Source organism: Streptomyces sp. VNUA24, from assembly GCF_029167005.1.
Taxonomy (GTDB): Bacteria; Actinomycetota; Actinomycetes; order Streptomycetales; family Streptomycetaceae; genus Streptomyces; species Streptomyces scabiei.
Genome location: NZ_CP119143.1, coordinates 6,779,588 through 7,010,273, shown reverse-complemented (window position 1 = coordinate 7,010,273; position 230,686 = coordinate 6,779,588). Strand labels below are relative to the sequence as shown.

The 230,686-nt window shown below is 71.9% G+C and carries 180 protein-coding genes, 2 tRNA genes, 3 rRNA genes, 1 other RNA gene, 1 pseudogene and 1 riboswitch (1 of these 188 only partly in view); of the genes and pseudogenes, 68 read left to right on the top strand and 119 right to left on the bottom strand.

Annotated features, from left to right (window positions below; genetic code table 11):
- The 4 genes in view from PYR72_RS29995 to PYR72_RS29980 are tightly spaced (at most 33 nt apart) and all read right to left on the bottom strand, a layout consistent with a single transcriptional unit that may run on beyond the window.
- Positions 1–519, bottom strand: the 5' portion of a protein-coding gene (locus PYR72_RS29995) for a DUF1707 domain-containing protein (protein ID WP_275458167.1). Its footprint begins 333 nt before the window's first position; the window shows 519 of its 852 coding nt (coding positions 1–519); its start codon is at positions 517–519; the stop codon falls past the left edge of the window.
- Between the two features lie 33 nt (positions 520–552).
- Entirely contained in the window at positions 553–1,548 is a 996-nt protein-coding gene (locus PYR72_RS29990) for an ATP-binding cassette domain-containing protein (protein WP_275460561.1), read from the bottom strand.
- A gap of 22 nt (positions 1,549–1,570) precedes the next feature.
- Complete coding sequence (locus PYR72_RS29985) at positions 1,571–2,473, bottom strand: ABC transporter permease (protein WP_275458166.1); 903 nt, start codon at positions 2,471–2,473, stop codon at positions 1,571–1,573.
- Entirely contained in the window at positions 2,466–3,266 is an 801-nt protein-coding gene (locus PYR72_RS29980) for an ABC-2 family transporter protein (RefSeq protein WP_275458165.1), read from the bottom strand. Before PYR72_RS29980 ends, PYR72_RS29985 begins: the two co-directional genes overlap by 8 nt.
- Before the next feature lie 1,327 nt (positions 3,267–4,593).
- Between PYR72_RS29980 and PYR72_RS29975 the strand changes: the two genes are divergently transcribed.
- Positions 4,594–7,461 carry a transglycosylase domain-containing protein gene (locus PYR72_RS29975; RefSeq protein WP_275458164.1) on the top strand — a complete coding sequence of 956 codons (2,868 nt, stop codon included), beginning with the start codon at positions 4,594–4,596 and terminating at the stop codon, positions 7,459–7,461.
- Positions 7,462–7,471: 10 nt separating this feature from the next.
- Here PYR72_RS29975 and PYR72_RS29970 read toward each other — a convergent pair whose 3' ends face one another.
- The 3 genes from PYR72_RS29970 to PYR72_RS29960 form a co-directional block, all read right to left on the bottom strand.
- Complete coding sequence (locus PYR72_RS29970) at positions 7,472–7,792, bottom strand: multidrug efflux SMR transporter (protein ID WP_013003274.1); 321 nt, start codon at positions 7,790–7,792, stop codon at positions 7,472–7,474.
- Positions 7,793–7,824: 32 nt separating this feature from the next.
- Positions 7,825–7,892, bottom strand: a riboswitch (guanidine-III (ykkC-III) riboswitch).
- Between the two features lie 77 nt (positions 7,893–7,969).
- Entirely contained in the window at positions 7,970–8,314 is a 345-nt protein-coding gene (locus tag PYR72_RS29965; protein ID WP_005486682.1) for a co-chaperone GroES, read from the bottom strand.
- A 69-nt stretch (positions 8,315–8,383) separates the two neighbouring features.
- Positions 8,384–8,713 (bottom strand): DUF3618 domain-containing protein, encoded by a 330-nt coding sequence (locus tag PYR72_RS29960; protein WP_013003272.1) that lies wholly within the window; start codon positions 8,711–8,713, stop codon positions 8,384–8,386.
- Positions 8,714–8,818: 105 nt separating this feature from the next.
- Between PYR72_RS29960 and bcp the strand changes: the two genes are divergently transcribed.
- From bcp to PYR72_RS29945, 3 genes are all read left to right on the top strand, one after another.
- Entirely contained in the window at positions 8,819–9,286 is a 468-nt protein-coding gene (gene bcp / locus PYR72_RS29955) for a thioredoxin-dependent thiol peroxidase (protein ID WP_059081262.1), read from the top strand.
- A gap of 140 nt (positions 9,287–9,426) precedes the next feature.
- Positions 9,427–10,428: an HNH endonuclease gene (locus tag PYR72_RS29950; RefSeq protein ID WP_275458163.1), complete on the top strand. Its 1,002-nt coding sequence runs from the start codon at positions 9,427–9,429 to the stop codon at positions 10,426–10,428.
- Positions 10,429–10,482: 54 nt separating this feature from the next.
- Positions 10,483–10,566, top strand: a tRNA-Leu gene (locus tag PYR72_RS29945).
- A gap of 65 nt (positions 10,567–10,631) precedes the next feature.
- Here the strand turns inward: PYR72_RS29945 and rdgB are convergent.
- The 6 genes from rdgB to PYR72_RS29915 form a co-directional block, all read right to left on the bottom strand.
- A complete protein-coding gene (gene rdgB, locus PYR72_RS29940; protein ID WP_275458162.1) occupies positions 10,632–11,234 on the bottom strand; it encodes an RdgB/HAM1 family non-canonical purine NTP pyrophosphatase in 603 nt (200 codons plus the stop codon).
- 34 nt (positions 11,235–11,268) lie between these two features.
- Positions 11,269–11,667 carry a hypothetical protein gene (locus PYR72_RS29935; protein ID WP_275458161.1) on the bottom strand — a complete coding sequence of 133 codons (399 nt, stop codon included), beginning with the start codon at positions 11,665–11,667 and terminating at the stop codon, positions 11,269–11,271.
- Positions 11,668–11,822: 155 nt separating this feature from the next.
- Positions 11,823–12,560, bottom strand: coding sequence for a ribonuclease PH (rph, locus tag PYR72_RS29930; RefSeq protein ID WP_275458160.1), 738 nt, complete (start codon positions 12,558–12,560; stop codon positions 11,823–11,825).
- 83 nt (positions 12,561–12,643) lie between these two features.
- A complete protein-coding gene (locus PYR72_RS29925) occupies positions 12,644–12,877 on the bottom strand; it encodes a PTS glucose/sucrose transporter subunit IIB (protein WP_037729483.1) in 234 nt (77 codons plus the stop codon).
- A gap of 119 nt (positions 12,878–12,996) precedes the next feature.
- The gene (locus tag PYR72_RS29920; RefSeq protein WP_275458159.1) at positions 12,997–14,289 is read right to left on the bottom strand and encodes an MFS transporter; all 1,293 of its coding nucleotides are present in this window, start codon (positions 14,287–14,289) and stop codon (positions 12,997–12,999) included.
- Between the two features lie 28 nt (positions 14,290–14,317).
- On the bottom strand, positions 14,318–14,449 hold the full coding sequence (locus PYR72_RS29915) for a hypothetical protein (RefSeq protein ID WP_275458158.1): 132 nt from the start codon (positions 14,447–14,449) through the stop codon (positions 14,318–14,320).
- Between the two features lie 452 nt (positions 14,450–14,901).
- On the opposite strand from PYR72_RS29915, the gene PYR72_RS29910 reads away from it, so the two are divergent.
- The 3 genes from PYR72_RS29910 to PYR72_RS29900 all read left to right on the top strand — a co-directional run bounded on the left by PYR72_RS29910 (position 14,902) and on the right by PYR72_RS29900 (position 18,032).
- Positions 14,902–15,474: a DUF2087 domain-containing protein gene (locus tag PYR72_RS29910; RefSeq protein WP_275458157.1), complete on the top strand. Its 573-nt coding sequence runs from the start codon at positions 14,902–14,904 to the stop codon at positions 15,472–15,474.
- A gap of 426 nt (positions 15,475–15,900) precedes the next feature.
- Positions 15,901–16,599 carry a hypothetical protein gene (locus PYR72_RS29905; RefSeq protein WP_275458156.1) on the top strand — a complete coding sequence of 233 codons (699 nt, stop codon included), beginning with the start codon at positions 15,901–15,903 and terminating at the stop codon, positions 16,597–16,599.
- Positions 16,600–16,781: 182 nt separating this feature from the next.
- A complete protein-coding gene (locus PYR72_RS29900; RefSeq protein WP_275458155.1) occupies positions 16,782–18,032 on the top strand; it encodes a PTS transporter subunit EIIC in 1,251 nt (416 codons plus the stop codon).
- Between the two features lie 75 nt (positions 18,033–18,107).
- Here PYR72_RS29900 and PYR72_RS29895 read toward each other — a convergent pair whose 3' ends face one another.
- Positions 18,108–18,860, bottom strand: coding sequence for an MBL fold metallo-hydrolase (locus PYR72_RS29895; RefSeq protein ID WP_059081246.1), 753 nt, complete (start codon positions 18,858–18,860; stop codon positions 18,108–18,110).
- Positions 18,861–19,211: 351 nt separating this feature from the next.
- Between PYR72_RS29895 and PYR72_RS29890 the strand changes: the two genes are divergently transcribed.
- Positions 19,212–19,676, top strand: a complete 465-nt coding sequence (locus tag PYR72_RS29890) for a type II toxin-antitoxin system PemK/MazF family toxin (RefSeq protein WP_275458154.1) — start codon at positions 19,212–19,214, stop codon at positions 19,674–19,676.
- Between the two features lie 255 nt (positions 19,677–19,931).
- On the opposite strand, the gene PYR72_RS29885 is transcribed toward PYR72_RS29890, so the two are convergent.
- The 8 genes from PYR72_RS29885 to clpS form a co-directional block, all read right to left on the bottom strand.
- Positions 19,932–20,882, bottom strand: coding sequence for a cysteine synthase (locus tag PYR72_RS29885; RefSeq protein ID WP_013003251.1), 951 nt, complete (start codon positions 20,880–20,882; stop codon positions 19,932–19,934).
- Positions 20,883–20,888: 6 nt separating this feature from the next.
- The gene (locus tag PYR72_RS29880; protein ID WP_013003250.1) at positions 20,889–21,167 is read right to left on the bottom strand and encodes a MoaD/ThiS family protein; all 279 of its coding nucleotides are present in this window, start codon (positions 21,165–21,167) and stop codon (positions 20,889–20,891) included.
- Positions 21,168–21,279: 112 nt separating this feature from the next.
- Complete coding sequence (locus PYR72_RS42990; RefSeq protein ID WP_309474684.1) at positions 21,280–21,375, bottom strand: putative leader peptide; 96 nt, start codon at positions 21,373–21,375, stop codon at positions 21,280–21,282.
- 123 nt (positions 21,376–21,498) lie between these two features.
- Entirely contained in the window at positions 21,499–22,563 is a 1,065-nt protein-coding gene (locus PYR72_RS29875; RefSeq protein WP_275458153.1) for a LacI family DNA-binding transcriptional regulator, read from the bottom strand.
- Positions 22,564–22,649: 86 nt separating this feature from the next.
- Positions 22,650–23,072 (bottom strand): M67 family metallopeptidase, encoded by a 423-nt coding sequence (locus PYR72_RS29870; RefSeq protein ID WP_059081243.1) that lies wholly within the window; start codon positions 23,070–23,072, stop codon positions 22,650–22,652.
- A 99-nt stretch (positions 23,073–23,171) separates the two neighbouring features.
- A complete protein-coding gene (locus tag PYR72_RS29865; RefSeq protein ID WP_275458152.1) occupies positions 23,172–24,617 on the bottom strand; it encodes an amino acid permease in 1,446 nt (481 codons plus the stop codon).
- Between the two features lie 426 nt (positions 24,618–25,043).
- Entirely contained in the window at positions 25,044–25,646 is a 603-nt protein-coding gene (locus PYR72_RS29860; RefSeq protein ID WP_275458151.1) for a DUF2017 domain-containing protein, read from the bottom strand.
- An 11-nt stretch (positions 25,647–25,657) separates the two neighbouring features.
- On the bottom strand, positions 25,658–25,975 hold the full coding sequence (gene clpS / locus PYR72_RS29855) for an ATP-dependent Clp protease adapter ClpS (RefSeq protein ID WP_013003244.1): 318 nt from the start codon (positions 25,973–25,975) through the stop codon (positions 25,658–25,660).
- Positions 25,976–26,086: 111 nt separating this feature from the next.
- On the opposite strand from clpS, the gene PYR72_RS29850 reads away from it, so the two are divergent.
- Entirely contained in the window at positions 26,087–27,415 is a 1,329-nt protein-coding gene (locus PYR72_RS29850) for a nicotinate phosphoribosyltransferase (protein WP_275458150.1), read from the top strand.
- A 233-nt stretch (positions 27,416–27,648) separates the two neighbouring features.
- The gene (locus PYR72_RS29845; protein ID WP_275458149.1) at positions 27,649–28,236 is read left to right on the top strand and encodes an isochorismatase family protein; all 588 of its coding nucleotides are present in this window, start codon (positions 27,649–27,651) and stop codon (positions 28,234–28,236) included.
- A gap of 22 nt (positions 28,237–28,258) precedes the next feature.
- Here PYR72_RS29845 and PYR72_RS29840 read toward each other — a convergent pair whose 3' ends face one another.
- Positions 28,259–28,612, bottom strand: a complete 354-nt coding sequence (locus PYR72_RS29840; RefSeq protein ID WP_275458148.1) for a hypothetical protein — start codon at positions 28,610–28,612, stop codon at positions 28,259–28,261.
- Positions 28,613–28,735: 123 nt separating this feature from the next.
- A complete protein-coding gene (locus PYR72_RS29835) occupies positions 28,736–31,090 on the bottom strand; it encodes an immune inhibitor A domain-containing protein (protein ID WP_275458147.1) in 2,355 nt (784 codons plus the stop codon).
- Between the two features lie 466 nt (positions 31,091–31,556).
- Here PYR72_RS29835 and PYR72_RS29830 point away from each other — a divergent pair, with 466 nt between their 5' ends.
- Positions 31,557–31,847, top strand: a complete 291-nt coding sequence (locus tag PYR72_RS29830) for a hypothetical protein (protein ID WP_275458146.1) — start codon at positions 31,557–31,559, stop codon at positions 31,845–31,847.
- Between the two features lie 80 nt (positions 31,848–31,927).
- On the opposite strand, the gene PYR72_RS29825 is transcribed toward PYR72_RS29830, so the two are convergent.
- Together PYR72_RS29825 and PYR72_RS29820 are read right to left on the bottom strand one after the other, a co-directional pair.
- On the bottom strand, positions 31,928–32,635 hold the full coding sequence (locus tag PYR72_RS29825; RefSeq protein ID WP_275458145.1) for an RDD family protein: 708 nt from the start codon (positions 32,633–32,635) through the stop codon (positions 31,928–31,930).
- A 93-nt stretch (positions 32,636–32,728) separates the two neighbouring features.
- On the bottom strand, positions 32,729–34,270 hold the full coding sequence (locus PYR72_RS29820) for an RDD family protein (RefSeq protein ID WP_275458144.1): 1,542 nt from the start codon (positions 34,268–34,270) through the stop codon (positions 32,729–32,731).
- 283 nt (positions 34,271–34,553) lie between these two features.
- Between PYR72_RS29820 and PYR72_RS29815 the strand changes: the two genes are divergently transcribed.
- A complete protein-coding gene (locus tag PYR72_RS29815) occupies positions 34,554–34,967 on the top strand; it encodes an SsgA family sporulation/cell division regulator (protein WP_275458143.1) in 414 nt (137 codons plus the stop codon).
- Positions 34,968–35,016: 49 nt separating this feature from the next.
- Here PYR72_RS29815 and PYR72_RS29810 read toward each other — a convergent pair whose 3' ends face one another.
- Positions 35,017–36,423, bottom strand: coding sequence for an FAD-linked oxidase C-terminal domain-containing protein (locus PYR72_RS29810; protein ID WP_275458142.1), 1,407 nt, complete (start codon positions 36,421–36,423; stop codon positions 35,017–35,019).
- 92 nt (positions 36,424–36,515) lie between these two features.
- Here PYR72_RS29810 and PYR72_RS29805 point away from each other — a divergent pair, with 92 nt between their 5' ends.
- Positions 36,516–37,913: a hypothetical protein gene (locus PYR72_RS29805; RefSeq protein ID WP_275458141.1), complete on the top strand. Its 1,398-nt coding sequence runs from the start codon at positions 36,516–36,518 to the stop codon at positions 37,911–37,913.
- Positions 37,914–38,168: 255 nt separating this feature from the next.
- On the opposite strand, the gene hppD is transcribed toward PYR72_RS29805, so the two are convergent.
- A complete protein-coding gene (gene hppD, locus PYR72_RS29800; protein WP_059081231.1) occupies positions 38,169–39,323 on the bottom strand; it encodes a 4-hydroxyphenylpyruvate dioxygenase in 1,155 nt (384 codons plus the stop codon).
- Positions 39,324–39,445: 122 nt separating this feature from the next.
- On the opposite strand from hppD, the gene PYR72_RS29795 reads away from it, so the two are divergent.
- On the top strand, positions 39,446–39,967 hold the full coding sequence (locus PYR72_RS29795; protein ID WP_275458140.1) for an Lrp/AsnC family transcriptional regulator: 522 nt from the start codon (positions 39,446–39,448) through the stop codon (positions 39,965–39,967).
- 15 nt (positions 39,968–39,982) lie between these two features.
- Here PYR72_RS29795 and PYR72_RS29790 read toward each other — a convergent pair whose 3' ends face one another.
- Positions 39,983–40,750, bottom strand: a complete 768-nt coding sequence (locus PYR72_RS29790; RefSeq protein ID WP_275458139.1) for a S16 family serine protease — start codon at positions 40,748–40,750, stop codon at positions 39,983–39,985.
- Positions 40,751–40,883: 133 nt separating this feature from the next.
- Positions 40,884–41,360: a MarR family winged helix-turn-helix transcriptional regulator gene (locus PYR72_RS29785; RefSeq protein ID WP_275458138.1), complete on the bottom strand. Its 477-nt coding sequence runs from the start codon at positions 41,358–41,360 to the stop codon at positions 40,884–40,886.
- Between the two features lie 109 nt (positions 41,361–41,469).
- On the opposite strand from PYR72_RS29785, the gene PYR72_RS29780 reads away from it, so the two are divergent.
- On the top strand, positions 41,470–42,300 hold the full coding sequence (locus PYR72_RS29780) for an alpha/beta hydrolase (RefSeq protein WP_275458137.1): 831 nt from the start codon (positions 41,470–41,472) through the stop codon (positions 42,298–42,300).
- 69 nt (positions 42,301–42,369) lie between these two features.
- On the opposite strand, the gene PYR72_RS29775 is transcribed toward PYR72_RS29780, so the two are convergent.
- From PYR72_RS29775 to PYR72_RS29755, 5 genes are all read right to left on the bottom strand, one after another.
- Positions 42,370–43,011 carry a helix-turn-helix domain-containing protein gene (locus tag PYR72_RS29775; protein ID WP_275458136.1) on the bottom strand — a complete coding sequence of 214 codons (642 nt, stop codon included), beginning with the start codon at positions 43,009–43,011 and terminating at the stop codon, positions 42,370–42,372.
- A gap of 365 nt (positions 43,012–43,376) precedes the next feature.
- Positions 43,377–45,170, bottom strand: a complete 1,794-nt coding sequence (locus PYR72_RS29770; RefSeq protein WP_275458135.1) for a DEAD/DEAH box helicase — start codon at positions 45,168–45,170, stop codon at positions 43,377–43,379.
- A 167-nt stretch (positions 45,171–45,337) separates the two neighbouring features.
- Entirely contained in the window at positions 45,338–45,718 is a 381-nt protein-coding gene (locus tag PYR72_RS29765) for a type II toxin-antitoxin system death-on-curing family toxin (RefSeq protein ID WP_275458134.1), read from the bottom strand.
- Positions 45,715–45,915 carry a CopG family transcriptional regulator gene (locus PYR72_RS29760; RefSeq protein ID WP_275458133.1) on the bottom strand — a complete coding sequence of 67 codons (201 nt, stop codon included), beginning with the start codon at positions 45,913–45,915 and terminating at the stop codon, positions 45,715–45,717. Before PYR72_RS29760 ends, PYR72_RS29765 begins: the two co-directional genes overlap by 4 nt.
- A gap of 25 nt (positions 45,916–45,940) precedes the next feature.
- Positions 45,941–47,428 carry an MFS transporter gene (locus tag PYR72_RS29755; RefSeq protein ID WP_275458132.1) on the bottom strand — a complete coding sequence of 496 codons (1,488 nt, stop codon included), beginning with the start codon at positions 47,426–47,428 and terminating at the stop codon, positions 45,941–45,943.
- A gap of 211 nt (positions 47,429–47,639) precedes the next feature.
- Between PYR72_RS29755 and PYR72_RS29750 the strand changes: the two genes are divergently transcribed.
- Positions 47,640–47,714, top strand: a tRNA-Cys gene (locus tag PYR72_RS29750).
- 58 nt (positions 47,715–47,772) lie between these two features.
- On the opposite strand, the gene PYR72_RS29745 is transcribed toward PYR72_RS29750, so the two are convergent.
- From PYR72_RS29745 to PYR72_RS29700, 10 genes are all read right to left on the bottom strand, one after another.
- Positions 47,773–48,393, bottom strand: coding sequence for an SUKH-4 family immunity protein (locus tag PYR72_RS29745; RefSeq protein WP_275458131.1), 621 nt, complete (start codon positions 48,391–48,393; stop codon positions 47,773–47,775).
- A 168-nt stretch (positions 48,394–48,561) separates the two neighbouring features.
- Positions 48,562–50,877, bottom strand: coding sequence for a molybdopterin cofactor-binding domain-containing protein (locus PYR72_RS29740; protein ID WP_275458130.1), 2,316 nt, complete (start codon positions 50,875–50,877; stop codon positions 48,562–48,564).
- Positions 50,874–52,763: a 2Fe-2S iron-sulfur cluster-binding protein gene (locus tag PYR72_RS29735; RefSeq protein ID WP_343245544.1), complete on the bottom strand. Its 1,890-nt coding sequence runs from the start codon at positions 52,761–52,763 to the stop codon at positions 50,874–50,876. The genes PYR72_RS29740 and PYR72_RS29735 overlap by 4 nt, the downstream gene beginning before the upstream one ends.
- On the bottom strand, positions 52,760–53,653 hold the full coding sequence (locus PYR72_RS29730) for an FAD binding domain-containing protein (RefSeq protein WP_275458129.1): 894 nt from the start codon (positions 53,651–53,653) through the stop codon (positions 52,760–52,762). Before PYR72_RS29730 ends, PYR72_RS29735 begins: the two co-directional genes overlap by 4 nt.
- Before the next feature lie 288 nt (positions 53,654–53,941).
- Positions 53,942–55,612 (bottom strand): beta-N-acetylhexosaminidase, encoded by a 1,671-nt coding sequence (locus tag PYR72_RS29725; RefSeq protein WP_275458128.1) that lies wholly within the window; start codon positions 55,610–55,612, stop codon positions 53,942–53,944.
- Positions 55,613–55,631: 19 nt separating this feature from the next.
- Complete coding sequence (locus tag PYR72_RS29720; RefSeq protein WP_275458127.1) at positions 55,632–56,474, bottom strand: carbohydrate ABC transporter permease; 843 nt, start codon at positions 56,472–56,474, stop codon at positions 55,632–55,634.
- Positions 56,471–57,415, bottom strand: a complete 945-nt coding sequence (locus PYR72_RS29715; protein ID WP_275458126.1) for a sugar ABC transporter permease — start codon at positions 57,413–57,415, stop codon at positions 56,471–56,473. The genes PYR72_RS29720 and PYR72_RS29715 overlap by 4 nt, the downstream gene beginning before the upstream one ends.
- Complete coding sequence (locus PYR72_RS29710) at positions 57,393–58,694, bottom strand: extracellular solute-binding protein (RefSeq protein WP_275458125.1); 1,302 nt, start codon at positions 58,692–58,694, stop codon at positions 57,393–57,395. Before PYR72_RS29710 ends, PYR72_RS29715 begins: the two co-directional genes overlap by 23 nt.
- A 248-nt stretch (positions 58,695–58,942) precedes the next feature.
- Positions 58,943–59,224, bottom strand: a complete 282-nt coding sequence (locus PYR72_RS29705) for a DUF3039 domain-containing protein (protein WP_005486786.1) — start codon at positions 59,222–59,224, stop codon at positions 58,943–58,945.
- A 28-nt stretch (positions 59,225–59,252) separates the two neighbouring features.
- The gene (locus PYR72_RS29700) at positions 59,253–59,825 is read right to left on the bottom strand and encodes a YqgE/AlgH family protein (RefSeq protein ID WP_275458124.1); all 573 of its coding nucleotides are present in this window, start codon (positions 59,823–59,825) and stop codon (positions 59,253–59,255) included.
- A 310-nt stretch (positions 59,826–60,135) separates the two neighbouring features.
- Between PYR72_RS29700 and murA the strand changes: the two genes are divergently transcribed.
- On the top strand, positions 60,136–61,482 hold the full coding sequence (murA, locus tag PYR72_RS29695) for a UDP-N-acetylglucosamine 1-carboxyvinyltransferase (protein ID WP_059081202.1): 1,347 nt from the start codon (positions 60,136–60,138) through the stop codon (positions 61,480–61,482).
- A gap of 162 nt (positions 61,483–61,644) precedes the next feature.
- Here the strand turns inward: murA and PYR72_RS29690 are convergent, their stop codons facing one another.
- From PYR72_RS29690 to PYR72_RS29625, 14 genes are all read right to left on the bottom strand, one after another.
- Complete coding sequence (locus PYR72_RS29690) at positions 61,645–61,926, bottom strand: HU family DNA-binding protein (protein WP_005486790.1); 282 nt, start codon at positions 61,924–61,926, stop codon at positions 61,645–61,647.
- Positions 61,927–62,195: 269 nt separating this feature from the next.
- On the bottom strand, positions 62,196–63,608 hold the full coding sequence (locus PYR72_RS29685; protein WP_013003191.1) for an NAD-dependent malic enzyme: 1,413 nt from the start codon (positions 63,606–63,608) through the stop codon (positions 62,196–62,198).
- Between the two features lie 365 nt (positions 63,609–63,973).
- Positions 63,974–66,271: a UvrD-helicase domain-containing protein gene (locus PYR72_RS29680; RefSeq protein ID WP_275458123.1), complete on the bottom strand. Its 2,298-nt coding sequence runs from the start codon at positions 66,269–66,271 to the stop codon at positions 63,974–63,976.
- 104 nt (positions 66,272–66,375) lie between these two features.
- The gene (locus PYR72_RS29675) at positions 66,376–67,161 is read right to left on the bottom strand and encodes a zf-HC2 domain-containing protein (RefSeq protein WP_275458122.1); all 786 of its coding nucleotides are present in this window, start codon (positions 67,159–67,161) and stop codon (positions 66,376–66,378) included.
- Positions 67,162–67,190: 29 nt separating this feature from the next.
- Positions 67,191–67,766 carry a sigma-70 family RNA polymerase sigma factor gene (locus PYR72_RS29670; RefSeq protein WP_013003188.1) on the bottom strand — a complete coding sequence of 192 codons (576 nt, stop codon included), beginning with the start codon at positions 67,764–67,766 and terminating at the stop codon, positions 67,191–67,193.
- 288 nt (positions 67,767–68,054) lie between these two features.
- Complete coding sequence (locus tag PYR72_RS29665; protein ID WP_275458121.1) at positions 68,055–68,624, bottom strand: CGNR zinc finger domain-containing protein; 570 nt, start codon at positions 68,622–68,624, stop codon at positions 68,055–68,057.
- Between the two features lie 781 nt (positions 68,625–69,405).
- Positions 69,406–70,560, bottom strand: a complete 1,155-nt coding sequence (locus PYR72_RS29660) for a uroporphyrinogen-III synthase (protein ID WP_275458120.1) — start codon at positions 70,558–70,560, stop codon at positions 69,406–69,408.
- Positions 70,561–70,794: 234 nt separating this feature from the next.
- The gene (locus PYR72_RS29655; RefSeq protein ID WP_275458119.1) at positions 70,795–72,177 is read right to left on the bottom strand and encodes a nitrate/nitrite transporter; all 1,383 of its coding nucleotides are present in this window, start codon (positions 72,175–72,177) and stop codon (positions 70,795–70,797) included.
- A gap of 181 nt (positions 72,178–72,358) precedes the next feature.
- Entirely contained in the window at positions 72,359–73,732 is a 1,374-nt protein-coding gene (locus PYR72_RS29650; protein WP_275458118.1) for a serine hydrolase domain-containing protein, read from the bottom strand.
- A gap of 221 nt (positions 73,733–73,953) precedes the next feature.
- A complete protein-coding gene (locus PYR72_RS29645; RefSeq protein ID WP_275458117.1) occupies positions 73,954–74,451 on the bottom strand; it encodes a helix-turn-helix transcriptional regulator in 498 nt (165 codons plus the stop codon).
- A 157-nt stretch (positions 74,452–74,608) separates the two neighbouring features.
- Complete coding sequence (locus tag PYR72_RS29640) at positions 74,609–75,421, bottom strand: hypothetical protein (RefSeq protein ID WP_275458116.1); 813 nt, start codon at positions 75,419–75,421, stop codon at positions 74,609–74,611.
- A 164-nt stretch (positions 75,422–75,585) separates the two neighbouring features.
- Complete coding sequence (locus PYR72_RS29635) at positions 75,586–76,767, bottom strand: acyltransferase (protein WP_275458115.1); 1,182 nt, start codon at positions 76,765–76,767, stop codon at positions 75,586–75,588.
- On the bottom strand, positions 76,764–79,106 hold the full coding sequence (locus PYR72_RS29630) for a glycosyltransferase (protein WP_275458114.1): 2,343 nt from the start codon (positions 79,104–79,106) through the stop codon (positions 76,764–76,766). Before PYR72_RS29630 ends, PYR72_RS29635 begins: the two co-directional genes overlap by 4 nt.
- A complete protein-coding gene (locus PYR72_RS29625) occupies positions 79,106–79,984 on the bottom strand; it encodes a hypothetical protein (RefSeq protein ID WP_275458113.1) in 879 nt (292 codons plus the stop codon). Before PYR72_RS29625 ends, PYR72_RS29630 begins: the two co-directional genes overlap by 1 nt.
- 844 nt (positions 79,985–80,828) lie before the next feature.
- Between PYR72_RS29625 and yicI the strand changes: the two genes are divergently transcribed.
- Together yicI and PYR72_RS29615 are read left to right on the top strand one after the other, a co-directional pair.
- Positions 80,829–83,111, top strand: coding sequence for an alpha-xylosidase (yicI, locus tag PYR72_RS29620; RefSeq protein ID WP_275458112.1), 2,283 nt, complete (start codon positions 80,829–80,831; stop codon positions 83,109–83,111).
- Positions 83,108–84,121 (top strand): LacI family DNA-binding transcriptional regulator, encoded by a 1,014-nt coding sequence (locus tag PYR72_RS29615; RefSeq protein WP_275458111.1) that lies wholly within the window; start codon positions 83,108–83,110, stop codon positions 84,119–84,121. The genes yicI and PYR72_RS29615 overlap by 4 nt, the downstream gene beginning before the upstream one ends.
- A gap of 100 nt (positions 84,122–84,221) precedes the next feature.
- On the opposite strand, the gene ssrA is transcribed toward PYR72_RS29615, so the two are convergent.
- The 5 genes from ssrA to ftsE all read right to left on the bottom strand — a co-directional run bounded on the left by ssrA (position 84,222) and on the right by ftsE (position 88,322).
- Positions 84,222–84,623: a transfer-messenger RNA gene (gene ssrA, locus PYR72_RS29610) on the bottom strand.
- Positions 84,624–84,743: 120 nt separating this feature from the next.
- Entirely contained in the window at positions 84,744–85,286 is a 543-nt protein-coding gene (gene smpB / locus PYR72_RS29605) for an SsrA-binding protein SmpB (protein WP_275460560.1), read from the bottom strand.
- A 72-nt stretch (positions 85,287–85,358) separates the two neighbouring features.
- Positions 85,359–86,612, bottom strand: a complete 1,254-nt coding sequence (locus tag PYR72_RS29600; protein ID WP_275458110.1) for a S41 family peptidase — start codon at positions 86,610–86,612, stop codon at positions 85,359–85,361.
- A gap of 67 nt (positions 86,613–86,679) precedes the next feature.
- Positions 86,680–87,597: a permease-like cell division protein FtsX gene (gene ftsX / locus PYR72_RS29595; protein ID WP_013003174.1), complete on the bottom strand. Its 918-nt coding sequence runs from the start codon at positions 87,595–87,597 to the stop codon at positions 86,680–86,682.
- Between the two features lie 35 nt (positions 87,598–87,632).
- Positions 87,633–88,322, bottom strand: coding sequence for a cell division ATP-binding protein FtsE (gene ftsE, locus PYR72_RS29590; RefSeq protein ID WP_005486827.1), 690 nt, complete (start codon positions 88,320–88,322; stop codon positions 87,633–87,635).
- Positions 88,323–88,564: 242 nt separating this feature from the next.
- Between ftsE and PYR72_RS29585 the strand changes: the two genes are divergently transcribed.
- Positions 88,565–88,759, top strand: a complete 195-nt coding sequence (locus PYR72_RS29585) for a hypothetical protein (RefSeq protein WP_275458109.1) — start codon at positions 88,565–88,567, stop codon at positions 88,757–88,759.
- Positions 88,760–88,844: 85 nt separating this feature from the next.
- Here PYR72_RS29585 and PYR72_RS29580 read toward each other — a convergent pair whose 3' ends face one another.
- The 4 genes from PYR72_RS29580 to PYR72_RS29565 form a co-directional block, all read right to left on the bottom strand.
- Entirely contained in the window at positions 88,845–89,732 is an 888-nt protein-coding gene (locus tag PYR72_RS29580; RefSeq protein WP_275458108.1) for a hypothetical protein, read from the bottom strand.
- Between the two features lie 310 nt (positions 89,733–90,042).
- Complete coding sequence (prfB, locus tag PYR72_RS29575; RefSeq protein ID WP_275458107.1) at positions 90,043–91,149, bottom strand: peptide chain release factor 2; 1,107 nt, start codon at positions 91,147–91,149, stop codon at positions 90,043–90,045.
- A gap of 139 nt (positions 91,150–91,288) precedes the next feature.
- Positions 91,289–92,527, bottom strand: a complete 1,239-nt coding sequence (locus tag PYR72_RS29570; RefSeq protein ID WP_275458106.1) for a serine/threonine-protein kinase — start codon at positions 92,525–92,527, stop codon at positions 91,289–91,291.
- Between the two features lie 350 nt (positions 92,528–92,877).
- Positions 92,878–94,617 carry a serine/threonine-protein kinase gene (locus PYR72_RS29565; protein WP_275458105.1) on the bottom strand — a complete coding sequence of 580 codons (1,740 nt, stop codon included), beginning with the start codon at positions 94,615–94,617 and terminating at the stop codon, positions 92,878–92,880.
- A gap of 551 nt (positions 94,618–95,168) precedes the next feature.
- Here PYR72_RS29565 and PYR72_RS29560 point away from each other — a divergent pair.
- The 8 genes from PYR72_RS29560 to PYR72_RS29525 all read left to right on the top strand — a co-directional run bounded on the left by PYR72_RS29560 (position 95,169) and on the right by PYR72_RS29525 (position 111,808).
- Entirely contained in the window at positions 95,169–99,038 is a 3,870-nt protein-coding gene (locus tag PYR72_RS29560) for an FHA domain-containing protein (protein WP_275458104.1), read from the top strand.
- 698 nt (positions 99,039–99,736) lie between these two features.
- The gene (locus PYR72_RS29555) at positions 99,737–101,197 is read left to right on the top strand and encodes an ABC transporter substrate-binding protein (RefSeq protein WP_275458103.1); all 1,461 of its coding nucleotides are present in this window, start codon (positions 99,737–99,739) and stop codon (positions 101,195–101,197) included.
- A 10-nt stretch (positions 101,198–101,207) separates the two neighbouring features.
- Positions 101,208–102,572: a sugar ABC transporter permease gene (locus PYR72_RS29550; protein ID WP_275458102.1), complete on the top strand. Its 1,365-nt coding sequence runs from the start codon at positions 101,208–101,210 to the stop codon at positions 102,570–102,572.
- A gap of 104 nt (positions 102,573–102,676) precedes the next feature.
- Entirely contained in the window at positions 102,677–103,483 is an 807-nt protein-coding gene (locus tag PYR72_RS29545) for a carbohydrate ABC transporter permease (protein WP_275460559.1), read from the top strand.
- 235 nt (positions 103,484–103,718) lie between these two features.
- Positions 103,719–105,950, top strand: coding sequence for a bifunctional glycosyltransferase family 2 protein/CDP-glycerol:glycerophosphate glycerophosphotransferase (locus PYR72_RS29540; RefSeq protein ID WP_275458101.1), 2,232 nt, complete (start codon positions 103,719–103,721; stop codon positions 105,948–105,950).
- Between the two features lie 100 nt (positions 105,951–106,050).
- The gene (locus PYR72_RS29535) at positions 106,051–108,216 is read left to right on the top strand and encodes a CDP-glycerol glycerophosphotransferase family protein (protein ID WP_275458100.1); all 2,166 of its coding nucleotides are present in this window, start codon (positions 106,051–106,053) and stop codon (positions 108,214–108,216) included.
- 5 nt (positions 108,217–108,221) lie between these two features.
- Positions 108,222–110,471: a bifunctional glycosyltransferase/CDP-glycerol:glycerophosphate glycerophosphotransferase gene (locus tag PYR72_RS29530; protein WP_275458099.1), complete on the top strand. Its 2,250-nt coding sequence runs from the start codon at positions 108,222–108,224 to the stop codon at positions 110,469–110,471.
- On the top strand, positions 110,468–111,808 hold the full coding sequence (locus tag PYR72_RS29525) for a hypothetical protein (RefSeq protein WP_275458098.1): 1,341 nt from the start codon (positions 110,468–110,470) through the stop codon (positions 111,806–111,808). Before PYR72_RS29530 ends, PYR72_RS29525 begins: the two co-directional genes overlap by 4 nt.
- A gap of 78 nt (positions 111,809–111,886) precedes the next feature.
- Here the strand turns inward: PYR72_RS29525 and PYR72_RS29520 are convergent, their stop codons facing one another.
- Complete coding sequence (locus PYR72_RS29520) at positions 111,887–112,300, bottom strand: organic hydroperoxide resistance protein (RefSeq protein ID WP_005486852.1); 414 nt, start codon at positions 112,298–112,300, stop codon at positions 111,887–111,889.
- 129 nt (positions 112,301–112,429) lie between these two features.
- Between PYR72_RS29520 and PYR72_RS29515 the strand changes: the two genes are divergently transcribed.
- The 7 genes from PYR72_RS29515 (at position 112,430) to PYR72_RS29485 (ending at position 121,016) form a co-directional block, all read left to right on the top strand.
- Positions 112,430–112,948, top strand: coding sequence for a MarR family transcriptional regulator (locus PYR72_RS29515; RefSeq protein ID WP_037729450.1), 519 nt, complete (start codon positions 112,430–112,432; stop codon positions 112,946–112,948).
- A gap of 115 nt (positions 112,949–113,063) precedes the next feature.
- Positions 113,064–114,824: a glycosyltransferase family 2 protein gene (locus PYR72_RS29510; RefSeq protein WP_275458097.1), complete on the top strand. Its 1,761-nt coding sequence runs from the start codon at positions 113,064–113,066 to the stop codon at positions 114,822–114,824.
- 53 nt (positions 114,825–114,877) lie between these two features.
- Complete coding sequence (locus PYR72_RS29505; RefSeq protein ID WP_275458096.1) at positions 114,878–116,035, top strand: transposase; 1,158 nt, start codon at positions 114,878–114,880, stop codon at positions 116,033–116,035.
- A 189-nt stretch (positions 116,036–116,224) separates the two neighbouring features.
- The gene (gene galE, locus PYR72_RS29500) at positions 116,225–117,196 is read left to right on the top strand and encodes a UDP-glucose 4-epimerase GalE (RefSeq protein ID WP_275458095.1); all 972 of its coding nucleotides are present in this window, start codon (positions 116,225–116,227) and stop codon (positions 117,194–117,196) included.
- Positions 117,197–117,397: 201 nt separating this feature from the next.
- Positions 117,398–117,832, top strand: coding sequence for a DUF6507 family protein (locus PYR72_RS29495; RefSeq protein WP_275458094.1), 435 nt, complete (start codon positions 117,398–117,400; stop codon positions 117,830–117,832).
- Positions 117,829–120,366: a hypothetical protein gene (locus PYR72_RS29490; protein ID WP_275458093.1), complete on the top strand. Its 2,538-nt coding sequence runs from the start codon at positions 117,829–117,831 to the stop codon at positions 120,364–120,366. Before PYR72_RS29495 ends, PYR72_RS29490 begins: the two co-directional genes overlap by 4 nt.
- Before the next feature lie 20 nt (positions 120,367–120,386).
- Complete coding sequence (locus PYR72_RS29485; protein WP_275460558.1) at positions 120,387–121,016, top strand: hypothetical protein; 630 nt, start codon at positions 120,387–120,389, stop codon at positions 121,014–121,016.
- Positions 121,017–121,097: 81 nt separating this feature from the next.
- On the opposite strand, the gene PYR72_RS29480 is transcribed toward PYR72_RS29485, so the two are convergent.
- A complete protein-coding gene (locus PYR72_RS29480; RefSeq protein WP_275458092.1) occupies positions 121,098–121,598 on the bottom strand; it encodes a DUF6174 domain-containing protein in 501 nt (166 codons plus the stop codon).
- Positions 121,599–121,677: 79 nt separating this feature from the next.
- Positions 121,678–122,316, bottom strand: coding sequence for a TetR/AcrR family transcriptional regulator (locus PYR72_RS29475; protein WP_275458091.1), 639 nt, complete (start codon positions 122,314–122,316; stop codon positions 121,678–121,680).
- A 189-nt stretch (positions 122,317–122,505) separates the two neighbouring features.
- Here PYR72_RS29475 and PYR72_RS29470 point away from each other — a divergent pair, with 189 nt between their 5' ends.
- Both PYR72_RS29470 and PYR72_RS29465 read left to right on the top strand, forming a co-directional pair.
- On the top strand, positions 122,506–123,453 hold the full coding sequence (locus tag PYR72_RS29470; protein ID WP_275458090.1) for an ABC transporter permease: 948 nt from the start codon (positions 122,506–122,508) through the stop codon (positions 123,451–123,453).
- A complete protein-coding gene (locus tag PYR72_RS29465) occupies positions 123,446–124,291 on the top strand; it encodes an ABC transporter ATP-binding protein (RefSeq protein WP_275458089.1) in 846 nt (281 codons plus the stop codon). Before PYR72_RS29470 ends, PYR72_RS29465 begins: the two co-directional genes overlap by 8 nt.
- A 31-nt stretch (positions 124,292–124,322) precedes the next feature.
- On the opposite strand, the gene PYR72_RS29460 is transcribed toward PYR72_RS29465, so the two are convergent.
- Both PYR72_RS29460 and PYR72_RS29455 read right to left on the bottom strand, forming a co-directional pair.
- Positions 124,323–125,441 (bottom strand): glycosyltransferase, encoded by a 1,119-nt coding sequence (locus tag PYR72_RS29460; protein WP_275458088.1) that lies wholly within the window; start codon positions 125,439–125,441, stop codon positions 124,323–124,325.
- On the bottom strand, positions 125,438–128,335 hold the full coding sequence (locus PYR72_RS29455; RefSeq protein WP_275458087.1) for a bifunctional glycosyltransferase family 2 protein/CDP-glycerol:glycerophosphate glycerophosphotransferase: 2,898 nt from the start codon (positions 128,333–128,335) through the stop codon (positions 125,438–125,440). The genes PYR72_RS29460 and PYR72_RS29455 overlap by 4 nt, the downstream gene beginning before the upstream one ends.
- A 168-nt stretch (positions 128,336–128,503) precedes the next feature.
- Between PYR72_RS29455 and PYR72_RS29450 the strand changes: the two genes are divergently transcribed.
- Complete coding sequence (locus PYR72_RS29450) at positions 128,504–129,547, top strand: serine/threonine-protein kinase (RefSeq protein ID WP_275458086.1); 1,044 nt, start codon at positions 128,504–128,506, stop codon at positions 129,545–129,547.
- A 365-nt stretch (positions 129,548–129,912) separates the two neighbouring features.
- Entirely contained in the window at positions 129,913–131,748 is a 1,836-nt protein-coding gene (locus tag PYR72_RS29445; RefSeq protein ID WP_343245563.1) for a serine/threonine-protein kinase, read from the top strand.
- Positions 131,749–131,812: 64 nt separating this feature from the next.
- On the opposite strand, the gene PYR72_RS29440 is transcribed toward PYR72_RS29445, so the two are convergent.
- Entirely contained in the window at positions 131,813–136,786 is a 4,974-nt protein-coding gene (locus PYR72_RS29440; RefSeq protein ID WP_275458085.1) for an NAD-glutamate dehydrogenase, read from the bottom strand.
- Between the two features lie 535 nt (positions 136,787–137,321).
- On the opposite strand from PYR72_RS29440, the gene PYR72_RS29435 reads away from it, so the two are divergent.
- Entirely contained in the window at positions 137,322–137,888 is a 567-nt protein-coding gene (locus tag PYR72_RS29435; protein WP_275458084.1) for a DJ-1/PfpI family protein, read from the top strand.
- Between the two features lie 36 nt (positions 137,889–137,924).
- On the opposite strand, the gene PYR72_RS29430 is transcribed toward PYR72_RS29435, so the two are convergent.
- The gene (locus PYR72_RS29430; RefSeq protein WP_275458083.1) at positions 137,925–138,593 is read right to left on the bottom strand and encodes an HAD hydrolase-like protein; all 669 of its coding nucleotides are present in this window, start codon (positions 138,591–138,593) and stop codon (positions 137,925–137,927) included.
- A 288-nt stretch (positions 138,594–138,881) separates the two neighbouring features.
- The gene (locus PYR72_RS29425; protein WP_275458082.1) at positions 138,882–139,397 is read right to left on the bottom strand and encodes a hypothetical protein; all 516 of its coding nucleotides are present in this window, start codon (positions 139,395–139,397) and stop codon (positions 138,882–138,884) included.
- A 400-nt stretch (positions 139,398–139,797) separates the two neighbouring features.
- On the opposite strand from PYR72_RS29425, the gene PYR72_RS29420 reads away from it, so the two are divergent.
- A complete protein-coding gene (locus PYR72_RS29420; protein WP_275458081.1) occupies positions 139,798–140,343 on the top strand; it encodes an Rv3235 family protein in 546 nt (181 codons plus the stop codon).
- A gap of 100 nt (positions 140,344–140,443) precedes the next feature.
- On the opposite strand, the gene secA is transcribed toward PYR72_RS29420, so the two are convergent.
- Entirely contained in the window at positions 140,444–143,290 is a 2,847-nt protein-coding gene (gene secA, locus PYR72_RS29415) for a preprotein translocase subunit SecA (RefSeq protein WP_275458080.1), read from the bottom strand.
- Positions 143,291–143,606: 316 nt separating this feature from the next.
- On the opposite strand from secA, the gene PYR72_RS29410 reads away from it, so the two are divergent.
- Both PYR72_RS29410 and PYR72_RS29405 read left to right on the top strand, forming a co-directional pair.
- Positions 143,607–144,176, top strand: coding sequence for a GNAT family N-acetyltransferase (locus PYR72_RS29410; RefSeq protein WP_275458079.1), 570 nt, complete (start codon positions 143,607–143,609; stop codon positions 144,174–144,176).
- Positions 144,177–144,233: 57 nt separating this feature from the next.
- Positions 144,234–145,397, top strand: coding sequence for a crosslink repair DNA glycosylase YcaQ family protein (locus PYR72_RS29405; RefSeq protein WP_275458078.1), 1,164 nt, complete (start codon positions 144,234–144,236; stop codon positions 145,395–145,397).
- A 23-nt stretch (positions 145,398–145,420) separates the two neighbouring features.
- Here PYR72_RS29405 and PYR72_RS29400 read toward each other — a convergent pair whose 3' ends face one another.
- From PYR72_RS29400 to mtnA, 7 genes are all read right to left on the bottom strand, one after another.
- A complete protein-coding gene (locus PYR72_RS29400; RefSeq protein WP_275458077.1) occupies positions 145,421–146,170 on the bottom strand; it encodes a response regulator transcription factor in 750 nt (249 codons plus the stop codon).
- 204 nt (positions 146,171–146,374) lie between these two features.
- On the bottom strand, positions 146,375–147,100 hold the full coding sequence (gene raiA / locus PYR72_RS29395; RefSeq protein ID WP_013003137.1) for a ribosome-associated translation inhibitor RaiA: 726 nt from the start codon (positions 147,098–147,100) through the stop codon (positions 146,375–146,377).
- Positions 147,101–147,381: 281 nt separating this feature from the next.
- A complete protein-coding gene (locus tag PYR72_RS29390; protein WP_275458076.1) occupies positions 147,382–148,185 on the bottom strand; it encodes a ComF family protein in 804 nt (267 codons plus the stop codon).
- 194 nt (positions 148,186–148,379) lie between these two features.
- Positions 148,380–150,110, bottom strand: coding sequence for an LpqB family beta-propeller domain-containing protein (locus PYR72_RS29385; RefSeq protein WP_275460556.1), 1,731 nt, complete (start codon positions 150,108–150,110; stop codon positions 148,380–148,382).
- A 94-nt stretch (positions 150,111–150,204) separates the two neighbouring features.
- Positions 150,205–152,289, bottom strand: a complete 2,085-nt coding sequence (gene mtrB, locus PYR72_RS29380; RefSeq protein ID WP_275458075.1) for an MtrAB system histidine kinase MtrB — start codon at positions 152,287–152,289, stop codon at positions 150,205–150,207.
- 1 nt (position 152,290) lies between these two features.
- Positions 152,291–152,980: a two-component system response regulator MtrA gene (gene mtrA / locus PYR72_RS29375; RefSeq protein ID WP_189823911.1), complete on the bottom strand. Its 690-nt coding sequence runs from the start codon at positions 152,978–152,980 to the stop codon at positions 152,291–152,293.
- 8 nt (positions 152,981–152,988) lie between these two features.
- Positions 152,989–154,134, bottom strand: a complete 1,146-nt coding sequence (mtnA, locus tag PYR72_RS29370) for an S-methyl-5-thioribose-1-phosphate isomerase (RefSeq protein WP_275458074.1) — start codon at positions 154,132–154,134, stop codon at positions 152,989–152,991.
- 140 nt (positions 154,135–154,274) lie between these two features.
- Between mtnA and PYR72_RS29365 the strand changes: the two genes are divergently transcribed.
- Genes PYR72_RS29365 through PYR72_RS29345 form a run of 5 tightly spaced genes read left to right on the top strand, consistent with a single transcriptional unit; the run spans position 154,275 to position 159,822 of the window.
- Positions 154,275–155,615 carry a glycerophosphoryl diester phosphodiesterase membrane domain-containing protein gene (locus PYR72_RS29365; protein ID WP_275458073.1) on the top strand — a complete coding sequence of 447 codons (1,341 nt, stop codon included), beginning with the start codon at positions 154,275–154,277 and terminating at the stop codon, positions 155,613–155,615.
- Between the two features lie 4 nt (positions 155,616–155,619).
- Positions 155,620–156,336: a DUF4129 domain-containing protein gene (locus tag PYR72_RS29360; protein WP_275458072.1), complete on the top strand. Its 717-nt coding sequence runs from the start codon at positions 155,620–155,622 to the stop codon at positions 156,334–156,336.
- Entirely contained in the window at positions 156,333–157,523 is a 1,191-nt protein-coding gene (locus PYR72_RS29355; RefSeq protein WP_275458071.1) for a DUF4350 domain-containing protein, read from the top strand. Before PYR72_RS29360 ends, PYR72_RS29355 begins: the two co-directional genes overlap by 4 nt.
- Positions 157,523–158,512, top strand: a complete 990-nt coding sequence (locus PYR72_RS29350; RefSeq protein ID WP_275460555.1) for a MoxR family ATPase — start codon at positions 157,523–157,525, stop codon at positions 158,510–158,512. Before PYR72_RS29355 ends, PYR72_RS29350 begins: the two co-directional genes overlap by 1 nt.
- On the top strand, positions 158,512–159,822 hold the full coding sequence (locus PYR72_RS29345) for a DUF58 domain-containing protein (protein ID WP_275458070.1): 1,311 nt from the start codon (positions 158,512–158,514) through the stop codon (positions 159,820–159,822). Before PYR72_RS29350 ends, PYR72_RS29345 begins: the two co-directional genes overlap by 1 nt.
- Positions 159,823–159,925: 103 nt before the next feature.
- On the opposite strand, the gene rrf is transcribed toward PYR72_RS29345, so the two are convergent.
- The 4 genes from rrf to PYR72_RS29325 all read right to left on the bottom strand — a co-directional run bounded on the left by rrf (position 159,926) and on the right by PYR72_RS29325 (position 166,684).
- A 5S ribosomal RNA gene (gene rrf / locus PYR72_RS29340) occupies positions 159,926–160,042 on the bottom strand.
- A gap of 90 nt (positions 160,043–160,132) precedes the next feature.
- Positions 160,133–163,253: ribosomal RNA gene (locus tag PYR72_RS29335) — 23S ribosomal RNA — on the bottom strand.
- 317 nt (positions 163,254–163,570) lie between these two features.
- Positions 163,571–165,097 (bottom strand): 16S ribosomal RNA (locus tag PYR72_RS29330).
- The 16S, 23S and 5S rRNA genes sit together here, the layout of an rRNA operon.
- Before the next feature lie 579 nt (positions 165,098–165,676).
- The gene (locus PYR72_RS29325; RefSeq protein WP_275458069.1) at positions 165,677–166,684 is read right to left on the bottom strand and encodes a stage II sporulation protein M; all 1,008 of its coding nucleotides are present in this window, start codon (positions 166,682–166,684) and stop codon (positions 165,677–165,679) included.
- A gap of 159 nt (positions 166,685–166,843) precedes the next feature.
- Here PYR72_RS29325 and PYR72_RS29320 point away from each other — a divergent pair, with 159 nt between their 5' ends.
- Complete coding sequence (locus PYR72_RS29320) at positions 166,844–167,839, top strand: RDD family protein (RefSeq protein WP_275458068.1); 996 nt, start codon at positions 166,844–166,846, stop codon at positions 167,837–167,839.
- A gap of 51 nt (positions 167,840–167,890) precedes the next feature.
- Here PYR72_RS29320 and PYR72_RS29315 read toward each other — a convergent pair whose 3' ends face one another.
- The 8 genes from PYR72_RS29315 to PYR72_RS29280 all read right to left on the bottom strand — a co-directional run bounded on the left by PYR72_RS29315 (position 167,891) and on the right by PYR72_RS29280 (position 176,560).
- Positions 167,891–168,505 carry a hypothetical protein gene (locus tag PYR72_RS29315; RefSeq protein WP_275458067.1) on the bottom strand — a complete coding sequence of 205 codons (615 nt, stop codon included), beginning with the start codon at positions 168,503–168,505 and terminating at the stop codon, positions 167,891–167,893.
- Between the two features lie 157 nt (positions 168,506–168,662).
- On the bottom strand, positions 168,663–170,120 hold the full coding sequence (gene ahcY / locus PYR72_RS29310; RefSeq protein WP_275458066.1) for an adenosylhomocysteinase: 1,458 nt from the start codon (positions 170,118–170,120) through the stop codon (positions 168,663–168,665).
- 398 nt (positions 170,121–170,518) lie between these two features.
- Entirely contained in the window at positions 170,519–171,496 is a 978-nt protein-coding gene (locus tag PYR72_RS29305; RefSeq protein ID WP_275458065.1) for a cation diffusion facilitator family transporter, read from the bottom strand.
- 139 nt (positions 171,497–171,635) lie between these two features.
- Positions 171,636–172,787, bottom strand: coding sequence for a mannose-6-phosphate isomerase, class I (gene manA / locus PYR72_RS29300; protein ID WP_275458064.1), 1,152 nt, complete (start codon positions 172,785–172,787; stop codon positions 171,636–171,638).
- Between the two features lie 64 nt (positions 172,788–172,851).
- Positions 172,852–173,979, bottom strand: coding sequence for an SIS domain-containing protein (locus PYR72_RS29295; protein ID WP_275458063.1), 1,128 nt, complete (start codon positions 173,977–173,979; stop codon positions 172,852–172,854).
- A 108-nt stretch (positions 173,980–174,087) separates the two neighbouring features.
- Positions 174,088–174,258, bottom strand: a complete 171-nt coding sequence (locus PYR72_RS29290) for a Trm112 family protein (RefSeq protein ID WP_005485663.1) — start codon at positions 174,256–174,258, stop codon at positions 174,088–174,090.
- Between the two features lie 311 nt (positions 174,259–174,569).
- Positions 174,570–175,934, bottom strand: coding sequence for a phosphomannomutase/phosphoglucomutase (locus tag PYR72_RS29285; RefSeq protein WP_275458062.1), 1,365 nt, complete (start codon positions 175,932–175,934; stop codon positions 174,570–174,572).
- 203 nt (positions 175,935–176,137) lie between these two features.
- A complete protein-coding gene (locus PYR72_RS29280) occupies positions 176,138–176,560 on the bottom strand; it encodes a DUF3499 domain-containing protein (RefSeq protein ID WP_059079841.1) in 423 nt (140 codons plus the stop codon).
- A gap of 359 nt (positions 176,561–176,919) precedes the next feature.
- Here PYR72_RS29280 and PYR72_RS29275 point away from each other — a divergent pair, with 359 nt between their 5' ends.
- Positions 176,920–177,375, top strand: a complete 456-nt coding sequence (locus PYR72_RS29275) for a metallopeptidase family protein (RefSeq protein WP_013003117.1) — start codon at positions 176,920–176,922, stop codon at positions 177,373–177,375.
- A 172-nt stretch (positions 177,376–177,547) separates the two neighbouring features.
- On the opposite strand, the gene PYR72_RS29270 is transcribed toward PYR72_RS29275, so the two are convergent.
- The 3 genes from PYR72_RS29270 to PYR72_RS29260 all read right to left on the bottom strand — a co-directional run bounded on the left by PYR72_RS29270 (position 177,548) and on the right by PYR72_RS29260 (position 183,176).
- On the bottom strand, positions 177,548–179,080 hold the full coding sequence (locus tag PYR72_RS29270; RefSeq protein WP_275458061.1) for a DUF5719 family protein: 1,533 nt from the start codon (positions 179,078–179,080) through the stop codon (positions 177,548–177,550).
- A complete protein-coding gene (locus tag PYR72_RS29265; RefSeq protein ID WP_275458060.1) occupies positions 179,077–182,709 on the bottom strand; it encodes a glycosyltransferase family 2 protein in 3,633 nt (1,210 codons plus the stop codon). Before PYR72_RS29265 ends, PYR72_RS29270 begins: the two co-directional genes overlap by 4 nt.
- A gap of 203 nt (positions 182,710–182,912) precedes the next feature.
- Positions 182,913–183,176: a WhiB family transcriptional regulator gene (locus PYR72_RS29260; protein ID WP_003975777.1), complete on the bottom strand. Its 264-nt coding sequence runs from the start codon at positions 183,174–183,176 to the stop codon at positions 182,913–182,915.
- A 721-nt stretch (positions 183,177–183,897) separates the two neighbouring features.
- On the opposite strand from PYR72_RS29260, the gene PYR72_RS29255 reads away from it, so the two are divergent.
- From PYR72_RS29255 to PYR72_RS29240, 4 genes are all read left to right on the top strand, one after another.
- Positions 183,898–184,395, top strand: a complete 498-nt coding sequence (locus PYR72_RS29255) for a cysteine dioxygenase family protein (protein ID WP_275458059.1) — start codon at positions 183,898–183,900, stop codon at positions 184,393–184,395.
- Between the two features lie 74 nt (positions 184,396–184,469).
- Positions 184,470–185,483, top strand: a complete 1,014-nt coding sequence (gene cofD, locus PYR72_RS29250) for a 2-phospho-L-lactate transferase (protein ID WP_275458058.1) — start codon at positions 184,470–184,472, stop codon at positions 185,481–185,483.
- A gap of 65 nt (positions 185,484–185,548) precedes the next feature.
- Positions 185,549–186,853 (top strand): coenzyme F420-0:L-glutamate ligase, encoded by a 1,305-nt coding sequence (locus PYR72_RS29245; protein ID WP_275460554.1) that lies wholly within the window; start codon positions 185,549–185,551, stop codon positions 186,851–186,853.
- An 84-nt stretch (positions 186,854–186,937) separates the two neighbouring features.
- Positions 186,938–187,939 carry a DNA-3-methyladenine glycosylase 2 family protein gene (locus tag PYR72_RS29240; RefSeq protein ID WP_275458057.1) on the top strand — a complete coding sequence of 334 codons (1,002 nt, stop codon included), beginning with the start codon at positions 186,938–186,940 and terminating at the stop codon, positions 187,937–187,939.
- Positions 187,940–188,106: 167 nt separating this feature from the next.
- Here the strand turns inward: PYR72_RS29240 and PYR72_RS29235 are convergent, their stop codons facing one another.
- On the bottom strand, positions 188,107–189,189 hold the full coding sequence (locus PYR72_RS29235) for an NDP-sugar synthase (protein ID WP_275458056.1): 1,083 nt from the start codon (positions 189,187–189,189) through the stop codon (positions 188,107–188,109).
- Positions 189,190–189,377: 188 nt separating this feature from the next.
- Positions 189,378–190,826 (bottom strand): peptidoglycan recognition protein, encoded by a 1,449-nt coding sequence (locus PYR72_RS29230; RefSeq protein ID WP_275460553.1) that lies wholly within the window; start codon positions 190,824–190,826, stop codon positions 189,378–189,380.
- 120 nt (positions 190,827–190,946) lie between these two features.
- Here PYR72_RS29230 and PYR72_RS29225 point away from each other — a divergent pair, with 120 nt between their 5' ends.
- From PYR72_RS29225 to PYR72_RS29210, 4 genes are all read left to right on the top strand, one after another.
- Entirely contained in the window at positions 190,947–191,702 is a 756-nt protein-coding gene (locus tag PYR72_RS29225; protein ID WP_275458055.1) for a TIGR03089 family protein, read from the top strand.
- Positions 191,703–192,287: 585 nt separating this feature from the next.
- On the top strand, positions 192,288–193,481 hold the full coding sequence (locus PYR72_RS29220; protein ID WP_275458054.1) for an LCP family protein: 1,194 nt from the start codon (positions 192,288–192,290) through the stop codon (positions 193,479–193,481).
- Positions 193,482–193,724: 243 nt separating this feature from the next.
- Positions 193,725–195,479, top strand: coding sequence for an LCP family protein (locus tag PYR72_RS29215; RefSeq protein ID WP_275458053.1), 1,755 nt, complete (start codon positions 193,725–193,727; stop codon positions 195,477–195,479).
- 276 nt (positions 195,480–195,755) lie between these two features.
- A complete protein-coding gene (locus PYR72_RS29210) occupies positions 195,756–197,456 on the top strand; it encodes an LCP family protein (protein WP_275458052.1) in 1,701 nt (566 codons plus the stop codon).
- 94 nt (positions 197,457–197,550) lie between these two features.
- Here the strand turns inward: PYR72_RS29210 and PYR72_RS29205 are convergent, their stop codons facing one another.
- Entirely contained in the window at positions 197,551–198,579 is a 1,029-nt protein-coding gene (locus tag PYR72_RS29205) for a glycosyltransferase family 2 protein (RefSeq protein WP_275458051.1), read from the bottom strand.
- A gap of 212 nt (positions 198,580–198,791) precedes the next feature.
- Between PYR72_RS29205 and PYR72_RS29200 the strand changes: the two genes are divergently transcribed.
- Complete coding sequence (locus tag PYR72_RS29200) at positions 198,792–200,153, top strand: LCP family protein (RefSeq protein WP_275458050.1); 1,362 nt, start codon at positions 198,792–198,794, stop codon at positions 200,151–200,153.
- Positions 200,154–200,283: 130 nt separating this feature from the next.
- Positions 200,284–201,561 (top strand): LCP family protein, encoded by a 1,278-nt coding sequence (locus PYR72_RS29195; protein WP_275458049.1) that lies wholly within the window; start codon positions 200,284–200,286, stop codon positions 201,559–201,561.
- A gap of 66 nt (positions 201,562–201,627) precedes the next feature.
- Here the strand turns inward: PYR72_RS29195 and PYR72_RS29190 are convergent, their stop codons facing one another.
- Both PYR72_RS29190 and PYR72_RS29185 read right to left on the bottom strand, forming a co-directional pair.
- A complete protein-coding gene (locus tag PYR72_RS29190) occupies positions 201,628–201,993 on the bottom strand; it encodes a four-helix bundle copper-binding protein (RefSeq protein ID WP_013003101.1) in 366 nt (121 codons plus the stop codon).
- 176 nt (positions 201,994–202,169) lie between these two features.
- Positions 202,170–203,327 carry an acyl-CoA dehydrogenase gene (locus PYR72_RS29185; RefSeq protein WP_275458048.1) on the bottom strand — a complete coding sequence of 386 codons (1,158 nt, stop codon included), beginning with the start codon at positions 203,325–203,327 and terminating at the stop codon, positions 202,170–202,172.
- Positions 203,328–203,545: 218 nt separating this feature from the next.
- Between PYR72_RS29185 and PYR72_RS29180 the strand changes: the two genes are divergently transcribed.
- Positions 203,546–204,889: a UDP-glucose/GDP-mannose dehydrogenase family protein gene (locus PYR72_RS29180; protein WP_275458047.1), complete on the top strand. Its 1,344-nt coding sequence runs from the start codon at positions 203,546–203,548 to the stop codon at positions 204,887–204,889.
- A 162-nt stretch (positions 204,890–205,051) separates the two neighbouring features.
- Here PYR72_RS29180 and PYR72_RS29175 read toward each other — a convergent pair whose 3' ends face one another.
- Positions 205,052–205,558, bottom strand: coding sequence for a CGNR zinc finger domain-containing protein (locus PYR72_RS29175; protein ID WP_275458046.1), 507 nt, complete (start codon positions 205,556–205,558; stop codon positions 205,052–205,054).
- Between the two features lie 105 nt (positions 205,559–205,663).
- Here PYR72_RS29175 and PYR72_RS29170 point away from each other — a divergent pair, with 105 nt between their 5' ends.
- Positions 205,664–206,026 (top strand): VOC family protein, encoded by a 363-nt coding sequence (locus tag PYR72_RS29170; protein WP_275458045.1) that lies wholly within the window; start codon positions 205,664–205,666, stop codon positions 206,024–206,026.
- An 88-nt stretch (positions 206,027–206,114) separates the two neighbouring features.
- Here the strand turns inward: PYR72_RS29170 and PYR72_RS29165 are convergent, their stop codons facing one another.
- The 4 genes from PYR72_RS29165 to PYR72_RS29150 form a co-directional block, all read right to left on the bottom strand.
- Positions 206,115–207,359 (bottom strand): dipeptidase, encoded by a 1,245-nt coding sequence (locus tag PYR72_RS29165; protein WP_275458044.1) that lies wholly within the window; start codon positions 207,357–207,359, stop codon positions 206,115–206,117.
- A 166-nt stretch (positions 207,360–207,525) separates the two neighbouring features.
- Entirely contained in the window at positions 207,526–208,713 is a 1,188-nt protein-coding gene (locus PYR72_RS29160; protein WP_275460552.1) for a dipeptidase, read from the bottom strand.
- A gap of 38 nt (positions 208,714–208,751) precedes the next feature.
- On the bottom strand, positions 208,752–209,276 hold the full coding sequence (purE, locus tag PYR72_RS29155) for a 5-(carboxyamino)imidazole ribonucleotide mutase (RefSeq protein ID WP_275458043.1): 525 nt from the start codon (positions 209,274–209,276) through the stop codon (positions 208,752–208,754).
- The gene (locus PYR72_RS29150) at positions 209,273–210,412 is read right to left on the bottom strand and encodes a 5-(carboxyamino)imidazole ribonucleotide synthase (RefSeq protein ID WP_013003093.1); all 1,140 of its coding nucleotides are present in this window, start codon (positions 210,410–210,412) and stop codon (positions 209,273–209,275) included. Before PYR72_RS29150 ends, purE begins: the two co-directional genes overlap by 4 nt.
- Before the next feature lie 264 nt (positions 210,413–210,676).
- Between PYR72_RS29150 and PYR72_RS29145 the strand changes: the two genes are divergently transcribed.
- A complete protein-coding gene (locus PYR72_RS29145) occupies positions 210,677–211,219 on the top strand; it encodes a GtrA family protein (RefSeq protein ID WP_275458042.1) in 543 nt (180 codons plus the stop codon).
- Between the two features lie 54 nt (positions 211,220–211,273).
- Here PYR72_RS29145 and PYR72_RS29140 read toward each other — a convergent pair whose 3' ends face one another.
- Together PYR72_RS29140 and PYR72_RS29135 are read right to left on the bottom strand one after the other, a co-directional pair.
- Entirely contained in the window at positions 211,274–212,542 is a 1,269-nt protein-coding gene (locus PYR72_RS29140) for an ATP-binding protein (protein ID WP_275458041.1), read from the bottom strand.
- 383 nt (positions 212,543–212,925) lie between these two features.
- On the bottom strand, positions 212,926–213,603 hold the full coding sequence (locus PYR72_RS29135; RefSeq protein WP_037726315.1) for a response regulator transcription factor: 678 nt from the start codon (positions 213,601–213,603) through the stop codon (positions 212,926–212,928).
- A 659-nt stretch (positions 213,604–214,262) separates the two neighbouring features.
- Here PYR72_RS29135 and PYR72_RS29130 point away from each other — a divergent pair.
- On the top strand, positions 214,263–215,807 hold the full coding sequence (locus tag PYR72_RS29130; RefSeq protein ID WP_275458040.1) for an oligopeptide:H+ symporter: 1,545 nt from the start codon (positions 214,263–214,265) through the stop codon (positions 215,805–215,807).
- 110 nt (positions 215,808–215,917) lie between these two features.
- Here the strand turns inward: PYR72_RS29130 and PYR72_RS29125 are convergent, their stop codons facing one another.
- The 4 genes from PYR72_RS29125 to PYR72_RS29110 all read right to left on the bottom strand — a co-directional run bounded on the left by PYR72_RS29125 (position 215,918) and on the right by PYR72_RS29110 (position 219,785).
- Positions 215,918–217,063: a hypothetical protein gene (locus tag PYR72_RS29125; protein WP_275458039.1), complete on the bottom strand. Its 1,146-nt coding sequence runs from the start codon at positions 217,061–217,063 to the stop codon at positions 215,918–215,920.
- Between the two features lie 13 nt (positions 217,064–217,076).
- Positions 217,077–217,790 (bottom strand): peptidase, encoded by a 714-nt coding sequence (locus PYR72_RS29120; RefSeq protein WP_275458038.1) that lies wholly within the window; start codon positions 217,788–217,790, stop codon positions 217,077–217,079.
- A gap of 636 nt (positions 217,791–218,426) precedes the next feature.
- Positions 218,427–218,942, bottom strand: coding sequence for an ATP-binding protein (locus PYR72_RS29115; RefSeq protein ID WP_059079867.1), 516 nt, complete (start codon positions 218,940–218,942; stop codon positions 218,427–218,429).
- Between the two features lie 474 nt (positions 218,943–219,416).
- Positions 219,417–219,785, bottom strand: coding sequence for an STAS domain-containing protein (locus tag PYR72_RS29110; protein WP_013003084.1), 369 nt, complete (start codon positions 219,783–219,785; stop codon positions 219,417–219,419).
- A 234-nt stretch (positions 219,786–220,019) separates the two neighbouring features.
- Between PYR72_RS29110 and PYR72_RS29105 the strand changes: the two genes are divergently transcribed.
- From PYR72_RS29105 to PYR72_RS29095, 3 genes and pseudogenes are all read left to right on the top strand, one after another.
- A complete protein-coding gene (locus tag PYR72_RS29105) occupies positions 220,020–220,934 on the top strand; it encodes an RNA polymerase sigma factor SigF (RefSeq protein ID WP_275458037.1) in 915 nt (304 codons plus the stop codon).
- 188 nt (positions 220,935–221,122) lie between these two features.
- Positions 221,123–222,040: pseudogene (locus PYR72_RS29100) on the top strand (hypothetical protein); the annotation flags it as partial.
- A 570-nt stretch (positions 222,041–222,610) separates the two neighbouring features.
- On the top strand, positions 222,611–223,357 hold the full coding sequence (locus PYR72_RS29095; protein WP_275460551.1) for a ricin-type beta-trefoil lectin domain protein: 747 nt from the start codon (positions 222,611–222,613) through the stop codon (positions 223,355–223,357).
- A gap of 60 nt (positions 223,358–223,417) precedes the next feature.
- Here the strand turns inward: PYR72_RS29095 and hutI are convergent, their stop codons facing one another.
- The 4 genes from hutI to hutU form a co-directional block, all read right to left on the bottom strand.
- Entirely contained in the window at positions 223,418–224,713 is a 1,296-nt protein-coding gene (gene hutI, locus PYR72_RS29090) for an imidazolonepropionase (RefSeq protein WP_275458036.1), read from the bottom strand.
- Positions 224,710–226,050, bottom strand: coding sequence for a formimidoylglutamate deiminase (locus PYR72_RS29085; protein WP_275458035.1), 1,341 nt, complete (start codon positions 226,048–226,050; stop codon positions 224,710–224,712). The genes hutI and PYR72_RS29085 overlap by 4 nt, the downstream gene beginning before the upstream one ends.
- A complete protein-coding gene (locus PYR72_RS29080) occupies positions 226,047–227,252 on the bottom strand; it encodes an allantoate amidohydrolase (RefSeq protein WP_275460550.1) in 1,206 nt (401 codons plus the stop codon). Before PYR72_RS29080 ends, PYR72_RS29085 begins: the two co-directional genes overlap by 4 nt.
- A gap of 104 nt (positions 227,253–227,356) precedes the next feature.
- Positions 227,357–229,021, bottom strand: a complete 1,665-nt coding sequence (hutU, locus tag PYR72_RS29075; RefSeq protein WP_275458034.1) for a urocanate hydratase — start codon at positions 229,019–229,021, stop codon at positions 227,357–227,359.
- 156 nt (positions 229,022–229,177) lie between these two features.
- On the opposite strand from hutU, the gene PYR72_RS29070 reads away from it, so the two are divergent.
- Complete coding sequence (locus PYR72_RS29070) at positions 229,178–230,599, top strand: diaminopimelate decarboxylase (protein WP_275458033.1); 1,422 nt, start codon at positions 229,178–229,180, stop codon at positions 230,597–230,599.
- Positions 230,600–230,686 lie beyond the last annotated feature (87 nt).

Below are 230,686 nucleotides of genomic sequence, written 5' to 3'. Positions count from 1 at the left end.
GACGACGACCTCGACCCCGGGCGGCACGACCACGTTGATCCCGCCCATGATCGCGACACAGTTGATCGTGACCTCGCGGCTCGCGAAGTTCGCGTCCCGCAGGTCGAGTTCACCGCCGCCCCAGAACGCGAAGCAGTCGAACCGCTCGGGCACGGTCCACCGCCCCTTGCGCTCGAACCCGGACAGCACCGCCACGCCCCAGGTGGACGTCCCGTCGCCGCCGACGATCCGCTCGGGCCAACTCGCCTCCCCCGCGGGCCCCTTGACCAGCGACACGGACGGCGGCGACACCAGGGCCGGTGGCGCCACGGCCCCCGCGCCGGGCAGGTCACGGGTGATCGGCGCCAACTCGCCGTACGTCCGGGCCTTGTACGTCGCGTCCAGCCGCTCCTCGAACTCCTCCATGTCGAGGCGCCCTTCCGCGAGCGCGTCCCGCAACTGCTCGGAGACTCGTTCACGATCGGCGTCGGAGGCACGAAGGTCCGCGGCGGCCGGAACATCCGGCAGGTCGTCCGTCATACGGATCAGCGTACGAGGATCCCCCGCGCCGGGCTACGACACGGCCGGCCCCGGCTCCCCCACCCGCTCCGCCTGCTGCGCGTACATCTGGGCGATCACCGCCTCGATGTCCGGCTCCCGTACCGACAGGTCCACCAGGGGGTACTCCGCGGCGATCCGCGCCACCAGCGGGGCCGCCGACTCCGACGCCGGGAAGGCGAGCCACTGCCGGGGTCCCTCCACCCGGACGACCCGGGCGGGTCCGGCCTCGATCGGCGGCAGTTCGCGCTCCAGGTCGACCACGAGGGTCCGCTCGCTCTCGCCCACCTCGTGCAGCCCCGTCAGCGGCCCGTCGTACATCAGGCGCCCGTGGTCGATGACCATCACCCGGCGGCACAGCTGCTCGATGTCCTGGAGATCGTGCGTGGTCAGCAGCACGGTCGTGCCCCGCCCGGTGTTGAGTTCCCGCAGGAACTCCCGGACCTTGGCCTTACTGATGACGTCGAGACCGATGGTCGGCTCGTCCAGGTACAGCACCTCGGGGTCGTGGAGCAGGGCCGCCGCGATGTCCCCGCGCATGCGCTGGCCGAGCGAGAGCTGCCGTACGGGCACGTCCAGCAGGTCGCCCAGTTCGAGGAGTTCGACACAGCGGTCGAGGTTCTCGCGGTAACGGGCGTCCGGGATGCGGTACATGCGGTGCATCAGCCGGTAGGAGTCGACCAGGGGGAGGTCCCACCACAGGGTCGTCCGCTGCCCGAACACCACGCCGATACGCCGGGCCAGCCGCGTCCGCTCGCGGGACGGGTCGATGCCGGCGACCCGCACCCGGCCCCCGCTCGGGGTCAGGATGCCGGTGAGCATCTTGATCGTCGTCGACTTCCCCGCGCCGTTCGGGCCGATGTAGCCGACCATCTCGCCGCGCGCGACCGTGAAGGAGATCGAGTCGACCGCCCGCACCTCACGCCGCTCCCGCCGCAGGAAGCCGGTCTTCCTCCGGACGTCGAAGACCTTCTCCACCCGGTCCAGTGCGATGAACGCGCTGTCTGTCACCTCTGACGTCACGTCTGACTCCCTAGCTCCCCGTACTCCGATACGAACGCAGCCCCGCCCGCCACGCGACCCCCGCCAGCGCGCAGCAGGCCACCCCGACCAGCGGCGGCGCGAAGGCCGACCAGGACGGCAGGTCCAGGGGGTAGGGGCGGCCCAGGACGTACAGTCCGGGCACCCAGTTGACGAAGGCCAGCGGCAGGACGAAGGTCACGCCGCGCAGCAGGTCCTTGGCGAAGAGCGCCGGGGGGTACTGCAGCAAGGTCGCGCCGCCGTACGTGAAGGCGTTCTGCACCTCGGAGGCGTCCTGGGCGACGAACTGGAAGGCCGCGCCCCCGACGAACACCGCCCCGAAGATCAGCCCGCCGCTGGTCACCATCAGCGGGATCATCAGCACCTTGGCCGGGGTCCAGGCGATGTCGAGCGTGGTCAGGGCATAGCCGAGGACGAACAGGCCCTGGGTGACCCGGCCGAGGCGACGCAGCGCGAACTTGTCGGCGGCGACCTGCGCGAGCACCGGCGCGGGGCGGACGAGCAGGGTGTCGAGCGTGCCGTCCCGGACCCGGCGGCCGAGCCGGTCCATCGAACCGATCATCAGGTCGGCGAGGCCGAAGGCGACGGCGGAGGTGCCGTAGAACAGGGCGATCTCGGGCAGGGTGAACCCGCCCAACTCGTCGACCTGCGAGAACATCAGCAGGATCGCGAGGAAGTCGAAGGAGGTGGCCGCGAAGTTCCCGAACGTCGTCATCGCGAAGGACGCGCGGTAGGCCATCGTGGAGCGGATCCACATGGCGGCGATCATGCGGTAGACGCGCAGCCCGTCGCGGACGCGGCCGTACGTGCCGTACGCGGCGAACGGGTTCTCCCGCTCGGCGAACGGGTTCCCCGGCCCGGAGCCCGTGGCGGGGCGGTCGTCGACGTCAGCCACCCTGGACCACCACCTTCCGGGTCGCCGCCGACTGGATCAGCCGTCCGGCTGCCAGCAGTGCCGCCGCCCAGGCGAGCTGGAAGGCGTACGTCCGCCAGGGGTCGGCCTCGCCCAGCAGGACGTCCGCCGGGGCCTGGAGCAGGGCGGACCAGGGCAGGGCGCGGGCGAGGTCGCCGAGCGCGCCGGGGAAGACGTTCAGCGGGAGGAGCATCCCGGAGAAGAAGACTCCGGTGAGCCAGGTGATCTGCATCGCTCCGGCGCCGTCGAGGAGCCAGAACGCCGACAGCGCGACGATGTACCGGATCGCGAAGCTGACGAGGGCGCCGAGGGCGACCGCGAGCAGACAGGCGAGCCAGGGCAGCGGGCCGCCGGGCAGGGCCAGGTCGAAGAAGAGGGCGCCGCACACCATGGGGACGACACCGCGTCCGAGCAGCTGGAACAGGGCCCGGCCCAGGTCGGCGGCGAGCCACCACAGCTGGAGGTCGACGGGCCGGTAGAGGTCGACCGCGATGTCGCCGGTCCTGATCCGCTCGATCAGCTCCTCCTCGAAGCCGGCGCTGCCCAGTACCATCACCGCGAACATGGCCTGGCCGACCCAGACATAGGTGAGGGCCTGGGCCTGGTCGTAGCCGCCGAGGTGGGGCTTCTCGTGCCAGAGGGCCAGGTAGGTGTATGCGAGGATGAAGCCGAAGACGGTGTTGGTGAACACCCCCGCGGCGGTGGCCACCCGATATGTCGCGTACCGCCTGAAACCACCGGCGGCGACGGCGGCGTACAACCGCCCTGTGCCCACGAGGAAACCCCCATCCGCTGCGAAGAGTTAGGCGAAAGGCCGAGGCCTGGACCGATTCGGGCCGAAGCGAAGAAGCCTAGTCCGCGGCCGGTGGGGCCTGCCACGCGTTTTCGGGGGCGGACGGTGGTGCTCGTGTGGTGTGCGGGGCACGTGCCGGGATCCGGGAACGGATCGAACGGAACGAGAGTCTTAGTCAAGGGCGCAGAACCGGCCCGGAGCGGGCGCAAAGCGTACGAGTCCGTACGGAAATGAACGTACGACGCGAAAACAGGAGCACGGCAGCACGATGAGCGACGAGCCGCAGCCGAAGCGGAACGGCCCGGGCTGGACACCGAGAGACCCGGAGCGACGCACTCCGGGCACGACTCCGGGGTCCGGCGACACCGCCGCCAGGGCGAACGCCGACGGCCGACCCGGCCCGACCCCGGGCAACGGCCCGAACCCGACGCCGGACGGGCCACCCGCCACGGCGTCCCCCGGCACGCCTCCCGACCGAGAGCGGGACGGGCGGCCCGGCGGGACGACCGGGAGCCAGTCCGGCGGACGTGCCGGTGCGGGGGCCGGACAGCGGTCGGACACGTCCGGCGGGCGACCCGGTTCGGGGTCCGGCGGGCAGGCCGGCGCGGGATTCGGCGGGCGGTCCCAGCGGGAGACCGGCACGGGGTCCGGCCGGCCGCCCGGCGCGGCAAGCGGTGGAAAGTCCGAAGGACAGACCGGCTCGGCACCTGACGGACGGCCCGGCTCTGCGACCGACGGGAAGCCCGGCGGACAGACCGGCCCGGCATCCGGCGGGCGACCCGGTCCGGCATCCGGCGGGCGACCCGGTCCGGCATCCGGCGGGCAGACCGGTCCGGCATCCGGCGGGCGACCCGGCTCGGGGTCCGGCGGGCAGGCCGGCTCGGGATTCGGCGGACGGTCCCAGCGGGAGACCGGCACGCACTCTGGCGGGCAGGCCGGCTCGGGATTCGGCGGACGGTCCCAGCCGGAGACCGGCACGGGGTCCGGCCGGCCGCCCGGCGCGGCAAGCGGCGGAAAGTCCGACGGACAGACCGGCTCGGCACCTGACGGACGGCCCGGCTCTGCGACCGACGGGAAGCCCGGCGGACAGACCGGTCCGGCATCCGGCGGGCGACCCGGTTCGGGGTCCGGCGGGCAGACCGGCTCGGGATTCGGCGGGCGGTCGGGGTCGGTTGCCGGTGGAGCGGCCGGCCCGGCCGGGGAGCGGTCGGGCACGGCGTCCGGCGGGCAGTCGGGTGCGCCCGGTGGGCAGGCCGGTGCGGCGTACGGCGGGAAGAGCGGCTCGGCTGCCGGTCGCGACTCCGGTGCCGTGAGCGGCGGGAAGCCCGGCGGGCAGTCCGGTGCTGCATCCGGTCGGCAGGCCGGTGTACAGGCCGGCGCCGTGTCCGGCGCGCAGGCCAGTGCGGCGGCCGGTGGCAAGGCGGGTGGCGCGGCCGGCGGGAAGCCCGGTGCCGTGCCCGGCGCGGCGGCCGGTCGGGCCGGCGAGGGCAACCCGGCTGGGTCCGCCGGAGGACGAGACGGTGGGGCCGGCGGTGCTCAGGGACGTGACTCCGCGGGGCCCGCGGCCGGAGGCACCGGCAGCCCCTCCGGGGTGCCGGACGCCAGGGCCGCCCGAGCCGCTCGGGCGGCGAGGGCCGCCAAGGCAGCCGGCGCGAAGGCGGGCGGCACCGCCGCCGCCGGGGAGGACACCCCCACCACCACCCTGGCCATCACCCCGGGCCGCAAGCCCGCGGCCGGGGGCGACACCCCGACCCAGGCCCTCGGCGTCATCACCGCCCCGAAGGCCGCCGCCGCGGCACCCGCCGCGGCACCGGCCGCCGTGCCCGCGGTCTCGCCCGCCTCCTCGGACGAGGGCGGCAAGGCCAAGAAGCCCAAGCGGCGCAAGCGCACCGGCTGGCGACGGCTGTTCCCCACCTGGCGCATGGTGCTCGGCACCTTCGTCATCGGACTCATGCTGATCGTCGGCGCCCTGGTGCTGGGCTACAACATGGTCCACATCCCCAAGGCGAACGCGTTCGCGACCAAGCAGAGCAACGTCTACCTCTACGCGGACGGCTCCCAGATCGCCCGCGACGGGGAGGTCAACCGCGAGAACATCCCGCTGTCGAAGGTCTCCAAGGCCGCCCAGCGCGCCGTACTGGCCGCCGAGGACCGCGACTTCTACTCCGAGCCGGCCATCGACCTCAAGGCGATGGCCCGCGCGGCCTGGAACACCGCGACCGGCAAGGGCAAGCAGTCCGGCTCGACGATCACCCAGCAGTACGTGAAGAACTACTACCTGGCCCAGGACCAGACCGTCACCCGCAAGGCCAGGGAGTTCTTCATCTCGATCAAGCTGGACCGTGAGGTGACCAAGGACGAGATCCTGGAGGGCTACCTCAACACCAGCTTCTTCGGCCGCAACGCCTACGGCATCCAGGCCGCCGCCCAGGCGTACTACGGCGTCGACGCCGACGAGCTGACCGCCGAGCAGGGCGCCTACCTCGCCGCCCTGGTCAACGCGCCGAGCATGTACGACGTCGTCGCCCACCCCGAGAACAAGGGCGCGGCGGTCGCCCGCTGGAACTACGTCCTCGACGGCATGGTCAAGGAAGGCTGGCTCAAGCAGTCCGAGCGGACCGGCGCGAAGTTCCCGATGCCGAAGCAGGCCACCACCTCCTCGGCCTTCTCCGGACAGCGCGGCTACCTGGTCGAGGCCATCAAGTCGTACCTCATCGAGCACAAGATCATCGACGAGAAGGCGCTGGAGAACGGCGGTGGTTACCGCATCACCACCACCATCCAGCCCAAGATGCAGGACGCCTTCATCAAGGCCGTCGACGACCAGCTGATGGACAAGCTCGACAAGAAGAACCGCAAGGTCGACAACTACGTCCGCGCCGGCGGCGTCTCCATCGACCCGAAGACCGGCAAGGTCATCGCGATGTACGGCGGCATCGACTACACCAAGCAGTACGTGAACAACGCGACCCGCCGCGACTTCCAGGTCGGCTCCATCTTCAAGCCGATCGTCTTCACCGCCGCCGTGGAGAACGCCTCCAACAACCAGAACGGCCAGGCGATCACCCCGAACACGGTCTACGACGGCACCAACAAGCGCCCCGTCACCGGCTGGCCCGGCCCGCCGTACGCACCGGAGAACGAGGACTACCACAACTACGGCAACATCACCGTCCGCCAGGCCACCGAGGACTCCGTGAACTCGGTGTACGCGCAGATGGCCGTCGACATCGGCCCCGAGAAGGTCGAGAAGACGGCGATCGACCTCGGTGTCCCCAAGAACACCCCGGACATGAACCCGTACCCGTCCATCGCCCTGGGCACCGCCACCGCGAGCGTCCTCGACATGACGGAGGCGTACGCCACGCTCGCCAACCACGGCAAGCACGGCACGTACACGATGATCGAGAAGATCAGCAAGGACGGCCAGGCGGTCGACCTCCCCTCCACGGAGTCCACGCAGGCCGTCAGCCGCAAGGCCGCCGACACCACCACCTCCGTGCTGCGCAGCGTGGTCCAGAGCGGTACCGCCACCGCCGCGCAGGCGTCCGGGCACCCGGTCGCGGGCAAGACCGGTACCGCCGAGGAGGACAAGGCGGCCTGGTTCGCCGGCTACACCCCGGACCTCGCCACCGTCGTCTCCGTCATGGGGCAGGACCCCAAGACCGGCGCCCACAAGCCGCTGTACGGCGCGATGGGTCTGCAGCGCGTCAACGGTGGCGGGGCGCCCACGGAGATCTGGGCGCAGTTCACCAAGACCGCCCTCAAGGGCAAGAAGGTGAAGGACTTCGACCTCGACCTCCAGGTCGGCGCCGACGTCGTCTACACCCCGCCCAGCACCCCCGCCGACGAGCCGGGCGCCACCGGCGACGAGGAGACCGGCGGCGCCACGGGCGACGAGGAGACCGGCGGACCGACCGACGACGACACCGGCGACGGCACCTCCACCGGCGGCACGCCCTCGACGGACGGCGGCACCACGTCCACGGGCGGCACGGCCGCGGACGGAGGTACCACGTCCACCGGCGGCACCTCGACGGACGGCGGCGCCGCGTCGACGGGCGGCGCCACGGGTGACGGAGGCGCCGCCTCCACGGGAGGCGGCACCGCCGACGGCGGTACGACCGACGGCGGAGCGGACACGGGAGGCGACACCTCGGTGGGGCCGTTCGGTTGACCGGGGCTGCTCAGTGGCCGGAGGTGGCCTTCAACCCCACCACGGCCACGAGCAGCAGACACACGAAGAAGATCCGGGCGGCGGTGGCCGGCTCCCCCAGCCACACCATGCCGAACACCGCCGCCCCGGCCGCGCCGATCCCCACCCACACGCCGTACGCGGTACCGATGGGCAGCGTCCTGGCGGCGTGGGAGAGCAGCAGCATGCTGGCGACGATGCCGGCGCCGGTGAGGACGCTGGGCAGGGGCCGGGTGAAACCGTCGGTGTACTTCATCCCGACCGACCAGCCGACCTCCAGCAGTCCGGCGACGACCAGCAGAACCCAGGCCATGAGGCACCTCCGTGATCCATAGGGGAATCGGGGGTGCGTCGTCTTTGCGGGTCCCGGTACGGCGCGTCTCGTCGGGTATCTCAAAGGTAGCAAAACACAGGTGTGGGGGGCTGGTGACCATGGTCACCAGCCCCCCACACCTGTGAAGGCAATGATTCGAAGATCACCCAGGGGTGCTCAGAGATACAGGCCCGTGGAGTCCTCCGACCCCTCGAAGCGGTCCGCGGCCACGGCGTGCAGGTCGCGCTCGCGCATCAGGACGTAGGCGACGCCCCGGACCTCGACCTCGGCGCGGTCCTCGGGGTCGTACAGGACACGGTCGCCGGGCTCCACGGTCCGGACGTTCTGGCCGACCGCCACGACCTCGGCCCAGGCGAGGCGCCGGCCGACCGCCGCCGTCGCGGGGATCAGGATGCCGCCGCCGGAACGCCGCTCGCCCTCGGCGGTGTCCTGCCGTACGAGCACACGGTCGTGCAGCATCCGGATGGGCAGCTTGTCGTCGTGCTGGGTCTTCTCGCTCACGCCTCGAACCTACCTGCTCCGTCCCCGTCCTCGTCCCCGCCCGCGTCCCGGTTCGCGTCCCGGTTCGCGTCAGGCCCTGCGGCGCCGGGTCCCGAGCGCGAGGAGACCGACGACGCCGACGACCACGAGGGCGACGGGCACGATGCGCTCCACCCGGGGCGCCCCGTCCTGGTCGACGAACTGGCCCCTGACGTCGCTGACCGCACGGTTGACGGAGACGTACGCCTTGCCGAGGGTGTGGTCGATGTTCGAGACGACCTTGGCCTTGGCGTCGCCCACGATCGTCCGGGGGTGCACGCGGACGCCGATCTCGTCGAGCGTCTCGGCGAGGTTGTCGCGGCGGCGCTTGATGTCCGCCTCGATCTCGGCCGGGGTTCTGATGTCCGAGGTCTCCGCCACCGCGCGGCCTCCCGTTGTCGGTTGTCGGTGAAATCTCTTCGTCACGGACAGTCTGTCAGCTCCACCCGGCACCGCACCGTCAGGGCCCGCCATTACGCTGGACCGATGAGCGAGCGACTCCAGCCCGGCGACGTGGCCCCCGCCTTCACCCTCCCGGACGCCGACGGCAACGAGGTGTCCCTGTCCGACCACAAGGGCCGCAAGGTCATCGTCTACTTCTACCCGGCCGCCCTGACCCCCGGCTGCACCAAGCAGGCCTGCGACTTCACCGACAACCTGGAGCTCCTCGCGGACGCCGGGTACGACGTCATCGGCATCTCCCCCGACAAGCCCGAGAAGCTGGCCAAGTTCCGCGAGAAGGAGTCCCTGAAGGTCACCCTTCTCGGCGACGTGGACAAAACGGTCCTCGACGCCTACGCCGCCTTCGGCGAGAAGAAGAACTACGGCAAGACCTACATGGGCGTCATCCGCTCCACGATCATCGTCGACGAGGAGGGCAAGGTTTCCCACGCCCTCTACAACGTCCGCGCGACGGGCCACGTAGCGAAGATCATCAAGGACCTGGGCATCTGAGCCCACCTGCCCGCCCACCCGCGAACGGCTCGTACCGGACCCCCGGCACGAGCCGTTCCGCATTCCGGACGTGACTGTCCGATGAGCGGCTCGTTACTCCGTACGAGCCACGAACAGGTGGCCGGAAGTCGAGGGGTTTCATGGGGGACAGCGTTTACAGCGAGGAGCGGCTCGCACCAGCCGTCGCAGAAGCTCGCAACTGGACCGACCTGATGCGAAGGCTCGAACTCAGGGCAAGTGGAGGGCAACGGCGCGCGCTCCAGGAGAAAGTGGCACGCCACGGACTCGACACGAGCCACTTCGCCAAGCGAAGCCCGTGGCGCAAGTACCCGGACGCCGCCATTGCCGAAGCCGCAGCCTCATCCTCCTCGCTGCGCGAGCTGGCACTGAAGCTCGGCGCCACTCCGGCCACCGGCACGCTTTCCCATATCCGGCGCCGCATCGACGCAGCGGGAATCAACATCAGCCACTTCCCTGGTATCGACCGCACCGAGCTGGACCTGCCCTTCACCGCCGAGGAGTTGAGCGCCGCCGCAGCCACAGCGCACAGCGTGCGCGGGGTAGCGCGCGCACTGAACATTCCGGACGACAGCCGTTCGCGCGCCACACTGCTCCGCATGTTGCGCGAGCAGCACATTGACATCAAGCACTTCACCTACACCCGTGCCCCAATTGACGAGGCAGCACTTCGCACGCTGATCCCCCAGGCATCCAGCTACGCCGACGTCATGCGTGGCCTTGGTCTGGTTGTCGACGACACCAACCATCGACGCGTGCGACGCACTGCGGCGCGCCTGGGAATCGACACCAGCCACTTCAAGCGCCGTGCCTGGGGCAAGCCGGACAGGCCGGCCCCCACACCGACGGCCCACCGCGTGCTCGTCGTCCTGCCCGCACATGCGGGACGAACAAACAGGGCCCAACTACACCGAGCCCTGACCGAGGTCGGAGTGTCGTACGCGTGCGCAAGTTGCGGCAGCACCGGTGAATGGCTGGGACGCCGGATCACCCTGCAGATCGACCACGTCAATGGTGACTGGCACGACAACCGCCAGGAGAACTTGCGGTACCTGTGCCCGAACTGCCACGCGTTGACAGACACGTGGTGCCGGCAGAAGCAGCGAAGGCCACTCGCCGGATAGGCGTCGATCACCGTACACTTGCAGCCGCCCGTCATACTCGACGACGGGCAGCTGGCGGCCTTGGCGGAACTGGCAGACGCCTCGCGTTTAGGGCGCGATGGGAGTAATCCCGTGAGGGTTCGAATCCCTCAGGCCGCACTCACCTTCACTTCGAAGATCCGGCTTGTGACTATCGCAGGCTGGATTTTCCGACTCGCCGCACCTCAGCCCAACAGCTCCCGCAGCACCGGCACCAGCCCCCGGAACGCCTTCCCCCGGTGGCTGATCGCGTTCTTCTCCTCCGCGGTCAGTTCCGCGCAGGTGCGGGTGTCGCCGTCCGGCTGGAGGATCGGGTCGTAGCCGAAGCCGCCGGTGCCGGTCGGGGTGTGGCGGAGGGTCCCCCGCAGCTGTCCCTCGACCACCCGTTCCGTGCCGTCCGGCAGGGCCAGGGCGGCGGCGCAGTTGAAGTGGGCGCCCCGGTGTTCGTCGGCGATGTCGCCGAGCTGGGCGAGCAGGAGGTCGAGGTTGGCCTTGTCGTCGCCGTGGCGGCCGGCCCAGCGGGCGGAGAAGATGCCGGGGGCGCCGCCCAGGACGTCGACGCAGAGGCCGGAGTCGTCGGCGATGGCGGGGAAGCCGGTGGCGCGGGCCAGGGCGTGGGCCTTCAGCAGGGCGTTCTCGGCGAAGGTGACGCCGGTTTCCCGGACGTCGGGGATGTCGGGGTAGGTGTCCGCGCCGACGAGGTCGTGGGCGAGGCCCGCGTCGGCGAGGATGGCCTTCAGCTCGGTGAGCTTGCCGGCGTTGCGGGTGGCGAGGATCAGGCGGGTCATGCCCACCAGTATCGCCACCCGCTCCCGGGGGCCGTTACGAGGTGCAGACCTTCGTCAGCTCGCCCGCGGCGTCCGTGATGCCGCTGATGTCGGGGGTGGCGTCGCCGTTCTCCACGGCGGTGCGGGTGTCGGTGACGGCCTTCTGCAGCGAGTCGACGGCCTTGTTGACGTCGGTGTTGTCGGTCTTGTCGCCGATGTCGTCGAGGCTCTTGTCGATGGAGGCGAGGGACTCCTCCAGCTGCGTGGGGTCGTCCGCCGCGTTCTGTACGGCCTGCTGGAGGTCGTCCACGCTCCGGGCGATGGCGTCGGCGGTCTGGACGCAGTCCAGGGCCTTGTTCACGGCGTCGCAGCCGGTGGTGAGCCCGGCGGTCAGGGCGACGGCAGCTACGGCTCCGGCGATGGCGGTCGTGCGGCGTCGGCGGCTCGCGGCCATGGAACGGTCCTCCTCCTGGTGGCAGGGCTCACGGCCCCGGGTACGGCTGTCGCCGTGTGGCCGGGCGCACGGTGGTGTGCCGTGCGCCCGTATGGGCAAGGACGCGGCCGGGGCCGCCGTGGTTGCCGGCGGCGGCCGGCCTCTTGGGGTGCCCTTTACCTTTCGAGGACCGTATCAAGCGCCTTGCGCTGCAGGAGGGCCAGCTCCGTGCAGCCCGAAACGGCCAGGTCGAGCAGGGAGTTGAGTTCCTCGCGGGCGAACGGCTCGGCCTCGGCGGTGCCCTGGACCTCGACGAAGCGGCCGTCGCCGGTGCAGACGACGTTCATGTCGGTGTCGGCCTTGACGTCCTCCTCGTAGCGGAGGTCGAGGAGGGGGACGCCGCCGACGATGCCGACGGAGACGGCCGAGACGGTGCCGGTGAGCGGCTGGCGGTTGGCCTTGATCAGCTTCTTGCCCTGGGCCCAGGTCACGGCGTCGGCCAGGGCGACGTACGCGCCGGTGATGGCGGCGGTGCGGGTGCCGCCGTCGGCCTGGAGGACGTCGCAGTCCAGGACGATGGTGTTCTCGCCGAGCGCCTTGTAGTCGATGACGGCGCGCAGGGAGCGGCCGATGAGGCGGGAGATCTCGTGGGTGCGGCCGCCGATCCTGCCGCGTACGGACTCGCGGTCGCCGCGGGTGTTGGTGGCGCGGGGCAGCATGGAGTACTCGGCGGTGACCCAGCCCTCGCCGCTGCCCTTGCGCCAGCGGGGGACGCCTTCGGTGACGGAGGCGGTGCAGAAGACCTTCGTGTCGCCGAAGGAGACGAGGACGGAGCCCTCGGCGTGCTTGCTCCACCCGCGTTCGATGGTGACCGGGCGGAGCTGTTCGGGGGTGCGGCCGTCGATTCGAGACATGGCGCTGAGCCTATCGGCACATACGGAGGGGCCCCCTCCCCCGGCGGTCCGGGAGAAGGGGCCCTGCCGTGGCCGCGCGTGGCTCACATCATGTCCTCGATCTCCGCGGCGATGGGGTCGGCGTCCGTGCCGATGACGACCTGGATCGCGGTGCCCATCTTGACGACGCCGTGGGCGCCGGCGGCCTTGAGGGCGGCGTCGTCCACGAGGGAGGGGTCGCGGACCTCGGTGCGCAGGCGCGTGATGCAGCCCTCGACCTCTTCGATGTTGTCGAGGCCGCCGAGTCCGGCGACGATCTTCTCAGCCTTGCTGGCCATGGCCACTCTCCCTGTCTTCCCCGGCGGATCGGGGTGCGGAACCGTACGCGGACAGTCTGCGGGACCGTCCGCGACTGGTCTACACCACTGGGGATCGGGTCGCCAAACGCACCCGCGGCTCAGCCGTGTGTCGACTCGGCGGTCTCGGATCCCTGGCCGGGCACGGTGGATCCGGTGTCGGGGGTGCCCGGGGTGCCGGGGGCCGCGGGGGCGGCCCGGTCCGTGTCCAGGTTCCGCGGGGCGGGCAGGGTCAGGATCGCGAGGGTGACCAGGCACCACGCGGCGGCGAGGAGCACGCCGGTCCGCCGGAGGCCGATGCCGTCCACGGCGAGCCCCGCGGCGAGGGTGCCGAGCGGGACGGCGGTCATGGACACGGCGTTCTGGAGGCCGAGGACGCGCCCGCGCACCTCCTCCGGGATGCGTTCGGTGACGAGGACCAGGAAGAGGGCGGGCAGGGGGCCCGCGCCGGCCCCGGCCAGGACGGCGGCCGCCCACATGACGGGCACCGGGGGCAGGAGCGCGAGCCCGGCGACGCCGATCGTGGAGGTGAGCTGGGCGACGGCGAAGACGGTGCGGCGCGACCAGCGGGTGCCGAGGGCGGCGTAGAGGCCGGCGCCCGCGATGCCGCCGACAGCGAGGAGGGAGACGAGGACGCCGAAGCCGCCGGGTGAGTCCTCGCCCACGAGGTGGACGGGGAGCACCAGGTTCTGCAGGGGGGCGAGGACGGCGACGCTGCCGGCCGAGACCAGGGTGACGGTGGTGAGGACGCGGTCGGCGCACAGGACGTCGAGTCCGCGGCCGAGGTCGGCGCGCAGGCCGGTGTTCTCGCCCGGGGTGGGGCCGGCGCTCCGGGCGCCGATGGTCCGGGGCAGGGCGAGGGTGACGAGGGCGGCGAGGGCCGAGCAGCCGGCGGTGAGCCAGAGGACGGCCGCCGGGTCGACGAGCATGATCAGTCCGCCGGCGGCGGCCGGGGCGAGGATCACGACGCCGCCGGCGATGCTCTCGCGGAGTCCGGCGAGGCGTTCCATGCCGATGCCGGTGGCTTCGGCGATGTCCGGTGCGAGGGCCTCGCGGGCGGTCATGCCGGGGACGTCGAAGACGGCGCCGGCGACTCCGAGGACGACGAACCAGACGACGGTGAGGCCGAGCAGGCCGTCGACGACGGGGAGCGCGGCGACGCAGGCCGCGGAGGCGAGGTCGGCGCCGACGGAGAGGCGCCGGCGGCCGGCCCGGTCGATGAGTACGCCTCCGGCGACGGCCGACAGCAGCATCGGCAGCGCGCTCGCGGCGGCGACGAGTCCGACCGCGGCGGCGTCCCCGGTGCGCAGCAGCACCAGCCAGGGCAGGGCGAGGGAGGCCACGGTGTTGCCCAGCAGGGACAGGCCGTGGGAGATCAGGTAGAGCGGCAGCATCGGGGCATTCCGGTCGGGGGGCCTGGGGCTAGTCGATGCGGACGACGAGTTCGGCCGCGATGGGGTCACCGAGCAGGGGATGTACGGGCCGGGCGTCGAGCGCGCGGGCACAGGGCGGCGCCGGCGGTGTCTCCGCCGGGCCGGTCAGGGAAATCTTCACGCGACCTCTCGCCTCTCCGAGCACAGAATCAGGGTCGGCGGAAAACGCTTTTCCATGGCACATGGGCGAGCGCATGGTAAAGCCGACGAGAGCGTCTTATCCGCTCGACCGGACAGTCCGCTCCGGCATCTTTCCCGACTTGGAGCACATCATGGAGCAGGGAGCACCATACACCGTACAGTGCGATCGCCTGAGCCGTCCATCATGCCTCTCACCTGCACCTCCACCCATCTCCCGGGATGCCGGACGAATGTTTTCGGCCAACCTATTCCAGTGATTTGGTGAACCTTTGACTCGCGCAATTCCCACTCCTACGGTGATTCGAGTTGCCGTAATCGGCCGCGTACGGCGTTTCCCGATTGCGGTGACCGGGGGGCCGTGCGGTACCCGTAGAGGATCACCGTGCACAGCGCCCGTACAACGCCGCGCCACGACCCGGAAGGTGGCTCACCATGACCACGGCCTCCACCGAGGACCGGATTCCCTCCGCGGACCGGCCCCGCGCCCAGGACCTGCCGCCGTCCTGCCGCGATCTGATCGGCGTCCTCGCCCAGACCGACCGGCGTGACGCCTTCGCCGCCCTCGCGCTCGGCGCGACCTCCGCGGCCGAGGTGGCCGAGCGGGCGGGGCTGCGCCCGGCGGCGGCCGCGGCGGCCCTGAGCAAGCTCGTCGACGGGCGGATCGCCGCGTACGACGCCGACGCGCGCGCCTACCGGCTGATCGAGGACACCTTCCGGCTTGCCGTCCAGGCGGAGGTACGGATCTCCGGACGGGGCGGCGGTGACGGCGCGGGGGCCTACTTCCGCAAGGGGCGGCTGACGTCGATCCCCGGCAAGGCGGAGATCCGCACCCGGGTCCTCACCGTCGTGGCCGACTCCTTCGAGTCCGGGGTCACCTACACGGAGGCCAAGGTCAACGCGATCTGCGGGCAGTGGTTCGACGACTGGGTCACCCTGCGCAGGGCGCTCGTGGACGAGGAGCTGCTGCGGCGCGACGAGTCGGGCACCCGGTACGAGCGCGTATGACCGCATGACCCGGGTCGTCGCCGAAGACGTCACCGCCCGCCCGGCGGACCGCCCGGCCGACGTCGTCGCGTACGGCCGGCACACCGGGGCGGCCGTCGGCGCCTTCGATCGCCGCCGGGGTTTCGTGGCGCGTCCCGGGCAGGTGGTCGCCGAGCCGTCCACGGACGGAAGCGCGGTGGTGCTGAACGTGGGCCCGGGGCCGGCGGGCGCGACCACGGCCGCCGCGTTCCGTACCGCGGCGGCGGCCACGGTACGGGCCGCGGGCCGTCGCCCGCACACTGCGGGCGGAGCTCGCCCCGGCCGACGACGGCGGGGTCCCGGCGGCCGACCGCGCCCGGGCCGTGGCCGAGGGCGCGGCGCTGGGCCCGTACCGCTACGACGGCCACCTCCGCCCGGGCCGCGAGACCGCCGGCCGAAGTGGTCGTGGTGACCGGCGAGGGGCGGGCGGCCGCCGAGGGCCTGGGCGGGCCGTCGCCCGCACGCTGCGGGCGGAGCTCGCCCCGGCCGACGACGGCGGGGTCCCGGCGGCCGACCGCGCCCGGGCCGTGGCCGAGGGCGCGGCGCTGGGCCCGTACCGCCACGACGACCACCTCCGCCCGGGCCGCGAGACCGCCGGCCGAGGCGGTCGTGGTGACCGGCGAGGGGCGGGCGGCCGCCGAGGGCCTGGGCGGGCCGTCGCCCGCACGCTGCGGGCGGAGCTCGCCCCGGCCGACGACGGCGGGGTCCCGGCGGCCGACCGCGCCCGGGCCGTGGCCGAGGGCGCGGCGCTGGGCCCGTACCGCCACGACGACCACCTCCGCCCGGGCCGCGAGACCGCCGGCCGAGGCGGTCGTGGTGACCGGCGAGGGGCGGGCGGCCGCCGAGGGCCTGGCCGCCGCCGAGGCCGCGTGTCTCGCCCGCGACCTCGTCAACCGCCCGGCCGAGTCGTTCTGCCGGCTGCCGCTGCTCGCCCATGAGCGCCGCCATCCGCGGTCCGCCGTGGCGGAGCGGGTGAACTGTTCGCACCGGCACGGGGACACCGTGCAGGCCGCGCTCTTCCTCCAGGACTTCACCGAAGTCCCTTACGGCGGTGCCGGGTTCGCGGTGCGGACGTTGATCGAGCCGCTGCGCGCGCTCGGCGGGTAGGCCCCGCCCGCAGACCTGCCCACGCACCGCGACCCGCGCGAGCAGCCCGTGAGCGGCCCGGGACCGTTCGTGGGCGGCTCGGAATTCCGCCAGGAATCGAGGGTTCCTGATCCCGTCCCCCATCTGCTACAACAGGTCTACACCACTGAGTGGTGTAGACCACCACCCGATGGAGGAAGTCCATGAGCACTGCCACCGCGCCAACGGCGGCCCCCGCGAGGAAGTGGGGATCCGGTCTTTTCCAGGGCCTGCAGAAGGTCGGCCGCAGCCTGCAGCTGCCCATCGCCGTGTTGCCGGCGGCGGGCATCCTGCTCCGCCTCGGCCAGGCCGACGTACAGGAGAAGCTGAACCTGCCCGACAAGGTCACGGCGGTCTTCGCCACGGCCGGTGGCGCCATCTTCGACAACCTGCCGATGCTGTTCTGTATCGGTGTCGCGATCGGTTTCGCCAAGAAGTCGGACGGCTCGACCGCGCTGGCCGCCCTGGTCGGCTTCCTGGTCTACAGCAACGTCCTGAAGGCGTTCCCCGTCACCGAGGCCAAGGTGCAGGCCGGCGCCGACGCGGCCGCGACCTACAACAACCCGGGTGTCCTCGGCGGCATCCTCATGGGCCTGCTCTCCGCCGTGCTGTGGCAGCGCTACCACCGCAAGCAGCTGGTGGACTGGCTCGGCTTCTTCAACGGCCGCCGGCTCGTCCCGATCATCATGGCCTTCGTCGGTACCGCGATGGGCGTCTTCTTCGGTCTGGTCTGGGAGCCCATCGGTGGGGTCATCTCCGACGCCGGCGAGTGGATCACCGGGCTGGGCTCGGTGGGTGCCGGTCTGTTCGGTCTGATCAACCGCGCGCTGATCCCGATCGGCATGCACCAGTTCGTCAACACCGTCTCCTGGTTCCAGATCGGCGACTTCACCAACTCCGCCGGCGCCGTCGTGCACGGTGACCTGAACCGCTTCTTCGCGGGTGACCCGACCGCCGGTCAGTTCATGTCGGGCTTCTTCCCGATCATGATGTTCGGTCTGCCGGCCGCCGCGATCGCGATCGCGCACTCCGCTCGCCCCGAGCGCCGCAAGGCCGTGATGGGCATGATGATCTCGCTCGCGCTGACCTCCTTCGTGACCGGTGTGACCGAGCCGATCGAGTTCTCGTTCATGTTCATCGCCCCGCTGCTGTACGTGATCCACGCGGTGCTCACCGCCGTCTCGATGGCGGTCACCTGGGCGCTCGGTGTCCACGCGGGCTTCACGTTCTCCGCGGGCGCCATCGACTACGGCCTCAACTGGAACCTGGCCACCAAGCCCTGGCTGATCATCCCGATCGGTCTGGCGTTCGGCGCGATCTACTACGTCGTCTTCCGCTTCGCCATCACCAGGTTCAACCTGCCGACGCCGGGCCGTGAGCCCGAGGAGGAGGTGGAGGACCTCACGAAGGCGTGAGCCGCGGCAGCCGAACGGCGGCGGGCCCCCGGAGCGTGTCGCTCCCGGGGGCCCGCCGCCGTTCGCGTACCGGCCTCAGATCTCGTACGACACCCTGGGCACCGCCAGCTCGACCGGGCCGTCGTACACCGCGCGGGCGTCGACGAGGTTGACCTGCGGGTCGGTCCACGGCGGGACGTGCGTGAGCACGAGCCGCCGGGCGCCCGCGCGGGCGGCCGTCTCCCCGGCCTCGCGGCCGTTGAGATGGAGGTCCGGGATGTTCTCCTTGCCGTGCGTGAAGGCGGCCTCGCACAGGAACAGGTCGGCGTCGCGCGCCAGTTCGTCCAGGGTGTCGGTGACACCGGTGTCCCCGGAGTACGTCAGGACCCGGCCGCCGTGCTCGATCCGGATGCCGTACGCCTCGACGGGGTGGGCGACCCGCTCCGTGTGGACGGTGAAGGGGCCGATCTCGAACGTGCCCGGCTTGACCGTGTGGAAGTCGAAGACCTCGCTCATGGAGGAGGCGGACGGGGTGTCGGCGTAGGCCGTGGTCAGGCGCTGCTCGGTGCCCTCCGGGCCGTAGACCGGGATGGGGTCGCAGCGGCCGCCGTCGTGGCGGTAGTAGCGTGCGACGAAGTACGCGCACATGTCGATGCAGTGGTCGGCGTGCAGATGGCTGAGGAAGATCGCGTCGAGGTCGTAGAGACCGCAGTGGCGCTGCAGCTCGCCGAGGGCACCGTTGCCCATGTCGAGGAGCAGCCGGAAGCCGTCGGCCTCTACGAGGTAGCTCGAACAGGCCGATTCCGCGGACGGGAACGACCCCGAGCAGCCGACGACGGTGAGCTTCATAAGAGCGGAACCTCCGCGCTGGCGTGAAGTCGTGACAGTCGTGTCGTGTCAGTCGTGTCTTGCCGGTCGTGACGTGCAGACGGGTTGCGGATTGCAGATTGCAGTTGGCGGGGTTGCGAAGTTCGGGCGTGGGTGCAACGAGAGTGGTGCGGTCCGTCGAGCGTAAGGCGCAAAAGGGTGGGTCGCTCCTCCGCCAGGGGCCGTTGTGGGCGAACTCACCTGTGGTGTCACCGGTTCGGCTGGTCATAGGGCCGTTGGGGCGAGCGTGGGCCGGGGTGCGGCGGTGACCATGAGCGCGGGAGTGCGCGCGGGGGCGGATGGTGCGTCGTGCGCGCCGGTACCGTCGTCGCTATGGACACGTCATGGTGGCCGGCGCTCGCGGCCGTGGTGGTGCTGGCCCTGCTCGCCGCGGTGGTCGACGGGTGGGGACGTTCGCGGCGACCGCCGCGGCGCGGCGGGCGGACGCGGCCGCCGGGGCGCCCCGAGCGGGTGCGCGGGGCGGTACCGCGGCCCCGGCCCGCCGAGATCTGGTGGGCGAGCGTGCCCTTCGAGGACGGGCCCGGGGAGAAGGACCGGCCCTGTCTCGTGCTGGCGGTACGCGGGAACCGTGCCCGGGTCGCCAAGATCACCAGTCGCCACCGTGACGGACGGCCCGGCGTGATCCCGCTGCCCCCGGGCGCGGTCGGTGACGCGCGGGGCCGCGCGAGTTATCTGGAGACGGACGAGCTGCGGGACGTCCGCCTGCGCGACTTCCGCCGCCGGGTGGGCGAGGCGGACCCGGACGTGTGGGACCGGGTCCGCCACCTGTCGAAGTGAGACACCGGCGGTTCTTCGGGTGCGGGTGGGTGGGGCTTCTCGCGCAGTTCCCCGCGCCCCTGAAAACCCAGGCCCTGCGGGCCTGAAAAGCAACGGCCCTGCGGGCCTGAAGGCGGCCGGTGTCGGCGCTGAAAAGCACGGGGCGCAGCCCCTGCTTTTCAGGGGCGCGGGGAACTGCGCGACCAGCCCCCACTCACCCGCACCCGAAGAACGCACCCGGACCCGCACCCCACCCGACCCCGCACCGCCGCGCGCTCACGCCCAGAGCTGCCCCTGCAACGTCTCGATCGCCTCTTCCGTCGTCGCCGCCGTGTAGACGCCCGTCGACAGGTACTTCCAGCCGCCGTCGGCGACGACGAACACGATGTCGGCCGGCTCCCCGGACTTCACCGCCTTGTTCCCGACCCCGATCGCCGCGTGCAGCGCGGCCCCCGTGGAGACGCCCGCGAAGATCCCCTCCTGCTGCAGCAGCTCCCGCGTGCGGGTCACCGCGTCGGCCGAACCGACGGAGAACCGGGTGGTCAGCACGGACGCGTCGTACAGCTCCGGCACGAACCCCTCGTCGAGGTTGCGCAGCCCGTAGACGAGGTCGTCGTAGCGCGGCTCGGCGGCGACGATCCTGACGTCCGGCTTCTGTTCGCGCAGGAAGCGGCCCACGCCCATCAGGGTCCCGGTGGTGCCGAGGCCCGCGACGAAGTGGGTGATGGAGGGCAGGTCCGCGAGGATCTCCGGACCGGTCGTCGCGTAGTGGGCGCCCGCGTTGTCGGGGTTGCCGTACTGGTAGAGCATCACCCAGTCGGGGTGCTCGGCGGACAGCTCCTTGGCCACGCGGACGGCGGTGTTGGAGCCTCCCGCCGCCGGGGACGGGATGATCTCGGCGCCCCACATGGCGAGCAGCTCACGCCGCTCCTGGGAGGTGTTCTCGGGCATGACGCAGACCATGCGGTAGCCCTTGAGCTTCGCCGCCATGGCCAGGGAGATGCCCGTGTTGCCCGAGGTGGGCTCCAGGATCGTGCAGCCGGGCGTCAGACGTCCGTCCTTCTCCGCCTGCTCGATCATGTGCAGGGCGGGCCGGTCCTTGACCGAACCCGTGGGATTGCGGTCCTCCAGCTTCGCCCAGATGCGGACGTCGGCGGACGGCGACAGCCGCGGCAGGCACACCAGGGGGGTGTTGCCCACCGCGGCCAGCGGGGAGTCGTAGCGCATGGGTGATCAGGCCATGCCGCCGGCCACCGCCGGCAGGATCGTCACGTTGTCGCCGTCGGACAGCTTGGTGTTGATGCCCTCCAGGAAGCGGACGTCCTCGTCGTTGAGGTAGACGTTGACGAAGCGGCGCAGTTCACCGCCGTCCACGATCCGGGCGTGGATGCCCGTGTGACGGCTCTCGAGGTCGGTGAACAGCTCGGCGAGGGTGGCACCGGCCCCCTCCACCGCCTTCTGACCGTCGGTGTACTGGCGGAGGATGGTGGGGATGCGGACCTCGATGGCCATGGTGTGCGGCTCCTGTCGGAAGTGGTGGTCGGTGGCGCGCGGCAGCGCGAAGTGCGTGGTCACACAGGGAGGGACGCCGCGGCTCACGGCCGTACGGCGGCAGGAATCGGCGTCAACAGATGGCGCTGGCAAGCCTGCACAGGTCGACGTGCAGCCGCGCCACGAGCAGTGCGCCCGGCGTCTTCTCGCTCACGTCGTCAAGAACCATGGGCTCATCGTATCGATTCCCGGTCCGGGTCCCGGAATGTGATCCCACATGCCGGACGGATTCGGGCCGGAGAGTGAGACCGGGAGCGGAACGGAGGAGGGGGCGGGCCCGTCGGACGCCGGGTCAGGCCGACTGCCGGACGACCAGCCGTGTGGGGGTGACCACCGAGGACGGGAGGCTCCCCGTGCTCCGCGCCCCCGTGCCCGCCAGGTCCTCCGTGCTGAACAGCAGCCGGGCCATCAGCCGGCCCATGCCCTCGATGTCCTGGTGCACGGTGGTGAGCGGCGGGTCGGTGTGCTCGGCGATGGGCGTGAGGTCGTCGAAGCCGACGACGGCCACGTCCTCCGGCACCCGGCGTCCGCGCTCGCGCAGCACCTGGAGCGCGCCGGAGGCCATCAGGTCGGAGGCGACGAAGACGGCGTCCAGGGCGGGGCAGCGGTCCAGGAGCGCGGTCATGGCGGTGACCCCGCCGTGCCGTGTGTAGTCGGAGTGCTCGATCATCCGCGGCGGCGCGTCCGGCAGGAGGTCCCGGTAGCCGTCCAGGCGGTCGAAGGCGGACGCCTCCCGCTCCACCGGGCCGGTGATCGTCGCGACGCGTTCCCGGCCCAGCGCGAGCAGATGGCGGACGGCCTCGCGGGCACCGCCCCGGTTGTCGGCGTCGACGAAGACGCGGTCGTGGACGGGTTCGCCGTCGCGGAGCATCGGCCGGCCGCCGAAGACGGCGGGCAGGCCGAGCCGGTCGATCATGCCGGGCAGCGGGTCGTCGGCCCGCAGGGAGAACAGCAGGGCGCCGTCGACGTGGCCGCCGCCCAGGAAGTCGCCGACGCGCGGATACTCCTCGGGCTCCTCCAGGAAGAGCAGGACGGGCTGGGCCCCGTGGGCGACCAGTTCCTTGCGGATGCCCCGCAGGTGCAGGTCGAAGAAGGGGTCGATGAAGAGGCGGTTCTGCGGCTGGCTCGCGACGACGGCGATGGCGTTGTTGCGGCGGGTGACGAGCTGGCGGGCGGCGGAGTTCGGCACGTAGCCCAGTTCGGCGATGACCTCCCGGACCCGTTCGACGACCTCCGCCCGCACCTTGTCCTCGCCGTTGATCACCCGCGACACGGTGGACTTGGAGACCCCGGAGCCGCGTGCGACGTCGTCGAGCGTGGGGCGCCGGCCGGGCAGTCGTCGCGTCTGTCGAGTCAAGGCCGTCTCCGTGGCGGGCAGTTGGGCGCGTCCGTGCGTGCGCGTGCGTACGGAACACCGTAGCCGCGAATGTCCTGTGCCGTCGTTCAGTACGCCGCCACGATCCGCACCTCCTCCTCGGTCACCTCGCCCTCGACGATCCGGAACGAGCGGAACTGGAACTCGCCGAGACCGTCGGTGTCGGCGGTCGAGACGAGGACGTAGTGGGCGCCGGGCTCGTTGGCGTAGGAGATGTCGGTGCGGGACGGGTGGGCCTCGGTGGCGGTGTGGGAGTGGTAGATGACCACCGGCTCCTCGTCGCGGTCGTCCATCTCGCGGTAGAGCCGGAGCAGGTCGCCGGAGTCGAACTCGTAGAACGTGGGCGACATGGCCGCGTTCAGCATCGGGACGAACCGCTCGGGGCGGTCCGAGCCCGCCGGCCCGGCGACGACGCCGCACGCCTCGTCGGGGTGGTCCTTGCGCGCGTGGGCGACGATCCGGTCGACGAGGTCCTGGGTGATGGTCAGCATGGTCGCCAGGATAAGCAGAAGGGCTGTTCCGTACCGGGGGGTGGTACGGAACAGCCCACATGCCGGGACCGGGGCCTCGGGGACCCCGGCGTGTTCCGGTCAGCCGACCTTCTCGAACTCCGTGTCGCGGCGCTCGGTGATCCCGGGGTTGCGGCTCTTGAGCACGGCCCAGCCGATGCCCAGGGCGGCCGCCCAGCCCGCCATCACGTAGAGGCAGACGCGGGAGTCGGCGTCGTAGGCGATGAGGCCGGTGACGAAGAGCAGGAAGACGATGGCGACCCAGCTGCACTTCGCGCCGCCCGGGGCCGGGAAGGACGAGGCGGGCAGGCGGCCGGCGTCCACACCGCGGCGGTACAGGACGTGGCTGATCAGGATCATCAGCCAGGTCCAGATGCCGGCGGCGGTGGCGACCGAGACGACGTAGCCGAACGCCTTCTCCGGGACGATGTAGTTCAGGATCACGCCGATGCCCATGAAGAGCACGGAGACGGTGATGCCGAACGCCGGGGTCTTCGTCGACGACAGCCTGCTGAACGCCTTGGGGGCCTCCCCGTTGTCCGCGAGGGTGCGCAGCATGCGGCCGGTGGAGTACATGCCCGAGTTGCAGGAGGACAGGGCAGCCGTCAGCACCACGAAGTTGACGATGCCGGCGCCCGCCGGGATGCCGATCTTGGCGAAGGCGGCGACGAAGGGGCTCACGCCGGGCGCGAACTCGGTCCACTTCACCACGCACAGGATGACGGTGAGCGCACCGACGTAGAAGAGCGCGATCCGCCAGGGCAGGGTGTTGATGGCCTTGGGGAGGGTCTTCTCGGGGTTCTCCGACTCACCGGCCGTGACGCCGACGAGTTCGACGGCGAGGTAGGCGAACATCACGCCCTGGAGGGTCATCAGGGACGAGCCGACGCCCTTGGGGAAGAAGCCGTCGAAGGCCCACAGGTTGGAGACCGCGGCGGTGTCGCCGGCGCTGCTGAAGCCGAAGGTGAGGACGCCGAGGCCGATCACGATCATGCCGAGCAGGGCGGTGACCTTGACCATCGAGAACCAGAACTCGATCTCGCCGAAGAGCTTCACCGAGATCAGGTTGGCGCCGAAGAGGACCACGAGGAAGACCAGTGCGGTCACCCATCGGGGGATCTCGGGCCACCAGTAGTTGACGTAGATCGCGGCGGCCGTGAGTTCGGCCATGCCGGTGACGACCCACATCAGCCAGTACGTCCAGCCGGTGAAGTAGCCGAAGAACGGGCCGAGGAACTCGCGGGAGTACTCCGCGAAGGAACCGGAGACCGGGCGGTACAGGAGCAGCTCGCCGAGGGCTCGCATGATGAAGAAGATGATGACGCCGGCGAGGGCGTACATGAAGATCAGGCTGGGTCCGGCCTTGGCGATGTTCGCCCCGGCTCCCAGGAAGAGGCCGACGCCGATGGCGCCGCCGATCGCGATCATCTGGACCTGACGGCTGCCGAGCCCGCGCTCGTACCCCTCTTCGGGTGCGTCGTCGCGTACGGCTTCGTCGCCGTTGTTGTTGACCTGAGCGGAGGTCATGTGTTGTGCGCCTTTCTCCACGCTGGGCCGATCCGGGCCGTTCGTCGGCCCCGGATCGGGTTCCGATCCCCCCGGATGTGATGGAGCTGAGCGGGCTCTGCGTCGAGCCCGCTCGTGCCTGGCCGACGGTCGTCGGCCGGTGGCGCACCCGAGCGGACATGGGTGTCGTCCGTCGAGCGATCGTGCAGATCTATCACGGTCGCGGCCTTGATCCACCGCCTGTTCTGTGGCGCACGGCACAGGGAGAAGCGGACAAAGAGCACCCGCGAGGGCATCCCTCGCGGGCGTGGTGACGCGATCGTTATCCGGATTTGAGTGTCCTCTGAGCGAACACCGATCGTCCGTGGAGAAGACGTGGAACGCCCGTGCGGCGGGCGTGGAGAGGCCCCCGGAACCTCCCCCGGGGACCTCGCGCCGGCGGCGCCCTCAGGGCATCAGCGTCGCGACGAGCGAGTCCTGGAGGCCGCCCAGCCACAGGTACGCCATCACCATCGGCTTGCGCGGGTCCTCGTCGGGGAGGCGGTAGAGGAGGTCGGTGTCCTCCTCGTCGACGACGTCCAGCCGGGAGCCGATGGCGAGCCGCAGGTCGTTGAGGCAGCCGAGCCACTGCCGGGAGTCCTCCGCCGACAGCTTCAGCACGGCCCCGCCCTCCCCGGTCGCGGACAGCGCGTCCAGGGAGTGGATCACCGCGAGGGCCTTCTCGCGCTTGCCGGCCCGCAGGTCGTTCTCGGTGAAGCGGCGGAACTCCGAGGAGTACGCCCGCTGCTCCTCCGCCTCCCGGGCCGACGGGGTGCCCTCGGGGTCGCTGTAGGCGTCCGGGAAGAGCCGCTGCAGGACGGGGTCCTTGGGCGGCTCGCTCGGGCCCTCGGCGAAGAGTTCGGCCAGCGGGTCGTCGTCGGCGTCCTCGGCGGGGCCGGGGCCGATCAGCTCCAGGAGCTGGACCGCCAGCGAGCGGATGATGGAGATCTCGACCTCGTCGAGCGCGACGGCCGCGCCGCCGCCGGGGAGCGCTTCGAATTGTCCTGGCATCAGGTGCGTCGCTACTTCCGGTCCTGCTGGAGGGTGGCCCACAGACCGTAGCCGTGCATGGCCTGCACGTCGCGTTCCATCTCCTCGCGTGATCCGCTGGAGACGACCGCGCGGCCCTTGTGGTGGACGTCGAGCATCAGTTTGTTGGCCTTCTCCTTCGAGTACCCGAAGTAGGCCTGGAAGACGTACGTCACGTAGCTCATGAGGTTCACCGGGTCGTTGTGGACGATCGTGAGCCACGGGACGTCCGGTTCGGGTACGGCGAAGGTCTCCTCCGCCGACTCGGTCTTCTCGATCTCCATGGGAACGGCTGCCGTCACACCGCCCATGCTGCCACCACAGGGGGGTGCCCGCACAAATGCGGCCCTCCGACCAGGGCGCATGAGAAACGGCCACCCAGAAATCGTCAGATTGACGAAATGGGAGTACGATCTCTTGCCATGAACACAGCGGACCTCGGTTTGCCGGTCGACGTCCCCTCGACCGCGCTCTTCACGGACCAGTACGAACTCACGATGCTGCAGGCCGCCCTGAAGGCGGGTACGGCCGAGCGGCGCTCGGTGTTCGAGGTCTTCACCCGGCGGCTGCCCGAGGGGCGCAGGTACGGCGTGGTGGCCGGAACCGGACGGGTGCTGGACGCGGTCGAGAACTTCCGGTTCGACCCTGCCGTCCTCGGCTTCCTGCGCGAACGCTCGATCGTGAACGCGGAGACCCTCGACTGGCTCGCCGGCTACCGCTTCTCCGGGGACGTGTGGGGCTACCAGGAGGGCGAGGTGTACTTCCCGGGCTCGCCGGTCATGCGGGTCGAGGGCACCTTCGCCGAGTGCGTCCTGCTGGAGACGGTGATCCTCTCCGTCCTCAACCACGACTCGGCGATCGCGGCCGCCGCTTCCCGGATGTCCAGCGCCGCCGGGGAGCGCCCGCTGATCGAGATGGGCGCCCGGCGCACGCACGAGCTGGCCGCCGTGGCCGCCTCGCGCGCCGCGTACATCGGCGGCTTCACCTCCACCTCGGACCTGGCCGCCGGCTTCCGCTACGGCATCCCGACGGTCGGCACCAGCGCCCACGCCTTCACCCTGCTGCACGACCGCGAGCGGGACGCCTTCCGGGCCCAGGTGGACTCGCTCGGCCGGAACACCACGCTGCTCGTCGACACCTACGACGTCGCCGAGGCCGTCCGGACCGCCGTGGAGATCGCCGGGCCCGAGCTGGGCGCCGTGCGCATCGACTCCGGTGATCTGCTCCTGGTCGCCCACCGGGTGCGCCGGCAGCTGGACGAGCTGGGCGCGCGGGACACCCGGATCATCGTGACCTCGGACCTCGACGAGTACGCCATCGCCTCGCTGGCGGCGGCGCCCGTGGACGCGTACGGCGTCGGCACCCAGCTGGTGACCGGCTCCGGTCACCCCACCTGCTCGATGGTCTACAAGCTCGTCGCCCGGGCCGAGTCCGCGGACCCCACGGCCCCGCTGGTGCCGGTGGCGAAGAGGTCCAGCGGCGGGAAGACGTCCCTGGGGGGCCGCAAGTGGGCGGCCCGGCGGCTGGACGCGCACGGCGTGGCGGAGGCCGAGGTCATCGGCACCGGGCCGGTCCCCGACGAACTGCGGGAGCGCGAGCTGCTCGTCCGGCTGATCAAGGACGGCCGGGTGCTCTCCCGGGAGCCCCTGGACGCCGTACGCGCGCGGCACGTGGCCGCCCGGTCGAACCTGCCGCTGTCGGCCACGCAGCTGTCGCGCGGGGAAGCGGTCCTTCCGACGGAGTACATCTGAACCACGGGCGGGCGCACAGCGGGGGCGGGCCGGAGTGAATCTGTCCGGCGCGCTCTCCCCCGAGCCCCCGAGCGCCCGCTTGACCGGTGCGTGCTCCGGTCCGCGCACCGGGCGAGCGCCGGATGCCCCCTCCCGAACAGCCCCCGGAGTCTCTAGGCTCGGAGGTTCGTAGTCTCCAGCCCGGCCGATCCCATCCACCCCGAAGCACCGAAGAGTCTAAGGACACCGACACCATGCGCCGCGCCTTGATCGTCGTCGATGTACAGAACGACTTCTGCGAGGGGGGCAGTCTCGCGGTGGCCGGTGGTGCCGATGTGGCCGCCGCCGTCACCGAGCTGATCGGCCAGGCGGCCGGCCCGGGCTACCAGCACGTGGTGGCCACCCGTGACCACCACATCGCCCCCGGTGGCCACTTCTCCGACAACCCCGACTACGTCCACTCCTGGCCCGCCCACTGCGTCGCCGGGACGGAGGGGGTCGGGTTCCACCCGAACTTCGCCCCGGTGATCGCCTCCGGCGCGGTCGACGCCGTCTTCGACAAGGGGGCGTACTCCGCGGCGTACAGCGGCTTCGAGGGCGCCGACGAGAACGGCGTCACCCTCGCTCACTGGCTGCGCGCCCGCGACATCACCGAGGTCGACGTCGTCGGCATCGCCACGGACCACTGTGTCCGGGCCACCGCCCTGGACGCCGCCCGGGAGGGCTTCCGCACCCAGGTACTGCTGGACCTGACCGCCGGGGTGGCCGAGGAGACGACGGAGCGGGCCCTGGAGGAGCTGCGGGAGGCGGGCGTGGAGCTGTCGGGCAAGCCGGTGGTCTGAGCCCCGGGAGGGGCCACCGGGGTCACACCCGCACCGTCGGCCTCCTCAGCAGCGCCCGGATCGGGTGCCACAGCTCCGGGGTCGTGGAGGCCGGGCAGACCGGTGAGGTGCGCCATATGAGGCCGTCGGGGTGGTGCAGGACGGCCGTGATCTCGTCCGGGGTCGGGGGCGCCGCGTTGCCGCGGAGATAGATCGCCCGCAGGCCCAGGTTGCGGAGCCGGGTGAGGGCCCGGGCACGGTTCGCGGCCAGCACCAGGACCCGTACGGAGCCGTCGTCGGCCGGCGCCCGGACCACACCCGGATCCGTCACCCCCGGCAGGTTCAGGGCGACGACGACATTGCCGTCCGGCAGCTTGCAGAAACCTCCTGCGGCCATGCAGGTCACACCCCCGTGCGTGTCAGTGTCAATAAGAAGGCCACAGCACGCACCTAAACACGTTCGGCCGCGACCCGCCAAGGGGGTCACGGCCGAACATGCTCTGACCTGCGAAAACGCGATCTACTTCACCGCGGGGCCGACCTTGACCGACATCGTGGAGCCGTCCGCGGCCTCCTTGACGATCTCGATCTTGGTGTTGGTGTCAGTGATCTTGACACCGGCCAGCGGGGTGGCCGCGTCGTAGTAGGTGTTGGTCCGGTCGTTGAAGACGGACACACCCGCGGACGACGGGATGACCGTCGGGACGTCGGCCTTGTGCAGCGTCAGACCGTCCGTGCGGTGGATGCTGAACGGAGAGTCGTACGCCTGGATGCGGCTGCGCATCACCGTGCCGTCGGCCCACTTCAGGGCCGCCGGGTGCGCGTCGACCGGCAGGACCAGACCCGCGCCCGGGTGGACGCTGGTGTTGTTGTCCGCCTGCGAGGTGTCCCACTTCCAGATCAACAGACCGGTCTGGTACGGGAAGTGCTCCACCCAGTCCGGACGCGTGGTCGAGAAGCCGAAGTTGTACGGGCCGACCTTGAGGGTCTCGTCGTACGACACGTACTGACGGTTCTCGGCGATGTAGTACTGGGCGTAGTCGTCCGTGATCGACGCGCCCACGCGGGAGAAGCCCTTGGCGGTCCAGGCCGCGTCCGCGCTCTCCGCGTTGTCCGAGAAGAGGACGGAACCGTCGGCGGTCACCGCGATGGAGTCGGCCGCGAAGCCCTTCGGGGCCACGCCGCCGTCCGTCTGGTAGCGGAAGCGGAGGTCGAACTTCTTGCCCGCGTAGGCGTTCAGGGAGTACGACAGCTTCTTGTACGCGCCGGAGGAGCCGGTCAGCGCGGGCTTGCCGCTGGCGTCGCGCGGGATCGCCGCGCCGTCCACCGTGCCGTCGACGGCGGTCCAGTTGGCGCCGCCGTCGGTCGACACCTCGGTGTAGAGGTAGTCGAACTCGGCCTCGATGTCGTACCAGCCGTCGAGGGTGAGCGCCGCCGAGGACTTGCCCGTCAGGTCCACGGAACGGGTCAGCGTGTTGGAGAGGTCGTCACCGCTGCCGCTCCACCACTGGGTCGAGCCCTGCGCCGGGACGACGATCTCGGTGGAGACCTCCTTCTTCGGCAGCTCGACCACGAGGGCCTGCTTGTCCTTGGAGTTGTACTCCGCGACGCCCAGCTTGTGCCGCGACTTCGTCGCCGCCTTCGCCGTGTCGTAGTCCAGCCAGCCCAGCTGCAGCTTGTCCCAGGCGGTCATGTCGCCGGGCAGGTCGCCGATGGCGTCCTTGCCGGTGCCCAGCCAGGAGCCGGACGACATCAGCGTCCAGAAGCCGGTGGAGTTGTCGCCGCCCGCGGTGTCGTAGTGGTCCGGCAGACCGAGGTCGTGGCCGTACTCGTGGGCGTAGACGCCGAGTCCGCCGTTCTCGGGCTGGACGGTGTAGTCGCCGACCCAGATGCCGGTGTCACCGATCTTGGCGCCGCCGAGCTTGTTGCCGGCCGGGCCGGTCGCGCCCGCGTCGGTGCCGAACGCGTACCAGCGGTGGGCCCAGATGGCGTCCGTGCCCTGCGCGCCGCCGCCGGCGGACTCGTCCTCACCGGCGTGCACGACCTGGAAGTGGTCGATGTAGCCGTCGGGCTCGTTGAAGTCGCCGTCGCCGTCGAAGTCGTAGCGGTCCCACTGGTCGAACTCGGCGACGTCGGCCTTGATCTGCGCGTCGGTGCGCCCCGCCGCCTTCTGCTGGGCGACCCAGGACGTGAGACCGTCGCTGACCACGTTCCACACGCTGGAGCAGTTGGTCTGGCCGCACTTGTTGTTGCCGTAGCGGGCCTCGTTGTAGGGGACCTTGACCCAGTCGGAGACCTCGCCCTCGACCGAGTAGCGGCCCGAGGACTGCTTCTCGTAGTACTTCTTCACCGACTCGTCGTTCTTGCCGGTGCCGAAGTAGAGGTCCTGGAAGTACTTCTGGTCGTAGTCCGCCCGCCAGGCCGTGGAGTTGTCCTTGGCCCGGTCCGGCTCGGCGATCGTGTTGTGCAGCGGGCCGGGCGTGCCGCCGTAGCGGCTGTCGATCCGGTCGCCGAACTCGACGAGGATCGTGAAGATCTTGTCGGTCTTCTCGCGGCCGAGCTCGACGTACTTGCTCTTGCCCTTCTTGCTGTCCAGCTTCACGACCTGCGAGCCGTCACGGTCCTTGACCGTGGCCTCGCCGGCTATGACCTGCTTCAGGGCCTCCTCGCGCTGGGCCTCCTGAGTTTTGCTCAGGGGTCCGTCGAGGTCGTGCTCGCCGGCGTGCTCGTGGTCCGCCGGGTCGTGCCGGTCCACAGCCGCGGCCGGTGCGCCGTCGGCGGCCTGCGCCACCGTGAAGGCCGACAGGGTCGCCGCCGCCGTGGCGACCGCGACACCGATGGCCGCAGCTCTGGACGTCCAGGGTCTACTGGTCACTTGAGGTCCTCCCCCGCGTCCGTTTCGCGCGGAAAAGGATGGTCCTGTGTGGAGGAGTCCGCGCGCGGTATACGCGTGTAGTCAAGTGACGCCATTCGACCGGAGTTTCGAGTGAAAAGACAGATCTTGACTTGGACAGGTCAATTGCATTATCGGCGTCTACGGGAAGCGCTTGTTCGTTATACGTCTGTTACGTGTAACATCCAGACATCTCTCGAACAGGCGCGCATATGCGTCCACCTGCCGGACGCCATGAACCCGTGCGCCCCCTGTGCACCCGGCACCGTGTGTCAGGTCACGCTTACCTGTCGTTCCACTCGGGCACCCTGGCGAATAGAGTCGATTGGCGGAGCGCCGGAAGTCGGTGAAAGCCAAGTCGGCAGCCAGCTTCACCTTTGATTCGTATCCGCACCCTCCCCTTCATCGTGAGAGGCACGGGGAGACTCCACCCGAGGACACGATTGCCATGCCTCGTCCGACGACCGCACAGCTCGCCTACGGTTCCTGCACCGTGATCTTGTCCACCCTCGCCATGCTGCTGCTGTCCCAGACGAGTTCCGGCGTGGGCATCGCGGTGATCGCCGTATCCGCCCTGGCCCTGGGCCTGCTCGTCTCCCTGACCGTTCCGGCGCCCAAGCAGCCGGCGTCCGGCGCCCCGGTGCGCCGCGCCCGTGCGACCGCCGCACCCGCTCCGGTCGCCGTGGCCGCGCGGGCCGAAGCGGTCCGGGAGCCGGTGCACGAGCCGACGGGTTCCTGAACCGGCACACGGTGACAGCACGCTGAAACGTTGCGGCGGGCCCGTGCGTACACGGTCCCGTCGTCGCCGCGCCCGGGTGCTCACGGGATGCCGACCACTACGGTCTTGGCCGCCTTGTCGTGCAGGCCCTGCTTGTACGGCTTGTCGAAGAAGCTCCAGCCGCCCGCGATCGCCGTCCAGACGCAGGCGCAGCAGAAGGCGAAGGGGATCCACAGCACGGCCGCCCGGATCAGCGCGGTCTGCGTGGAGGGCGTGGAGCCGTCGTCGAGGTCGGCCACCCGCAGCTTCAGCAGCTTCTTGCCGAGGGTCTGGCCGTTCCTGACGGTGAGGACCGTGTCGTACGCGATGTAGAGGACGGCCGCGAGCGCCTCCTGGGCCAGGGACTTGCCGAACTCGAAGTCGTCCGAGTCGACCGTGTACTGGCTGATCCTGAACGCCCAGGCCAGCAGCCACACCACGAGCCCCACCAGGATCATGTCGATGATCCGCGCCAGGACCCGCTTCCCGCTGTCGGCGAGCGGCGGCATGCCCGCGAGCGGATCGTTGGGGAACGGCCCGCCTCCGTAGGGGTCCCCGCCGTAGGGACCGCCGCCGGGGGGCGGGGGCCGGTCCCCGTACGGGGGCGGCTGGTTTCCGTACGGGGGCTCCTGTCCGCTTCCGTACGGCGGCGGTTGCCGGGGCGGCGGGTCGTACGGGGAGCCGCCGCCCTGCTGCGGCGGCGGCTGCTTCCTGAACCGGTCGTCGTCCGGGGACTGACCGGAGCCGAAGGGCGGCGGTTCGGTGCTCATGGCCCGAGTCGACCCCGAACCCCCGGACTCCGCATCCGGCACGGGGCCGTACGGGGCACGCGGTACGCCGGGCCGCGCCCCGCCCGCTCCCCGCTACCCGCCCGCCACGAAGGTGTGCGCCGCCTTGTCGTGCCAGCACTGGCGCCATGGCTTGTCCCACACGCACCACAGGACCCCGATCACACCGATGCCGATCAGCCCGGAGACGGTGTGGACGAGCCAGCGGCGCAGGGAGCGCCCGAACGACGGGGGTTCATGGCCCTCGATGTCCCGGACGTCGAGGCCGAGCAGCCTCTTGCCGAGGGTGCGGCCCCACCGGGCGGTGGGCAGCACCTCGTACAGGGCGCTGACCAGGAACAGGACCCCGAGGATGATGCCCAGGTAGACGGAGGTCGTGCCGTCGACCAGCCAGACCGTGACCCGCTCGCCGGAGAGTCTGGCCGCGTCGATCTTCCCGTCGATGTGGTCGATCGCCTTGGTGCCGAACGGCACGGCGGCCACGGCCGTGACGCTGCCGACGACGACGCTGTCCACGAGCCGGGCGGCGAACCGTCTGCCGAGCCCCGCGGGCCTGGCCTCCGCCTGCCGCCGCGCCGCCGCCTGGAACGGGTCCTCCACCACCGGCTTCCACGGCGCGACCGGCTGCTCGGTCTCGCCCCCGGCCAGCCGGTGCACCTGCTGCGCCCAGGAGGGCTGCCCGCCGCCGAACCCGACGGCCATGGGGGTGTCGGGCGACTGCGGGGCGAGGGCGGCCTGCGGATCGGGTGCGGCCGGTGGCGTCGCCGGGGCCTGCTGCGGGAAGGCGCCGCCGAACGGGGACGGCGGCGGCTCCGCCCGCGGCGGGGCCGGAGCGACCGGGGCGGCGGCCGGGACCGCCGGCGCCTGCGGGGCGGTGCCCGACCGCGGGCCCTGCTGCGGAGGCTGCCGCGGGGGCTGCTGTGAGGGCAGCGACTGCTGCTGCGGGCCGGACACCGCGGGAGCGGCGGGCTGCGGGGCGAGCCCGAGGGCCTGCTGGGCGGCGACCTGAGCGGGGGTCAGGGGCACGCCCCCGCCGGGCCGCGGAGGGGTCGCGCTCTCGGCACCCTGCGGGGTGGGGCGCCGGAAGACCACCGTGCCCGGTGTGGCCCCGGCCTCCTCGTCGGCGTCCGCCGGCGGGATCGTGGCCGTGCCGTCCGTACTCGCCGTACGCCCGGGGTCGCCCCCGTCGGCGGGGCCGCCCGCGTCCGCGACGAGGGGGACCCGGGGATCGCGCGGGTCCGGGACGGACCCCGAACCCCAGGACACCCGGCGGTCCTTGTCGCCGCCGAAGCCGGTCTGGCGGGAGCGGTCGGCGCCCCACGCGGAGGCGGGCTCGGGGCGGGAGCCGTGCAGGGCGTTGTCGGATGCGGGGCGCCCCTGTTCGCCGTCGGACGCGGGGTCCTCGTCGAAGAAGTGCGGGCCCGTCTCCTCCACGGCGCCGGAGGAACCGGAGTCGGGCGGCGGGGCGATCGGCCTGCCGTCCGAGGGAGCCGGACGGCTCGTCCCCGGCACCCAGGCAGCGCCGTTCCAGTACCGGACGTATCCAGGAATGGACGGGTCCGGGTAATACCCTTCGCGGGGCCTGTCGTCGCCGGGGGCCGGGGTTGGGGCGCTCATGTCCGTCGTCCCGTATCTGCTCGTGGGTCGGGTGGAGGCATCCAGATCTACCAGACGCCGGCCCGGTCCATGACCGCTGCCTCCGGACCCGCCCCCTTCACGCACGGATCTGATACGGACCCGCGGGGACGCCGGCCGCCGGGGGCCGGTCGCCCGGACTCGTCGGACTCCTCGGACTCGTCGGAAAAAAGTTTCGCGAACCCGCGTAATGCCCGGGGGTCCTCGGCCCTCTCACTCGTACGGGCCCGCGCCGAGGGCCCGCCACGAGAGAGGAACGATCACCATGCGGCACACCGTCGTGGAGCGCGAGCTGGAACTCGGACTCGTCCTGTCACCCGAGCGCACCCTCCCCGTACCGGCCAAGCTCGGCTTCCGCAGCGACGACCCGTACGCCGTCCACATCACCTTCCACATCAACTCCGACCGCCCGGTGCACTGGACCTTCGCCCGGGAGCTGCTGGTGGAAGGGGTGTTCCGGCCGTGCGGTCAGGGGGACGTGCGGGTGTGGCCGACGAAGGTGTCGGGCCGCGGCGTCGTCCTGATGGCACTCAGCTCGCCGGACGGGGACGCGCTGCTCGAAGCGCCGGCCGCCGCGGTGTCGGCCTGGCTGGAGCGGACCCTGCGGGTGGTGCCGCCGGGTTCGGAGTTCGACATGCTGGGTTTCGACGACGGCCTGGCGGAACTCCTGGCCCGGTGAGGCGTGGGGGAAGGGGCGCCGGTCACCGGGGTGGCGCGGTGCGCGCGGGTCAGAACAGCTTGCCCGGGTTGAGGATGCCCAACGGGTCGAAGGCGGACTTCACCGCCCGCTGCATCTCCGTCCCCACCGGGCCCAGCTCCCGCGCCAGCCACTCCTTCTTGAGGATGCCCACCCCGTGTTCGCCGGTGATCGTGCCGCCGAGTTCCAGGCCGAGGGCCATGATCTCGTCGAACGACTCGCGGGCGCGCCGGGACTCGTCGGGGTCCGCCGCGTCGAAGCAGACGGTGGGATGCGTGTTGCCGTCGCCGGCGTGCGCGCAGACCCCGATGGTGAGGTCGTACTTCTCGGCGACGCGCTCCACGCCCTCGATCAGCTCGCCGAGCTTCGAGCGCGGGACGCACACGTCGTCGATCATCGTCGTGCCCTTCACCGCCTCCAGTGCGGTGAGGGACATCCGCCGTGCCTGGAGCAGCAGTTCGGACTCGGCGACGTCGTCCGCCGGGACGACCTGGGTGGCGCCCGCGGCCTCGCACAGTGCCCCGACGGCGGCGAGGTCGGCGGCCGGGTCCGGGGTGTCGAACGCGGCGAGCAGCAGCGCCTCGGTCGTCTCCGGCAGCCCCATGTTCCCGAGGTCGTTGACGGCCTTCACGGTCGTACGGTCCATGAGTTCGAGCAGTGAGGGGACGTGCCCGCCGGCCATGATCCGGCACACCGCGTCGCACGCGGCGGCGGCCGACGCGAACTCCGCCGCCAGCACCAGCTGCTGCGGCGGCTGCGGCTTCAGGGCGAGGATCGCCCGTACGACGATGCCGAGCGAGCCCTCGGAGCCGACGAAGAGCCGGGTGAGGTCGTAGCCGGCGACGCCCTTCGCGGTGCGCCGGCCGGTGGACATCAGCCGGCCGTCGGCGAGCACGACGTCCAGGCCGAGGACGTACTCGGCGGTCACCCCGTACTTCACGCAGCACAGGCCGCCGGAGGCCGTGCCGATGTTGCCGCCGATCGTGCACATCTCCCAGCTGGAGGGGTCCGGCGGGTAGGAGAGGCCGTGCTCGTTGACCGCGCGGGAGAGGGTCGCGTTGACGACACCGGGTTCGACGACGGCGATGCGGTCGACGGGGTTGATCTCCAGGATCCGGTCCATCTTGGTGAGGGACAGGGCGATACAGCCCTCGGAGGTGTTGGCTCCGCCGGAGAGACCGGTGCGGGCGCCCTGGGGGACGACCGGGACGCGCAGTTCGGTGGCGACGCGCATGACGTGCTGGACCTGTTCGACGGTCCGGGGCAGCACGACGACCGCCGGGGCACCCGCCTCGCAGAAGCTCGCCATGTCGTTGGCGTACGAGGCCGTGACATCGGGATCGACGAGGACCGCCTCGGTGGGCAGTCCGCTCAGCAGACGGTCGACGAGGTTGCCGGTCGTCTCGTCGGCCGGGGCTTCGATACGGCTCATGATCACAGGTTCGCACTCACGGCCATCGGTGTGAACCCGTCGACGCGAGCCTTCCGGGGTACGGGATGTGGTCGTCGTATTGACGCACAGTGAGCGGCATGTCTGTGGAGAACGAGGTGCGGGCGGCGCTGCGCCGGGCCGGCGGGCGGGCACGGGGGCCGGGGTCGGGGCGGGGAGTCGCGGCGGCCCTCGTCGGGTGCCTGGTGCTCGGGGGCGTGCTGATGGGGGTGGAGCCGGACGGGGACGACGGCGGGGACGCGCGGGCCGGCCGGGTGGCGGGGGCGGCCGGGCCCGGGGCGCGGCGGGCGGGGACGGCGATGGTGGCCGGGATGCCCGTCGCGCCGTCCGAGGTCGCGGTGGCCGTCCGGGAACACGAGGCCCGGGTGCGCGTCCGTCCGCGTGACGACGCCTCGTGGGCGGTGCTCGGCGTGGCGTACACCGAGCGGGCCCGGCGGACCGGCCGGGTCGCCGACTATCCGAAGGCCGACCGTGCCCTGCGCACCTCGCTGCGGCTGCGGCCCACCGGGAACACCGCCGCCCTCGAAGGGCTGGCCGCCCTCGCGAACGCCCGCCGCGACTTCCGGGCGGCGAAACGCTGGGGCGAGGAGGCCGTTCGGGTGGCGCCGGCGCGCTGGACCCCGTACGCGCTGCTCATCGACGCCTACGACGGGCTCGGCCGGTACAAGGCGGCCCGCGCGAGCCTGGACCGGATGCTCGCCGCGTACTCCGGGCCGGCGGCACGGGCGCGGGCCGCGCAGGTCTCCTGGGACCGGGGGGCGCGCGAGGACGCGGCGGCGGCGCTCTCGGACGCGGCGGCCTCGGAGACGACGGCCGCCGGGCCGTCGGCCGCGGGGGCCCTCTGGTGGGCGCGGGCCGGTGAGCTGGCGTGGGAGCGGGGGGAGGCGGAACAGTCGCTGCGGTACTGCGCGGCCGCGCGCGGCGAGCCGGACGCCGACGCGTGCCGGGGACGGGCGCTGGCCGCGCTGGGGCGGCCGGCGGAGGCTGTGCGCGCCTATCGGGTGGCGCTGTCGCGGCGGCCGTCGGCGGGGGTCGCGCTGCGGCTGGGCGAGCTGTACGAGTCGCTGGGGCGCGGGAGGCAGGCGCGCGAGCAGTACGGCGTGGTGCGTGCGCTGGTGGCGCGGTCCGCCGCGGCCGGGGTGAACGAGTCGCTGGTGCTGGGTGCGCTGGAGGCGGACCACGGGGACCCGGCGGTGGCGGTGCGGGTGCTGCGGGCCGAGTGGGGACGTCAGCCGGGGCTGCGGGTGGCCGACGCGCTGGGGTGGGCGTTGCACCGGGCCGGTGCGGACGAGGAGGCCCTGGGGTTCGCGCGACGGGCGACGGACCGGGCGAAGGGTGGGGAGGTGCGCAGTGCGCTCCGCGCGTATCACCGGGGGGTGATCGAGGGGGCGGTGGGGCTGGCGGCCCCGGCGCGGCGGCATCTCGCCGAGGCGCGGCGGTTGAACCCGTACGTGGGCGAGGGCGGGGGGTTCGCGTGAGGGGGTGGGGGGTGCGGGTCTCGTCGGCGGGTGCGGGTGCGTGGGGCTTCTCGCGCAGTTCCCCGCGCCCCTGAAAAGCCGGGGCTGCGCCCCACGCTTTTCAGGCCCGCAGGCCGCCGCTTTTCAGGCCCGCGGGGCCTGGGCTTTCAGGCCCGCCGGGGCCTGGTGCTTTTAGGGGCGCGGGGAACTGCGCGATCAGCCCCCACTCAGCGGCAGTCGCCCACGCACCCGGACCCCCGAATCACTGGGCGCACCTCACAGATTGCCCCGCTTCTCCTGCTCCCTCTCGATCGCCTCGAACAGCGCCTTGAAGTTGCCCTTCCCGAACCCCATCGACCCGTGCCGCTCGATGATCTCGAAGAAGACCGTCGGCCGGTCCTGGACCGGCTTGGTGAAGATCTGCAGCAGATACCCGTCCTCGTCCCGATCCGCGAGGATCTTGAGTTCGCGCAGGGTGTCGACCGGAACCCGGGTGTCGCCGACCCACTCCCCCAGCGTGTCGTAGTACGAGTCGGGCGTGTTCAGGAACTCGACCCCGGCCGCCCGCATCGTCCGTACGGTCCGCACGATGTCGTTGGTGTTGAGCGCGATGTGCTGCACGCCCGCACCGCCGTAGAACTCCAGATACTCGTCGATCTGGGACTTCTTCTTCGCGACGGCCGGCTCGTTGATCGGGAACTTGACCTTCAGCGTGCCGTCCGCGACGACCTTCGACATCAGCGCGCTGTACTCGGTGGCGATGTCGTCGCCCACGAACTCCTTCATGTTCGTGAAGCCCATGACCCGGTTGTAGAACTCCACCCACTCGTTCATCCGGCCGAGTTCGACGTTGCCGACGCAGTGGTCGATGGCCTGGAAGGTGCGGTGGGCGGGCGGCTCGACGAGGGGGGCGGCCGTCACGTAGCCGGGGAGGTACGGGCCGTCGTAGCCGGAGCGGTCCACGAGGGTGTGCCGGGTCGTGCCGTAGGTGGCGATCGCGGCCAGCACGACCGTGCCGTGCTCGTCCTTCACCTCGTACGGCTCGGCGACCGAACGCGCGCCGTGCTCGATGGCGTAGGCGTACGCGCGGCGGGCGTCCGGGACCTCGATGGCCAGGTCGACGACGCCGTCCCCGTGCTCGGCGACGTGCTCGGCGAGGAAGTGGCCCCAGGGGGTGGCGGGCTTCACGACCGAGGTGAGGACGAAACGGGCCGAGCCGTTCTCCAGGACGTAGCTCGCCGTCTCGCGGCTGCCCGTCTCGGGGCCGGAGTAGGCGACGAGCCGCATGCCGAAGGCGGTGGAGTAGTAGTGGGCGGCCTGCTTGGCGTTGCCCACGGCGAAGACGACCGCGTCCATTCCCTTGACCGGGAAGGGGTCTGCCTGCCGGGCGGTGTCGGGGACGCGCTGTGTGTGCGCGGAGGTGGCTGCCATGACCGCAGACTCCTCCCGTCCCCACAAGGTGCGCAACACATCGCGTTTCGGCTGGACAATATGTTCAGCGCGGAACCCACGTCCCTGCTTGTTCTGTACAGGGTGACCATCCGGGAGGGCCGATGGCGATCGATCATCTGGACGGACGGCTCATCGTCCTGCTCGCGCGCGAACCGCGGATCGGGGTGCTGGAGATGTCACGGCGGCTCGGGGTCGCGCGGGGCACGGTGCAGGCCCGGCTCGACCGGCTCCAGTCGAACGGGGTCATCCGCGGCTTCGGGCCCGAGGTCGACCCGGCCGCGCTCGGCTACCCGGTGACGGCGTTCGCGACCCTGCAGATCAGACAGGGGCAGGGGGCCGACGTCCGGGCCCACCTGGCGACCGTCCCGGAGGTGCTGGAGCTGCACACGACCACCGGCAACGGGGACATGCTGTGCCGGCTCGTGGCCCGTTCCAACGCCGATCTGCAGCGGGTGATCGACCGGGTCGTCGGCTTCGACGGCATCGTCCGCGCCGCCACGGCGATCGTCATGGAGAACGCCGTCCCGCTGCGGATCATCCCGCTGGTGGAGCAGGCGGCGCAGGCGGCGCACCGGACGGCCCCGGACCCGGCGGCTCCGGAGGGACCCGGGCGGCAGGGGTGAGCGCCGGCACCCCGGTCAGCAGCTCGGGACCTTGCCCTTGCCCGTCTCCAGCGCCACGAGCGAGTCGACCGCGCCCTTGAGCGTGGTCACCGGGATGAGCCGCAGCCCCTTGGGCAGTTCGCTCTGCGCGTCGGCGCACTCGGCCCGGGGGACGAGGAAGACGGTCGCGCCGTCGCGGCGGGCCGCCTGGGTCTTCAGCGCGACCCCGCCGACGGGACCGACCCGCCCGTCGGTGGCGATGGTCCCCGTGCCGGCGACGATCCGGCCGCCGGTGAGGTCGCCCCCGCTGCCGTCGCCGTCGAGCTTGTCGACGATGCCGAGGGAGAACAGCAGGCCCGCGCTGGGGCCGCCGACGTCGGCGAGCCGCAGGGTGACGTCGACGTCGTCGGAGTCCTCGCCGAGGTAGGCGAGCGCCGCCTCGGTGGCCGTGTCCTGGGACTCCTTCATCTCGGCCTCGTTGTGCTTCTGGATCTGCTCGGTGGTGTCGCCGCTGGGGTAGACCGCGTCGCGCGGCATGACGGCCTGGTCCGTGCGGAACCAGCCGTCGAGCACGTCACCGAGTCCGACCCGGGCGTCCGGGCCCGTCGCCTCGATCGTCGTCATCCGCAGCTGGCCGCTGGTCCTGCGGGCCTCCGCGCCGCTGATCGTGATCACCGGCTCCCCCTTGTTCTCGCCCAGCACGTTCGCCGTCAGCCCCGGCTGCGCCACGGTGAACGGCAACGGCGCGAACGCCACCGTGACGAGCAGGCCCACCACGGGCAGGGCGCATACGGCTACGGCCACGGGACGCGAAAGGAGGGAGAGACGTGAGAGCACGGGGTCAATCTACGTGAGGTGCGGTTCCGGCCAGGGGGCGGTGGCACCCGGGGGCCCGCGGAGGACGCCGGCGCCGGCCGGTCGTGGTCGCCGGCCGGCGTCAGTTGACGTCCACGTCCTCGAAGAGTCCGAGGAGATGCGTCAGCACCCGTACGCAGGCGTCGACGTCGGCGCCCGTCAGGTCGCCGCCCGCCTGCCGCAACAGCTCGCGCTCCCGGGCGACCAGCGCGTCGATGGCCGCCCGGCCGGTGTCGGTCAGCCGGATCAGGGAGGACCGCTGGTGCGCCGGGTTCGGGATGGCCTCGACGAGATCCCGGCCGGCCGCCTCGTTGACCATGCGCTGCACGAACTGCCTGCTCAGCGCCAGTGTCCGGCCCATCTGGGGGACGGTCATGGGGCGTCCGCCCATGCGCAGCAGCTCCAGCACGGCCCGTACGCCGACGGGGAACCCCTCCTTGCTCTCCTTCAGCTCCAGCGCGCGGGTGGTGCGCCGGTAGAGGGGGCCGAGGACGGCGAACACCTCGGACAGCCGCCCGGCGAGCAGGTCGGGCGGCAGCGGCTCCTCGTTCTCTGTCACGGGGCCATTCTCCGTTCTCGGTCACGGCGGGGTGCCCGCCCGGGCCCTTCACACAAGCAGAATGACAATCAGGTTGTCACTTCTCGTACAACATGACACCCTGGTTGTCATGAACGATGCCTCGCAGGTGCCCCTGCGCACATTCCCCTCCGCCGACGGCCCGCTCGCCTACCAGGACGTGGGCACGGGCGCCCCGCTCGTGCTGCTGCACGGCGGCTTCACGGATCACCGCATGTGGCGCGATCTGGTGCCCGCCCTGGCGGCCGACCATCGCGTCGTCGTACCGGACGCCCGGGGGCACGGCGCCTCCGCCAACGCGAGCGGGCCGTTCCGGTTCACCGACGACCTCGCCGCGCTGCTGCGCCACCTGGACACGGGCCCGGCCGTCCTGATCGGCCTGTCGATGGGCGGGGGCATCGCCGTCGACACGGCACTGGAGCACCCCGAACTCGTACGGGCCCTCGTCGTCAGCGGCGTCGGGACCAGCGAGCCAGAGTCCACCGACCCGTGGACCAGGGACAGCACCGCCCGGTACTACGGCGCGCTGATGTCGGGGGACATCGAGGGGTGGCTCGACGTCGGCGACGAGGTCGTGGCGGGCCCGCGGCGCAAGGTCGCGGACGTGGACCCCGAGATCGTGCGGCGGGTACGGGAGATGAGCCGCGCCACCGCGGCCAAGCACACCCTCGGCGAGAAGGACTGGCACGTCCCGGTGACCGACACCTGGGCCCGGGCCGCCTCGATCACCGTGCCCACCCTCGCCGTCAACGGCGCCCTGGACGCCCCCGACCTCATCGCCATGGCCGAGCGCCTGACCAGGACGGTGGCGGGCGAGGGCCGGGCCGTATCGATCGAGGACACCGCCCACTACGTCAACATGGAGAAGCCGGACGCCTTCACGGCCCACCTGCTGGACTGGCTCGGCACCCTCGACGGGTGAGCCGGCGGTCGAGGCGGCGCGGACGCACGTCACCGCGGCGCGTCACCGCAGTGTGTCACCGCGGCGCGGTCACCGCAGTGCGTCGGCCACCTCTCGGGCCGCGTCCATGACCCGCGGCCCGACCCGCTCCGGCACCGCGTCCGCCAGCATGACCACCCCCACACTGCCCTCGACCCCGCTCACCCCGAGCAGGGGCGCGGCGGCCCCGCTGGCGCCGGCCTCCAGCTCACCGTGCGTGAGCGCGTACCCGGGCCAGTCCCCCGGCTGCTGCCGGCCGGACAGGATCGCCCGCCCCGCGGCCCCCCGGTCCAGCGAGTGCCGGAAGCCGGCCCGGTACGCCACGTGGTAGTCCGTCCACGTCGGCTCGACGACCGCGACGGCCAGTGCCTCGGTGCCGTCGACGAGCGTGAGGTGGGCGGTCGCGCCGATGTCCTCGGCCAGCGAGCGCAGCGCGGGCAGCGCGGCCTCGCGCACCAGCGGATGCACCTGCCGCCCGAGCCGCAGCACGCCCAGCCCGACCCGGGCGCGTCCACCGAGGTCACGGCGGACGAGGGAGTGCTGCTCCAGGGTCGCGAGCAGGCGGTAGACGACGGTGCGGTTGACCCCGAGCTTGTTGGAGAGCTCGGTGACGGTCAGCCCGTGATCGGTGTCGGCCAGCAGCTTGAGGACACGCAGTCCCCGGTCGAGTGTCTGAGAGGTCTCCGCGGTCACGACACCCACTCCTTCTTGGGTGAGGCGGCAACCCCTGTCACGGCTGATGCGTCACCGGTCCCGTCGGCGCCGCGCCACAGAGGCCGCCGATCGGCTGAACCCGGATCATCCGGGCGGAGTCGCTTCACGGCTGCGCTCCGCGGCGGCGCTGCCACGGGGCGTATGCGTAGCGGGACAGTAGACGAGCCGGTTCGCTGAGCGGAAGACTCCGTCCAGAATCCGGTCAGTGACCGGTACGGACTACTTGCATTTGTCGCGAAATGTGCGGGCGCGTCGCACGGGCCACCGCGCGCACGCTCCGGAAGTGACCCGCTCAGGTCCCCCGCACCGAGGTCACCCGCACCGGAGGCCGGCGCGTCCGGAGGTCACCGCATCCGGGTGGCCCACTCCTGCACCTTGGCGATGCGCTGCCGCAGCTGCCCGGCCGTGGCCTCGGCGCTCGGCGGTCCGCCGCACACCCGCCGCACCTCGGTGTGGATGACGCCGTGCGGCTTGCCGCACTGATGGGAGTACGCGCCGACCATGCCGTTGAGCTGTTTGCGCAGCTCCAGCAGTTCCTTGTGGGTGACGACGGGCCGCCGGTCGGCGGGCAGCTCCACCAGGTCGGCCTCGGAGTCCGGCTTCTTGCGGCTGTGCGCGATCTGCCGCGCCTGCCGCTTCTGGAGCAGCAGCTGCACCTGGTCCGGTTCCAGCAGCCCCGGGATGCCGAGGTAGTCCTGCTCCTCCTCGCTGCCGGGGTGGGCCTGCATACCGAACTCGGCGCCGTTGTACATGACCCGGTCGAACACGGCGTCCGACTCCAGCGCCTCGAAGGGCAGCATGTCCTGGTCGCCGGTGTCCTCGTCCTGCTCCCGCTCCGCCTCCGCGAGGAGCTTGTCCTCCTCGGCGTACGGGTCCTCCTCGCCCTCCTTCTTCGGCTTGTCGAGGGCGTGGTCCCGCTCCACCTCCATCTCGTTGGCGAAGGTGAGCAGGTCGGGGATGGTCGGCAGGAACACGGACGCGGTCTCGCCGCGCCGCCGGGACCGCACGAAGCGTCCGACGGCCTGGGCGAAGAAGAGCGGGGTGGAGATGGTGGTGGCGTAGACGCCCACGGCCAGCCGGGGCACGTCGACGCCCTCGGACACCATCCGCACCGCGACCATCCAGCGGTCGGTGCCCTGACTGAACTCGTCGATGCGGTTCGAGGCGCCGGAGTCGTCGGAGAGGACGACCGTCGCGCTCGTCCCGGTGATCTCGCGGATCAGCTTGGCGTAGGCACGGGCGGAGTCCTGGTCGGTGGCGATGACGAGGGCGCCGGCGTCCGGGATGGCCTTCCTGACCTCGGTGAGCCGCTGGTCGGCGGCGCGCAGCACGCTCGGCATCCACTCGCCGCGCGGGTCGAGGGCCGTACGCCAGGCCTGGCTGACCGCGTCCTTGGTCATGGGCTCGCCGAGACGGGCCTCGATCTCGTCGCCCGCCTTGGTCCGCCAGCGCATGTTGCCGCTGTAGGAGAGGAAGATGACGGGCCGCACGACGTTGTCGGCGAGCGCGTTGCCGTAGCCGTAGGTGTAGTCGGCGGAGGACCGCCGGATGCCGTCCGACCCCTCCGCGTACGTCACGAAGGGGATGGGGTTGGTGTCCGAGCGGAAGGGGGTGCCGGTGAGCGCGAGCCGCCGGGTGGCGGGCTCGAACGCCTCCAGGCACGCCTCGCCCCAGGACTTGCTGTCACCGGCGTGGTGGATCTCGTCGAGGATGACGAGGGTCTTGCGCTGCTCGCTGCGGTTGCGGTGCAGCATGGGCCGCACGCCCACACCCGCGTACGTGACCGCGACGCCGTCGTACTCCTTGCTGAGCGGTCCCGCGCTGTACTCCGGGTCCAGCTTGATCCCTATCCGTGCCGCGGCCTCGGCCCACTGCTTCTTCAGGTGCTCGGTGGGCGCCACGACCGTCACCTGCTGCACGACGTGGTGGTGCAGCAGCCAGGACGCGAGCGTCAGCGCGAAGGTCGTCTTCCCGGCGCCCGGGGTCGCGACCGCGAGGAAGTCCCGCGGCTGCTCCTGGATGTACCGGTCCATCGCCCCCTGCTGCCAGGCACGCAGCTTGCTGGCCGTGCCCCAGGGCGCGCGGCCGGGGAAGGCGGGAGAGAGGTGGTGGTTCGAGGAGGTGGCGGTGGTAGTCACGGTCTCCGGTCTGGGGGTCGAGCGGCGGCGGGTAGCCCCGGGACGACTCGCGCAGCGACGCGGACACCCCGGCTACGTATGACAACCGGGCCACCCTACCGGCGGCGGGGTCGCGTGGACGCGCTGATCCCGCCGGGCCGCCCCGGGATGGGATCGAGGTCACATCCCTACTCGGCCAAGTCCCGCAGCACCTCGGAAATGGCCTTGACCTCGTCGAGGTCGCCGGTCGAGACACCGATGACCAGGCGCTCCGCCACGTCGATGTCAGGCCGCAACTGCACCCCGTTCATCGCGAGGAAGACGACACAGGACACCCAGGCCGTGCGCTTGTTCCCGTCGAGGAAAGGGTGGTTGATGGCCAGCGACTGCAGGAGTGCGGCCGCCTTGTCGAACAAGTCGGTGTACGCCTCCTGCCCGAACATCGCGGCCGACGGGCGGTGCACGGCGGACTCCAGCAGGCCAGCGTCGCGCACCACGACGACCTGGTCGTCGACCGCGTGTTCGGCGATGGCCAGGACGTCCTCGGCCGTCAGATAGACACAGCTCACTTCAGCCGCTCCAGCAGCTCGGCCCACTTGACGGTCTGCTCCTTGGCGGCCTGGCGGACCAGTGCCTCGTGGGCCGTTCTGGCCAGGTAGTCGTCCACGGCCCGCAGCAGTATCGCGTGCATGCTCGTGCCCTCCTCCTCGGCGCGCAGCTTCAGGGCTTCGGTCTGGTCGTCACGGAGACGCAGGTTCATGGCCATACCAAAACGGTACCACCGGATGGGGTCACATTGGTACCAGTTCGGGCCGGCGGGCCCGCAACCGCGTGGTCACCCACGCCCCCACCAGCGCCACCCCCGCCATCGGCAGGAACACCGCGACGAAGGCCGCCGGGTGGGACGCGGCGCCCGTGGCCGTGGTGGTCGTGTGGCCGACCGCGCCGCCGCCCAGCGCGGCGAAGGCCGCGCCGCCCGCCGCGAGGAGCAGCGCGTTGGTGAGACCGTCCGATATCTGGAGCGCGGCGGAGTTGGTCCCCGCCTCCTCCGGCGCGGACAGCTGGAGCAGCAGCACGCTGGTGGAGGAGATCACCAGCCCCATCCCGAAGCATCCGAAGGCCCACGCGACGGCGACGGTCCACACCGGCACGGAGTCGACCAGGACCCCCGGCAGCGTGGTGATCGCCGCCGCGACCAGCAGCATCCCCGCCGTCATCAGCCGTTCCCGGTACGGCTCGACCCGCGCCCGTGCCTGCACCCAGGACCCCAGCGCCCAGGTCGCCCCGCCCGCCGCGAGCGAGAACCCGGCGAGCGTCGGCGACAGCCCCCGCTGGGTGACCAGCATCAGCGGCACGAACGACTCGGCCGCCACGAACGACCCCGCCGCGACCCCCCGCAGCAGCACCACCGACGGCAGCCCCCGCACCGCCCGGTACGTCCCCCGCGGCAGCAGCCCCAGCACCGCGGGCACCAGCAGCCCGGCCCCGGCGGCCGCCGGCAGGACCGACCACCACCGCAGGTCCTGGGCCGCGTACTGCAGCAGCCCGGCGCCGAGCGAGATGGCGAGGGCGAGCCGGATGCGGCGACCGCCGAAGGCGGAGCCGGCGGGCCGCGCCGCCCCTTCTGCGTGCACCGGCCCGGAGGCCCTGCGCCGTATCTGCGGCAGCGCGAGCCCGAGCGGCAGGACGACGAGCACCGGAATGCCCAGGAACACCCAGCGCCAGCCCAGCTGTTCGGTCACCGCGCCGGAGGCGAGCGGGCCGACCACGGACGGGACGACCCAGCTCGCCGCGAAGGCCGCCATGATCGACGGCCGCAGCCGCTCCGGGTAGGCGCGTCCGACCACCACGTACAGCGCGACGATCACCAGCCCGCCGCCGAGCCCCTGCACGGCCCGGCCGAGGACGAACAGCCACATCGCCCCGGCGGTCCCCGAGAGCACCAGGCCCGCGGCGAAGGCACCGATGCCGGCCGTCAGCGCCCCCAACGGCCCCCGGTGGTCCGCCCATTGGCCCGCCAGCACCATCCCGAACAGGCTCGTCGTGAAGTACGCCGAGAACGCGAACCCGTACGCCTGGACACCGTCCAGCTCCCGCGCCGCGACCGGCATGGCTGTCCCCACCGCCATGGCCTCGAAGGCGATCAGCAGCACGACCGACACGATCCCGATACTGAGCCCCCGGTGGGAACGGCTCAGCACACCGTCCGCGTCGTCGGGTCCGGCGGGCGGGGCGGGGTTCGACGTGACGCCCGTGTCACGCGCTTCGGAGTCGGCCATGCCCGCCAGCGTAAGGGGCACCACCGACATACGCCCCTGTCCGGAGTCCCCCACCGCCTGCGACCTTGGTCGTACGCCCCCCGTTCATGAACGGCGTGTGGCAGTCCCGTTGCGGCACCCCGGGTTCCCTTGAGCCCGCCCCCGGGCCCCGCCTACGGTCTACCCATCGAGTTCGGAGCGGCAGGCACCACGCCGGTGACGCTCACGACCCGACCGTGTGCCCGAGTGGTCTAGGGGCTCGCCTGCAAAGCGAGTTACGTGGGTTCGAATCCCGCCGCGGTCTCCAGCCCGGTGTGACGGCCGACCGTGTTCCGCGGTCGGCCGTCCTCGTGTGGCCGGTGGGGTCAGAGGCCCGCGCAGGCTCTGTTGCGCAGGGTCTCCACCCAGCAGCCCGTGGCCGTTCCCTCGTGCTTCTCGCGGTGCAGGAGCCAGAGGGTGAAGGCCAGGGTGGAGATGTCGGCGTCGAGGGGGCAGAGGGTCGACTCGGTCTCGCTCCAGTTGAGGATCGCCCCGGTGGTGCCGTCGACGACGAGGCTGCTGCCCTCGACGAAGTGACCCAGGCGGATCAAGTGGGCGGCTCTGTCCGGGAGTCGGCCGGGGCCGGCGGGCCGGCCGGTGTCCGCCAGGTACTCGGCGAGCGTCGGCAGCGGGATGTCCGTGTCGAGCTGGAAGAAGCCGTGGTCCTCGGGCAGGCCCATGTCCCGCAGGAAGCGGCGGGTCGGCTCGTGGGTGAGCGTGGCCGGGAAGTCGAAGTCCTCGAAGCGCCACACCCTGCTCTGCCCGAACTCCTCGTCCAGCAGCCGCGCGGGCAGGTCCAGCGCCAGCCCGGAGCGCGTGTCCGGCCGCCCGGCCGGCGCGCACAGGTCGTGCAGGTCGTTCAGATCGTGCAGGTCGTTCAGGTGGTGCAGATCGTTCAGGTCGTTCAGGTCCGTCAGGCCCATTGTCCCCATCGTCATTGTGCTCATGGCTCCCCCCGGCACATGGTTCGCGGTGTGCGTCCCCCGTGGCAGAACACGCGCCGCCGAGCGGCCGTCGTCCCCACTGCCGAGAACCATACGCCGCCCCACCGACAACGCCCGCCGTACACGCGAACACGCGTCCCAGAAGCCGTGCCGGGGCTCGTCCACACGCCTCTACGGCGTCGTCACCACCGCGGCCTGCGGCCGGATCGGCAGCCGGTTCACGGGGCGCCCGGTGGCCGCTCGGACGGCCGCCGCGATGGCCGCCGGGGACGTGACCACCGGCACCGCGCTGGCCGCCTTCGCACCGAAGGGGGCGACGACGTCCCGCTCCTCCACCAGTTTGACGATCTGGATGTCGGGGGCGTCCAGGGCGGTCGGCAGGGCGTAACCGGTGAGGTCGGGGTGGCGGATGAGGCCCCGGGGGGTGCGGAGGTTCTCCGTGAGGGCCACACCCACCCCCTGGGTGACACCGGCCTCGATGCGCGCGGCGAGCTGCGCCGGGTGCAGGATGCGGCCGACGTCCTGGGCGACGGCCAGCTCCACGACCCGTACGGAGCCGAGTTCGATGTCGACGTCCACGACCGCGCGGATCGCGCAGAACGCCAGGCCCACGAACGCGTCGCCCTGGCCGGCCTCGTCCAGCGGCTCGGTGGGGTGCGGGCGGCACTGGGCGGTGGCCCAGAGTTCCTTGCCGTCCATCGCCTCCGCGACCGTGGTGGACAGCACACCGTCGTACGAGGTGATCTTGCCGTCGGTGATCTGCAGCAGCTCCGTGGACATGCCGAACTTGTGGGCCAGCGGCTGCAGGAGCTGGGTGCGGACCATTTTCGCCGCCCGCTCCACCGCTCCGCCGGAGACCCAGGTGTGGCGGCCCCGGCAGCTCGGGCCGGCCGGGGGCTGGTCGGTGTCGACCTGGGCGATGTGGACCTCGTCGATGCCCAGGGTCTCCTGGACGATCTGCCGGGCGAGGGTGGAGAAGCCCTGCCCGGTGTCGACGGCCGCGCACAGCACGGTCGCGATGCCGTCGTGGACCTTCACCGTGGCCGTGGAGACCTCGTCCGCGCCCTCGGCGCCGAGCATGTGGACCATGCCGAGGCCGTAGCCGACGCCGCGCCGGACGGCGCCGGGCTCGCCCGCGCCCTCGGGGCCGCCCGGGAGCAGCCACTCGTCCTCGGGGGTGTCCTTGGGCAGGGCCGGGAGCGGGAACTCCTGGACGGCCTGGAGGAGTTCGGCGACCGGCGCCGGGCAGGTCACGGACTGGCCCGTCGGCAGCACGTCGCCCGTGGACATCACGTTGCGCATGCGCAGCTCGGCCGGGTCGATGCCCAGCTTCTTCGCGAGCTTGTCCATCTGCGCCTCGTACGCGGCGCACACCTGCAGCGCGCCCTCGCCGCGCACATGGCCGGAGGGCGGGTTGTTGGTGCGGACCGCCCAGCCCTCGATGAATGCGTTGGGGACGACGTAGGGGCCGCAGGCGAAGGAGACGGCGGCGGCCAGCGCCTCCGAGGAGGTGTCGGCGTACGCGCCCGCGTCCAGCAGGATCTGCGCCTCGACCTTGACGATCCTGCCCTCGGCGTCCGCGTGGTGGCGGTAGCGCAGCAGGGTGGGGTGCCGGTGGGCGTGGCCGAGGAAGGACTCCTCGCGGGTGGCCGTCAGTTTGACCGGGCAGCCCGTCTTCAGGGCCAGCAGGCCGAGCGGGAGCTGGAAGCCCTGGTCCTCGCGGTCGGCGGTGGCGCCGGGGACGCCGGTGACGACGATCTTGACGCGGTCGGGGGCGAGGCCGTAGCAGGCGGCGGCCGCGTCGCGGTCGGTGTGCGGGTCGGTGGAGGCCACGTACAGCTCGACGCCGCCGTCGGGGCGGGGCACGGCGAGACCGGCCTCGGCACCGATGGGGGCGGGGTCCGCGCGGCCGATGCGGTACTGGCCCTCGACGACGATCTCGCCGGACGCGTTCGGGTCGCCGTGGCGCAGCGGGATGTGGCGGATGAGGTTGCCGTCGGGGTGCAGGGGCTCGGCCTCGAACGCCTGCTCGGGGTCGATCACCGGGTCGAGCACCTCGTACTCGACGATGACGGCGGCGGCGGCCATCCGCGCGGTGTCGGGGTGGTCGGCGGCGACGGCCGCGATCGGCTCGCCGTGGTGGCGGACGACCTCGGAGGCGAACAGGGGCCGGTCGGCCTTGCCCCGGCCGTGCAGGGCGACGCCCGGCACGTCCTCGTGGGTGACGACGGCCCGGACGCCGGGCATCTCGCGCGCGTGGGATGTGTCGATGGACACGATGCGCGCGTGCGGGTGCGGGGAGCGGAGCACGGCGGCCCACAGCAGGCCCTCGGCCCACAGGTCGGCCGCGTACGGGAAGGTGCCCTCGGACTTGGCGCGGGAGTCGGCGGACGGCAGGGACACGCCCAGGCCGTGCGGCACCGGCTCGGGGGCGGCCGCGGCCTCGCCGGGGCCCGCGGGCGTCGCGATGACGGTTTCGTTGCTCACGCCTGGCCTCCGTCCTGGCCGAACGACCGGCCCTGACCGCCGTACGAGTCGTCCTGTCCGCCGTACGAGTCGTCCGGGCCGCCGAGGGACTGGCCGCCGAGGGACTGGCCGCCGAAGGACTGGCCCTGGCCGCCGTAGGTGTCGTTCTGGGCGGCGAAGTTCTGGCCCTGCCCGCCGTACGTGTCGCTCTGCGCGGCGAAGTTCTGGCCCTGACCGCCATAGGTGTCGCTCTGGGCGGCGAAGGACTGGCCCTGGCCGCCGTACGAGTCGTCCGGGCCGGTGAACGACAGTCCCTGGCCGCCGTAGGAGTGGTCGGGGTCGTGGGGTGCCTGCGGGGGCGCGGTGCGGGAGTCGAACGCGGCCGTGTTGACGCCGCCTGCGCCGGGGCCCGCCTGGTGCGGGATACGGGCCTCGTCGGTGTCCGCGACGGCCTCGTTCTCGGCCGCCGCGTGGGCCTCGCGTTCGGCGACGACGTCACGGACGGCCGCCAGGACGCCCCGGTAGCCGGAGCAGCGGCAGAGGTTGCCGCAGAGCGCCTGGCGGGTCTCCAGGTCGGTGGGGGCGGGGTTGCCCTCCAGGAGGTCGTGCACGGTCATCGCCATGCCGGGCACGCAGAACCCGCACTGGACGGCGCCGCACCGGGCGAGGGCGCGCTGCACGTCGGAGGGCTGCCCGTCGGCGGCGAGGCCCTCGACGGTGCGTACCTCGCTGCCCGCGGCGGTGACGCCGGGGACCAGGCAGGACGCCACGAGCCGGCCGTCGACCTGCACGTTGCAGGCGCCGCACTCGCCCTGCGAGCAGCCGTCCTTGGCGCCCGCGAGGCCGAGCCGCTCGCGCAGCACGTAGAGCAGGGACTCGCCGATCCAGGCGTCGCTGACGGGCCGCTCGGTGCCGTTGACGCGCAGGACGTAGGAGGCGAGGGGGTGGTCGTCGTGCGGGGGCGGGACCGGGGCGGGCTCCTCGGCGGACGGCTCGGCGTCGCCCTCGGCGGCGTCGCCGGGAGTCGTCCCGGGCGCCTCGGGCCGCTCGGCTCCGTCCTCGGTCCCGTCGTGCGCCCCGGCGTCGGTGCGCGCCTCGGCCTCGACCGGCTCAGCGGGGTCCTGGGCGGCCTCCGGGGACGGCCCGGCGGTCTCGGAGGCCGTGTCGGCGTACGCCTCCCCAGGGGCCGCCGAGGGCTGCCCGGCGGCCTCTTGGGCCGCGCCCGTCGCGCTTCCCGGCGGCGTTCCGTCCTCGGCCGCGTGGTCCTCGGCCGTGCGCTCCTCGGGGCGGGCCGGGGGCGGCGCGGTCCAGGCCGTGCCGATCTCCTCGGTGGCCCAGGGCGCGGCGGCGCCGCCGGGCAGCGTGGCGGGCGGGGTGCCGCCCCACTGCTCGACGAGGGCGGACGTGCTGAACTCCCCGGATTCGTCCGGAAGGTCACCTCCCGCGACCGGAATCGACCACTCGCCCGTCACATCGTGACCGGGAGCGGCCCCTTCCTGCGCGGCAGGCTCCTCGAACGTCCACTGCCCGGTCGAGGCGGGGTTGTACGTGAACCCGTCCTGGGCGGGCGGCTGCGGCTGCCCGGCGTTCGGGTCGTGCCACTCGGCACCCCCGGCCGGCATCGCCCACGTACCCGGGACGGACGGGTCGGTCCCGGCGGTGTGCGCCGTGTCGATGGTGTGGGCGGGGTTGACCGGGTTGACGGCGTTCGACGCTATCTGCGGCGGGACATAGCCGTGGCCGGGCGCGGCCAGCGGGCTGTCGGCGGCGAGCAGCGCGTCGATGCCCCCCTCGGGGAGCTGCACGAACGTCGTGGCGCCGTCGTCGTAGTCGCCCTGCGGCAGCCGCTCCCAGCCGCCCTGGCTCCCCTGCTGCGGGGTGCCTTCTCCGTGCTGGTCGTCGGTCACGACAGTGCCCTCCCCAGTGCTCGTCGGGCCAGCGCGGCGACGGTACGCCGCAGATGCAGTACGGCGGGCGGAAGCGGCGTCACCGTGCCGTCGACCTCGGGGGCCGGGTCGGGGATGCAGGCGGCGGCAACGTACTCGCCGAAGGCGTGCAGCGCCTCGGGGACGAGGGTGCGTTCGCCGTCCCAGTCGATCAACTGGCCGACCCATGCCTCGGCGTCCAGCGGCCGCAGCGGCATCGGCGCTATGGCCCCGACCGCACACCGCACCCCGCGCCGGGCCGGGTCGAGGACGAGGGAGACGGAGGCCACCGCGCGACCGGGGCCGGTGCGGCCGGTGGCCTTCAGGAAGACCTGCGGCGCGTGCAGCAGCGGCACGCGCACGAAGCCGATGAGTTCACCGGGCCGCAACATCTCCATGCCGGCCAGCAGGTGCGAAACGGGCATCTCGCGCCGGCCCCCGCCCGGGCCCGCGATGATCAGCGTGGCCTCCAGGGCGGCCAGCACGGGCAGCGCGTCCCCGGTGGGGGCGGCCGTCGCGATGTTGCCGCCGAGGGTGCCGGCGTTGCGGATCTGCGGTGGTCCGGTGGCGCGCGCGGCGGCGGCGAGCGCCGGAATGAGCGCCGCGAAGTCCGGGCGCCCCATCCGGGCGTGCGTCAGTCCCGCCCCCAGGAGGGCGTGTCCGTCCTGGTACTGCCAGCCGCGGATCTCGCTGATCCTGCCGAGCCCGACCAGCGCGGCGGGCCTGAGCTGCCCGGAGTTGACCGCGGCCATGAGGTCCGTGCCACCCGCCACCGGAACCGCCCAGGGCATGGCGGAGAGAGCCGCCACGGCCTCGTCGAGCGAGCCGGGCAGGGTCACGGCCTGCGCCGCCTGCGGTGCGTGCGTGGTCAAACCGGATGCCCCTTCCCGCTGCCCCACCTGGTCCGCCTGTGTTGCCGTACGGTACGTGCTGACAGGGCGGACGTGGCAACTCTGGCACATTCTCGCGAGGCCCGAACGCCGGGGTCCGCCACGCGGCATTCGCCCACCTCACCCGCGAGGTGGTCCGTTTTGGAACGTCATCACCCATAGGTGCGCATTGCCACTTGTGTTGCCCCTCGCTCCCCTTGCGTCTCTTGTTCCCCCGGGAGGCCACGGTCGCAGGGCACGCGCTTTCGGGCCCCCGGGTTCGCGCTCGTCTCACACGTTCGGGGGCTTCCCCTCGATCGGACGTCCGAGCACCCCGGGCCGCCGCTGCCACGGGCGCGGGCCCGAAGGCGGCCGATAACCGACCCCCAGGGCGTCGAGCCGCCGGTAGTGCGCCGTCATCCGGCGCTCGAAATCGGCGAAGTCCCGCTCGGCGGGGGCGGGGAGCCGGCTCCAGGCCACCTCGGCGAAGGCCGCCAGGCGCGGGAAGGTCTGGTAGTCCACGCGGGCGGTGTCCTCCATCGTCTCGGTCCACACGTTGGCCTGGGTGCCGAGCACGTGCCGGGCCTCGTCGGGCGTCAACTCCGGTGGCACCGGCTCGAACCGGAAGACGTCCTCCAGGGTGCGCACCCAGCCGATGGGCACCGGCTCGTCGGGGCCGCCGTCCTGACGGTGGTCCAGATACACCTGCTGCTCGGGGCACATGACCACGTCGTGGCCGGCACGGGCCGCCGTGATGCCGCCCGCACAGCCCCGCCAGGACGACACGGCCGCCCCCGGCGCGAGGCCGCCCTGGAGGATCTCGTCCCATCCGATCAGGCGACGCCCGCGCGCGGTCAGCCAGTTGTCGAAGTGCCGGACGAACCACGACTGCAGGGCGTCCTCGTCCGCGAGCCCCAGCTCCCGGATGCGGGCCTGGGCGGTGGCCGAAGAGCGCCACTGGTCCTTGGGGCACTCGTCGCCGCCGATGTGCACGAAGGGCGAGGGGAACAGCTCCAGGACCTCCTCGAACACCCCCTCGTAGAAGCGCAGGGTGCCGTCGGTGGGGGCGAGGACGTTCGTGCTGATGCCCCAGGTGTCCCAGACGGTGAGGGCGGCCGTGTCGACGACGTCGGTGTTGCCGAGTTCCGGATACGCGGCGATGGCGGCCTGGCTGTGTCCGGGGACGTCGATCTCGGGCACCACGGTGATGTGCCGCGCGGCCGCGTAGGCGACGATCTCGCGGAGGTCGTCCTTCGTGTAGTGGCCCCCGTGCGGTTTCTCCTCCCAGAGCGGTGACGCGCGGTGGCCGAATCTGGTGCGTGCCCGCCAGGAACCGACCTCCGTCAGCCTCGGGTACCGCTCGATCTCGATCCGCCAGCCCTGGTCGTCCGTCAGGTGGAGGTGGAGGACGTTGAGTTTGTGCGCGGCCATCAGGTCCACGTAGCGCAGGACCTGGTCCTTGGGGAGGAAGTGACGGGCGACGTCGAGCATGAGGCCGCGCCAGGCGAAACGGGGGGCGTCCCGTACGGTCTGGTGCGGGACGCCGTAGGTGACCCCGGGGCGCACGGGGGCGCGCCGGAACGCCTCGGGGCCGAGGAGTTGGCGCAGGGTCTGGGCGCCCCAGAAGACGCCCGCCGGACCGCCGCCGCGGATCTCGATGCCCCAGCCGGCGACGACCCCGAGCCGGTACTCCTCCGGCGCCAGGCCGTCGTCGAGGCACAGGCGTACGGCGTCGCGGGCGTCCTCGGGGCCGGGCGGCAGGGACAGCCCGAGGGCGGCGCCGACGGTCGAGCGCAGCCAGCGGGCGGTGTCCTCGGTGCCCGGCGCCGCCCACAGGGTGGTGTTCCCGTCGAGCGGTACACCGCAGCGCAGGGGGCCCTCGACGGCGAGCGGCGCCGGGATCAGGTCGGTTCGCGTCCGGTCGGTTCGCGTCCGGTCGGCTTTCGTCCGGTCGGTGGTCATGGGGTCCGTCCGTTTCACGTCAGTCCTTGACCGCGCCGCCCAGTCCGGAGACCAGCCGTCGCTGTACGAGTACGAAGAAGACCAGCACCGGAACGGTCATCACCGTGGAGGCCGCCATCACGCCGCCCCAGTCCGGTTCCTCGGGTGCGTAGAACACCAGCAGGGCCATCGGCAGCGTCGACAGGGATGTGTCGCTGATGAGGAACGACTTGGCGAACAGGAAGTCGTTCCAGGCCGAGATGAAGGAGAAGACGCTGGTGGCCACCAGCCCCGGGAGGACGAGCGGGAAGAGGATCTGCCAGAGGAACCGGGACCGGCTCGCCCCGTCGAGCTGGGCGGCCTCCTCCAGCGACTCGGGGACGGCCTTGACGAAGCCGCGCAGCATCCAGATCGCGAACGGCAACGAGAACGCGGTGTGGGGCAGGATCAGCGCGCCCAGGGTGTTGAGTTGGCCGAGGTCCCGCAGCTGGAAGAAGAGCGGAATGGCGAGCGCCTCGACGGGTACCGTCTGGGCCACCAGGAACATGATCAGCAGGGTGGTCCGGAATCGGAAACGGAATCGGGTCACCGCCGTCGCCGCGAGAAAGGCGATCAGCCCGGAGAGCACCACCACCGTGCAGGCGACGACAAGGCTGTTGAGGAAGTACCGGCCGAATTCCTGCTGACCGAGGACGCGGCGGAAGGAATCCAGGGTCGGTGCGAGAGTCCAGGGCCGGGGCTCCGCCGACTCGATCTCACCCGCCGGCCTGACCGCGCTCAGCACCATCCAGTACAGCGGAAACGCCACCACGGCCGCGATGACCAGCGCCGACGCCTCCGCGGCCGGCCGCAGCAGCCGTCGCGGGAATGCCCGTGCATTCACAGCTCCTCCCCCTGCCCGCGCAGCAGTCGCACATACACGAGCGTGACGGCCAGCAGAATCACCAGCATCACCACACCGATCGCCGAACCGAGGCCGTACTGGGAGGACGCGAAGGCCTTCTGATAGGCGTACACGTTCAGGACGAGGTTCTGGCCCGCGATACCGCCGCCGTTCGTCATCACATAGATCTGGGTGAAGACCTTGAAGTCCCAGATGACCGACTGAAGGGTGACGACGACGAGGATCGGCCGCAGCATCGGCGTGAGGACGGACCGCCAGATCCGCCACTGCGAGGCGCCGTCCAGGGCCGCGGCCTCCAGGATCTCGGCGGGTACGGAGCGGATGCCCGCGTAGACGGTCACCATCACGAACGGGAAGGAGCACCAGACCACTTCGAGCAGGACGAGGAGGAAGGCGCTGTACCGCCCGTAGGTCCAGGAGTGGTCGCCCAGTCCGAGGATCCGGTTGACCGGGCCGAAGTCGGGGTCGAACAGCAGCAGCCACACCGTGGAGCCGGTGACCGCGGGGGTCGCCCACGCCCCGAGCGCCGCGAGCATCAGGGCCAGGCGCGGCAGGGCCCGTACGCGTGTCAGCAGGACGGCGAGCGCGCACCCCACGGCGAGCGTGCAGACCACACAGGCGGCCGCGAAGACGACCGTGGTCAGCAGCACCCGCCGGAACTCGCCGTCCGCGAACAGCTCCGCGTAGTTCCCCAGCCCCGCGAAGGTGGCCGGTTCTCCACCGCTGACCTGGGCCTGCGTGTACGCGAAGAACGAGATCAGCCCGAGCTGACCGATGGGATGGACGAGCAACCCGCCGAGGACGAGAAGGGCAGGGGCGAGATAGAGCCACGGAGTCCACCCCTCGCCCCGCCGGCGCCCGGCGCCCCTCGCCCTCGCCCTCGCGGACACCGCCCGGTCAACCGACGGAGCCGAACACATCGTTCATCCGCTCCGCCGCGTCCTCGGACGCCTCGGCCACGTCCTTCTTGCCGCTGACGATCTCCTGGAACATCGTCGGCAGCACCAGGGAGGCGTCGATCTGCGCCCAGGCCGGGGAGACGGGCACGAACTTCGTCCCGGAGGAGAGCGTCTTGACGAAGGGGCCGACGAACGGCTCCCTCTCGGCCGCCGCGGCCCGTATGTCGGTGTACGTCGGCAGGAAGCCCATCGCGTCGAAGAGCTCGCCCTGCGTCTTCTTGGACGCCAGCCGCTTCATCAGGTCGACGGCGAGGGTGCGGTGCGTGGTGCTCCTCAGGACGCCGACGTTGTTGCCGCCCGCGAACGCCGGCGCCACCGAGCCGGGCTTCAGCCCCGGCAGCGGTACCACGGCGTACTTGCCCTTGACCTCGCCGGCCTCCACGGCCGCGTGGCTGAAGTCACCGCCGATCGCCATGCCCGCCTTGCCGGCCGCGAACGCGGTGACCGTGTCGTTGCCGCCCATGCCCGCGCACTTGGCGGCGGGACAGTTGTCGTCGCCGAACAGCGAGGTGTACGCCTCGATGCCCTCGCGGGCGGCCGGGCTGTCGATCGTGGCCGCGTACGAGCCGCCCTTGCCCTCGGCCACCTCGCCGCCGCCCGCCCAGACGAACGGCATCGCGCCGTAGGTGTAGGCGCCGCCGACGGCGATCCCGTACATCTCCGGCTCGGCGGCGCGGATCCTTCTGGCGGTGGTGGCCAACTCGGCCATGGACCTCGGGGGTTCGAGGTCCAGGCGCCGGAAGACGTCGGTGCGGTAGTAGAGCGCGCGGACGCCCACGAAGAAGGGCGCCCCGTAGATCTTCCCGTCGACCGTCACGGAGGTCCTGGCGGTCGGGTCGGAGTCCTTGGCGTCGGACCAGTCGTTGAACTCCCGGCTGACGTCGGCGAGTCCGCCGTCCTTCACATAGCCGGCGGTGTCGGTGTTGCCGTACTCGATGAGGTCGGGGGCGCTGCCGGGGTCGTTGAAGGCGGCCTTGACGCGCTGGGCACGGCTCTCGACGGGGATGTACTCGATCTTCACCTTCGCGCCGTCGTGCGCCTTCCCGAAGGCGGCCACCACCTTGTCGACGACCTGCCGCTTCGGCTCGTTGTTCACCTCCCGGAAGAGCCAGACCCGGAGGGTGCCGGTCTTCTCGTCCTTCCCGGAGGAGGAGGTGTCGGAGGTCTGGGGGGTGCAGGCGGTCAGTCCGGCCAGGGCCAGGGCCAGGGCGGGCACGACGAGTCGGGTGGCGAGCCTCATGAAGCTGTTCCTCCGGAGGGGGGAGCGGAGTGTTGCATTCTCTGCAACGGGCGTTCTGCTCTACACAACACACCGGAGGCTATGGAGTACATGAACATGACCACAAGAGGTCTGTACCACCTTGTGATCCGAAAGCGACGCTCCACGGGAGCGGCCGGCCCGGGGCACGACAAAGGCCGGAGGCACCCGGACGGCACGGGGCGTCGCCCCTGCCGTCCGTACGGGTGCCTCCGAGCCGGTCGTGCGGGTTACTTCTTGCCGTCGCCCTGGTCGTCGCCGCCCGCGCCGAGGGACTCGAAGATCTCCTTGCACATGGGGCACACCGGGTACTTCTTCGGGTCACGGCCCGGGACCCACACCTTGCCGCACAACGCCACGACGGGCGTGCCGTCGAGGGCGCTCGCCATGATCTTGTCCTTCTGGACGTAGTGGGCGAAGCGCTCGTGGTCACCGTCGCCGTGCGACGTCTGCGGCGTCGGCTCGACGAGGGTCCCCGTACCAGTACCGCGCTCGGGCTCAAGAGTGCTCATGACGCAAGGGTACTGAAGGGCACGGGCATCAGTTGAGCGAAGGGTCGTCCGGGTAGGTGGCCACCATCGCGAGTTCGCTGCGCTGGCGGCGCAGGACCTCCCGCCAGAGCTTTTCCGGACAGGGCGAGGAGACGTCGCCGGGTTCGGACTCGACGACGTACCAGGCCCCCTCCGCCAGCTCGTCCTCCAGCTGGCCGGGCCCCCAGCCGGCGTACCCGGCGAAGATGCGCAGCGAGCCGAGCGCGGAGGCGAGCAGCTCCGGCGGGGCCTCCAGGTCGACGAGGCCGATCGCGCCGTGCACCCGCCGCCAGCCGAGCGGGGTCCGGTCCACGGAGCCGCCGCCGGGGATCACCGCGACCCCCAGGGCCGAGTCCAGCTGCACCGGACCGCCCTGGAAGACGACCCCCGGTTCGCCGGCGAGTTCCGCCCAGCCCTCCAGGATGTCGGCGACGCCCACCGGGGTGGGCCGGTTGAGGACCACGCCGAGCGAGCCCTTCTCGTCGTGGTCGAGGAGCAGCACGACAGCGCGGTCGAAGTTCGGGTCCGCCAGGGCGGGCGTGGCCACGAGCAGCCGCCCTGTGAGCGAGGACACCTCGGTCATGCCAGACATGATCCCGCATCCTGCCCCCGCGCGGGGAGCCAATGCCCTCAGCGGTGTGCGCGCAGCTCACGGCGGGGGGAGGCACAGGGGGCGCACGCCCCCGGCGGTCACCCCGTGTGGCCGGTTATGAACGGTTCGTGTTGTGGCGAATCCATGACGTGGCTGAGAAGTCCCTGGGCTTACGGAAGGGGGGTGGGCGGCGATTACGCTAGCTCTCCGGCCCACGCCGCGCCGGTCCCGCACCACGGGTCCACCGGCCGTCCGTCCACGCCGGAAAGCCTCTGCCCGAACTCCACGGAACGCGAGATCCATGACCGTCAACGGCTCTGACGACGTACTGCTTGTACACGGCGGCACCCCGCTCAGTGGCGAGATCCGTGTCCGCGGTGCGAAGAACCTCGTACCCAAGGCCATGGTCGCCGCGCTGCTCGGCAGCGGTCCGAGCCGGCTGCGCAACGTGCCCGACATCCGCGACGTCCGGGTCGTGCGCGGGCTGCTGCAGCTGCATGGCGTAACGGTCCGCCCGGGTGACGAGCCGGGCGAGCTGGTGATGGACCCGACGAACGTGGAGAGCGCGAACGTCGCCGACATCGACGCCCACGCGGGCTCGTCGCGCATCCCGATCCTGTTCTGCGGCCCGCTGCTGCACCGGCTCGGCCACGCCTTCATCCCCGGTCTCGGCGGCTGCGACATCGGCGGCCGGCCGATCGACTTCCACTTCGAGGTGCTGCGGCAGTTCGGCGCGAAGATCGAGAAGCGCGAGGACGGACAGTACCTGGAGGCGCCGCGGCGGCTGCGCGGTACGAAGATCCAGCTGCCGTACCCGTCGGTGGGCGCGACCGAGCAGGTGCTGCTCACGGCCGTCCTCGCGGAGGGCGTGACGGAACTCGCGAACGCGGCCATCGAGCCGGAGATCGAGGACCTCATCTGCGTCCTGCAGAAGATGGGCGCCATCATCGCGATGGACACCGACCGCACGATCCGCATCACCGGTGTGGACTCGCTCGGCGGCTACAACCACAAGGCGCTCCCGGACCGCCTGGAGGCCGCCTCCTGGGCGTCCGCCGCGCTGGCGACGGAAGGCGACATCTACGTCCGCGGCGCCCAGCAGCGCTCGATGATGACGTTCCTGAACACCTACCGCAAGGTGGGCGGCGCCTTCGAGATCGACGACGAGGGCATCCGCTTCTGGCACCCGGGCGGCCAGCTGAAGTCGATCGCGCTGGAGACGGACGTCCACCCCGGCTTCCAGACCGACTGGCAGCAGCCGCTGGTGGTGGCCCTGACGCAGGCCACGGGTCTGTCGATCATCCACGAGACGGTCTACGAGTCCCGCCTCGGCTTCACCTCCGCGCTGAACCAGATGGGCGCGCACATCCAGCTCTACCGCGAGTGCCTGGGCGGCTCGAACTGCCGCTTCGGCCAGCGCAACTTCCTGCACTCGGCGGTCGTCTCCGGCCCCACCCGGCTGCAGGGCGCCGACCTGGTCATCCCCGACCTCCGCGGCGGCTTCTCGTACCTCATCGCGGCCCTGGCGGCCCAGGGCACGTCCCGGGTCCACGGCATCGAGCTGATCAACCGTGGCTACGAGAACTTCATGGAGAAGCTCATGGAGCTGGGCGCCAAGGTCGAGCTGCCGGGCAAGGCGCTGGGCTGACGGTCCGACGTCACTACGCCGTTGGGGCGGCCACCCGAGTCCGGGTGGCCGCCCCAACGGCGTTCGGTGCGGCGCCCTGAAGGGGCGCGGGGAACTGCGCGACCAGCCTGAGCGGTCCCGCAGTCGCCCACGACGCCGAGCCCCCACGGCGCTCGGGCAGGGCTACTTGCCCTTGGCCGCTTCCTTGAGCTTGCTGCCCGCGGAGACCTTCACGCTGTAGCCGGCCGGGATCTGGATCGGGTCGCCGGTCTGCGGGTTACGAGCGGTACGAGCGGCACGGTGGGTGCGCTCGAAGGTCAGGAAGCCGGGGATGGTGACCTTCTCGTCGCCCTTGGCGACGATGTCGCCGACGACCTCGGCGAACGCGGCCAGCACGGCGTCGGCGTCCTTGCGGGTCACCTCGGCGCGGTCGGCCAGGGCGGCCACCAGCTCACTGCGGTTCATGTTGTTACTCCCGTGTTCTTCTTGCCGTTGAGGCGGACCCGGGTCCGTCGTCAGACCCTCGCGCCCAGAAACGCATCCTGCACTCACCTGCGGCGGGAAAGCCAATCCAGCACCCCTGGGAGTCACACGAACACCCCTGGGAGTCACATGAACACCCTTGGGAGTCGTGGCAGGCCTGAGCTTGGCCGCCACACTAAAGGGCGGCGCAAGCCCCGCGGCCCCGCGACGCGCCGATGACGCGGGGCGTGGCAACCGTCACAGCGCCGGGCTCAGGCCGACGCCGCCGCCTTCGCGGCCTCGCGGACCGCCCCGGCGACCGCGCCGGCGACCTTGTCGTTGAAGACGCTCGGGATGATGTAGTTCGGGTTCAGCTCGTCCTCGGTGACGACGTTCGCGAGCGCGGTCGCGGCGGCGAGCATCATCTCGGTGTTGACGGTGCGGGACTGCGCGTCGAGCAGACCGCGGAAGACACCCGGGAAGACCAGCACGTTGTTGATCTGGTTCGGGAAGTCCGAGCGGCCGGTGGCCACGACGGCCGCCGTCTGGCGGGCGACGGCGGGGTCGACCTCGGGGTCGGGGTTCGCGAGCGCGAACACGATCGCGTTGTCGGCCATGGCGGCCACGTCGTCGCCGTCGAGGACGTTCGGGGCGGAGACGCCGATGAAGACGTCGGCGTCGCGCACGGCCTCCTTGAGCGTGCCCGTGAGGCCCTCGGGGTTGGTGTTGTCCGCGATCCAGCGCAGCGGGGAGTCGGCGGCGGCGTCGACCAGGTCGGTGCGGTCGCAGTGCACGACACCGTGGATGTCGGCCACGACGGCGTTCTTCACACCGGCGGCGATGAGCAGCTTGAGGATGGCCGTACCGGCCGCGCCGGCGCCGGACATGACGACGCGGATGTCCCCGATCGCCTTGCCCGCGACGCGCAGTGCGTTGGTGAGGGCGGCGAGGACGACGATCGCCGTGCCGTGCTGGTCGTCGTGGAAGACGGGGATGTCGAGGGCCTCGCGCAGCCGGGCCTCGATCTCGAAGCAGCGGGGCGCGGAGATGTCCTCCAGGTTGATGCCCGCGAAGCCGGGGGCGATGGCCTTGACGATCTCGACGATCGCGTCGGTGTCCTGGGTGTCCAGGCACAGCGGCCAGGCGTCGATGCCGGCGAACCGCTTGAAGAGGGCCGCCTTGCCCTCCATGACGGGCAGCGCGGCCTTGGGGCCGATGTTGCCGAGGCCGAGCACGGCGGAGCCGTCCGTCACGACCGCAACGGAGTTGCGCTTGATGGTGAGGCGGCGGGCGTCCTCGGGGTTCTCGGCGATCGCCATGCAGACGCGGGCCACACCGGGGGTGTAGATCATCGAGAGGTCGTCACGGTTGCGGATGGGGTGCTTCGACGCCATCTCGATCTTGCCGCCGAGGTGCATCAGGAACGTACGGTCGGAGACCTTGCCGAGCGTCACGCCCTCGATGTCGCGCAGCTGCTCGACGATCTCGTCGGCGTGCGCGGTGGAGGTCGCGGCGATGGTGACGTCGATACGGAGCTTCTCGTGGCCGGATGCGGTCACGTCGAGGCCCGTCACCGAGCCTCCGTGGGACTCGACGGCTCCGGTGAGCTGGGAGACCGCGGTTCCGCTCGCGGGCACCTCCAGCCGGACCGTCATCGAGTAGGAGACGCTGGGCGCCGTTGCCATGGCCGACTTCCTCTGCTTTCGCGCGTACTTCTGCTACTGCGTTTGCTGCGTTTTGCCGTCCGATCGTCGCACCTACCGCCGGGTAGGCGTTAGCCGTCCGGGGTTGAGAACGTTTTGTTCTCAACGAGAAGAGGTCCACGTCACATGCGACGTGGACCTCTTCGTACGTTCAGTGGCACCGACCCGCCATGCTCGCCTCGCGGCAAGTGGTCGCTCGTAGCGACGAAGGTTGGGCCCGGGGGCTTGGATCGAGCCGGTGCCATCCACAAGGCTAACAGGCGCCTCGGAGTTCGGGGAGTTGGTGATGCGTCGGCGGGTGCGGGTGGTTCGTGGCCGGCCGCGCCCGCGGGCGGCCGGCCGCCCGCTCAGTCGCGCAACAGGTCCGGGACTCCCGCCGCGTCCGGGTCGTCCCGCTCCGCCGACACGACCGTCAGCTGCTGCGTCGCACGGGTGAGTGCGACGTACAGCACACGCAGCCCCGCCGGGGACTCGTCCGCGATCTCCGCCGGGGAGACGACCACCGTGGCGTCGTACTCCAGCCCCTTCGCCTCCAGGCTGCCGAGCGCGACGACGCGGTCGCCGAGGCCGGCCAGCCAGCGGGCGGCCTCGTCACGGCGGTTCATGGCGACGACGACGCCGACCGTGCCGTCGACGAGGTCCAGCAGGCGCGCGGCCTCCGCGCGGACCGTGCGGGCCAGGGTCTCCCGGGCGGCGGTGACGAAGCGCGGCTCGACGCCGGTGGAGCGGACCGCCGAGGGGGACGCGGAGCCCGGCATGGCCAGCGCCAGGACCTTGGCGGCCAGTTCGGCGATCTCGGCCGGGTTGCGGTAGTTGACGGTGAGGGTGAAGCGGCGGCGCGGGCGGCTGCCCAGCGCCTCGTCGCGGGCCTCGGCCGCCTCGTCCGGGTCGGACCAGGAGGACTGGGCGGGGTCCCCGACGACCGTCCAGGTGGCGTGGCGGCCCCGGCGGCCGACCATCCGCCACTGCATCGGGGTCAGGTCCTGGGCCTCGTCGACGATGACGTGCGCGTACTCGGTGCGCTCCTGCGCCAGCCGCTCGGCCCGCTCCCGCTGGGTCTCCTCGCGGACCGGCATCAGCTCCTCCAGCCCCGTGAGCTGGTCCAGGGGGTCGAGGTCGCGCTTCTTCCTGGGGCGGGCCGGTACGCCGAGCACGGCCTGAAGTTCGTCCAGCACGGCGACGTCGTGGACCGACAGGCCCTCGCGCTTCAGGGAGCGGGCGACCCGGCGGACCTCGCCCGGGTTGAGGATGCGCCGGGCCCAGCGGCCGAGGCGGCGCTCGTCGGACATGGCCTCCAGCACGCCGCGCGGGGTCAGTTCGGGCCACCAGGCGTCGAGGAAGGCGATGAAGTCGTCCTCGCTCGTGATGTCCTCGTCGAAGGAGGAGCGCAGCTCGGCGGCCAGCTCCGGGTCGCTGTGCCGGCCCGCGGCGCCCGAGCGGGCCCACAGGGCGTCGAGGAGGAGCTTGCGGGCGCGGGGGCGCAGCAGGTTGACGGGGGCCGTGCCGCCGAGCGCGTTGTGGCGGATGCGGTCCAGGTCGGGGGCCTCCAGCTCGACGCGCCGGCCGAAGGCGACGACCCGGAGGCGGGTGGGCGCGTCGCTCGACTCCAGGGCGCCCCGGGCGGCCTTCCGCAGCACCTTGAGCATGCGGTACGAGCCCTTGGCCCGGGCCACGGCCGGGGAGTCGTAGAGCGTGGCCTCGGCGCCGTCGACGAGTGAGCCGATCGCCCGGATGGCGACCTGTCCCTCCTCGCCGAGGGACGGCAGCACGCCCTCGGTGTAGGCGACCAGCAGCGGGGTCGGGGAGACGATCAGGATGCCGCCCGCGTACCGGCGCCGGTCCTGGTAGAGGAGGTACGCCGCGCGGTGCAGGGCGACGGCGGTCTTGCCGGTGCCGGGGCCGCCCTCGACGTAGGTCACGGAGGCGGCGGGGGCACGGATCACCAGGTCCTGTTCGGCCTGGATGGAGGCGACGATGTCGCGCATGGTGTGGCTGCGGGCCTGCCCGAGGGCGGCCATCAGCGCGCCGTCGCCGATGACGGGCAGGTCACCGCCGTCGAGGCGGGCCTTCAGCTCGGGGCGCATCAGGTCGTCCTCGACGCCGAGCACCTTGCGGCCCTTGGAGCGGATGACCCGGCGGCGGACGACCCGGCCGGGGTCCACCGGGGTGGAGCGGTAGAAGGGGGCGGCGGCCGGGGCGCGCCAGTCGATGACCAGCGGCGCGTACTCCGAGTCCAGGACGCCGATACGGCCGATGTGGAGGGTCTCGGCGATGTCGGCGGTGTTGTCGGGGCGGACGGCGCCCTCGGCCGGTTCGACGGCGGTGTACGCGCCGTCGGGGCCCTTCTTGCCGTCCTTGCCGAGCAGCAGGTCGATACGGCCGAACAGGAAGTCCTCGAACTCGTTGTTCAGCCGGTTCAGGTGGATGCCGGCGCGGAAGACCTGGGCGTCCCGCTCGGCGAGTGCGCCGGGGGTGCCGACCTGGCCGCGCTGGGCCGCGTCGTTCATCAGGAACTCGGCCTCATGGATCTTCTCCTCGAGGCGCCGGTACACCCGGTCCAGATGTTCCTGTTCGACGCCGATCTCCTTCTCACGCACCGAGTCGTGAGCGGAGTCGAGCGTTTCCTGCTGAACCTGAGCGGCCACCCGGGCCCCCTTCTGACGTGCTGGGCAGCCGTCCACCGTACGCGAAAAGGACCCCGTCAGGCTATGTGCCCGACCGGGGTCCTCTCACCACGTGTTCCGACGTGTCATGCCTTGACCGAGACGAGCTTCTTCCCGCTGAAGGTCAGAACCTCGAAGTGGTCGATCTGGTCCGGTGTGAAGGCGGCGCCGCCGTGGACGTAGAGCGGGTTCCTGGCCTGCTCGGTCTGGGCGTTCTTGATGCCGTAGCCCCACTTCGGGACGGACCAGGAGGTGACCGTCTCGCGCTCGCCGTTCTTGCCGACGGCGATGAGCGAGCACTTCTCCGGGCCCTTGACGTTCTTCAGCTCCAGGACCGCGTGCGTGCCCCAGGCCTTGGACTCCATGGCGACCGTGGCGCTGACCTGGGTGGCCGCGTCGGTGCCGGAGACCTTGTCCTTGTCGGCCATCTTGACGAAGGCGTCGTGGGCGGGCTGGCTGGCGGACGGCGGCGTCTCCGAGTCCCCGCCGCCCGTCGTCGCGAACACGGCCGTGGGGCCGCCGACGATCAGGGCTACGCCCGCCGCGAGCATGAAGAAGTTGCGCCGGCTCTTCTTCGCGCGGTGCTGGACGACCTCGCCGACCAGGCGGTCCGCGAGTCCGGTGGTCGGTTTCGCGGACAGCGACTCGCCGATCGCGGGTGTCCCCTGAGCGGCGGGCAGGTCCGCGAGCGCGGCCAGCATCGGTTCCATACCGGCCAGCTCGTCGAGCTGCTGGCCGCACCACTCGCACGTGGCGAGATGGATTTCGAACTGTGTGGCCTCGGCGTCGTCCAGTATCCCGAGGGCGTACGCCCCGACGGTCTCGTGGATGTTGTCGCCGGAACCCTGGGCTCCTTGCACAGATCCGGGCATTCCCGGTCCATACCCCCCGTAGATGTTGCTCATGCCGTCACCCCGCGCTCCTCTAGAGCCAGCTTCATCGACCGCAGGGCGTAGAACACCCGGGAGCGGACGGTGCCACTGGGGATGCCAAGCGTCTCGGCCGCCTCATTGACCGTACGCCCTTTGAAATAGGTCTCGACCAGGACTTCCCTGTGAGCAGGGGTCAGGTCGTCCAGCGCGTCCGACAGTGTCATCAGCCACAACGCCTTGTCGATCTCGTCCTCCGCGGGGATGACCTCCAGCGGCGACGGGTCGACCTCCTGCGGCCGGGCCTGCCGGCTGCGGTGGCCGTCGATGACGATGCGACGTGCGACCGTCACCAGCCAGGGGCGTACCGATCCGGTCGCTCGATTGAGCTGACCGGCGTTCTTCCAGGCCCGGATGAGAGTTTCCTGCACAACGTCCTCGGCACGCTGGCGGTCGCCCGCGACCAGACGCAGCACGTACGCGAGCAAGGGTCCAGCGTGCTCGCGGTACAGCGCGCGCATCAGCTCCTCATCAGGCTCTGAGGGCTGCGATGCGCGATGTCGTGCCCTGTGCGGGCGTTCATCGGCCACAGCGGAATCCTTGCGCACGGCTACCTCCGGTGTCCGGGGGTTCCCCCAGTCGGTCGCTCACATCGGGATACGTAGGTAACCAGTTGTGTGTTCAGAGTTGAGCCACAACTTTCTCGATTAAACGCGGTGCGGGTGGGGCAGCTGGGGGACAAGTGGTCCCATATCCCTGCTTAAACCGGCACGCATGGACGGGAATTGTGAAGACACCCGCGTCGCGATGTGAAAAACAGCACTGCTGCTTCTTTACGGCTACCCGGGGTTTGCCCAACTCTCGGGGTGGGTAACGCGGGTGGCTCTGCGGTCCGGCTACACGCGGGCCAGGGCGGCGGCTCGGCGGCGGTGCCGGGCCACGCGCTCGCGATTGCCGCAGATCTCGCTGGAGCACCAACGGCGGCGGCGGCCGCGGGAGGTGTCGACGTACACGATGGGGCAGTTGTCGCCCGCGCAGCGGCGCAGGGCGGCGCGGGCAGCCGGGTCGGTGAGCAGCTCGACGGTGTCGCGGGCGATCAGGGCGAGCAGGGACGCGCGGTCGGGGGTGTGGTGCAGGGTGCGGGTGAGGGTGCCGTCGTCCGTGCGGACGGCCCGGGGGGCCGGAGTGGGGGCGCACGCCAGGTCGTTGACCCGGGCCAGGGAGAGGTCGGCGGGGTCCCGGTCCGGGCCGGCGGTGACCAACTGCCCGATGTGTCCGCGTAGTTCCCTGAAGTCGACCAGCCAGTGCGGGGTGATGTGGGCGAGGTGGGTGTCCTCGGGGACCAGGCGGGCGGCGGTGATCCAGGTGCGCAGGGCGTCCGGGGTGTCGAGTTGTTCCTCGGGGTGGGTGGTGGCGAGGAGGTCCAGGCAGAGGTGGCCGCAGTCGAAGCGGGGGTCTTGTGCCATGGGGTTGTCACCGCCGTGGGGTTGCCGGCCGGCAGGGGGTGCGCTGCGTTGCGTTGCGCTGCGCTGCGCTGCGTTCGGGAGGTACGTACCCCTTACAGTGCCTGGGCGCACGCCGGGCGGGAACCCTTCGGTGAGCGACCGGTTCCAGTTCGCCCCCGCCGCCCCTACCCTTCCCTCCCCCACTCTCGGCTTCGCTCGAGCGGGAGGTGCCCCCATCAGGGGCTGCGCCCCTTCGACCCCCAACCCGCGGGTCCGGTGGGGGCTGGTCGCGCAGTTCCCCGCGCCCCTGAAAGACCAGGGGCTGCGCCCCTACGACCCCCAACCCGCGAGTCCGGTAGGGGCTGGTCGCGCAGTTCCCCGCGCCCCTGAAAGACCAGGGGCTGCGCCCCTACGACCCCCAACCCGCGGGCCCGGTGGGGGTTCTCGCGCAGTTCCCCGCGCCCCTGAAAGACCAGGGGCTGCGCCCCTACGACCCCCAACCCGCGAGTCCGGTAGGGGCTGGTCGCGCAGTTCCCCGCGCCCCTGAAAGACCAGGGGCTGCGCCCCTACGACCCCCAACCCGCGGGCCCGGTGGGGGTTCTCGCGCAGTTCCCCGCGCCCCTGAAAGACCAGGGGCTGCGCCCCTACGACCCCCAACCCGCGGGCCCGGTGGGGGTTCTCGCGCAGTTCCCCGCGCCCCTGAAAGACCAGGGGCTGCGCCCCTTCGACCCCCAACCCGCGGGCCCGGTGGGGGTTCTCGCGCAGTTCCCCGCGCCCCTGAAAGATCAGGGGCCGAGGCTCCCTACGTGTCGTACTTCGTGTCCGCTGTTGGGTCCAGGGCCAGGCGGTAGCCGCGTTTGACCACTGTTTGGATGAGTTTGGGGGTGCCCAGGGACGTGCGGAGGCGGGCCATGGCCGTTTCCACGGCGTGTTCGTCGCGGCCCGCGCCGGGGAGGGCCTTGAGGAGGTCCGAGCGGGGGACGACCCAGCCCGGACGGCGGCAGAGCGCGCGCAGCAGGGACATGCCGGCCGGGGGGACGGGGCGGAGGTCGCCGTCGACGAGGACCGCGTGGCCCCGGATCTCCACCCGGTGCCCGGCGATGGGCAACGTGCGCGCGCGGCCGGGGAGTTCCTGGCACAGGAGCTGGACGAGGGGGCCGAGGCGGAACCGCTCGGGCTGGACCGTGTCCACGCCGTGGGCCTGCAGGGGCAGTGCCGTCACCGGGCCCACGCAGGCGGGGAGGACGTCGTGACCCAGGGCGTTGAGCAGCTCCGGGAGCAGGCCCCGGTCCTCGGCGCGGGAGAGCAGGGAGGCCGCCGCCGGGGCGCTGGTGAAGGTGAGGGCGTCGAGGCCGCGGCCGATCGCCGCGTCGAGGAGGCGGTCCATGGGGGTGATGTCCTCGGGGGGCATCCAGCGGTACACCGGGACCCCCACGACCTCCGCCCCGGCGGCCCGCAGGGACTCCACGAAGCCGGGGAGGGGTTCGCCGTGGAGCTGGATGGCGAGACGGCGGCCCTCGACGCCGTGCTCCAGCAGCCGGTCGAGCACCTCGGCCATGGATTCGGAGGAGGGGGACCACTCCTCGGTCAGTCCGGCGGCACGGATGGCACCCTTCACCTTCGGTCCGCGCGCCAGGAGTTCGACGCCCCGCAGCCGGTCGAGGAGCGCCTCGCCGAGGCCCCAGCCGTCCGCCGCCTCGATCCAGCCGCGGAAGCCGATCGCGGTGGTCGCCACCACGATGTCGGGGGCCTGGTCGAGCAGGCCCTTGGTCGCGGCGAGCAGTTCGCTGTCGTCGGCGAGCGGCACGATGCGCAGGGCGGGGGCGTGCAGGACCGCGGCTCCGCGGCGCTGGAGCAGTGCCCCCAGCTCGTCGGCCCGGCGGGCGGCCGTGACGCCCACGGTGAAGCCCGCGAGCGGCCCGTGGTCCGTCGGCGCTGTCCGATCCATCCGATCCATCAGAACCGTCCTGTCTGGTCGATCGGCTCGATCTGATCGCTCGGGTCGCTGCTGTTCGTCAAACATGGCTCTCGTCCCGCAGTCGAGTCGTTGCACTCAGTCGAAGCTCTGTTGCGTGCGGGTGCGCCGATCGGCGCACCCGCATGCCGAACGAGCCTGTCAACGGTGCGTGACAGGCTCGGTTCGGGTTGATGTCGCTGGTGTTACGTCACACGTGTCACGCCATGGGTGATGTCACACCTCGGCGTAGCTGAGCTGCGGCTTCGCCTCCGTGGCGGTGGTCTCCGTAGAGGCGTTCGAGGCCGGGCGGCGAAGGTATACGGCCCAGGTCACCGCGAAGCAGAGGCCGTAGAAGGCGAGGAAGGAGACGAAGGCTCCGGTGCCGGAGCCGACCGTGAGGAAGGACTGGCGGAAGGCCAGGTTGATGCCGAGGCCGCCGAGCGCGCCCACCGCTCCGATGATGCCCATGGAGGCACCGGAGAGGCGGCGTCCGTAGGCCGCGGCCTCCTCGCCGTCCAGGCCCTTGGCGAGGGCCTTGGCCTGGAAGATGCCCGGGATCATCTTGAAGGTGGAGCCGTTGCCGAGGCCGCTGAGGACGAACAGCGCGATGAAGGCGCAGGTGAACAGCGGGAGCGACTTCTGCATGGAGGCGATGACGATGATCCCGGTGGCGCCGGCCATGGCGACGTAGTTCCACAGGGTGATCTTGGCGCCGCCGTACTTGTCGGCGAGGGCGCCGCCGACGGGGCGGATCAGCGAGCCGAGCAGGGGGCCGATGAAGGTGACGTAGGCCGACTGCAGCGGCGTACGGCCGAACTGGGTCTGCAGGACCAGGCCGAAGGCGAAGCTGTAGCCGATGAAGGAGCCGAAGGTGCCGATGTAGAGGAACGACATGATCCAGGTGTGGGCGTCCTTGACGGCGTCCTTGGCCGCGCCGGTGTCGTTCTTCAGCGACGCGATGTTGTCCATCTTGATCCAGGCCAGGACGGCGGCGATCACGATGAGCGGGATGTAGATGCCGAGGAGGACGCGGGGACCGCCGGAGGCGCCGATGACGGCGAGACCGATCAGCTGCACGACCGGGACGCCGATGTTGCCGCCGCCCGCGTTGAGGCCCAGGGCCCAGCCCTTCTTCCGCAGCGGGAAGAAGGCGTTGATGTTGGTCATGGAGGAGGCGAAGTTGCCGCCGCCGATACCGGCCAGCATCGCGCAGAGCAGGAACGTGCCGAACGAGGTCCCCGGCTCCATCACGAGGAAGGCTGCGACGGTCGGGATGAGCAGCAGGCTCGCGGAGACGACCGTCCAGTTGCGGCCGCCGAAGAGGGCCACCGCGAAGGTGTACGGGATGCGGACGATCGCGCCGACCAGCGTGGCCATCGAGACGATGAAGAACTTGTCGGCCGGGGTGAGCCCGTACTCGGGGCCCATGAACAGCACCATCACCGACCACACGGTCCAGACGGAGAAGCCGATGTGCTCCGACAGCACCGAGAAGATCAGGTTGCGACGGGCGACCTTCTCGCCGGTCTCGTTCCAGAAGGCCTCGTTCTCGGGATCCCAGTGCTGGATCCAGCGGCCTCCCCTGCTCGATGCGGGGGCAGTGCTCGGGGCTGTCATGACGCCTCCACGTTCTCCGGGCTCAGGTGTTGCGATGCGGGGATGAGGGGTGATGAGTCCCGAAGGTAGGGAGAGCGCGTTTCCTGTTCTGTGGCACCGGGTGACCGGAAGGGAACTTCGCTCTCACGGATGCGCGGACCTGCCGGTGAGGAATCGGTGAGCGGGGCGTCATACCCGGTGGTCATGCCACCTTCGGTGCGGCCCTCATGCCAATGTAGGCGCACCGGGTGCCGTCGCTCAGCGTGGCGAAGACCACAGGCATCCAGTCCTCCGCGAACGAGGAGCCGCCGCCCGCACCGGCGAACACCGTCTCCGACAGGGGGACGAGGTCCATCTCCAGGTCCGGCGAGTAGCCCACCATCCCGTCGACGAAGGCGTACGTGAGGTGCGGTGTGCCGTTCCTCTCGCCGATCGTGATGACGACTCCCTCCCTCTTGTACGTACCGGTCCAGGGCGTGATGTCGACGGCGGGCGGCTCGGCGGCGGGGGCGAACGGCGGGGGCATCGTCACGCCGGCCAGCTCCGCCATCAGCTCGCGCAGCAGATCGGCGTAGAGGAGGCGGGAGGCGCCGCCGTTGGTGAGCAGGGCGACGGCGACCCCCTGCGTCGGCGCGACGCGGAGGAAGGCGTACTGACCGGTCGCGGCGCCGTCGTGCCCGTGGCCCGGGACGCCGTCCCAGTCGTACAGGGTCCAGCCCAGACCCCAGCCGTCGGCGCTGACCGTCCACTTGTCGGGCACGTCGGTCTCGCGTGCCTGCATGGCCGACACGGTCTCGGGGCGCAGGATGCCGGCGCCGCCGTCGAGGTGGGCCTTCGCGTACCGGACCACGTCACCCGCGGTGGCGAGCACCCGCGCGCCCGGGCCTGCCGCGCGCGGCATCATGTCCCAGACGGGGGCCGGGATCTGCGTACCGTCCTCCCCCGCCATGTGCCCCATGGCCACGCGGAACGGCAGCGCCTCCTCCGGCAGGGTCATGGTGTGCGCCAGTCCGAGCGGCGCGAACACCCGCTCCCTGAGCGCCTGGTCCCAGGTCAGCCCGGTCAGCACCTCGACGATCCGGCCGAGCACGACGTACCCGATCCCGCTGTACGACACCGCCGTACCGGGCGGGCAGTCCATCGCCACGCCCTTCGCGGCCTCGACGTACCGGGCGATCGCGTCGTCGCCGCGCCCCGTGTCGATGTGGAAGTCGCAGGTCAGGCCGCTGGTGTGGGAGAGCAGCATGCGGGGGGTGATGACCTCGGTGGCGGCCGGGTCGACGGTCGCGAACTCCGGCAGCACCTTCACCACCGGGACGTCCAGGTCGAGTTCGCCGGACTCCACCAGCTGCATGACGAGGGCGGCCGTGTAGACCTTCGCGATCGAGCCGAGCTGGAAGACGGAGTCGGTCGTCGCCTCGACACCGGTCGCCGTGCTGAGCACACCGCTCGCCAGTTCGTGGATCTCACCCTGGGCGAGGAAGGCGAGCGTCGCGCCGGGTACTCCGTGAGCGGCGCGGAGGGTGTCGAGGCGCTGCTGCCAGTGGGCGAGGTCGAGGGCGGGGCGCTGGGTCATGGCGGGTTCCTTCGGGTGTCGGAGGCGTGATGCCGCCGGCCGGACGAGGGGGGTGGATCTGCCGCCGTACGCTGTGCGGCGACAAGGAACACTGTACGCACTGCGAACAGCGTGCGCAATGCCGTACGGCGTTCCGGTCTGGCCGTGAAAAAGGGCCGTACACGGCAGAAGCCGTGTACGGCCCTCGAAGGGAACGGGCGGTGGCCGAGCGCCGCAGCGGGTCAGGACCCGCCGCTCGGCCCGTCCGGGCCGGTGTCCGCGTCCGTGCCCGTGTGCGGGTCCAGGTCCGGGACGGTGGAGTCGGGGGCCGAGCCGCGTCTGAACTCTTCGGTGATCCGGACGAAGGCCGCCCGCAGGTGCTCCGGGATACCGAGCGCCCTCGCCGCCTGCTCGGCGGAGAGCGGCTGGACAGCGGCGGCCGTGGTGGTCCCGGGCGGCACCGGCGGCCGGGGCAGGTCCTGCTCGGTGAGCTTGCCCGAGCGGATCAGGAGGTCGCGGACCGGGACGCCGAGCGCCCGGGACAGGCCCCGCATCGTCTCCAGGTCCGGCATGCTCCGGCGCTGCAGCAGCCGGGTGATGGCCGCCCGGTGCACCCCCGCGTCCTCGGCGAGCCTGGTCCTGCCGCCGCCGCGCGGGTTGTCGATGTCGTATCCGTGCGCCCGCATCACTCCTTCGATCCAGGCCGCGAACGCGTGGATGTGTTCGGCATCGCTCTTCATGTGTGGACGCTCCCCCGCCTCTCCTTTCCCCTCAGTCGCCGCCGCACCGGCCCCGGGTTGCCGCCGGTCCGGCGCGGCCTCGGGCGTCGTGCCCGGCGACCCGCGGGGGAGGTGCCCGACGGCGTCCACGTCGTCGGGCACCACGTCCTGCCCGTGGTCAGCCCGTCGCCTCGCCGACGTAGCTGAGCGTGTCCGTGCCCCCGCCCTCCCAGGTGATCACCACGTCGTCGCCGGAGCGGCGGACCGTGGCGAAGGTGACGTCGTCGTCGCTGACGTTCTTCGAGGCCATGGGCGTGAGGGCCATACGGAAGTTGTTGTCGTCGCGGTACTTGCCGACGCCGGTCATGATGCCCTTGCCGCCGACCATGTCGATGTAGGACAGCGGGTGCTGGCCCTTGGCCTCACCGGCCGTCTGCTCGGCGCCGATCGTCAGGGTGCGGGCCTCGTCGTCCTGCCACTGGCCCTCGACGCCCTTGGCCGGCGCGGTGGAGGAGCCTCCGTCGTCCAGGCCGCCGTCGGGCGTGCCGGTGGCCTCCTCCGTGGCCTCGTCGGTGGCCTCCTCCGACTCCTCCGGGCTCTCGGACGCCGCCGCCGACGTGCTCCGGCCGGGCCGGGCCGTGTCGGTGTCGTCCCCGCCGCCGGCGAGGAGGAAGACGCCGCCGCCGATCACCGCGAGCGCCGCCACGGCGGCCACGATGATCAGCGCGACCTTGCCGCCACCTCCGGACGGCGGGGGCGGCGGCGGGTAACCCCCGTACTGCGGACCGTAGTTCGGCACCCCCGGCGCGCCCGGCACCCCCGGCGCCCCGTAGGGCGGCTGCCCGCCGCCCCCGTACGGCTGCTGAGGAACCGTCGCGTACGGGTTCGGCGGCTGGCCGGGGGCCTGGCCCGGGGGCGTGTACGGACCGGGGTACGGCTGCTGGGGCTGCGTGCCGTAACCGTCGTACGGCGGGCCGGGAGGCTGAGTCATCGGCGGGTGTCACTCCTTGAGTCGCTTCGGCGAGGCACGACGTGCGTGGAACACCTGCCTCCAGCGAGCCCAACATCCACCACCCGCTCAGTCGCACGCAAGTACGTATCCCGGTTGGTTACCGGGTCAATACATGACCGAGCACACGTAACCGGCCGCCCCTGTCAGGACCTGCTCGCGGCCCTCCCGGCATCCCCACTCCGCGGCCACAACCGCGGCCTGCGCCGGGCCGCGAGATCCTCCGCCCAGCCGAACGCGATCACGCATCCGACGACCAGCAGCCAGGTCAGCGCCAGCACGGGCCAGACGCTCTCCAGCAGCCACGGGGCGTGCTGTTCGAGGAACACCACGTCCCACAGCCGGTCCCACTGGGTCGAGGCGATCATGATGCAGGTGGTGTGCCAGAGGTAGATCGTCACCGCGCGGGAGTTGAGGAAGGTGATCACCCCGTCCCAGCGGCGCAGCCGCGGCGGCCACTGCGACCAGGACGGGCTCAGGTGCAGCAGCAGCGCCACCGCGGCGACGGACCACAGCGACTGGGCGAAGGGCATGTCGTCCAGGTCGTGGCCCTGGCCGTAGTCGCCGCCGAGGGCGAACCAGAGACCGGCGAGGGCGAGTGCCGGGGCCACGGACGGCACGACGTATCTCGGCAGGCGCCTGAGGATGCCCTCGTTGTGGGCCATGCCGAGGAGCCAGCAGGCGCCGAAGGTGGCGAAGTCCGTGAAGCCCGAGGCGAGCCGCTCCCCGGGGACGACCAGCCAGCCCAGTTCCAGCAGCGCCGCCAGGGCGAGCGGCGCGAGGACCGTCACCACCGGCATCCGGCGCAGCGCGCGCAGCAGCACCGGGGAGAGGACGACGTACCAGATGTAGGTGCGCACGTACCAGAGGGGTCCGGCCAGTTCCACGGCCCAGTCGGCGCCGATGAAGCCGTGCACCCCGGGCAGGCCGTCGGCGTACGGCGGCTCGCTGACCGGGAGGATCCAGAACGCAAGGTGGAACCACCACCACAGGGGATGCCAGTACGGGTCGGGCGCCCAGCCCTGGGCCACCATGCCCGTCACGCCGACGACGCCCAGCAGCCACACCGGGGGCAGCAGCCGGCGGAGCCGGCCCCTGACGACCCCCAGGGCGGGACGCTTCAGCGAGCGCGCCATCAGGTTGCCGGCGAGCGCGAACATCACGCCCATGGAGGGGAAGACGAGCGGCAGCCAGCTCCAGCCGGCGAGGTGGTAGAGCACCACGCGGAAGATGGCGAGGGCCCGCAGCAGGTCGAAGTACCGGTCCCGGCCGGAGGCGCGCGGGGCGGCCGGGGTCTGCGGCGCCGAGTCCTGGGTGAGGGTGCTCATCCGACCGGCCTCCGTTCCTCCGACGGCTGCCGCGGCACGGCGGCCGCCTGTTCCGGCGCGCCCGGCAGCCCCACGGCCCCGGTCCGCCGCAGCTTCTGCCAGCGCAGCCGGCCGCCGGTCAGGGCCGTGATCCACGACTGCAGCAGGACGACGTACATGAGCTGGCGGTAGAGGATCTGCTGGAGCGGGAGCGAGATCAGATGGGTCATGCGCTCCTTGTCGAGGCGGAACGCCAGCGCGGCGCACACCACCTGGACCGCGAGGACGCCCAGCCAGGCGGCGATCGTCTTCTGCGTGGGCCCGAAGACCAGCCCGTAGAGCAGGAAGACGTCGATGAGCGGGGCCAGCAGGGGGGCCACGACCATGAAGAGGGAGACCAACGGCAGGCCCACGCGGCCGAAGCGGCCCGAGGGCCCCCGGTCGAAGAGGGAGCCGCGGTGCTTCCAGATCGCCTGCATCGTGCCGTACGACCAGCGGTAGCGCTGCGACCACAACTGCTGGACGGATTCGGGGGCCTCGGTCCAGGCACGCGCGTTCTCGGCGTACACGACGTGCCAGCCGTCGCGGTGCATGGCCATGGTGATGTCGGTGTCCTCGGCGAGGGTGTCCTCGCTCATGCCGCCGACGCGTTCGAGGGCCGTGCGCCGGAACGCACCGACCGCGCCGGGGATCGTCGGCATGCAGCGCAGGACGTCGTACATCCGGCGGTCGAGGTTGAAGCCCATCACGTACTCGATGTGCTGCCAGGCGCCGATCATGGTGTCGCGGTTGCCGACCTTGGCGTTGCCCGCGACCGCGCCGACCCTCGGGTCGGCGAACGGCTGGACCAGCTCACGGACGGTGGACGGCTCGAAGACCGTGTCGCCGTCCATCATCACGATGATCTCGTGCCGGGCGTTGGCGATGCCCCGGTTGAGGGCGGCCGGCTTGCCCGCGTTGAGCTGCCGCACGACTCGGACGCCCGGCAGGTCCTTGCCCAGTTCCTCGACGATGCCGGCCGTGCCGTCGCTGGAGCCGTCGTCGATGACCAGCACCTCGATGGGGTGGTCGCTCGCCACCAGCGAACGGACCGTCTTCTCGATGCACTTGGCCTCGTTGTACGCCGGGACGAGCACCGACACCGGTTCCGTCACGGGTCCGTCCGGACCCCAGCGGAAGCCGCGGCGCCTGACCTTGCGGGCGTGCGCGACCGACAGGATCAGCATCAGGCCGAAGCGGGCGAGGACGAGGACGCCGACGACCGCGAGGGCGACCACGAGGACGCCGGTCGTCCGCTCCGAGACCTGCACCAGCGTCACCCAGACCTTGCCCTTGACCAGGCCGAGGCCGGTGACCGGGGTGTGTGCGCTGGGGGCGTCCAGGGCGCCGGTGAGGGTGTCGAACGTGTAGCCCTCGGCCTGGAGTCCGCTGATGTAGCGGTCCAGCGCGGCGACGGTCTGCGAACGGTCGCCGCCGGCGTCGTGCATCAGCACGATGTGCCCGTCACCCCGGCGCTCGGGCGTGGCCCGGCGGATGATCTCGTCGACGCCGGGCCGGGCCCAGTCCTGGCTGTCGGTGTCGCTGACGACGGTGATGTAGCCGCGGCTGCCGATGTACTCGGTGACCGGCCAGGTCCGGTTGTCCATCCGGTCCGAGAAGGAGGAGTACGGCGGCCGGAACAGCGAGGTGCGGATGCCCGCGGCGCCCGCGAGCGCGAGCTGGTTCTGGGACAGCTCCCAGTCGATGCGGTCCTTGCTCTGGAGCGACAGGTCGGGGTGGTTGAAGGTGTGCAGGCCGATCTCGTGGCCCTCGTCGACCATCCGCCGCACCAGGTCGGGGTAGCGCGAGGCCATCGTGCCGGTGATGAAGAAGACGGCCTTGGCGTCGTGCTTCCTCAGCATGTCGAGGACCTTGGGGGTCCATGTGGGGTCGGGTCCGTCGTCGAAGGTCAGGACCAGCTCGTGATCGGGGATGTCGAGGCTGGTCCGGCGGCCCGAACGGGTGTCGATCACGGGCCCGCCCTTGAGTATCTCCTTCGGGACCCGGTCGTTCGCCACGGGCGGCCCGACCCGGTGGTCCGCGAGGATCTCGCTGTGCACGTACCCGCGCAGCATCAGCATGGCCATCAGGGCGAGGAGGAGGACGCAGGGCAGCAGATAGCGCAGCGGCACGCGGCGCCCGGAACGCTTGCGCACCCGCTTGCGCGGGCTCCTGCCGGGGCTCGGGCCGTCGGCCGTGTCGCCGGCCGGGGCGTCGGCCGCGCCGCCCTCGGGGGCCTGCGGTGCTCGTGCCCGCGGTGCGCGGGTACGGCCTTGGGCGGCGGCACGTGAGGACGTGCCGCCGCGCTGGGAGCGGGTCATCAGGCGGGGATCTCCGGGTTCTGCGGGTCCTGCGGGCTCGCCGGCTCCTGCGGGCTCGGCGAGTCCTGCGGTGCCGACGGGGCGGGCTCGACGGGCGCCGGGGACGCCGGTCCCTCGGCGACGGTGTCCGTGCCGGAGCCCGGACCCGGGTCGGGCGTGCCGGTCTCGGAGGGCGAGGGCGAGGCCGGGGGCGGCTCCGCGGGGCTGGGGTCGACCTTCGGCGGCTCGGGCGCGGGGGCGGACGGCTCGGGGTCCTCGGCGCCGCCGCTCGGCTTCGGCTGCGGCTTCGGTGTGGCCTTGGCGCTGGGCCCGGCCGACGGCTCGGCACTGCCGGACTTCGCCGGCTGCTTGGCCTTGCCGGACGCACCGGCCGGGGACTTGGCGCCGGGCGAGGACGTCGCTCCCGTACGGCCGCCGCCCGGGCCCGCGTCCGGTGCGAAGCCCTCGGCCTCGTCGGACCGGTCGTCCGACTCGGCCGGCAGCGGGGGTGTGTCCACCTTGCCCGCCGGCTTGTCGTCCTTCTGCATCGGCACCGGCAGCCAGGGCGCGTCCGAGTTGCCCGACACCAGGGTGCCGACGATGACCACGGCGTACGCCGCGCACGCGGTGCCGACGGCGATGCCCAGCCGCCGGTAGAGGTTCCTGCGGCGGCCCGACTCGTCCACGAAGACGGGGCCGTCGGAGTCCTGGCCGGCGCCCGCCGCGTCCGCGGACCGGCCGGCGTGCCGGCCCTGGCCCTCGTCCACTTCGCGTCCCACGCCGTCGAGTTGCACGGTCACCTCGTGCGGATCGTGGTTGCGGCCGGGCCTGCCGGGCTGCTCCCAGGGAGCCGGGTCGACACCCGGCACGGCCCCGGGGGCGGCAGGCTGCCGGAGCACTCCGAGACCCGCGGACCCGGAGGTCCCCGTCCGTCCGGAGACTCCGCCTCCGTGGTCCCGCTCCGTCCGGGACACGCTGCCCGTTCTGTCGGCGGCCTCGGGCCAGACCACCTCGCCGGAGCCATTACCTCCACGGCCGGGACCGGAGCCTTCGTTTTCGCCCTCGGTCCGCTTCGGCTGAATGCCGTTGGGCCAGTTGTCGACGTGCACGCACTTCCCCCCACGGGATCGTTCCGGGCGCGTGTTCGATGCCGGGCTGTCGCACTTCCTGTACCGGACCGGGCCCCCACCCGCTCCGGGGCGCCCCACCCATCACACGCACCCTGGCCAACGAATGTATGGGTGGGAAAGATGTGTATGTGTGTGCTGTCAGGCGAAGGTCATCATGATGAGTGCATCTGTGGGCGGAATCCCCCCGTCCGCCAGGTCTGCCCCTCATAATTCCGCCGCCCCGCCCCGCCCCGTCCGCGGCCCCCGCCGAGCCCTCGCACCCGGCGGCCCCGCGCCCGTGCCGTCGGCTCTCGTGGACGCACGTTCGCCCCATTGACGCATCCCTGCCCCGCACCTACCTTCCGTCGAAGCGCTTCGACGTATGTCATCGAAGCGGTTCGACTCCCGACTTCACCTTTCGACGATCCGTCCAACTCCCCCGGAGGCCAAGGATGTTGACGGCACGAAGGCGTACGGCAGCGGTTGCGGCGGCTGCGGCTGCGGCTGCGGCTGCGGCCGGGCGGAGCCCGCTTACGGCAGCGGGTCGACACGGCAGCGCGGTGGGAGCCGTGAAGTAGGCCCCCAGGCCCCACGCCCCACGCCCCACGCCCAGGAAAGGAAACCCCCCACCCCCATGAAGTTCACCGACGGCTACTGGCTGCTCCGCGAGGGCGTCACCGCGGCCCATCCGGTCGAGGTCCTCGACGTCACCGTCACGGACGGCACCCTGCGGGTGCACGCCCCGACCCGGCCCGTCCGCCACCGCGGCGACCTGCTGAAGGGACCGGTCGTGACGATCGACGCGCACGCCCCGATGCCCGACGTCATCGGCGTCACCTTCACCCACTTCGAGGGCGAACGGCCCCGCGGGCCCCGGTTCGAGCTGACCACCGAGGAGTTCACCCCACACACCTCCTACGACGACGAGCACGCCACCCTCACCGCCGGGGATCTGTCGGTCCGTGTGTCCCGCACCGGCCCCTGGCGCGTCGACTTCCTCGCCCACGGACGCACCCTCACCACCAGCGGCCCCAAGTCGATGGGCATCATGCGCGAGGCGTCCGGCGCCCACCACCTGCGCGAACAGCTCAACCTGGGCGTCGGCACCTCGGTGTACGGCCTGGGTGAACGCTTCGGCCCGCTCGTCAAGAACGGCCAGGTCGTGGACGTCTGGAACGCGGACGGCGGCACGGCCACCGAACAGGCGTACAAGAACGTGCCGTTCTATCTGACCGACGCGGGCTACGGCGTCTTCGTCAACCACCCCGGCCGGGTCTCCTTCGAGGTCGCCTCGGAGGTCGTGTCGAGGGTGCAGTTCAGCGCGCGGACCCAGCAGTTGACGTACTACGTCATCCACGGCCCGACCCCGAAGGAGATCCTCCGCAAGTACACGGCCCTCACCGGCCGCCCCGCCCTGCCGCCCGCCTGGTCGTTCGGCCTGTGGCTGTCGACCTCCTTCACCACCTCCTACGACGAGGAGACGGTGACCTCGTTCATCGACGGCATGCGGGAGCGCCGCCTCCCGCTGTCCGTCTTCCACTTCGACTGTTTCTGGATGCGCGAGTTCCAGTGGTGCGACTTCACGTGGGACTCCCGGGTCTTCCCCGATCCGGAGGGCATGCTGGCCCGCCTCAAGCGCCGGGGTCTGCGGATCAGCGTCTGGATCAACCCCTACATCGCCCAGCGCTCCCCGCTGTTCGCGGAGGGCAGGGACCTCGGCCATCTCCTGTGCCGCCCGGACGGCGACGTCTGGCAGTGGGACCTCTGGCAGCCCGGGATGGCGCTGGTCGACTTCACCAGCCCGGCGGCCCGCGCGTGGTACGCCTCGAAGCTGGAGGCGCTGCTCGCCCAGGGCGTCGACTGCTTCAAGACCGACTTCGGCGAGCGGGTGCCCCTGGACGTGGCGTGGTCCGACGGCACCGACCCGGAGCGGATGCACAACTACTACACGTACCTCTACAACCGCACGGTCTTCGACGTGCTGCGCAAGCACCGGGGCGAGGGCGAGGCGGTGCTCTTCGCCCGGTCCGCGACGGCCGGCGGCCAGAGCTTCCCGGTCCACTGGGGCGGCGACTGCGAGTCGACGTACGAGGCGATGGCCGAGTCGCTGCGCGGCGGGCTGTCGCTGGGGCTGTCGGGCTTCGGGTACTGGAGCCATGACATCGGCGGCTTCGAGGGCACCCCGACCCCCGCGCTGTTCAAGCGGTGGATCGCCTTCGGTCTGCTGTCCTCGCACAGCCGTCTGCACGGCTCGTCGTCGTACCGGGTGCCCTGGCTCTTCGACGACGAGTCGGTGGACGTCCTGCGCGCGTTCACCCGGCTGAAGCTCGGCCTGATGCCCTATCTCGACCAGGCGGCGCGCACCGCCCACACCGAGGGCGTCCCCATGATGCGCGCGATGGTGCTGGAGTTCCCGGACGACCCGGGCTGCGCGCATCTGGAACGCCAGTACATGCTCGGCCCCGACCTCCTCGTGGCCCCCGTCTTCAGCGACGAGGGCGACGTCACGTACTACGTGCCCGAGGGCACCTGGACCCGCTTCGCGGACGGCGGGACGGTCACCGGCCCCCGCTGGGTCCGCGAACGGCACGACTTCACCAGCGTGCCGCTGCTGGTCCGCCCGGGCGCGGTCGTCCCGGTCGGCGCGGTGACCGACCGCCCGGACTACGACTACGCCGACGGGGTCACGCTGCGTGCGTACGGCCTCGCCCACGGGGCCCGGGTCACCGTGCCGGTGGGCGACGTGACCTTCACCGTCGTCCGGGAGGGCCGGGTGCTGCGGGCGTCGTGCGGGAACCCCAGGGCGCCGTGGGGGCTCGCGGCCGGGGGCCGGGAGGTCCGGGCGGAGGCGGGCACGGGCTTCGTGACGATGGACCTGGACGAGGAGTCGGACCCCGCGGGAACGAGGAAGCCGTGACGGTGAAGATCACGGACGTGGCTCGGCACGCGGGCGTCTCCCCCAGCACCGTCTCGTACGCCCTGAGCGGCAAGCGGCCGATCTCGGCGGAGACCCGGGCCCGGGTCGAGGCGTCCGTCCGTGAGCTGGGCTACCGCCCGCACGCGGGCGCCCGCGCCCTGGCCGGCAGCAGGTCGAACGTGCTGGCGATGGTGATGCCGTTACGGGCCGGCATCCATGTGCCCGTGGTCATGCGGTTCGCGGTCGCGGCGGTCACCACGGCCCGCGCGCACGACCACGACGTCCTGCTGCTGACGCAGGAGGAGGGTGAGGAGGGGCTGCGACGGGTCGCGGACTCGGCCCTGGTGGACGCGCTGATCGTGATGGACGTCCAACTCCACGATCCCCGGCTGCCGTTGCTGCGCTCCCTGGACCGGCCGTCGGTGCTGATCGGGCTCCCTTCCGACGGTTCCGGCCTGACCTGCATCGACCTGGACTTCCGGACGGCGGGCGAGCTGTGCGTGGAGCATCTGGCCGGGCTGGGGCACCGCGTGGTGGCGCTCATCGGCTCCCCGCCCGAGGTCTACGTCCGCCGGACCTCGTTCGCCCAGCGGGTCGTCCAGGGGTTCACCTCGGCCGCGGCCCGCAACGGGATGTCCTCCACGGTCCACCCGTGCGAGGCCACCCCGGCGGCGGCGCGCGCGGTCGCGGAACGCCTCCTGCGCGAGCAGCCGGCGCTCACGGGTGTGCTGATCCACAACGAGGCGGTCCTGGAACCCCTCGTCGACGCGTTCGAGCAGCTGGGTCTGCGGGTCCCCGCCGACCTCTCGATCACGGCCCTGTGCCCGGACGACGTCGCCGAGACCCTCCCCGTGCCCGTCACCTCGATCGCCATCCCGGCGGCGGAGGTGGGCGAACAGGCGGTGGCCCTGCTGATGAAGAAGCTCTCCGGCGCCCCCGTCCCCGAGGCGACCCTGCTCCCGCCCCGTCTGACGGTGCGGGCGAGCACGGCGCGCCGGGTGGCGGGATGACCGGACGCGGGACGCGCTGAGACAGCGCGGACGCGGGACGCGCCGGGACATGACGAAAGCCCCGCTGCCGTTCGGCAGCGGGGCTTCGCCCACATGGGAATTGTGGAGATGGCGGGAATCGAACCCGCGTCCAACGGTGTGGAACCAGGGCTTCTCCGTGTGCAGTTCGCTGTGATTTTCTCGGCCCCGGCGATCACGCGAACAAGTCGCCGACGGGCCCAGTCACTGTTGGATTTCCCTCTTCACCCCGTGACCGGGATCAAGGTTTAGTCCCCTAGCTGATGCCAGGATCCGGGTCGGGAACAGCCCCGGGCTGACACTCCTTAGTGCAGGAGCGGTCTCTTAGCTACCTGAGATCAGGCGGCGAGGGAGAACTGCTGCTGCGGAGAATCGCTCTTGGAATTGGCGATTATTTTTTTCGGCCTGTGGTTAACGAGATCGTGGCCGCTTCCTCGACACGCTTCCCCTGCCTCGACATCCGCTGTCGAAACCGATCATCCCCATGTTGTTTTTTCAAGCCCCTCCGAAGAGGGTGTGCACCCGCTGTGAGGTGCGGATGCCATCGTACGTGACCAACGCGAGCGCGTGCCACCGTATTCCCCGTGACACCACCGCGTGGTGGCTACGCCTCGCGCTGCTTCCGCTTGGCCGCCGCGATCGCCCGGTCCGTCTCCCGCCGGTCCTGCTGCTCCCGCAGCGTCTGCCGCTTGTCGTACTCCTTCTTGCCCCGTGCGAGAGCGATCTCGGCCTTCGCCCGGCCGTCCTTGAAGTACAGCGCGAGGGGCACGATCGTGTGACCGGTCTCCTGCGCCTTGGACTCCAGCTTGTCGATCTCCTCGCGGTGCAGCAGCAGCTTCCGCTTGCGGCGCGCGGAGTGGTTGGTCCAGCTGCCCTGGTGGTACTCGGGGATGTGGGCGTTGTGCAGCCATGCCTCCCCCCGGTCGATCTGGACGAAGCCGTCGGCCAGCGAGGTCCGTCCCTCGCGCAGCGACTTGACCTCGGTCCCCATGAGGACGAGCCCGGCCTCGTAGGTGTCGATGATCGCGTAGTCGTGCCGGGCCTTCTTGTTCTGGGCGACGATCTTCTTCTTGCCGCCCTTCTCGCCGTCCCGGCCCTTGGCGGCCGCCCCGCCCTGCTTGGGCTGGGACTCCTTCGGTACGTACATTCCCTTGCTCATAGTGCCGCCCATTTTCGCACTACGAAGGGGGTCCGCGGGAAGCCGATTAACGAGGGCGGCTCACCGCCCGAGGCCGCCCAGCACCGTCTCGGCCCGCTGGAGGGCGTCCTCGTCCGCTTCGAGGTCGGGGGTGATGCCGCGGCCGTCGACGCCCCGGCCGGAGGGGGTGCGGTAGTGGCCGACGGTCAGTTCGGCGACGGAGCCGTCGGGCAGGCGGCTCGGCATCTGCACGGAGCCCTTGCCGAAGGTGCGGGAGCCGACGACCACCGCGCGGCCCCGGTCCTGCAGCGCCCCGGTGAGCAGCTCGGCCGCGCTCATCGTGCCGCCGTCGACCAGCACGACCAGCGCTCTGGCGGTGTCGCCGCCGGGTTCGGCGTGCAGGGCCCGCTGCTCGCCGTTGACGTCGTAGGTGGCGACGAGGCCGCCGTCGAGGAAGGCGGAGGCGGCGGTGACCGCCTCGGAGACCAGACCGCCGGAGTTGCCACGGAGGTCCAGGACGAAGCCCGCGGTGCCGGCGGACCGCTCGACGGCCTTGCGGACGACGTCCCCCGAGCCCTTGGTGAAGGCGTCGACCGTGATGACACCGACCCCGCCGGCGGTACGGCTCACGGTCACGTCCTCGGTGGACAGGCGGGCCCGGCGCAGGGTCTCGTGGAGGGTCCGGGTGCCGCGCCGCAGCTCCAGCGACACCTCCGTACCGGCGGCCGCGCTCTCGGGGGTGCCGGTGTTCCCGGTCCCCCCGTCGATCGCGTCGCCGCGCAGTAAGGAGACGACCTCGGTGACCGGGCGTCCGTCGACCTTCTTCCCGTCGACGCCGACGAGCCGGTCGCCCGCGCGGATCCCGGCGTCGGCGGCGGGGGAGCCGTCCTGCACCCGGGCCACCTCGACATGGCCGTCGCGCCGCAGCCGGGCCCAGAGGCCGACGCCGGTGTACTCGCCGTCGAGGGCCTCCTCGAACTGCTCGTACTCGCCCTCGGAGTAGACCGCGCCCCACCGGTCGCCGCTGCGGCTGACGGCCCGCTCGGCGGCCTCCACCGGGGACTCGCCCTCGGCCATGGCCGCCGCGGCGGCGTCGGCGACGTCCTGCTCCCGGCCGGCCGGGGCGGAGCGGGAGGGCTTGACGACGGCGGCCGTCCCGCCGGGAGGGGCGTCGAAGAGGCCGGTCGTGGCGCCCGTGGCGAGCACGCCGGCGAAGACCAGGGTCAGGGCGGCCCCGCGGCCGATCCGGCCGGTCGAGTGCGCGGAGGCCGCGCGCAGCGCACCCAGGAGGGTGGTGGCGGGTGACGGGCGGGAGAACACGTCGCGGCCTGGCATGTCGGCGAGTCTAGGACAACGCGAAGGGCCGTACCGGTCCTTGCCGGTACGGCCCCAGGGGCATGCGTCACACCTTCAGGTACTTGCGCAACGCGAAGAAGGCGGCCAACGCGGGCATCAGGAAGCTCGCCGCGAGGATGAGCGGCAGCTTGGTCAGGACGGCGTCCCAGCCGACGAAATTGATCAACGGCAGGTTCTGGGACAGGGACACCCCGTTGTCGATGACGAAGTACTGCCCGAGGATCAGGAAGGCGCACGCGATCGTGCCGCCGATGATCCCCGCGACGGCGGCCTCCATGATGAACGGCGCCTGGATGTAGAAGCCGGAGGCGCCGACCAGCCGCATGATCCCCGTCTCACGCCGGCGGCTGAAGGCCGAGACACGCACCGTGTTGACGATCAGCAGCAGCGCCACGATCAGCATGACCGCCATGACACCGCGCGCCGCCCAGTTCAGGTAGCCGAGCAGCCGGAAGAGGTTGTCGAGGATGCCCTTCTGGTCCTGCACCGACTGCACACCGTCACGGCCGTTGAAGGCGCTCGCGATGACCTGGTACTTCTCCGGGTCCTTCAGCTTGATCCGGTACGACTCCTGCATCTGGTCCGGGGTGAGGCTGCTGGCCAGCGGGGAGTCGCCGAACTGCTCCTTGTAGTGCTTGTACGCCTCGTCCTGCGACTCGTGCTCGACGTTCTCGACGACCCCCATCTTGTCGAGATCCGACTTGATCTGCTTCTTCTGCTCGGTCGTGACGGCGCCCTTGGCGCAGTTGGGGTCGGACGCCGCGTCGCTCTTGTTGCAGAGGAAGACGGAGACGTTGACCTTGTCGTACCAGTAGCCCTTCATCTGGCCGACCTGGTCGCTCATCAACAGCGATCCGCCGAACAGGGCGAGGGACAGGGCGACGGAGACGATGACCGCGAAGGTCATCGTGAGGTTGCGGCGGAGACCGACACCGATCTCCGACAGGACGAACTGGGCGCGCATGGCGTTCCGCTATGCCTTTCCGTGGACGGGGGCGGTCAGTGCTGGTAGCCGTAGACGCCGCGTGCCTGGTCGCGGACGAGGCGGCCCTTCTCCAGCTCGATGACGCGCTTGCGCATCTGGTCCACGATGTTCTGGTCGTGGGTCGCCATCACCACGGTGGTGCCCGTCCGGTTGATCCGGTCGAGCAGCTTCATGATGCCGACGGAGGTCTGCGGGTCGAGGTTGCCGGTGGGCTCGTCCGCGATGAGGAGCTTGGGCCGGTTCACGAAGGCCCGCGCGATGGCCACGCGCTGCTGCTCACCACCGGACAGCTCGCCGGGCCTGCGCTCCTCCTTGCCGCCGAGGCCGACCAGTTCCAGCACCTGCGGCACGGACTTGCGGATCTCGCCGCGCGACTTGCCGATGACCTCCTGCGCGAAGGCGACGTTCTCACCGACGGTCTTGTTCGGCAGCAGCCGGAAGTCCTGGAACACGGTCCCGAGCTGGCGGCGCATCTGCGGCACCTTCCAGTTGGACAGGCGCGCGAGATCCTTGCCGAGGACGTGCACCTGCCCCTGGCTGCACCGCTCCTCCCGGAGGATCAGCCGCAGGAAGGTGGACTTGCCGGAGCCGGACGAGCCCACGAGGAACACGAACTCGCCCTTCTCGACCTCCAGGGACACATCCCTGAGTGCGGGGCGGGTCTGCTTGGGGTAGACCTTGGACACGTTGTCGAATCGGATCACGGATGCACCACAAGCCGTCGGGAATGGATGGACGAGACTGTACCGCCCCCGGCCCGGTGAGGGGCGCGGGGAAGTGCGCGAGGAGCCCTCGGCGGCTCCCGGCCGCGTGACGGGGGGCACCCTCCCCTTTTCCGGGCCCCCGCGCAACCTCCCGGGGAACCTGGCACAGTGGTGGGGAGGAACGGTCCGCTTCCGTGAAGCGTTGAGGTAGGCGTGAGGCCATTGCAAGGAGGGCGAGGCGCATGACGTACGACCGGTTGGTGTGCGCGAACTGCGCGTCCCCCGTCGCCGAGGGCCGCTGCCACGTGTGCCGGGCCAGCCGTGAGCGGCTCCAGCAGGAGAACCCCTTCGCGAGCCTGAGCCCCATGACCTTGATCGCCCTCCTGGCGATCCTGATAGCGGCGGTGGCGCTGCTGGCGGCGCACCAGACGGCATAGAGCGGCACGGAGGTACGACGAAGGCCCGGGGCTGGCTGCCCCGGGCCTTGTGTCTGTGTACGGCCGTGCGCGCGATCGCGGACGATCAGGCGGCGGCGCCGCGGCCGACCATCAGGCGCGGCAGCAGACGGAAGCCGATACCGCCGGCGATCATCGTGGCGGCGCCGATCACCAGGAACGCGGTCTCGGTGGCACCGGTCTCGGCCAGCTCGCCGCTGCCGGCGCCCTGGGCCTGGGTCTCCGAACCGGTGTCCGTGAGGGCGGAGGAGCCCTCCTGCTGGACGGCCTCGTCGTTGCCGCCGTCGGGGTCGGTGCCACCGGAGGTGGAGCCGCCGTCGGAGGAGCCGCCCGAGGTCGAGCCGCCGTCCGTGGAGCCGCCGGAGGTCGAACCGCCGTCGGAGGAACCACCGGAGTTCGAACCACCGGAGTTGGAGCTGCCGTTGGACGACGAGCCACCGGAGTTCGAACCGCCGGAGTTGGAGCTGCCGTTGGACGACGAGCCACCGGAGTTGGAGCTGCCGTTGGACGACGAACCACCCGAGTTCGAGCTGCCGTTGGACGACGACCCGTTGGAGGTCGTGCCCTCGGACGTGGTGCCCTCGGACGTGGTGCCCTCAGAGGTCGTGCCTTCGGAGGTCGTGCCCTCGGACGTGGTGCCCTCGGAGGTGGTCCCCTCGGACGTCGTGCCCTCGGAGGTCGTGCCTTCGGAGGTGGTCCCCTCGGACGTCGTGCCTTCGGAGGTGGTCCCCTCGGACGTCGTGCCCTCGGACGCACCGATGCTGGTGCCCTCGGTGTCGTTGCCGGTCTGGACCGAGACACCGATCTCGGCGGAGCCGCCGTCGTCGGTGCTGACGCCGACGCCGACACCGAGGTCCAGCGCGGCGGCGGCACCCGCGGCGGTCAGCGACGCGCCGGCGGCGATCACGGCACCGGCGGCTATTCGCGCCACGCGGATCCGCGTCTTCTTCGTCATATGGCTGCTACCCCCAGTAGCTATCAGTAGATGGAGCAGCGCCCGGGGCCGCGATCAACGGGAGCAGTCGGTTGGATCGAAGTCCCCCGGTTCACATGCACCCCAGTAATGCGCATGCCATACGCCAGACTTCCCAGTTTTCGCAGCAACGTCAAGGTCGTTGCGCGCGCGATGTCCCGTTCACCGCATTTGAGCACGACAACGACATGTGAGTGTGACGTACTACCCAGACATCCCGGCACAGACAAGGCAACTGCCCCCCCCATCGGAGGGCAGTTGCCTTGTCGATAAAGCGCTGTTTCGGCGCGGCCTACTTCTCCTGCTGCTTGCGCCAGCGAATTCCGGCCTCCAGGAAGCCCTCGATCTCGCCGTTGAACACGGCCTCGGGGTTGCCCACCTCGAACTCGGTGCGGAGGTCCTTGACCATCTGGTACGGGTGCAGGACGTACGAACGCATCTGGTTGCCCCAGGAGTTGCCGCCGTCCCCCTTGAGCGCGTCCATCTTGGCCTGCTCCTCCTGCCGGCGCCGGTCGAGGAGCTTGGCCTGGAGGACGTTCATCGCGGACGCCTTGTTCTGGATCTGCGAACGCTCGTTCTGGCAGGAGACCACGATGCCGGTGGGGAGGTGGGTCAGCCGCACCGCGGAGTCGGTGGTGTTGACGCCCTGGCCGCCGGGCCCGGAGGAGCGGTAGACGTCCACGCGCAGTTCGGACTCGTCGATCTCGATGTGGTCGGTCTGCTCGACCACGGGCAGCACCTCGACACCGGCGAAGGAGGTCTGGCGCCGCCCCTGGTTGTCGAACGGCGAGATGCGCACGAGCCGGTGCGTGCCCTGCTCCACGGAGAGCGTGCCGTAGGCGTACGGCACCTGCACGGCGAAGGTGGTCGACTTGATGCCGGCCTCCTCCGCGTACGAGGTCTCGTAGATCTCGGTCTTGTAGCCCTTCTGCTCCGCCCAGCGCAGGTACATCCGCTGCAGCTTCTCGGCGAAGTCGGCGGCGTCCACACCACCGGCCTCGGCGCGGATGTTGACCAGGGCCTCGCGGGCGTCGTACTCGCCGGACAGGAGGGTACGGACCTCCATCTCGTCCAGCGCCTTCCTGACGGAGGCCAGCTCCGACTCGGCCTCGGCGCGGGTGTCCGGGTCGTCCTCCTCCTCGGCCATCTCGAAGAGGACGCCGAGGTCGTCGATCCGACCGCGCAGCGCCTCCGCCTTCCTGACCTCGGCCTGGAGGTGGGAGAGCTTGCTGGTGATCTTCTGCGCCTCGTCCGGGTTGTCCCACAGGGACGGCGCGGCCGCCTGCTCCTCGAGCACGGCGATGTCTGCCCTCAGTTTGTCGAGGTCCAAAACGGCCTCGATCGACTCCATGGTCGAGGAGAGGGACTTCAGCTCTTCGGATACATCGACGACTGCCACGCCCCCAGCGTAACGGCTCCGCCGGGCGGGCCATGCGGGGTGCGGGTCCGTCGGCGGCTGCCGGCCGGTGGGGTGGGTTCTTCGACCGCGGGCGGGTGGGGGCTTCTCACGCGGTCCCCCGCGCCCCTGGGGGCCCCGGTCAAGGGTTACCCGGCGCCGAATTCTTCGTGTCGGACGGGGCCCCGCCGCCCTCGTCGCCGGAGGTCGCCGCCCACGCGCCCATCCCGACGGCCGCGATCAGCGCCACCGCCGCCGCGCCCAGCGTGATCCGTCGGCGCCGCACCGTGCTGCCGCGGTTGCGTGCCGACCCGGGCCGGGGTGCCCCGGCCGCCCGGGGCACCCGCGCGGTCCCCCGCGCGCCCCCGGCCAGCTCGTCCGGCCCCGGCACCCGCATCGACGTGTGGGTGTCGCGGTTGGAGTCCGGCTTGGCACCCGGCACCAGCGGCACCGCGCCCCGCCGCACCCGCTCGCGCGGCGTCTCCGCCTCGGCGGGCGCCTCCTCGTACCCGTCCCCGGACTCCGTCCCGGGCTCGTCGACGTCCAGCGGGGGCATCCCGGCCAGCAGGGGCAGCTGCTCCCGCAGGCGCGTGGCCAGCTCGGACGCCCGCAGCCGCGAGGCCGGCGCCTTGGCCAGGCACTGCACGAGCAGCTGCCACAGCTCCTCGGGGATGCCGGGCAGCGGGACGACGGTCTCGGTGACATGGCGGCGCAGCACCGCGCCGGGGTGGCCGCCGCCGAACGGGGTGAAGCCGGCCAGCAGCTCGTACAGCACGGTCGCCAGGGCGTAGATGTCCACGGCCGCGCGGGGCGGCAGGCCCTCGACGATCTCGGGGGCGAGGTAGTCCGGGGTGCCGATGATCTTGGTGGCGCGGGTGCGGCGCGGGGAGTCGATGAGCTTGGCGACGCCGAAGTCGGTCAGCAGGGCCGGGTGCGCGCCTCCGGGGCCGAGGGGGCCCTGCATGTCCAGCAGCACGTTCTCCGGCTTGACGTCCCGGTGGACGACCCCGGCCGCGTGCGCGGCCGCCAGGCCGTCCGCGATGTCGGCCACGACGGCCACGGCCGCCTCGGGGGCCATGCGCCGCTCGCGGTCGAGGCGGGTGCGCAGGTCCGTGCCCCGGACGAGGTCCATGACGAGGGCGAGGTCGTTGCCGTCGACGACGAGGTCGCGCACGGAGACGACGTTCGGGTGGTCGAGGCCCAGCAGCGCGGTGCGCTCCTGGACGAAGCGGCCGACGAGTTCCTGGTCGGACGAGAGGTCCTCGCGCAGCAGCTTGATGGCGACGGGGCCCTCCGGGCCCTCACCGAGCCACACCGTGCCGGCGCTGCCCCGCCCCAGAATCTGGTTCGCGGTGTACCGGCTTCCGATCTTCCGTCCCAAGACTGCTCCTACAGGCCGCGTGTTGGCGACAAAGCTACGCGCCCCGGGCCCCAAGGTTCACCGCCGAGGCGGAAATCACCCCTCGGATGTCGACAAGTCCCCAGTGTCGGCATGCGCGACGGGGGTGGGGGGGTTCGGTACGTGAGCGGGTGCGGGTGGGTGGGGGCTGGTCGCGCAGTTCCCCGCGCCCCTAAAAGCCCAGGCCCCTGCGGGCCTGAAAAGCAACGGCCCTGCGGGCCTGAAAAGCACGGGGCGCAGCCCCTGCTTTTCAGGGGCGCGGGGAACTGCGCGACAAGCCCCCACCCACCCGCGGTCGCCCACGCACCCGAACCCACGAGCCACTGGGCGCCCTACTGACCGGAGCCGTTGTCCAGCTCGCGAACCCACTTGGCCGCGTCGCCCACCCAGTCGGTGAGCAGGCCCCACCAGCTCTTACCGGTGCCGATCCACTCCTGCAGCGGCGTGAACTCCCAGATCAGCCAGCCTCCGACGAAGAACAGGACGATCATGAAGAGGCAGCCCTTGAGGCACCCGAGCCCCGGGATCCGCATCGGATTGGCACTGCGCTGCCGCGGCTCACGCGGCGGCCGGGGCTCCCGCTGGGGCCGCGGCGCCGGCTGCTGGGGCTGCGGCGCGGGCGCGGGCGCGTACCGCTGCGGCTGCTGACGCTGCGGCTGCGGCTGCGGCGAGGGCGGGGCGTACGGCTGTTGCTGCTGCGGGTGGCCGTATCCGCCGCCGCCCCCGCCCTGGGCCCCGCGCTGCTGCCGGCGCGGCGGCTGCTGCGGAGGGCGCTGCGGCTGCTGCTGGGGCTGCTGGCGGTTGGCCTGCCGCTGGGGGCGGCGGCGCAGCGGGTCCTCACCGGGGTCGAGATACTGCTGGATCTGGGTCTGCTCGTTGCGGTCGCGGGCCGCGCGCAGCTGGTTCTGCCAGGGGTGCGGCTCCTCCGGCGGGCGGCCGCCGGGGTCGTGCGACGGCACCGGCGGCATGACGGACGTCGGGTCGGCGCCGCCGGTGTGCGGAAGCACGGTGGTCGGGTCCCCCGAGCCCGTCGGGCCGGAGGTGTGCGGGAGCACGCTGGTCGCGGCGTTCGGGTCGTACGCGCCGGCGCCGTGCGGCAGCACCTGCGTCGCGTCGGCCGAGCCGAACGGGTCCGGGGCGGAGCCCGGCACCTGGGCCGGGGCCGGGTCGGGGGCGAGGATGTGGCCCACCCCGTCGGCGGCGGCGATCTGCATGGAGTTCGCGTGCACGCCGACGCCCTCGGCGACGATGCGCAGCGCGCGGGCGAGATTGACGGCGCTGGGCCGCTCGTGCGGGTTCTTGCGCAGGCAGCGCTCGATGACCGTCCACAGCGGGTCCGGAACGGTGGAGGGGCGGCGCGGCTCGGCGCTGAGGTGCTGGTGCAGCACTTCGAGCGCGGACTGGCCGTTGAACGGCGGGCGCCCGGTGACCAGTTCGTACATCAGGATGCCGGCGCCGTAGATGTCGACGGCGGAGGTCTGCGGCTGGCCCTCGGCGGACTCGGGGGCCACGTACGCGGGCGTGCCGACGAACTCGCTGGTCCGAGTCAGGCCCGGGGAGTCGGCGAGGCGGGCGATGCCGAAGTCGGTGAGCATCGGGTGCATCTCGCCGCCGTCCTGCCTGAGCAGCACGTTGGCGGGCTTCAGGTCGCGGTGGACGACCCCGTCGGCGTGGCTGGCGGCGAGCGCGTCGGCGATCTGGGCGGTGAGCAGGGCCGCGCCGACGGGCGAGAACGGGCCGTTCTCCCGGAGGTACCGGTGCAGGTCGGGGCCCTCGATCAGGTCCATGACGAGCGCCAGCAGATCACCCTCGACGACGAGGTCCCGTACCCGTACGACGTTCGGGTGGGTCAGCCGGAGCAGCACGGAGCGCTCCCGCAGGAACCGCATCACGATGTCCGCGTCGCTCGCGAGCTCCTCCTTGAGGACCTTGATCGCCACGGTCTCGCCGGGGTGTCCGGGCACGGCCGCCTCGGCCCCCGCGGTCTCCCGCTGGCGGGCGCGCCAGACAACGCCTGTGGCGCCGCGTCCAATCGGCTCCTCAAGGAGGTACTTGCTCCCTACCGGCCGCACGTCATGCGCTCCCTGTTGCTTGCTTGCCTGGTCACACCCTGGAGTCCCGCGGGCGTTCCGACCCACTGTAGTGCGGCCGTCCGCGGGACCGGGCTGTCGTCTTCCTGACTCTTCCCGCCCGTTTTGCTGTGCCTTGGTCCGTCCTGCTGTGAGCTGCCTGTCGGTGTCCGTGTCCGCGAGTACGTACGCGTACCCGTGTGCGTTCGATGGAAAGACGCTCATGCCTGGGCGGTTGGTTGCCGCGGACGGATGAGGGCCGTTCCGGATACGGACGGACGCGGTGGTCGATACGGACGTACGCCGTTCCCGAAAGGGACGTGACCGATCTCAAGTGATCAACTGGCGGGCACTGGTCAGGCACTTTTGGGGGCAGAGCCGACCAATCAAGATCACTTGATGCCGGGCGGCGGGCGCGTTGTCGGCGGCAGGTGCGAGGATGCCTCCAGTACTGGCCGACGTGCCCGTGAGCGGTGGGGGAAGTCTGCGGTGGGGACCGCGCAGTCTCGTCCTCGTCGTCGCGGGTGCCCGCGCGGAAGGGACCGCTGACGGCGATGCAGATCCGGCTGACCGTCGTAGACCCGCTGGGACCGACCTCCGAGCCGCGAGGACGTGCCACGGCCTGCGACGTGCTGGTCACGGCGCCCGCGGGGACGGCGCTGGCCGCCGTGACCGCGGGCCTCGCGTCCGCCGTCGGCGAGGGCGGCGCGGAGCGGCTGGAGCGCAGCCGGGAGGCGGGCGGCGGGCAGGTCGTGCTCTACGCCGGTGCCGAGCGCCTCGACGCCCAGCGCTGCACCCTCGGCGAGCCGCCCCTCATCGACGGCGCCGTGCTCTCCCTGGGCGGCCCCGCCGAAGCGGGCCCCGAGGTCGACGAGGCCGCCGCACAGCTCCATGTCGTGGCCGGCCCCGACGCGGGCGGCGTCCATCTGCTGCACGGCGGCAGGATCCATGTCGGCCGTTCCGCCGACGCCGACGTCCCGCTCGACGACCCGGACGTCTCCCGGCTGCACTGCGCGGTCACCCTCGCCTCCGACGGCCGGGTCTCCGTCGTGGACCTCGGCTCCACCAACGGCACCACCCTCGACGGCGTCCGCGTGGGCGACCGTCCGGTGCGCCTGGTCCCGGGCGCGCTGCTGCGCATCGGCGAGTCCGCGCTCCGCCTGGCCTCCTCGTCGGGCGCGCGGGGGATCTCCACGGCCCCGGACGGGGAAGGGCACGTGCGGGTGCGCGTCGGGGCCCGGGACACGGGTTCCCCCGTCGCAGCGGGGGCGGCACCCGGCTCCGGTCAGAGCCCTGCCGAGCGGCGGACGGTGCCGGGGCAGGGCGGGGTGCCCGGGATCGAACGGACGGCACGGAGCGGGGGGTCCGCCGGCGCGGGCCGCGCCGCGTCCGGTGCCGGCCGGGACCACACGCACGAGGACGACGGCGCGGCGGACACCCCCGGCCGGGGCGGTGACGTCCACGGCGGGCGCGGCGGTGACCACCCCCGCGACACCGGGGACCACCACCGCGGTGCCGTGGCCGCCCACGGGTCCGCAGACCCGCGCGCGGCGGAGGTCGCGCACGGAACGGGCGCGTCCCACGACACCGGCGGGGCACCCGGGCCGGGCGGTCCCGGCGCGCCGGCGGAGCCCGGGGACGTCGACGGGCCCGCCGGGTCGGGCACGCGCAAGGGCACGCCCCTTCGGGGCACGGACGTGCCGCGCGGGGTGCGCAAACGGGGCGGCCTCGGCGCCTGGGCCCGGCGCCTGGCCGGCGGGCGGACCCAGGCCGAGGCCGACTACGACCCGTACGAGTACGACACGGAGGACGACGAGGACGAGCCCGGGGCGACGGCCTCGTGGCTCCCGTCCGGCGGGGAGCGGCTGCCGGAGACCTGGCCGGATCCCGCCGCGCTGCTGCTCACCGCGCTCGGGCCGGGTGCCCGACTGTGGGAGCGGGGGCCGGACCATCCGGAGGCACTGACGGTGCGGCTGGGGACGGCGGACCGGCCGGCTCCGGACGGACCGGGACTGCTGCCGGCGGTGCCGGTGACCACCGGGCTGCGCGAGGTCGGGGCGCTGGGGCTGGCCGGGCCGCGTCCCCGGCTGACGGGACTGGCCCGCGCGGTCGTGGCCCAGCTCGCCGCGCTGCACTCCCCCGACGCCCTGGAACTGGTCCTGATCAGCGCGGACCGCTCCCGCTCCGCCGGGGAACGGGCCGCCGACTGGTCGTGGCTCGGCTGGCTCCCCCACCTCCGCCCCGCCCACGGCCAGGACTGCCGTCTCCTGCTCGCCTACGACCGCGAGCAGACGACGGCCCGGCTGGACGAGCTGCTGCGCCGGGTGGAGGACCACGCGGCGGACGCGGCGGGACACGCGCCCGGGAGCACGCCGGGCGCCGACGGCGGACGGGCGACGACGGCCGGAGCGCCCGGCCCGGCCGATCACGGGACCGGAGGGGACGAGGGCGGTTCCGGCCGCCGGACCGTGCGGCGGCCCTCGTGGGCCCGGGAGGACGGACCGGCGGGCGGCGGTTTCACGGGGCCGTACACGGTGGTGATCGTGGACGGGGACCCCGGCGGCGCCGATGTGCGGGAGGCCGTGGTGCGGCTGGCGCAGGAGGGACCCCTCGCCGGGATCCATGTCGTGTGCCTGGCCGAGACGGAGTCCGCGTCACCCGCCTCGCCGGTGACGGAGACGTACGCGGCGGCCTGCGCGACCTCGCCCGCGTTCCGCGCGTGCGGGGCCGTCGCCCTGCTCAGCGGTGACGTGGCCACGGCGCTGCGCCTGCTGCGGGTCGCCTCCACCGGATACGGCGCGGGGGGCGGCTCCGGGGCACCGGGTGCGGCCCGCTCCGGCCGCCCGGCGGACGGCGCCGCGCCGGGCCGCTCCCGGGAGGGCCGCCCGGGCCGCGACGACGCCGCCCACGGCTCCCCCGCGGCGGACCCCGCCGCGGGAGGCCGTACGCACCCCCACCTCGACCTCACGGAGAGCACGCGCTCCGGCGCCGACGAGGGGACGCGTCCGGGCACCCGCGAGCCGGCCTCCCTCGACCCGGGCGAGGCGCCGGGGCTGCTGAACCACGGCACGGTGGCCACGCTCGACGCGGTGTCGCCGGCGTGGGCGGAGCGGTTCGCGCGGGCGCTGGCGCCGCTGCGGACGGACGGATCGGACGGGGCGGCCGGGGACCGGCAGGCGCGCGTCTCGGCGCCGCTGCCGCAGTCGGCGCGCCTGCTGGACGAGCTGGGGCTGGCGCGGGCCACACCGGCCTCGCTGATGACCCGGTGGGCGGACGCCGCCGACGACACGACGGCGCTCGGCGGGCGGGCCTGGGCCGTGCTCGGCGCGGGGCCGCGCGGTCCGGTCTCGGTGGACCTGGTGGCCGAGGGGCCGCATCTGCTGATCGAGGGGCCTGCCGGGAGCGGCCGTACGGAGCTGCTGCGGTCGGTGGCCGCGTCGCTCGCCGCCGCCGAGCGGCCCGACCGGCTGGGCATCGCCCTCGTGGACGGACGGGACGGCGGCGCCGGTAACGGCTCCGGAGGCGGAGGCGGGCGGGCCGGGGAGGGCCTCGGGGTCTGTACGGACCTGCCCCATGTGGGGACGCATCTCACGGCCAACGACCCCGTCCGCATGCGGGAGTTCGCGCAGTCCCTGATCACGGAGCTGAAGCGGCGGTACGAACTGCTCGACGGGCTGGGGTTCGTGGAGTGGCACACGCGGCGTGAGGTCTCGGGGCGTATCGTCCCGCAGCGCTCGGCGCCGTCGGGAGCGGGCGTGTCGGGGGCGAGCGCGTCAGCGGCCGGGGCTTCGGGGGCCGGGGCCGCCGACCTCGACTCGTCCTCCAGCTCCACCCTGCGGCTGCGGCCGGCGGCGAGCCGCAGGAACACCGACCCGGACGGCAGGGGCGGGGCCGCCAGGAGTGCGGCCTCGGAGCTGCCCCGGCTCGTGGTCGTCGTCGACGACCTGGACGCCCTGCTGTCACCCGCCCTGGGGTCCACGGGGCGGCCGGCGGCGGGTTCCGTCGTACGGGCCCTGGAGGCGGTGGCCCGGGAGGGTGAGCGTCTCGGGGTGCATCTCGTGGCCACGACCGGTGTCGGCGGGCGCGCGGGCGAGAGCGAGCTGGGCCGCGCGGCGGGCGGACGCGTGGTCCTGAGCGCGCCGATGCCGGGTCCGGACGAACCCGCGCCCGGCCGGGGAGAGCTGCTGGGCGAGGGGGGCCGGACGACCGTGTTCCAGGCGGGCCGGGTCACGGGCCGCATCCCCCGCACCGCGACCCTCCGCCCGACCGTGGTGCCGCTCGACTGGTCCCGCATGGGCGACCCGCCGGCCCGCCGTCCCGTCCGCGAACTGGGCAACGGCCCCACCGACCTGGCCCTCCTGGCCAGCGCCCTGGACCGCGCCGCCCGAGAGGTCTCGGCACCCCACGTACCATCCCTCCTCTGACCGTTCCCCCCGCCCCGACAGGGGCGCGGGGAACTGCGCGAGCAACCACGCCGCACCCGCCCCTCACCCACACAGCGCAACACCCCCCGGCAAGGGGCCGCAGGCCCCCTCAAGGGGCGCGGGGAACTGCGCGAGCAACCACGACGCACCCGCCACTCACCCACACAGCGCAACACCCCCCGGCAAGGGGCCGCAGGCCCCCTCAAGGGGCGCGGGGAACTGCGCGAGCAACCACGTCGAACGGGACGCCGCCCCCACAGCGCAACACCCCCAAGGAGGGCCGCAGGCCCGACAGGGGCGCGGGGAACTGCGCGAGCAACCACGACGCACCTCCCCCTCACCCACACAGCGCAACACCCCCCGACGAGGGGCCGCAGGCCCCTTCAAGGGGCGCGGGGAACTGCGCGAGCAACCACGTCGAACGGGACGCCGCTCCCACAGCGCAACACCCCCAAGGAGGGCCGCAGGCCCGACAGGGGCGCGGGGAACCGCGCGGGCAACCACGACGCACAGGCCCCCGACCACGACACCACGCCACCCCCGCGCGGAGCGCCCCGCACCGCCCTCATGGTCACGACGCGGTCACGATCAAGACGCTGACGCGGCAGGCGCTCTTGCCGCCCCCGACCACGCGGCGTAGACCAGAGCGCACGGGACAGCGCTCTACGTTCGACGACGCACGGAGAACGGGGTCAGTGATGCGCCACACGCACGGCACGCACCGTACACACCGCTTGAACCGGATTCGCCTCTTAGGCCAGGGGGTTCGCAGCCGCAAGCCCACATCCGCCGGCGGGCCCACCCGTCCCCCCACGGCCAGAGCCCTCGCGGCCCTCGCCGCGGGCGTCCTCGCCCTCTCGCTCACCGCGTGCGGGGGTGACGACGACGGCGGCGACAAGGGGGACAACGGCAGCGAGGGCGGCAACGAGGCCACCGTGCGCCTGCCCAAGCTGGACGGCCAGAAGCTGGAGGTCGCGGCGGTCTTCACGGGCCCGGAGCTGGACAACTTCCAGAAGGTGCTGGACGAGTTCGAGAAACGCACCGGCGCCTCGGTGACCTTCGTGCCGACCGGCAACAACACCTCCACGTTCCTCGGGACCAAGATCGAGGGCGGCAAGCCGCCGGACGTGGCGTTCCTGCCGCAGGTCGGCGTGCTGCACCAGTTCGCCGAGAAGGGCTGGGTGAAGCCGCTCGGCAGCGAGGCCCAGGCGCAGCTGGACAAGAACTTCTCGGACGGCTGGAAGGACCTCGGCGCCTACGAGGGAAAGCAGTACGGCGTCTACGCGAAGGCCGCCAACAAGTCCCTCGTCTGGTACAACACCGCGGCCTTCGAGGCGGCCGGCATCACCGAGGAACCCAAGACGTGGGAGGAGTTCCTGCAAACCGCGCAGACCCTCTCCGACGCCGGCTCCCCCGCCGTGTCCATCGGCGGAGCCGACGGCTGGACCCTCACCGACTGGTTCGAGAACGTCTACCTCTCGCAGGCGGGCCCGGAGAAGTACGACCAGCTCGCCCAGCACGAGATCAAGTGGACCGATCCCTCCGTCGAGAAGGCCCTCACCACGCTCGCCCAGCTGTGGGGCAAGGACGACCTGATCGCGGGCGGGGCGTCCGGCGCGCTGCAGACCGAGTACCCGAAGTCGATCACCCAGACGTTCAGCGGGGACACCCCGGCGGGCATGGTGTTCGAGGGCGACTTCGTGGCCGTCACCATCAACGGCGACACGGACGCGAAGATCGGCACGGACGCCAAGGTCTTCCCGTTCCCCGCGGTCGGCGACGACTCCCCCGTGGTCACCGGCGGTGACGCGGCCGTGGCCCTGAAGGACGGCAAGGGCGCGCAGGCGCTGCTCACCTTCCTCGCCTCGACCGACGCGGCGGAGATCTGGGCGGCCCAGGGGGGCTTCCTCTCCCCCAACAAGGAGATGGACGAGGGAAGTTACAAGGACGACGCCACCCGGAAGATCGCGGGGGCACTGCTCGCGGCGGGCGACGACTTCCGCTTCGACATGTCCGACCAGGCCCCGGCGGCGTTCGGCGGCACCCAGGGCGTCGGTGAGTGGAAGGACCTCCAGGACTTCCTGAAGGACCCCGACGACGTGGCCGGGGCCCAGAAGCAGCTGGAGGCCGACGCGGCGAAGGCCTACGGGAACGGCTGACGACGACCTCATGCCGTCTGCCGTGACGAAGACGGCGGGGGGCGCCGGCGCGCTGCCGACGCCCCCCGCCGCATCGCGCAAGAGCGTGACGGGCACCCGGCTGTGGGTGGCGGTGCTGTTCCTGCTGCCCGCGCTGGTGCTGCTCGGCGCGCTCGTGGTCTACCCGATCGGGTACTCGGTCTGGCGGAGCCTGTTCGACGCGGACGGCTCGGGCTTCGTCGGCCTCGACAACTACGCGGAGATCTTCTCCGACGACTCCACCCTCGTCGCCGTACGCAACACCGCGATCTGGGTCGCGGTGGCCCCGGCCCTGGTCACCGCGCTCGGGCTGATCTTCGCGGTGCTGACCGAACGGGTGCGCTGGGGAACGGCGTTCAAGCTGATCGTCTTCATGCCGATGGCGATCTCGATGCTCGCCGCGGGCATCATCTTCCGGCTGGTGTACGAGCAGGACCCGGACCAGGGTGTGGCGAACGCGGTCGTGACGTCCGTGCACGACGTCTTCGTGGACGAGTCCGTGTATCCGAAGGCCCGGCCCAACGCGCAGGTGAGCGACCTGAAGGCGTCCGGCGGCGGCTCGTTCACCACGGAGGGCACCGTACGGGCGGGCACCCCGGCGCTCCTCCCGCTCGTCGGGATCGCGCCCAACAGCCTGCCCGGTGACACGCGGGAGGCGAAGGCCGCCGACTCCGCCTCCGGGGACGGTGTCACGGGCACCGTCTGGCTGGACTTCCGGCTCGGCGGGGGCGGCGAGAAGGGGGCCGTCGACCCGGGCGAGAAGGCACTGAAGGGCGTGAAGGTCGAGGCGGTGAAGGGCGGCGAGGTCGTCGCCACCGCGACCAGCGGCTCCGACGGCACCTTCCGCCTGCCGGAGTCCGCCGACGGGTCCCGCCTCCGGCTGCCCGGCTCGAACTTCGCGGCGCCCTACAACGGCATCGACTGGCTGGGCCCGACGCTCGTCACCCCGGCCGTCATCGGGTCGTACGTCTGGATGTGGGCGGGCTTCGCGATGGTGCTGATCGCGGCGGGCCTCGCCGGGGTCGACCGCAATCTGCTCGAAGCGGCCCGGGTGGACGGGGCGAACGAGTGGCAGGTGTTCCGCAAGGTCACCGTGCCGCTCCTCGCGCCGGTCCTGGTCGTCGTCCTCGTCACCCTGATGATCAACGTGATGAAGGTGTTCGACCTCGTCTACATCATCGCCCCGCAGCCCACCCAGGACGAGGCCAACGTCCTCGCCCTGCAGCTGTATCTGGTGTCGTACGGCGGCGGGGGCGACTTCGGTCTCGGCAGCGCGATCGGTGTGGTCCTGCTGCTGCTCGTGCTGCCGGTGATGTGGGTCAACATCCGGCGCCTCAGGAAGGAGCGCCAGCGGTGACGACTGTCGAGGAACGCCCCGGAGCCGCCGGAAACGCCGCACCGGCAGGAACCGCGGGCAAGCGCTCCGTCGCCGCCCGGCTCGCGAGCGGCGCGGCGGGCGGCGTGCTGCGTGTGTTCCTGCTGCTGGTGGCGCTGTTCTGGCTGGTGCCGACCTTCGGGCTGCTGGTCTCGTCGTTCCGCGACCCGACCGACATCTCCTCCTCCGGCTGGTGGACGGTGTTCTCCGCCCCGGCCCAGCTCACCACCGAGAGCTACCGGTCGCTGCTGGAGAACGACGGCATCACGGACGCCCTGTTCAACACGGTCTGGATCACGGTCCCGGCGACGCTGCTGGTCGTGCTGATCGGCGCGATGGCCGGATACGCCTTCGCCTGGCTGGACTTCAAGGGCCGCGACTGGTGGTTCATGGCCGTGGTGGGGCTGCTCGTGGTGCCGGTGCAGGTGGCGCTGATCCCGCTGTCCGGGCTCTTCCGGGACCTCGGGATCTTCGGCGACATCATCGGTGTGGTCCTCTTCCACGTCGGCTTCGGACTGCCGTTCGCGATCTTCCTGTTGCGGAACTTCTTCGCGGAGATCCCGCGTGAGCTGCTGGAGGCGGCGCGGCTGGACGGCGCGGGCGAGGTGCGGCTGTTCGTGACGGTCGTCCTGCCGCTGGCCGCACCGGCGTTGGCGTCCCTGGGGATCTTCCAGTTCCTGTGGGTGTGGAACGACATGCTGGTCGCGCTGGTGTTCTCCAGCTCCGGCTCCCAGCCGCTGACGGTCGCGCTCCAGCAGCAGGTACGGCAGTTCGGCAGCAACATCGAGGTGCTGGCGCCGGGGGCGTTCATCTCGATGGTGATCCCGCTGGCCGTGTTCTTCGCGTTCCAGCGGCAGTTCGTGTCGGGGGTGATGGCGGGAGCCGTGAAGTAGGCGCGGAAACCGGCGAGTTCGTCGGCAGCGGGGGTGGTTGCGGGGCGGGCGCGGGGGCGCGGACGAGGCAGGGGATGCGGGGCCGGTCGCGCAACTCACCACCGTCCGCACCCGATACACACCCGCGCGCCCCCAACTCCCCCTGAAGTCCCCCGTATGGAACACGCGCCGTAACCAAATCATCCCATCGGCCGTTTCCGGGCAGTATGCCCGCGCCGACCCATGGATGTCCCCCTTGCCCAGGTTCAGTGTCATCGTTCCCGCGTACAAGGTTCAGGCGTACCTGCAGGAATGCCTGGATTCCGTGCTCTCCCAGTCCTTCACCGACCTCGAACTGATCGTCGTCGACGACGCCTCCCCCGACAACTGCGGCGCCATCGCCGACGAGACCGCGGCCCGCGACCCCCGGGTACGGAGCACCGTGCGCCTGCGGGAGAACGCCGGCCCGGGGGCCGCCCGCAACAAGGGGATGGAGTACGCGAGGGGGGACTACCTCCTCTTCCTCGACGGCGACGACACGTTCACGCCGGGCGCGCTCCAGGCGATCGCCGACCGCGTCAAGGAGACCGGGGAACCCGACGTCCTCGTGCACGACTTCGCCCGCGTCTCCTGGTCGGGCGAGTCCGTCCGCGACGCACGCGCCCCCCGGCTCACCGAGCGGGGCCCCGCCCCCTTCCGTCTCGACGACCGGCCGGGCCTGCTGCACGTCCGCCCGGTGGTGTGGAACAAGGCGTACAAGCGGGAGTTCGTCGAGGACCATGACTTCCGTCTGCCGCCCGGCGTGTACGAGGACACGGCCTGGACGTACCCCGTCCTGATGGCCGCCGAGTCCGTCGCCACCCTCGACCGGGTCTGCGTCCACCACCGCCGGCGCCGCCACGGCAGCCTGCTCGGGGCGACCACCCTCGCCCACTTCGACGTGTTCGCCCAGTACGACCGGGTGTTCGCGTACCTCGACGAGCGGCCGGAGCTGGCGCAGTGGCGTCCGGTGCTGTTCCGGCTCATGACCGACCACCTCATCTCCGTGCTGTCCGCGCGCCACCGGCTGCCGCGCGAGGCTCGCGCCGAGTTCGTACGCGCGGTCCGCGCGCACTGCACCCGCTACCGCACGCCGGGCGCCCCCGTCCGCGCCCGCGCCCGGCTCCGGCGCGCGCTCCTGCTGATCGGCGGTCAGCGCCTCCACCGCGCCCTGTGGGCCGGGGCGCGGCTGGCCCGGGGCGCCGGACGCCTCCTGCGCGGCCTCGCCGGGCTGCTGCGTACGGCCGGGCTGCGCCTGCACTACCGCCTCCAGCGCCTCCTCCCCCTGCGCGCCGACCGGGCGGTGTTCGCCGCGTACGACGGCCGCGGCTACGAGTGCGGCCCGGCCGCGCTGGAGAACGCCTTCCGTACGTACGTCCCCCACATGCGCACCTTCTGGGCCGCGCGCCCGGAGCACCACCACACGCTGCCGGTGGCGGCCCGGCGGGTGCTCCCCGGCTCGATGGCGTACTGGACGGCACTGGCGCGCTCCACGTACCTGGTGAGCAACGTGGACTTCGACCGGCGCCTGGTCAAGCGCCGCGGCCAGGTCCTGCTGCAGACCCGGCACGGCACGCCTCTCAAGCGCATGGGGCTCGACCTCCAGGACCGGCCGGCGGCGGCGCGCGGCACGGACTTCGGCGCCGCGCTGCGCGACAGCGACCGCTGGGACTACGTGCTGTCCGGCAACCGCCACTCCACCCTCGTCTGGGAGCGGGTCCACCCGTCCCCGTACACGACCCTCGAATACGGATCGCCCCGCAACGACGTGTTCCTGCGGGCGAATTCGACGGACGTGGCCCGGGTGCGCGAGCACCTCGGCATCCCCGAGGGCGCGGTCGCCGTCCTCTACGCCCCCACCCACCGCGACTACCGCCACTCGCAGCGCGCCCACCTGGACCTGGAGCGGGTGCTGCGCAAGCTGGGGCCACGGTTCGTGGTCCTCGCCCGGGCACACCACGGGTACGGCTCGCCGCTGACGGACCTGGCGCACGGCCGGCTGCTGGACGTCACCGGGTACCCGAGCGTGGAGAACCTGTGCCTCGCCTCGGACGCGCTGGTCACCGACTACTCCTCCCTGATGTTCGACTACGCCAACCTCGACCGGCCGATCGTGATCCACGCGGAGGACTGGGAGGCGTACGAGGCGGCGCGCGGCACCTACTTCGATCTGCGCTCCTTCCCGCCGGGGGCGGTGGCGCGCAGCGAGGACGAGCTGATCGACATCTTCGCCACGGGGCACTGGCGGGGGTCGCGGTCGGCGCAGCTGCGGGCGGCGTTCCGGGAGCGCTTCTGTCCGTACGACGACGGGCGGGCGGCCGAGCGGGTGGTGCGGCGGGTGGTGCTGGGGGAGGCCGCGCCGCCGGACTTCGTCCCCCTGGCCGAGCGGCACCCCGTCCCGTCGGCCGCGGCCGCCCGTCCGGCGGCGGACGGGGCGCTCGGCACGTAGACGTTCCACGCGCCCGCACTCGGGCCCGCACCCGCTCCCCCACGCGCACCCGCACCCGCACCCGCACCCGCACCCGACAGGCTCGCCTCGAAAGGACAGAATGCCCCGCTTCAGCATCATCGTCCCCACGCACGGTGTCGAAGGGCGGCTGCCGCTCGCCCTGGACTCGGTCCTCACCCAACCGTTCGGCGACTTCGAGCTGATCCCGGTCCACGACGCCCCGGACTCCGCCGCGGGAGCCGTAGGCACCGCGTACGCCGGCCGGGACAGCCGGGTGGTCCCCGTCGCGTCGCCGCCCTCGGGCGGGCTGAGCGCCGCGCGCAACGCGGGCATCGCGGCGGCGCACGGCACGTACGTGCTGTTCCTGGACGGGGACGACACGCTCGCGCCGGGCGCGCTGCGGGCGGTCGCGGACCGGCTGGCCGAGGCCGGCGACCCCGACGTCCTGTACTTCGCGCACGAGCGGGCGCACTGGTGGGAGGGCGGGACGACCGTCGTGCGTCCGGCCGGTCCGCGGACCCCGGCGTGGAGCGCGGCCTACCGCCGGGACTTCCTCGCCGGGCGCCAGCTCCTGTTCCCCATCGGCCACCACACCGGTCTCGGCTGGAGCGGCCTGGTCGCGCTGGCCGCCGGCCGTACGGCCGAGCTGCGGGAGACGGTGTGCGTCCGCCATCTGCTGCGCCGGCAGGGCAGTCGGCTGCACACACCGGGCGAGCACCAGCTCGAACTGCTCGACCAGGTGGAGCTGGTGCTCGCCCGGGCCACGGCCGAACAGGGTGTGCCGGACGCGTTGTTCGCGCAGCTGTTCGCGGCGGTGCTGCGCAGCGCCGCGCACCCGGAGCGGCTGCCCGTCCACCACCGCCGCGCCTTCTTCCGCCGCGCCACGCACCTCTACCGCCACTACGTCCCGGCCGGGTTCCGGCCACCCGGCGGCAGCCTCGGTGTCCAGCACCGTCTGCTCGCGTCCGGCTCGTACGCCGGTTTCCGGGCGTTGTGCGCCGCCGACCGGGCGGCCGCCGGAGCGCTGGCCGCGCTTCCCCGCCCGCGCGCGCCCCTGAACCGCGCCGTGTGCGCCGTCCAGCGCCGGCTGCCGCCGGACAGGGACCTCGTCGTGTACCGCGCGCACCCCGGCGGCGACATCGGCTGCGACCTCACGGCCGTCCACGCGAAGGCCCGGGAACTCGCCCCCCGGCTCCGTTCGGTCTTCCTCGTCGGGGCCGACGAGGTGGACACCGTGCCGGAGGGCGCCGCGTACGCCGTGCTCGGCGGTCCGGAGCACCGGCGGGCCCTCGCCCGCGCCCGGTACGTCCTCGACGCCTCCGACGCCGAGGCGGCGGGTGCCGACACGGTCCTCGCCCGCCCCGGCGGTGTCCATGTCCGGACCCAGCGGGGCACCCCGGTGGCGACGACGGGCGCGGACCGGGCCCCGTACCCGGTGGCGGCGGCCGCGACCGGCGGTCTCACCCGCCTCGTCGCCCACGTGGACCGCTGGGACTTCGTGCTCTCCGCCAACCGGCACTCCACGGAGACCTGGGAGCGGGCCTTCCCCGGCACGTACGCGTCGCTGGAGTACGGCTCCCCGCGCAACGACGTCTACTACACGGCGACGGCCGAGGACGTGACGCGCGCCCGGCGCGTGCTGGGCGTGCCCGAGGACAGGAAGGCCCTCCTCTACGCCCCGGCGCACCGCGACACCCCCGACGACCGGGCCACCCCCACGCTCGATCCGGAGGCGTTCTGCGAGGCGGTCGGCGAGGAGTACGTGCTGCTGCTGCGGACCCGTGACGGCCGGGGCGGAACCCGCGCCCCCGGGAAGGGCGGCCGGATCATCGACGTCACGGCGCACCGCTCGGTCGCGGACGTCTGTCTCGCCGCCGACGCGCTGATCACCGACCACTCGTCCCTGATGTTCGACTACGCCCACCTCGACCGGCCGATCGTGCTCCACACGGCGGGCTGGGACCTCCTGCGGGAGACCCGGGGGGTCTGCCTCGACCTGCCAGCCGTGCCGCCCGGTCATACGGCGCGCACCGAGCGGAAGTTGGCGGACCTGTTCCGCGACGGGTCGTACGCGGACCTGGAGGCCGACGCCCTGCGGGCCGTCTTCCGGGAGCGGTTCTGCCGGTTCGACGACGGGCGGGCGGCCGAGCGGGTCGTCCGGCGGGTGTTCCTGGGCGAGGAGCCCCGGGCGCTGCCGCCCCTCGTGGCGCTCGCCGGACGGACCCCGGCCCCGGCGCCGGCCGCCGCGACCCTCGTGAGGAGCTGACGGTCATGCCCCGTTTCAGTGTCATCGTCCCCGTGTTCGAGGTGCGGGGCTTTCTGCGCCCGTGCCTCGACTCGGTCCTGGAGCAGTCGTACCGGGATCTGGAGGTGATCGCCGTGAACGACTGCTCGCCCGACGGCAGCGGCGCGATCCTCGACGCGTACGCCGGCCGCGACCCCCGGGTACGGGTGCTGCACCTGCCCGCGAACGTGGGCCCGGGACGGGCGCGCAACGCCGGACTGCCGTACGCCACCGGGGACTTCGTGCTCTTCCTCGACGGCGACGACACGCTCACGCCGGGAGCGCTGCGCGCGCTGGCGGACCGCCTGGCCGAGGCCGGGGACCCCGATGTGCTGGTCTTCGACCACGTTCGTGCGCACGCGTGGGGCGAGACGCGGCGCGCCGGCCCCGCACCCCTCCTGGCCGAGGCCGGCGCGGGCACCTTCACGGCCGCCGAGCACCCGCGGGTCCTCGGCCTGCCGACGGTCGTGTGGAACAAGGCGTACCGGCGGGAGTTCGTCGAGACGCACGGCTTCCGGTTCCCGCCGGGCCACTACGAGGACGCGCCGTGGACGTTCCCGGTGCTGTTCGGCGCCGGACGGATCGCGACGCTGGACCGGATCTGTGTGGCCCACCGGCAACGGCGGCCCGGCGGCCTGCTGTCCACCGCGCACCGCGGGCACTTCGACGTGCACGACCAGTACGAGCGCGTCCTCGGCCTGCCGGACTCCTGCCCCGGGCCGCCGGGCTGGCGTGCCCTGGTGCGGAACCGGATGGCGGAGCACTGTCTGTCCGTCCTCGCCGAGCCGGACCGGGTGCCGTCGGGCGACCGCGCCGAGTTCTTCCGGCGGACGGCCGCGCTGTACCGGAAGTACCGGCCGGACGGCGGTCCGGCGGCGCCCGGGCACCGCGTCCTGGAGGGCGGCTGGGCGGCCTACCGCGCCCGGCACCGGGTGACCCGGGTCCGTACCGCGCTCGGCGTACGCGGGGAGCGGTGGCGGGCGGCCGGCGCCGAACTGGTCGGGCGGGGCTGGTCACTGGCCCAGGAGCGGCTGCCGCTGGACCCCGGTCTGGCGCTGTACTCGGCGGACGCGCACCGGGGTGTGCTCGGGGACCCGGCGGCCGTGTACCGGGCCGCCCGTGATCTCGCGCCGCACATCCGCGGGGTGTGGGTGGTGCGGCCGGAGCGGGTGGCGGCGCTCCCGCCCGGGGTGGAGTACGTGACGCCGGGCTCGGCCGCGTACCGGCGGCTGGCGGCGCGGGCGGCGTACTTCGTCGCCGACACCCCCTGGCCCGGCGCCCTCACCAAGCGGCCGGGCAGTGTGCACGTCCACACCCACCAGGGGACCCCGCTCAAGTTCATGGGCGCCGATCTGCTGCACCGGCCGGGCGCCCGGCTCGGGGCGGACGTGCCGGAGCTGCTGCGCCGGGCCGACCGCTGGGACCACAGTCTCGTCGCCAACCGCCACTCCGAGCTGGTGTGGAGCAGGGCGTACCCGTGCGGGTTCACCTCGCTGCGGACCGGCAGCCCGCGCAACGACGTCCTGGTGAACGCCGGGCCGGACGGCGGGGCGCGGATCCGTGCCCGGCTGGACGTCCCGGCCGGGCACACGGTCGTGCTGTACGCGCCGACGCTCCGCGACCACCGGCGGGGCGGCCACGTCGAACGCCTCGACCTCGCCCGGTTCGCCGCCGATCTGCGACGCAGCCTGGGCGAGGCCCACACCCTCGTCGTACGGCTGCATCCCTCGCTCGCGGACGGCCCGGCGCGCGGTTTCGGGCTCGCCGAGCTGCACCGGCGGGGTGTCGTCGTGGACGCGACGGACGAGCCGCACGCCGAGGAGGTGATGCTCGCCGCCGATGTCCTGGTCACGGACCACTCGGCCCTGATGTTCGACTACGCCAACCTGGACCGGCCGATCGTCGTGTACGCCGACGACCGGGACGCCGTCGCGGCGAGCCGGGGCCTGTACCTGGACATCACCGCCGACCCGCCCGGCCATGTGGCCCGTTCCTACCGGGAGTTGGCCTGGCTGTTCGACTCCGGGCAGTGGCGGGACGGTGAGTCGGCGCGACTGCGGGCCGGATTCCGGGAGCGGTACTGCGAGTTCGACGACGGGCGGGCGGCCGAGCGGGTGGTACGGATGCTGATGCTGGGCGAGCGGGCGGTGCCGGTGCCCGCGCCGAGGACGGCCGGGACCGCCGGGACAGCCGGGACAGCCGGACCGGTGACGAGCCAGGGCTTCGTGTTGTCATGAGGGCGCGGGCGTGGGTGCTGCTGCTCGCCGCCGGTTTCGCGCTGCTCCAGTTCGCGAGCGTCACCGGGCGCGCCACCCCCGACACCAAGAACTACGTCGCGTACGCCCTCGCTCTCGGCGGCGCGGGTCCGCGGGAGGCGGCGGCCGGGGCCATCGACCACTACTGCGGGAGCAGGGCGGCGACGGCCGGGCGGAAGCAGGGGGTGGACGTGGTGCGGTTCCGCGCGCCGAGTCCGGCCGCGCGGGTCGCCGGGGAGTGCCGCCGGGAGCTGTGGCGGAAGGTGGACCGGGGGCTGGCGGCCGGGCGGACCGACGGCCTCATTCCCCCGTTCGCCTCGGAGCGGTTCCAGCGGATCTTCGAGGCGCGGCCCGGGTACCCGGTGCTGCTGGCCCCCTTCGTCGCCGTGTTCGGGGTCGTGTGGGGGGTGTGGCTGTCGAGCGTGCTGATCGCGGCGACCGGGGGCGTCCTGGCGTTCCTCGTCCTGCGCGCCGTCCGCGCCCCCACTCCCGTGGCCCTCACCGGGCAGGCCCTCTACTACGTGCTCCCGTGCGGTGCGACCGCCATGCGGCCCATGACCGAGGGGGTGCTGCTGGCCCTGACGCTGGCGGCGCTGTGGGGGTGTGCGCTGGCCATGGAGGGGCGGGTGCGGGCCGGGGTGTCGCTGGTGGGCGGGGCCCTGGCGGCGCTGTTCACGGTGAAGCACTCGCAGGCGCTGTTCCTGGGGGTGTGCCTGCTGGGGGCGTGCGCGGTGGTCGCGGTACGGCGCGCACGCGGTGGTGAGCACGATGAGGTACGCGGTGACGCACGTGCGGGAGAGCACGGTGGCGCACGCGGTGGTGAGCACGGGGAAGAACGCGCGGGGCGTGGGCCGGTCGAGCCGTGGGTGCGGGCGGTCGCGGCCGTGTCGGCGGGCGCGGTGGTGTGCACGCCGGTGCTCGCCGGACTGCTGCGCCACCCGGCGTCCACCGAGAGTCTGCAGGACCTGCTCACCGACCACTACACGCACCCCGACCGGGCCCGGCTGTGGCCGGAGTTCCTGCGGCTGGAGTCCGCGTTCTGGGTGGAGTGGGTGCGCCGGCAGCTGATCCAGCCGCTGTTCCTGGCCGCGCTGGCGGCGGGCGCGTGGGGCGCGGCGCGGCAGCGGCCGGTGTTCGGGTGGTTCGTGATCGCCGGCGCGTGCACCGGAATCCTGAACCAGGCCGGGCACCCGGACATCACCATCTGGGGCGAGCGGCTGATCGTGGTGGCCTGGCTGCTGCCGGTGCTGGGGCTGCCCCTGCTGCTGGAACGCGTCACGGCCCCGCGCGGCTCGCTCGACGTGGTGACGGCGAGCTGAGCCGGTGCCCGTCGGCGCCGATCCTCGCGGGACCGCGCCGACGGGCCGCGGAGTGGGTGCCGCGGAGTACGTGCCGGACTACTCGACGACCAGCTCGACCGGGATGTTGTTGCGGGTGGCGTTGGAGTAGGGGCAGACCTGGTGGGCCTGCTCGACGAGCTTGCGGCCGGTGGCCTCGTCGACGGAGTCGGGGAGTTCGACGCGGAGGGTGACCTTGAGGGCGAAGCCCTCGCCCTGCTTGCCTATGCCGACCTCGGCGGTCACGGCGGCGTCGCTGACGTCGACCTTCGCGGCGCGGCCGACGAGGCCGAGGGCGCTGGCGAAACAGGCGGAGTAGCCGGCGGCGAAGAGCTGCTCGGGGTTGGTGCCCTGGCCGTTGCCGCCCAGCTCCACCGGGAGGGCCAGGTCGAGGTCGAGCTTGCCGTCGTTGCTGACGGCGCGACCGTCACGGCCGTGGGTGGCGGTGGCGACAGCGGTGTAGAGCGCGTCCATGGGAGAACCATCCCTTTCACAGGTCATCTCACGTCCGGCGGTCCGGTCCGACCGCCGTTCACGGACCTAAGTAGAGCACACAATTCAATTGCCCACAACTAAATGGCGGGCAGGAGTTACGCTGGATCCATGACCACGAGCGCCGTCCCCACGCCCGAGGGGGTCTCCCCGGAGATCTCCGGGCAGGTCTCCGAGGAGGAGTTCCTCCGTCTCGACCGGCAGATCTGCTTCTCCCTGCACGCCGCCTCCCGCGCCTTCAACGGCGTCTACCGGGTGATCCTCAAGGACCTGGGGATCACCTACCCGCAGTACCTGGTGATGCTGGTGCTGTGGGAGCGGGGCGAACTGCCCGTGAAGAAGCTGGGCGAGCATCTGCGGCTCGACTCCGGCACCCTCTCCCCGCTGCTCAAGCGCCTGGAGACGGCCGGGCTGGTCCGCCGGGAACGCAGCGCGCGCGACGAGCGGTCGGTGGTGGTGCGGCCGACCGAGGAGGGCACCGCACTGCGCGAGCGCGCCCTGGCCGTACCACGCCGCATCGTCTCGGCGACCAGCTTCGACGTCGACGAGATCCGCGACCTGCGCGACCGCCTGGACCACCTGACGGCCGCACTGGACGAGGCGGCACTGCGACAGCAGCCGGAGAACTGACCGCGGCCCCGGCCACGACCGGCCGGACCGCCAGGAACGACCTCTTCCTCACCAGGCCGCAAAGTCGCCCTTAAGGGAAGATTGCCCACATATCTCTCACAGGTGTGGGGCAACCATGACTCTCCGGCAGGCGCAGGTCTCCATCGTCGTCATCGGGTACGACGACGCCGCCCACGTGGCGGACGCCGTCCGCTCGGCGCTCGCGCAGGGCCCGGCCGTGCGCGAGGTGATCGCGGTCGACGACTGCTCGACGGACGGCAGCGGGGAGCTGCTGGAGCGGCTGGCCGAGACCGAACCCCGGCTGCGGACCCTGCGGCGGCCGACCAACAGCGGCGGTTGCGGCACCCCGCGCAACGACGGACTCGACGCGGCGGCGGCCCCGTACGTGATGTTCCTGGACAGCGACGACGTGCTGCCGCCCGGTGCCGTGAACGCGCTGCTGGGCGCCGCCCTGGAGCACGACGCGCCGGTCGCGTCGGGGTTGTGCGTGCGCAGGGAGCTGCCGTCCGGCCGCGAGACCCCCTGGCAGCCCGAGCTGTACGCCCGGCGCACGTTCGTCCCCCACCCCGCCCAGCGCGCACGCCTGGCGCACGACACCCTCTGCGTCAACAAGCTCTACCGCACCGCCTTCCTGCGCGACCACGCGATCCGCTTCCCCGAGGGCCGCTTCCGGTACGAGGACTTCGTCTTCGGCGCGCGTGTGCTGGCCGCGGCGCCACGGGTCGCGCTCGTCCCCGACCGGGTGTACGTCTGGCACGTGCGCCGCTCGGCCGCCCGGCTGTCCCTCTCCCTCGACCGCTCCGGCATGGCCAACTGGCGCGCCCGGACGCAGGCCGACCGCCTGTCGTACGACATCCTGCTGGGCGCCGGCGAGAAGCGGCTGGCGCGGGCGGCACGGACGCGCTTCCTCGACCGCTCGCTGCGGATGTACGCCCGCGAGCTGGACCTGCGCGGCGCGGAGTACCGGCGCGAGTGGTGGGCCGTGACCCGCGCGCACCTGGCCTCCTTCGACGAGGGCGACTTCGCGGCGGCGCCCGCGCCCGGCCGGGTCGTCGCCCGGGTGATCCTCGCCGCCGAGGAGCCGCGCGACCTGGCCCGCCTCAAGGAGATCGCGGCCCGTCCCGCCCGGCTGACCCCGCCCTACGCGCGCGCGGACGACGGCACGCCCGTCTGGTCCGCGGAGCTGCCCCAGGTGGAGCTGGACCATCTCCTCGTCCGCCCCGTGCACCTGCTGCCGGCCGCCGTCGACGCGGAACTGCGGCCCCGCGCGCGCGGGACGACGCTCCGGCTGCGGCTCCACGAGCTGTACGGGCGGCTGACGCAGGCGGGTCCGCTGAGCGTGCGGGCGGAGTTCACCGCGCGCCGGGACGGGCGGGTGGGCTTCACCGGCTCGGCCCCGCTCGCGGCCGAGCCGGACTCCGACGGCTGGACGGCGGAGATCCCGCTGGACCTGTCCGCGCTGGGCGGCGGGACCTGGGACCTGCGGCTGCGGCTGCGCTTCGCGGACGGCACCCACCGGGACACCACCGCGCACGCGGTCGCGGGCACCGGGCTGCTGCGCCGGAGCGTCCTGCCGAGCACACGCCACGGCGTGCTCCTCGCCCAGCCGTACGCGACGCACGCCGGGTCGCTCGCGCTGCGGCTCGCACCCGGTTGGCGGGGCGCGGCCGACGTGGTGCTGCGCCGCCTGAAACGCCTGCTTCACCTACTTCTGGCGAGGATGCCCCGGCGTTCACGCCGGGGAGGAATCGCCTCCTGCGGCTGCGACGCGGAGCGTCGCCGCATCTGCTCTCTGACCGGCACGGAGCGCCCGTACGGCTGCCCGGCGGAGCCGGAGAATGCGAACGAATGTCCTGCGGGTCACCTGCTGTGGTGACTGTCGGGTGAACGGCGGTTGTGTGTGCGGACGTCGTACTACGGTCCGATGCTGTGAAGCTGGTGGTGCAGGTGAAGCTGCTGCCGACGCCCGAGCAGGCGCTGGCGCTCGAGGCGACCCTGCGCGCCTGCAACCGGGCCGCCACCTACGCCTCGCAGGTTGCCTTCGCCAAGCACCTCAAAGACCGCAACGGCCTGCAGAAGGAGGTGTACGCCGATCTGAAGGCCACGTTCGGACTGTCGGCGCAGCCGGTGGTGCGGGCGGTGAAGAAGGTGGTCGACGCCTACGCGACCCTGAAGGCCAATCTGCAGGCCGGGAACTTGGGCCCGCCCACCTCCAAGCGCCACCGCACGGCGCTCAGTACCCCGATCGCCTTCCGGCCGGAGGCGGCTCAGCCGTTCGACGACCGCTGCCTGTCCTGGCAGTACGACGCGCGCACCGTGTCGATCTGGACCGTCGACGGGCGGATGAAGGGCGTCCGCTTCGCTTGCTCACCCGACCAGCTCAAGGCCCTCGTGCAGTACCGCAAGGGCGAGAGTGATCTCGTCCAGCGTGGCGGGAAGTGGTTCTTGATGGCCCCCTGCGACATTCCCGAGCCGGCAGCGTATGAGCCGGCCGGCTGGATCGGAGTGGACCGGGGCATCGTGAACCTGGCCACCACCAGTGACGGCACGAACCACCAGGGCCGCCGTCTGTCGCGCTACCGGCGCTGGCAGGCCCGCAAACGCGCCGAACTCCAGGCCAGACAGACCCGCTCGGCCACCCGCCGCCTGGCCCGCCGCACACGCAAGGAGCGCCGCCATGCCACGCAGGTGAACCACGTCATCAGTAAGGAGATCGTGTCCGTTGCGCAACGCACCGGTCGCGGGATCGCTGTCGAGCACCTTGGCGGGATCCGTGAGCGGGTACGGCTACGCCGCGACCAGCGGGACACCCTCTCCTCCTGGCCCTTCCACCAGCTCGGACAGCACCTGGCCTACAAGGCCAGACGGGCCGGGGTGCCCTTCCTCGAGGTGGACGCGGCTTATACCTCGCAGCGCTGCCCGCGCTGCGAGCACACCGAGCGGGCCAACCGGCCCACCCGGGATCATTTCCGCTGTCGTCGGTGCGGTCTCGCTGGGCCCGCCGATGTCGTCGCCGGGGTCAACGTGCGCGACCGTGCACGCTCGGTGTGGGCATTCGTCACCATGCCCGTCCCGCAACCGGTCTGACCGGAAAGGGAGATGCGACCCGTGACCGTCCTGTCGTAGGGGACAGTCGGGAGCGCGACAAGGTGTGAACGACCGAGCGCACAAGCTCGGCCGTTCACGGCCGAGAAGGTGACTGAGAAGCGACTGATTGCACCTGCATCACCACCGTGGCGTCACCCGTCGCCACGGCCTACGAGGGGACGGTCGTCCATGACCTGGCTGATCACCGGTGGCGCCGGATACATCGGGGCGCACGTGGTGCGCGCGATGCTCGACGCGGGCGAGGAGACCGTCGTCTACGACGACCTGTCCACGGGGGTCGCCGAACGAGTGCCCGACGGCGTGCCGTTGGAGATCGGCTCCACCCTCGACGCGGAACGGCTGGCGCGCGTCGTCCGGGACCGGGGCGTCACCGGCGTCGTCCATCTCGCGGCGAAGAAGCAGGTCGGCGAGTCCGTCGAACGGCCGCTGCACTACTACCGGGAGAACGTCGAGGGCCTGCGCACCCTGCTGTCGGCCGTCACGGACGCCGGGGTCGGGTCCTTCGTGTTCTCCTCCTCGGCCGCCGTGTACGGCATGCCCGACGTGGACCTCGTCACCGAGGAGACCCCCTGCGTGCCGATGAGCCCCTACGGCGAGACCAAGCTGGCCGGCGAGTGGCTGGTGCGGGCCACCGGCCGGGCGACGGGCCTGTCGACGGCCTCCCTGCGCTACTTCAACGTGGCGGGGGCCGCGAGCCCCGACCTGGCCGACACCGGTGTTCTCAACCTCGTCCCCATGGTCTTCGAGAAGCTCTCCGAGGGCGCCCCGCCACGGATCTTCGGCACCGACTACCCGACCCCGGACGGCACTTGCGTCCGGGACTACATCCATGTCGTCGACCTCGCCGAGGCCCATGTGGCGGCAGCGCGACGGCTGCGCGAGGCCCCGGGCACCGACCTCACCCTCAACATCGGTCGCGGGGACGGTGTCTCGGTGCGGGAGATGATCGACCGGATCACCGCGCTCACCGGCCACACCGTGTCCCCCGTGGCCGTCGGGCGGCGGCCGGGCGATCCCGCGCGGGTGGTCGCCTCCGCCGACCGGATCGCCGCCGAGCTGGGCTGGAAGGCGCGGTACGGCGTCGACGACATGATCGCGTCGGCGTGGGCGGGCCGGCAGGTGAACCACCCCACACGGTGAGGGATCCGGGGAGAACCGTGACGGGATCGTCGTACCGTGGGAACTGTCCGGTGTCGTTTGCGCGTGTGTACTGAGGGAAGCGAACAGGCAACCGACGTACGAGCGCGCGAGGCGTGCGGGAGCACGCCGGGCGGCGGCGGGTGAGCCACGGGCGAGCGACGAACAGACGTATCCGACAGGGGCGTTACGGGGGTAGCGGCGATGCCGGCATGGGACATCGATCCGATCAACGTGCAGACCACGCTGAGGTCGACCGGTGAGGCGGCGGGCGGCCTGGAGAAGGCCGCCAACTCGCTGGTGTCGAACATGGCGAGCGCGGCCGAGTCGGCCGGAACGGCCGTGCCGGGCGGGCAGTTCAGCGGGCCCATGGTCGGGCCGGTGGCGGCGGGCACCCCCCGGGTGCCGGTCGGGCCGGTCGCGGCGGCGCTGAGCACGTATCTGCAGGAGCGTCAGCAGAAGCTGGCGTACATGGCGCAGCGGACCATCGACTCCGTGCAGGGCGCGGCCAAGGCGACCAACGCCTATGTCACGGGTGACCTGGACATGGCCGCCGAGCAGCAGGCCAGCGCCCTCAAGGCGACGGTGGTCCCGCCGCCGCCGGGTGTCGGCGGCAACGGCGGGCAGGGGCCGAAGTGAGCGACGACGTCCCCGTCATCCCGGAGGAAGTCCCCGAGTTCACCGGCAACCTGGAGCTGCTCGACCAGAACATCGCGGGCGTCCGCTCGGCCGGCACCTCCCTGAAGGACTCGGGCGCGGCGGTCCATACCCGCTTCGGCGGCCTCTCCGCGTACTACAAGGCCCCCGAGGCGGAAGCGCTGTTCGCGACGACCGCGCCGGTGGCGGCCAAGGGCGACGAGTTCGCCACGGAGTTGGAGACCGTGGCCTCGGCGCTGGACACGTACGCCGCCGCCGTCGGTCCGCTCAAGCAGAAGTTCGACCGGCTCCGCCAGGAGGCCGTCGCCTTCCGCGCGAAGATCGCGGACGACGACGAGTGGCGCGCCGACGGTGACCTCGTCGAGGAGAACAACAACCGCCGCTCGGACATCAACGCCACGTACGCCGCGTTCCAGGCCGCCGAGCGCGACTGCTACAACAAGATCGTCGCGCTGGTCGGCGGCGAGGCGCTCGTCGTCAACGACGGCTCGAACAAAGAGAACATGTACGGCTACCGGGGCGAGGACCTGAACAACGCCGGCGGTCTGCCGTGGGGCGACCCGGTCGAGGAGTCCAACCCCTGGTACTACGTCCACGAGCACGTCTGGGACTTCGCGGTCGGCTTCGTGGTCGACGGGGTGTGGGGCACGATCAAGGGCCTCGGCACGCTGGTCGGCTTCAACGGCTGGGACGCGGCGGGGCAGGCGTGGGTCGGCCTCGGCAAGCTGGCGACCGGCATCGTCATCATGTCCAACCCGGTGACGGCCGCCGCGTTCTGGCTCACGCCCGACGACAAACTGCCCTCCTGGATCCGCGACTCCCGTACGGCCGTCGTGGAGACCGGCAAGGCGCTCATCGCGTACGACGAGTGGGGCAAGAACCCGGCCCGGGCGGCCGGGGCGGTGACCTTCAACGTCGTGACCACGATCTTCACGGGCGGTGCGGGCGGAGCGGTCTCCGGCGCCGGCAAGGCGGGCGCCATCGCCCGGGCCATCTCCTTCGCGGGCAAGGCCGGCAGGATCGTCGACCCGATGACGTACATCACCAAGGGCGTCGGCGCGACGGCGGTGAAGATCAGCGACGTCATGGCGAGCCTGCGCGGCATCACCGACGGCACCCACATCAAGCTCGGCGAGGGCACGTACAAGATCGCCGATCCGCCGAACATCGCCGACGAACTGCCGTCGGGGCTCACCCCCGAGAACTCCGTCCGCATGGAGACACCCACGGGCGAGGTCGTCTACCTCGACACCGACACGCTGGTCGTGCACAACGCCGACGGCACGGTCCGGGAGTCCCTGGACGGCATCAGGCACGAGGGGACGGCCACCGAGCGGGGCGTCGACGCGGGGTCCCGGCAGCCCGAGTCGGTGGGCGCGGGGGCCAGGGCGGGCGACGGCGGCTCCGTGGTCGGGCGCGTCGGCGACGACCTGGGCGGGACCGGACGGGCCTCGGACACCGGCCTGCCGGGCGGCCGCGCGGGCGATCTGCCGGGCGGCCGCGCGGGCGATCTGCCGGGAGGCCGCGCCGAGCACCTGCCCGGCGGCCGCGCCGACGACCTGGGCCGCGGGCCGTCCGGGAGTCACGAGACGCCGACCGGTGGTGGCGGTGGCCCCCGGGGCGGAGACGGCCCGACGGGCGCCGGACACGGCGAACGCCCCACGGGCGGACATGGCGAGCGCCCCGCAGGTGGCCACGGCGAGACGCCCGGCGGCGGCCACGGGGACGGCCCCGGCGGAGGCGGGCACGGCGAAGGACCCGGTGGCGGCGGGCACGGCGAGGGACCCGGCACGGGAGGCGACGGTCCCGGTGGTGGGGACGGTCCCGGCGGGGGCGACGGACCCGGCGGTGGGGACGGATCCGGCCCGCCTGACTTCAGCGAGGGCGACACCACGCTCACGCCTCCCACCGGCCCCATGCGCCCCGACCAGCACGCCGAGGTCGTGAACGCGCTCAAGAGCGACAAGCTCAAGCTCAAGTCGCAGGACCTGGAGCGCATGCTCACCCAGCTGAACAAGAGCCCCTACGGAGCCGGCATCGCGGAGCACATCACCCGTGGGAACCTCGCGGACATGCCCGGCTACAAGGACCTCCTGCTCCAGGTCAAGCAGGGCGACATGACGCCCTCGGTGCACATGGCCATGGAGCACGCGGCGGACCTGAGCGCCCGGGGCGCCAAGGACGTGGCCTTCGAGTTCAAGGCGCCGGGCGACCGGCTGGACCTGGATGTGCTGGTCAGGGCGGGTGACAGGATCGAGTACGGCGTCCAGCTCAAGGACGTGCAGTCGGTCTCCGGCATCAACTCCGCCGCCAAGAAGATCGCCGCCAAGCAGCTCGCCGGAGAGATCGCGGGCCAGAAGGTCGCCATCCTCGACATCCACGACGTGAAGGGCGCGGTCACCGATGACATCCTGAAGTCTGTCGAGAGGCACGCCAAAAGGATCAACGCCACCTTCGAACTGCGTTTCCAGGACGGCTCGATCACCATCCCGGCCAACGGCCCGACCTATCCGTGAGGAATTCCGTGTCCCTTCTCATGCGCGCCCCGAAGGAATGTGCGTCGTGGACGTGGGAGCTCGACGAGTCCGCGCCCTCGGGCCTGGACTCCGCGCTGTCCGTCGCGGCCCGGATGTGCGCCGTCCTGCGCGAGCACGAACTGCTGGTCCCCGACAGCCTCGAATGGAACTGGACCGTGTACGGCAGCGGCGGCACCGGGCTCGTCACCCGGATGGCGCTCCAGGGCCCCATGGACGACGAGGACGTGCCCCTGCGCATCGCACGCAGCCGCCCCGTCGGCTTCCCCGAGGCGTCGGTCGGCAGCGTGCTCGTGGTGGGGTCCGGGACCTGGATCGACGCGACGGGCGAGAAGCGCGGGGAACACCGGCTGGTCGAACTGACGGTGGCCCCGGACGCCCCCGGCATCTGGGTGGAGCTGGCCCTCCACCACGACGTCTGGGGCCCGTTCGACTTCCGGGGCGAGCCGCATCCGGAGGTGGAGCGGCAGAACGCCCCCCGGCTCGCGGCGGCCCTGCGGTCGCTCGACGCCGCCCTGGGCACCCCCGCCGAGCCCGGCGAGCCGACCTACTTCGGCTCCGCCGAGGGGTACGGCATCAAGCCCCCGGACGTCGTCGACGGCCGGGGCCCGGACCTGACCGACCTCTTCTGACCGACGCCGGCACCGGAACCCACGCCCGCACGCACCCCCGCGCCCCGCGTCGCCGCCGAAACCGCACCCGACGCGGGGCGCTCAGCCGTCGCCCGTCTTCAGGCCGTCGATGACGTACTCGGCCTCGTCGTCGATCGCGTTCTCGGCCGGGTCCAGGGTGATCCGCGAGGGGTGGCCGTCGGGGGCGTACTCCGCCTCCGCCGTGTCCGCCCCCTCCTGCCAGGCGCTCTCCAGCGTGTCGATCAGGTCGCCGATGCTGGGCACCTCGCCGGGCCCGTCCGCCAGCGCCTTCCTGCCGTCGCCGTCGAGACCGACGGCGTCGGCCACCTCGCCGTCCCGGACCGTCACCCGGAAACGCCCCGTCAGGACCTGCGAGGTGGAGGTGAGCGTGTAGACGTACGAGGCGGGCTCCTGCCACATGACCTTGTTCGCCGCCGTGGTGCCCCGGGGGGACGCCCTCTCGGTCGACTCGGGGGAGGCGGTCCCGCCCTCGCAGGCGGCCGTCACCGCCGTGGTGCCCGCGACCAGCGCGGCGGCGAGGAGTACGGAGCGAGCACGGGAGCGTAAGCGTACGAGAGTCACGGCGACCCCATTCCTGAGCGACTGTGACCAAGACGCCTCCCGCACGGAAAACGTTCAGCCCGGCGGGCTCCCGCTCTCCCTACAGGGCCCGCAGCGCCGCGGCCGTGGCCCGCGTCAGGCTCTCCAGATACCCCTTCGGCAGCTTCGGCGACCGCACGACCACCGACCGCCAGTACAGCGGCCCGAACATCACGTCCAGGGCGAGGTCCTCGTCGGCGTCCGCCCCGACCTCGCCGCGCGCGACCGCCGCCGCGACGATCCCCGTGGCCACGCCCTGCTGGCCCTCCCGCAGCGCCTTGCGCATCGCCTCGGCGATCTCCGGGTTGCGGGCGGCCTCGGCCTGGAGGTCGGGGATGATCTGGCCGGCGACCGGGTGGCGCAGGGCGCGGGACGTGACCTCGTAGAGCAGCCGGAGGTCGCCCTCCAGCGAGCCCGTGTCGGGCATCGGCAGGCCCTGCACGGCGACCGCCGAGACGAGGTCGAGCACCAGGTGCAGCTTGGAGCGCCAGCGCCGGTAGACCGCCGTCTTGCCGACGCCCGCCCGGCGCGCGATCCCCTCGATGGACATCCGGGCATAGCCGACGGCCGCCAGTTCCTCGAAGACCGCGGCCCGGATCGCCTCGGTCACGTCCTCCCGGAGCACGGCTGCCCCGGCGGGGGCCCGGCGGGGCTGCCGTGGCGGCGGCTGCGCTGCGGAGGGGCCGGCGTTCGTCGTCATGCCCCCAGCATAGGGCGCCACGACGAAACGGTTGCGTTCCGACGTCGAATCGGCTTACGCTCACGTTGCGACGATACGGTCCCGTCCCGACGTAAGAGCCGGGCAAGGACGACGTAAGAACCCTGAGCGAAAACCCCGAGCGCCCGGCAGCCGGGCACGCGGACGCCCCCACTAGCGAAAGCAGCGGATGTGAGCCAGGTCCTCCACACACCGCCCCCTCCGAAGGCGGCCGACGCCCCGGCCGGCGCGGCCGGCCGGGGCGCCCCCGCCGAGACCCCGGCCCAGCTCGCCGAGCGGTACGGCCTCAGCGTGAGCGGGGCCCGCCCCACCCTCGGCGCGTACGTACGGCAGCTGTGGGCCAGACGGCACTTCATCACCGCCTTCGCCACGGCCAAGCTGACCGCCCAGTACAGCCAGGCGAAGCTGGGCCAGATCTGGCAGGTCGCGAACCCGCTGCTCAACGCGGCGGTCTACTACCTGATCTTCGGCCTGCTGATGGGCACCAAGAAGGGCGTGCCGGACTACGTCCCGTTCCTCGTGACCGGCGTGTTCGTGTGGACCTTCACCCAGAGCTCGATCATGGCGGGCACCCGCGCCATCTCCGGCAGCCTGGGGCTCGTCCGGGCGCTGCACTTCCCCCGGGCCTCGCTGCCCCTGTCGTACTGCCTGCAGCAGCTCCAGCAGCTGCTGTTCTCCATGGCCGCGCTGGTCGTGATCCTGCTGGCCTTCGGGGTGCCGGTGGCGCTGTCGTGGCTGCTGGTGGTGCCCGCGCTGGCGCTGCAGTTCGTGTTCAACGCCGGCATCGCGATGGTGATGGCACGGATCGGCGCCAAGACGCCCGACATCTCGCAGCTGATGCCGTTCGTCCTGCGCACCTGGATGTACACGTCGGGCGTGATGTTCAGCATCGACCGCATCCTCGACAACCGGGACGTCCCGGCCTTCGTGCACCTGCTGCTGGAGTGCAACCCGGCCGCCGTCTACATCGACCTGATGCGGTTCGCGCTGATCGACAGCTTCCACGCGAGCCAGCTCCCGCCGCACGTCTGGGCGATCGCCGCGGGCTGGGCGCTCCTCGCGGGCGTCGGCGGATTCATCTACTTCTGGAAGGCTGAGGAGACCTACGGCCGTGGCTGACACGATCACTTCCCCCGTCACCGTCCCGGACGCGCGGCACGAGACCGTTGCGGTCACCGCCGCCGAACCCGTCCCCACCGTCGTCGTCGACGGCGTCGACATCGTCTACCGGGTCAACGGCACCGGTGCCGGGCGCGGCACCGCCACCGCCGCGCTCAACCGCATCCTGCGGCGGAAGAAGTCCGAGAAGGCGGCCGGGGTGCGCACCGTGCACGCCGTGCGGAACGTGTCGTTCACCGCGTACCGGGGCGAGGCCATCGGGCTCATCGGCACCAACGGCTCCGGCAAGTCGACCCTGCTCAAGGCGGTCGCCGGACTGCTCCCCGTGGAGAACGGCCGCATCTACACCGACGGCCAGCCCTCCCTGCTCGGCGTCAACGCGGCCCTGATGAACGACCTGACGGGCGAACGGAACGTCCACCTCGGCGGGCTCGCCATGGGCATGTCCCGCGAGCAGGTGAAGGAGCGGTACGAGGAGATCGTCGACTTCTCCGGCATCAACGAGAAGGGGGACTTCATCACCCTCCCCATGCGCACGTACTCCTCCGGCATGGCGGCCCGGCTGCGGTTCTCCATCGCCGCCGCCAAGGACCACGACGTGCTGCTCATCGACGAGGCCCTGGCGACCGGCGACCGCTCCTTCCAGAAGCGCTCCGAGGCCCGCATCCGCGAACTGCGCAAGCACGCGGGCACGGTCTTCCTCGTCAGCCACAACAACAAGTCGATCCGGGACACCTGCGACCGGGTGCTGTGGCTGGAGCGCGGTGAACTCCGCCTGGACGGGCCCACGGACGAGGTGCTGAAGGAGTACGAGAGGTTCACCGGCGGCAAGAAGTAGGCTCGGCGGGCAAGGCACGGCGGGCGCCGCCTCACCTCTCCAGGAAGGCGAACAGCGCCTCCCACCGGTCCAAAATCTCCTCCGTCGCGTACCGCCGGATGTTCCGTCCCGCCGCGTCGCCCATCCGGTCCCGCAGGCTCTTGTCGGTCATCAACAGGTCCAGCCTGCGGGCGAGTTCACCGGTGTTGCCGGGCGCGGCGAGGAGGCCGTCCTCGCCGTCGCGGATGATCTCACGGACGCCGGGGGCGCAGTCGAAGGCGACGCAGGGCACGCCCATCGCCATGGCCTCCATCAGCGCGAGGGGGAAGCCCTCGGCCCGGGAGGACAGCGCGAAGACCGAGCCGGCGCGCAGGGCCCCGGGCACGTCGTCCGTACGGCCCCTGAAGGACACCGAGCCGTCGAGGCCGAGGGCCGTGCACTGCTTGCGCAGCAGTTCCTCGTCCTCGCCGGAGCCGTGGACGAGGAGGGTCCAGTCGGGATGGCGGGGTGCCACCTCGGCCCAGGTGTCGAGGAGCATGTCGACCCCCTTCTCGTCGCTGAGCCGGCCGATGCTGATCACGGCCTTCCCGGTGCGCGGCGAGGGCGTCCGCGGCAGCCAGGGCACCGCGTTGGGCAGGTACGAGACGTTGTTGAGGCCCTCGCCGATCCACAGGTCGGCGTCCTCGCGGGTGAGGACGAGCATCCGGTCGACGTCCCGGTAGTACCTCAGCACCCGCCGGAAGCGCGAGGAGCGCCGCGCGGCCTCGAAGGACTCGTGGCTCATCCCGATGACGGTGAGACCGGTGGTGTCGGCGAGCGTCACCCACTCCATCGCCCACACCTGGGTCACGATGACCACGCCGCCGGGCCGCGCGGCCCGGAAGAGGCCGGTGAGCACGTCCGCCCGGGCCCGTCTGCTCGCTTCCCGCGCGCGGCCGGGTGGCGGCGGCTGCCCCGCGTACAGCCTGGTGGTGGGGTAGGGGAGTTCGCCCAGGTCGTGCGGGTCCTCGGGGGTGGCGATCCCGATGACGTGCACCCGGTGTCCGCGCCCGGTGAGGAGGCGGGCCAGGTGGTGGGACCAGCTGGTCACCCCGCCCGTCTCGTCCACGCTGTTGGAGACCAGGAAGACGTCCCGCGCCCCGGCCCGCCCTGTCCCGTCCGGCCCGGTCACGCGCGCCTCCACTCGGAGAAGAACTGGTCGACGACGCTCTGGGCCGCCGTCCCCTTGTCGTACTCGCCGAAGTCGGCCGTGAACCGCTCGCGTGCGGCGGCGTACTTGAGGGTCTGGTCCTCCAGCGTCATCGTCCGCAGGACGGTGTGCAGTTCCTCCTCCGTCCGCACGACCGGGCCCGGCGCCCGTTCCAGCAGGTCGAAGTAGGTGCCCCGGCCCTCGTGCACGTACTCCTCGTAGTCGTGCACGAAGAACAGCATCGGGCGGTCGAGGAGGGCGTAGTCGAACATCACCGACGAGTAGTCCGTGATCAGCGCGTCCGCGAGGGCGAGCAGCGGGGTCACGTCGTGGTGGGCCGAGACGTCGACGACCCGGCCCCGGACCGACGGGGGGAGCACGACGTGGTCGAGGTAGTGGGCGCGGACGAGGAGCACGTACTCGTCGCCGAACGTGTCGGCGAAGCGTTCCACGTCGAAGGGGAGGGCGAGGCGGCGCTGTCCCCGGTGACGGAAGGTGGGGGCGTAGAGCAGGATCCTCCTGTCCGCCGGGATGCCCAACTCTGCTGCCAGGGGCGGGCGTTCGGAGGCGGGACGGGTCCCCTGGGCGCGTACGAGCGCGTCGTTGCGGGGATAGCCCACCCGCAGCAGCACCTTCTCCCGCAGCCGGAAGGCTTTCGCCAGGGTGCGCACGTCGTGCTCGGAGCGGATCAGGAAGTGGTCGAAGCGGTCCAGGGTGCGCTGCTGTTCGGCCTGCTCGGCCCGGGTCCTGAGCTTCCAGCCGGGTTCGTCGAAGCCCATGCGCTTGAGCGCGGAGCCGTGCCAGGTCTGGAGGTAGGTCGTGCCGGGGCGCTTGGTCAGCTTCAGCGGGAAGCTCTGGTTGTCGATCCAGAACTCGGCGCGGGCCAGCGCCCGCAGATACGGCAGGGACCAGCGGCGGACGAGGGTGGCGTCGGCCGGGAAGCCCTCGGGGCGGCCGGTGTGGGACCACACCGCCTCGAAGTCGAGGCCTTGGCGGCGCATCTCCTCGTAGATCGCCCGGGGGCTGTCGCTGTACTGCCGGCCGAGGTGGCTCTCGAAGACCACCAGGCGCCGGCGCGTCGGCAGGCGCCGGAACACCTCCTCGTAGAGGCGGACCTTGGTCTCCCCCGAGGTGGCTCGCGCGCGCAGCGTCCTCGCCCCGCGGTAGCCGGACTTGGCGAGCCGGCCGGGTGTGCCGCGCAGCCCCCGGGTGACGAGGGCGTGGGCCTTCTTGTCGGGGACCAGCCGGAAGGCGAGGTGGCCGCGGGCGGAGACCTGCGGCTCGATCCGGTCGGCGACCAGCCGGGTCAGGCGCGGGCGGACCGGCAACTCGCCGGTGACCAGGCCCGGTTCGGCCGCGGTGAGCCGGCTGGTGGTGCGCTCGCCGTCGACGTCCAGGTGCAGGCGTACGTCCCAGACGGCGTCCACGACGCCGAGCGGGCGCAGCGTCCTCGTGATGTCGGCGGCGGCCTCCCAGGTGAGGTACGGCCCCTCGTGCCGGACGGTCGGCACCGGCACCCGGAAGGTCTGGAAGCGCACACCGGGGCGGCGGGCGTAGAACTCCAGCTCGGCGGTGAGCCGGGCGCCGGGCGGGACGGTCCCGAGGGGGTTGGTGACGCGTCCGGCGAGCCGGACACGGCCCCCGCCGCCCGCGTCCTGCTCGTACCGCGTCAGCTCGTTGCGCAGGAACAGCGTGCCGACCGGGCGGGAGTGGTGGCCGAGTGCGGTGACGTCCAGGACGCGGCGCGCGAACTCCCCCGCCTCCCCCGGGGCGTCCAGGTGCTCGGCGCACCAGTAGACCCGCCCGTCGCGCTCGGCGAGCGGCGCGGACACCTTGTCACGGTTGGTGAGCGTGTCCACGGCCGGCAGCAGGTTGTCCCAGTCGCCCTCGCGCAGCAGGAAGGCGCAGACGGCGTGCACGGGGCCGGCCTCGTCGTACGCGGCCGGGTCGACCGACGTCAGATAGGCACGGGCCAGCCGGGCGAACTCCTCGCGGTAGGCCGCGTCACGGAAGGGCAGGTCCCGCAGGTGCAGCACCAGGTCGTGCTTGAGGAACTTGACGTCCTTGTGGAACTTCAGTTCCCCGAGGCCCCGTTCGACGAGGAGCCGGTCCACCCGGCGGTGGATCTCCATGCGGTGGGCGAAGTTGGCGATCTCGGCCCGCCGGTTGCTGATCGAGGCCGCGGCCGGCCCCGGGTTCCGGACGACGTTCCAGTCGTAGACCCGGTTGGGGATCAGGGTGATCCGGCGGGCGGCCGCGTACACCTGGGCGGAGAAGAAGAGGTCCTCGTAGTGGATGCCGACGGGGAACAGCAGGCCGCACTCGACCAGGAAGTCCCGGCGGTAGCACTTGTTGGTCGACAGGGTGTCGTAGACCAGCAGGTCGGGCAGCTCGGCGATCGAGTCGAGGGTACGGGTGCGGGCGTACAGCCACGGGTACCACTTGACCTCCTTGCGGGTGCGCGTGTCCACGTGGACGCGGACACAGAGGCCGGAGACGAGGTCGGCGCCGGTGGTCTCGGCGGCCTCCAGCAGGTTCCGGCAGGCGTCGCGCTCCAGGACGTCGTCGCTGTCAAGGAAGACGACGTACGCGCCGCGGGCCTCCCGGATGCCCGCGTTGCGGGGCGCCCCGCAGCCGCCGCTGTTCTCGGGCAGCCGGTACGCCCGTACGCGGCCGGGGTGCTGGGCGGCGAGGCGGGCGGCCACCTCGTAGGAGCCGTCCGTGCTGTGGTCGTCGACGATCACGGCCTCGACGCCGCGCAGCGTCTGCTCCAGCACCGAGCGGACGGCCGCGGACAGCCTGGCCGCGTCGTTGTAGACGATCACGACGACGGATACGGCGGGTCCCTGGTCCACGTCCGCGCTCACCCCACTCATCCTGTTTTCCACCGGTTCTCCTCCCCTCTATAGACCGTGGTGCGGTGCGGAGCCACTCGGGCGGACGGCTGCGCCGGTGCGCGGGTGGTGCGCGGGTCGCCTCATCCGCCACCGCCGCGGCCGTGCCGCGATACGCTCCGGAGTGAGGCTGAGCGGAGGGGGCGGTCGATGCGCGGGGTGGTACCTGAGCCGCTGCGGGTGGAGGATCCGCGGGAGATCGCCGGGTATCCGCTGTACGCCCGGATCGGTGAGGGCGGGATGGGCACCGTCTATCTCTCGCGCAGCCGGGGCGGCCAGCCGGTCGCGCTGAAACTGGTCCGCCCGGAGTACGCCGGCAGCCCCGCCTTCCGTGAGCGGTTCGCCCGCGAGGTGGCCGCCGGACGCCGTGTCTCGGGCTACCACCTGGTGCCGATCGTCGACCACGACGCCGGGGCGGAGCGGCCCTGGCTCGCCACCCACTACGTGCCGGGTGTCCCGCTCGACCAGACCCTGGAGACCCACGGCCCGCTCCCCGTCCCCACGGTCCTGCAGCTGCTGGCCTGCACCGCGTACGCGCTGGACGCCGTGCACACCGCCGGGGTGATCCACCGTGACGTCAAGCCCGCGAACGTGCTGCTCGCGGCGGACGGGCCCTGGCTGCTCGACTTCGGCATCGCGCGGGCGGCGGGCGCGGCCACCCTCACCACCGCCGGACGCCTCATCGGCACTCCGCGCTACATGTCCCCCGAGCACGCCCTCGGCCGCCGGGTGACCTCCGCGTCGGACGTCTTCGCGCTCGGCCTGATCGCCGCGGTCGCCGCCACCGGCGCCCACCCGTACGGCCGGGGCAACCCGCTGGCCATCGCCACCCGTATCGCCGCCACCGACGCCGCCCCGCCCGCCCTGGACGGCATCGGCCGGCCGCTCCTGGACATCGTGCGCCGCTGTCTCACCGCCGACCCGGCCTCCCGTCCCTCCGCAGCCGCCCTGGCCGAGCACTGCGCGGGAGCGGCCCGCCGGGACGTGCGCGACTTCGACGGCTGGCTCCCGGCCCCGGTCGCCACGTCGGTGACCCTCATCGAGACGGCCTTCCGCTCGCTGTCACTGACGGAGGCCCCGACGGCCCCGACGCCGCACATCTCGGAGGCCCCGACGGTCCGACGCCTTCCGCCGACGGCCCCGATCACGGTCCGGGACGAGGAATGGCGCCAACGGGTGCGCCGGGAGCCGTGAGTCGGGTGCGGGTGTCGGGTGCAGGTGTCGGGTGCGGGTGTCGGGTGCGGGTGTCGGGTGCGGGTGTCGGGTGCGGGTGCGGGTGTCGGGTGCGGGTGTCGGGTGCGGGCGTCGGGTGTCGGGTGCGTGAGGGCTGGTCTCGCAGGGGCCTGATGCTTTCAGGGGCGCGGGGAACTGCGCGAGAAGCCCCACGCACCCGCACCCGAGAACGCGCCGGACCACCCCGCCCCTACCGCGTCCGCACCCCCCGGTCCGCGGGAACCGCAACACCCGCCCCAAGTGTCATAAGTGCCGTATAAGCTTCGGACCGCTTCAAGTGCCCAGACACAGCACAGGAGTTCGGCACCGCACCGGGGGAGGCTCCCATCAGCAGCAGCACTGGCGACATCCTGAGCCCACTGGGACCGCAGGACCCGAGAGAGACCGCCGGCTACCACCTGCACGCCCGGATCGGCGAGGGCGGCATGGGCACGGTCTATCTGTCGCACACCCGCGGCGGCCAGCCCGTCGCCCTGAAGGTCATCCGCCGCGAGTACGGCCAGGACGCCGACTTCCGCCGCCGCTTCGAGCAGGAGGTCCAGGCGGCCCGGCGCGTGCAGGGCTACCACATCGTCCCGGTGGTCGACCACGACACCACCGGCGAACTCCCCTGGCTGGCCTCGGCGTTCATCGCGGGCATCTCCCTGCACGACGCCCTGGTCGGCTTCGGTCCGCTGCCCCTGCCCGCCGTGTTCCAGCTCATCGGCTGCGCGGCCCGTGCCCTGACCTCCATCCACGCGGCCGGCGTCATCCACCGCGACCTCAAGCCGAGCAACATCCTGCTGGGCTCCCAGGGCCCGTACGTCATCGACTTCGGTATCGCCCGCGCCGCCGACGCCACCCACCTGACCCAGTCCGGCGGTCTGATCGGCACCCCGCAGTACATGTCCCCGGAGCACGCGCTCGGCGAGCAGGTCACCCCGGCCACCGACGTCTTCTCGCTCGGCCTGATCGCCGCCGTCGCGGCCACCGGACGCCACCCGTACGGCGACGGCGGCGCCATCACCATCGCCGCGCAGATCGCCAACACCGCCCAGCGGCCACCGAGGCTCGACGGGTACGACGAACGGCTGCGCCCCCTGCTGGAGCGCTGCCTGACCGCCGACCCGGCCGCCCGCGCCGGCACCGAGGAACTGGCCGCGCTCTGCCAGGAGTCGGCGGGCCGCGCCCTCGGCGACTTCCATGGCTGGCTCCCGGCACCGCTCACCGCCGAGATCTCCCGCCGTGAGCAGTCGGTCCAGAGCCCGCCGCAGCCGACGGCACCCGAGATGCCCGCCGCACCTCCGGCCGCCCCGCCGACCACGGCCCCGCCGGCCCAGGGAACCGCACCGGGCACCACCCAGGGCGCGCCCCAGCCGGGCCAGGCCACCGGCTTCGGCCCGCCGCCCCAGACACAGCCCCCCGGCTACGGCTACCCGCCCCCGGCGACGGACACGTACCACCTCACCCCGCAGCCCGGGGCGGGCCAGGCCCCCGCCCCGGCCAAGAAGAGCCGCCGGGGGCTGAAAGCGGCCCTCGTCGCCCTGGCCCTCGTCCTCGTGGCCGGCTCGGGCGCGGCAGCCACGGCGTACGTGCTGAACGGGAACGAGAAGAAGGACAGCGAGGCGAGCGACACGAAGGGCGGCGGCACGGCCGGGGACAAGGGCACCCCGACCCCCGCTCCCACCGACGACGACGGAAGCGGCGGGAGCGACGGACAGGACGTCACCGACCCCTCCGAGTCCGCCACCGTGTCCGCGGACACCAAGTTCACCCTGGCCTTCGAGAATCAGTCCTTCGTCCTGCGCACGCCCGCCGAGAACTACACCTACATCGACCTGGACCGGCCGAGCATCGACATCAAGGCCGAGATGAGGGACGAGACACGGGAGATGTCGATCCAGAACGGCCAGTGGAGCTTCGAGACCACGATGGGCAAGAGCAAGGGCCGCACCCTCCAGCAGTGCCGCACGGGTGCGGACACCGACGCCCTGCCGTCCCTCGTGGGCCCCGACGACTTCGGCAAGGACGGGATCATCCCCGAGGGCTCCCTCCTCTGCACGGTGACCAAGGACGGCAACCTCGCCCTGTACGAGATCACCAAGCTGACCCCGGGTGAGTACAGCTGGGAGGTACCGAGCGTCGAGGGCAAGCTGACGCTCTGGAAGAAGAGCGGCGAGTAGCCCCGGCGGCACGCACACGAAAGGGGGCGCCCCACAGCCGTGGAGCGCCCCCTTCGCCGTACCGCTACGAGTGCGCGCGCAGCAGCGTCCTCATCGTCCGCATCGCCACCGACAGGTTGGCGAGGTCGAACGCGTCGGAGGTCTGGATCTCCTCCAGGGTCGTCCGCGCCCGGCCCAGCAGCGCGGCGTTCTTCTGCTCCCACACCTTGAAGCGCTGCTCGGGCGTGGAGGAGCCGTTGCCCGCGGAGAGGACCTCGGCGGTGAGGGAGGCGTGCGCCGCGTACAGGTCCTCGCGGATCGCCGCGCGGGCCATGGACTGCCAGCGGTCGGCGCGCGGCAGCTCGATGATGCGGTCCATCAGCTGGGTGATGCGCAGCCGGTCGGCGAGGTCGTAGTACACCTCGGCGACCTCCATCGGCGTCCGGCCGACCCGGTCCGCGACGGCGACGATGTCGAGCGTGGGGAAGGCGGAGGAGAAGCCCGCGACCCGCGTGGCCAGCTCCTCCGGGACCCCGGCGCCCGTCAGCTCGTCGTGGATCTCCTGGTACCACTCCAGGTCCGCGCCGCGCAGCAGCTTGGGCAGCTCGCCCCAGACCAGGTGGACGCCCTCGGAGAAGAACGCGATGGTCTCGCTGAGCTGCAGCGGCTGGGGCCGGTTGTTGAGCAGCCAGCGTGTGCCGCGTTCGACGAGGCGCCGGGAGTGCAGGCGGATCCGGGTCTGGACGGCCGCGTCGACCTTGTTGTCCAGGCCCTCGACGGCGTCCCACACCTCGCCGGACCCGAAGATCGCGCGGGACGCGGTCTGCGCCCGGACGATCTCCTCCAGCGAGGCCCCGGTCTCCTCCCGCAGCCGGTGCAGGAAGCTCGTACCGCCCGTGTTGACCGTGTCGTTGACCAGCAGGGTCGTGACGATCTCCCGGCTCAGCGGGTGGCTGTCGATGTGCTCGGGGAACCGTTCGCCCAGCGCGGCCGGGAAGTACGCGTGCAGCAGCTTGCGCAGGTAGGTGTCGTCGGGCAGCTCGGTGTGCAGCAGCTCCTCGGCGACGGTGATCTTCGTGTAGGCGAGCAGGACGGCCGTCTCGGGGCCGGTGAGGCCCTGGCCCGCGTTCAGGCGCTCACGGATCTGCCGGTCGGTGGGCAGGAATTCGAGCGCCCGGTCGAGGTGGCCCTCCCTGGCCAGGTGGCGCATGAAGCGCTGCTGGGCGTGGAGCATGTCCGGGGACTGGGCGAGGGCGTTGGCGATCGCCGTGTTCTGCGCGTAGTTGTTGCGCAGGACCAGACGGCCGACCTCGTCGGTCATCTCGGCGAGCAGCTTGTTGCGCTGCTTGACCGTCATGTCGCCCTCGGCGACCAGGCCGTTGAGCAGGATCTTGATGTTCACCTCGTGGTCGGAGGTGTCCACGCCCGCGCTGTTGTCGATGGCGTCGGTGTTGACCCGTCCGCCGGTCTGCGCGAACTCGATCCGGCCCAGCTGGGTCAGGCCGAGGTTGCCGCCCTCGCCGACGACCTGGACCCTGAGGTCCCCTCCGTCGACCCGGATGGCGTCGTTGGCCTTGTCGCCCACGTCGGCGTGCGACTCGGTCGACGCCTTCACGTACGTGCCGATGCCGCCGTTCCACAGCAGGTCGACCGGGGCCTTGAGGATCGCCTTCATCAGGTCGGCCGGGGTCATCTTGGCGACCTTGTCCTCGATGCCGAGGACGTCCCGGATGTGGGCGTTGATCGGGATCGCCTTGGCGGTGCGCGGGAAGACGCCGCCGCCGGTGGAGATCAGGTCGGTGTCGTAGTCGGCCCAGCTGGAGCGGGGCAGCTCGAAGACCCGGCGGCGCTCGGCGTAGGAGGTGGCCGCGTCGGGGCTCGGGTCGATGAAGATGTGCCGGTGGTCGAAGGCGGCGACGAGCCGGATGTGCTCGCTGAGCAGCATGCCGTTGCCGAACACGTCACCGGACATGTCACCGATGCCGACGACCGTGAAGTCCTCGGACTGCGTGTCGACGCCCACCTCGCGGAAGTGCCGCTTGACCGACTCCCAGGCACCGCGGGCGGTGATGCCCATGCCCTTGTGGTCGTAGCCGGCCGAGCCGCCGGAGGCGAAGGCGTCCCCGAGCCAGAAGTTGTAGCTCTCGGCGACCTCGTTGGCGATGTCGGAGAAGGTCGCGGTGCCCTTGTCGGCGGCGACGACCAGATAGGTGTCGTCCTCGTCGTGCCGGACGACGTCGGCGGGCGGGGTGACCTCGCCGGCCACCATGTTGTCGGTGATGTCGAGCAGGGCGGAGATGAAGGTCCTGTAGCTGCGGATGCCCTCGGCGAGCCACGCGTCCCGGTCCACCGACGGGTCCGGGAGCTGCTTGGCGACGAAGCCGCCCTTGGCGCCGACGGGCACGATGACGGTGTTCTTGACCATCTGCGCCTTGACCAGGCCGAGGATCTCGGTGCGGAAGTCCTCCCGCCGGTCCGACCAGCGCAGCCCGCCGCGGGCGACCTTCCCGAACCTGAGGTGCACGCCCTCGACACGCGGCGAGTACACCCAGATCTCGAACGCCGGGCGCGGGGCCGGCAGATCGGGGATGGCCTGCGGGTCGAACTTCATGGAGACGTAGTCGTGCGGCTTGCCGCCGGCCGCCTCCTGGAAGAAGTTGGTGCGCAGCGTCGCCTTGATGACGGTGAGGAACGACCGCAGGATGCGGTCCTCGTCGAGGCTCGCCACCTGGTCGAGCGCCGCGTCGACCTCTTCGAGGAGCGCGTCGACGATCTCCCGTCCGGCCCGCTGCCGGTCCGGTGACATCCGCGCCTCGAACAGCGACACGAGCAACCGGGTGGTGTGGACGTTGTTGCGGAGGGTGTCCTCCATGTAGTCCTGGCTGAAGGTGGATCCGGCCTGCCGCAGGTACTTGGCGTACGCGCGCAGCACCATGGCCTGCCGCCAGGTGAGGCCGGCGCTCAGCACGAGCGCGTTGAACCCGTCGTTCTCCGCCTGTCCGGTCCAGGTGGCGGCGAATGCCTCCTGCACCCGTTCCCGGGCGTCGTCCCCGGCGTAGTCCACGCTGCCGGCCTGCTGCCTCGGCATCCGCAGCCCGAAGTCGTAGATCCACGCGGTCGTCCGGTCCGCGCAGCGCAGCTCGTAGGGCCGCTCGTCGATGACCTCGACGCCGATGCGGTTCAGGACGGGCAGCACCGCGGAGAGCGAGACCGAGCCGCCCTTGCGGTAGATCTTGAACCGGCGCTCGTCGGGCGCGGCACCCACCGGCTCGTACAGGCTCAGCTCGAAGTCCTCGTCCTGGTCGAGCGCTTCGAGGCGGACGAGGTCGGCGACGGCGGAGCGGGGGTTGTGGTCGGCCTTGTACCCCTCGGGGACGGCGTGGCCGTACTTGCGGAGCATCTCGGCGGCGCGCTCCTCGCCGACCTCGGCGTTGAGCGCCTCGGCGAACCCGTCCGACCAGGACCGGGCGGCCTCGACGAGCTTGGCCTCCAGGCGTTCCTTGTCGGCGTCGCTGAGGTGCGGCAGTTCGGTGCCGGGCTCGACGCGGACCACGAAGTGCAGCCGGGAGAGGATCGACTCGGTGTTCCAGGCGGTGAAGTCGACGCTGATACCGCCCAGTTCCTCCTTCAGGATGTCGATGATCCTGAGGCGTACGCCGGTGGTGTACCGGTCGCGCGGGAGGTAGACGAGGGCGGAGTAGTAGCGCCCGTACTCGTCCTGGCGGAGGTAGAGCCGCAGTCGCCGGCGTTCCTGGAGGTAGAGCACGGAGGTGACGATGGACCGCAGCTCGTCGGCCGAGGTCTGGAACAGCTCGTCGCGCGGGTAGGTCTCCAGGATCTGCAGGAGGTCGCGCCCGTCGTGGCTGTTGGGCGAGAACCCGGCACCGCGCAGGACGTCCTCGACCTTGCGGCGGACGACGGGCACCCGGCGCACGGACTCGGTGTAGGCGGCCGAGGAGAACAGGCCGAGGAAGCGCCGCTCGCCGATCACGTTGCCGTCGGCGTCGAACTTCTTCACGCCCACGTAGTCGAGGTAGGACGGGCGGTGGACGGTGGCCCGGCTGTTGGCCTTCGTCAGGACGAGGAGCTTGTGCTCACGGGCCTTGGCGCGGGCGTCGGCGGGCAGCCGCTCGAAGGAGGGGCTGACGGGGTGCTGGTCGTCCCCCGAGTGGTGCGGGTCGGAGCGCAGGATGCCGAGGCCGGTGCCGGCGACGGCGGCGAGCGAGTCGTCCTCGCGCAGCTCGTACTCGCGGAAGCCCAGGAAGGTGAAGTGGTCGTCGGCGAGCCAGCGCAGCAGCTCGCGGGCCTCCTCCACCTCCTGTTCGCGCAGGTCGTCGGCGGTCGGCTCGGCGGTCAGACCGTCGGCGATCCGGACCGCCGCGTCCCGCATCTTCTCCCAGTCCTCGACGGCCTCGCGGACGTCGGACAGGACGCGCAGCAGATCGTTGTTGATCTGCTTGAGGTCCGCGCGGTCGGTCTCGCGGTCGATCTCGACGTGGATCCAGGACTCGATGTGCGCGTCGTGCGGCAGCGTCTCCCCGGCGGCCACCGCCGCGGCGGCCGCGGCGACGGCGGAGGGCTCGGTGATCAGCTCGACGAGCCTGCCGGTGACGTCCCGGCGGACGACGACCTGCGGGTGGATGACGACATGGATGCCGCGTCCCTGGCGTGACAGCTCGTTGGTCACGGAGTCGACGAGGAAGGGCATGTCGTCGGTGACGACCTCGACGACGGAGTGGCTGCACGTCCAGCCGTTCTCCTCCACGGTCGGGGTGTGCACCCGTACGTTGGCCGTGCCCTGGGGGCGGTTCTCGGCCAGCCGGTAGTGGGAGTACGCGGCTCCGAAGACGTCGACCGGGTCACGGCCGCTGAGGTCCTCCGGGGCGGTGTGCAGGTAGTAGCGCTGGAGGAACGCGAGCACGGTGTCGTGGTCCGGGATGCCGGACTTGCTCTCGCTCGTCGTCCCAGTCGGTAGATACCCCCCGACCGGGCTGTTCTCAGCTACCCGGGCGGCCCGTTCGAGCAGCTCGGCCTTGGCTTCGTCCAGCTTGGTCTGCATTGTCCTCTGGCTCCTGTCGCGCGCCGTTGCGTGACGTAGAAGGAAGTACGAACTCGTGCCCTCCGACGCGCCACCACGACACGGGGTGTCCGGTCTGGTTCGACGCTATGCCGCAGGGCGAGACGAGCGGGGGGTAATCAGCCATTCTCGGTGCCCGACGGGGATGTGACGCTGCTCTCGGCGGCGTGCCGTCCGTGGGGGTACCCGGCGTCCCGGGAGCCCTGGTGGCTCCCTCCCGCCCGCGAGGACCAGCGACCGCCGCCCGGACACGGATGTCGTCCGTGCTCACCGGGCGCAGGGCAGGGACGACGACGTCCCCGCGAACTATCGCGCTGATCACGCCACAAGGCTATCCCTCCGGACGGGGGGCACGTCATGAGCCGTATGTGTACAAAACAGGGGGTGGAACTTTGACGTTCTGCACAGTACCCCTCGCGCACTTTTGAGCTTACCTCCGCGCAACCGAGCCTATACGCGCCGCTGGGGAAGCCATAGCCTGACGAGGAGAACCCTGCCGCAGCGAGGGGAGCCCACCATGACGGCCAAGATCCTGATCGTGACCGGCGACGCGGCGGAGTCGCTGGAGGTCCTGTACCCCTACCAGCGCCTGCGCGAGGAGGGGTACGAGGTCCATATCGCGGCCCCCAGCCGCAAGCAGCTCCGGTTCGTCGTCCACGACTTCGAGCCGGGCTACGACACCTACACCGAGAAGCCCGGCTACTCCTGGCCCGCCGACCTGGCCTTCTCCGAGGTCGACCCCGGTCAGTACGTCGCGGTGGTCGTCCCCGGCGGCCGGGCCCCGGAGTACCTGCGCAACGACCCCGAGCTGCGCAAGATCCTCAAGTCGTTCTTCGACACCGACAAGCCGGTCGCCCAGATCTGTCACGGCCCGCTGCTGACCGCCGCCGTGGACGCGCTGTCGGGCCGCCGCGTCACCGCGTACCCCGCCCTCGAACTCGACATGCAGGCCGCCGGCGCCACCTTCCAGGACGCCGAGGCGGTCGTCGACGGCACGCTCGTCTCCGCCCGCGCCTGGCCGGACCACTCCGCCTGGATGCGCGAGTTCCTCACGGTGCTGCGGGCCAAGGCGCCGGTGACGTGATGAGCGGAGGGTCAGGAGGGTGAGGTGGGCCGGAGGTCACGCGGCGAGCCGCTCGGCCTCCTCGACGGCCTCCTCCAGGGTGTCCACGACGGGCACCCCGACCCACTCCAGGCTGGCTCTGCTGTGGGAACCGCCCGTGTAGAGCACGGCCCGCGCTCCCACGTGCCGGGCGGCCACGGCGTCGTCGGCGGCGTCCCCGATCACGACGGTCCGCTCCGGCTCCACGTCCGCGAGCCGGCGCAGATGCCGGACCATGTGCTCGGCCTTGCTGCCCCCGGACGGGCCGGTGCGCCCGTCGACCCGGACGAAGTGCGGCTCGATCCCGAAGCCACGGACCAGCGGGACCAGTTCCTCGTGCACGTACATGCTGAGGATCGACTGGCTGCGCCCGCCGGAGACCCACTCGGTGAGCAGCCCCGGCACACCGTCGGTCAGGCCGCAGGCGACCCGGTGCTCGGCGTAGTACCGATGGAAGACCACGTCCATGGCCTCCCACTCCTCGTCCGAGGGCAGCCGCCCGATCAGCCGCTCGTAGAACTTCGGCACCGGCACGCAGTACAGCTCCCGGTACCGCTCCAGCGTGATCGGCTCGATCCCCAGCTCCGCGAACGCCGCGTTCGTCGCCCCGATGATCGCCTCGTTGTCGTTCAACAAGGTCCCGTTCCAGTCCCAGACGATGTGCGCCCCGGCTCCGTTCATCCCCATACAGGCAAACTACCCCTCACCACCGACAACGCATGCCCACCACCCACCGGGGCCACCAGCCTCGAACACCTGTGACGGCAGGTCGACCGCCTCCGACCCACACCCGCCCGGCCCCGGAACCGCCACCACGCCGGCGGTGTCCGGCGGCGGTCGCGCACTCGTCGTCGCCGTCGGCAGGAGGACAGCGCCGCCCAGCCGTCGCCGCCGTTCCCGACCTCGGGCCGTGTGCCGCCCGCGGGCCCCGACGGGGGGCGCCCGCGGTCGACCGCCGCCGCGGGGGCGCGGAAATCAGCCGCCGAGTCCCACGAGGTTCGGGATCTCCTGGGTCGCGTACCAGAGGAGTTCGTGGTCGTCCGCGCCGTCCACGATGAACTGCGCGTCGTCGTCCCCCTGGTCCGCCGCCCCCAGCGCGTCCGCGGCCTCGCCCACCTCCTCCTCGGCCTCCGCCGAGTCGACGTGCACGGCCGCCGCCTTGCCCAGCGGCACGGGGCCGGCGACCCGCACCTCCCCGAGCGCCGCCGGATCGAGGCCCCGGTCGGGATCGGCCACCGCGTCCCGGTCGGCCACGTCCACCGCCACGACGACCCGCCGCCGCGCGGCCCCCGGGTCCACGGCCAGCAGCCGCAGCGAGGCGTGCGCCGCCCGGTTCAGCGCCGCGTACTCCAGCTCCTCGATGTCGTCGGACAGGTACCACTCCCGCAGGGCCGGGGTGACGGCGTACGCGACGAACGCCCCCTCCCCCAGCTCACCCGTCTTGTACGCCTCGGCGAGCCCGGGGAGGGTCAGGGGGACGTAGACGCGCATGGCAGGCCGCTTTCGTAGTCGTGATCTCGGAGCGCCCCGGAGCGTCCGGCGGTGCGTCCGGGCGGTCCGTTCGCGCGCTGCGTCCCGGGTCCCGCCGCGAAGGCCCCGCGAAGCCTCCGGAGGCCCTTCAGGATACGTGCGGGCGTCCCCTTTCGAGCGCCCGCCCGGCGCCCCGGACGCGTCCACCCCGGGCCCGTCGTCTCACCCGGTACGCCCGCGCCCCGCCGGGCCCCGCCCCCCTCGCCGTCACCCTGATAGGTGAACATTTCCCGGCCCCGGGCAACGGCCCGCGCCTCCTTGCGACGGCCCCCTCCGGCCTCGTACAAGATCCCCATCGCCAAGTTACCGACTGGTACCCGCCCTGGTACCCGGCGGCCTCACCGACGAACGGGGATTTCCGATGAACAAGGTCATGACCAGGACCAGGCGCACCCCCGGCACCCGCCCGCCCGTCCGCCACGACACCCGCCGCCCGGGCCGCACCCCGGCCCGCACGGCCCCGGGAGAGGGCCGCCCGTCGGCACGCCGCTCCACGACCGCGACGCCCTCGGTCCAGCCCTCGCCCCGTACCACCCCCACGACCGCCGGGCACACCCCGCACCCCCGCCCCACCGACCGCTTCGCCGACCTCCTCCTCGCCGTGCTCAGCGGCCGGCGGCCGGTCCACAGCATGCTGCGCCACACCGCCGGGCGGGCCTACGACGAACTGGCCCTGCTGACCGAGCACGGCACCCTGCGCCTGCCCCGAGACACCGACCCCGTGGTCCGCGACATCGGCTACTACGTGGCCGGCCCGGGCGCCCTGGAGGTGTTCGCCCGCATCGGCGCCGGCGACCGCCTCCGTGCCATGGCCTTCCGCCTGGAACACGGCCCCGACCACCGCTGGCGCTGCACGGCGGTGGAACTCGGCGGCCCGAGGCTCCCCCACCCGGACGACGAGGACTGAACGGCGGCGCCACGACGCGCGAAGGGCCGGGCACCCGAAGGTGCCCGGCCCTCACAGCCTCACGGCCCGCGTCCCTACTTCTTGCGGCGGCGGCTGGTCTTCACTTCTTGCGGCGGCGGCTGGTCTTCGCCTGCTGCTTGCGGCGCTCCGCGCGGGTGAGGCCGTCGGCCTCGGAGCGGATCGGCTCGTCCTCGGGGAGGTCACCCTCCACGATGCCGCCCTCGCCGTCGACGGTGGGCGCCGAGAAGTGCAGCCGGTCACGGCGCTGCGGGGCCTCCAGGCCCTTGGCGCGGATCTCCGGCCGCGACGCACCCGCCTGGGCCGGCACGGCGTCGCCCTTGTCCAGGGACGGCTTCGCGTCCTCGACCGGGACCTCCTCGACCTGCTGCTCGACCTGGACCTCCAGGTTGAACAGGTAGCCGACGGACTCCTCCTTGATGCCCTCCATCATGGCGGTGAACATGTCGAAGCCCTCGCGCTGGTACTCCACCAGCGGGTCCTTCTGCGCCATCGCGCGCAGGCCGATGCCCTCCTGGAGGTAGTCCATCTCGTAGAGGTGCTCGCGCCACTTGCGGTCCAGCACCGACAGGACCACCCGGCGCTCCAGCTCACGCATGATCTCGGGGCCGAGCTGCGTCTCACGCGCCTGGTACTGCTCGGTGATGTCGTCCTTGATGGACTCGGCGATGAACTCGGCGGTCAGCCCGGCCCGGTCCCCGGCGGCCTCCTCCAGCTCGTCGACGGTGACCTTCACCGGGTAGAGCTGCTTGAAGGCGCCCCACAGCCGGTCGAGGTCCCACTCCTCGGCGAAGCCCTCGGCGGTCTCGGCGGTGATGTACGCGTCGATGGTGTCGTCCATGAAGTGCTGGATCTGCTCCTGCAGGTCCTCGCCCTCCAGGACGCGGCGCCGCTCGCCGTAGATGACCTCGCGCTGCCGGTTGAGGACCTCGTCGTACTTGAGGACGTTCTTCCGGGTCTCGAAGTTCTGCTGCTCGACCTGCGACTGGGCCGAGGCGATCGCGCGGGTGACCATCTTGTTCTCGATCGGGACGTCGTCCGGCACGTTCGCCATGGACATCACACGCTCGACCATCTGGGCCTTGAAGAGCCTCATCAGGTCGTCGCCCAGCGAGAGGTAGAACCGGGACTCACCGGGGTCGCCCTGACGGCCGGAACGACCGCGCAGCTGGTTGTCGATACGCCGGGACTCGTGCCGCTCGGTGCCGAGGACGTAGAGCCCGCCGAGCTCCTTGACCTCCTCGAACTCCGCCTTGACCGCCTCCTCGGCCTTCGCGAGGGCCTCGGGCAGGGCGTGGGCCCACTCCTCGATGTGCTCCTCGGGGTCGAGGCCGCGCTGGCGCAGCTCCGCCTCGGCGAGGTCGTCGGGGTTGCCGCCGAGCTTGATGTCCGTACCGCGGCCGGCCATGTTGGTGGCGACGGTCACGGCGCCCTTGCGGCCGGCCTGGGCGACGATCGTCGCCTCCCGGTCGTGCTGCTTGGCGTTGAGCACCTCGTGCTGGACGCCGCGCTTGCTCAGCTGCTGCGAGAGGTACTCGGACTTCTCGACCGACGTCGTACCGACGAGGATCGGCTGGCCCTTCTCGTGCTTCTCGACGATGTCGTCGACGACCGCCTCGAACTTCGCGACCTCGGTGCGGTAGATCAGGTCGGACTGGTCCTTGCGGACCATCGGGCGGTTGGTCGGGATCGGGACGACACCGAGCTTGTAGATCTGGTGGAACTCGGCGGCCTCGGTCATCGCCGTACCGGTCATGCCGGACAGGCCGGGCTGTTCCTTGCCGTTGTGGTCGTGGCGCTTGTAGAGGCGGAAGAAGTTCTGCAGGGTGATCGTGGCGAGTGTCTGGTTCTCGTCCTTGATGTCCACCCCTTCCTTCGCCTCGATCGCCTGATGCATGCCCTCGTTGTAGCGGCGGCCGGCGAGGATACGGCCGGTGTGCTCGTCGACGATCATGACTTCGCCGTCCATGACGACGTAGTCCTTGTCCTTCTTGAAGAGCTCCTTGGCCTTGATGGCGTTGTTCAGGTAGCCCACCAGAGGAGTGTTCACCGACTCGTAGAGGTTGTCGATGCCCAGCCAGTCCTCGACCTTGCCGACACCCGCCTCGTGGATGGCGACGGTGCGCTTCTTCTCGTCGACCTCGTAGTCGCCGGTCTCCTCGATGCCCTTGAGGGGGTTGCCGGGCTCGCCCTTCTTCAGCCGCGTGACCAGCTTGGCGAAGTCGCCGTACCACTTGGTGGCCTGGTCGGCCGGGCCGGAGATGATCAGCGGCGTACGGGCCTCGTCGACCAGGATGGAGTCGACCTCGTCGACGATCGCGAAGTTGTGGCCGCGCTGGACCAGCTCGTCCTTGGACCACGCCATGTTGTCGCGCAGGTAGTCGAAGCCGAACTCGTTGTTCGTGCCGTAGGTGATGTCGCACGCGTACTGCTCACGGCGCTGGGCCGGCGTCATGTTGGCGAGGATGCAGCCGACGCTCAGACCCAGGAACTTGTGGACGCGGCCCATCAGCTCGGAGTCGCGCTCGGCCAGGTAGTCGTTGACCGTGATCAGGTGGACGCCTTCGCCCGACAGCGCGTTCAGATACGCGGGCAGCGTGCCGACGAGGGTCTTGCCCTCGCCGGTCTTCATCTCGGCGACATAGCCGAGGTGGAGGGCGGCACCGCCCATGATCTGCACGTCGTAGTGGCGCTGGCCGAGGGCGCGCTTGGCACCCTCGCGCACGGTGGCGAACGCCTCGGGGAGCAGGTCGTCGAGGCTCTCACCGTCGGCGTACCGCTGCTTGTACTCCTCGGTGAGGGCGCGCAGCTCGGCGTCGGAGAGGTCGACGAAGTCCTCTTCGATGGAGTTGACCTGGTCCGCGATGCGGTGCAGCTTGCGCAGGATTTTGCCTTCGCCTGCACGCATGATCTTCGAGAGGACGGACACGGGGGTTTGTCTCCTTGCCGGTCGGGCCTGGGGAGGGTCGGTTTCAATGACAGTTGACAGTCTTGAATCACAGCTTGAGCAACGGCCATCGTAAGCGAGGACCCCGCCGTGCCGGGAGGTCTGGCGGTGACAGCTCACCAGGACAACGGGCAGGCGCCGCGGATGGTGCCGCGTTCCGCCCACCAAATGCGCACATCGTGACCGTTCCCTCACGCGCCGCGCCCCCGCGCCGGTCACCGGCACCCCCGCGACGGCCCCGGAGGACCGGCGCGCAAGGGGATGGCGCCCCCCGTGTGCCACCGAGCAGAATCGCCCGATGGAACCCGTCACCCTGACCACCGAGCGCCTGCTGCTGCGCACCGTGGACCGGCGCGACACCGCCACGGTGTACGCGGCCGCCCAGGACCCGGACATCCAGCGCTGGACCACGATCCCCTCGCCGTATCTGCGGGAGCACGCCGAGGGTTTCGTCGAGCGGGCCGTTCCCGAGGGCTGGGCCGACGCCTCGATGTTCACCTTCGGCCTCTTCCTGCCCGCCGGGGACCTGGCGGGGATGCTCGGCATCACCATGCGTCTGCCCGGCACCGGCGAGATCGGCTTCTGGGCCACCCGGGAGCACCGCCGCCACGGCTACGTCACCGAGGCCGCCCGCGCCGCCGCCCACTGGGCCTTCACCTCGCTCGCCCTGGACCGCCTCGAATGGCGCGCCGAGGTGGGCAACGCCGCCTCCCGCGCGGTGGCCGAACGCGCCGGCTTCGTCTTCGAGGGCACGCTCAGGTCCGGTCTCGACAACCACGGGGTCCGCCGCGACTGCTGGATGGCCTCCCTGCTCCCCTCGGACCTGGGCCTGCCGTCCGCGACACCGTACGTGCCGGCACGGCCCTGACCCCGCCACCGAGCCGCCCGGCCCCGCCTGTCAGTGCCCTCCCCTACCCTGCGGAGCATGACCTCCCTTCCGCGCCCCAGCACCGAACTCTCCGCAGACGAGGCCCGCAGAATCGCCCTCCGGGCGCAGGGCTTCCTCGGCGCCCCGGACCGCAGGTCCGGCGTCCGGGGCGTGCTGCGACACCTGGGCGCGGTCCAGCTCGACACCATCTCGGTCCTCGCCCGGTCCCACGAACTCATCCCGTACGCCCGCCTCGGCGCCGTGGGCCGCGCCACCGTCGACCGCGCCTACTGGACGGACACGCACGCCTTCGAGTACTGGTCCCACGCCGCCTGCATCCTCCCCATCGAGGAGTGGCCCCACTTCGCCTTCCGCCGCCGGGCCTACCGCTCCCGCCCCCAGTGGAACCACCAACTCCCCGACGGCGCCTACGAGCGGGTCATCAAGCAGCTCCGTGACGAGGGTCCCCTCACGGCCACCGAACTGGGCGGCGCGAAGCGCACCAGCGAGTGGTGGGACTGGTCCGGGGAGAAGGTCGCCGTCGAACGCGCCCTGATGCACGGCGAGGTGGTCTGTGTGGAGCGCCGCGGCTGGAAGCGGGTGTACGACCTCGCCGAGCGCGCGATCCCCGGCCACCTCCTCCACGACGAGCTGGACGACACGGAGTGCGTACGCCGCCTGGTCCGGCTGGCCGGTGAGGCCCTGGGCGTCGGCACCCGCGCGGACATCGCGGACTACCACCGTCTCAAGGGCGAGCAGTTCGACGCGGTCGTCGCCGACTCGGGCCTGGTCCCGGTGACGGTGGCGGGCTGGGCCAAGCCGGCCTGGGCCGACCCGGCGGCGCTCGCCACGCCCCCGCGCGGCCGCCACCGCACCACGCTCCTGTCCCCGTTCGACTCCCTGATCTGGGAACGGGCCCGCACGGAGCGCGTCTTCGGCTTCACCCACCGCCTGGAGGCCTACGTCCCCAAACAGAAGCGGGTCCACGGCTACTTCGCGATGCCGGTCCTGTCCGGCGGCCGGCTCGTCGGCCGTGTCGACCCCGCCCGCGACGGCCGCACCCTGGTCGCCAAGCAGGTCACCCTCGACGGCCCGAAGGCGGTCCCGGCCGTGGCCCAGGCCCTTCTGGAGGCGGCGACCTGGGTGGACTGCACGGACGTGCGCGTCGAGCGGGTCGACGCCCCGGAACTGCGGGAGCCGCTGGTGCGCGCCCTGGCGTGACGGGTTCAGCGGGTCCGGCAGATCTAGCGGATTTCGAGGATCTTCTCCCGCATCGCGTAGACCACGGCCTCCATCCTGGAGTGCAGCTGCAGCTTCTCCAGGATGTTGCGCACGTGGTTCTTCACGGTGTTCTCGGAAATGAACAGTTCCTTGGCGATGTCCCGGTTGTTCATCCCGGTGGCCACCAGCTTCAGCACTTCCAGTTCCCGGTCCGTCAGCCGCGGCGCCGGCACGAGGCGCCGCTCGTCGGTCCGCTGGATCATGGACTTGAACTCGGTGAGCAGCTTCGAGGCCATCGAGGGGCTGATCTGCGACTGCCCGTCGGCGACGGCGCGGATGGCCGTGGCCACCTCGTCCGTGGAGATCTCCTTGAGGAGATAGCCGGTCGCCCCCGCCTTGATCGCGTCGTAGAGGTCGGCCTCCTCGTCACTGATCGTCAGCATGATGATCTTCGCGCTGGGGGCCACCTCCTTGATGGAGGTGCACGCCTCGATACCGCCGCGCTTGGGCATCCGCACGTCCATCAGCACGATGTCGGGCAGCAGGTCCGCGGCCTTGTCGACCGCCTCCGCCCCGTCCCCGGCCTCACCGACGACCTGGATGTCCTCCTCGGCGGCGAGCACGATCTCCAGGCCGCGGCGGAAAAGCGCGTGGTCGTCCACGACGAGGACCCGGATCGGCTCCTTGCGCGAGGAGCCCTCGGCGGAGTCCGTGCCGGTGGAACCGCCGTCGGCATTCACGTCACGCATCGGTCCGAAACTGCTGTCCGCCATCGTTCCTCCCCCTGAAGGCCGTGGCCCTGTGTTTCTGTGCCATTGCCAACCCAAGGCAACGGCCCCCCGGTTGGGGCCGGTTCGGCCATGATTTCATGCCCGGCCCACCCTGCGGTGACAGAGCGGGCCTCAAGGGGTCGCACACCGGTGCCCCTGGGGGCGCACAAGCGCTCCAGGGGCACCGGCCGGTGTCACCCGGCGCGCTCAGCCGCCGAGCGCGCCGCCCGCGGCGTCCGGATGCGCCTGGGCGACCATCGGGTCCGTGCTGAGGTGGATGACGCCGTAGTCGTAGGCGTGCCGCCGGTAGACGACACTCGGTTCCTTGGTCTCGGAGTCGACGAAGAGGTAGAAGTCGTGCCCGACCAGCTCCATCTCGTAGAGAGCCTGGTCGAGGGTCATCGGGGATGCCACGTGGGTCTTCTCGCGGACGATGAGGGGCCCCTCGCCCTTCACCTCCAGCGAACCGATCTTCTTGGTGGGAACGCCCTCCGCCTTCTCCTCGTCGGCGACGTACCCGTTGCCGTTGAGCGTGGCCACGCCGGGGACGTGGTCGGCGACCTCCGCGGCCGTCAGACGGCGCGCTCCACGGCGCGTGTAACGCTTGTCGTGCTGCTTGCGCAGCCGGGCCTCCAGCTTGTCCGCCGCCAGGTCGAGCGCCGCATACGGATCGCTTGCCGCTGCCTCGGCCCGGATCACCGGCCCGCGCGAGTGGAGCGTGATCTCCACCCGGTCGCTGCGGTCGGCCTGTCGGGGGTTGGGCTCCTTGGACACCTCGACGTCGAGGCTGATCACCTTGCCGTCGAGCTTCTGGATCTTCTCCAGCTTCAGCTTCTCGGCCACGTGCTTGCGGAACCGCTCGGGCACCTCGGTCTTGCGGCCCTTGACGACGATGTCCACGCAGAACTCCGTTCCCGGATCGCTCCGCTCCACTGGCGGAGCATCTCCCTTGTGCACCAGGTTCCGGTGGCTCCCGGAACCGCGGACTCGGTGACTTCCACCTCCTCCTCCCCCGTGGACAAGATCTCCACCCACCGGTACGGGGTGATTCGGAAAAGCCGCAGCGCAGCATTCAGATATGTGGTGAACGGCCGGGGCCATTCCCTCACAACCGAACATATCTCGCCCGGCCGGATGTCGTCACCCTCTACTGGGGCGTACCTCCGTTCAGGTGAAATGGCCCTTTCATTACCTGCAACGATGCAAGTTCTCTGTCAGTTCCGGTTTATTTCGAAAGAGTCGGGTGGTGCGGCGACGACGGCCGCTCTGATCCTGTCCTCGACACCGTTCCCCCTCGTCGTTCCCGTCACCCCCCGTGTTCGCACCGCCCCCTCCGGCTTTCCTCTCGCAACGAACTCCCCCGTCCTGGCCGCATGCCCGTCCCGCGCCGTCCGAACCGCCCTGGCCGCCTCCGCGAGCGAGGCACCCGTCGTCATCAGGTCGTCCACGAGCACGATCGCGCCCCCGTCCAGCAGAGGGGTACCCCCCGCCGCCACCTCCAGAGCACCCGCGAGGTTCTCCAACCGCCGCCGGGCGTCCAGCCCCGACTGGTCGGCCACCGCCCGCCGCTGCCGCAGCACCCCGGCGACCCGGGCCGGCGACCCGGTGCGCCGCAGCTCCCCGGCGGCCGCAAGCGCGATCCGCCGCGCGGGGTCGTGCCCCCGCGCCCGCACCGCCCGCCGCGCCGACGGCACCGGGACCAGCAGCACCGGCCCGCCGCCACCGGCCCGTACGGCCGCCCGTACGGCCCCCGCCAGGGCCGTGCCGAGCGGTCCGGCGAGCGCCAGCGCCCCCCGTTCCTTGTGCGCGATCAGCGTGGCCCGCACCGCGTCCTCGTACGGCGCCGCCGCGTGCACCACGGGCAGTCCCGACGGCTCCGGCACCGGTCGCACCCGGCACGGCGCGGCTCCGGTCAGAGCCGCCCGGCACTCCGGACAGAGCACCGCGCGCGACCTCCCGCACCCCCCGCACTCGGCCGGCAGCACCAGATCCATGAGGTCCCGCCACCACCCCCGCATGGCCTCCACTGTGCCGACGCACCCGCGGCTCCGCCACCCCTGTGGACAACCGCCTGTGGACAACTCATCGCCATCGCACAGTGGTTGTCACCCACACGAATGAATGACGAGTGCGGGAACGACGACGTGCCCCGCGCCGCGCTCGTCCCGGATGGACCGGCGCCGCACTCATCCCGGATGGACCGGCGCCGCACTCATCCGGGATAGACAGGCGCTGACCCTTCCTTGACCACCGTCTGCCACTGCGCCCCCGGCGACAGCCGGACGATCCCGTCGGCCGAGTGCGCGACCAGCGGCTGGCTCTCGTCCTCGGACGCGGCGATCTCCTCCACCCCGGTGAGCGCGGAGGGCCCGGAGCCGGGCGTCGGGGACCCGTCGACGCGTACGTACCGCATCTGCTGCACACCGCCGGGCTCGCGCCCCACGACCACGAGCTGGCTGTCGCCGGCCCACGACATGGCGGTGACGTCCTCCAGGTCCGGTGTAACGGACCGCAGTTCGACGATGGAGACGGTGGTGCTCTCCGCGTCGGCGTCCCGCTCGATGCGCCCGATGTACAGCGCCCGCTTGCCCTCGTTGTTCAGGATCAGCGCCACCCGCACCCCGTCGGCGGCCACCCGCACCGCCTCGATGCGCCCGTCGAGGTTGGGCGTCCTGACTTCGAGCGGGTCGCCCATGCCGTCCGTCAGGACCAGCAGACGAGGGTTCTCAGGGTCGCGGTCGGCCACCCACAGGTCGCCCCGGCCGTCCCAACTGGGTGTCGTCAGCCGGTCCTTCGCGGTGGCACCGGAGCTGTGCAGCACCGGCTCGCCGATCGTGGTCCCCGGCGTCAGCGGCGCCACGTACAGGTCGCTGCCGTCGGCCGACACACCGGCCGCCCGCTCCTCGTCGCGCGAGACGGCGGCCGACCGCAGCGGTTTCGCACCGTCACCGAGCGCGCCGGGTACGGGTGTCGGCGTGGTCACCGCGCCCTGCCCGGACAGCCGTGCGAGCTTGCGGTCGCCGTCGATGAAGTACTCGAAGCTCGCGCTCCGGTCGGCGCCGTGCGAGGCGACACCGCCGGCCTCGCTCTCGCTCAGCGCACACAGCTGCGTGCCCTTCGACCCCTGCAGCTCCACATCGGTCACACCCGTGGGCATGTAGTCCTGCAGCGTGAACAGGAGTTGGGCGGCCATCTCCTTGCACCTGCTCGCCGAGACCCGGTCGGCCTTCTTGTTCAGCGGCACGACCAGGCTGTTCTGGTCGTCGGGCGTCAGCGCCCGGGTGCCCTTCCGGAGGGCCGTACCGGAGGGGAAGCTCGTCCTCGCGACCGGGTTCAGCCAGCTGGTGGGCCCCTGCAGCAGGTCGCGGACCACCTGGGTCACCGGGTCGACCTGGCTGCGCACGTAGACGGGGTCGGCGACGGTGCCCGGCTCACCGGACTGCGCGGCGGAGGTGAAGTAGTACTTGTTGATGGACTTGTAGTTGCGCTCGAAGTCGGAACGGCCGAGCACCACCCCCGACGGCAGCCGGTCGATGCGCCACTGCCCGGTGTCCTTCACACGCGTGAGATGCACGGTCCTGCGGTACTCGCCGCTCGTGGGCGTGTACGCGTGCTGCTCGTCGACCCGGGCGACCCTCTTGCCCGACAGCTCGAACCGGTAGTCGTCGGCGTCGGGACGGTCCCCCGTGACGGCGGTGTAGGGGGTCGGGGCCTCGGCGAGGACCGTGGTCGACTCGTTCGGGTCCCACTCCTTGGCCGCGTCGCCGGTCAGATACTTGCGCGCGGTCTCGTACCGGAGGTCGTCGCTGGTCAGGGCCTCCAGGAAGCCCTGCACGATCTCCTGCGGCTCGGCGTCGTCGCCGGGCGGCAGCGCGAAGACCCGCACCTTGGAGTCCTGCCTCGGGGTGGACTCGACATCGCGCATGTCACCGCTGCCCGGCATCGACGCGCACCCCGCCAGCAGCACGGCGCACACACCGGCGCTCCCGAGCCGCACGGCCACCCGCACCGGACGCCCGCGGCCGCCTTCCGCACGGTCAGCGCCCACGGAATGCCTCCCCCTGCTCGTGCTGTTCCGCACCGCTGTCGGCCGGCTTCTCCGCGGCCTCGTCCGGACCACTGTCGGGCCGCCGCTCGGGCGGCGTCGGCGGCGGTGTCACGGACGGCCCGCCCGGCCGGGGCACCACACGCGCGCCGTTGCCCGGCAGCGCCGTCGGATCCGCCGTGGGAGCCTGCCCGCCACCCGGCCGGGGCCCTATGGCCGCCCTGGCGGCTCCGTGCTCACCGGCCTGGACCGGCACCGTGGCGAGCTTGCCGCCGCCCGCGAGCGGCCGGCCGGCGTCGTTGAGCCCACGATGGCGCCGGGAGTCCTTCGGCTCCAGGGGTATCGGGGAACCGCGCAGCGGCTCGTCCGCCGTCCTCGGCAGGGTGAGCCGGAACTGCGAACCACCGCCCGGCTCGCCCCACGCCTGCAGCCAGCCCCCGTGCAGCCGGGCGTCCTCCAGGGCGATGGACAGCCCCAGTCCCGTACCACCGGTCGTCCGCGCGCGTGCCGGGTCCGCCCGCCAGAAACGGCTGAAGACCCGGGTGGCCTCCCCCGGCTTGAGCCCCACGCCGTAGTCGCGCACCGCCACCGCCACCGCGCCGCCCGCCGCCGCGAGCTTGACCAGGACGTCCTTGCCCTCGCCGTGCTCCACGGCGTTGACCACGAGGTTGCGCAGCACACGCTCCACCCGCCGGGCGTCGGCCTCGGCCACGACGGGCTGCTGGTTGCCCAGCACCCGTATCCGGGTCCCCTTGCGCTCCGCGAGCGGCTCCGCCCCGCTGACGACCTTCCGCACGACCTCACGCAGGTCTATCGGCTCGGCCTCCAGGGCCGCCGCGCCCGCGTCGAACCGGCTGATCTCCAGCAGGTCAGCGAGCAGCGACTCGAACCGGTCCAGCTGGTCGGCGAGGAGTTCGGCCGACCGCGCGGTGACCGGATCGAAGTCCACCCGCGCGTCATGGATGACGTCCGCCGCCATCCGTACGGTCGTCAGCGGCGTCCGCAGCTCGTGCGACACGTCGGAGACGAACCGCCGCTGCATCCGGGACAGGTCCTCCAGCTGCTGGATCTTCAGCTGAAGGTTCTGCGCCATCTTGTTGAAGGCCTCGCCGAGCCGCGCGATGTCGTCCTCGCCGCTGACCTTCATCCGTTCCTGCAGCCGCCCGGCGGACAGCCGCTCGGCGATCCCGGCCGCCATCCGCACGGGCGTGACGACCTGCCGCACCACGAGCCAGGCGATGGCCCCGAGCAGCACCACGACGAACAGCCCGGCCGTCGCCAGGGTCCCCTTGACCAGGCTCAGGGACTTCTCCTCCTGCGTGAGCGGGAAGAGGAAGTACATCTGGTACGGGTTGCTGTTGGGATCGCTGACCTGCTTGCCGATGATCAGCCCCGGCTGGGACTCCTGCCCGTTGTCGTAGTGGATCCGGGTGTAGCTCTGTACGGCGCCGGTGCCGTCGTCGACCCGCTCACGCAGCTCCTCGGGCACGCTGAGGTCCCAGTCCACGCCTCCGGAGACGCGCGGGCCGAGGCTCCCGGTGTCGCCGTCGGCGGAGGCCGGGCTGAGCGTCACCACGTCGAACGCGCCCTGGCCGCCGCTGGAGAGCGAGGTCACCAGGGTGGTCGTCCACTCGCCGATGTTCTGCACCCGGTCGCCGTCCGGATCCGGGTTGTCGTTCCCGGCCGCGCTCGCGTCGTCGTCGGCCTTCTGCTCGGCGACGGTGAACCCGCCGGTGGCCTGGCTCTGCGAGGCCTTGACCTTGGCGTCCAGCAGCCCGTTGCGGACCTGCCCGATGACGACGAAGCCCAGCAGCAGCACGACGCTGAGCGACATCAGCAGCGTCGTCACGACGATCCTGAGCTGGATGTTGCGCCGCCACAGCCGCATCACGGGCAGCAGCGGGCGGCGCACCCAGCGCATGAACAGCCTCAGGACCGGGCTGCCCTGGACTCCGCCCTGGAGCAACCCGCCCTCCAGCAGACGCCTCCAGCCGGAACCGGGCGCCTTCCGGCCGACAGGCCGCTCCGCGCGGGTCCCCGGCTGGCCGGGCGCCGAAGCGGCACTGTCACCGGACATGTCAGCTGGGCCCTGCCTTGTATCCGACACCACGGACGGTCACCACGATCTCCGGCCGCTCCGGGTCCTTCTCGACCTTGGAGCGCAGCCGCTGCACATGCACGTTCACCAGACGGGTGTCCGCCGCGTGGCGGTACCCCCAGACCTGCTCCAGCAGGACCTCCCGGGTGAACACCTGCCACGGCTTGCGCGCCAGCGCGACCAGCAGGTCGAACTCCAGAGGCGTCAGCGCGATCGACTGCCCCTCACGCTTCACCGAGTGCCCGGCCACGTCGATGACCAGGTCACCGATGGCGAGCTGCTCCGGCGCCGGCTCCTCCGACCGCCTCAGGCGCGCCCGGATCCGGGCCACCAGCTCCTTCGGCTTGAACGGCTTGACGATGTAGTCGTCCGCGCCCGACTCCAGGCCGACCACCACATCGACGGTGTCGCTCTTGGCCGTGAGCATCACGATCGGCACCCCGGACTCCGCCCTGATCAGGCGGCACACCTCGATCCCGTCGCGGCCCGGCAGCATCAGATCCAGCAGCACCAGATCCGGTTTGGCCTCGCGGAACGCGGCCAGCGCCTTGTCGCCGTCGGCTACGAAAGACGGCTCAAAACCTTCACCACGCAACACAATGCCGAGCATCTCGGCCAGTGCGGTGTCGTCGTCGACGACAAGGACTCGTCCCTTCATGAATGCCATCATCCCATTAACTAAATCGTTACCTGGCGTGACCTGTCACACAGCTCTGCGAGCGCCTCAGCCGTCACGGGCGACACGACCCCCTCCTCGGTGACGATCGCCGTCACCAACTCGGGCGGTGTCACGTCGAACGCGGGGTTGTACGCCTGGGTCCCCAGGGGTGCCACCGCGATCCCGCCTCCCGCCTCCGCTCCCGCCGACGGAACCTGAGGTGCCGTGATCTCCGTCACCTCATGCCCCGCGCGCTGTTCCACCTCGATGGACGCCCCGTCCGGGGTGTCCGCGTCCACCGTCGTCAGCGGCGCCACCACGATGAACGGCACGTGGTGATACCGGGCGAGCACCGCGAGCGGATAGGTCCCGACCTTGTTCGCCACCGATCCGTCGGCGGCGATCCGGTCGGCTCCCACCAGCACCGCGTCCACCTCTCCTGCCGCGAACAGCGAGCCCGCGGCATTGTCCGTGAGCAAGGTGTACGCCATCGCGCTGCGCGCCGCCTCATAAGCGGTCAGACGGGCCCCCTGCAGCAGCGGACGCGTCTCGTCCACCCACAGCCGCCGCAGCCGCCCCACCCGGTGCGCCGCGAGCGCCACCGCGAACGCCGTGCCCTCACCGCCCGACACCAGCGCCCCGGTGTTGCAGTGCGTGAGCACCCGGTGCCCGCCGCCCGGCAGCAGCTCGTCCAGCAGCGCCAGACCGTGCGCGGCCATACGGGAACTGGCCTCGGCGTCCTCCCGGTGCAGCGCCCGCGCCGCGGCGAGCGCCGCCTCGGCGGCCCGCTTCCGGTCTCCCGTCCGGCCCAGCTCGGCCCGGTGCGCGTCCCGCGCCCGGCGCACACCCACCGCGAGGTTCACCGCGGTGGGCCGGGCGCCCTCCAGCGCCGCGGCGGCGTCCTCCACGTCGAACCCGCGCGCGGCGGCGAGCGCGACGCCGTACGCCCCGGCGATCCCCAGCAGCGGCGCCCCGCGCACGGCGAGGACCCGGATCGCCTCCACCAGCGCGGGCGCGTCCGTGCACACCAGCTCGACCTCCTCGGCCGGCAGTCTCGTCTGGTCGAGGAGGACCAGGACGGGGCCTTCGGGCGGCTCGTCCCATCGGATCGCGGGTATCTCGCTCGGCCGGGTGTCGTCGCCGGATCGCGCGTACTGATCAGCCATGCGGTCAGTCTGCCCCGTATCCGTCGGACAATTGAAGGTACGCAGCGGATACGGCCCCCGGTCACGTCGCGCGGAGCGCGTGGCACGATGGGCGCCAAGCCGCCGCCGCGACCGCGGACGAGCACCGTGAAGGAGCGACGATGAAGGACACTCCGGGCTGGGCCTCGCCCGGATCCGCCCCCTCCGGCGGCCAGGAGCCGGACCCGCAGGGCTCCGCGCGGCCCGAGGACCGGACCGACGCCGACCGCGCACAGCCCGCGGACCAGGCGGGTCCCGGCCAGGCGCCGCAGCAGTCCAAGTGGTCCAAGGAGCAGCCGCCGCCCGCCCAGTGGTCCGCTCCCACCCCGCAGGCCCCCGGCCCGACCCCGCCACCGCCGCCCGTGCCGGGCTGGGGCGGCCACCCCGGCCCCGGAGCCCCCGGCGGCCCCGGATACGGCGCTCCCGGCTACGGCACCCCGGGCTGGGGCGGCGGCTGGGGCGGCCCTCCGCCCGCCGCCAAGCCCGGTGTGATCCCGCTGCGCCCCCTCGGCATCGGCGAGATCCTCGACGGCGCGGTCTCCACCATGCGCACGCACTGGCGCACGGTCCTCGGCATCTCCCTGGCCGTCGCGGTCGTCACCCAGATCGCCGTCATCCTGCTCCAGGGCTTCGTCCTCGACGACACCGCGAGCGCCGACGCCCTCAACGACCCCACCGCCACCCCCGGCGAACTGGGCCGCGCCCTGCGCGACACCCTGCTGAGCACCTCCGTCGTCATGGTGATCTCCCTGCTGGGCACGATCATCGCGACGGCCCTGCTCACCACCGTGACCAGCCGTGCCGTCCTCGGCAGGTCGGTGACCACCGCCGAGGCCTGGCGGGACGCCCGCCCCCAGCTCCTCAGGCTGGCCGGGCTGACCGTCCTCCTGCTCGTGATCGCCGTCCTGGTCATGGCCGTCGGCGTGCTCCCCGGCATCCTCCTCGCCACCGGCGGCTCCACCGGCGCAGGCGTCCTCCTCGCCCTCCTCGGCGGACTCGGCGCCTTCGTCCTCACCGTGTGGCTGATGATCCGCTTCTCGCTCGCCTCGCCCGCGCTGATGCTGGAGAAGCAGGGCGTCCGCAAGTCCCTGGGCCGCTCCGTCAAGCTGGTGCGCGGCTCCTGGTGGCGGGTCCTCGGCATCCAGCTGCTCGCCGCGATCATCGCCTACATCGTCGCGTCGATCGTCGTGATCCCCTTCTCCTTCGCGGGCGCCGCCCTCGACGGGGACGGCATCTCCGGCCTCCTCGCCACCGGCGGCACCACACTCGGCTGGACCTACCTCGTCATCAGCGGCGTCGGCGCGGTGATCGGGTCCACCCTCACCTTCCCGATCAGCGCGGGCGTCACCGTGCTCCTCTACATCGACCAGCGCATCCGCCGCGAGGCCCTCGACCTCGAACTGGGCCGCGCCGCCGGCCTCCAGGGCTACGGCGGCGCCCCGGGCGCCACCCCGGGGAGCTGACGGGGTGAACCTGGCGGGGGGAGCACTGACAGCCGTACCGACGGCGTGGCGCTCGGCGGACGAGCCGCCCCTCACCCTCCCGCGCGACCCCGCGCGGGAGGCGGCCCGACGCGAGCTGTCCAAGGGCATGTACCACCAGAACGACCCCAGTTGGTACGAGCGTGCCCTGGACGCCTTCTGGCAGTGGCTCGACAAGGTCTTCGGCGCCGCCTCGGCCGCCACCCCCGGCGGCACGCTCGGCCTCGTCGTCATCGTCCTGGCCGTACTGGCCCTGCTGGGTGCCCTGTGGTGGCGCCTGGGCACCCCACGCCGCGCTCCCGCCTCGTCCGCCGTCCTCTTCGACGACCGCCCCCGCAGCGCCGCCGAACACCGGGCGGCCGCCGAGGCACAGGCCGCCCAGGGCCACTGGAACCAGGCCGTCCAGGAACGCATGCGCGCCGTCGTCCGCTCCCTGGAGGAACGCGCCCTGCTCGACGTACGCCCCGGCCGCACCGCGGACGAGGCGGCCTCCGAAGCGGGCACCTCGCTCCCCGCCCACGCGGACCGCCTGCACACCGCCGCCCGGGACTTCGACGACGTCACGTACGGCGGCCGGTCCGTCGCCGAGGAAACGTACCTCCGGCTCGCCGCCCTCGACACCGACCTGGAACGCACCAGGCCCGCACCGGCGGGCAGCACCCCCGGCACCGCCCGCGGCACCCGCCCGGGAGCCGCCGAATGACCGCCGGGGCCACGCCTCCGTCCACCTCGGTCTCGCCCACGGCCCGCCAGGTGTGGACCCGCGCGCGCGGTGTCGTCCTCGCGGCGGTGATCCTCCTGACGGCCGCCGCCGTCATCGCCGTGATCCGCTCCGGCGCCCAGCACGGCCGCCTGGACCCCCGCTCCGCCGACACCGACGGCAGCCGCGCCATCGCCGAACTCCTCGACGACCGGGGCGTGTCCACCCGGCTCGTCACCTCCCTCGACCGGGCGGCCACCGCGGCCGGCCCCGACACGACGCTCCTGGTCGCGAACCCGGACCTGCTGACCGACTCCCAGCAGAGCCGCCTCCGCGCGGCGACCGGGGACTCCGGCGGACGCACGGTCCTGGTGGCCCCCGGCGCCCCGTCCGTGCGCACCCTCGCCCCCGGCGTCACCGCCGACGCCGCCCTCAGCCTGGACTCCACGCTCCGGCCCCGCTGCGAACTGCCGGCCGCCCGCCGTGCGGGCAGCGCCGACACCGGCGGCATCCGCTACGACGTCACCGTCGGCGCGGCCGACACCTGCTACCCCGAGAACGGCCTGCCCACCCTGGTGCGCGTCCCGGCAGCCGAGGGCAAGGGCGACACCGTCGTCCTCGGCGCCCCCGACATCCTCCTCAACAGCAGCCTCGACGAGCAGGGCAACGCCTCCCTCGCCCTCCAACTCCTCGGCTCGCGCCCCCATGTGGTCTGGTACCTCCCCTCGCTCTCCGACTCCGCGCCCGACTCCGGCGACCGCGGCTTCCTCGGCCTGCTCCCCTCGGGCTGGTTGTGGGGCACCCTGCAGCTCTTTTTCGCCGGCGCCCTCGCCGCCTTCTGGCGCGCACGCCGGTTCGGCCCCCTGGTGCCCGAGAAGCTCCCCGTCGCGATCCGCGCCTCCGAGACCGTCGAAGGCCGCGCCCGCCTCTACCGCAAGGCCGACGCCCGCGACCGCGCCGCCGCCGCTCTCCGCTCCACCACCCGCACCCGCCTCGCCCCCCTCGTCGGCGTCCCCGTCTCCCGGGCCCACACGCCCGAGGCCCTGCTCCCCGCCCTGTCCGCCCACCTCCACGGCGACGGACAGCCCCTGCACCCCCTGCTCTTCGGGCCGCCGCCCGGCGACGACGCGGCCCTCATCGCCCTCACCGACCACCTCGACGCCCTCGAAAGAGAGGTACGCCGTTCATGATGGACCCGACCACTGACAACGCCACGGCCACCGGGGACCCGGGCAGCGCCCGCGCCTCCCTGGAGGCCCTGCGCGCCGAGATCGCCAAAGCCGTGGTCGGCCAGGACCCCGCCGTGACCGGCCTCGTCGTCGCCCTCCTCTGCCGCGGACACGTCCTGCTGGAAGGAGTCCCCGGCGTCGCCAAGACCCTGCTCGTCCGCGCCCTCGCCTCCGCGCTCGAACTCGACACCAAACGCGTCCAGTTCACCCCGGACCTCATGCCGAGCGACGTCACCGGCTCCCTCGTCTACGACACCCGCAGCGCCGAGTTCTCCTTCCAGCCCGGCCCGGTCTTCACCAACCTGCTCCTCGCCGACGAGATCAACCGCACTCCGCCCAAGACCCAGTCCTCCCTCCTCGAAGCGATGGAGGAACGCCAGGTCACGGTCGACGGCACCCCGCGCCCGCTCCCGGACCCGTTCCTGGTGGCCGCGACCCAGAACCCCGTCGAGTACGAGGGCACCTACCCCCTGCCCGAAGCCCAACTGGACCGCTTCCTCCTCAAGCTGACGGTGCCGCTGCCGTCCCGCGAGGACGAGATCCACGTCCTCACCCGCCACGCCGAGGGCTTCAACCCACGCGACCTGCGCGCCGCCGGCGTACGCCCCGTCGCGAACGCGGCCGACCTCGAAGCCGCCCGCGCCGCCGTCGCCAAGACGACCGTCTCCCCCGAGATCACCGCCTACGTCGTGGACATCTGCCGCGCCACCCGGGAGTCCCCCTCCCTCACCCTCGGCGTCTCCCCGCGCGGCTCCACGGCCCTCCTCGCGGCCTCCCGCGCCTGGGCCTGGCTGACGGGTCGCGACTACGTCATCCCCGACGACGTCAAGGCGCTCGCCCTGCCGACCCTCCGCCACCGCGTCCAACTCCGCCCGGAGGCGGAGATGGAGGGCGTGACGGCCGACGCGGTCATCAACGCGATCCTCGCCCACGTCCCCGTCCCCCGCTGATGGCCCCCACCGGACGCGCCGCGCTCCTCGCGGCCCTCGGCACCCTCCCCGTAGGCATCTGGGAACCCGGCTGGACGGGCATCCTCGCGGTGAACGCCCCCCTGGCACTGGCGTGCGCCTGCGACTACGCCCTCGCCGCTCCCGTACGCCGCCTGGGCCTCCTGCGCTCCGGTGACACCTCCGCGCGCCTGGGCGAGACCGCGGACGTCACCCTCACGGTCACCAACCCCACCAACCGTCCCCTCCGCGCCCATCTGCGCGACGCCTGGCCGCCCAGCAGCTGGCTCCCCGGCTCCGAGGGGGCGGCCTCCCGCCACCGCCTGACGATCCCTCCGGGCGAGCGCCGCCGCGTCACCACCCGGCTGCGCCCGACCCGCAGGGGCGACCGCCAGGCGGACAGGGTCACGATCCGCTCCTACGGCCCCCTCGGCCTCTTCGCCCGCCAGGGCAGCCACCGGGCTCCCTGGACCGTACGGGTGCTGCCCCCGTTCACCAGCCGCAAGCACCTGCCGTCCAAGCTGGCCCGGCTCCGCGAACTCGACGGTCGCACCAGCGTCCTGACCCGGGGCGAGGGCACGGAGTTCGACAGCCTCCGTGAGTACATCCCCGGCGACGACACCCGTTCCATCGACTGGCGCGCCACGGCCCGCCAGTCGTCGGTGGCGGTACGCACCTGGCGTCCCGAACGGGACCGCCACATCCTTCTCGTGCTGGACACCGGCCGCACCTCCGCGGGCCGCGTGGGCGACGCCCCCCGTCTCGACGCCTCCATGGACGCGGCTCTCCTGCTGGCCGCCCTCGCCTCCCGCGCCGGCGACCGGGTGGACCTTCTCGCCTACGACCGCCGCGTACGGGCCCTCGTCCAGGGCCGCTCGGCGGGTGACGTCCTTCCGTCCCTGGTCAACGCGATGGCCCCGCTCGAACCGGAGCTGGTCGAAACGGACGCCCGGGGCCTCGCGGCCACCGCGCTCCGTACGGCCCCTCGTCGCGCCCTGATCGTCCTGCTCACCACCCTCGACGCGGCTCCCGTGGAACAGGGCCTTCTCCCCGTCCTGTCCCGCCTCACCCAGCGCCATTCGGTCCTGGTCGCCTCGGTCGCCGACCCGCACATCGCCCGTATGGCGGAAGCACGAGGAACCACGGACGCCGTCTACGAGGCCGCGGCGGCGGCTCAGTCCCAGACGGAGCGCCATCGCATCGCCGACCAGCTGCGCCGCCACGGTGTCACGGTGGTCGACGCGACTCCGGACAACCTGGCGCCGGCCCTCGCGGACGCCTACCTGGCGCTGAAGGCGGCAGGACGTCTCTGATCGGAGGGCGGATCAGCGGATGAGGCGGGTTACTCCGGAGACACAGAAGGGCCGGAAACGCAGAAAGGCCCACACCATAAGGTGTGGGCCTTTCCCAATATTTGTTCGGCGGCGTCCTACTCTCCCACAGGGTCCCCCCTGCAGTACCATCGGCGCTGTAAGGCTTAGCTTCCGGGTTCGGAATGTAACCGGGCGTTTCCCTCACGCTATGACCACCGAAACACTATGAAACACTCAACCGCACCACACCCGTGACCCAGGCATGGGGTTGTTCGTGGTTTCAGAACCAACACAGTGGACGCGAGCAACTGAGGACAAGCCCTCGGCCTATTAGTACCAGTCAACTCCACCCATTACTGGGCTTCCATATCTGGCCTATCAACCCAGTCGTCTACTGGGAGCCTTACCCCATCAAGTGGGTGGGAATACTCATCTCGAAGCAGGCTTCCCGCTTAGATGCTTTCAGCGGTTATCCCTCCCGAACGTAGCCAACCAGCCATGCCCTTGGCAGAACAACTGGCACACCAGAGGTTCGTCCGTCCCGGTCCTCTCGTACTAGGGACAGCCCTTCTCAATATTCCTACGCGCGCAGCGGATAGGGACCGAACTGTCTCACGACGTTCTAAACCCAGCTCGCGTACCGCTTTAATGGGCGAACAGCCCAACCCTTGGGACCGACTCCAGCCCCAGGATGCGACGAGCCGACATCGAGGTGCCAAACCATCCCGTCGATATGGACTCTTGGGGAAGATCAGCCTGTTATCCCCGGGGTACCTTTTATCCGTTGAGCGACGGCGCTTCCACAAGCCACCGCCGGATCACTAGTCCCGACTTTCGTCCCTGCTCGACCCGTCGGTCTCACAGTCAAGCTCCCTTGTGCACTTACACTCACCACCTGATTGCCAACCAGGCTGAGGGAACCTTTGGGCGCCTCCGTTACCCTTTGGGAGGCAACCGCCCCAGTTAAACTACCCATCAGACACTGTCCCCGATCCGGATCACGGACCCGGGTTAGACATCCAGCACGACCAGACTGGTATTTCAACGACGACTCCACCCGAACTGGCGTCCGAGCTTCACAGTCTCCCAGCTATCCTACACAAGCCGAACCGAACACCAATATCAAACTGTAGTAAAGGTCCCGGGGTCTTTCCGTCCTGCTGCGCGAAACGAGCATCTTTACTCGTAGTGCAATTTCACCGGGCCTATGGTTGAGACAGTCGAGAAGTCGTTACGCCATTCGTGCAGGTCGGAACTTACCCGACAAGGAATTTCGCTACCTTAGGATGGTTATAGTTACCACCGCCGTTTACTGGCGCTTAAGTTCTCAGCTTCGCCAAGACGAATCCTGACTAACCGGTCCCCTTAACGTTCCAGCACCGGGCAGGCGTCAGTCCGTATACATCGCCTTACGGCTTCGCACGGACCTGTGTTTTTAGTAAACAGTCGCTTCTCGCTGGTCTCTGCGGCCACCCCCAGCTCACCGAGTAAATCGGATCACCAGTGATGGCCCCCCTTCTCCCGAAGTTACGGGGGCATTTTGCCGAGTTCCTTAACCATAGTTCACCCGAACGCCTCGGTATTCTCTACCTGACCACCTGAGTCGGTTTAGGGTACGGGCCGCCATGAAACTCGCTAGAGGCTTTTCTCGACAGCATAGGATCATCCACTTCACCACAATCGGCTCGGCATCAGGTCTCAGCCTTATGTGCGACGGATTTACCTATCGCACGGCCTACACCCTTACCCCGGGACAACCACCGCCCGGGATGGACTACCTTCCTGCGTCACCCCATCACTCACCTACTGCAAGTCTGGTTCGTCGGCTCCACCACTCCCCTTTGCCCGAAGGCTCCGGGGCGGCTTCACGGACTTAGCATCGCCTGGTTCGATGTTTGACGCTTCACAGCGGGTACCGGAATATCAACCGGTTATCCATCGACTACGCCTGTCGGCCTCGCCTTAGGTCCCGACTTACCCTGGGCAGATCAGCTTGACCCAGGAACCCTTGGTCAATCGGCGCAAACGTTTCTCACGTTTGTATCGCTACTCATGCCTGCATTCTCACTCGTGAACCGTCCACCACTGCCTTCCGGCGCGGCTTCACCCGGCACACGACGCTCCCCTACCCATCCCAGCCCCCGTTGGGGGTATCTGCTGGAATGACACGACTTCGGCGGTACGCTTGAGCCCCGCTACATTGTCGGCGCGGAATCACTAGACCAGTGAGCTATTACGCACTCTTTCAAGGGTGGCTGCTTCTAAGCCAACCTCCTGGTTGTCTCTGCGACTCCACATCCTTTCCCACTTAGCGTACGCTTAGGGGCCTTAGTCGATGCTCTGGGCTGTTTCCCTCTCGACCATGGAGCTTATCCCCCACAGTCTCACTGCCGCGCTCTCACTTACCGGCATTCGGAGTTTGGCTAAGGTCAGTAACCCGGTAGGGCCCATCGCCTATCCAGTGCTCTACCTCCGGCAAGAAACACACGACGCTGCACCTAAATGCATTTCGGGGAGAACCAGCTATCACGGAGTTTGATTGGCCTTTCACCCCTAACCACAGGTCATCCCCCAGGTTTTCAACCCTGGTGGGTTCGGTCCTCCACGAAGTCTTACCTCCGCTTCAACCTGCCCATGGCTAGATCACTCCGCTTCGGGTCTTGAGCGTGCTACTGAATCGCCCTGTTCGGACTCGCTTTCGCTACGGCTACCCCACCCGGGTTAACCTCGCAACACACCGCAAACTCGCAGGCTCATTCTTCAAAAGGCACGCAGTCACGAGATATGTGCAAGCACATATCCGACGCTCCCACGGCTTGTAGGCACACGGTTTCAGGTACTATTTCACTCCGCTCCCGCGGTACTTTTCACCATTCCCTCACGGTACTATCCGCTATCGGTCACCAGGGAATATTTAGGCTTAGCGGGTGGTCCCGCCAGATTCACACGGGATTTCTCGGGCCCCGTGCTACTTGGGTGTCTCTCAAACGAGCCGCTGATGTTTCAGCTACGGGGGTCTTACCCTCTACGCCGGACCTTTCGCATGTCCTTCGCCTACATCAACGGTTTCTGACTCGTCCTGTCGCCGGCAGACGACAGAAGAGAGATCCCACAACCCCGTATACGCAACCCCTGCCGGGTCTCACACGCATACGGTTTGGCCTCATCCAGTTTCGCTCGCCACTACTCCCGGAATCACGGTTGTTTTCTCTTCCTGCGGGTACTGAGATGTTTCACTTCCCCGCGTTCCCTCCACTTGCCCTATGTGTTCAGGCAAGGGTGACAGCCCATGACGACTGCCGGGTTTCCCCATTCGGAAACCCCCGGATCAAAGCCTGGTTGACGACTCCCCGGGGACTATCGTGGCCTCCCACGTCCTTCATCGGTTCCTGGTGCCAAGGCATCCACCGTGCGCCCTTAAAAACTTGGCCACAGATGCTCGCGTCCACTGTGCAGTTCTCAAACAACGACCAACCACCCATCACCCCCGGACAATCACCGGAGTTCACTGGGGCCGGCACTGAAGGCAGCCGTACGGCCATACCCTCAGACACCCAACAGCGTGCCCGACCAGTCTCCCGTCCGGAGATCATGCTTTCCACACCCGCAAGGGGTAGTACTCACAGCCTCCGGCCCGACGAACCGGCCGAATAATCAACGTTCCACCCATGAGCAACCAGCATCAGACGTTCGCTGATGATCTGGCCTCTGACCTCACCCCGAAAGGCTCGGTAGAAGTGCTCCTTAGAAAGGAGGTGATCCAGCCGCACCTTCCGGTACGGCTACCTTGTTACGACTTCGTCCCAATCGCCAGTCCCACCTTCGACAGCTCCCTCCCTTGCGGGTTGGGCCACCGGCTTCGGGTGTTACCGACTTTCGTGACGTGACGGGCGGTGTGTACAAGGCCCGGGAACGTATTCACCGCAGCAATGCTGATCTGCGATTACTAGCAACTCCGACTTCATGGGGTCGAGTTGCAGACCCCAATCCGAACTGAGACAGGCTTTTTGAGATTCGCTCCGCCTCACGGCTTCGCAGCTCATTGTACCTGCCATTGTAGCACGTGTGCAGCCCAAGACATAAGGGGCATGATGACTTGACGTCGTCCCCACCTTCCTCCGAGTTGACCCCGGCAGTCTCCTGTGAGTCCCCATCACCCCGAAGGGCATGCTGGCAACACAGAACAAGGGTTGCGCTCGTTGCGGGACTTAACCCAACATCTCACGACACGAGCTGACGACAGCCATGCACCACCTGTACACCGACCACAAGGGGGCGACCATCTCTGGCCGTTTCCGGTGTATGTCAAGCCTTGGTAAGGTTCTTCGCGTTGCGTCGAATTAAGCCACATGCTCCGCTGCTTGTGCGGGCCCCCGTCAATTCCTTTGAGTTTTAGCCTTGCGGCCGTACTCCCCAGGCGGGGAACTTAATGCGTTAGCTGCGGCACCGACGACGTGGAATGTCGCCAACACCTAGTTCCCACCGTTTACGGCGTGGACTACCAGGGTATCTAATCCTGTTCGCTCCCCACGCTTTCGCTCCTCAGCGTCAGTAATGGCCCAGAGATCCGCCTTCGCCACCGGTGTTCCTCCTGATATCTGCGCATTTCACCGCTACACCAGGAATTCCGATCTCCCCTACCACACTCTAGTCTGCCCGTATCGAATGCAGACCCGGGGTTAAGCCCCGGGCTTTCACATCCGACGCGACAGACCGCCTACGAGCTCTTTACGCCCAATAATTCCGGACAACGCTCGCGCCCTACGTATTACCGCGGCTGCTGGCACGTAGTTAGCCGGCGCTTCTTCTGCAGGTACCGTCACTTTCGCTTCTTCCCTGCTGAAAGAGGTTTACAACCCGAAGGCCGTCATCCCTCACGCGGCGTCGCTGCATCAGGCTTTCGCCCATTGTGCAATATTCCCCACTGCTGCCTCCCGTAGGAGTCTGGGCCGTGTCTCAGTCCCAGTGTGGCCGGTCGCCCTCTCAGGGCCGGCTACCCGTCGTCGCCTTGGTGAGCCGTTACCTCACCAACAAGCTGATAGGCCGCGGGCTCATCCTTCACCGCCGGAGCTTTCCACACTCATCGGATGCCCGAGAGTGTCGTATCCGGTATTAGACCCCGTTTCCAGGGCTTGTCCCAGAGTGAAGGGCAGATTGCCCACGTGTTACTCACCCGTTCGCCACTAATCCCCACCGAAGTGGTTCATCGTTCGACTTGCATGTGTTAAGCACGCCGCCAGCGTTCGTCCTGAGCCAGGATCAAACTCTCCGTGAATGTTTACCCGACTGTGCTTAATTAAAAGCGTCGGTGCACACATCACGAGAGCGGAACCACCGGAGGAATAGTCCGATGGTTCACAGCGTCCTCGCTGTGTTGTATTTCAAAGGAACCTCGTCCCAGCGAATGCTGGAGACGGGGTATCAACATATCTGGCGTTGATTTTTGGCACGCTGTTGAGTTCTCAAGGAACGGACGCTTCCTTTGTACTCACCCTCTCGGGCTTTCCTCCGGGCTTTTCCCTTCGGTCTTGCTGTCTTGCGTTTCCGACTCTATCAGACCGTTTCCGGTTCCGATTTCCTCGGTGCTTTCCAGGTTTCCGCTTTCGCGTTTCCCTTTCCGGCGAGTCCGACTTTATCAGAAGTTTTTGGCCGGACTGACCGGCCGTTCGTTTCCGAATCATCGGGTGGGCGCACTCGGGAAAATACCTTCACGAGAGGCCGATAGATTTTCACTGTGCCCTGGGGTATGACCACCTCTAGGCAACTGTTCGAATCTACCTCCCCACACGCACCGTGTCAACGGCTCTTGCGGGAACGAAGAGGAGACTAACAGTCCGGCAGGGGTGGACGCACATCAGGCCGCCGTGGGGACCGTGGCGCTGCGTTCGTGCTCCTCCACATCGCCCGTGTCACCGGCGCGGACGGCACGTCCGCCCAGGACGTAGACGTAGGCCAGGAAGGCGAGTTCGGCGAGGACGCCGATGCTGATGCGTGCCCAGGTAGGCAGGCCGGACGGGGTGACGAAGCCTTCGATGGCTCCGGAGACGAACAGGACCAGCGCCAGGCCTATCGCCATGCCCAGGGCGGCTCGGCCCTCCTCGGCCAAGGCCACGCGCCGGGTGCGCGGTCCTGGGTCGATGACGGTCCAGCCGAGGCGCAGGCCGGTGCCGGCGGCCACGAAGACGGCCGTCAGTTCCAGGAGGCCGTGCGGAAGGATCAGTCCGAGGAACACGTCGAGACGCCCGGCCGAGGCCATCAGGCCGATGCCCACGCCCAGGTTCAGCATGTTCAGGAGCAGGATCCAGAGGACCGGCAGGCCGAGGAAGATGCCCAGGACCAGGCACATCGCGGCGGCCTGGGCGTTGTTCGTCCAGACCTGGGCCGCGAAGGACGCGGCGGGATGGCTGGAGTAGTACGTCTCGTACTGGCCGCCGGGGCGGGTCATCTCGCGCAGGGCGTCGGGCGCCGCGAGGGATGCCTGGACCTCCGGGTGGACGCCGATCCACCAGCCGAGGAGCGCGGCGACGAGTGTGGAGAGCAGGGCGGTGGGGACCCACCAGTGCCGGGAGCGGTAGACCGCGGCGGGGAAGTGGTGGGTCAGGAAACGGGTGACGTCGCGCCAGGAGGCCCGCCTGTTGCCCGTCACCGCGCTTCGCGCGCGTGCCACCAGTCGGCTGAGGCGTCCGGTCAGCTGGGGGTCGGGGGCGCTCGACCGGATCAGTGAGAGGTGGGTGGCCGTGCGCTGATAGAGGGTGACGAGTTCGTCGACCTCGGCACCGTTGAGCCGGCGCTGGCGGCGGAGCAGGGCGTCGAGGCGGTCCCACTCGGCACGATGGGCGGACACGAAGACGTCGAGGTCCATCGGGTGTGCTGCTCCTCGTCCCTCTGCGAAACCGCGTGTCGGCTTGTCGTACGGGTCTTACTGATCTCACTGGTCGTACTACGGCGCGATCTGTCCTCAGCTTGGCAGACTGGCCACTCTCGGGGCAGGTCAGGGCAGGAAACCGGAAGGACTACGGGTGTGAGTGAGCTGGTGACGGGCGAGGCGGTGGCTCTGGAGCTGCGGCCCGCGAAGCTGCCGAGCCGGGCGCTGGCCGTGCTGCTCGACCTGGTCGTGGCCATGGTCGTGTATCTGGCGGTGGTCCTGGTCCTGGTGCTGTCGACGGCCGGTCTCGACGAGGCGGCGCAGACGGCGATATCCATCGCGAGCTTCCTGCTCGTCCTGGTAGGTGGGCCGATCGCGGTGGAGACGCTGAGTCATGGGCGTTCGCTGGGGAAGCTGGCGTGCGGGCTGCGGGTGGTGCGGGACGACGGGGGACCGATCCGGTTCCGGCACGCGCTGGTGCGCGGTGCGGTCGGGGTCGTCGAGATCCTGATGACGTTCGGCGTCGTCGCGTGCATCGCCTCGCTCGTGTCGGCGCGGGGACGGCGGCTGGGTGACGTGTTCGCGGGGACGCTGGTGGTGCGGGAGCGGGTGCCGACCGGACAGACGGCGTTCGTGCCGCCGCCACCGCCCTGGCTGGCGGGGCGGTTCTCCGAACTCGACCTGTCAGCCGTTCCCGACGGGCTGTGGCTGGCCGTCCGCCAGTACCTCACCCGCATGCGGCAGCTGGACCCGCACGTCGGCGCGGCGATGGCGGAACGTCTCGCCACGGACCTCGCGGCGCGGACGGGGGCTCCGCCGCCGTACGGGGTGCCGCCGGGCGCGTACCTGGCGGCCGTGGTCCACGAGCGGCAGGCGCGGGAGGCTCGGCAGGCGTTCGCGGGCGCGGCCGGGGCGGCGGGCGTACCGGGCGTACCGGGTGCGCCTGCCGGTGGGCCCGGCTGGGGCGGCGGGCCGGGGACTCCCTCGGTCGCTCCGGCGTACGCGCCGCCCGGGGGGTACGTGAGCCCCGGAGCGACCACTTCCGCGGCACCGGCGACCCCTCAGCCCCACACGTCGCCGCCTCAGACGCCTCAGACGCCTCAGACGCCTCCTGCCGAGCGTCCCGCCACCGGGTTCGCGCCGCCTGCGTGAGTCTTCGCCCGGCCGCCGGTCAGCGGTCGGCCGTGGGATGTTGGGGCGCTCTCACTCGAACGTCGACGGCGGTGTCTCCAGGTGTTCCAGCTCGATCCCGGGGGCCGCGAGGACGACGTCGCCGGCGAGGTGGACGCTGTGCTGCTCACCCGTGTCCAGGGCTGTGACCTGGTAGGTGTCCACGGCCAGGGGGCCGTTGTCAGTGGCGTGTGTTTCTCTGTCGATCAGCGCCCAGGACTGGTCCAGGGTGCGGGGGGCCAGGACCGGGTCGGTGAAGGCGACGAGGCGTACGCGCGTGGCGGGCGCGGAGGGGGTGAGGCGCAGGAGGCGGGCGGTGGCGATCAGGAAGGCGGGGGAGGTTCCGGTGAAGGCGTGGGCGCGGACGTTGCCTTCGGTGGCCTCGGTGCCGGTGGGGTCGGTACGGACCCAGGTGACGCCGTCGAGGGCGGCGCCGCGAACCTGCCAGCTCGCGGCGTGCAGTTCGAGGCGGATGGGGCGGCCGAGTTCGTCGAGGGCGAGGTCGACGGAACCGGCGTGATCACCGGACGGGGTGGTCCGTTGGGAGACGTAGCGCCAGCCGGACGGGCCGGGTGCGCAGTGGAAGTGTTCTTCGGCGAGGGGGGTGTGGTCGTGCGGGTCGTGGAGCGAATACCGGCCGCGGGGCATGGGGGTTCTGGGTCCTGACGGGTCGGCCCGGTCCGGTGCGGAGCACGGGGCGAACGGGCAGGCCCCCGGCACGGGGGTGCGGGGGCCTGCCTGGGAGCTGCTGCCGGACGGGTGCGGCCTGTGCGTCACCGCGTGGACGCACCCGTCGGCGGGCGGATCAGTAGCGGTAGTGGTCCGCCTTGTACGGGCCCTCGACGTCGACGCCGATGTACGACGCCTGCTCGGGGCGGAGCGTGGTGAGCTTCACGCCGAGCGCGGCGAGGTGCAGCCGGGCGACCTTCTCGTCGAGGTGCTTGGGCAGCGTGTAGACCCCGATGGGGTATTCGGACTGCTTGGTGAACAGCTCGATCTGGGCCAGGGTCTGGTCCGCGAAGGAGTTGGACATCACGAACGACGGGTGACCGGTGGCGTTGCCCAGGTTCAGCAGGCGGCCCTCGGACAGCACGATGAGGACCTTGCCGTCGGGGAAGGTCCACGTGTGGACCTGCGGCTTGACCTCGTCCTTGACGATGCCCGGGATCTTGGCCAGGCCGGCCATGTCGATCTCGTTGTCGAAGTGGCCGATGTTCCCCACGATGGCCTGGTGCTTCATCCGGGCCATGTCCGAGGCCAGGATGATGTCCTTGTTGCCGGTCGTGGTGATGAAGATGTCGGCCGTCTCGACGACCTCGTCGAGGGTCGTGACCTGGTAGCCGTCCATCGCCGCCTGCAGCGCGCAGATGGGGTCGATCTCGGTGACGATGACGCGGGCGCCCTGGCCGCGCAGGGACTCCGCGCAGCCCTTGCCCACGTCGCCGTAGCCGAACACGACGGCGGTCTTGCCGCCGATGAGGACGTCGGTGGCGCGGTTGATGCCGTCGATCAGGGAGTGGCGGCAGCCGTACTTGTTGTCGAACTTCGACTTCGTCACGGCGTCGTTCACGTTGATCGCCGGGAAGAGCAGCTGGCCGTCGCGCTGCATCTCGTACAGGCGGTGGACGCCGGTCGTGGTCTCCTCGGTCACGCCGCGGATCTCCGAGGCGAGCTGGGTCCACTTCTGGGAGCCCTCGGTGATGGTGCGGTGGAGGAGTTCGAGGATGACGCGGTGCTCCTCGTTCTCGGCGGTGTCGACGGCGGGAACCTTGCCGTCCTTCTCGTACTCGACGCCCTTGTGGACGAGGAGCGTGGCGTCACCGCCGTCGTCGAGGATCATGTTGGGGCCGCCGGTGGGGCTGTCCGGCCAGGTCAGCGCCTGCTCGGTGCACCACCAGTACTCCTCCAGGGTCTCGCCCTTCCAGGCGAAGACCGGGACGCCCTGGGGGTTGTCCACGGTGCCGTCCGGGCCGACCGCGATCGCGGCGGCGGCGTGGTCCTGGGTGGAGAAGATGTTGCAGGAGGCCCAGCGGACCCGGGCGCCGAGGGCGACCAGGGTCTCGATGAGAACGGCGGTCTGCACGGTCATGTGCAGGGAGCCGGTGACGCGGGCACCGGCGAGGGGCTGTGCCTCGGCGTACTCCTTGCGGATCGCCATCAGGCCGGGCATCTCGTGCTCGGCGAGGGTGATCTCCTTGCGGCCGAACGCGGCCAGGGAGAGATCGGCGACCTTGAAGTCCTGCCGGTTGTCGACAGTCGTCATGAAGAGCTGCTCCTCGGTTTCGGGTCGAGGGTGGTCAGGGCTGGTCTGCGCGGCGGCGGACACAGGGGTGCCCTGAAGAGGACACAGGGATGCCCGCGTGCGCGCAGCGCAGTCCGTCGGAGGCCCTCTCTCCCTCGGCCGGTCCTCGGTGGGACCGCCCGACCGCCATCAGCAGCGACGTCTGGCTCCGTCCCAAGCTACACCGGTCGGCCCTGCCTGCCCCAGTCCGCCTGGGTACGGATTGAGCCGAAGCCGGGGTCGGCACCGGCGGTGTCGGGGGCCGGTATCCCCGTCCGTGGGCTTCCGGGCGCGGTGGGGGCCGAGACGGGAAGGGCCCGTCGCGCGCGTGCGCGACGGGCCCTTCCCACGTCAGAGCCGGACGGTGCCGACCGGTGGGCTCAGTGCTCGGCGGTGGGGGCCGGACCGCCGGGGGCGGCCTCGGGGTCGGCGCCCTTGGCGGCCTCGGTCTCGCTGAAGATGTCGGGTTCGAGGTAGATCACGCGGGCGATCGGGACGGCCTCGCGGATGCGGGCCTCGGCGGCGTCGATCGCGTGGGCGACCTCGGTGGCCGTCTCGTCGTGCCGGACGGCGATCTTGGCGGCGACCAGCAGCTCCTCGGGGCCGAGGTGGAGCGTGCGCATGTGGATGATGGCGGGGACGGTGTCGCCGTCGACGATCGCGGCCTCGATCTTCCTGACCTGGTCCGCGCCGGCGGCCTCGCCGAGCAGCAGGGACTTGGTCTCGGCCGCGAGGATGATCGCGATCAGGATGAGCAGGGCGCCGATGCAGAGGGTGCCGATGCCGTCCCAGACGCCGTCGCCGGTGAGCAGGGCGAGGCCGACGCCGCCGAGGGCGAGGACGAGGCCGACGAGGGCGCCGAGGTCCTCCAGCAGGACGATGGGCAGCTCGGGGGCCTTGGCGTGACGGACGAACTCGGTCCAGGACTTGCCGGCGCGCAGGCCGTTGGACTCCTTGATGGCGGTCCGGAAGGAGAAGGACTCGGCGATGATCGCGAAGACGAGGACGCCGACCGGCCAGTACCAGTGGTCGATCTCGTGCGGGTCCTTGATCTTCTCGTAGCCCTCGTAGAGGGCGAACATGCCGCCGACGGAGAAGAGAACGATGGAGACGAGGAAGGCGTAGATGTAGCGTTCGCGGCCGTAGCCGAAGGGGTGTTGCGGGGTCGCCTCGCGCTGGGCCTTCTTGCCGCCGAGCAGCAGCAGTCCCTGGTTGCCGGAGTCGGCCAGGGAGTGCACCGACTCCGCGAGCATCGATGACGAGCCGCTGAAGACGAACGCCACGAACTTCGCTGCCGCGATCGCGAGGTTGGCGGCCAGTGCCGCCACGATCGCCTTGGTGCCGCCTGACGCGCTCATGTGTCCGAGGTGTCCCTTCGCCTACGCGTGTGCCCGTGCGTGGGCATGGGTACCCACGCTTGCGTCCGTCACCGGCCGGGCTTTGCCCGCCTTTTGCAGGGGGCATTGTTGCACCCCGCTGGCGGCGGTTCGGTGCCGCTCAGGCGATGACGGTGGCGCGGAACAGGGTGCCCGGTCCGGACACCTCGGCCCGCTCGTCCGCCGGTACGAAGACGGACTCGCCGGGGGCGAGCGTGTGTTCGCCGGCGCGGACCGAGCCGGCGGTGCAGAGGAGGATCTGCGGGGTGGCCCGGGTGAGGTCGTGCGGGGCTGTGGCCTCGGGCAGGACGTAGCGGGAGAGGCGGAACTCGTCGATGGGGGTCTCGTAGAGCTCTTCGCCGTCGGGGGCCGCTTCCGGGCGCAGCACGCCCGGGTCGGTCGCCTCGAAGCGGACGACGCGCAGGAGTTCGGGGACGTCGACGTGCTTGGGGGTCAGGCCGCAGCGCAGGACGTTGTCGGAGTTGGCCATGATCTCGACGCCGAGGCCGTTCAGATAGGCGTGCGGGATGCCGGCGCCGAGGAACAGGGCCTCGCCGGGCTGCAGGGTCACGTGGTTGAGGAGCATGGCGGCGAGGACGCCGGGGTCGCCCGGGTAGTGGTGGGCGATGTCGGCGTACGGGGCGTAGGCGCCGCCGAGGCGGGCGCAGGCGGCCGCGGCCTCGGTGACCGTGTGGGCCGTCTCCTCGGGGTCGGCGCCCAGGATCGCGGTCAACACCTCGCGCAGCGCGGCCTCTTCGGGCCGGGCGTGCAGCAGGTCGACGTACGGCTTGAGGGAGTCGACGTCGAGGCCGGCGAGCAGGTCGGCGGCCCGCAGCGGGTCGCGGAAGCCGCACAGGCCGTCGAACTCCGTGAGGGCGCAGATGAGTTCGGGCTTGTGGTTGGCGTCCTTGTAGTTGCGGTGGCCGGCGTCGATCGGGACGCCGCGCCGCTCCTCGTCCTCGTAGCCCTCCCTGGCCTGTGCGAGGTCGGGGTGGACCTGGAGGGAGAGGGGGGCGCCGGCGGCGAGGAGCTTGAGGAGGAAGGGGAGGCGGGGGCCGAATCTGGCGACCGTCCGGGACCCCAGCTCGCGTTCCGGGGCCGCGTCGATGACTTCGGTGAGGGGTCCGCGCCCGGTGCGGGAGGGGGCGCCGGGGTGGGCGCCCATCCACATCTCCGCCTGCGGCTCGCCGGTGGGCGCCACGCCGAGGAGCTGTGGGATGGCCGTGGTCGAACCCCAGGCGTAGGGGCGGACGGTGTTGTCGAGGCGGTCCATGCTGTGAGTTTCTCCGTACGTGGGGAGCCTGCGGGGCCCGGCCGCGGCCGGGCTGCGGCAAGGATCAGGCTCCGGAGGCGAGCGACAGGTAAACGGCGGTGAAATCCGTGATGGCGATCATCTCCGCGAGGGTCTCCAGGTCGCTGCCCTCCTCGGGTTCCAGCTCGCTGATCGCGGTGTCGTGGCCGAGGGCCAGCTCGCGGGCGGCCGGGACGGCGCTCAGCCCGCCGGTCGGGCGGTCGCGCAGCAGCACCACGCGTGCGTGCAGGACGGGTGCGTCCTCGACGCGGTCGCGGAAGAAGTCGTCGGGGTCGGCGCTGGCGGCCAGCGGGCCGGAGAGCAGCACCGCGTGGGAGGCGAGGGCCTCCGGGAGCTGGGCGGCGAGTGCCGGGCGGCCCGCCAGGTCGGCGAGCGCGGAGGCGAAGCGGCGGCCCACGGGTCCCGCCGCCTGGCCCTCGGTCCAGATGACCGGGAGCGAGTCGGCCAGTTCGGCGGCGAGTGTCTTGGCCGGGTTGCTATAGGTGGCGATGGCCGGGCCGCAGCGCTCGGCGACCTGGTCGAGGCGGTCGGCGGCCTTCTGCAGGGCGTCGGGCGGGGCGGTGACCACGCCGGTGCGGTCCAGCAGGGCGAGCATCGGCGTGAGCAGGGCCCACAGGACGCCGGGGGCGGCGGCGCCGAGCGGCACCTCCTGCTCGTACGGACCGGTGGCCATCGGGACGAAGAGTCCGTGGGCGCGTTCCACCGCCTCGGCGACGGGGGTGCGGGCCGGGGCCACGGCGACGACCGTGCTGCCTCGGCGGTACGCCTGGTCGACGAGGAGGGAGAGGCCGGGTTCGCTGCCGTCCGCGGTGGCGACCAGGAGGAGGTCGACCGGGCCTGCCCAGCCGGGCAGCTCCCAGCGCAGGGCGCCCGCGGCGGGGGCCACGCCGGTGGGGTGGAGACGGGTGAGGGGGCAGTTGGCCCCCGCGAGGGCGCCGAGCAGGTCGGCGACGCCCGCGGACGCCATGCCGGGGCCCGCGACGAGGAGGGCGCGGGGACGCCCGTCCGGTTTCAGCCCCGGGATGCCGGCCTCGGCACCGAGCCGGATGGCCGTACGGACCCGGGCTCCCGCCTCGGCGGCGCCGCGCAGCAGGTCGCGGCGGTCGGCCTCCGACAGGGCGTCGGGGGTGTCCAGCAACGATTCGTCCAGCATGGGCGGCAGCCTCCGATTCGCCGGGTGCCCTGGTACGCCGTGTCGCCTGTTCGCCGGGTTTCCCGGCTCGGGCCGATCACGCCTCGCGCGAGGGCCCGATCGCGCGGGTCACGCGGGGCGGCGGGCCTCGTCGACGAGGAGTACGGGGATGCCGTCCCGGATCGGGTAGGCGAGGCCGCAGTCCTGGCTCGTGCAGGTCAGCTCGGTGTCCTCCTCCGTGAGGGGGGCGTGGCACGCCGGGCAGGCGAGGATCTCCAGGAGGCCGGCTTCGAGCGGCATGTCGGGTCCCTTCGGGGGGCGGATTCGTGCGGTGTGCGGCCTGGTCAGGGTACCGCCGTGCGGGGGTCGGCGCCGGGGTTGGGGGCGGGTGCCGTTTCGCCCCCGCCGCCCCTACCCGTCCCATCCTCCAGGGGCTGCGCCCCTTCGACCCCCAGACGTCCGCCCGGTGGGGCTTCTCGCGCAGTTCCCCGCGCCCCTGAAAAGCAAGGGCTGCGCCCCTTTCACCCCAGACGTCCGCCCGTGCGGGCTGATCGCGCAATTCCCCGCGCCCCTGAAAAGCAGGGGCTGCGCGCCCCGTGCTTCTCCCAGGGTCACGCCCTGATGATCGCCAGGACCTCGTCCCTCACCTTTGCCATCGTCGGCTCGTCCTTCGCCTCCGCGTTCAGCCTGAGCAGCGGTTCCGTGTTGGAGGGGCGGACGTTGAACCACCAGTCGGCGGCCGAGACGGTGAGGCCGTCGAGGTCGTCCAGGGTGACGTCCGCCCGATCCGCGTAGGCGGAGCGGACCGCGGCCAGACGGTCCGCCTGGTCGGCGACGGTGGAGTTGATCTCGCCGGAGCCCGCGTAGCGGTCGTACCGGTCGACGAGGGCGGAGAGCGGGCCGTCCTGGCCGCCGAGGGCGGCGAGGACGTGCAGGGCGGCCAGCATGCCGGTGTCGGCGTTCCAGAAGTCGGCGAAGTAGTAGTGGGCGGAGTGCTCGCCGCCGAAGATCGCGCCGGTTCTGGCCATCTCGGCCTTGATGAAGGAGTGGCCGACGCGGGTGCGCACCGGCGTGCCGCCGTGCTCGCGCACCACCTCGGGGACGGACCGGGAGGTGATCAGGTTGTGGATGACCGTGCCCTTGCCGCCGTGCCGAGCGAGTTCCCGCGCGGCGACCAGGGCGGTGATCGCTGACGGCGGGACGGGGTTGCCCCGCTCGTCGACGACGAAGCAGCGGTCGGCGTCGCCGTCGAAGGCGATGCCGAGGTCGGCGCCCTCCTCGCGGACCCGCTGCTGGAGGTCGACGAGGTTCGCCGGGTCGAGGGGGTTGGCCTCGTGGTTGGGGAAGGTTCCGTCCAGCTCGAAGTAGAGCGGGACGAGGTCGAGGGGCAGTCCGGCGAAGACCGTGGGGACGGTGTGGCCGCCCATGCCGTTGCCGGCGTCGACGACGACCTTCAGCGGGCGGACGGAGGTCAGGTCGACGAGGCCGAGCAGGTGGGCCGCGTAGTCCTCCAGCGTGTCCCGCCTGGTGATCGTGCCCGGCGTGGCGGCCGGTGCCGGCGCGCCCGACTCGCTCCATTTCTCGGCCAGTTCACGGATCTCGGTGAGGCCGGTGTCCTGGCCGACGGGGGCGGCGCCCGCGCGGCACATCTTGATGCCGTTGTACCGGGCGGGGTTGTGGGAGGCCGTGAACATCGCGCCGGGCAGGTTCAGCGCGCCGGACGCGTAGTACAGCTGGTCGGTGGAGCAGAGGCCGATCTCGGTCACGTCCACGCCGAGCGCCGCCGCCCCGCGCGCGAAGGCACGCGACAGGCCGGGCGAGGAGGGGCGCATGTCGTGGCCGGTCACGATGGCGTCCGCGCCGGTCACCCGCGCGAAGGCCGCCCCGAAGAGTTCGGCCAGGGTCTCGTCCCACTGGTCCGGGACCACCCCGCGCACGTCGTACGCCTTCACGATCGTCGACAGATCAGCAGCCACGGGCACATCCTCCAGAAGTCCTCACCGGCCACCAAAGTACCCGGCGGCGCCGGCGGTGGACCGTGTGACCTCCTGGAACGCCCGGACTCACGGCCGGGCGGCGGGCGGGCCGGGACGGGAGGCGGGGACCGCGGCCACGCGAGGTGCGCGGGCGGGGGCTCAACGGCCTTGCTCAGGGCGCCTGTTGCCGGAGGAGCGGGTGCTCAGTTGTCCGGGGAGCGCAGGACCCGGAGGTGGCCGCGGCGGGCGACCTCCATCGGGTCCGCCGTGCGCGGACCGCCACCGGCCTCCGCCGCGCGCTGCTGCGGGCGGGCCGCCTCGCGCACGGCGTTGGCAAGGGCTTCCAGGTCGTCACCGCTGGGGCGTGCGGGCGCCGAGGCGTCCAGCAGCCGTACGACCTCCCAGCCGCGCGGCGCGGTGAGGCGCTCGGAGTGCTCGGCGCACAGGTCGTAGCAGTGGGGTTCGGCGTAGGTGGCGAGGGGGCCGAGGACCGCGGTCGAGTCGGCGTAGACGTACGTCAGCGTCGCGACGGCGGGGCGGCCGCAAGCGGTGCGCGAACAGCGACGTACAGGGCTCACGATGTTGGACGGTACCGCACTCTTGAGCGGGCCGCGACGACTCTCCACCAGGTCACTCCACCGTGTCGTGCTGTGAAACGCCCCACACTCCCCTCCGAACCCGGCGCGTTGACCTGCGAGTAACCCCTTGTCCGGGATGCCGAACGGCACGGAAACCGGCCAAGTCCATGTACATATCATGCTAATTGGGGCGAGTTCGTCGGTCTCGCAGAGGATCGGAATCGAGCCCAACCTTGGCTTGAATGGTCAACCTCTGACACGGCCGACCACCCTCCGGAGACCGTCCCGCGGCGAGCCGGTTGGACGTGCCGGGCCGGCCGTGCCAGGTCAGCGGCGGCGGACCGGCGGCGGCGCCGGGGGCGTGGAGCCCGGCGGGCGGGCCTGCCGGGGATTACGCTTCACAGGTGATGGACGACCTCGTACCGCCCCGCGCCGCCTTCGCACCCGGGCCCCGCCGCCGAGACCGGCACGGCCGGGGGATGCGCGGGCCCATCGCGCCGCCCCAGGTACCGCTCGCGGCGAGTCGCGCGGAGGTGTTCGCGGATCTGGTGCAGGACTCCGTGGAGCGGCTGGAACGGCGGTTGCCGCAACTGGCGGACATCGACTTCCTTGTGCTGGAGGTGCCTCGGCTCGACGGGCCCGGGGACGGGGCGTGGAACGACGAGGCCGTGCCGCTCGGGGGGACCGTCGCGGCGCGGGAGGGGCGGCCGGCCCGGGTCGTGATCTACCGGCGGCCTGTGGAGATCCGTACCAAGGGGCGCGACGAGCGGGCGGCGCTGGTGCACGAGGTCGTGGTGGAGCAGGTGGCGGAGCTGCTCGGGCTCAATCCGGAGAGTGTGGATCCTCGGTACGGGGAGGACTGACGCGGCGGGGGGTGGCCGAGTTTTTCGCCCCCGCCGCCCCTACCCGTCCCATCCCTCAAGGGGCTGCGCCCCTTCGACCCCCAGACGTCCGCCCGGTGGGGGCTGGTCGCGCAGTTCCCCGCGCCCCTGGAGAAGCGGGGCTGCGCCCCGGCTTCTCCAGGGGCCTCGGGAGTCATCTCTGCAGGATCGACAGGTCCTGGTGTGCCTTCGGGACCGCTACCGTTCCGCGGTCGTCCGGGAGGGTCTGGATGGTGAAGGCGGGGACGGAGTCGAGCTTGGACTCCAGGAGGCGGGAGGCGTAGACGGGGGCGCCTGACGTGGTTTCGACGGTGAGGGCGTAGGTGCCCTTCAGGCCGCTCGGGGCCGGCATGTCCACGTGCTGGGTGGTGCCCGCCTTGATCGTGAAGGTCTTGGTCGTGGCCTCGCCGCCGCCGCTGCCCGCGGACGCGGTGACCTTGACCTTGGCCGTGCCGGTCGGGGCGGTGAGGGCGAGGGTCGTGCCCTTGGCGCGGTTGTCGGCGACCGTGGCGCGCGCGCCGACGGGGCGGGTGGCCGGGATGAAGGCGGTCTCCCGGTTGTCGCCCTTGCCGCGGACCACCCGGAGGGCGGCCACCACCGGGATCGCCCGGCCCGTGGGGGCGAGGAAGAGGGAGCCCTCCTCGCCACGGGTGATGTCGCCCAGGTCGGCCGTGGCGGTCATGCCCGCCTTGATGTGCAGCGTCTCGTGGCCCGCCGGGGTGATCGGACCGTTCGGCGAGGCGAGGCGGAGCTTCAGGTCGGCGTCCGTGTCGCCGGGGGCGAAGGCCACGAGGGTCACGGACGTCGCGTCCTTCGGGATGCCGGGGAGGACGAGGCTGCCGGCCGGGTCGGCCGCGGCGGAGAGCCAGTCGCCGCCCAGCTTGTCGTCGAGGGCCTGGACGGAGGCGGCGACCCGGCCGCTGCGGACGCCGACGTGGACCGTGAGGTCGGCCTCCTTCGCCGCGGAGAGCGTGGAGAGCAGGACCGGCTCGGAGGCGCGCGGCTGGACCGTGATGCCGTCCCCCACCGTCGACTTCAGGACGCCGTCCTTCCCGTACAGCTCGATGTCGACGACGGCCGCCGAGTCGTCGGGGTTCACGAGGTGGACGTAGTCGGTGCGGCCCGCGGCCGTGCTCGCGCCCGGGAACCAGAACTCCGTGTCCGGGGCGGTGCAGTTGACGCCGAGCAGGCCGCGGCCGGTGCCCGCGGCGACCTCGGTGGTCTCCTGGACCGTCCAGCCGGGGGCGGACTTCCCCTCTGCCGTGCCGATCAGCGCGGGGGCGTCACCGCCGTCGGTGCTGCCGGTGACGGGTTTGCCGGGGCCCTTGGCCTCGATGACGGGCTTGACGCGCTTGCCCTTGCCGTCCTCTTCGTCCTTGCCGTCCTTGTTGTTCTTGCCGTCCTCGTCGCCCGTGTCCGTCGACTGCCCGCCCGCCGCGACGAGTTCGGCGCCGCCTTCGCCGCCGGTGTCCTTCGTGACGGGGGTGAAGGACGTGTACGCGGTCTCCGCCAGGTCCGAGGTGCTCGGCTGCGGGCAGAGCAGGCTCGTGCGCTGCACGGGCAGTTGGGCGGCCGCCTTCGCGGTGGTGTCACCGCCCGCCGTGTCGGGGGTGCTGATCACGGCGAAGCCGGTGACGGCGGCGAGGGCGGTCGCGCCGGCGATCAGGGACAGGGTCTGGCGGTTCACTGCTGGCTCCCGTCGCGGCGCTCGCTGTCGGCGCCGGTGCCGTGCGACGGGTCGTACGTCGCGTCGTAACCCTGGGTGTACGTCTGGTCGTACGAGGCCGTGGTGCCCCCGTAGGAGGCGTACGGGTCGTACTGGCCGCCCTGGTAGGGGTCGGCCTGGTAGTGCTGCTGGTCGTACGCGCCCGCCGGGTACTGCTGCTGGGCGCCCTGGTACTGCTGGTTGTACTGCCCGTATCCGGCGCCCGCGTCCGCGGGGGCCGCGTCCCACTCCCCGTACGCCTGCTGCTGCGGGACCGGTGCGGCGACCGGTACCTCCTGCGGGAGGTGCGGCAGCTCGGGGTCGGTGGGCTGTTCGGCCTCGGCCTCGGCCTGGGCGCGCAGGCGGCGGGCGCGGCGGCCGTCGCCGGTGACGTCCTGGGCGGGGACGGCGACGGGCTCGTCGGGGAGGTCGTCGTCGACGTCCCGGCGGCGGCCCGGCAGGGCGAGGACCACGAGGACGACGGCGAGCGCGCCCTGCGCCCACAGCCGGCCGGTGTGGGTGACGGGGGCGTCGAAGGTGACGTCCAGCCGGCCGCCCGCCTCGGGCAGTCGGAAGCCCTGGGCCCAGCCGTCGACCGTGGTCGGGGTGAGCGGCTTGCCGTCGAGGGTGGCGGTCCAGGACTCGTCGGCGGTGTCGGCGAGGCGCAGGACACGGCCCGACCCGCCGGCCGGGAGGGTGGTGTGCACCTCGACGGGTCCCGCGGCGACGGCCTTCGGGGCGCCGGAGCCGGTCTCGACGGTGACCCGGGAGACCTGGCGGTCCACCCGCCACAGGGCGCTGCCGTCCTGCTGGCTGAGGCGGCTCAGGCCGGGCGTGGCGTCCAGGACGCGGCTGACCTCGCGGGGGGAGCCGGGGCGGACGAGGACGTAGCGCACGGCGAAGCCGCCGAGTTCGTCGCTCTGGTCGGCGCCGGAGCCCGCGACGAGGTGGGCGACGACCTTGTCGAGCCGTTCGTCGTCCCCGGCGGCGGCCGTGAGTTCGGCGTCGCCGAGGCGGACGCCGGAGCCGCGGACCAGGGTGTAGCCGACCTCGGCGGTGGAGTCGCTGTCGAGGACCAGGGTGCGGGCCTGGTCGCGGGTGCCGCTCTCCTCGGCGACGAACGCGGGCACCTGGACGGGGTCGCGGCGCTCCAGGGGGCCGTCGGCGCCGCCGAGGACCCAGCCCGCGGCGGCCAGCAGCGGACCGACGGCGGCGGCCAGGGCGATGAGCACGGCGACCGGCTGCCGCCAGCCGAAGCTCTGCTCGGCCACCCGGTGGCGGGCCCCGTCGGCGCCGAGGGTGGCGGCGGCGAGGAGGGCGATGCCGTAGACGAGGGTCGAGGGGCCGGCCCAGGTGGAGCCGTTGGAGAGGACCGCGAGGACGAGGGCCACCAGGGCGGCGGTCCAGGCGGTCCGGATCGCCGGCTGACGCTCCGCGCGGAGCAGGGCGGCCAGCGCGGCGAGGACGACGCCGACGAGGGTGAGCCCGCCGACCGTGCCGGGCCCGCCGGGGCTGATGCCGATCAGGTCGGTCGCCGAGGCCGGGCTCCCGCCGTACTCCAGGCCGGCCTCCTCGAAGAAGCCGAACGGCAGCAGGGTCAGCGACCACGGGGCGAGCATCAGTATCGGGGTGCCGAGCTGGGCGACGAAGCGCGGGCCGTAGGCGGTGATCTCGCGGCGGCGTACGACGAGGACCCCGAGGCCGAGGAGCAGTGCGAGGGGCCACACGACGGGCGTGAACGCGGTGGTGATCGTCAGCAGCAGCGCGTACGCCCAGGTGGCGCGCCATGTGCCGCGCGCCCCGGTGCGGTGGGTGAGCCCGGCGGCCGCGGCGCCCGCGCGGGCGGCGAGCGGCAGCAGGACCGCGAGGACGGCGGTGCCGATGCGGCCGGTCGCGAGCGCGCCGGTGACGGCGGGCAGGAAGGCGTAGACGACGGCGGCCCAGGCCCGCAGCAGCCGGGACTCGACCAGGGAGCGGGAGGCGAAGTAGGCGGTGAAGCCGGCCAGGGGCACGGACGCCACCAGGAGCACGGTGACCGCCAGTCCGGCGGAGCCGAACAGGAGGGAGCCGAGCATGGCCACGATCGCCAGGTACGGCGGCGCGGCCTCGGATCCGCCCGTCCCGACCGGGTGCCAGCCGTCCAGGTAGCGCGACCAGAGCGCGGCGGAGTCGGCGGGGGCGGGCAGCAGGGTGCCGCCCGCGAGCGCGCCGCCGCCGAGCAGTTCACGGCAGGCGAGGAGCGAGGTGAGCAGCAGCAGGGCGAAGAGCACGGGCCCGGGTGCGCGTGCGACGCGCTTGAGCCGGGCGAACCGCTCGACCTGGAGGAACTCGGCGTCGTCGTCCCCGGCACCCGACTCGACGGCGCCGCCGTGCCGTCCGGCCTGGGGGGTCTCGGTGTCGGAGCTGCCGAACAGGTCGCCGGCGACCTGTTCGACGGTGGCCCGGACGGTCGCGCCCGGGGGCGGGAACAGCGGGCGCAGCTCGCCCTTGTCCAGCTGCGAGCGGCCTCGTGCGCGGCGCCCGGCGATGATCCGTTCGGGCCGCAGCAGCGTGCTCAGCAGACCGCGGATCTCGTCGACGGCCTGTCCGGGGACCTTGCCGACGAGGTACGCGACGGTCCTGATCAGTGTGCCGAGGACGGTACGCAGCAGCACCCAGGGGAGCTGTGCGGTACGGGAGTTGACGAGGAGGGTGTAGACCGCGCCCGCCTTGTCGACCATGTGCGGGGAGGCGGCGCTGCGGCCCACGCAGTCGACGGTGCGGCGCTCGCGCGAGGCGGCCTCGGCGTGCCGTACGACGGCTTCGGGGGCGACGAGGACGCGGTGTCCGGCGGTGGTCGCGCGCCAGCACAGGTCGATGTCGTCCCGCATGAGGGGCAGGCGGCGGTCGAAGCCGCCCAGTTCCTCGAAGACGTCACGGCGGATCAGCATGCCGGCGGTGGACACGGCGAGGCTGGGCTTCACGTGGTCGTGCTGGCCCTGGTCCTGCTCGCGGCGGTCCAGGCCGGTCCAGCGGCGGCCGGAGGCGGCGATGGTGACGCCGACCTCCAGCAGTTGACGGCGGTCGTACCAGCCGCGCAGCTTGGGGCCGACGACGGCGACGTCGTCGCGGCCCAGCTCGCGTTCGTTCTCCACGGCCCGCAGCAGCTCGGCGAGGGCGTCGGGCTCGGGGGCGCAGTCGTCGTGCAGCAGCCACAGCCACTGGACCGGTTCTCCGTGCGGGAGTTCCGGCATGTCGTACGCGTCGTCGCGCCAGGTGCGGGTCACCGGGTCCCAGCCGCTGGGGCGTCTGAGGTACGCCAGGTCGTCCTCGGTGAGGACGCCCGCGGTGCGGTTGGCCTCCTCGACGGCCTGGCCGAAACCGGTCCGCCGGGCGAGGTGCAGGACGCGGTCCGCGCCGAGGGCGTCGGAGAGGAGCCGGGCGGAGTCGTCCGCGCTGCCGGTGTCGGCCGCCATGGCGCTCTGCACGGGGCGCTCCTGGCCGAGCAGTCCGGCGAGCGCGTCGGGCAGCCAGCGGGCGCCGTCGTGCGCGACGAGGACCGCGGTCACCACATGGCGTGGGAACTCAGGAGCGGCGTCCTGGTGAACTGAGGTGTGGCTGTGCACGGACATCGAGGTACGGGCCCCGGTTCGATGGACTGCGGTGGACGTCTGTGTCCGGCGGGGACAGCGGGACGTCTCGGACGAGGGCCCACACTAACGGCTGAGCAGCACGGCGGCCCGCCGCCTGTGGACAACCCACGCGCGACGGGCCGTACATGTTCGGTTGTCTCTGTTCGACTGCGCCCGGGACGGGTCGGGTGTTCCGGGACGGGTCAGACGGCCGCCTTCTTCAGACGCCGGCGCTCGCGCTCCGACAGGCCGCCCCAGATACCGAACCGCTCGTCGTTGGCGAGGGCGTACTCGAGGCACTCGGAGCGGACCTCGCAGGCGAGACAGACCTTCTTGGCCTCGCGGGTCGAGCCGCCCTTCTCGGGGAAGAAGGACTCGGGATCGGTCTGGGCGCACAGCGCGCGCTCCTGCCAGCCGAGTTCTTCGTCCGCGTCGTCGACCAGCAGTTGCTGCACGAGCTCGGTCATGTGCGCCCCTCGTCCGTCTTTCGCGTCCCCGTCGTGCGGCCGTTACCGATTTCGGCTGAACGACACGAGTGAAATTACAAGTGTGCTGCTACGGGCGAGTCAAGCCGAGATCTGCTATTGAGCCCCTTATTCACTCTGCGGAACCAAGGCTATGCGGAAAGTGTTCAAATCGGCATAAACCCTGACAGCAGCCTGACGGCAGGCGGGAGTTCCGGTGGGGGTTCTCCCTCCCTTACGGGAGAAGACGACCAGGAGTTCGATCTCGTTCCGACTCGTCGGAGTCGGCCCGCTCCGGACGCGCCCACGGCCCGCCACGCGCGCGTGCCGACGGCTTGCCCGGATGGACGCCATGTCTCCCCGAGACCCGGGGCACAAACCTTTCGCCGCGCGGATGCACCGAAAGAGGTGAACCGGCATCCACATACCGGACGGGAAGTTGACAGCGGAGGTGTGAGCCGCTGTGCTTGTGGGCATGCTCGCGAACTTGGCACTCACCTCGACCCGCTCCGCCGGGTCCCTCGGTGCTGCTCGCTGTAGCTGTCGCTGTTGCTGTCCCAGCTGTTGAGCCCGACGCGCTCCGGCTGCCACTGAGCCCCTCCCGGCTCGGCCGCCCTCCCCTCTTCGCCCGGACGACCGGGCATCCACCCCGTCCGCGACCCACGCGGACGGCCGGTGACACCCCGCCCTCCCCCACGCACTCCGTCGAGGACCTCCCCACTTCATGAACAGCGACAGCGACCTCCAGATCGCCGGCGACCTTCTCGAAGTACCGCACCTCCTCCAGGCGCCGCGCCAACACCCGGTCACCGTGGCCGAGTTCGCCGGACTGGCCCGTTCCCTCGCCGACGACCGCTCCCGGTGGGAGCACCTCGTCGAGTACGACGCGACCACGCGCTGGTACCACCGGCTGCTGACCGGCCCCGGGTACGAGGTGTGGCTGTTGTCGTGGGTGCCGGGGCAGGGCACCGGGCTGCACGACCACGGGGGCTCCTCCGGCGTACTCACGGTGCTCGACGGCACGCTGACCGAGCGCACCGAGCGGGGCACGCGCGTGCTCGGCGCGGGCGCGCAGCGCGTGTTCGCGCCGGGTTACGCGCACGAGGTCGTCAACGACGCGCTGGAGCCGGCCGTCAGTCTGCACGTCTACTACCCGGGGCTGACCGAGATGCCGATGCACGCGAAGGCCTGCACGGCGCAGGCACCGGCGGTCACGGCCTGACCGGGGACCGCCGGAAACCGGCCGTGGTCCCGGGCGGGCGGCCCGGTGTCGGTCCCGCCTGCGAGACTGCTTCCATGCGCATTGTGGTTCTGGCAGGCGGCATCGGTGGTGCCCGGTTCCTGCGCGGTCTGAAGCGGGCCGCGCCGGACGCGGACATCACGGTCGTCGGCAACACGGGGGACGACATCCACCTCTTCGGGCTGAAGGTCTGCCCGGACCTGGACACGGTGATGTACACGCTCGGCGGCGGCATCAACGAGGAGCAGGGCTGGGGACGGGCCGACGAGACCTTCCACCTGAAGGAGGAGCTCGCGGCGTACGGCGCCGGGCCCGAGTGGTTCGGGCTGGGGGACCGGGACTTCGCCACGCACATCGTGCGGACGCAGATGATCAGTGCCGGGTATCCGCTGAGCGCGGTCACCGAGGCGCTGTGCGACCGGTGGAAGCCGGGTGTGCGGCTCATCCCGATGACCGACGACCGTGTCGAGACCCATGTCGCCGTCACGATGCCCGACAGCGGCTCGGACACGGGCTCGGGGTCCGCCTCGGGGCCCGCCTCGGGGCCCGGCGAGCGCAGGGCGATCCACTTCCAGGAGTACTGGGTGCGGCTGCGGGCCTCCGTGGCGGCCGAGGCGATCGTGCCGGTCGGCGCCGAGCAGGCGAAGCCGGCGCCCGGGGTGCTGGAGGCCCTGGCCGCGGCGGACGTGATCCTCTTCCCGCCGTCCAACCCCGTCGTCTCCATCGGCACGATCCTCGCCGTGCCCGGCATCCGGGAGGCGATCGCCGAGGCCGGGGTGCCGGTCGTGGGCCTCTCCCCCATCGTCGGTGACGCCCCCGTGCGCGGTATGGCGGACAAGGTCCTGGCCGCCGTCGGCGTGGAGTCCACCGCCGCGGCCGTCGCCGAGCACTACGGCTCGGGGCTGCTCGACGGCTGGCTCGTCGACACCGTGGACGCGGGCGTCGTCGAGCGCGTGGAGAGCGCCGGGATCCGGTGCCGGGCCGTGCCGCTGATGATGACCGACCTGGACGCGACGGCGGCGATGGCCCGCGAGGCGCTGGCACTGGCGGAGGAGGTGCGGGGCGCGTGAACACGGAGAGCGGGAACGCGGAGAGCGGGAACGCGGAGATCGGGAACGCGGAGAGCGGGAGAGACGTGACGCCCGGCGCCGGGTACCGGGTCTGGGCCCTGGAGGGCATCCCCGAGGTGCGCGAGGGGGACGACCTGGCCAAGCTGATCGTCGCGGCCGCGCCGGAGCTGGCCGACGGGGACGTGCTGCTCGTCACCTCGAAGATCGTGTCCAAGGCCGAGGGGCGGGTCGTCGAGGCGGCCGACCGGGAGGCCGCGATCGACGCCGAGACCGTGCGGGTGGTGGCGCGGCGCGGAACGCTGCGGATCGTGGAGAACCGGCAGGGTCTGGTGATGGCCGCCGCCGGGGTCGACGCCTCCAACACGCCGTCCGGGACCGTGCTGTTGCTGCCCGAGGACCCCGACGCCTCGGCGCGGGCCGTCAGGGACGGTGTCAGGGACGCGCTCGGCGTCGAGGTCGGGGTGGTCGTCACCGACACGTTCGGGCGGCCCTGGCGCAGCGGGCTGACGGATGTCGCCATCGGCGCGGCCGGTGTGCGGGTCCTCGACGACCTGCGCGGCGGTACCGACGCGTACGGCAACCCGCTCAGCGCCACCGTCGTCGCGACCGCCGACGAACTGGCCGCAGCCGGCGACCTGGTGAAGGGCAAGGCCGCCGGGCGGCCCGTCGCCGTCGTGCGGGGGCTCGGGCACGTGGTGGCCGAGGACGACGGCGAGGGCACGCGGGGCCTGGTCCGGGGGGCGCGGGACGACATGTTCCGGCTCGGCACCTCCGAGGCCGTACGGCTGGCGGTGACGCAGCGGCGGACCGTCCGGGCGTTCACGGACGATCCCGTCGATCCCGGGGCGGTACGGCGGGCCGTCGCCGCGGCGGTGACCGCGCCGGCGCCGCACCACACGACTCCGTGGCGGTTCGTGCTGCTGGAGTCCGAGGAGTCCCGGGTGCGGCTGCTCGACGCCATGCGGGACGCGTGGATCGCGGATCTGCGGCGGGACGGCAAGAGCGAGGAGTCCATCGCGAAGCGGGTGCGGCGCGGGGACGTCCTGCGCAACGCGCCGTACCTGGTGGTGCCCTGTCTGGTGATGGACGGGTCGCACGTCTACGGGGACGCGCGGCGGGACGCGGCCGAGCGGGAGATGTTCGTGGTCGCGACCGGCGCCGGGGTGCAGAACCTCCTCGTCGCGCTGGCCGGGGAACGGCTGGGTTCGGCGTGGGTCTCGTCGACGATGTTCTGCCGGGACGTCGTACGGGACGTGCTGGGGCTGCCGCAGGACTGGGACCCCATGGGTGCGGTCGCCGTGGGACACGCGGCGGGGGAGCCTCCGGCGCGGGCCGGGCGGGACGCGGGGGCGTTCATCGAGGTCCGGTGAGCCGAGCGGGCTCCGGAAGTCGCCGGGCGCCCTAGGCTCGTAGGACGCGCATCTCTGTTCAGGACCTTCTCCTAGGACCTTCTCTTGGCCGGACGTTTCCCCCAGCGGCCCACCCGTACGACGGTGCGGGGCGGGCATGTCGTCGTGCCCGGCGGGGTGCCCCGGCAGGCCGTGGCGGCGGGGAAGCGGCGGACCTGGGTGCCGGAAGGACCGCTCGATCCGGGGCTCGTGCTGGGGCCGCTGCGGCGGGGGCCGCACGATCCCACCTTCCGGGCCGTGCCGGACGGGTCCGTGTGGCGGGCCAGCCGGACACCGGTGGGACCCGGGACCCTGCGGGTGGCCCTGCGGGGCGGTGTCGTCGAGGCGGAGGCGTGGGGGCCCGGGGCCGAGTGGCTGCTCGACGGGATGCCGTCGCTGCTCGGGGCCTCGGACGAGCCGGACGCGTTCGTGCCCCGGCATCGGGTCGTGGCGATGGCCTGGCGGCGGCGGCCGGGGCTGCGGCTGACGCGGACCGGGCTGGTGCTGGAGTCGTTGATCCCGTCGGTGCTGGAGCAGAAGGTCACGACGGACGAGGCGTACCGGGCGTGGCGGCTGCTCGTACGCAAGTTCGGGGAGCCGGCGCCGGGGCCCGTGCCGCCGGGGATGTTCGTGATGCCCTCGGTGCGGGAGTGGGCGCTGATCCCGTCCTGGGAGTGGCATCGGGCCGGGGTCGACGACAAGCGGGCGTCGACGATCCTGCGCGCGGTGCGGGTGGCCGGGCGGCTGGAGGAGGCCGTGGGGATGGCGCCGGAGGACGCGCGAGCGCGGTGGGAGCGGGTGCCGGGGATCGGGCCGTGGACCTCGGCGGAGACCGTGCAGCGCAGTCACGGGGCGGCGGACGCGGTGACCACGGGGGATCTGCATCTGCCGGGGATCGTGGGGTTCGTGCTGGCCGGGGACCGGGACGCGGACGACTCGGTGATGCTGTCGTTGCTGGAGCCGTATGCGGGGCAGCGGCATCGGGCGGCTCGGTTGATCCTGCTGTCGGGGCGCGGGCCGGCCCGGCGGGCGCCGCGGATGCCGCGGGGGGACATCGGGCGCCTGTAGTGGGGCACCCGCGGCCCCGGTGGGGCTTCTCGCGCAGTTCCCCGCGCCCCTGAAAGCCCAGGCCCTGCGGGCCTGAAAAGCTCGGGGCGCAGCCCCTGCTTTTCAGGGGCGCGGGGAACTGCGCGACCAGCCCCCACGCACCCGCACCCGACAACAACACCCGGCACTCACTGGTCCGACGAGAAGCGGAGCGCCCCCGTGGGGATCTGGGCGTCGCACCAGACCCGGACCCCCGTGCGGAGTTCGTTGTCGGCGCCGACGACCGCGCCGTCGCCGATGACCGCGCCGGTGAGGACGGAGCGTTCGCCGATGCGGGCACGGGCGCCTATGAGGGAGTCGGTGATCACCGCGCCGGGTTCGACGACCGCGCCGGCCAGGACCGTGCTGCCGTAGACCCGGGCGCCCTCACCGACGAACGCGCCCTCGCCCACCACCGTGCCCCCGGTCAGCTTGGCGTCGCCCGCGACCCGGGCGGTGGGCAGCACCAGGCGGTCGCCGCAGCGGCCGGGGACGGCGGGGGACGGGGCGCGGCCGAGGACCAGGTCGGCGGAGCCCCGGACGAAGGCCGCGGGGGTGCCGAGGTCCAGCCAGTACGTGGAGTCGACCATGCCCTGCAGATGCGCTCCCGCCGCCAGCAGGTCCGGGAACGTCTCCCGCTCCACCGAGACCGGGCGGCCCGCCGGGATCGTGTCGATGACCGAGCGGCGGAAGACGTACGCCCCCGCGTTGATCTGGTCGGTGACGATCTCCTCGGGGGTCTGGGGCTTTTCGAGGAAGGCGAGCACCCTGCCCGTGGCGTCGGTGGGGACGAGGCCGTAGGCGCGCGGGTCGGTCACCTGGGTCAGGTGGAGGGAGACGTCCGCGCCGGTCGTCCCGTGGGTGGTGACCAGGCGGCGGATGTCCAGGCCGGTGAGGATGTCGCCGTTGAAGACGAGGACGGGGTCCTCGGGGCCGGAGTGCAGGTGCGAGGCGGCGTTGCGGATCGCGCCGCCCGTGCCCAGCGGCTCCTCCTCGGTGACGTATTCGAGGTGGAGGCCGAGGGCGGAGCCGTCGCCGAAGTGGGGTTCGAAGACCTCGGCGAGGTAGGAGGTGGCGAGGACTATGTGGTCGACACCCGCGGCTCTGGCTCTCGCCAACTGGTGGGTGAGGAAGGGGACTCCGGCCGCCGGGACCATGGGCTTCGGAGTGTGCACCGTGAGCGGACGCAGCCGGGTGCCTCTGCCGCCGACCAGGAGGATCGCTTCTGTCACCTGTCGTCTCTGCTTCCTGCCGGGACCGGCCGAACTGTCATTCGACCGGCCAGTGTATGCAGACCGTTCCACGGCGCCTTCGCGGCCGTGCGCCGGGCCGTCGGCGGGCGGCGGGGCGCGCAGGCGACGGAGTCGCGTCGAGGGCGCGACGAGCGCGCCCTCGGGTCCCCCGTGCTCCTGTGGCCGCGCTACCGGCCCTGATAGCGGGCGGCCTCCGTGCGGGCCGTACCGAGCTTTCCGTAGAGGCGCCCCCCGGGGCACTCGGTCGCGAACCCGTCCCGGTGACCGGAGATCACATGCAGTTGTACCTTCTTGCCCTTTGCGTAGAGATTGCCACCACCCGACGTGAGGTAGGTCTTGCCCTTGGGGTTCGCACCGTAAAGACCGAGTTTCCAGGCGGTTAGTTGCGCGATTCCCTTGACCGCCACCGCGGGCGGCTTGGTGGTGCCGTAGCTGCCGAGGACCGCGACGCCCATGCTGTTCGTGTTGAAGCCGAGGGTGTGCGCGCCCATGACGGGCTTCGCGACGCCACCCGCGCGCCCTTCGTAGATGTTTCCGCACTTGTCGACGAGGAAGTTGTAGCCGATGTCCCGCCAGCCGCTGCTCACGACGTGGTAGCGGTAGATACTGCGGATGACCGAAGGGGCTTGCGCGCACTTGTAGTTGTTGCCGGAGGCCGTGTGGTGCACGAAGGCCGCGCTGACCCGGGTGGTGTAGCGGAAGTCGCGCTCGCGCAGCTTCTCGTCCGCGCCCCAGCCGGCGCGCGTGATGATGCGGGGGCGCGGGCCGATGTACGGCTTCACCCCGGGCGCCACGTTGGCCAGCCGCTCCTCCGTCTCCTTGCGCGTCAGCGCCGGGATGGCGGTGGCGCCGAGCGGAGCGAGGTCGGCGTTGACGGCGGAGGCGGCGGCCGACTCGGCGGTCAGGGCGCCCAGCCGCGGCGCGTCGGCGGGGGTGCCGACGGGCGGGGGGTCGGCCGCGTGCACGGCGTTCGGGCCCGCGGCGCCCTCCAGGGTGCCGGTGCCCGGGTCGACCAGTTCCAGGCGTAGGCCGTCCGGGAGCATCTGGACGCCCGGCGCGGTCGTACGGCCCTGGGTCTCGGCGCGTACGCGCACCTCGACGCCGTCGGAGTCGCCGACCCACAGCGGGGCGGTGGAGCCGCGGACCCGGCCCGAGGCGCGCTCGGCGGTGTCGGGGTCGGCGGCGTGCTCGTGGTTGTGCGTCTCCACGTCCTGCCAGCCGGACCAGCGGGCGGTGCCCTTGGCGCGGGTGCGGACCTGGACGCGGCCCTGGAGTTCGGTGTCCGGGTTGTCCCAGACGACACCGACCAGGGAGAAGGACCGTACGTCCCGCTTGCCGAGGCCCTGTTCGGCGGCGGCCGGGCCGAGGTTCCGGTCCGTGCCGAGGGGGAGGAGGGGGAGGGACTGGGTGCTGCCGGACGCGGGCGCGAGCGCGAGCGGGGCGGTCGGGGCCGGGGTACGCGCCGGGTGCAGGGCCGCCGTGGAGGACGAGTCCGTCGGGGTCGCCGCGGAGGCCGTCGCCGGGAGTGCCGCCGGGAGGGCGAGTGCCGCCGCGCAGGTGACGCCGATCGAGGACGCGAGGAATCGTGATCTACGCATGCGTCCGATCCTGGACATAGTCATACATATCTGTCCATCGCGGAATTGACGGACCGTCGGCTGCGCTGCGCCGAACCGGTGGCGATTCCGGTCCGCCCGGGGCCGCGGGCGGACCGGTCCCCGCGTAGGCTTGCACGGGTGAACGCCACCGACCGCACCCCTGCCGACCTGCTGCGATCCGCGCTGGCCGCGGATCCCGCACGCCCTCTGGTGACCTTCTACGACGACGCCACGGGCGAGCGGGTCGAATTGTCCGTGGCCACCTTCGCCAATTGGGTGGCCAAGACCGCGAATCTCCTCCAGGGCGAACTGTCGGCGGAGCCGGGTGACCGGGTCGCGCTGCTGCTGCCGGCGCACTGGCAGACGGCGGTGTGGCTGCTGGCGTGTTCGTCGGTGGGGGTCGTCGCCGAGATCGGCGGGGACCCGGGGGCGGCCGACGTCGTGGTGAGCGGGCCGGACACGCTGGACGCGGCCCGCGCGTGCTCCGGGGAGCGGATCGCGCTCGCGCTGCGGCCGCTCGGGGGGCGGTTCCCGCAGGTTCCGGCCGGGTTCGCCGACTACGCGGTAGAGGTGCCCTCGCAGGGGGACCGGTTCGTGGCGTACGCGCCCGTGGATCCCGAGGAGGCGGCGCTGGTCGTGGCCGGGCGGGAGTTCAGCGGGGCCGAGGTCGTGGAGCGGGCGCGGGCGGAGGCGGGGGGTCTCGGGCTGACCGGGCCCGGGTCACGGCTGCTGTCGGGGCTGGGGTACGACACGTGGGAGGGGCTCTCGGCGGGGCTGTACGGGCCGCTCGCGAGCGGCGGGTCCGTGGTGCTGTGCCGGCATCTCGGGGAGCTGGGTGAGGACGCGCTCGCCAAGCGGGTGGAGAGTGAGCGGGTCACGGCCACCACGCGGTGACGCTCCGCTGCGGGGGCTGGGGGAGTGGCTCTTGGTGAGGTGGCTCTCGGGGGTGGCGTGACGCGGTGACGCCGTGGGGGGTGCGGTGGTCGGGCGGGTGCGGGCCCGGTGGGGCTTCTCGCGCAGTTCCCCGCGCCCCTTTCGGGCGCGGCTGCTGCTCGGGCTCCTCGGGCAGCGCGGCCCTTGCCTTCGCTCAGGCCGACCCTCCCCACGCGGGTGCGGGCCCGGTGGGGCTTCTCGCGCAGTTCCCCGCGCCCCTTTCGGGGCACCGGTCGCCCGGGCAGCGCACGGAACAGCCCGGCCCTCCGCCGGCGGCTGCGGGTGGTGGTGGGTTGCTCGCGCAGTTCCCCGCGCCCCTTTCGGGCGCGGCTGCTGCTCGGGCTCCTCGGGCAGCGCGGTCCTTGCCTTCGTTCAGGCCGGCCCTCCCCAAGCGGGTGCGGGCCCGGTGGGGCTTCTCGCGCAGTTCCCCGCGCCCCTTTCGGGGCACCGGTCGGCCGTTGCTCAGGCCGTCGGGCAGTCCGCCCCTCCCCCCATTCGGAGCAGCACCGGCCGCCTCCGGGGCCCCCTCGCGCCATCGTCGTAGGTGTGGACGACGTCGGAGGAAGGGCGGTGGGGCTGGGGCCCGGTGCGGGCGGGTCGCCCACCGGGGCCGGGCCCCGGCGTCGGCGGCGGCGGTGGGTGCGCTGGGTGGCGGGCGGGGTGGGACTGCTGGTCGTCGGGGCCGTGGGCGTGGGGTGGGTGGCGTACCGGAAGCTGGACGGGAACATCACGTCGGACCGGACGGCGGCGGACGAGCTGGCGCGGTTCGAGAAGGAGCGGCCGACGGCGCTCGTGCGGGGCGCGCAGAACATCCTCGTGATCGGGTCGGACTCGCGGGCGGGGAACGGGAACGGCGAGTACGGGCGCGATTCCGGGACCGAGCGGTCGGACACCACGATCCTGCTGCATCTGGCGGCCGACCGGCGCAGCGCGACCGCGGTGTCGCTGCCGCGGGACCTGATGGTGGACGTGCCGAGCTGCCGGCGGGCGGACGGCCGCCGCTCCGCACCGGCGTTCACCATGTTCAACCGCGCCTTCCAGGTGGGCGGTTCGGCCTGCACCGTCCGGACGGTCGAGCGGATGACCGACATCCGGATCGACCATCACATCGTCGTGGACTTCCAGGGCTTCAAGGAGATGGTCGACGCCGTCGACGGGGTCGAGGTGTGCCTCGCCGCACCCATTCACGACAAAGAGGCCGATCTGCGGCTGCCCGCGGGCCGGGTGAAACTCACCGGGGAACAGGCGCTCGGGTACGTACGGGCCCGTAAGTCGCTCGGGAACGGCAGCGACACGGAACGGATGGACCGCCAGCAGCGATTCCTCGGGGCGCTGGCCGCGAAGGTGCGCGGCAATGACGTCCTGCTGAATCCGGTGAAGCTCTATCCGGTCCTGGACGCCGCCACCTCGTCGCTCACCACGGACCCGGGACTGGCGAGTCTGCGCGGGCTCTACGACCTTGTGCGCGGTCTGCGCAAGATTCCCATGGAAAAGGTGCAATTCCTGACCGTTCCCAGGAAGTCGTATGCGTACGACGTCAATCGTGATGAGCTCGTCGAACCGGCGGCACGGAGACTTTTCGCACGGCTGCGCGCCGACGAACCCCTGGCGATCGCCCGGGAACTGCCCGGCGGGAAGCGGGAAGCGCGCACGGAACGGCTTTCCGGAAGCCCGTCCGGGACACCCGATCCGGTGCCGACTTTCCGCGGGAGCACGGCCGCACAGAAGGACTGCGCGTGACCCGGAAGCGGTTCCTCAGGTAAAGCGCGCGTCAACACCAGGAACAAATGCTCTAGGAAATGGGCAGATTGCCCAGGTGTAGGGACGTGCAATTTGTCACCGCCGTCGCTTGACGCCTGATCGTGCGGCTAGTGTGAGCGATCCGGTGCGTCGGTCCTTCGGTCGCGCACCAGTTGTATCGAGACCCGAGCGTCCTTTGAGGGGGAAGGCGCCGCGTGGCCCCGACGGAGGAATCAGACAACCGTGGACGCGCAAGGCCGTGGGCGGGCGGACGACATCGACCCCGCAGACCAGTGGGTACTCAACCCGAACACCGGTGAATACGAACTGCGACTGAGTCCTTCCGCACCGCAGTCGGCGGTGCCGAGGCCGCGCCGGGCGGCGCCCGCCACGGCGGGGGCCAAGGTGACGGCGGGCGCCTCCGCGCGCTCCGCGTCGGCGGGCACGGACACCCGGGAGATCCCCGACACGCTGCCGGGACCCCGGCGCCGGCGGGGTGTGCCCGAGGAGGACCCGCTGCCGGGCCGCCGCGGCGGCCGGGGCAGGACCAAGGCGAAGCCCAAGAAGTCGAAGGGCAAGCGGATCCTGGTGTGGACGGGCGGCACGCTGGCCTTCGTCCTGGTGGGCGTGAGCGGCGCGGCCTACCTCTACTACCAGCACCTCAACAACAACATCCAGAAGATCTCGGACGACGGCGCCGGCACCGGCGGCTTCAGCAAGGACCGGGCGATCAACCTGCTGGTGATCGGCACCGACAAGCGGACCGGCGCGGGCAACGGGAGCTACGGCGACAAGGACAGCGTCGGCCACGCCGACACCACGATCCTGCTGCACGTCTCCAAGGACCGTTCGAACGCGACCGCGATGAGCATCCCGCGCGACATGATCGTGGACGTCCCGGACTGCCCGACGACGCAGGAGGACGGCTCCCAGAAGAACATCGCGGGTACGCCGAACGTCCGGTTCAACACCAGTCTCGGCCAGGACGGCCGTACGCCGAGTTGCACGGTGCGGACGGTGGAGGAGCTGACCGGCATCAAGTCGGACCACTTCATGGTGGCCGACTTCAACGCCGTGAAGACACTCTCCACGGCGATCGGCGGCGTCGAGGTCTGCCTCGCCAAGCCCATCAAGGACTCCAAGTCCAAGCTGGACCTCTCCGAGGGCAAGCACACCATCCAGGGCGAGCAGGCGCTGGCGTTCCTGCGCACCCGGTACAGCGTGGGCCTCGGCAGCGACCTGAGCCGGATCGAGCTGCAGCAGCAGTTCCTCAGCTCGATGATCCGCCAGATGAAGTCCGAGGACACGCTCACCGACCCGGGGAAGGTGCTGGACCTCGCGGAGGCCGCCACCAGCGCGCTGAGCGTCGACTCCAGGATCTCCGACATCCAGAAGCTGGCCTCGCTCGGCCAGGAGGTCGGCAAGGTGAAGACGAAGAACATCACCTTCACCACCGTCCCGGTCATCGACAACACCGACGGCGCGACCGTGCTGCCCATGCCGCAGAAGGCCGAGCAGCTGTTCTCGACGATCCGCAACGACATCTCGCTCACCGAGGTGAAGAAGCAGAAGAAGGCGAAGGAGGCGGCGAAGCTCAAGGGCGAGCGCGCCGACGCCTCCGAGGTCCGGGTCAGCGTCTACAACGGCGGTGCCGAGGCCGGCAGCGCACAGGCCACTCTCAGCTGGCTGCAGAATGATGTCGGCGTGACCAAGTCGAGCCAGCTCGGCAACGCCGACAAGACGTTGTCGAAGACGACCCTCGCGTACGACCCCGGCCAGGCCGACCAGGCGCGCAAGCTGGCCGACCTCATGGGTCTGTCCGCGTCCGCGCTGAAGCCCGGCAAGGGCAACAGCGAGACCAACGCCCAGGGGCTGCCCTCGATGGTGCTGACCCTCGGCAAGGACTTCCAGGGAGCGGGGGTGCCGCTGGACGCGACGTCCGCGGCGGACCTGGACGTCGAGAAGAACACCGCGGACAAGGAAAAGTGCGCCAGTTGATGACCTGAGGGGGTCGTGGCGCGTCTTTCAGGACGCAAGTGCAGTCGAGAGTCGGTGACTCACCGGACGGGCGCGGGAACGCGCCCGGCCGGTCGGTTCTGATGTCGCCGTGATGCCGTGGGGCGGCCTGCCGCCGCAGCGACCCATGCCCACGTGTCATCCGGCCGGAACGCATGACGCGTTCAACAGAACATGAGTACATCCGAGCCGGGGTCTCGACAGTCCAACAGGAGGCGGGGGCGTCCCCGTCACAGCAGGGTGGGGAGGGGCAGGGAGATGGTACGGAGTGACGTGCGCGGGGACGGGGGGCGACCGCGCGTCGAGGAACCCGGCGACCGGGAAGGGGACCTGGAGCCGGAGGACGGCTCGGCCGGTTCCGACGGCGACTCGGACGGCTCGGGCGGCGACGCGGACGTCAAGGTCCCGGAGCAGAGACGGGGCAACCGCCGCGGCGGCGGCGACGGCGGTGGGCGGGGGCGCGCGAAGACGAGCGCGAAGCCCCGGCGCAGACGGGTGCTGCGCTGGTCGGCGACGGTCCTGGCGGTCGTGATACTCGGCACCGCGGGCGCCGGTTATCTCTACTACCGGCACCTCAACGGCAACATCAAGAAGGAGAAGCTGAACCTCGGCGACACGAAGATCGCCGAGCCCACCCCGAACGCGGCCGGACAGACCCCGCTGAACATCCTGCTCATCGGCTCGGACGCGCGGGACACCAAGGAGAACCAGAAGCTCGGCGGCGCCCGCGACACCTTCGACGGCCCGCCACTGGCCGACGTCCAGATGCTGCTGCACCTGTCCGCCGACCGCAGCAACATGTCGGTCGTCAGCATGCCCCGGGACACCCTGCTCGACATCCCCAAGTGCACCGACCCGGACAGCGGCGAGGTGTACGGGGCGCTCACCCACGCGATGACCAACCAGTCGCTGGAGCGCGGCGGCCCCGGCTGCACGGTCGCCACCTGGGAGAAGCTGACCGGCATCCGTGTCGACCACTTCATGATGGTCGACTTCGCCGGTGTGGTGTCGATGGCGGACGCGATCGGCGGTGTGCCGGTGTGCGTGAGCGCCAACATCTACTCGCACACCAGCGAGGGCAAGGGCTCGGGGCTGAAGCTGGAGAAGGGCACCACGTACATCAAGGGCAAGCAGGCCCTGCAGTGGCTGCGCACCCGGTACGGCTTCGAGGACGGCAGCGACATCGCGCGGGCCAAGGCCCAGCACCAGTACATGAACGCGATGGTCCGCGAGCTGCGCGAGAACGCCACGATCACCAACCCGAACAAGCTGCGCAGGCTGGCCGAGAAGGCCACCGAGTCCCTCACGGTCGACGACGGTCTCGGTGACGTCGCCAAGCTCTACGACCTCAGCACGGAGCTGCGCAAGGTCGAGCCGGCCCGGATCACGATGACGACGATGCCGTTCACGTACGTCGGCGCGCGTGTCGTGCCGAAGGAGGGCGACGCGGAGAAGCTGTTCCGGCTGGTGCGGGAGGACATCGCGCTGGACGGCAAGGACAAGAAGAAGACCGCCGCCGTGGAGGCGGGCTCCGACGACCCGGCGGCGGCGACGGACCGGATCGGCGTGCTGGTGCGCAACGGCACCATGACGTCCACCCTCGCCCCGGTCGCGGGCCGCGCGCACACGGTGTCGCAGCTGCTCGTCAAGGAGGGCTTCGCCAAGGCCACGTCCGACACGACCAGCGCGGTCGTCGAGGACAAGACGGTCGTGCGCTATCCGAGCGCGGAGCTGGAGGGCGACGCCCAGGCGGTCGCCAAGGCGCTCGGCATCCCGCTGGGCCAGGTGGAGAAGTCCACCGACGTCACGGGGGTCACGCTGTTCGTCGGCGCCGACTGGCGCGAGGGCGACACGTACAAGGCCGCGAAGACGGACGACAAGACCCCGGAGTCGGCGGACGCGCTGAACGGGGCGAAGACGGACGCCTGCATGGAGGTCAACCCGGGCTTCACCTGGTAGGTGCCGTACACGCTCGGGTTCCGCCCGGAAGGCGCACACACCTCGGGCCCCTCTCGCGGACGGGAGGGGCCCGAGGTGTCGTGCGCTGTCGTGCTCAGCTCTCCGCGAGCACCGCGGGGCGGCGGGATGCGATGACCTTGCGCGCCAGGGACCTGGGGCTGGTGAGGAAGCCGAAGCCCCAGGACATGTGCATGGTGGCGAGGGCGACGGGGATCCGGAGGCGGGCCTTGAGCGGCAGCCCCTTGCCCGCCGGGACCGAGCCGGCGACGATCGCCGCGAGGTAGCCGCCGGGGACGACGAAGCCCAGCGGGGTCAGCAGGGCGCCGACCAGGACACCGGCAGCGATCGCGCAGACCGCGGCCGGCGGGGCGAGATAGCGCAGGTTGATGGAACCCTCGTGGTAGCGGGCGACGACGTGCCGCCAGCGCCCGTAGTCCTTGTACTGCTTGGCGAGCGCCTTCACGCTGGGCCGGGGCCGGTAGGACACCCGCAGCTCGGGCGAGAACCAGATGAGGCCGCCCGCCTCCCGGATGCGGAAGTTAAGCTCCCAGTCCTGGGCGCGGATGAACTCCACGTTGTAGCCGTCCTGCCGCTCCAGCGCCTCGCGCCGGAAGACGCCCAGGTAGACCGTCTCCGCCGGGCCGGCCTGCCCGCCCGTGTGGAAGGCCGCGTTGCCGACGCCGATCTTCGAGGTCATCGCGGCGGCGACCGCGTGCTCCCAGTCGTTCTCGCCCTCGGCGTGCATGATGCCGCCGACGTTCTGCGCGCCGGTCTCCTCCAGGAGCCGTACGGCGGTGGCGATGTAGTTCGGCGAGAGGATGCCGTGGCCGTCGACCCGGACCACGATCGGGTGGCGGGACGCCTTGATCGCGGCGTTGAGCGCGGCGGGTGTCCGCCCGGTGGGGTTCGGGACGGTGTGCACGCGCGGGTCCTCGGCCACGAGCCGGGCCGCGATCTCGTCCGTGCGGTCCGTGGACGGACCCAGGGCGATCACGACCTCCATCTCGCCGGCGTACTCCTGCGCGAGGATCGCTTGGACGGCTCCGCGCAGATGCCGCTCCTCGTTGAGGACGGGCATGATCACGGACACGGCGGGGAGCGGCACGTCGGGCTTGGCGTTCATAGGGGGCTCACGTTACCGCGAACGGGGGACACCGACGCGCGCCGCCCGGTCGCGTGGACGGGCCGTCGATCCCGGGGCCCTACGGTGCTCACGGTTCCCTGACTCCCCTCACCGGTCTCGCGGAGGTGTCCCCCGTGTCCACACCGCCCCGCCGCCCAGCCCGCCCGCAGCAGCCCCGCCCTCCCGTGCCCCCGCGGCGGCGGAGCTGGGCCATGCGGGCGGTGACCACGCTCTCCGTGGTGGTGCTGGCCGCCGCGGGCATCGGGCACGCGGTGGTGACCCGTCTGGACGGCGAGATCAAGCGGGTCGACGCCTTCAAGGACATGAAGAACCGCCCCGAGGCGGGCCACGGCATGAACGTCCTGCTGGTGGGCACCGACGGCCGCGACCGGATCAGCGAGGAGGAGCGGCGCAGGTACCGGCTGGGCGGCGCCCCCTGCCACTGCACGGACACGATGATGATCGTGCACATCTCGGAGGACCGGGAGCGCGCGAGCGTCGTGAGCCTGCCGCGCGACTCGTACGCCGAGACGCCCGGGCGGACCGACCGCGCCACGGGCCGGACCCACAAGGGTCACCCGATCAAGCTGAACGCGGCCTACGCGGAGGGCGGCCCGCAGCTCACCGTGCGCACGGTCGAGCACATGACCAGGGTGAAGATCGACCACTACGTCGAGGTCGACTTCACCAGCTTCATGCGCACCGTCGACGTCCTCGGCGGGGTCCGGATCTGCACCGCCCAGCCCCTCAAGGACTCCTACACCGGCCTCGACCTCACCGCCGGCACCCATGAGCTGGACGGCGGCCAGGCCCTGCAGTACGTCCGCTCCCGGCACGCCGACGGCTCCTCCGACCTCGGCCGCATGAAGCGCCAGCAGCGCTTCATGGCGTCGCTGATGTCCCAGGCCACCTCCTCCGGCGTCCTGCTCAACCCGATGAAGTTCCGGGACATCACCCAGGCCGTCCTCGGCTCCGTCCGCGCCGACAAGGAGTTCGGCACCGGCGAGCTGATCGACCTCGGACGCGCGCTGCGGAACCTCACCCCGGCCTCGTCCGAGTTCACCACCGTGCCCATCGGGCGCATGGGGTACGCCGTGAAGGGCATCGGCTCGACCCTCAAGTGGGACGACGCGAAGGCGGCCCGCCTGTTCGAGGCCCTGCGCGACGACCGCCCGCTCGCCCCCTACAAGGCGCGCGGCGCGCACACCCTGGTCGAGGTCGCCCCGCAGCAGATCCGCGTCCAGGTGGAGAACGGCACGGCCGTCCCCGGCCTCGGCAGGAAGGTGGACCGCCAGCTGGCCGCCACCGGCTTCCGCACCACGAAGGCCCCGGTCAACGCCCCGCGGCAGGACGTCCGCCGTACGGTCGTCGTCTACGACCCCCGGTGGGACCGCTCCGCGCACTCCCTGGCGACCGCCCTCCCGGGCTCGGAACTGCGCCCGGTGCGCGCCCAGGGCCCCATGCTCCGGGTCGTCGCGGGCTCGGACTTCAAGCAGGTCCGCAAGGTGCGGGCGGAGAACACCGGGCAGGGCGAGTCGGGTGTGGTGCGGGGCGACCAGGTCTCGTGCTCCTGACCGTCCCGATCATCCGGAGCGCCCGCTCCCCTACAAAACCGTGCAATTTGTGTCGGCTTCGCAACAGCCCTGCCTTTGTTTTTCATCGACCCTTGTAAAGGGCATGGCCCGACCCGGCACACTGGGGCGCATGAACGATTGGCCCGAGGGATGGTCCGGCAACAACCGTGGCGGCGACTACGCCCAGCCCGACGGTCCGCGTGTGATGCGCCAGGTCCGCCGCGGCCCGTCGGCACCCCCTCAGGGTGGTGTGCCCCAGCAGCCGTCGTACGGCGACCCGTACGGTGACGGCTACGGCAACAGCGGCCCCGACCAGTACGGCGGCGGCAACCACCAGAGCGACTACAACACCGGCCAGGTGTACGGCGCCGGCGGCACCGGCGGTCCGGGCGGCCACGGCGGCGGCCGGGGCGACCGTCCCGCGCCGAACTGGCGGCGCCGTATCAAGCTGACGGCGATCACGGTCACCGTGGTGGTGCTCGCGACGACGATCGGCACGTACTTCTGGGCCGACTCCAAGCTGAACCGCGAGGTCGACCTGTCGAAGGTCATCGACCGGCCGGAGGCGGGCGAGGGCACCAACTACCTGATCGTCGGCTCCGACAGCCGTGAGGGCCTGTCCGCCGACCAGAAGAAGGAGCTGCACACCGGCTCCGCCGACGGCAAGCGCACCGACTCGATGATGATCCTGCACACCGGGTCCAACGGGCCGACGCTGGTCTCGCTGCCCCGCGACTCGAACGTCACGATCCCGACGTTCGTCGGCTCCGAGTCCGGCAAGACGTTCAAGGGCACCGGCCGGCAGGTGAAACTGAACGCGGCGTACGCCGAGGACGGGCCCGAGCTGCTGGTCCGCACCGTCGAGGCCAACACGGGTCTGCACATCGACCACTACGTGGAGATCGGCTTCGCGGGCTTCGCGAACATCGTCGACGCGGTCGGCGGTGTGGAGATCGACATCCCCAAGGGCGGCCTGAAGGACACCAAGTCCGGCGCGAACTTCGAGGCCGGCAAGCAGACGCTGAACGGCGAGCAGTCCCTCGCCTTCGTCCGCACCCGCTACGCCCTGGCGCGCAGCGACCTGGACCGTACGAAGAACCAGCAGAAGTTCCTCGCGGCCCTCGCCAGCCAGACGGCGACGCCGAGCACGATCCTGAACCCCTTCAAGCTGTACCCGACGATGAGCGCGGGCCTGGACACCCTGATCGTCGACAAGGACATGAGCCTGTTCGACCTGGCCGACATGTTCTGGGCGATGAAGGGCGTGACCGGCGGCGACGGCAAGTCCATGAACATGCCGATCTCGGGCAACACCGGCAACGGCAACCTGCAGTGGAACACCGAGAAGGTGAAGCAGCTGGTGCAGCAGCTGAAGAACGATGAGACGGTGACGGTGTCGGACAACTGACCCCGCGAGCCGCGTGGTCGAGGGGCACTCCGTGACGGGGTGCCCCTCGGTCGTGTGCCGTGCGGGTCAGGCGGTCGCGCCCGCCATCGTCCGGCACGTCTCGGAGCAGCGGCGACACGCCTCGGCACAGCGCATCATCTGCTGATCGTCCGGCATGGACATACACGCCTCCGCGCACATGTCACAGGCGCGGGCGCACATCGCGCACATCTCGGCGGACAGCGGCGAGCGGCGCATCATCATGTCCGCGCACATACGGGTCATCTCGGCGCAGTCCATCAGGGCGCGCATGATCTGCATCTGGGCCTGGCCGCCGGCCTGCATGCAGGAGCTCATGGTCTCCTCGCACATGCTGTGGCACGTCATGCAGGCGTCGATGCACTCCTGCATCTCCTTGCTCATGGTGGTCATGGCTCCGGCGTGCTGCGTCATGGCTCCTCCTGGGGGTGGTGGGAGCGGGGTCCGGGGCGGACCCCGTGCCCTTCCGTCCTACGCCCGCCCGCCCCCGTCCGCCATCGGGCGGACGGAAACAATCCGCCCCTTCCGCCCCGGAAGACAACAGCCCCCGGCGGGGTGCCGGGGGCTGTGCACGGACTGCGCCGAAGGGATTACGGCAGGTTGCGGGCCATGACGATCCGCTGGACCTGGTTCGTGCCTTCGTATATCTGCGTGATCTTGGCGTCGCGCATCATGCGCTCGACCGGGTAGTCGCGGGTGTAGCCGTAGCCGCCGAGGAGCTGGACGGCGTCCGTGGTGACCTCCATGGCGACGTCCGAGGCGAAGCACTTGGCGGCGGCGCCCTGGAAGGTGAGGTCCTTGTCGCCGCGTTCGGACTTGGCGGCGGCCTGGTAGGTCAGGGCGCGGGCGGCCTCGATCTTCATGGCCATGTCGGCGAGCATGAACTGGATGCCCTGGAAGTCGGCGATCGGCTTGCCGAACTGCTTGCGCTCCTGGACGTAGCCCTTGGCGTAGTCGAGCGCGCCCTGGGCGACGCCGAGGGCCTGGGCCGCGATGGTGATGCGGGTGTGGTCCAGGGTCTTCATCGCCGTGGCGAAGCCGGTGCCCTCCTCGCCGATCATGCGGTCGGCGGGGATGCGGACGTTGTCGAGGTAGACCTCCCGGGTCGGGGAGCCCTTGATGCCGAGCTTCTTCTCCGGGGCGCCGAAGGAGACGCCCTCGTCGGACTTCTCGACGACGAACGCGGAGATGCCCTTGGAGCGCTTGTCCGGGTCCGTGACGGCCATGACCGTGTAGTACTCGGAGACGCCCGCGTTGGTGATCCAGCGCTTCACGCCGTTGAGGACCCAGAAGTCGCCGTCGCGGACCGCGCGGGTCTTCATGCCGGCCGCGTCGGAGCCGGCGTCCGGCTCGGAGAGGCAGTACGAGAACATCCCGTCGCCCTTGGCGAGCGGGCCCAGGTACTTCTTCTTCAGCTCCTCGGAGCCGGAGAGGATCACGGGCAGGGAGCCCAGCTTGTTGACGGCCGGGATGAGGGAGGACGACACGCAGGCGCGGGCCACCTCCTCGATCACGATGACCGTGGCGAGCGCGTCGGCGCCGGCGCCGCCGTACTCCTCGGGCACGTGCACGGCGTGCAGGTCGTTGGCGACGAGCGCGTCCAGCGCCTCCTGCGGGAAGCGGGCCTCCTCGTCCACGGCGGCGGCGTGGGGCGCGATCTTCGCCTCGGCGAGGGAACGGATCGCGTCACGGAGCATGTCGTGCTCCTCGGACGGGCGGTACAGGTCGAAATCAGCCGATCCGGCCAAGGTCTCTCACGCTCCTGACGCTAACTACCGTTAAGTAACTCAAATTTTAGAGGTCGGCCCACGGGACCGGTACGTGAGTTTGACGACAGGCCGCGGCGGCCTCGTCGGGGGGAATCTGCCCGGTGAGGGCCCCGGACACGCCCCGACTATGCTCACGAGCACGCATGCACACGGCTGTGCGTGCGTGCCCGCCCCGGCCGGACATCCCAGGAGCACCCATGGCCCTCAAGATCACCGTGATCGGCACCGGCTATCTCGGCGCGACCCACGCCGCGGCCATGGCCGAGCTGGGATTCGAGGTGCTCGGGCTCGATGTCGTCGACGAGAAGATCGACATGCTGCGCCGGGGCGAGGTCCCGATGTACGAGCCGGGCCTGGAGGAGCTGCTGCGCAGGCACGTCGCCGGGATCGAGGGCTCCACCGGGCGGCTGCGCTTCACGACCGACTACGCCGAGGTCGCGGCCTTCGGCGACGTCCACTTCGTCTGTGTGAACACCCCGCAGCGGCACGGCGAGTACGCCTGTGACATGTCCTACGTCGACGCGGCCTTCGCCTCGCTCGCCCCGCATCTGACGGGCCCGGCCCTGGTCGTCGGCAAGTCGACGGTGCCGGTGGGGTCCGCCGACCGGCTGGCCGCGTATCTCGCGGAGCACGCGCCCGCCGGGGCCGACGCCGAGCTGGCCTGGAACCCGGAGTTCCTGCGCGAGGGCTTCGCGGTGAACGACACCCTGCACCCGGACCGGATCGTGGTGGGTGTGCGGAGCGAGACGGCCGAGAAGCTGCTGCGGGAGGTGTACGCGACACCGGTGGCCGAGGGGTCCCCCTTCGTCGTCACCGACTTCCCGACCGCCGAGCTGGTGAAGACCTCCGCGAACTCCTTCCTCGCCACCAAGATCTCCTTCATCAACGCGATGGCGGAGGTGTGCGAGGCCGCCGGGGGCGATGTCGCGAAGCTGGCGGAGGCCATCGGGCACGACGACCGGATCGGGAAGAAGTTCCTGCGGGCCGGCATCGGGTTCGGCGGGGGCTGTCTGCCGAAGGACATCAGGGCGTTCATGGCCCGCGCCGGCGAGCTGGGCGCCGACCAGGCGCTCACGTTCCTGCGGGAGATCGACTCCATCAACATGCGCCAGCGCGGTCAGATGGTGGAGCTGGCCCGGCAGGCGCTGGGCGGCGGGTCCTTCCTGGGCAAGCGGGTCGCCGTGCTCGGCGCGACCTTCAAGCCCGACTCCGACGACGTACGCGATTCCCCCGCCCTCAACGTGGCCGGGCAGATCCATCTCCAGGGCGGCCAGGTCACCGTCTACGACCCCAAGGGCATGGACAACGCCCGGCGGCTCTTCCCGACGCTCGGGTACGCCGACTCCGCGCTCGCGGCCGTGCGCAACGCCGACATCGTGCTGCATCTGACGGAGTGGCGCGAGTTCCGCGAGCTGGACCCGGCGGCGCTGGGCGAGGTCGCCTCGACCCGGCTCGTGCTGGACGGCCGCAACGCCCTCGACCCGGAGCTGTGGCGGCGGGCGGGGTGGACGTACCGGGCGATGGGGCGGCCGACGGCCTAAGGACACCGTCCGACGGCGTAAGGACATCCGGCCGGGGCCGGGGCACGCGGGCGGGTCGGTCTTCCCGGGCACGGGCGACGCCGCTCCGGCCGAGGCTCAGTCGGCCGGAACGGCGTCTCCCCGCATTGTCCACGGTTCCGGGCGCCGGTGGGGGCGAAGCGCTTACTTCGCGCGGTAGCGGCGCATCTTGGCGCGGGCGCCGCACACCTGCATCGAGCACCAGCGGCCCCGGCCGGCCGGGCTGCGGTCGTAGTACGCCCAGTGGCAGTCGGGGGCCTCGCACGCCTTGAGGCGCTGCCAGGTGTCCGCCGTGAGGGCCTCGGCGACGGCCGCGGCCACGCGCGCGACCAGCGGCGCCGGGTCGGTGGCGGGGCGCAGGACGGCGGAGCCGTCCTCGGCGGAGACCGCGACGATCAGGGGCGCGGCGGCCAGCAGCGCGCCGAGCGGGGTCACCGGGCCGTGCGGCGCGTGCCCGGCGTGGGCCAGCAGGGTCGCCCGCAGGGACTCCCGCAGCTCGCGTACGGCGGCGAGGTCGTCGTCGGGTGCCAGGCCGAGGCGGACGCGGCTCTCCGGGGTGTCCAGCCGGTCGGCGCCCGTCTCCAGGTCCAGCGTGTTCACCAGGCTCTCGACGAGGGCCAGGCCGCCGGGGGCGGACGCTCTCGCACTCATACCGGGGACGTTACCTCTATTTGGCATGCATGAGGTAACCGTTACTGGTTACCCTCCTCTACAGGTAACCGGAGTTCGCACGCAGCAACGAACAGGGAGAAGGCCATGGCCATCGCCGAGCTGGATGTCGTCGTTCTGGACTGTCCCGACCCGGCCGCGCTCGCCGGGTTCTACGCCGAGGTGCTGGGCGGGAAGGTCAGCGGGGAGGGGGACTGGGTGGATCTGGAGGTGCCGGGCAAGGGGGTGCGGCTGGCGTTCCAGCAGGCGCCCGGGTTCGAGGCGCCGCGGTGGCCCTCGCCCGAGCGCTCGCAGCAGTTCCACCTCGACCTGAACGTGGCGGACATGGACGCGGCGGAGAAGGAGGTGCTGGCGCTGGGGGCGACGGTGCTGGACGCGGAGGACCGGGAGCGGGGGTTCCGGGTGTACGCGGACCCCGCGGGGCATCCGTTCTGCCTCTGCCGCGCCTGAGTCCCGCGACGGGAGCAGGGGTGCGGGGAACCGGGCGGCCGCGGGCCGTGCGGTTCCCCGCACCCCTGCCCGGGGCGCGGCGGCCCCGTCAGCCGTCCAGGTCGGCGATGCTCGCCGTCGAGGCCTCCCGGCGGTCCTTCGCCGCTCTGGCCGTGAAGTCGGCGGTGCGCAGGACCCGCTGGACGTTGCCCCAGGTGAGGAGCGCGAGGTCGGGTTCGGACCAGCCCCGGTGCATGAGTTCGGCGATCAGGCGGGGGTAGCAGGAGGCGTCGTTGAGGTCCTCGGGGTGGGCGGCGCCGGAGTCGTAGGTGCCGGACAGGCCCACGCACTCGGGGCCGGCGATCGCGCGCACGTGGTCGAGGTGGTCGGCGACATCGCGGACGGACGGGCCGGTCTGCTCGGCGGTGAGCGGCACCATGCACAGCCCCCGTGCCTCGCCCAGCGCGGCCAGGAGGTCGTCGGAGAGGTTGGCGGGGTGGGCCCGGAGGGCGCCCGCCGCCGAGCGGGTGCACACGACCGGGGCGCGGGAGAGCGCGAGCACCCGGCGCACGGTCGCCTCGCCGGCGCCGGAGAGGTCGGCGAGGACGCCGACGCGGTTCATCTCGCGGACCACCTCCTCGCCGAACCGGCTCAGCCCCGACTCGCCCGCCCAGGAGGCTCCGGCCAGGGTGAGGGCCTTCAGGCCGAGCGTCTGCAGCGCGCGCAGGATGCCCAGGGAGCCGCCGATCGCCGGCGCTCCGGCCGGGCCGAGCAGCACGGCGACGCGGCCGCGGTTGCGGGCGTCGGTGGTCTCCCCCGCGCTGTTCACCAGCCGCAGGCCCTCGGGGTGGGCGTCGACGACCGTCCGGACCAGGTCCAGCTGCTCCAGGGTGGCGTCGACGGGCCGCTCGCCCGCCGGGCCCTCCGGGAGGTGCAGCGACCAGAACAGGGCGCCGATGTGGCCCTTGCGCATCCGCGGCACATCGGTGTCCACCCCGCCCTCGCCCAGCTCCAGGTCGTACCGGGGCAGCTGGCGCAGCACCCAGGGCAGGCCGCTGTAGCCGTCGGCCACGGGGTGGGCGGCCAGGAAGGCGTGCGCCTCGGCCAGCTCGTCGGAGGGCTCGGAGGACTCCGCGGACGGTTCCGCGGAGGGCTCCGTGGACGGCTCGGTGGCGTGGTCGGCGTCCACGGCCCGGCCGCTGTCGGCCCCGGCCCGCCCGTCGCCGGGGGCTATGGGCTCCGCGCCCCGCGGCCGGTGGCCGGGTTTCCCGGGCCGGTCGTGGGGGGTGTCGGGGGGCGTGTCGAGTTCGCCGGCCTCCCCCGCGGCGTGCAGTTCGTCCTGCAGATCTGCCATGGCGGACCTCCGTAGCCGTTGGGTGATCGCAGTACTCGTCACCGTGGCACGGAGGCCGTCCGCCTTCCTGGCGGGTGGCGCGTTCGGGTTGAACGGCGGCGCCGGGGCCGCCGTACGCCACCCGGGTGATGTCCGGGCGGCGCCCGGGGTCACCCGTGCGGCCGTGTCACCCGTCCAGCTGTTCGCGCGTCGCGTTCGACGGGCCCGTCCGGGCCTGGAGGTCCCGGGCCACGTCCTCCGCCGCGCCGAGCACCCGGACCGCGTTGCGCCAGGTCAGCTTGGCCAGATCGGTCCGGGACCAGCCGCGGTCGAGCAGCTCGGCGATCAGGTACGGGTAGCAGGAGACGTCGCCCAGGCCGTCCGGGAGGAAGGCCGTGCCGTCGTAGTCGCCGCCGATGCCGAGGTGGTCGATCCCGGCGACCTCGCGCATGTGGTCGAGATGGTCCGCGACCGTGGACACCGTGGCGACCGGGCGGGGGGTGCGCTCCTCGAAGGCGCGGTGGACCGCCATGGCCTCGGGGGTGGTGTCGAGGTGGTGCAGACCGTGGGCCCGCATGTTCTCGTCGGCGTCGGCCGTCCAGTCCACGGCGGCCTGGAGGACGAACTTGGGGACGAACGTCACCATCGCCACGCCCCCGTTGGCCGGGAGCCGTTCCAGGACGTCGTCGGGGATGTTGCGGGGGTGGTCGCAGACCGCCCGCGCGGAGGAGTGGGAGAAGATCACCGGGGCGGCGGAGGTGTCGAGCGCGTCACGCATCGTCGTCGCGGCCACGTGCGAGAGGTCGACGAGCATGCCCTCGCGGTTCATCTCCCGCACGACCGCCCGGCCGAAGGCCGACAGACCGCCGACCGCCGGCTCGTCCGTCGCGGAGTCCGCCCAGGGGATGTTGTCGTTGTGGGTGAGCGTCATGTAGCGCACGCCCAGCGCGTACAGCGCCCGCAGGGTGGCGAGGCTGCTGTCGATGGAGTGGCCGCCCTCGGCGCCCATCAGCGAGGCGACCCGGCCCTCGGCGCGGGCCGCCTCCATGTCGGCGGCGGTCAACGCGGCCCGCAGCTCGGCGGGGTAGCGGTCGATCAACTGCCTTACGCAGTCGATCTGTTCGAGGGTCGCGGGTACCGCCGCCGGCAGGAACGCCTCGTTCGAGGGCACGTACACCGACCAGAACTGCGCGCCGACCCCGCCCGCGCGCAGCCGTGCCAGGTCGGTGTGCAGGAACGCGCTCTGGTCGACGGCGATGTCCCGCGCATCGAGGTCGTAGCGGACCTGTTCGCGCAGCGCCCAGGGCAGGTCGTTGTGCCCGTCCGCGACCGGGAACTCCCGCAGCAGCTCCCGGGCCGCCTCCAGCGATGTCATGGCCATCTCCCCCGTGATCCCCGTCATGTCCGTGCCGCCTACTTCCCGAAGCCGAAGCCGTTGCCCGCTCCCTCGGCCTTGGCGCGCAGCCGCTTGCCCTTCTCGGTCGCCTGGTCGTTCAGCTCCTGCTGGAACTCCCGCATCCGGCCGAGGAGTTCCTCGTCCTGCGTGGCCAGGATGCGGGCGGCCAGCAGACCGGCGTTACGGGCCCCGGCGACGGAGACCGTGGCGACGGGCACCCCGGCCGGCATCTGCACGATCGACAGCAGGGAGTCCATGCCGTCGAGGTACTTCAGCGGCACGGGCACGCCGATGACCGGCAGCGGGGTCACGGACGCGAGCATGCCGGGCAGATGGGCGGCGCCGCCCGCGCCCGCGATGATCACCTTGATGCCCCGGCCCGCGGCGTCCTCGCCGTAGGTGATCATCTCGCGCGGCATCCGGTGCGCGGAGACGACGTCCACCTCGTACGCGATCTCGAACTCGGCGAGGGCCTGCGCGGCGGCCTCCATGACGGGCCAGTCGGAGTCCGACCCCATGACGATGCCTACGACCGGGCTCATTCTGTGATCGTGCCTCTCAGGTATCCGGCGGCGTGACGGGCGCGCTCCAGCACGTCGTCGAGGTCGTCGCCGTAGGTGTTGACGTGACCGACCTTACGGCCGGGCTTCACGTCCTTGCCGTACATGTGGATCTTGAGCTTGGGGTCGCGGGCCATGCAGTGCAGGTACGCGGAGTACATGTCGGGGTAGTCGCCGCCCAGGACGTTGACCATGACGGTCCACCTCGCGCGCGGGCGCGGGTCGCCCAGCGGCAGGTCGAGGACGGCCCGTACGTGGTTGGCGAACTGCGAGGTGATCGCGCCGTCCTGGCTCCAGTGGCCGGAGTTGTGGGGGCGCATGGCCAGCTCGTTGACGAGGACGCGTCCGTCGCGGGTCTGGAACAGCTCGACGGCGAGGTGACCGACGACGTCCAGCTCCTTGGCGATGCGCAGGGCCATCTCCTCGGCCCCCAGGGCGAGCGCCTCGTCCAGGTCGGGGGCCGGCGCGATGACGGTGTCACAGACGCCGTTCACCTGCCGCGACTCCACGACCGGGTAGGCGACGGCCTGGCCGTGCGGCGACCGTACGACGTTGGCGGCCAGCTCCCGGACGAAGTCGACCTTCTCCTCCGCGAGGACCGGGACCCCGGCGCGGAACGGCTCGGCGGCGTCCTCGACGGAGCGGACGACCCAGACGCCCTTGCCGTCGTAGCCGCCGCGGACCGTCTTGAGGATGACCGGAAATCCCTCACCCTCGGCGGCGAACGCGGCCACGTCGTCGGGGTCCGCGACGATGCGGTGCCGTGGACAGGGCACGCCGATCTCCATGAGCTTCGCCCGCATCACCCCCTTGTCCTGGGCGTGCTGGAGCGCCTCCGGACCGGGGCGCACGGGGATGCCGTCCGCCTCCAGAGCCCGTAGGTGCTCGGTGGGTACGTGTTCGTGATCGAAGGTGATCACGTCGCAGCCCTGCGCGAACGCACGCAGCGTGTCGAGGTCGCGGTAGTCGCCGATGACGACATCACCGACGACCTGCGCCGCGGAATCCTGAGGGGTGTCACTGAGGAGCTTGAACCTGATGCCGAGCGGGATGCCCGCCTCGTGTGTCATACGAGCGAGCTGCCCCCCGCCGACCATGCCGACTACCGGGAACGTCACGCCCCCAGGGTATCGGCCACGGAATCGGCCACTCCCGGGTGCCCTTTCTCCCCGCCCGATTCCGCCCCGGAGCGCCCCGGGACGGCCCCGGGACCTCCCCCGTGTCCCGGCTGTGAGCTTCCGCACAGGCATTGCCCAGGAGGGCTGGTTAGCATGGCGGAACCAGTGGATTTTCGACCGAAGATCAACTCATTTCGGACGGGGCAGCGACCGGCCGACCACCGGCACGACACCGACCGGACCGAGCGACGGGGGCCGCACACGATGGGACATACCAGCTCGGGGCCTGATCCACGGCCCCACGGCGCCCTGCGCCGCCGGATCGACCTGCTCGTACGCGAGGTCGTCAAGTTCGGCGCGGTGGGCGGTGTGGGGCTGCTGGTCAACCTCGCGGTGTTCAACCTCGTACGGCACACCACCGAGCTGCAGGTCGTGCGGGCCAGCGTCATAGCCACGGTCGTCGCGATCGCGTGCAACTACGTCGGCTTCCGCTACTTCACGTACCGGGACCGCGACAAGAGCGGCCGGACGAAGGAGATGTCGCTGTTCCTGCTGTTCAGCGTGGTCGGACTGGTGATCGAGAACGGGGTGCTCTACACGGCCACGTACGGATTCGACTGGGACAGCCCGCTGCAGTCCAACGTCTTCAAGTTCCTCGGCATCGGCGTCGCGACGCTGTTCCGGTTCTGGTCGTACCGCACCTGGGTGTTCCGGGCGCTCCCGGCACGTGAGGCCGTGGCGAGCGCGGAGTCGTTCCTCGAAGCGGAGCCCGTCCACCCGCCGGCGGTCACGGGCAAGCGGCGCTGAGGGGTCACGCGGTCACGCGCGGGCACCCCTGAAAGTCACCGGACGGGCCGGGCGTCACCGGACGGGCCGTTCGTCGCCGGACGGGGTGCGTACCGGCGTCCGCGACAGGAAGAGCCCGAACACCGGCGGCTGTGCCTGCAGCATCTCCAGGCGCCCTCCGTCGGCCTCCGCGAGGTCGCGCGCCACGGCCAGCCCGATGCCCGTCGAGTTGCGTCCGCTGATGGCGCGCTCGAAGATCCGCGCCCCGAGGTCGGCGGGCACCCCGGGCCCCTCGTCGGTGACCTCGATCACCGCCTGGTTCCCGATGACGCGGGTGCGCAGGGCCACCGTGCCGCCGCCGTGCATGAGCGAGTTCTCGATCAGCGCGGCCAGCACCTGGGCGACCGCGCCCGGCGTGCCCACGGCCTGCAGGTGGCGCTTGCCCGAGCTGACGACGGCCCGCCCGGCGCTGCGGTAGGCCGGCCGCCACTCCTCCAGCTGCTGCTTGATGACCTCGTCCAGCTCGAAGGAGACGGCCGAGCCGTTGCGGGGGTCGCGGGAGTTGGTGAGCAGCCGTTCCACGACGTCCGTGAGGCGCTCGACCTGGGTGAGCGCGATGTGCGCCTCCTCCTTCACCGTGGCGAGGTCGTCGGTGAGGGTGATCTCCTCCAGCCGCATGGACAGCGCGGTCAGCGGCGTGCGCAGTTGGTGGGAGGCGTCCGCCGCGAGGCGCCGCTCGGCGGTCAGCATGCGGCCGATGCGCTCGGCGGAGGCGTCCAGGACGTCCGCGACCCGGTCCAGCTCCGGGACGCCGTACCGCTTGTGCCGGGGGCGCGGGTCGCCCGAGCCGAGCCGTTCGGCGGTCTCGGCGAGGTCGGTGAGCGGTGAGGCGAGGCGGTTGGCCTGGCGTACGGCGAGGAGGACCGCGGCGATCACGGCGAGCAGGGCGACCGCCGCAATGATCAGCAGCGTACGGCCGACCTCGCGGCTGACCGCCGAGCGGGACTCCTCGACGGTGACGGTCTCGTCCTTCTCCCCCCTGGCCTCGTGGCGGATGACGTCGCCGACGGGCTTCTCGCCGATCTCGATGGTGCTCTGGCCGGGGATCTCGATGCGGGCGTAGCGCTGGTCGCCGACCTGGTCCTGGAGGACCTCGGCGGTGATCCGTTCGTCGCCGATGATGCGGCTGTCCACGATGCTCGTCAGCTGGACCGCCTCGGACTCCACCCGCTCCTGGGCGCTGTTGCTGATCGTGCGGGTCTCCACGATGACGAGGGAGACCCCGAAGACGGCGATGACGACGAGGACGACGGCGAGGGTGGACTGGATGAGACGGCGGCGCACGCTTGCCCTCCGAACGGGGCGGGGTGTTCTGGGACCTCGGGGCGGAGTGTTCCGGGACCCGGGACGGAGTGTTCTGGGGACCTTCGATTGTGCGGCACCCGGGGCGCACCGCCGGGCCGGGAGCGGGCAGCTGCCCGTGGGGGGCCTGCGCGGTCGGGGGTGACCGTGGTGGGGGTCCCGCGCGGTCGAGGGCGACCGCGCGGGGCCTTCCCGTCAGGGGTGGACGTCACCCGTGGCCGGCTTCCCCGGGCACCTGCCGCGGCCGCCCACCCCCGTACCGCCGCGGCAGGTGCCCGGGGAAGCGCGCGGCCGGCCACGACCCACCGCGGCCGACACACGGCACACTCCCCCGGCCCGCGGGGCGCCCGGCCCCACCGGCCCGCTCAGTTCTTCTCGAACCGGAACCCGACGCCCCGCACGGTCGCGATGTACCGCGGATTCGCCGCGTCGTCGCCCAGCTTCTTGCGCAGCCAGGAGATGTGCATGTCGAGGGTCTTGGTCGACGACCACCAGGTCGTGTCCCAGACCTCCCGCATCAGCTGGTCCCGGGTGACGACCCGGCCCGCGTCGCGCACGAGCACCCGCAGCAGGTCGAACTCCTTGGCCGTGAGCTGCAGCTCCTCGTCACCCATCCACGCCCGGTGCGACTCGACGTCGATCCGCACCCCGTGGGTGGCGGGCGGCTGCGCCGGCTCCGCGGCGCCGCGCCGGAGCAGCGCCCGGACCCGGGCCAGCAGCTCGGCGAGCCGGAAGGGCTTGGTGACGTAGTCGTCGGCGCCCGCGTCGAGGCCCACGACGGTGTCCACCTCGTCGGCGCGCGCGGTCAGGATGAGGATCGGCACGGTGTGCCCCTCGGCACGCAGCCTGCGGGCCACCTCCAGGCCGTCCATGCCGGGCAGCCCCAGATCCAGGACGACCAGGTCGATGCCACCTTGCATGCCGGCGTCCAGCGCGGTGGGACCGTCCTCGCGGACCTCCACCTCGTACCCTTCCCGGCGCAGTGCGCGAGCCAACGGCTCCGAGATGGACGCGTCGTCCTCGGCGAGCAGTACACGGGTCATGGGGTGATGGTAGTCCGACGAGAACCGCAGGTGGAGGGTGATCGGCAAGCGGGATTCACACCTTGTCCGAGGGTTCTCTCACCTTCCCCGCGCATGATCCACTGCGGCGGGCGATTCGTCCCGCCGCCCGTGAAGATCCACACCGTCATGTGACGTCATGTGGAGAAGGCGGCGCGAAGTGGTGCGGATCGCGCGCGGGCCCCGTGGGCACGGCGCTCCGGCGGCACCCGGCGCCTCTCCATCACCTGCGTCTGCACATCCCGAACCCAAGTGGGACCTTCGAATGCACGCCCATGGTTGCGTTCTTACCTGTGATCCGGCTCTCAAGCTCTTCCTTTTCGCGCGTCCTTCTGACGTATGGTGACGGAACGCCTGTAGCGACACGAGGGGACCTTCGGCGGCATATCCGCGCGGAAGGTCTCTTTCCTGTGCGTAAGGACAGGTACGCAATGACCTGTGGCCGGGCCCCGGACACGCGGGACGCGACGATGCGTCAACGCGCGTAGAGGGGTGTGGATCCCGGTGGTCGCCGTCCGCCGTCCCGTGATCCGGGGCGGAACCCCGTGTGGCGGGGCGGACGTGCCGGCCGTCCGGTGCCGGCCGCCCCACCACCGGGCGCGCGCCCCCACGTGCGCCGTCCCGATCTGCAAGGAACGACCATGGCGTCCAGCCTGACGAAGGACCCGGCCGGCCGGGGAACCCCCGGCACCGAGCCCACCTTCTTCGGCCACCCCCGCGGACTGGCCACTCTCTTCATGACCGAGATGTGGGAGCGGTTCTCCTACTACGGCATGAAGGCCCTCCTCACCGTCTACCTGCTCTCCGGCGGCCCCGACGCCGGCAAGGGGAGCATGGGCGGCGGCCTGGCCATGGACCTGGCCACCACCACCACGATCGTCGCCGTCTACTCGGCGATGGTGTACCTGCTCGCGATGCCCGGCGGCTGGCTCGGCGACCGTGTCTGGGGCCCGCGCAGAACGGTGGCGATCGCCGCCGTCACCATCATGTCCGGCCACCTGGTGCTGGCCCTGCCGGGCGGTCAGGCACCGTTCTTCGCCGGCCTGGCACTGGTCGCGGCCGGTTCCGGTCTGCTGAAGGCCAACATCTCCACGATGGTGGGCCACCTCTACGACGGCCCCGGCGACCCGCGGCGCGACGGCGGCTTCACGATCTTCTACATGGGCATCAACGCGGGTGCCTTCTTCGCCCCGCTGGCCATCGGCACCGTCGGCCAGGAGGTCAACTGGCACCTCGGCTTCGGTCTGGCGGCGGTCGGCATGGCCATCGGTCTGGCCGTCTTCCTCGCCGGCAGCCGGACCCTGAGCCCGACCAGCGACATCGTCCCCAAGCCGCTGGCGGCCGAGGAGCGCGCCGCCTGGCTGCGCAAGGGCCTGCTGTGGCTGGCCGTCGCGGCCGTCTTCTACGGCGCCGTGGGTCTCAGCGGCCACTTCACCCTGAACTGGGCGATGATCCCGCTGACCGTCATCGGTCTCGTCGTCCCGGCGGGCGTGCTGCTGCGCATCAAGCGGGACAAGGAGCTGACCACCGCCGAGCAGTCCAAGATGACCGGCTACATCTGGTTCTTCGTCGCCGCCGCCGTGTTCTGGATGATCTACGACCAGGGCGCCTCCACGGTCCAGGCCTTCGGCTCGAACGACCAGAAGGTGGCCGGCTCGCTGCTCGGCTTCGAGTTCCCGACCTCCTGGTACCAGTCGCTGAACCCGCTGTTCATCATGGCCCTCGCCCCGGTGTTCGCGTGGCTGTGGCTGTGGCTCAACCGTCAGGGGCGGGAGCCCAGCACGGCCGTGAAGTTCGCGATGGCCCTGGTGCTCATCGGTGTCTCGTTCTTCTTCTTCCTGATCCCGCTGGGCATGGCGGCGAACGGCACCCTGGCCAGCCCGATGTGGCTGGTGGGCATCTACTTCATCCAGACCGTCGGCGAGCTGTGCCTGTCCCCGGTCGGCCTGTCGGTCACGACGAAGATGGCCCCGGCCAAGTACGCCAGCCAGATGATGGGCGTGTGGTTCCTCGCGGTCACCGCGGGCGACTCGATCACCGGTCTGCTCTCCAACCCGGCCGTCGGCGGCTTCGACCTCAGCGGGACCGGCATGGTCGCCGTCGAGGCCACCCTCGCGGTCCTCGCCGGTTTCGCGATCTACATGTACCGCAAGAAGGTCAGGGCCCTCACGGGCGACGTCAACTGACCTCCGGCTCCGGCCGGTCACGGACAGGGCCGCCGTGCCTGCGGGTACGGCGGCCCTGTCCCGTGCCGCGCTCCCGGGGTCACGCGCGTACGTACGTCCGTCCGTCCGTCTCAGGCGGGCGGGTCGGTCACGGTGGTGTCGCGGCGGGTGTCGGGGGTGAACCACGGCAGGTCCGGGTCCGGGTCCGGGTCCGGGCCTGGGCCCGGGACCGTACGGACGGGGGACGGCGTACGGGGGTGTGCGTGAGCCGCGTTCGAGGGGCGTGGCCGGGGCACCCACGCCGGCAGGCGCCGGCCTCGCCCCCGCCCCTCGGGCGCCGTGCGCGCCGGGCGCACCCGGTCCACCACGGCCATGCCCGTCCGGAACAGCACCGCCGGGACGACGAGGCAGAGCATCAGCCAGAAGAGGGTGACGCCCCAGGGACGGCCCACGGTCCACGGCCGTTCGGCGAGGACCTTCCCGCCGTACGTGAGGGAGACGGTGTAGTCGCCGTGGGCCCCGGCCGCGAGGTCCACGGGCAGCGTGATCCGTGCCCTGCCCCCGGGCCGGATCGTTCCGCGCCAGCGCTGTTCCTCCCAGCGCGGGGCGAACACGCCGTGGGAGGTGCCGACCTGGAAGACGGGGTTCCTGACCGGCGAGGTGCCGACGTTGCCGACGGTGAGGACGAGTTCGCGGGCGGGGGGTGCGCCGAACCAGGTCAACAGCCCGTCGGAGCCCGTCAGGCGAGCGTCCGTCAGCAGCGAGAGCCGGCCGCCCGCGGCCTCCCTCGGCAACGGTTCGACCGAGTGCCCGGCGACCTGGAAGGCCGCGTCGGCCGCCGCGTCGGGGCCCGTGATGGTGGAGACGTGCACGACGCAGGGGCAGGGCACCGGGGGCTCGGACACCGGCAGTTCCCGGCGGAAGCCGCCCTTGCCGTCGGCGGTGACGGCCCGCCCGTCGGCGTTGGCACAGGAGTCGGTGCCGCCGGGCACCCCCCGCGAGGGCGTGGCCCGGCCGCAGATGAGCACCATCAGGATCGCCTTCGGCCGCCAGCCGGCGCCGGTCACGGTGACCGAACCGCCGGTTCCGGCCTGCGCCTTGGACAGCTTCACGGTCGGCCTGTCCGCGGCCAGCGCGCTGCCGCCGTCGAGGGGCACCGCCAGGAGGGCCACGACGAGGACGAGCACCCCGGTGAGCGCCGCGGTGAACGCCGAGGCGCGCGGGATGGGGTGCCGTGTCGTCGGGTGGGCCGCCGGGCCCGGCCGCCTTCTGCTCACGTTCCGGCTCCCGTCAGCGACGTACCGCCTGGTTCCTGCGGGTCACCCACAGGGCTCCCGCCGCGCCCGCGAGCAGGACCGTCCCGCCGAGCGTGCCGAGCGCGACCGCCGAGTCCAGGGGCCCGGTCCGCGGAAGCTCACCGCCCGAACCGCCGGTGCCGCCCGTGGCGGAGCCGCCCGTACCGCCCCCGCCGGCGGCCTTGACGTCGAGGGTGAGCGAGGGACCTGGATCGTTCCCCGGTGTGCAGGTGGTCACCGTGCCGAGGGCCTTGATGGTGAGGACACCCGCGGTGAACTCGACCTTGCCGGTCTTCTTCGGGGTGTACGTACCGCTCAGGTCATTGATCTTGATCGGCGTGTTGGGCGGGATCGCCTCCTGGTTCGCCGGCCCGGTCACCGTGAGCGTCCCGCTGTCGGCCCCGCCCAGCTCGATCGTGGCGCTCGGCGTCATCGCGCCCTTGCCCAGCTCCACCGGGCTGGACGACACACCCTTCTGCCACGACATCGTGATCTTGTAACCGTCGCCGCTCTCGACGCCCTTGATGTCGATCGGCGACACCGCGGACTTGTCCCCGATCGGCGTCTTGCAGTTGTACTCGACGTCCACGACCTCGGCATGGGCCACCGGGGCGGCCATCAGCACCGCCGTTCCGGCCAGGGCCGCGAGGGACGCGAGCGCGGCGGTTCGTTTCTGGTACGTCCGGTACGACACCTCGGCACCCCACATTTCTGACGGAACATCAGATCGGCGGCTCAAGGTACGCCGGGGCCCGTGGAGAAGGAAGACACACGCAGGTGTCGGATGAGTGTCGATGCCCCGGGGCGACTGCCCGGGGCGCGGGATGCGAGGGCTCGGGATGCGGGGGCTCGGGGTGCGGCGGGGGGTGTGGTGCGGCGGGAGTTCGGGGCGCACGGGCGAGGAGCGCGTCGGAGGAGCGCGTCGGAGGGGTGCGAGCTGTGCGGTGCGCGGCGACGAGTGCGCGGGCGGCCCGCCGTGGCGCACGGCGCGGCTCGACGGCCGCGGCGGCCGCCCGGTCCTCCATGGCTATGGGCCGGACCCGCGGTCAGCGGTCCACGCCGACCGGTCCTCCATGGCTACGGGCCGGACCCGCGGTCAGCGGTCCACGCCGACCGCCTCGCACTCCGCGACCACGGGCGCGGCCCCACCGCGCCGGTCCAGCGCCCATCGCCGGACCATCGGCCCGGCCACCGGAGGCCCGGAGCACTCGGCCGCGGTGCAGGCCCGACGACCCCGGGGAGGCCCACGGCCCACACCATGCCGACGCCCTCGCCCGGAGGGCCACGACTCGGGGCGCCGCGCATCGGCCCCCGGCAACCCGCCGGAGGCGACCCGCCGTCCCGGTCAGGCCGGCGCCCCCAGCTCCGCCCACACCGTCTTCCCGGACGCGCCGGGCTCCCGTACGACCCCCCAGTCCAGACACAGCCGCTGCACGATGAACATGCCGTGTCCGCCCGGGCGGCCCGCCCGGTGCGGGGTCCGGGGGGCCGGATTCCCCGTCCCCCGGTCGGACACCTCGATCCGCAGCACCTTGTTGTCGCACCCGATCCGCAGCTCGGCGGGGCCCTCGGCGTGCAGGCACGCGTTGGTCACCAGCTCGGAGACCACCAGCAGGACGTCCTCCGCAGCCGCCCGCTGGTCCGCGGTCGCGGCCGGCAGCCAGCCCCACTCGTACAGCGCCTGGCGGGTGAAGTCGCGGGCGAGCGGTACCACGCCGCTCTCGCCCTCGAAGCTGAGCCGACGGGACCGACGCCCCGTGGCGGGGACCACGGGCGGGTCTCCCCCGGGCGCTCCGGAAGCGCCGCCGGCACCCGGTTCCGGGCCGCGGTCGCCCGGCGAGAAGGGCCGGGTGGTGCTCATCAGCGCTTCACCTCACCGATTCACCAGTACACGATTCAGGACTCATCAAGGATGCGGGACGCCGGCCCGCGGCACATGCTGTCTTCTGATGTCACCCATTGCGCCATCCGTACTCCCCGTCACACTTCACCGAACTTCCGAGTCACCGCCGAGCCGTCGTCGGGTCGCCGCCGCACCGCCGCCGAGCAGCCGCGGAGCCGCCCGCGGACCCGCGCCGTACGCCCCGTCGCCCGTCCACACCCCGCCACCGGGCCCCCGGACGGCCGGCCCGCTCGCCGGCACGTTCAGCATGTCTCCTGCCCGAGCGAACCGTCAGAACACCCATGTTTTCGGCACAGAACCCGGGACGCGAACAATCAGCCGGTCGGGAGGGGATGCCGGGGGCCCTTTCGCGGGCCGGGCGGCAGGCCCGACGGCCGCGGCGGCCGGACCGACATCGCCCTCGCGCGAGGGCCGCGGCCGACGGACGCGGGCCTAGTCCCCCAGGGCCGCGTCGAGGGTGTCGTGGACGGTGAACACCGCGTCCGCCCCGGTGATCTCGAAGACCCGCGCCACCGCCGGGAGCATGCCCGCCAGATGGACTCCGCCGCCCGCCGACTCCGCCTTGAGCCGCACGCCCAGCAGGACGTTCAGCCCGGTGGAGTCGCAGAACTCCAGCAGCGAGCAGTCCACCACCAGACGTGTGAAGCCCTTTTCCAGGCAGCTCTCGAGTGGCTCGCGCAACAGATCGGCGGTGTGGTGATCCAGCTCACCCGCCGGCGTCACCACGGCGCTGGAGCCCTCTTCCCGCACCTCGACCCGTAGCCGGCCCGACTGTGCGCTGCCGACCGTCCCACGGTCCATGCCGTCTCTCTCCCGACCGTCGTGACTGCTGACTCGCCCTCGAACACTACGCCTTCTCCACACTCTCCGACACCCGAACAATCCCCCGAAAAGGGACATTTCAGTGCAGCACGCACTTGCGACGACGTCCGGAAAGCAGGTAGGGCTAGTAGTGCACCAAACGACACGGCCGGCTTTGGAGGCGCCGCACACCGCAGTGCACGTACAGGCATCGGCGGCCATATGCCGAGAACGATGGAGGACATCATGTCACCCCGGCTCGACGCATCGCATACCCAGAGGGCGACGTCGGCATCCGCCCCGGAAGAGACGCAGGACGACCTCGCCCACGATCCGGGCGACGGACTCGCCGACCTGCCGGAGATCCCCCCGTACGACGAGGTGGGACCGGTGGACGCGCGGGCGCTGTCCAAGACCCTGTTCGAGCGGCTGGAGTCCCTTGAGGAAGGCACGTACGACTACTCGTACGTCCGCAACACGCTGGTCGAACTCAACCTGGCTCTGGTCAAGTTCGCCGCCTCCCGGTTCCGCTCGCGCAGCGAGCCCATGGAGGACATCATCCAGGTCGGCACGATCGGCCTGATCAAGGCGATCGACCGCTTCGAACTGAGCCGGGGCGTCGAGTTCCCCACGTTCGCGATGCCCACCATCGTCGGTGAGATCAAGCGTTTCTTCCGCGACACCAGCTGGTCCGTACGCGTACCGCGCAGGCTGCAGGAACTCCGGCTCGACCTGGCCAAGGCCGGTGACGAGCTGGCCCAGAAGCTCGACCGCGCCCCCACGGTCGGCGAGCTGGCGGAGCGCCTGGGGCTGACCAACGACGAGGTCGTCGAGGGCATGGCGGCCTCCAACGCGTACACCGCCTCGTCCCTGGACGCCCAGCCGGAGGAGGACGACTCCGAGGGCGCGCTGGCCGACCGGATCGGCTACGAGGACCACGGGCTCGAAGGCATCGAGTACGTCGAGTCCCTGAAGCCGCTGATCGCCGGACTGCCGCAGCGCGACCGCCAGATCCTCTCCCTGCGGTTCGTGGCCAACATGACGCAGTCCGAGATCGGGGACGAACTGGGCATCTCCCAGATGCACGTCTCCCGGCTGCTGTCCCGCACGCTGGTACGGCTGCGCAAGGGGCTGACGCTGGAGGAGTGAGCGGCCGGGCGCGCCGCGGGCCTCCGGTGACGGCGGCGACGGCGGTCACCGCGACCGTGACAGAAGGCGGCCGGGTGCGGCAGGAGTTGCGACACTCCTCGCGTACCCGGCCGAACCGTTTCCGGCCTGCCGATCTCTCACCCCCTTACCGCAAGAAACCCCTTCCCTCCGGTTCACCTTCCGTCACTATGGTCACGCGCCAGAGTGTTCGGTGTTCCAGAAGCCGACTGGCGGTCACGGGGGTGCGAGGAGGCACGAGGATGACTCGGGCTAGGGACGAGCGCTCCGGCGACGACGACAGCCACGAGAAACGGCAGGACACCGGTACGCCGGGCGCACGCCCCGACGACGGGTCCGAGCACCAGCACGCGGACGCGTCGGACGCGCGGCTCACCGCGCTGTTGCGCGCCGACTCGCCGATCGCGTACACGGCCCTGCGCGAACTGCGTGAGCGCCACCACCCGTCGGTCCTCGCCTACGCCCGGCTGTGTGCCGCGAGCGAGTCCTCGGCCCTGGAGCTGGCGACGCAGGCGTTCACGACCGCCACCCGGGAGACGGCACGCGGCACCGAGGCGGCCGTGCCCTGGCGCCACCAACTGCTCCTGCTGACCGTCCGCGTGGCCGCCACCTGGACCACCGACGAACACGCCACCGGTCTCGCGCCCGCCCTGCGCCCGGTGCTGGCCGCGGCGGGCCCCGAGGGCCCCGTCCCGCCCCTGCTCGCGGCGTTCCAGCTGCTGCCGCCCCGGCCCCAGGGACTCATCTGGTACGGCCTCGTGGAGCAGGAGCCGGACGAGCGCACGGCCGTGCTGCTCGGCCTCACCCCCGACGACGTGGCGTACCGGCGGGAGTCCGCGCTCCAGCCCCTGCGCCAGGCATGCCTCCGCGTGCGTCTCGCCGCCTCGGACGACCCGCGTTGCCAGGACTTCCGCCGGCTGATCGAGGAGTCCGTACGACCGGACTCCCCTCGCCACAGCACCGATCTGCACGCCCACATGGCGTACTGCCCCTACTGCGCCGGCGCCTACGAGGAGCTGTGCGCCCTGCGCGACAGCCCGCGCGCGACGCTGGCGGAGGGGCTGCTGCCCTGGGGCGGTACGGCGTACACGCGCGGCGCGCGGGGCGCGCGCGGCGCGGGCGCGGAGGACTTCGCGGGCCCGGAGGCCCAGGGGTGGGAGGAGGCGGCCCGGACGCCCGGGGCGGGCGCCAGAGCGGGCGGGTGGGCCGAGGCCGCCGCCGCGACCGCCGCGGCGGCGGAGGCGTGGGCGGAGTCGGGCCTGGGCGGCGGCCCCGGCAGGGGCGCCGCGCCCGGGGCCGGCGCGGAGGGGGCGTCGGCCCCGGGTTCGGGTACGGCGGCCGATTCGGGGTCCGGCGCTGGCAGCGGCTCCGGGTCTGGCCGGGGCAGTGGCTCCGGCGCTCGCTCGGGGCCCGGTACTGCCGCTGCCGCTGCCTCCGGCTTGGGGCAGGAGTCCGGCACCTCTTCCGCTTCTGCTTCCGGATTCCCCTCCGGTGGCTCCGATTTCGGCTCCGATGTCGGCTCCGACTTCACCTCCGACTTCACCTCCGGCGGCGGGGAGCGTTCCGTCGGCGGGGCGGCGACGGCCGCCGCCGGGGCCTGGGCGGCGGGACCGCCCACGGAGCCCCTGGCCCCGCTCGGGGCCGAGGCGCCGGACGGGGTGACGCGGGCCAAGTGGTCACGGTCCCGCCGGATCGCGCTGACCTCGGTGGCCCTCGGGGTGGCGCTGGCGCCGCTGCTGGCGTTCCTGGTCTTCTCGGGGTCGGTCGGCTCGTCGTCGTCCGACGACGCGGCCGGTTCCGGTGGTACGCCCTCGGTGCCGCCGTCGGAGTCGACGAACCCCGGCGTCCCGCCGAGCCCGACGCCGTCCCCGACCCCCTCGGAGACCGCCGGCCCCTCGAAGCCCCCGCGGAAGGAGAAGCCGACGCGCAGCCCGAGCCCGCGTCCGTCCGACACGGGCTCGCCGACGCCGTCGTCGCCGTACGGAGGGCCGCTGAGCGGTGCCTACACGCAGGTGGTGAACGTCGCCTCGGGGCTGTGCCTGGACATCCGGGGCCCGTTGGCGAAGGGCACCGACGTCGTCACGGCGACCTGCTCCTCGCGCGCCACCCAGCGCTGGCGGCTCGACTCCGGGCGCTCCGTCCTCCAGTCGTTCGCCGATCCCGACCTGTGCCTGGACAGCCGTGGGTCGATCGACGACGGTGTGGGCGTCTGGGAGTGCGACTCGCTCGACGGGGAGAACGGCGACAACCTCAGGTTCGAGGTCGACTCCCGGGGGGCGATCCGCCCGGCGATCGCGGGGCGGTTCGCCGTGACGCCGGACGCGCTCGGTTCCGTCGGCTTCGCCTTGGCGTCGGGGCGCGAGGGGCAGCGCTGGAAGGCGGGGGCCGGACCGGCCTCTTCCTGAGACAGGTCCGGACCGGCCCCTTCACGGGACCGGTCCGAACCGCCTGCGGGCCGGGGCCGGTCAGACCACGCGGACACCCCTGCGCCACACGCCCGTGACCAGGGGCACACCCGGCCGGTAGGCGAGGTGGACATGGCTGGGCGCGTCCAGCAGCGCGAGATCGGCGTACGCGCCCGGCGTGAGCCGGCCGACGTCGTCGCGGCGGAGCGCCCGCGCGCCCCCCGCCGTGGCCGCCCAGACCGCCTCGTCCGGTGTCATTCCCATGTCCCGTACGGCGAGCGCGACGCAGAAGGGGACGGACGAGGTGAACGACGACCCCGGGTTGCAGTCCGTGGAGAGGGCGACGGTGACACCCGCGTCGAGAAGGCGGCGGGCGTCGGGCCACTCGGCGCGGGTGGAGAACTCGGCGCCGGGCAGGAGCGTGGCGACCGTACTGCCGCTCGCGAGGGCGTCCACGTCGGCGTCGGTGAGGTGGGTGCAGTGGTCCGCGCTCGCCGCGTCCAGTTCGACGGCGAGCCGGACCCCGGGGCCGTAGGAGAGCTGGTTGGCGTGGATGCGCGGGTGCAGGCCCTTCGCCTTGCCCGCCGTGAGGATCGCGCGGGCCTGGTCGCCGTCGAAGGCGCCCTTCTCGCAGAAGACGTCGATCCAACGGGCGTGCGGGGCGCAGGCGTCGAGCATCTCGCCGGTGACGAGCGCGACGTAGGCGGCGGGGTCCTCGGCGTGGTCGGGGGAGACGATGTGGGCGCCGAGGTACGTCACCTCGTCCGTGTGCCGCGCGGCGATGCGCAGGGCCCGCGCCTCGTCGTGGACGGTCAGGCCGTAGCCCGACTTGGTCTCGAAGGTGGTCGTGCCCTGGCGGAGGGCCTCGCGGAGGTAACGGGTGAGGTTGGCCTCCAGTTCCTCGTCGGTGGCGGCGCGGGTGGCGGCGACGGTCGTGCGGATGCCGCCCGCGCTGTAGGCCCGGCCGGACATGCGGGCGTTGAACTCGGCGGTCCGGTCGCCCGCGAAGACGAGGTGGGAGTGGGAGTCCACGAAGCCCGGGATCACCGCCCGTCCACCGGCGTCGACCCGATTGTCAGTGGCGGGTGCTTTGCTCTGATCACCGGTCCACGCGATGCGGTCGCCGTCGATGACGACGGCCGCGTCCTGGATCAGTCCGAGGGGGGAACCGTCGCCGAGAGAGGGGTCGTTGGTGACCAGGGCAGCGATGTTGGTGATGAGCGTGCTGGCGGTGCTCGCCGAGTGGGCGGGGCTGTCGGTCGTCGGGCTGCTCATGGCGTCCTTGGTTGCCTGGTCGGCGGTCGGTTCGGGTTCTGGATCGGGGAGCCGGCCCGGGGGCGGGCCGGCCGGGGTCATCCGCGCAGTGCTGCGACGGCGTCCGCGAGGGCTTTCGGCACATCCGGTACGAGGGTGTGCGCCCCGTCCCGTACGACGTGCCGACCTCCCACCACCGTGTGCGACACGTCCGCTGCCGACGCGGCGAATACCGCGGTCTCCGCGCCGAGCCGTGGCAGCGGCCCCGCTGTCCTGACCGAGTCGAGCGCGATCGTCGTGAAGTCGGCGAGCGCGCCCGTCTCCAGGGTGCCGGCGTCGTCCCAGCCGATCGCCGCGTGGCCGTCGGCCGAGGCCGCCCGCAGGAGGGCCGCCGCCGTCCAGTGACCGCGCGTACGGGTGCGCAGGCGCTCGTTCAGCTCCATCGCGCGCGCCTCTTCGAGCAGGTCGACGACGGCGTGGCTGTCGGAGCCGAGAGAGAGCGGGGAGCCTGCCCGTTGCAGGGCGACGGCCGGGCCGATGCCGTCCGCGAGGTCCCGTTCGGTCGTGGGGCACATACAGGTGCCGGTGCCACTGCCGCCGATGAGGGCGATGTCCTCGTCGGTGAGGTGGGTGTTGTGGACGCCCGTCGTGCGGGGGCCCAGCACACCGTGGTCGGCGAGGAGCTGGGCGGGGGTGCGGCCGTGCGCCGCGTGGCAGGCGTCGTTCTCCGCCGTCTGCTCCGACAGGTGCACGTGCAGCGGGGCCCGCCGCTCCTCGGCCCAGCGCGCCACGGTCGCCAGCTGCCCGGCCGGCACGGCCCGTACGGAGTGCACGGCCGCACCGATCCGCGCGTGATCCCGGTCCTTGAGAACAGAACAGCGTTCCGCCCAGGCTTCCGCCGTGCTGTCGGAGAAGCGGAGCTGGTGCTGGTCGGGTGCCTTGCCGAAGCCGGCGGAGAGGTAGGCCGTGTCGAGGAGGGTGATCCGGATGCCCGCCTCGGCCGCGGCCTCGACGAGGGCCTCGCCCATGGCGTTCGGGTCGGCGTACGGGGTGCCGCCGGGGGCGTGGTGCACGTAGTGGAACTCGCCCACCGCCGTGATCCCGGCCAGCGCCATCTCCGCGTACACGGCCCGCGCGAGGGCGTGATAGGTGTCCGGGGTCAGCCGGTCCGCGACCCGGTACATGACCTCGCGCCAGGTCCAGAAGGTGCCCGAGCCGACCTGCACGGTGCCGCGCAGGGCCCGGTGGAAGGCGTGGCTGTGGGCGTTGGCAAGGCCCGGCAGGGTGAGCCCGCGCAGGACGGCCGCGCCCGGGGGCGGGGCGGTCGTGCCGGTGCGCACGGCACCGACGCGGCCCTCGGTGGTCACCGTGAGGGTCACGCCCGGCTCGACGTGCGTGCCGAGCCAGGCGTGTTCGAGCCAGTAGGTCGTCTCCGTCACCTGCGGGCCAGCCCTTCCAGTACGTCGGCGAGCGCGGTCACCCCGGCCAGGCAGTCGTCCTCGGCGGCGTGTTCGGCCGGGGAGTGCGAGACACCCGTCGGGTTGCGCACGAACAGCATGGCGGTCGGGACGGTCCCGGAGAGGATCCCGGCGTCGTGTCCGGCACCGGTGCCGAGGACCGGCACCTTCAGGTCGGCCGTGTCCCGGCCCAGGATGCGGGCGATCTCGTCGCGCAGCGCGTGCTCGAACTCGACCACGGGTGTGAAGGACTCCCGGACGACGTCCAGCTCGATCCCGTGCTCCTGGGCGTAGTCGCGGGCCGCCTCCTCGATCGCGCCGACGACCGTGTCCAGCGTCGCCTGGTCCTCGGCGCGGGAGTCGAGCCAGCCGCGTACGAGGGAGGGGATGGCGTTGACCCCGTTCGGTTCGACGGAGATCTTGCCGAAGGTGGCGACGGCACCGGCCAACCGGGCCTCGCGGCGGGCGGCGAGCACGGTCTCCGCGTACGACAGCATGGGGTCCCGGCGGTCGACGAGCCGTGTCGTGCCGGCGTGGTTGGCCTCGCCGCGGAAGTCGAACCGCCAGCGCCCGTGCGGCCAGATCGCGCTGGCGATCCCGACGGCGTCCCCGGACAGGTCCAGGGCCCGCCCCTGCTCGACGTGGAGTTCGACGAAGGCGCCGATGCGCGCGAGGCGTTCGGGATCGGCGCCGATGGCCTCCGGGTCGTATCCGGCGGCCTCCATCGCCCGGGGGAGGGTGACGCCGTCGCCGTCGGTGAGCCGTCCCGCCTGCTCGGCGGTCAGCTGCCCGGTGGCCAGCCGGGAGCCCACGCAGGCCAGTCCGAAGCGGGCGCCCTCCTCGTCACCGAAGTTGACGATGGCGAGCGGCTTGTCGAACCGGGCACCCCGGGCGCGCAGTTCGTCGAGCGCGGCGAAGGAGGAGACCACGCCGAGGGGGCCGTCGAAGGCCCCGCCGTCGGGCACGGAGTCGAGGTGCGACCCGGTGACCACGGCGTCCCCGGCGGTGGGGTCGCCGAGCCAGGCCCACTGGTTGCCGTTCCGGTCCACCTCGTGGTGCAGGCCCCGGTCCCGGGCCTGCTCCTCGAACCAGGCCCGGCAGTCGGCGTCGGCGGCGGTCCAGGCGAACCGGCGGTAGCCGCCGGAGCCGGGATGCCGGCCGAGGGGCAGCAGGTCGCGCCACATCGCGTGGAAGGAGGCACCGCCGGTGACGGGGCGGGGGGCACGTGCGTGCGCACCCGCCTCCGCGCTGCCGTCGCGCCCCTCTTCATGCTCCCCTGCGCGCTGGGTCACGCGTCCTCACCCTCGCGCATCGGCACCCGTACGCCCCGGTCGTCGGCGACGGACTCGGCGATGTCGTAGCCCGCGTCGACGTGCCGGATGACGCCCATGCCGGGGTCGTTGGTCAGCACGCGGCGGATCTTCTCGCCACCCAGCTTCGTGCCGTCGGCGACCGTGACCTGGCCGGCGTGGAGGGAGCGGCCCATGCCCACGCCGCCGCCGTGGTGCAGGGAGACCCAGGACGCCCCGGAGGCCACGTTCACCATCGCGTTCAGCAGCGGCCAGTCGGCGATGGCGTCGGAGCCGTCGAGCATGGCCTCGGTCTCGCGGTAGGGGGAGGCGACGGAGCCGCAGTCCAGGTGGTCGCGGCCGATGGCCAGCGGGGCGGCCAGTTCGCCGCTCGCGACCATGTCGTTGAAGCGCTCGCCGGCCTTGTCCCGCTCGCCGTAGCCGAGCCAGCAGATGCGGGCGGGAAGGCCCTGGAAGTGGACGCGCTCGCCTGCCATCTTGATCCAGCGGTGCAGGGACTCGTTCTCCGGGAACAGGTCGAGGATCGCCTTGTCGGTCTTGGCGATGTCGGCGGGGTCGCCGGAGAGGGCGGCCCAGCGGAAGGGGCCCTTGCCCTCGCAGAACAGGGGCCGGATGTAGGCGGGGACGAAGCCGGGGAAGGCGAACGCCCGGTCGTAGCCGGCGAGCTGGGCCTCGCCGCGGATGGAGTTGCCGTAGTCGAAGACCTCGGCGCCGGCGTCCTGGAAACCGACCATCGCCTCGACGTGCCGGGCCATGGACTCGCGGGCGCGGGTGGTGAAGCCGGCCGGGTCCTTGGCGGCGTAGGAGGCCATGTCGTCGAAGTCGACGCCGACGGGGAGGTACGCCAGGGGGTCGTGGGCCGAGGTCTGGTCGGTGACGATGTCGATGGGGGCGCCCGACGCGAGGAGCCGGGGGAGGAGGTCGGCCGCGTTGCCGAGGACGCCGATCGAGAGCGGGCGGCGGGCGTCGCGGGCCTCGACGGCCAGCTGGAGGGCGTGGTCGAGCGAGTCGGCCCTGACGTCGAGGTAGCGGTGCTCGATGCGGCGGTCGATGGCGCGGGGGTCGCAGTCGACGCAGATCGCGACGCCGTCGTTCATGGTCACCGCGAGGGGCTGGGCGCCGCCCATGCCGCCGAGTCCGGCGGTGAGGGTGATGGTCCCGGCGAGGGTGCCGCCGAACTTCTTGGCAGCGACGGCGGCGAAGGTCTCGTAGGTGCCCTGGAGGATGCCCTGGGTGCCGATGTAGATCCAGGAACCGGCGGTCATCTGGCCGTACATGGTCAGCCCGAGCTGTTCCAGCCGGCGGAACTCCTCCCAGTTGGCCCAGTCGCCGACGAGGTTGGAGTTGGCGATGAGGACCCGGGGCGCCCACTCGTGGGTCTGCATGACACCGACGGGGCGGCCCGACTGGACCAGCATCGTCTCGTCCTGCTTGAGGGTCCGCAGGGTGCGGACCATGGCGTCGAAGGAGCGCCAGTCCCGGGCGGCCTTGCCCGTGCCGCCGTAGACGACGAGCTTGTCGGGGTGCTCGGCGACCTCGGGGTCGAGGTTGTTCTGCAGCATGCGCAGGGCGGCTTCCTGCTGCCAGCCCAGGGTGCTGAGTTCCGTACCGCGCGGCGCTCGAACGGGGCGGGGTCCTGACACGGTCTGCCTCCTGCTCTATACAGCAACTATTCACATCCTGACTTGCTGAATAGAGCTAGTCAATACACCGGTAGGGCCAGCGGCGGCGCGCCACGGGTGTTTGGCTGGACACACTGACCCTATGGGTGCGGACGACGACACGACAGCGGGGGAAGGATGGGAGACGTGACGAACGGGACCGAAGGGGAGCGGCCCGGCGGTCGGCACGACGAGGAGGCGGCCGAGCGCACACTGCGGCTGTACGACACCGACGACGAGCGCGCCGCGCGGCGGGACGAGGCCGTGCGGGCGGCGGTGGAGCAGGGGCTGCTGTCCCCCGGCACCCCGGTCGTGGCCCTCCTCGACGTCAACGGGATCCGGGCCTCGGCGGGCGCGCTGCGCAGGGCCTTCGACGCGGTGACGGCGCCGGGGACGCCCGTGCTGCACGCGTTCGCGGTGAAGGCGACGCCGCTGGTTCCCGTGCTGCGGCTGCTGCGCGAGGCGGGGATCGGCGCCGAGGTCGCCAGTGCCGGGGAGCTGGCCCTCGCTCGGGCGGCCGGGGTGCCGCCGAGGAGCACCGTGCTGGACTCGCCCGCCAAGACCCCGGCCGAGCTGCGGGAGGCGCTGGCGCTGGGCATCGCGGTCAACGCGGACAACCCGCAGGAACTGGACCGGATCGACGCGCTCGTGCGGTCGGCCACCACCCGCTCCCCCGTCGGCATCCGGGTGAACCCGCAGGTCGGCTCCGGCGCGATCGACGCGCTGTCCACGGCGACGGCCACCTCCAAGTTCGGCGTGGCCCTCCGGGACGAGGGAGCCCGGGAGTGGGTCGTCCGGGCGTATCTGGACCGCCCCTGGCTGAGCCGGCTGCACGCGCACAGCGGGTCCCAGGGGATGCCGCTGTCGCTGATGACCCGGGGGATCACCGAGACGTACGAGCTGGCCGAGGAGATCAACCGGCGGATCGGGCGGCGGCAGATCGACACGATCGACATCGGCGGCGGACTGCCGGTGAACTTCGCCTCGGAGGCGGCCACACCGACGTACGAGCAGTACGCGCGGCTGCTCGCGGAGGCGGTGCCGGGGCTGTTCGACGGGCGGTACGGGCTGGTGACCGAGTTCGGCAGGTCGCTGCTGGCCAAGCACGGGGCGATCGTCGCCCGGGTCGAGTACACCAAGAGCGCGGGCGGGCGGGCCATCGCGGTCACGCACGCGGGGGTGCAGGTGGCGACGCGGACGGTGTACGCGCCCGGGTCATGGCCGCTGCGGATCGCCGCGTACGACGCGAAGGGCCGGGTGAAGAACGGGCCGGTGGCGGTGCAGGACGTGGCGGGCCCCGCCTGTTTCGCGGGGGACCTGCTGGCGGAGGGGCGCTCGCTGCCGCTGCTGGAGCCGGGCGACTACGCGGCGGCGCTGGACACCGGCGCGTACTACTTCGCGCACCACTACGCGTACAACTCCCTTCCCCGGCCCGGGATCTACGGATACGCCCCCGGGGACGGCCGGACGCGGTTCGCGGTGGTGCGGCAGGCGCAGACCGTGGAGCAGATCGTGGCCGAGGCGGGAGGAGCGGAGAGGTCGGGGCTGCTGGGGCTCTGACCCGCGCCGCCGGGCGTGGCCGACGGCCCGATGTCGCCCGCGCCCCGGGTCGGCGAGGAGCGCCCGGACGTGCCGAAGGGCTCCCGG

Excerpts from the sequence above, each read along its gene's own strand:
- PYR72_RS29970 (WP_013003274.1), bottom strand. The coding sequence starts at position 7,792 with ATGGCCTGGGTTCTGCTGGTCGTCGCCGGACTGCTGGAGGTCGGCTGG.
- bcp (WP_059081262.1), top strand. The coding sequence starts at position 8,819 with ATGAGCGAGCGACTCCAGCCCGGCGACGTGGCCCCCGCCTTCACCCTC.
- PYR72_RS29950 (WP_275458163.1), top strand. The coding sequence starts at position 9,427 with ATGGGGGACAGCGTTTACAGCGAGGAGCGGCTCGCACCAGCCGTCGCA.
- rdgB (WP_275458162.1), bottom strand. The coding sequence starts at position 11,234 with ATGACCCGCCTGATCCTCGCCACCCGCAACGCCGGCAAGCTCACCGAG.
- PYR72_RS29935 (WP_275458161.1), bottom strand. The coding sequence starts at position 11,667 with ATGGCCGCGAGCCGCCGACGCCGCACGACCGCCATCGCCGGAGCCGTA.
- rph (WP_275458160.1), bottom strand. The coding sequence starts at position 12,560 with ATGTCTCGAATCGACGGCCGCACCCCCGAACAGCTCCGCCCGGTCACC.
- PYR72_RS29925 (WP_037729483.1), bottom strand. The coding sequence starts at position 12,877 with ATGGCCAGCAAGGCTGAGAAGATCGTCGCCGGACTCGGCGGCCTCGAC.
- PYR72_RS29920 (WP_275458159.1), bottom strand. The coding sequence starts at position 14,289 with ATGCTGCCGCTCTACCTGATCTCCCACGGCCTGTCCCTGCTGGGCAAC.
- PYR72_RS29910 (WP_275458157.1), top strand. The coding sequence starts at position 14,902 with ATGACCACGGCCTCCACCGAGGACCGGATTCCCTCCGCGGACCGGCCC.
- PYR72_RS29900 (WP_275458155.1), top strand. The coding sequence starts at position 16,782 with ATGAGCACTGCCACCGCGCCAACGGCGGCCCCCGCGAGGAAGTGGGGA.
- PYR72_RS29895 (WP_059081246.1), bottom strand. The coding sequence starts at position 18,860 with ATGAAGCTCACCGTCGTCGGCTGCTCGGGGTCGTTCCCGTCCGCGGAA.
- PYR72_RS29890 (WP_275458154.1), top strand. The coding sequence starts at position 19,212 with ATGGACACGTCATGGTGGCCGGCGCTCGCGGCCGTGGTGGTGCTGGCC.
- PYR72_RS29885 (WP_013003251.1), bottom strand. The coding sequence starts at position 20,882 with ATGCGCTACGACTCCCCGCTGGCCGCGGTGGGCAACACCCCCCTGGTG.
- PYR72_RS29880 (WP_013003250.1), bottom strand. The coding sequence starts at position 21,167 with ATGGCCATCGAGGTCCGCATCCCCACCATCCTCCGCCAGTACACCGAC.
- PYR72_RS42990 (WP_309474684.1), bottom strand. The coding sequence starts at position 21,375 with ATGGTTCTTGACGACGTGAGCGAGAAGACGCCGGGCGCACTGCTCGTG.
- PYR72_RS29870 (WP_059081243.1), bottom strand. The coding sequence starts at position 23,072 with ATGCTGACCATCACCCAGGACCTCGTCGACCGGATCGTCGCCCACGCG.
- PYR72_RS29865 (WP_275458152.1), bottom strand. The coding sequence starts at position 24,617 with ATGACCTCCGCTCAGGTCAACAACAACGGCGACGAAGCCGTACGCGAC.
- PYR72_RS29860 (WP_275458151.1), bottom strand. The coding sequence starts at position 25,646 with ATGCCAGGACAATTCGAAGCGCTCCCCGGCGGCGGCGCGGCCGTCGCG.
- clpS (WP_013003244.1), bottom strand. The coding sequence starts at position 25,975 with ATGGGCGGTGTGACGGCAGCCGTTCCCATGGAGATCGAGAAGACCGAG.
- PYR72_RS29850 (WP_275458150.1), top strand. The coding sequence starts at position 26,087 with ATGAACACAGCGGACCTCGGTTTGCCGGTCGACGTCCCCTCGACCGCG.
- PYR72_RS29845 (WP_275458149.1), top strand. The coding sequence starts at position 27,649 with ATGCGCCGCGCCTTGATCGTCGTCGATGTACAGAACGACTTCTGCGAG.
- PYR72_RS29840 (WP_275458148.1), bottom strand. The coding sequence starts at position 28,612 with ATGGCCGCAGGAGGTTTCTGCAAGCTGCCGGACGGCAATGTCGTCGTC.
- PYR72_RS29830 (WP_275458146.1), top strand. The coding sequence starts at position 31,557 with ATGCCTCGTCCGACGACCGCACAGCTCGCCTACGGTTCCTGCACCGTG.
- PYR72_RS29825 (WP_275458145.1), bottom strand. The coding sequence starts at position 32,635 with ATGAGCACCGAACCGCCGCCCTTCGGCTCCGGTCAGTCCCCGGACGAC.
- PYR72_RS29820 (WP_275458144.1), bottom strand. The coding sequence starts at position 34,270 with ATGAGCGCCCCAACCCCGGCCCCCGGCGACGACAGGCCCCGCGAAGGG.
- PYR72_RS29815 (WP_275458143.1), top strand. The coding sequence starts at position 34,554 with ATGCGGCACACCGTCGTGGAGCGCGAGCTGGAACTCGGACTCGTCCTG.
- PYR72_RS29805 (WP_275458141.1), top strand. The coding sequence starts at position 36,516 with ATGTCTGTGGAGAACGAGGTGCGGGCGGCGCTGCGCCGGGCCGGCGGG.
- hppD (WP_059081231.1), bottom strand. The coding sequence starts at position 39,323 with ATGGCAGCCACCTCCGCGCACACACAGCGCGTCCCCGACACCGCCCGG.
- PYR72_RS29795 (WP_275458140.1), top strand. The coding sequence starts at position 39,446 with ATGGCGATCGATCATCTGGACGGACGGCTCATCGTCCTGCTCGCGCGC.
- PYR72_RS29780 (WP_275458137.1), top strand. The coding sequence starts at position 41,470 with ATGAACGATGCCTCGCAGGTGCCCCTGCGCACATTCCCCTCCGCCGAC.
- PYR72_RS29760 (WP_275458133.1), bottom strand. The coding sequence starts at position 45,915 with ATGGCCATGAACCTGCGTCTCCGTGACGACCAGACCGAAGCCCTGAAG.
- PYR72_RS29755 (WP_275458132.1), bottom strand. The coding sequence starts at position 47,428 with ATGGCCGACTCCGAAGCGCGTGACACGGGCGTCACGTCGAACCCCGCC.
- PYR72_RS29745 (WP_275458131.1), bottom strand. The coding sequence starts at position 48,393 with ATGAGCACAATGACGATGGGGACAATGGGCCTGACGGACCTGAACGAC.
- PYR72_RS29725 (WP_275458128.1), bottom strand. The coding sequence starts at position 55,612 with ATGACCACCGACCGGACGAAAGCCGACCGGACGCGAACCGACCGGACG.
- PYR72_RS29715 (WP_275458126.1), bottom strand. The coding sequence starts at position 57,415 with ATGTGTTCGGCTCCGTCGGTTGACCGGGCGGTGTCCGCGAGGGCGAGG.
- PYR72_RS29710 (WP_275458125.1), bottom strand. The coding sequence starts at position 58,694 with ATGAGGCTCGCCACCCGACTCGTCGTGCCCGCCCTGGCCCTGGCCCTG.
- PYR72_RS29705 (WP_005486786.1), bottom strand. The coding sequence starts at position 59,224 with ATGAGCACTCTTGAGCCCGAGCGCGGTACTGGTACGGGGACCCTCGTC.
- PYR72_RS29700 (WP_275458124.1), bottom strand. The coding sequence starts at position 59,825 with ATGACCGAGGTGTCCTCGCTCACAGGGCGGCTGCTCGTGGCCACGCCC.
- murA (WP_059081202.1), top strand. The coding sequence starts at position 60,136 with ATGACCGTCAACGGCTCTGACGACGTACTGCTTGTACACGGCGGCACC.
- PYR72_RS29690 (WP_005486790.1), bottom strand. The coding sequence starts at position 61,926 with ATGAACCGCAGTGAGCTGGTGGCCGCCCTGGCCGACCGCGCCGAGGTG.
- PYR72_RS29685 (WP_013003191.1), bottom strand. The coding sequence starts at position 63,608 with ATGGCAACGGCGCCCAGCGTCTCCTACTCGATGACGGTCCGGCTGGAG.
- PYR72_RS29675 (WP_275458122.1), bottom strand. The coding sequence starts at position 67,161 with ATGCCCGGATCTGTGCAAGGAGCCCAGGGTTCCGGCGACAACATCCAC.
- PYR72_RS29665 (WP_275458121.1), bottom strand. The coding sequence starts at position 68,624 with ATGGCACAAGACCCCCGCTTCGACTGCGGCCACCTCTGCCTGGACCTC.
- PYR72_RS29660 (WP_275458120.1), bottom strand. The coding sequence starts at position 70,560 with ATGGATCGGATGGATCGGACAGCGCCGACGGACCACGGGCCGCTCGCG.
- PYR72_RS29655 (WP_275458119.1), bottom strand. The coding sequence starts at position 72,177 with ATGACAGCCCCGAGCACTGCCCCCGCATCGAGCAGGGGAGGCCGCTGG.
- PYR72_RS29650 (WP_275458118.1), bottom strand. The coding sequence starts at position 73,732 with ATGACCCAGCGCCCCGCCCTCGACCTCGCCCACTGGCAGCAGCGCCTC.
- PYR72_RS29645 (WP_275458117.1), bottom strand. The coding sequence starts at position 74,451 with ATGAAGAGCGATGCCGAACACATCCACGCGTTCGCGGCCTGGATCGAA.
- PYR72_RS29640 (WP_275458116.1), bottom strand. The coding sequence starts at position 75,421 with ATGACTCAGCCTCCCGGCCCGCCGTACGACGGTTACGGCACGCAGCCC.
- PYR72_RS29635 (WP_275458115.1), bottom strand. The coding sequence starts at position 76,767 with ATGAGCACCCTCACCCAGGACTCGGCGCCGCAGACCCCGGCCGCCCCG.
- PYR72_RS29630 (WP_275458114.1), bottom strand. The coding sequence starts at position 79,106 with ATGACCCGCTCCCAGCGCGGCGGCACGTCCTCACGTGCCGCCGCCCAA.
- yicI (WP_275458112.1), top strand. The coding sequence starts at position 80,829 with ATGAAGTTCACCGACGGCTACTGGCTGCTCCGCGAGGGCGTCACCGCG.
- smpB (WP_275460560.1), bottom strand. The coding sequence starts at position 85,286 with ATGTACGTACCGAAGGAGTCCCAGCCCAAGCAGGGCGGGGCGGCCGCC.
- PYR72_RS29600 (WP_275458110.1), bottom strand. The coding sequence starts at position 86,612 with ATGCCAGGCCGCGACGTGTTCTCCCGCCCGTCACCCGCCACCACCCTC.
- ftsX (WP_013003174.1), bottom strand. The coding sequence starts at position 87,597 with ATGCGCGCCCAGTTCGTCCTGTCGGAGATCGGTGTCGGTCTCCGCCGC.
- PYR72_RS29585 (WP_275458109.1), top strand. The coding sequence starts at position 88,565 with ATGACGTACGACCGGTTGGTGTGCGCGAACTGCGCGTCCCCCGTCGCC.
- PYR72_RS29580 (WP_275458108.1), bottom strand. The coding sequence starts at position 89,732 with ATGACGAAGAAGACGCGGATCCGCGTGGCGCGAATAGCCGCCGGTGCC.
- PYR72_RS29560 (WP_275458104.1), top strand. The coding sequence starts at position 95,169 with ATGCAGATCCGGCTGACCGTCGTAGACCCGCTGGGACCGACCTCCGAG.
- PYR72_RS29555 (WP_275458103.1), top strand. The coding sequence starts at position 99,737 with ATGCGCCACACGCACGGCACGCACCGTACACACCGCTTGAACCGGATT.
- PYR72_RS29550 (WP_275458102.1), top strand. The coding sequence starts at position 101,208 with ATGCCGTCTGCCGTGACGAAGACGGCGGGGGGCGCCGGCGCGCTGCCG.
- PYR72_RS29535 (WP_275458100.1), top strand. The coding sequence starts at position 106,051 with ATGCCCCGCTTCAGCATCATCGTCCCCACGCACGGTGTCGAAGGGCGG.
- PYR72_RS29530 (WP_275458099.1), top strand. The coding sequence starts at position 108,222 with ATGCCCCGTTTCAGTGTCATCGTCCCCGTGTTCGAGGTGCGGGGCTTT.
- PYR72_RS29525 (WP_275458098.1), top strand. The coding sequence starts at position 110,468 with ATGAGGGCGCGGGCGTGGGTGCTGCTGCTCGCCGCCGGTTTCGCGCTG.
- PYR72_RS29520 (WP_005486852.1), bottom strand. The coding sequence starts at position 112,300 with ATGGACGCGCTCTACACCGCTGTCGCCACCGCCACCCACGGCCGTGAC.
- PYR72_RS29515 (WP_037729450.1), top strand. The coding sequence starts at position 112,430 with ATGACCACGAGCGCCGTCCCCACGCCCGAGGGGGTCTCCCCGGAGATC.
- PYR72_RS29510 (WP_275458097.1), top strand. The coding sequence starts at position 113,064 with ATGACTCTCCGGCAGGCGCAGGTCTCCATCGTCGTCATCGGGTACGAC.
- galE (WP_275458095.1), top strand. The coding sequence starts at position 116,225 with ATGACCTGGCTGATCACCGGTGGCGCCGGATACATCGGGGCGCACGTG.
- PYR72_RS29495 (WP_275458094.1), top strand. The coding sequence starts at position 117,398 with ATGCCGGCATGGGACATCGATCCGATCAACGTGCAGACCACGCTGAGG.
- PYR72_RS29485 (WP_275460558.1), top strand. The coding sequence starts at position 120,387 with ATGCGCGCCCCGAAGGAATGTGCGTCGTGGACGTGGGAGCTCGACGAG.
- PYR72_RS29475 (WP_275458091.1), bottom strand. The coding sequence starts at position 122,316 with ATGACGACGAACGCCGGCCCCTCCGCAGCGCAGCCGCCGCCACGGCAG.
- PYR72_RS29455 (WP_275458087.1), bottom strand. The coding sequence starts at position 128,335 with ATGAGTGGGGTGAGCGCGGACGTGGACCAGGGACCCGCCGTATCCGTC.
- PYR72_RS29450 (WP_275458086.1), top strand. The coding sequence starts at position 128,504 with ATGCGCGGGGTGGTACCTGAGCCGCTGCGGGTGGAGGATCCGCGGGAG.
- PYR72_RS29440 (WP_275458085.1), bottom strand. The coding sequence starts at position 136,786 with ATGCAGACCAAGCTGGACGAAGCCAAGGCCGAGCTGCTCGAACGGGCC.
- PYR72_RS29435 (WP_275458084.1), top strand. The coding sequence starts at position 137,322 with ATGACGGCCAAGATCCTGATCGTGACCGGCGACGCGGCGGAGTCGCTG.
- PYR72_RS29430 (WP_275458083.1), bottom strand. The coding sequence starts at position 138,593 with ATGGGGATGAACGGAGCCGGGGCGCACATCGTCTGGGACTGGAACGGG.
- PYR72_RS29425 (WP_275458082.1), bottom strand. The coding sequence starts at position 139,397 with ATGCGCGTCTACGTCCCCCTGACCCTCCCCGGGCTCGCCGAGGCGTAC.
- PYR72_RS29420 (WP_275458081.1), top strand. The coding sequence starts at position 139,798 with ATGAACAAGGTCATGACCAGGACCAGGCGCACCCCCGGCACCCGCCCG.
- PYR72_RS29410 (WP_275458079.1), top strand. The coding sequence starts at position 143,607 with ATGGAACCCGTCACCCTGACCACCGAGCGCCTGCTGCTGCGCACCGTG.
- PYR72_RS29405 (WP_275458078.1), top strand. The coding sequence starts at position 144,234 with ATGACCTCCCTTCCGCGCCCCAGCACCGAACTCTCCGCAGACGAGGCC.
- PYR72_RS29400 (WP_275458077.1), bottom strand. The coding sequence starts at position 146,170 with ATGGCGGACAGCAGTTTCGGACCGATGCGTGACGTGAATGCCGACGGC.
- PYR72_RS29390 (WP_275458076.1), bottom strand. The coding sequence starts at position 148,185 with ATGCGGGGGTGGTGGCGGGACCTCATGGATCTGGTGCTGCCGGCCGAG.
- PYR72_RS29385 (WP_275460556.1), bottom strand. The coding sequence starts at position 150,110 with ATGCCGGGCAGCGGTGACATGCGCGATGTCGAGTCCACCCCGAGGCAG.
- mtrB (WP_275458075.1), bottom strand. The coding sequence starts at position 152,289 with ATGTCCGGTGACAGTGCCGCTTCGGCGCCCGGCCAGCCGGGGACCCGC.
- mtrA (WP_189823911.1), bottom strand. The coding sequence starts at position 152,980 with ATGATGGCATTCATGAAGGGACGAGTCCTTGTCGTCGACGACGACACC.
- mtnA (WP_275458074.1), bottom strand. The coding sequence starts at position 154,134 with ATGGCTGATCAGTACGCGCGATCCGGCGACGACACCCGGCCGAGCGAG.
- PYR72_RS29365 (WP_275458073.1), top strand. The coding sequence starts at position 154,275 with ATGAAGGACACTCCGGGCTGGGCCTCGCCCGGATCCGCCCCCTCCGGC.
- PYR72_RS29355 (WP_275458071.1), top strand. The coding sequence starts at position 156,333 with ATGACCGCCGGGGCCACGCCTCCGTCCACCTCGGTCTCGCCCACGGCC.
- PYR72_RS29350 (WP_275460555.1), top strand. The coding sequence starts at position 157,523 with ATGGACCCGACCACTGACAACGCCACGGCCACCGGGGACCCGGGCAGC.
- PYR72_RS29345 (WP_275458070.1), top strand. The coding sequence starts at position 158,512 with ATGGCCCCCACCGGACGCGCCGCGCTCCTCGCGGCCCTCGGCACCCTC.
- PYR72_RS29325 (WP_275458069.1), bottom strand. The coding sequence starts at position 166,684 with ATGGACCTCGACGTCTTCGTGTCCGCCCATCGTGCCGAGTGGGACCGC.
- PYR72_RS29315 (WP_275458067.1), bottom strand. The coding sequence starts at position 168,505 with ATGCCCCGCGGCCGGTATTCGCTCCACGACCCGCACGACCACACCCCC.
- ahcY (WP_275458066.1), bottom strand. The coding sequence starts at position 170,120 with ATGACGACTGTCGACAACCGGCAGGACTTCAAGGTCGCCGATCTCTCC.
- PYR72_RS29305 (WP_275458065.1), bottom strand. The coding sequence starts at position 171,496 with ATGAGCGCGTCAGGCGGCACCAAGGCGATCGTGGCGGCACTGGCCGCC.
- manA (WP_275458064.1), bottom strand. The coding sequence starts at position 172,787 with ATGGACCGCCTCGACAACACCGTCCGCCCCTACGCCTGGGGTTCGACC.
- PYR72_RS29295 (WP_275458063.1), bottom strand. The coding sequence starts at position 173,979 with ATGCTGGACGAATCGTTGCTGGACACCCCCGACGCCCTGTCGGAGGCC.
- PYR72_RS29290 (WP_005485663.1), bottom strand. The coding sequence starts at position 174,258 with ATGCCGCTCGAAGCCGGCCTCCTGGAGATCCTCGCCTGCCCGGCGTGC.
- PYR72_RS29275 (WP_013003117.1), top strand. The coding sequence starts at position 176,920 with ATGGACGACCTCGTACCGCCCCGCGCCGCCTTCGCACCCGGGCCCCGC.
- PYR72_RS29265 (WP_275458060.1), bottom strand. The coding sequence starts at position 182,709 with ATGTCCGTGCACAGCCACACCTCAGTTCACCAGGACGCCGCTCCTGAG.
- PYR72_RS29260 (WP_003975777.1), bottom strand. The coding sequence starts at position 183,176 with ATGACCGAGCTCGTGCAGCAACTGCTGGTCGACGACGCGGACGAAGAA.
- PYR72_RS29255 (WP_275458059.1), top strand. The coding sequence starts at position 183,898 with ATGAACAGCGACAGCGACCTCCAGATCGCCGGCGACCTTCTCGAAGTA.
- cofD (WP_275458058.1), top strand. The coding sequence starts at position 184,470 with ATGCGCATTGTGGTTCTGGCAGGCGGCATCGGTGGTGCCCGGTTCCTG.
- PYR72_RS29230 (WP_275460553.1), bottom strand. The coding sequence starts at position 190,826 with ATGTCCAGGATCGGACGCATGCGTAGATCACGATTCCTCGCGTCCTCG.
- PYR72_RS29210 (WP_275458052.1), top strand. The coding sequence starts at position 195,756 with ATGGTACGGAGTGACGTGCGCGGGGACGGGGGGCGACCGCGCGTCGAG.
- PYR72_RS29205 (WP_275458051.1), bottom strand. The coding sequence starts at position 198,579 with ATGAACGCCAAGCCCGACGTGCCGCTCCCCGCCGTGTCCGTGATCATG.
- PYR72_RS29200 (WP_275458050.1), top strand. The coding sequence starts at position 198,792 with ATGCGGGCGGTGACCACGCTCTCCGTGGTGGTGCTGGCCGCCGCGGGC.
- PYR72_RS29195 (WP_275458049.1), top strand. The coding sequence starts at position 200,284 with ATGAACGATTGGCCCGAGGGATGGTCCGGCAACAACCGTGGCGGCGAC.
- PYR72_RS29190 (WP_013003101.1), bottom strand. The coding sequence starts at position 201,993 with ATGACGCAGCACGCCGGAGCCATGACCACCATGAGCAAGGAGATGCAG.
- PYR72_RS29180 (WP_275458047.1), top strand. The coding sequence starts at position 203,546 with ATGGCCCTCAAGATCACCGTGATCGGCACCGGCTATCTCGGCGCGACC.
- PYR72_RS29175 (WP_275458046.1), bottom strand. The coding sequence starts at position 205,558 with ATGAGTGCGAGAGCGTCCGCCCCCGGCGGCCTGGCCCTCGTCGAGAGC.
- PYR72_RS29170 (WP_275458045.1), top strand. The coding sequence starts at position 205,664 with ATGGCCATCGCCGAGCTGGATGTCGTCGTTCTGGACTGTCCCGACCCG.
- PYR72_RS29165 (WP_275458044.1), bottom strand. The coding sequence starts at position 207,359 with ATGGCAGATCTGCAGGACGAACTGCACGCCGCGGGGGAGGCCGGCGAA.
- PYR72_RS29160 (WP_275460552.1), bottom strand. The coding sequence starts at position 208,713 with ATGACATCGCTGGAGGCGGCCCGGGAGCTGCTGCGGGAGTTCCCGGTC.
- purE (WP_275458043.1), bottom strand. The coding sequence starts at position 209,276 with ATGAGCCCGGTCGTAGGCATCGTCATGGGGTCGGACTCCGACTGGCCC.
- PYR72_RS29145 (WP_275458042.1), top strand. The coding sequence starts at position 210,677 with ATGGGACATACCAGCTCGGGGCCTGATCCACGGCCCCACGGCGCCCTG.
- PYR72_RS29135 (WP_037726315.1), bottom strand. The coding sequence starts at position 213,603 with ATGACCCGTGTACTGCTCGCCGAGGACGACGCGTCCATCTCGGAGCCG.
- PYR72_RS29130 (WP_275458040.1), top strand. The coding sequence starts at position 214,263 with ATGGCGTCCAGCCTGACGAAGGACCCGGCCGGCCGGGGAACCCCCGGC.
- PYR72_RS29120 (WP_275458038.1), bottom strand. The coding sequence starts at position 217,790 with ATGTGGGGTGCCGAGGTGTCGTACCGGACGTACCAGAAACGAACCGCC.
- PYR72_RS29115 (WP_059079867.1), bottom strand. The coding sequence starts at position 218,942 with ATGAGCACCACCCGGCCCTTCTCGCCGGGCGACCGCGGCCCGGAACCG.
- PYR72_RS29110 (WP_013003084.1), bottom strand. The coding sequence starts at position 219,785 with ATGGACCGTGGGACGGTCGGCAGCGCACAGTCGGGCCGGCTACGGGTC.
- PYR72_RS29105 (WP_275458037.1), top strand. The coding sequence starts at position 220,020 with ATGGAGGACATCATGTCACCCCGGCTCGACGCATCGCATACCCAGAGG.
- hutI (WP_275458036.1), bottom strand. The coding sequence starts at position 224,713 with ATGACCCCGGCCGGCCCGCCCCCGGGCCGGCTCCCCGATCCAGAACCC.
- PYR72_RS29080 (WP_275460550.1), bottom strand. The coding sequence starts at position 227,252 with ATGTGGCGCGACCTGCTGCCCCTCGGCCGGCATCCCGGCTCCGGCGGC.
- PYR72_RS29070 (WP_275458033.1), top strand. The coding sequence starts at position 229,178 with ATGGGAGACGTGACGAACGGGACCGAAGGGGAGCGGCCCGGCGGTCGG.